Genomic DNA, 223795 nt, shown 5'->3' with positions numbered 1-223795 from the left:
CACCGGTCGTCAGCGGGCTACTCGGCGACCGAGATCGACGTGTCGAACGACACGGTCTTGGCGAATCGCTACGCGGTCGACCACAGCGTTCGGCCCGCGAGCTTTGCGTACCGGCACGTGCGCGAGGAGTACCGCGCGCCGAATCGGACGCGCGAAGCGCTCGAAACCGCGATAGCCGACGGCACCGCGCCCGTCGAATCGGACGCGGTCGCCGCCGACCTCCGGCGGATCGAACGGAACTACGCGTTTGTGACGGCAGAGTCCGACACCTACTACGCCTTCGACGTCGCCGACGGGGAGCTCACGGCGACTGCCGCGAACGACTCCGAGATCGCCGCGGTCGTCCGCGAGCAGTCGATCGCGGACTACAGTTCGCTCCCGCCCGCCGAGCGGCGCACCTTCCGGAAGATCCGCAACGCGACCGTCTCCGAGGAGGCGTACGACTACCGACCGTGGAGCGACGAGCCGGTCCCCGAGCGGCCGATCGTCGAGCGCGACGGGACCTACTACGCCGTCGAGGTGACCTCCCACACCGACGACTTCGACTTCCCCGACGGGCTGCTGCTCGGGCTGGTCGGCTCCGCTGTCGGCGTCGTCGCGGCGCTGGTCGGGGTGGGGACGCTCGCGTTCAACCGCTGGCGAGCGTAGCGCGCGGACGGCCGATCGTTGCGGGCGGCGGTACCGTGGTCAGCCGTGTCGCTCGATCACGCGCTTTGCGGCCTGCGCCTTCTCCTTCCAGCCGTACCCGGCCTCGTACACGTGACGCTTGCTGTCGACGAGCTGCTCGGGACTCGACTCCTCGAACCCGCCCCGGTCCCAGGTCCCCGAGCGATCGAGCCACTCGAGCACGTTCTGTCTGGTCTCCGCCCACGACAGCCCGACCATCTCGTACCAGGCCACGAGCGCGAAAATGGAATTATCGTGACACCCGGGGTAGCTTCCCTCCCGATAGATGGTCGCCATGGGCTCGCGGGTGGGCTCGGACACCTCCTCGCGGTACCGCTCGGCGGTAAGCAGCCCGAGCGTGTCGCCGTCCGCCTCGACGCGGCCCTCGCGCTGGAGCAGGTCCAGCGCGGCGCGGTGAAGCCCGGACCACTCGTCGTGGACGGCGTGCTGGAGCGCGGACTCGGTGACGGCCCCGTCGACGAGGACGGCGAGCACGTCGGTGTACGCCTGTTCGATGTGGTGCCACTCGGTCCCCTCGAAGTCGCAGCCGGCGTCGTGCAGGCTGTTCGTGGTGCGACAGCCGGGGCAGGGGTACGCGAACCGGGGCACGAGTATCGTGTGTTGTGTGGGTCGACGGCTTAGGTGTCGTGGTTCGGCGGCCAGGGCGAGACCGGAGTCGCGTTCGACCGGACGACGCTCACTACTCGTCGGCAGCCGTCACGCCCGTCACCTCGAACCGGGCACCGCCGTCGCGTCCGTCGCACGCGCGGATCTCCCACCCGTGGGCGGTGACCACCTGTTTGACGATGCGGAGTCCGAAGCCCGTCCCCTCCTCGCTCGTCGAGTAGCCCGCCTCGAACACCGATTCGCGCCGGTCGGCCGGGATCCCGACGCCGTCGTCCTCGAGGAAGAAGCCGTCGTCCAGTCCGCCGACGGTCACGGTGACGCCGTCGCCGCCGTGTTCGACCGCGTTGCGAACGAGGTTCTCGAACAGCTGTCTGATGCGCCGCTCGTCGGCCAGGATCGCTCGGTCGGCGTCGACGACGAGCGACGCGTCGCCCGTCTCGACGTTCGTCCAGCACTCCCGGACCGTCGACGTGAGGTCGACGGGCGTCAGGTCGGTCGCTGCCTCGCCCTCGCGAGCCAGCGCGAGGAGGTCTTCGATCAGCGCCTCCATCCGGCTGTGCGCGCGCTCGACGGCGTCGAAGTGCTCGCTCTCGCAGTCGTCGCGGGCGAGGTCCATCCGGCCCGTGGCGACGTTCAGCGGGTTTCGGAGGTCGTGACTGACGACCGAGACGAACTCCTCCAGCCGCTCGTTTTGCCGCCGCAGTTCGTCGCGGTTCTCGCGGAGCGTCCGTTCGTGCCCGTGCTCGTCGAGCGCCGTCTCTGCGGCCGTCGCCAGGATCCGCGCGAGAAATTCGTCGGTCGAGTCGAACGCGTCGGGGGTGGTCTCGCCGACCGAGACGGTCCCGTGTTCGCCCAGGGGAAGCACCATGAGGCTCCGGAGCCCGGTCCCGTCGTCGACCGCTCCGGTGTCGTCTTCGATGTCGTCGTACACCCGGACCTCCGCTGTCTCGAAACTGGCCCAGTTGAGGCTGCCCGAGTCGGCGGTGAACGGCTCGCGCTCCGGGAGGATGTCCGCGACCTGATCGGACTCGGCGACCGGAACCAACTCCGCCGTGTCCGAGTCGAAAAACCGAACGACTACGACGCTGAAGCCGAGGATCTCCTCGGCCGCTTCGACGATCCGGTCGGCGATCGCCCGCTCGGAGTCCGCCCGGATGAGCTCCTGCGTCGCGTCGTGCAGCAGTTCGAGGCGGTGTTGTCGTTCTCTGAGCGTCCCCTCGCGGGCCACGCGATCGAGGGCGGCCTCGAGGTAGTTCGCGAGGATCTCGACGAGGAGGACATCGGTCTCGGTGAACGCGTCGGTGTTCGTCGAGGACATGATGAACAGGCCGTGCCCGTTGATCGGGTGGAAGAGGACGCTCTCCGCCGGGGTTTCCTCTGCGATCCTGTCCGCCTTGGATACCGACCGGACGTGGGTGGGCTCGTCTGCCCCGAACGCCTCCCATGCGAAGTGTGCCCGGGTTCCCGACGGCGCCGATCGATCGTACGTCGGGAGCTCGTCGAACACCCTCGTGACGGAGTCGGCGACAGACACCGGCTCCAACCGGTCGCCGGCGTCGTTCACGAGGTGGACGGAACTCAACTCGGCACCGATGATATCGGCGGCCGCGTCCGTCGCCAACTGCGCCGTTTCGTCGACGGTTCGGGTGTAGTTGAGCGCGCGCGAGCGCTCCCGGAGCCGTTCGAGCTTCCGGTCCCGTCGCTGACGCTCGGAGACGTTGCGACTGCTGACGAGAAATCGGTCGGCATCGGCGAGGCCGAGGCGTCTGATATGGATGGTAACGGGGAACGTCGACCCGTCGCTGCGGGTGTACGCTCCCTCTAGCTCCCGTCGGTCGCCGACCTCCATCTCCTCCCAGATCTCGTATCCACTGGTCGGATCGAGCGTCCGATCGATCTCCCACACCTTCATCGACGTGACCTCGGCTTCCGTGTATCCGATCTCCGCGCAGAACTGCGGGTTCGCATCGAGGATATTCCCCTCTGCGTCGTGGACGTTGATCATGTCCGGCGACTCTTCGAAGAGCGCCTCGAGCCGGGCGCTTGTCTGCGCCAGGCGGTCCTCGCGCTCCTTACGGTCGGTGATATCAGTGATGAACCCCTCAAGCGCCGCGATACTTCCGTCGTCGCCGTACACGCCGTGACCACGCTCCCACATCCACTTCTGTTCGCCGTCGCGCGTTCGGATTCGATACGTGACCTCGAAGGAGCCGTCCGCGTCGAGCCCCTCCTGCACGGCGTCCCACATGGCTTCGCGGTCGTCGGGATGGATGACTTCAGTCCCCCATTCGACCCGACCGGATTCCAGTTCTCTCGCGGTGTAGCCCGTCAGCGGCTCCACTTCCCCGTCGACGGTCTCCATGGGCCAACTCGGATCGTTGCGACAGCGGTAGACGACCCCCGGGAGATTGCCGATGAGGGTCTCCAGACGGCGCGTCCGCTCGGTCAGCATCCGGCGCGACTGGGACGCCTCGACGGCGTTCACGATCCGGTTGGCCAGCAGCGCGTACTGGTCGGTTCCCCCTCCCTTCTGAAGGTAGTCGGTCACGCCGGCGGAGATCGCGTCGCTCGCAATCTCCTCGCTCCCCTTGCCGGTGAACAGCAGGAACGGGAGGTTCGGGTGCTCTTCGCGGACCGCACGGAGGAACTCGATTCCGTCCCTGCCGGGCATGTCGTGATCGGACACGATGCAGTCTACGTCTTCCCCAGCCAGCACATCCAGTCCCGCTTCGGCGTCGGTCGCGCCACGGACGTCGATCCGGTCGTGTTCGCGCTCGAGGAACGTCGCGACCAACTCGGAAAATTCCGGCTCGTCGTCGACGTGGAGTACCCGTATCGCGTCGTGCGTGTCGGCCATGGGAATCTACTTCTGTCCGCAGAGACACTGGGGGGACTTAAACGGTGGCCGTCAGCCAGCCGGAACGGTGATCGACGGCTGCTTCCGGCCGTGGTCGCCGATGGATCCGTGCGGGGAACCGAGCCCGCGTCGAGGGAGCGCCGAGTTTTAAGCACGCGCCCGGAGAACGCCGGGGTAATGCCCGAGATCGACACCATCGTCGTCGCCACCGACGGCTCCGACAGCGTCTCGCGCGCCGTCGAGGTCGCGCTCGACCTGGCCGAGCGGTTCGACGCCGCGGTGCACGTCTTGTACGTCGTCGACAGCGGCGAGGTCGACTCATCCCCGGAGGCGGTGCGCGAGCAGATGCGCAACGCCCTCCAGGAGCGCGGCGGCGAGGCGATCGTCGCCGTCCAGAAGCGCGCCGACCGAGACGTGACCGCAGTCGTCCGCGAGGGCCGCCCCGCCAACGAGATCGCCGACTACGCCCGAGAGATCGACGCCGATCTGGTCGCCACCGGCACCCGCGGACGCCACGGCGAGAACCGCTTCCTCATCGGCTCGGTCGCCGAGCGCGTCGTCCGGACCTGTCCCGTTCCGGTGCTCACGGTCCGGCAGCTGGCCGGCGAGAACGGCGACGACGGCTACGGCGGCGCGCCGGTCTGACGCGCGGCGGCCTACGCCGTCCCCTCCCTCACCCGCGACGTTTCGAACACGAGGTACACGAACACGACCGGGGCGACGGCGAACGCGGCGACGATCAGGACCGCCGTCCCGTTGCCGTCGTAGCTGGCCGCCGCCGCCTCGGCGGCGACGGTCACGATGATGGCCGCGACGAGGAGGTATTTGCAGTCCACGAGGTGGGCCGCGAGGTCGGGGTCCGACATCGCGTCCGACCGACGCCGCCGTTCCGCAAAACGGTACCGGCCCGTGCGCCGACTACGGACGGACGCAGTCGGTTCGCTCCGGTTGTCTCCGGTCCGGGCCACGTCCCACACCACCGCTGTTTTGCCCCCGCGTCGCGACCCCCGGATATGGACGACGAACTCATCGAGAGCGACACCCTCCCGCTGGACCGCAAGTCGCGACTCCCCGGGACGGGCTTCTTCTACCCGGATTCGCTGGACGAGGACCGCTCGGAGGAGCGCGCGAAGGAGGCCGTCGAGGGCGCCGAGGCGGTCGTGATCACCGACTCCGACGCCGACGGCCTCGGCTGCATCGCGCTCGTCCGCGAGGCGTACGACGCCGCGCTCGACCCGACGCCGTTCGAGGAGCGACGGCAGGCGAAGCTCGACGGCACCTACGAAGCGCAGTACGGGGAGGACGCCGACAGCGACGACGAGGACCCCGCCGACCGCGCCGAGTCGTCGGTCGCGCTGCTCCCCTCCGGTCCCCACTCGTTCGAGGAGGACCTCGGCTACGTCGCCGAGTTCCTCGAGGAGGGAACCGACGTGTTCGTCTGCGACATCTGTCCCGACGCCTTCGAGTACATCGCCGAGGACCTCCGCGCGGTCGTCCGCCGCGCCGAGGCGGTCCGCTGGTTCGACCACCACCAGTGGGACGAGGAACTGGCGGCGTCGGTGCGAGAACTCGGGATCGACCTGGTCGTCGGCGAGAGCGACGAGGAGTGTTCGACGGACGTGACGCTGCGCTCGCTGTCGTACGACTTCGACGAGCGCTTTCGCGAGCTGGCGGTCGTCACCCGCGACCACGACCTCTGGCTCAAGGAGGACGAGCGATCGCAGGACCTGGCCGACTTCGCCTACTGGACCGGCGGCGAGGAGTACGCCGCGATCGTCGGCGCCTACGGCGTCGACCTGCCGGCGGTCGCGATGGAGTACGTCGAACAGCGCCGCGTCGAGAAGGGGCTGCTCATCGAGAAGGCGGTCGACCGCGCCGTCGAACACGAACTCGGCGAGTGGTCGGTCGGCGTCACCTACGGTCGGTGCTCGCAGAACGAGGTCGCCGACACGCTACGCGAGCAGGGGATGGACGCCGCGGTGATCGTCAAGCCCTCCGGCTCGGCGTCGATCCGCGGGTCCGACGACTTCGAGCGCTGTCACGAGGTGGCTGGACAGGTGAACGGCGGCGGCCACCCGAAGGCCGCCGGCTGTAAGCCCGACATCTACGACGATATGCTCGATTACGGCCACCACTGGACGACAGAGGGTGCGACGGCAAAGCGCGTCATCCTCCGGGCGTTCGAGTCGCTCGTCGAGGACCCCGCGGCGGAGAACGCGACCGACGCGGCGGAGTAGGTCGGCGTCCCCTTCGGACGAGGCTGACGCTCGGGGCGACCCCGATCGGATCGATGCTCTCCGACTGGCGGCGGCGAACGACACCAATACGTCTGGCGGTTCCAGTGGTTCTCCGATCGGCCCGCAGGGGTTTCCGTCCGGCGGCCGTCGGACCGTCCACACATGAACCGAACAGCGTGCGGTGGGTCACGATGAGAGCGGCACGGGTTCCCGAAGCGGGCGCGGACTTCGAGGTCGTCGACGTCGAAACGCCGGAGCCGAATCCCGGCGAGGTACGGATCGCCGTGGACGCCTGCGGGATCTGTCACAGCGACGCGTTCGTGAAGGAGGGCGCGTATCCGATCGACTACCCCCGCGTCCCGGGCCACGAGGTCGCGGGCCGCGTCGACGCCGTCGGCGACGACGTGACCGCCTGGAGCGAGGGGGACCGCGTCGGCGTCGGCTGGCACGGCGGCCACTGCTTCGAGTGCGAGGCGTGCCGACGCGGCGACTTCCAGCAGTGTGCGAACGCGCAGATAACCGGGATCGCGTACGACGGCGGCTACGCCGAGTACATGACTGCGCCGGCGGAGGCGCTGGCGGCGGTCCCGGACGACTTGGACGCCGTCGACGCCGCGCCGCTGCTTTGCGCCGGCGTGACGACGTTCAACGCGCTGCGAAACACCGACGCGCAGCCGGGCGATCTGGTCGCCGTGCAGGGCGTCGGCGGCCTCGGTCATCTCGGGGTCCAGTACGCTCACGCGGCGGGCTTCGAGACGGTCGCGCTCTCGCGCTCTCCCGACAAGGAGGAGTTGGCCGCAGACCTCGGCGCGGACCACTTCGTGAACACGGACGAGGAGGACGCCGCAGCCGCGCTGGAGGAACTCGGCGGCGCCGACGTGGTGCTCGCGACCGCACCGTCGGCGCCCGCGATCGAGTCGGTGATCGACGGACTCGGGACGGACGGCCGCGTGGTCGTCGTCGGCGTCCCCGGGCAGGAGGTGTCGGTCGACGCGCAGTCGCTCGTCGGCGTCCGCGGCGGCGTCGACGCCTGGGCCTCCGGCAACGCCCGGGACTCACAGGACACGCTGGAGTTCAGCGACCTCCGCGAGATCACCCCGGAGATCGAGACGTACGACCTCGAGGACGTGGACGAGGCGTACGACCGGATGATCGACAACGAGGCGCGCTTCCGCGTCGTTCTCGAACCGTAGCCGACGGCTCGACCGGAGCCCCTTTGTATGCGCGGCCGCTCCGGTAGGAAGACGGCACGGTCAGGCGGCACCTTTCACCCAGGTGGGTCACCCCGCCGCGGGTACCGTCGACTGGCCTACCCCGTCGCTCTACACTCGTGAGCGACGGCCGTCCGCAACACGATGCAGGCGTCCTCGACGCCGGTTCTCTCGGCGACCCGATTTCACTCCCCGGCTGCCGGATCCTCGCTGTACTCGCCCATGAGCCACTTGTGCGAGTAGTCGGTCCCACAACTGCAGTGGGCGTACGCGTGCATCACGTCGCCCTCGGCGTACAGACCGCCGACGCCCTCGTTTTGCTCCTCGGCGAACGCGAAGACGAACTCCGCGCGGTGGTCCGCCTCGGGATTCTCGGCGGCATCGGGACACTCGCCCCCGCCCAGATCGGGGTAGATCACGCCGTCGCGCGCCATCGCGTTCTTCGAGAACTCCATCGGGTCCATGCCGGTACCGGCGGCGAACGCCTGCCGCCCGTCGTCGCCGGGCACGACGAGGACGACGCCCTCGTCGACGGCCTCGCCCATGTTGGCGATCTTCCCCTGCTCGTCGAGGTGGTCGTGCGTGAGGTAGATCGCCACGTTGTCGAGGTGCTCGCCCGCGAGGAACTCCGCGAGTTTCCCGTCGTCGGCGTCGATACCCGTCTCGGCGTCGCTGTCGGCGTCGTCGGTCATACTCGGGATCGGCGCGCGAGTCGGATAAGGGCGTCCGTCGCGGGCCGCGGGCTGTACCGTCCGCCAGTCGACGGTACCGGTCTGCACCGACCCTCCACCCGGTGACGCCGATCGCCGTCACCAGTTCTGATAGCCGAACCCCGACTGCTAAATAGACCTGCCCGATACTTCGAACAAATGCATTCGGATGCTGACCGGATCGTCGTCCTCTACGTCAACGACGAGCCGGAGCTCCTCGATCTCTTTCAAAGGGGGCTGGAGCGGCAGTCTGATCGGCTAGTCGTCGACACGGCGGGATCGGCGGCGGCGGCGCTGGAGCGGTTCCGCGACGGCGGCGTGCACTGCGTCGTGAGCGACTACTCGATGCCCGGTGGGAGCGGGGTCGACCTGCTCCGGTCGGTCCGCGAGACCGAACCGGAGATCCCGTTCGTCATCTTCGCCGAGACGGGGAGCGAGCAGGTCGCCAGCGAGGCCATCTCGGCGGGCGTCACCGACTACATCATCGAGAAAGCCGTCGGGACGCAGCACGAACTCCTGGCGCGGAAGATCGCCACCTACGTCGACCGACGCCGCGCGGAGCGTCGTGCCGAGCGGGTCAACGACCGGCTCCACGAGCTCGCGGGCGTTGCCAACGACGTGCTGTGGGTCTTTTCGGGCGACTGGGAGGAGCTGTTGTTCATCAACGAGGCCCACGAGCGGTTGTTCGGCCAGTCGACGGAGGCGCTGTACGCGGAGCCACGTGCCTTCATCGACAAGGTCCACCCGGACGACGTCGACCGCCTCACGGTCGCGATGGAGCGGGCCGCGGCGGGGCACTCTCAGAGCGTCGAGTACCGAATTCAGCCGTCGGAGTCGGTCGAGCTGTGGGTGGAGTCCCACTGTGAACCCATCACCGACGACGCGGGCGCGGTCGAGCGCATGACGGGGTTCACCCGCGATATCACGAACCGGAAAACGCGCGAGCGCGAACTTGCGACCACGAACGAGCAGTTGGATCAGTTCACCTCCACGGTCGCCCACGACCTCCGCAACCCCGTCAACATCGCCGACGGGCACCTCGGGTTGGCCCGCGAGGAGTTCGACAGTCCGCACCTGGAGGCCAGTGCCCGGGCGGTCGAGCGGATGGACGAACTCCTGTCGGACCTCCTGTCGCTCGCGCGCACGGGCAACGCGGTCAGCGACCCCGAGCCCGCCGAGCTCGGCGAGGTGGTCGAGTCCGCCGAGCACAACGTCGCCATGGCGGACGCGCGGCTCACGGTCGAGTCGACCGCACCGATCGAGTGCGATCCCGTCCGGCTCAAGGAGGCGGTCGAGAACCTCCTCCGCAACGCCATCGAGCACAACGAGGCGATGGTACGGGTGACTGCGGGCATGCTCCCCGACGGCGACGGGTTCTACGTCGAAGACGACGGGCGGGGGATACCAGAGGACCAGCGCGGAAACGTGTTCGACGACGGCTACACCACGATAGAGAAGGGGACGGGATTCGGGCTCTCGATCGTCACGCGGATCGCCGACGCGCACGGCTGGGAGATCGAGTCAACTGAGAGCGCCGACGGCGGCGCGCGGTTCGAGGTCACCGGGGTCGACTGCGGCGGCGCGGTCGGACCCGCGGAGCCCGCCGACTGATCACGCGCGGGCCGCCGACCGCCGCGCGATCAGCGATCGTACAGCGAGTCGGCGATGTCTTGCAGCCCCTCGTCCGGCCGCTTCGTCACGGTGTACACGGCGCGTTCGCCGGGGACGCGCACCCCGTAGAGGTAGCCCGGGTCGACCTCGTCCAGGTCCACGGCGTCGCCGGGCTCGCGGCCGTGCTCGCGCGCCCACTCGACGAGCCGGTTCTCGGCGTCGCTGCTCGTTCCTTCGGTCGCCTCGCGCATGCGCTTGCGATCGTCGTAGGCGCCGCGCACGAGCGCCCCCCGCGAGTCGCTCGCCACCGTCGCGTGGCGCTGGTCGCCGTCGAGGACGAGCCGGATCTCGTCGCCGGCCGAGAGATCGGCCTCGTCCGGTATCCGGAGGCAGGGGAGTCTGGTGCCGCCCGAGCGCGCGAGACGCGCCCGCAGGCTGGTCACGTCGTCTGCGTCGCTGGCGAGTCTGTCGCTCATGGGGATGAAAACGGGGGGCCGCGTTACTCCTCGTCGGCTTCGTCGTCCGCGTCGGCCGCAGCGTCGTCTTCCTCCTCCTCGGTCTCCTCGCCGAGCGCCGCTGCGATCGAGCCCTCGATGTGGGCGTTGATCTGGACGGTCTCTTCTGACACCTGGCGACCGCGGACGGTGACGCGCTTGCGCTCGCCGTCGCGCGAGGGCTTGTAGCCGACGCCGCCCTCGAGCAGGAGCTCCTTCAGCTCGCCGCCGGGGACGTCCTCGCGCATCGGGCGACCGGCCTTGTCGGAGCCGCCGGTCAGGGTCAGGTCGACGCCGTCGGCGCCGACGGCCGCGCCGTCGACCTCGTCGCCGATCTCTCGGCTGAGGAATCGGTTGGCGTCCTGTCCGTCCACGTCGAACTGCCGCGTGTCGCCGGCGTCGTCGCCCACGACGATCTTGAATTCGGCCATTACGGGGTCATGCTCGGCGGTGAGAGAAAAGACCGTCGAAAGCGTGGTCCGAGGCCGTGAGGCCGAGGACCACGGAGCACGGCGCCGCGCTCGCGGGCGCGCCGCCCACGAAAACGCGTGGCCGAGAACCGCGGGCCCGAGGCCACGACTCTCTGCGGCGAGGTGTCCGTTGCCGAACGGAGCGAGGCCGCGTGATCCGAACCGCACAGAAGGAAAGCGCGGTCGGAAGGAGCGTACCGACCGAGGACGAGCGAACGGTGAACCGTGTGAGCCGTGAGTACTGTGGCATCCGGCCCTGCGGCTTACGTCGGTCGAACCGTCGCGGCGGCCCCACTGACCGCCACCGCCGGCGCACCGCGATAGGTGCCCTCGCCGACGGCTTCGGTGGCTCGGACCGCCACCCAGCCGGGGCCGTCACCGGTCACGACCGTCCGGGTCGACTGCCGGTAGCTGTTGCCCGTCCAGCCGCCGGCGAACCACTCGTTGCGCGCCTCGTAGCTGACGGTGACCTCGACGGTCGCGTCCGCGGGCGCATCGTACGAGAGGAACATGCGGGTGCCGAACTCTCGACAGACGGTCGACTCGGGCGCCGGGAACGGACACTCCGTCTCCGTGGCATCGAACCGCGGCCGCAACACCGGCTCTGAACCGACCGGCGAGCGCGTGTCGATCGGCTCGTCGAACGCCATCTCGACGCGCACGCGGTAGTCGTCGAGCGTCCGGATCGGCGTGGACTGCGGATCCGGCGTCGCCGTCGCCGCGCCCGGCGTCGCGGTCTCCGCGTCCGGGTCGATCGGGCGCGGCGGCGGGCGCTCCCGGTACGCCGGCTCCAACGTCGGCAGCGACACCGCGAGCATCGGGCCGGACTCGGTCTGTGCGACCTCGACTGACCAGTCCGGCGGCGCGTCGACGACGTTCGGCGAGTCGTCGGCGAGCGCGTCGCCGACGGGGCTGCTCCCGGCCTCGACCGGCAGCGGGAGATACAGCGTGACGTTCGTCAGCGTCGCGTTCGGCTGAACGGACGCGCGGTACTCCGCGGTGTGGCTGTACGACTCCGGGACCGGACGGGTGAACTGCCAGAACCCGAACGCGAGGACGGCCGCCGCGACGAGGAGGACGACCAGCCCCGCGACGACGGCGATCCGGAGGCGTCGGTTCATCGGAACGACCAGTCGCATCGTGTCATTAAAACATCACCGGTGCGGACGGGGGCCGTCCTCATCGGCGCGATTCTCCGTCGGCGCGGTGGTCGACACGACTGGAGGGAGCCCGCCGCGACGTTTTTGTCGGCTCTCGATCAGCGTACCCACATGGTCTCGCCGGACGAGACAGTCGCGGTTGCCCTCCTCGCGCTCACCGGCGGGGCGCTCGTCGCGTTCGCGCTCGCGAGCCGCAAATCCGACAGCGGCCTCCGGCGGGCCTACCGGATCGATCCCGCTGACGACGCCGCGGCGCGCTCGAACGCGGCCGTCGTGACCGCCGTCGGCGTCGGGACCCTCCTGCTCGCGGGCGCGGTCGCCGCGGACCTCCCGGAGCGGCTCGTCGGACTCGCCGCGCTGCTTGCGGCCGCCGGCTGCTGTTTCGTCCTCGGCTGGCTCGTCCGCTATCGCGGTCGCTCCGAACTCCTCACGGTGCCGAACGCGTCGCCGGAGACCGCCCGGCGGCTCGGCGGGGCGGTGCTGATCTGTGGCGCCCTGTTGCTCCCGTTGGCGCCGGCGCTGTGGTTCGGCGCGAGCGACGCGGTCGTCGTCCTTCTTGCGCTCGGCGGGTCGTTCCTCGGCCTCGTCGCCGTCGCGGTCGCCGCGCGGTGAGCGCTCGCTCGCGCGGTGACACGGCCGCCGCCCCCGCCCGCGACCGCACCGGCGACTCAGCCGAGTCGAATCGGGTCGTCGTCGGGGACGATCTCGACGCGGACCTCGTCGCCGACGGCGAACTGCGGGTCGCCCGCCTCGGGTCGGGTCACGAGCTTCGCGCCGCCGGCGTCCGGGGCACGCGAGGCGAACAGCGACAGCCCGGTGACCCGGTCGCCGTTCGCGAGCACGGCCACGTCGGCCCAGTCGACGTGGCGGCCGGCGCGGGTTCCGACTCTGGCCCCGAGCAGCGAGACCGGGCCGGTCTCGCCGCCGTCGGAGCCGGCGCCGGGAACGCCGCCCCCGGTGTAGTGCGCGAGGCCGCCGTCGAGCGGGCGACCGTCGTCGTCGGCGACCGCGGCGAACTCGCGGGCACCGAGGTCGCCGGGGCGGGTCGGCGCGTCCAACACCGCGTGGCTCGGCCCCGTCTCGACGACCGTCCCGGTGCCGTCCCACGAGAGCGCCGCCACGTCTGCGTCGGCGACGAGCGGGAGCGATCCCGATGCCCGGTACGGATTCCGATCGCGCTCGCGGAACTCCAGGTGGACGTGGTTGTCGACCCAGCGCCCGAAGAAGCCCGAGCGCACCAGCTCGCCGAGCGCGTCGCCGACGGCCACTTCGTCGCCCGGTTCGACGGCCGGCTCGACGTGGAGCACGCGGGCGAGGTCGTCCCCCGTGTCGATCACGATCAGGTGGTCGCGGTTGACGGCGTACTCCCGGTCCGGGCAGCCAACGGTCCGGGTGTCGAGCACTTCCCCGGCGACGGGCAAGACGCCGGCGTTCGAGGCGGGGTAGAGATCGACGGCGCACGCGCGGTCGTGGGCCGGATACGGCGAGTTGTACAGCGAGAATTTCCGATAGCGCGCGAGCACCGATTCGGGTACGGCGACCGGCTCAGCCGACTCCGTCGACTCTCCCGACTCCTCCATACCCGCCGCAGGCGACGCAAGCGCTTAGGCGACCCGACTCCCAGCGACGGGCGTGAGGAACCGCGACGAGACGGGGCGCGTTCGCGTGTACACCGGTCGCCGATCCGAGCGCGGGGTCGAGGCCAGCGAGGCCGCGGACGGCGAGCGGGGAGAAAGGACCCGCGAGTCCCGGGAGGCCGACCGCGCCGCCACCGCCGCGATGCTCGCCGAGGCCGGTGACTCGGGGGTCCCCGCCCTCCGTGTGTGGGCGCCGGGGCGATCGCTCGCGTTCGGTCGGCGCGACGCCCGCGCGGACGGCTACCCGCGGGCGACGGCGGCCGCCCGCGAGCACGGCTTCCCGCCGGTCGAGCGCTCGGTCGGCGGCCGCGCGGTCGCGTACGCCGAGTCGACGCTGGCGTTCGCGCACGCCGTCCCCCTCGAGGACGCCCGATCCGGGTTGAACGACCGCTACGAGACAGCCGTCTCGACGCTCGTGACCGCCCTCCGCGACGCTGGCGCCGACGTGGACAGAGGGGAGCCGCCCGCCTCGTACTGCCCGGGCGAGTACTCGGTCCGCGTCGCCGACGGCGGCAAGGTGGCGGGAATCGCCCAGCGCGTCCGGCAGGACGCCGCGCTCGTCTCCGGGTGCGTCACGGTCGCCGAGCGCGGCCCCATTCGGGCGGTCCTCTCGCCCGTGTACGACGCGCTCGGCGTGCCGTTCGACCCCGACTCGGTCGGCTCCGTGGCGCAGGCCGGCGGCCCGGGCGACGCTGGAGCGGTTCGAGAGGCACTCGAAGCCGCGTTCGTCGACGACCGGGACGTCGCCGTCCACGACGCGGCCGACCTCTCCGTCGGCGGCGACACCTGACGGAGTCACACTGTTCGCGCCAGATCCGAACCGTTCGCGCCGGATCCACCGCACTTACGCCCGCGCCCCGCCCACCGTCGCGTCATGAGCACGCTGTTCACGAACGCCACGCTCGCCGACGACCGCGTCTGCGACGTGCTGGTCGCGGGCGAGACGATCGCCGAAGTCGCGGCCGCCGGCACCCTCGCTCCCGCCGACGCCGACGAGGTCGTCGACTGCGACGGGAAGCACCTCCTCCCGGGCGCCGTCGACGCGCACGTCCACTTCCGTGAGCCCGGCTTCGCCCACAAGGAAGACTGGCACACCGGGTCGCGATCGGCGGCCGCGGGCGGGGTCACGACCGTCGTCGATCAGCCCAACACCGAGCCGCCGACGGTCACGGGCGCGGCCGTGGACGAGAAAGCCGAACTCGCCGCGAAGTCCTCGGTCGACTTCGGGATCAACGGCGGCGTGACGGAGGACTGGGACCCCGACTCGCTGTTCGACCGCCCGATATTCGCGCTCGGCGAGGTGTTCCTCGCCGACTCCACCGGCGACATGGGTATCGAGGCGGACCTCTTCGCCGACGCCGTCGCTCGCGCCGCCCGCGAGGACACCGTCGTCACCGTCCACGCCGAGGACGCCGCCCTGTTCGATCCGGCGGCCCTGGAGCGCGCCGGCGACGGGACCGGCCGCGACGGCGATGCCGACGCCTGGAGCGCCTTCCGTACGGCCGAGGCCGAGGCCGCGGCCGTCGACCGCGCGCTGGAGGTCGGCGCCGACTCCGAGGCCGCCATCCACATCGCACACACGTCCACGCCCGAGGGGATCGACGCCGCCAGCGACGCGGGCGCGACCTGCGAGGTGACGCCGCACCACTTGTTCCTCTCGCGCGAGGACCTCGACGAACTGGGCACCTTCGGTCGGATGAACCCGCCGCTCCGAAGCGAGGCGCGCAGGGAGGCCGTCTTCGAGCGCGTCGCCGACGGGACCGTCGACATCGTCGCCACCGACCACGCCCCGCACACCCGCGCGGAGAAGGACGCGAGCGTTCGGGACGCCCCGTCGGGGGTGCCGGGCGTCGAGACGATGCTCCCGCTGCTCCTGCAGGAGGTGCGCGAGGGGACGCTGGACCTGGAGCGCGTCCGCGACCTCGTCGCCGCGAACCCGGCGACGGTCTTCGACATCGAGGGGAAGGGTCGGATCGTCGAGGGCACCGACGCGGACCTCGTGCTCGTCGACCTCGAAGCGAGCCGCGAGATCCGCGGCGACGACCTCCACTCGAAGTGCGAGTGGACGCCGTTCGAGGGCCGCGAGGCCGTTTTCCCCGAGGTGACGCTCGTGCGCGGCCACGTCGCCTACGACGCTCGCGGGGGCGACGAGACGTTCGGTGAGGCGGTCGGCGAGAACGTCCGGGTGTAAGCGGCGATCGACCGCCCGCTCGCCGAGCTCGCCGGCGGCGGGGAGTTATCCGTCCCACTCGCCTCGCGACTCCACACGGCAACCGTTTTCCCCTCGCGCCGCCGCCGGTGGTGTATGGCCGGCAGCCACCCGCTCGCTGGATACACCGAGTTCTGGGACGATGTGATGGCCGACATGGAGGCCACCGCCGAGGAGTATCGCGAGGCGGGCTGGGACGTGCTCGAACTCCACCCGGGCGACGTGACCCCGCTCCCGAACGTCTCCACCGACGGCACCGGGATCGACGTCGATCGCACCGGGTTCGACGTGCTCCTTCCGGGCGACGAATTCGCCGCCGCACGGGAACTCGTCGAGGAGACCGAGGAGCCGTTCGACGAGTACGAGGCGTATCGGGCCCAGCAGTCCGAGGTCGTGTTCCTCGTCGTCGTGATGAAAGCCGAGGCTGCGGGACAGGCGGTCGCGTTCCCGCTGTACTACGCCGAACGGCAGGCGGCGCCGATGCTGGAGCGCGCCGACGCCGCGGGCGAACTCCGCGCGTATCTCCGACCGCTCGACGACTCCGACCGGGTCGTGTTCTCGCTCGCCGAGCCGGAGACGCTGTACCCCGACGATTGGGGCGAGTCGACGCCCGAGGAGTAGACCGCACCGTCCAACGGACTGAGTTCGCGGATCTCCGACCAATCGACGGCTACGTGAACGATACGTCCGTCAGCGACGCGGTCTCGCCGAACAGCCAGTCGGCGTGATCGACCGCGTACTCGCGGTGCTCCTCGGCGATGTACCCCAGCGCGTCCTCGATGACGACCGGTCGGTAGTCGCGCAGGCCCGCTGAGCCGGCGGTGTGGAGGACGCAGACGTTCGCGAGCGTCCCGCAGATCAACAGATCGTCGATCCCGCGGGCGTCGAGCCACCCCTCCAGCTCGGTGTCGTGGAACGCGTCGTAGGTGTGCTTCTCGACGACGTGGGCGGCGTCCTCAGTCGGGAGGTCGGCGACCAACTCGGCGTCCCAGCTCCCCTCCGCGACGTGCTCGCCCCAGCGGTCGAACTCGTCGTAGTAGTGGGCGTCCTCGAACTGCTCGGGCGGATGGACGTCTCGGGTGTAAACCACGCGCGCGCCGACGTCGGCGGCGCGCTCGACGAGCGTCCGGACGGGGTCGATCGCCGCCGCGCTGGGCTCGGCGTAGAGGCTCCCGTCGGGGTGACAGAAGCCGTTCTGCATGTCCACGACGACGACGGCGGTGCGGTCGGGGTCGAAGGCGTCCTGCTCCGGGGGCATGACCGGCCGTTTGGACCGCGACCACAAAATCGATCGGCGGGTGCCGTCTCGGGGACGGACCGGTGGGTGTCGCCACCGGGATCGACCGGCGGATTCTCCGCGAATGTTCCGCGGATTAGACGCCCCAACACGCGGACAAGGTACTTCTACCCCCAGGCCAATGCGGAGGTATGCGACGATCGGCCCCGCACCCGCTCTCGCGACTCGGCGCCCTCGTGCTCGTGTTCGCGCTCGTGTGTACCGCCGCGGCGCCGCCGCTCGCGGCGGCGGCACCCCCCGCAACGGACGCGGGGACCGACCGACTCGCGAACGCGAGTGGACTCACGGCCCAACAGGAGGCCCCGCAGGATCCAGAGTCCGACGTGATCGGGTGGGAAGACGGCTACTGGCACAACGAGAGCATCGACGTCGACCAGTCCGACGGCCTGAGCGACGAGGAACTCGACGCGTACGTGGCTCGGGCGATGGCCCGCGTCGAGTACCTCCGCGACGCGGAGTTCGACTCCCGGGTCCCCGTCTCGGTGATCTCCCGTGAGCAGTATCGCAACCGGAGCGCCGGTGGTCCCAGCGCGAACCGGACCGAGTACAACCGCTGGAACGATCAAGTGTGGGAGGGGCTGTTCATCGTCGGCGAGTCGACCGGCTCCGGCGAGGAGATCGGCGAGACGACCGGCTCCTCGGTGCTGGGCTTCTACTCGCCGACGCGCGACGAGATCACGATCGTCACCGGCTCCCCGGACTCGCCGACGATCAACAACGCGACGCTGGTCCACGAGTTGGTCCACGCGCTGCAGGACCAGCGCTACGACCTGACGAACGAGACCTATCGCGCCCCCACCCAGGACGGTGACCTCGCGGTCGACGGCGTCGTCGAGGGGGAGGCGAACTACATCGAGACGAACTACGCCCAGCGCTGCGGCGCCGAGTGGGAGTGCGTCGACACGCCGCAGGCGAGCGGGGGCGGCGGCGGTGGCGGCGGCGGACCGAACCTCGGCATCCTGCTCACCCTGCTCAACCCCTACTCTGACGGCCCGGTGTACGTGAACGAGATCGTCGAGGAGGGCGGTTGGGACGCCTTCGACGAGCGCTTCCGGAACCCACCGGTCTCCTCCGAGCAGGTGATCCACCGGACCGACGAGACGCCACGCTCCATCGAGTTCACAGGCGAGGGGACGAACGGCTGGAGCACCTTCCCGCGCGACAACCCGCAGCTCGGCCAGAACGGCTCCGACACCGTGGGCGAGGCGTCGATCTACGCGATGTTCTGGTACCAGGCGCGCGAGTACCAGGCGAACACGATCAACCCGAACGGCCTGTTCCAGACCGACAGCCCGTACGACACGTACAACTACGACGCCGAGCCGTCGAACGGCTGGGCGAACGACCGGCTGTTCCCGTACCGCAACGGCGAGGGTGACGACGCCGAGTACGGCTACGTGTGGATCACCGAGTGGGACACCGAGACCGACGCGCAGGAGTTCCACGACACCTACCTCCGAATGCTCGATGCCCACGACGTCCGAGAGACCGACGAGGGCTACTACGTCGTTCCCGACGGTCCCTTCGCCGACGCGTTCCTCGTTCGCCTCGATGGCGAGCGAGTCACGATCGTGAACGGTCCCACTGTCGACGACGTTCGGGACATCCGCCCGTCGCTCGAACCCGCCGAGACGGCCACTGCGGGGAACGGCGAGGACGCCGACGCGACGCCCACGGCGACCCCGGGCGACGCCGGTGACGGCGGCGACGACACCGGCGCTGACGCCGACGCCGGCGATGACACGGCGGAGACGACCGAGACGAGCGGCGCCGGCTTCGGCTTCGGCGTCGCGGCCGCTGCGGTGGCGATAGCCGGCTTGCTGGCTCGCCGGCGCCGCTGACCGACCACTCCGCGCGGATGGCGTGACTTTTTGCGTCGTCCCGGCGAATCCGGGGACATGACCGCTTCGACCCCCGAATTTGACATCGTCGGGGCTGACGCCGTCCGCGACGGATCGGCGACGGACGCGTACTTCGATCGAACCGTCGAGACGCTGCGCCACGCCGACCGGAATCCGACCGTCGTCGCCGAGGTGACCGCCGATCAGTTCCCCGACGGCGACTTCGAACTGCTCGCGGGGGTGAAAGACGCCGCAGCGCTGTTGGCCGGCCACGGCGTTGACGCGGACGCGATCCCGGAGGGAACCCTGTTCGACGGCGGCCCGGTGCTGCGGGTCGAGGGCACCTATCTGGAGTTCGCGGCGCTGGAAACGTCGCTGCTGGGCTTTCTCTCGCACGCCTCCGGCGTCGCCACGGCGGCGCTTTCGTGCCGACGCGCGGCACCCGACTCGGACCTGCTGTCGTTCGGCGCGCGCCACGTCCACCCGTCGATCGCCGCGATGGTCGAGCGCAGCGCGCTCGTCGGCGGCCTGGACGGCTTCTCGCACGTCGCCGCCGGCGAGATGCTCGGGCGCGAGCCGTCGGGGACGATGCCCCACGCGCTGCTCATCTGCTTCGGCCGCGGCAACCAGGAGGACGCCTGGCGGGCCTTCGACGAAGCGGTCCCCGACTCCGTCCCCCGGATCGCGCTGTGTGACACCTACGGCGACGAGAAAGACGAGGTCATTCGCGCCGTGGAGACGCTCGGCGAGCGCCTCGACGGCGTCCGCCTCGACACCACCGGATCCCGCCGCGGCGACTTCCGGCACATCGTCCGCGAGGTGCAGTGGGAACTCGACGCCCGCGGCCACGACGACGTGGACGTGTTCCTCTCGGGGGGGCTCGGCCCCGCGGAGCTTCGTCGCCTCCGGGACGTCGCCGACGGCTTCGGCGTCGGCGGCTCCGTCTCCAACGCCGACCCCGTCGACTTCGCGCTCGACATCGTCGAAGTCGACGGGGAACCGGCCGCCAAGCGCGGGAAGCTCTCAGGGACGAAGGAGGTGTACCGGACGCCCGACGGGGGCCACCACGTGGGTCTCCGCGGTCGCGACGGCCCCGAGGGCGGGGAGTCGCTCATGGAACCGCTGATCCGCGACGGCGAGGTCGTCCGGACGTTCGACATCGACGACGCCGCCGGGCGGGCGCTGGCGGACGCGACTCGAGTCGGGTTCGGCGGCGAATAACGAGACACCGAACTCGTCGGAGGTATCGGACGGCTCACCGGGACAGTTCGGTTCAGCCGATCGTCGTCGTCGATCGCCGCTACAACTGTTCGACGCTACCGCCGTCGGCGCGCTCGCGGAACACCTGGCCGTCGATGAGCGTCACCATGGTGTCGTCGTCTTGCCAGGCCATCGGCGAGAGACCGGCCTTCCGGCAGACGCGCGAGAGGAACCGCTCCTTGCTCCAGTCGTTCTCCACGGGGATCGTCGGGTAGAGCCAGCCGTGGTGACCGTTGTGGTCGATTGCGACGCCGTGGAGGCCGAGTTCGAGGTCGGAGACCGGATCGTTGGTGAGCGTGACCCCCGAGACGACGTACGTCGAGACGAGAACGGAGTCGAGTTCCTTCGGTTCGAGTTCGGAGCCGCCGGTGTCGTCGGAGGCCGCCTTGATCGCCGCCTCGACGATGGCGTGGCCGAGCTGGTCTTTCCCCCGATACGACCCTGCACACCCTCGCATCCGCCCGCGGCCGCGGGTGGATTGAAGTCGGACGAACGCGCCCGTCCGGGCGTAGAAGGCGTCGCGCATACTCCCTGGCTGCTCTCGCTGGCCTTGGAGTACGAACGCCTCGACCGACTCCCGAGCGAGTTCGACCGCACGTGCACCGTCCTCGTAGGTGAGCCGCACGGCCTTCGCTTCGGACATACACCTGCTGGGGGCTGTGCTAACTTGAAGCCTTCCCTCTTCGTGCGGGTTATTCGCACGCTATCTTCGCAGGAGCGACGAGCCGGCCGATCCCGGTGCTTTCACGCACGCGCCGGCGCGCCCCCGAACGCTTTATCCGACCCACCGGCGTACTTCGGGTCGGCAGAGGGAGCCCGACCCCCGTGCGCTCGACCCTCGCGGCGACGGCGCATGAGGAAAGTCCCCCCACCCCTGGACGAGCGACCGGGCGCAAGCCCGGAGTCGGAGACGGCTGGCGCTGGAACAGCAACGAGACCCCCCGCCCCGACCGATGAGGTGCGGTGGCGACCGACCGGTCGCCGCCGGCGCTCGCGGCCACGCCGCGGGCGCGCGAACCGACCCGAGAGGGAAGGGAGCGAACCCACCGAGGGTCGACGGGCGGGAACGGATGGAACGGCGAATCCTCGCCGGTGCAAGCCCGCGTCGACGGGCGGTCGCCGCGCGGCGGCCGCCCCGATGGTAGTCCGGGTGCTCGCGCGGCTCGCGCGAGCGACCGGGGCTCACGCCCTGGGACTGACGCGGACGCTTAGCCGAATGTCGGGCCGAACAGAAGGGGGCTTACTCCCCTCAGCCGATCTCGCGCTCGCCAGCGACGGCACCGGCGTCTCCCCGAACTCGGCGGTAGGCGGGTGACTACCGTCCGACGACGGTCGTGCGAGTGGCTGACACGCCTCCGACTAACTAAAACCGATGGAATCCCAACCGACAGTGTGGACAGCAGAGAACTCACGGCGGCCCTCGAGCGAGAGTTCGAGGGAACCGAGGCGGCCCGCCGGACCGTCGCTCGCCAGGCGCGGGACCTGGCAGACGCCGGCGTGATCGAGACGGATCGCGGCCACGAGCTCACCGTGGAGGACGTCATCGGGAACATGGCGGACGCTCCCGACGACCACGACCTGGTCGAACGGTGGAACTGGTGGCTCGGCTCGCTGGAGACCGCCTACGGGGGCTACGAGCGGTTCACCGTCCGATTCGTCGACGACGGCCCGGACGTGAACGCCTGAGCATCGCCGGATCCGCTCGCCGCGTTCCGGGTCCGCTCGCGCGTGGCGCCTCCGTCGCTCGTCGTACGCGACCCCGCACGACCCTGACTGCCCTCCGTCCCGCCCTCCGCGTGGCACGGTCTGTGAGCCCCGGGCTCGCGACGTGAGCGGGCCCTCGTCGACGCTGAGCGGACGCGTGACGACCGTGGGGTGGCTCGATGAGGACGGCTACCGAATCCTTTTGGTACCGACTGACGCGGGTTCGAGTATGGCCACGGATATCGAGCCCGGGGATTACGCCCCGGTGCCCGGCTGTGCGGACCTGTACTACCTCGACACCGGAATGTACGGGACCGTCAACTACGGATCGGTGTACCTCCTCGACGCCGAGCGTCCCGCGGTGATCGACACGGGGATCGGCAACAACCGCGAGTACCTCTTCGACGCGCTCGACGACCTCGGGATCACCCCCGAGTACATCCTTCCCACGCACGTCCACCTCGACCACGCGGGCGGCGCGGGCTTTCTCGCAGAGCGCTACCCGGACGCGACGGTGATGATCCACGAGACCGGCGTGGAGCACCTCGTCGACCCCGCGCGCCTCGTCGAGGGCACGAAGTCAGCCGTCGGCGACCAGTGGCAGTTCTACGTCGAGCCGGAGCCGATCCCCGAAGACCGGATCGAACCGCTCTCGGGCGGCGAGACCCTCGATCTGGGCGATCGGGACCTCGACGCCCACTACGCGCCGGGCCACGCGCCCCACCAGGTCGTCTTCCACGACCGCGGCGACGACGTGGTGTTCACCGCCGACGCCGCCGGCATTTACATCCCGCAACTGGACACCGTCGAACAGACCACGCCTCCCTCCCAGTTCGATCTCCACGGGTGCCAGGACGACGCCGACATGATCCGGGACCTCGAGCCGCGGTACCTCTGCTTCGGGCACTTCGGTCCCCGCGAGTTCGACGACGAATTGCTCGCCGGATATAAGCGGACGCTCGCCGAGTGGGTGGAGGCGGTCCGCCAGAAGCGCGAGGAGTTGGGCGACGACGAGGCCGTTATCGAGCACTTCGCCGCGCACGCGCCCCAAGAGCACCTCGACGTGTGGAACGAACGGAAGGCGCGCGAGGAGGAGCGCATGAACACCCGCGGCGTGCTCAGGTACCTCGACTACATGGAGAAGCAGGGGAAGACAATCTGAGGGGCTGAGGGGTCGACGCTTCGCACTCGCCGGCGGCGCGGACGAACGAGCGCCGCGATGCCACGTCGAACGAACGTCGCGACAGCGCGATGAAAACAACGCGGAACAACGGGCGTCGCGAGGGGACCGACTTATTACGGGCGGCGCGGCAGGGAGTGGCATGGATTGGCGCCAGGCGGAACGCGAGTACGACCCGGGGGTCACCCGGGACTCGCTGGCGGCGACGTTCGACGCGAGCGCCCGCGAGCACGCCGACCGGGTGGCACAGCGGTACAAGGGCGGGGTGTACGACCGGACGCTCGTCGGCTCGGGCGTCGTCGACGCCGCCCCCGACGGCGACTACGCGGACCTCACGTACGCCGAGATGCGCGATCTGGTCCGACGGCTCTCGGCCGGCTTCCGCGAACTCGGGGTCGCCGCCGGCGACCGCGTCGGCATCTTCTCGAACACGCGTATGGAGTGGGCCCACAGCGACTTCGCGCTGCTCGGCGCCGGAGCGGTCGTCACGACGGTGTACAAGTCGTCGTCACCGGGACAGGTGCGCCACCTCCTCGACGACCCCGGCGCCTCCGGCGTCGTCGTCGAGAACCGCGACCTGCTCGACCGCGTGCTCGCCGTCGAGGACGACCTCGATCTGGAGTTCGTCGTCCTCGTCGACGGCACGGAACACGAGCGCGACGACGTGTACACGCTCGGAGAGATCCACGAGCTCGGTGCGGCGGTCGACCCCGGCGACGGCTGGGTGATCGACCGCGACATCGACGACCTCGCGAGCCTCATCTACACCTCCGGCACCACCGGCCAGCCCAAGGGCGTCGAACTCACGCACCGCAACTTCCTCGCGAACGTCGACCAGTGCATGCGCCGGTTCGGTCCCCGACCGGACAAGCCCGCGGACGCTTCGGTCGTCGACGAGGAGAGCGTCACGCTGTCGTTTCTCCCGCTCGCGCACGTGTTCGAGCGCCTCGCGGGCCACTTCATGATGTACGCCACGGGCGCCACCGTCGCGTACGCCGAGTCGTCTGACACGCTCCGGGAGGACTTCGGGCTCGTTCGCCCGTCGACGGCGACGAGCGTCCCCCGCGTCTACGAGAAACTGTACGCCGCCATCCGCGAGCAGGCGTCCGAATCGAGCGTGAAAGAGCGCATCTTCAACTGGGCGACCGGCGTCGGTCGAGCGTACCACCGCGCCGACGACCCCGGCCTCGGACTGCGGACGCGCTACGGGCTGGCCGACCGGCTCGTCTTCTCGACGGTGAAGGAGGCGCTCGGGGGAAACATCGAGTTCTTCATCTCGGGCGGAGGGTCGCTGTCGGCGGACCTGTGCGAGCTGTACCACGGGATGGGCGTCCCCATCCTGGAGGGGTACGGCCTGACCGAGACGGCGCCGGTCGTCGCGGTGAACCCGCCCGAGGAGCCGAAAGTCGGTACTATCGGGCCGCCCGTCTACGACGTGGACGTCCGCGTCGACGAGGGGGTGGGCGCCGTCGACGCCGACGGCGGCGACGTCGGCGAGTTGCTCGTTCGCGGGCCGAACGTCTTCCGCGGCTACCGGAACCTCCCCGAGCAGACCGAGGAGGCGTTCACGGAGATCGACGGCGAACGGTGGTTCCGAACCGGCGACGTGGTGGAGATCCGCGAGGACGACTACATCGCGTTCCGCGAGCGCGCCAAGCAGCTCATGAAGCTCTCGACGGGCAAGTACGTCCCGCCGGGCGCCATCGAGGACTCGTTTGCGGCCTCCGAGTACGTCGAACAGGCGATGGTGATCGGCGACTCGAAGAAGTTCGTCTCCGCGCTCATCGTGTTGAACCTCGCAGGCGTCCGCGAGTGGGGCGACGCACAGGGGTACGACCTCCCCGCGGACGACGACGCGCTGTGTCGCGACGACCGCGTCCGCGACCTGATCCAGACGGAGGTCGACCGCGTCAACGGGGAGTTCGAGGCCCACGAGACGATCAAGCAGTTCCGGATCGTCGCCGAGGAGTTCACCGAGGAGAACGATCTCCTCACGCCCACGATGAAGAAGAAGCGGCGCAACATCCTCGAGCGGTACGCCGACGACATCGGCAGTATGTACGCGGAGTCGTGACACGCCGGGTCTCGGTCGCGTCTTAACCGGGTGCGGTCGAGGGCGGCGGGGCCGGCCGCCGTCGCCGCAGTAGTCGTCTTTTTCCCGCGCGCAGCCAAGCACACGGTATGGAGGTGAGGAGATGTCGGCGGGAGCCGGGCAACTGATCGCGATCGTCGCCGTCATCATCGCCACCGGCGTCGCCGCACAGATCCTCTCTGACAGATTTCAGCTCCCGAGCATCATCTTCCTCATCGCTGCGGGAGTCGCGCTCGGCCCCGAGGGACTCGGAATCGTCACCCAGGAGACGTTCGGGCTGACGGGGCTGTCGACGATCGTCGGGCTCTCGGTCGCGATCATCGTGTTCGAGGGCGCGTTCCACCTCAAGATCGACGAGCTTCGGCAGGCACCAGCGGCGTCGCTGCGCCTCGTCACGATCGGCGCCGCGATCGCGTTCGTCGCGACGACCGTGGTCGTCCGAGTCGCACTCGGGACCGAGTGGCTCGTCGCCGCACTCATCGGCGCGTTGCTCGTGGCGACAGGACCGACGGTGATCGCGCCGATATTGGAGGTGGTGCCGGTGCGCGACAAGGTCGCGACTGCGCTCGACACCGAGGGGATCGTCAACGACGTGACGGCGGCGATCCTCGCGGTCGTCATCTTCGAGGCCATCGTCTCCGACACGACCGACCCCGCCGAACTGATCGCGCTGTTCGCCGAACGGCTCGGCGTCGGCGTCGTCGTCGGCGTCGTCGTCGCGGGGGCCGTCTACTACGCCCTCCGGTACATCGACCTCTCGCCGGGCAACGCCCCGCAGAACGCGCGCCTGCTCGTATTGGCCGGCGCGCTCGTCGCCTACGGCGAGGCGAACCTCGTCCGCACGGAGGCGGGAATCGCGGCGGTCGCGGTCGCCGGGATCCTGCTCGGCAACGCTGACATCCCATACGAGGAACAGATCACGGATTTCAAAGGCGACATCACGCTGCTCGTCCTCTCGTTCGTGTTCATCTCGCTGGCGGCGCTGCTGGAGTTCGACACCCTGATCCAACTCGGTGTCGGTGGAATCATCGTCGTCGCCGCGGTGATGTTCGTCATCCGGCCGGTGCTGGTCATGCTGTCGACGGTTGGCGGGAGTTTTCAACGAAACGAGCGCGTGTTCATGTCGTTCGTCGGCCCGCGCGGGATCATCCCGGCGTCGGTCGCCACCCTGTTCGCCGTCGAACTGGCGAACAACGGCATGACGACGGCGGCGAACACGCTCGTCGGCACCGTCTTCCTCGTCATCATGGCGACGGTGGCGTTGGAGGGCGGGTTCGCCAGGCAAATCGCGGAGAAGCTCGACGTAATCCCAATGCGCGTACTCATCATCGGAGGCGGAAAGGTGGGCCGGACGCTCGCCGAACGCCTCGAGGACCGCGGCGAGAACGTGGTCATCATCGAAACCGACGAGGAGGTCGTACAGATCGCCAGAAACGAAGGATACGCGGTCCACATCGGCGACGGAACCGACACCGAGGTGCTTCGCTCGGCCGGCGCCGAGAACGCCCGGACGGTCGTCGCCGCCACCGGCGACGACGACGTGAACCTGCTGGTGGCACAGCTGTCCGACTCGAAGTTCGACGGCGTCGAGACGGTACTCGCGCGGGTGAACAACCCGGACAACGTCGACGCCTTCGAGGAGCTGGGCGTCCGCACCGTCTCTTCGGTGCTGGCGACCGCCCAGGCCATCGACAACTACATCGAGCGGCCGGCGATGGCCAACTGGATGGGCGAGATCGGCCGCTCGGGCGACGTGATCGAAGTCGAGATCACCAGCGAGGAACTGGCCGGTATCACCGTCAGCGAAATCGGCACCGAGCTTCCCGACGGGAGCATGATCGCGCTCGTGTGTCGCGACGACGTGACCCAGGTTCCCGACGACGATTACACCCTCCAACTGGGCGATCGAGTCACCCTCATCGGCGGTCGCGAGGAGGTGCAGGAGGCTCGGCGGCAGTTACATCCCGAGTGAGGACGGTCGCCCCGGTTCCGGGGCGTACAGCGCGTCGGGCGGGCGACCGGCGGCGGGTCAGCCGCCCCGGCCGTTACCGCCGCCCTGTCCGTTCCCGCCGTTGTCGCCGCCGCCGCGGCCGCCCGGACCGTTACGGAGGTACGGCTCGTACGCCACCCGGCCGACCACGTCCGCGCGGTCGTCGTCGTCGGCGGCCTGGTTGAAGTCTGCCTCCTCGGGGCCCTCGCGGCTCCCCCAGTAGTTGTTGCGCGCGTCGACCGTCGGGTCGCCGCTCGGGTCGCGGCTCCCGTCGTCGTCGCCGTTGCGGTTGTTGACGCCGATGGCGACGGCGAAGACGTTCGCGTGGAAGCGGACGCCGCCGCCGTCGCCGTCGATCTTCACGGCCTCCGGGAGGATCGTCTCGGCGCTCGTGATGTCCTCGAAGGTATTGCGCGCGACGACGGTATCCGCCGTCGAGGGGGACGCGACGTTCAGGCCCTGCGCGAAGGTGAATCCGAAGTCGACCGAGTCGGACTGGTCGGAGTCGGTGTCGTCGGCCGCGACGAGGTCGCGGACCTCGTTGTTCACGATGGAGAGCCCCGCAGTCGCGTGCTGGACCACGATCCCCAGCGGGGCGACGTCGCTCTCGATCCCCTCGATGGTGTTGTTCACGACCGAACAGTCCGAGATCGTCCCCGGCTTGCTGTTGTCCGCATCGAACAGGATCCCGTTGGCCGTCGGGAACCCGGAGTCGTCGGTCGTCTCCTGGTCCAGGTCGCGGATCTCGTTGTTCGCGATCTCGATCCCGTCGTGGTCGCCCTGTCCCACGACGATCCCGGTGACGCCGAGGCGACCCGTCGGCCCGACGTCCTCGATGACGTTGTTCACGATCGCGGCGTCGTCGAACCCGGCCTCCACTTTGATCCCGAGCAGGCCGCCCGGATTCGTGACGGTGATCCCCGAGAGCGTGACCCCGTCGGCCTCGACGGTGACGGCCGCGCCGGTTCCGCCCGCGCCCTCCACCGTCGGATCGCCGTCGGCCTCGACGGCGAGGTCGGCCACGTCGATCGTGACCGGGTCGTACGTCGCGTCGTCGGCGACGACGACCGTGTCGCCCTCGTCCGCGGCATCGATGGCCTCCTGAAGCGCGTCGCCCCCGCCGGTGACGGTCGTCTGCGCGGCCGCGCGCCCCGCGCCGAGGCGGGCGAGCGCGATCCCGCCGGCCGCGAGGGTGCTCGCGCGAAGCGCCCCCCGGCGCGACAGTCGCCGCGGGCGGTCGCGTCCCGATACCGATCGCCGTTCCCGTGGCTCGCGTGTCATCGTCCGTGGCGGTGGGTCCGACCGGCTAAATAGCCGGGTCACCGCTCCAGCCGGGTTGAAAGCCCGCTCGCGGGTCGCGCCGTCCGCAATTCCTGCCAGTTTATCATCCCGGATCCGGAATACCTCGCGTAATGGTCGTCGGAGACATCTCGACCGGAACGGACGTCGCCGTCATCGGGGCCGGTCCCGGGGGCTACGTCGCCGCCATCCGCGCGGCACAGCTGGGGCTCGACACCACGCTCATCGAGCGTGACGCCTACGGGGGCGTCTGCCTCAACCACGGCTGCATCCCGTCGAAGGCGTTCATCCACGGCGCCGGCGTCGCCCACGAGGCCGCCAACGCCGAGGAGCTGGGCGTCTACGCCGACCCCGCCGTCGACGTGGAGCGCATGCAGCGCTGGAAGCAGGGGGTCGTCGACCGCCTCACCGGCGGCGTCGAGAAGCTGTGCAAGGCCAACGGCGTCAACCTCGTCGAGGGGACCGCGACGTTCGCCGACGAGCACAAGCTCCGCGTCGCCCACGACGGCGCCGGCCAGGGCAGCGAGTCCATCGAGTTCGAGCACGCCATCGTCGCCACGGGGTCGCGGCCGATCCAGGTCCCGGGCTTCGAGTTCGACGGCGAGCACGTGCTCTCCTCGCGCGACCTGCTCGGGATGGAGACGCTCCCCGACAGCCTCGTGGTCGTCGGCGCGGGCTACATCGGGATGGAGCTGTCGACGATGCTCGCGAAGCTCGGCACCGACGTGACCGTGATCGAGATGCTCGACGACGTGCTCCCCGGCTACGAGGAGGACGTCCAGCGGATCGTCCGGACCCGCGCCGAGGAACTGGGCGTCGAGTTCCGCTTCGGCGAGGGCGCCGCCGGCTGGGAGGAGACCGCCGAGGGCGTTGCTGTCGCCGCCGAGACGGAGGCCGGCGAGGAGTCCGAGTACCTCGCAGATCAGGTGCTCGTCGCCGTCGGACGCTCGCCCGTCACGGACACTCTCCAACTGGAGAACGCCGGACTGGAGCCGAACGACGCCGGCTTCATCGAGACGGATCATCAGGCCCGCACCGACGTGGACTCGATCTTCGCCGTCGGCGACGTCGCCGGCGAGCCGATGCTCGCGCACAAGGCCAGCGCGGAGGGCATCGTCGCCGCCGAGGTCGCCGCCGGCGAGCCCGCGGCGCTCGACCACCAGGCCGTCCCCGCCGCCGTCTTCACCGAGCCCGAGATCGCCACCGTCGGGCTCACCGAGGCGGAGGCGGAGGAAGAAGGGTTCACGCCCGCCGTCGGCCAGATGCCGTTCAACGCCTCCGGCCGGGCGCTGACGACGACCCACACCGAGGGGTTCGTCCGCATCGTCGCCGACGAGGAGACCGGCTTCGTGCTCGGCGGCCAGATCGTCGGCCCCGAGGCTTCCGAGCTGATCGCCGAACTCGCGCTCGCCGTCGAGATGGGCGCGACGCTGGAGGACGTGGCCGCGACGATCCACACCCACCCGACGCTCGCGGAGGCGACGATGGAGGCCGCCGAGAACGCGATGGGCCAGGCGATCCACACGCTGAACCGGTAGCCGGGCGGGACGCCGTCGAGCCGAACCGCCCGCGCGACCCGCGGCGTTCGCGTCACGTTTTTCACACGACCGCGAGTCCTCGTCTGTATGGGTCTGTTCGATCGCGACACCGACATGAGCGACGACGATGTCGACGCCGATGCGGACGCCGAGGGACCGTCGTTCGAGCCGATCGCCGGCACCGCCGACTCCGACGCCGGGCGTGATGGCGGCGAAGCCGACGGGAACGAAGACGTCCTCTCGAAGCTCGTCGGCGCCCAGTTCCGCGACGACGACTTCAACGGGACGCTCAAACGCGCCGTCGACGTGGAGGCCGGCGTCGTGCTGTACGCCTACTCCAACAACGGCACCAACGCGGGCGGGCTCGCGGCGATCCCGATCGATCAGACGCGGCTGTTAGACGAGTAGCGCCCCCCGGACGCGACGTGCCGGGTCCCGTGGCCCTTTGTGTCGCCGGCGTGTTTCGAATCGTAATGAGCGACGACGACGACCACGGCGACTTCTCGTCGATCCGCGAGTCCGTGGACGGCAACCCGATGTCCGGACTGCTCCGGTACTGCGTGCCGTACTGGCCGCGGCTGTCGATCGGACTGGTGGCGGCGATAGTCACGCGGCTCGCCCGCCTGCTCCCCTCGCTGCTGGTGGCGGCGGCCATCGACCGCGTCATCCTCGGGAGCGGCGAACCCGGCCTCCTCGCGCAGGCGGGACTGCTCCCGACGAACACGATCACGGGCGAGGCGGCTCGGATAGCGTTTCTCCAACGGCTCGTCGTCATCGCGGCGCTGGCGTATCTGATCCGGTCGGTGACGCGCTTCGCCTCGCGGTACCTGTTCCAGTCGACCGCCCAGAAGGTCCAGCGCGACCTCCGAAACGACACCTACGACCACATGCAGCACCTCTCGCTCGGCTTCTTCGCGGACCACCAGACGGGCGCGATGATGTCCGTGCTGAATCAGGACGTGAACCGCCTGGAGCAGTTCCTCAACACCGAGATCCGGCAGGGGATCCGCGTCGTCGCGACCGTCGGCGGCATCGCGGCGATCATGTACACCTACTCGCCGAAACTCGCGCTGGTCGCGCTGGCGCCGGTGCCGATCATCGGGCTGGCCTCGGGCCGGTTTCTCACGTGGATCGAGCCGAAATACCGCGGCATCCGCGAGACGGTCTCCCGGCTCAACTCCCGGCTGGAGAACAACATCGGCGGCGCCCGCGTGATCAAGGCGTTCAACCGCCACGAGTTCGAGCTGGACCGCGTCGCCGCCCAAAGCGAGCGGTACCACGACGAGAAGGTCGAGGCGATCAAGGCGCGGCGGGCGTTCTTCTCCGGACTGCGCCTGCTCACGGGCGTCGTCTTCGTCGCCATCCTCTGGATCGCCGGCAGCGACATCATCCGCTACGGCCTCGGCAACACCGACCCGGCGACGCTTACCGCCGGCTCGGTCGCGCTGTTTTTCCTCCTCTTGCGCCGGCTCTACTCGCCGATGCGCCGCGTGGGCAAGACGGCGAACAAGTACCAGCTCGCCAAGTCCAGCGCCGAGCGCGTATTCGGCCTGCTCGGGCACGACCCCGACGTGACCTCCCCGGAGAACGCGCACGTCCCCGAGTCGGTCGAGGGCCGCGTCGCCTTCGACGACGTGCGCTTCGGCTACACCGACGACGAGGAGGTCATCTCCGGGATCGATCTGGACGTGGAGCCGGGCGAGACGATCGGTCTCGCGGGGACGACGGGCGCCGGGAAGTCGACGCTGTTGAAGCTCATCTCCCGGCTGTACGACGTGGATTCCGGAGCCGTCCGGATCGACGGCGTCGACGTGCGCGAGTACGACCTCACCGCCCTTCGCGAACACGTCGGCATCGTCGAGCAGAACCCCTACATGTTCTCGGGTACCGCCGCCGAGAACATCGGCTACGGCGACCTCTCGGCGCTCGACGGCGACGCGGGCGATGGCGCCGTCGCCAGCGACGGCGACGCGGGCGCGGTCGACGAGGCTCCGAGCGAGCGCATCGTCGAGGCCGCGAAGGCCGCCGAGGCCCACGAGTTCATCACGGACCTCCCGGACGGCTACGACACTCAGATCGGCGAGCGCGGAGTCAAGCTCTCGGGCGGCCAGCGCCAGCGCATCGCCATCGCGCGCGCCCTCCTGAACGACCCGGAGATCATCGTCCTCGACGAGGCGACCTCCGACGTCGACACCGAGACGGAGGAACTGATCCAGCGCAGCCTCCGCCGTCTCATCGCCGACCGGACGGCGTTCGTCATCGCCCACCGGCTGTCGACCATCCGCGACGCCGACCGCGTCGTCGTCATGGAGGACGGCCGCGTCATCGAGCAGGGCTCACACGACGAGTTGGTCGACGCGGACGGCGACTACGCGGCCCTGTGGGCCCGGCAGGCGGGCGAAGACGAGGAGACGGAGGCGCTGGCGGCGGCCGACGACTGAGCGGGGCGGCAGGTTCGTCCGAAGCGGGGCGGCAGGTGCACTCGGCTTCTCGTCGCGCGCTCGCGCGCGCCCGAGAGTATTTCCGGCTCGCTCCCCTGTCTCTGTGCATGAGTACACGACCGCCGGGCCCCCGCGGCGAGCCCCTGCTCGGCAACGGCCGGCGCTACTCCCGCGACCCCTTCGCGTTCATGACCGCTGTCGCGGACGCCTACGGCGACGTGATCCGCCTGGATTTGGGCCCGCGAGAGACGTACATGCTCACGAACCCCCGCGACGTCGAGCGCGTGCTCGTGTCCGACTGGGCGGCGTTCGGAAAGCCGAATCTCGACGACGCCGTCGACGACCTGCTCGGCGACGGCCTGCTCATGAGCGAGGGCGACCGCTGGCGACAGCAGCGAGACCTCGCGAACCCCGCCTTTCACGCCCGCCGCATCGCCGGGCTCGACGACGCCGTCGTCGGCCACACTGAGGATGCCCTCTCGGGATGGGAAGCCGGCGACCGGATCGACGTGCAACTCGAACTCGCGCGCCTCACCGTCCGCATCATCGTCACCGCGATGTTCGGGACCGACATCGGCGAAGAGACGGTGAAGACCGTCCAAGAGAATCTCGAACCGCTCGGGCAGCGCTTCGAGCCGAACCCGATGCGTGCGGTGATCCCGAACTGGGCCCCGACCCGGGAGAACCGCCAGTTCGACGACGCCGTCGCGACGCTGGAGGGCGTCATCGACGACCTCGTCGCGCGCCGACGCGGCACCGAGGAGACCGCGTCCGATCCCGCGGGCGACGCCGTCGACTCCCCGATGCCGATGGACCTCCTCTCGATCCTCCTGCGGGCGCAGAACCGGGGCGAACAGACCGAGGGAGACCTGCGCGACGAACTGATGACGATGCTGTTAGCGGGCCACGACACGACCGCGCTCGCGCTCACCTACACGTTCTACCTGCTCTCGCAACATCCCGACGCGAAGGCGCGGTTCCAGGCGGAGGTCGACGCCCTAGACGGCGCCCCGACCGCGGACGACCTCCGCGACCTGCCGTTCACCGACCGCGTGCTCTCGGAGGCGATGCGGCTGTACCCGCCCGTCTACACCCTGTTCCGCGAGTCGAAGGTCGACACGCGGATCGCCGGCTACCGGATCCCGGAGGGCTCGTTGCTCATGCTTCCCCAGTGGGTGATCCACCGCTCGGAGCGCTGGTACGACGACCCGCTGGCGTTCGATCCGGACCGATGGGCCCCGGACCGGGCGAGCGAGCGGGAACGGTTCGCGTACTTCCCGTTCGGTGCCGGACCGCGCCACTGCATCGGCAAGCAGTTCTCGCTGTTGGAGGCGAAGCTGATTCTCGCGACCGTGGGCCGCGCGTTCGACTTCGATTACGAGGGGTCGGAGCTGGACCTGCGCGGGTCGCTGACGATGCACCCCGGCCACCCGATGCCGCTCCGACTGTCCGAGCGCTGAGGCGGGCCACCGAGGCGAGGCAGCCCTCAGCTCACCCCCGAAGCGGCACCCGCGCGGCGATCTCCTTGTACTCGCGCGTCCAGACGCCCAGTTCGTCGACCGTCCAGCGCACCGCCTCGAGGTCGCGCTCGCGCAAGCGCGAGACGGCATCGGCTGGGTCGCCCGCTCCCTCCCATCCCCGTGCGAGCGTGACGTGCGGGACGTAGTCCGCCTCCTCCAGCCCCGAAACCGCGCCGAACTCCCGGACGAGTCGGTCGTGTATCGCTCGCAGCGGGGCCGGATCGGCGTCGCCGCCGTCGTCGCCGCTGTCGCCGGCGCCTTGGGGCACCGCCTCGACCGCGAGATAGACGACCGGCGCGTCCCCCAAAGGCGGAGCCTCGAACGCGTCGACGCCGGTGACGCGCACCTCGAACGGAGCGACGCCTCGCAGCGCGGGCCGCAGTCGCTCGCGGATCCGGTGGAGATCGTTCAGGTCGCGGCCGTCGAGGCGCTTCACCACGAGCGTGTGTCTGTCGCGGATCGACGCGAAGCCGGTGAGTGCGGGCTCGAGCGACGCCGCGAGGCGCTGCACCGACCACGGAACGGGGACGTTGACGCTGTACACCGGCTCAGAGGTTGTCGGTCAGCCACAGCACGATGAGCACGACGATGACGAGTCCGATGACGCCCTTCAGGGGGCCGGCGATCAGCCCGAGTGCGAACCCGAGCACCCCGGTGACGATCTCGACGATCAGCCAGACTATCACGAGCAGCAACACGATCTTCAGCAGATCCTCCACGTCCAGAGCCATATCACGGAGTGACTCGCCGCCGACGAAAACCGTTTTGGGCGCCCCTGCGGTGAGGACGGGTATGCGACGCCCCGCCGCGGCCATCGCGCTCGCCATCGTTCTCGCGCTCGCCGGCGTCGCTCCGGCGGTCGCGGCCGCGACGGGGCCCGGCGCTGCCGATCTCTCTGGGTTCGTCAGTTCCGCCGACTCCGCCACGCCGGCCCCAACCGATGGCGACCCCGCTCGGCTCAGGCCGCCGGGATCGTCTCCGCGCGACCTCGGCGCCGGCTTCGCACAGACCGGCGACATCGCTGCCGACACCGTCGTCCTCCGGGCGGAGATCCAACCCGACGGCGACGCACAGTGGCGGATCGCCTACCGGATCGAGTTGAGCGACGAGAACACGACCGCGGCGTTCGAGAGCCTCCAGTCGGACATCCGCGAGAACACGTCCGCGTACGTCGCCCGCTTCGAGGGTCGGATGGCCACGACCGTCGCGGCCGCCGAGAACGCCACCGGCCGGGAGATGGCCGCTTCGAACTTCTCGGTGACCGCCCAGCGCAACCCGTTCCCGACCAGCACCGACTACGGCGTCGTCGCCTACACGTTCGCCTGGGAGGGCTTCGCCGGGACCCAGGGCCAGCGCGTCGTCGCCGGCGACTCGTTAGCCGGTCTGTACCTCGACTCGGGGACCGTCCTCACGATCGCGTGGCCCGAGGCGTACGACGCGCGGACGGTGTCGCCGGCGGCCGACGAGCGCTCGGAGACGGCCGCGACGTGGCGCGGCGAGCGAAACTTCGGTCCGGATCAGCCGCAAGTGGTGCTCGCTCCGGCGTCAGCGCTGCCGATTCGCCCCGTCTACCTCGCGGCCGCGGCGGTCGTGCTGCTGGGCATCGTCGGCGCCGTCCTCCTCCGCCGCCGCGGCGATCTCCCGATCGGCACCGGCGACGACCGCGGTCCGCTCGCGGGCGACGAGGGTGCCGGCACCGCGGCGGGCGAGGGCGGCTCGGCCGGCCCCGGACAGACCGCCGGAGAGACGACGGACGGCGCTGTCGCCGACGCCGGCGGCCCCGGTGGAGACGGCCCGGACTCCGGCGGTTCGGCCGCGGCCGGCACCGATTCGGACTCCGAACACGGTGACGGCGATGGAGACGCCACGACTCCGCCGGAGGAACTTCTCAGCCCGCACGAGCGGGTGACGCGCCTCGTGACGGACAACGGCGGGCGGATGAAACAGGCGGACGTGACCGAGGAACTCGGGTGGAGCGCCGCCCGGACCAGCCAGGTCGTCGGCGACCTGCGTGACGACGGTGACATCGAGAGCTTCCGACTCGGTCGGGAGAACGTCCTCCGCATCCCGGAGGCTGACGACGATCCCCACCCGGGCGACCCGACCCACGGCGACGACGGGTCGGACGCCTGACGGCTCGCCTCGCTCTTCGAGAAACCGGACGACGACGCGGACTTAACGTCGCTTAAGCGCGGTAAATCCGACGTGAGTGAGTGGACGGTATTAGTAGGTGGGTGTCCATGTCGGAGGTATGAGTCGGACGACTGTGCTCCTGGCGGTCGCGATGCTCGTCGTGGCGGGAATTCCCGCGACGGCCGCGTTCGCCCAGGAATCGTCTGGGGAGCAGCCGGGGGCGACGTTCGCCGGCGTCGTCGGGGTGCAGGGAGCGGAAGTCGAGGGCGAAGTCGCCCAGCGATCGCTCGACCGGCGCCTGGCCGGTGCGGAGTCGAACGCCTCGAAGGCGGCGGTCGTCGCCGGAGAGACCGAGAACGCCCGTCAACAGCTCTCGACGCTTCGCGAGCGCCGCGAGACGCTGGAGCAGCGGTACCAATCGGGCGAGATCACCCGTGGCGAGTACCGATCCAGGCTCGCGCGCATCGGCGCGCAGATCCGCACGCTCGAACACCGCCTGAACGCCACCGCCGCGGCAGCGGAGGGAATCCCCGAGGAGAGCCTGCGTGAGCGCGGCGTGAACGCCTCCGCGATCGACGAACTTCGTCGGAACGCTTCGGAGATGGGCGGCGGGGAGGTCGCTGAGGCGGCACGCGGGATCGGCGGCGCCGACACCGGCAACGGACTCGCCGGCGACCCGGGGCCGCCCGAGGACGCGGGTCCGCCTGCGGACGCGGGGCCGCCCGGCGACAACGAGTCAGGTCCGCCCGAGGACGCGGGTCCGCCTGCGGACGCGGGGCCGCCCGGCGACAACGAGTCAGGTCCGCCCGAGGACGCGGGTCCGCCCGGCGACAACGAGTCAGGTCCGCCCGAGGACGCCGGACCGGTCGACGATGACGGCGACGCCGACGACCGCGGCGAGGGTGCCGCCGGTCCCCCCGACGACGATCGCGGGAACGCGAACCGGAGCGAGTCAGGGGGCGAGAACGGCGAGGCCGACGACGACGGGGCCGGCGACCGCGGCAACGGGAACCGAACGACGGACGCCGGCGAGGCCGACGAGAACGGGACCGACGACGCGGGCCAATCGGGCACTCCGGGTGAGACGAGTGACGCCGCGGACGATCGCGGGAACGCGAACGACGGCGACGCCGCCGCGGACGGATCGAGCGGGACAGACGCCGGTGACAGCAGCGACAGGGATGGTGCCGACGGCGACGGCCGCGAGAACGGCAACGGCCCGCCCGACGACGGCACCGCGACCCCGACTCCGTCTCCCGAGGACGACGGCGACGACCCCCGCGTCGACGACGGGCGGTACCTCGCACCCCGCTGAAGTCGCGTGTCTCCCGCGTCGAATCCTTCTCCGATCGCCGGTTTCGATCGCTTCTCCGATCGCCGGTTTCGATCGCTTCTCCGATCGCCGGTTTCGATCGCTTCTCCGATCGCCGGCGTCGACCCGAAACCGTTCGGTCCCGCGAAACCTGTAAATAGCCTGTCGTCCAAATCGGGGCATGAACGACGCCGGCGGTCGGTTCTTTCGAACGCTGGGTCGCATGAGCGCCGGCGAGGTCGGCCTCCCGGACCTGCTCCCCGACGACGGTCGATTCCAGATCGGCCTCGGCGTCGCGCTCGCCCTCCTCGCGTGGGCTCTCCTCCCGACGATGTACGCGGTCGGGGGGACGGCGCTCGTCCTGGCGCTGGTCACGCTGCTCTCGACTGTCGAGATCGTGCAGGCCTACGAGCAGCGCGCGCTCACGGTGCTCGGCTCCTACCGCGGGCTCCTCGACCCTGGGATCCACCTGATCCCCCCGTTCGTCTCCAGGACCTACCGGTTCGACAAGCGCGTCCAGACGATCGACGTGCCGACCCAGGAGGCGATCACCCGCGACAACTCGCCGGTGACCGCCGACGCGGTCGTCTACGTGCGCGTCGTCGACGCCAAGCGGTCGTTCCTCAACGTCGAAAACTACCGCCGTGCGACCGCGCTGCTGGCACAGACGTCTCTCCGGGCGGTCATCGGCGACATGGAACTCGACGAGACGCTCTCGCGGCGCGACGAGATCAACCGGCGCATCCGAAAGAGCCTCCAGGGGCCGACCGACGACTGGGGCGTCGACGTCGAGATGGTCGAGGTGAAGGAAGTGCTCCCGACCCGGGGCGTCGTCGACGCCATGGAGGAGCAGACCTCCGCCGAGCGCCGCCGCCGCGCCATGATCCTGGAGGCGCAGGGCGAGCGCCGCGCGGCCGTCGAGGCCGCCGAGGGCGAGCGGACGGCGAACGTCCTCTCCGCGCAAGGCGAGAAAGTCGCATCGGTGCTGGAGGCGCAGGGCGACGCCATCTCGACCGTGCTGCGCGCTCGGTCGGCCGAGTCGATGGGCGAGCGCGCCATCGTCGACAAGGGTATGGAGACCCTGGCGTCGATCGGCCAGGGCGAGTCCACCACCTTCGTGATCCCGCAGGAGCTGACGAGCCTGCTCGGTCGCTACGGTCAACAGCTCTCGGGGTCTGATGTGCAGGACTCCGCGGCGCTGGACTCGCTGGAGTTCGACGACGACGAGCGGGAGTTGCTCGGGCTCGACTCCGTCGCCGAGATGCTTGAACCGGAGGCGGAGACCGGTTCGGAGGCGGCCCCGGAGTGGGAGTCGACCTACGAGTCGGAGTGACGGCGTCCGAGGATCCGGTTTCACGGACGAGTCGCGTCCACACGCAGGCGGTCAGTCGCGCCGCTTAACCGGCTCTGCCGAGTACGAGGGACAATGAGCGAGACACGCGACACGCGGGACTTCTGCCCGCGCTGCGGCGACCCGGTGCCCGAGCGCGCGGAACCGCTCCCGGGCGAGCCGCGCGAGCGAGACCGCGTGCTCTGTGACGCCTGCTACTTCGAGGACTTCGAACTGGTCGACGCGCCCGACCGCGTCGAGGTGACCGTCTGCTCGCACTGCGGGGCGGTCCACCGCGGCAACCGCTGGGTCGACGTCGGCGCCCGCGACTACACCGACGTGGCCGTCGACGAGGTGTCGGAGGCGCTGGCGGTCCACCTGAAGGCCGAGCAGATCCAGTGGGGCGTCGACCCCGAGCAGGTCGACCAGAACACGATCCGGATGCACTGCACGTTCGCGGGGGTCGTCCGCGGGACCCACGTCGAAGCGGAGGTCGTCGTCCCGGTGAAGATCAGCCGCGGGACCTGCGACCGCTGCGGGCGCATCTCGGGCGGGAGCTACGCCGCGGAGGTGCAGATCCGCGGGCGCGACCGCGTCCCCGACTCGGCCGAGCAGTCGAAGGCCGTCGAGATCGCCGAGTCGCTCGTCGCCGAGCGCGAGGAGGACGGCGACCGGGAGTCGTTCGTCACCGAGGTGATCGACCAGCCGGAGGGGAAGGACGTGAAGCTCTCCACCAACAAGCTCGGGAAGGCCGTCGCGACCCAGATCACCGAGGAGTTGGGGGGAAGCTACTCGGAGGCACCGACGCTGGTCACCGAGGACGGCGACGGCAACGAGGTGTACCGCGTCACCTTCGCGGTCCGCCTGCCGAAGTTCCGCCCCGGCGACGTGATCGACCCCGACGACGGCGACGGGCCTGTGCTCGTGCGGTCGGTTCAGGGGAACCTCAAGGGGATCCGCATCGCCACCGGCGAGCCGTACGAGGCCCGCTTCGAGGAGGGCGAGACGCCAGACGCCGAGAAGGTTGGCGAGGCGGACGACGCCGTCGAGACGACCGTCGTCGCCGTCGAGGACGACAACGCGGTGCAGGTGCTCGACCCCGAGACGTACGAGGCGGTGACAGTCGCGCGTCCGCCGAGCATCGACGAGGACGACGAGACCGTCGAGGCGGTGAAGACCGACGCGGGACTGTACGTGGTGCCGTCGGGTGGCGACGCCGCGGACGCCGCGGAAACCGGGAGCGACCCCGCCGATCCGGCCGAGTAAGCGCCGCTCACCCGTCCGTTCTGAACCGCGCTATCGCGTCGAGCACCTGCTTCGTCCCGGACGCCCGCAGCAACGGCGGCGACTCCTCGATCTCGGTGCGCGTCCAGAATCGTGCGTCTGCGGCGTCGTCGGCTGCCGCGACCGTTCCCGTCGCGTCGGCGGTCGCAGCAGCGTAGTTGAACGACACCATCGGCGCGCCATCGGGAAACGAGAGGTGACCGTCGCCGATGAGCGTGAGGTCCGACGGGTCGACCGCCAGCCCCGTCTCCTCGGCCAGTTCCCGCGCGGCCGTCGCCCGCGGCGGTTCGTCGTGGAGGCAGTGTCCGCCCGGGAGCGCCCACGCCCCTTCGTCTCTCCCTTCGCCCATCTCGATCAGCAGCGCCGCGTCGCGGTCGACGACCGTCGCGCGGGCCATCGGGACCGGGTTCCGGTACAGCGTCAGATCGCAGTCGGGGCAGTACGGACGCTCGCCCTCGTGTGTCTTGCGTGCGTTGAGCGACGCGCCGCAGGAGGGGCAGTACGAGACCGTCGCCGTCTCGACGGTGTAGCTCACGGGCCGTGACGCGCGCGGCTGGCGCTTGAGTGTTCTGCTGGGGGGAGCGACCGGGAACGAGGAAACGGGGACTCCGTCGCTCAGTCGGCGTTGATCCCGGAGAGGCCGCTCGGACCGGCGACCGAGCTGCCAGTCGGGATGCCGCGTTTCGCACACAGCTCGTCGAAGCGATTGAGGTCGACGCCCGCCTTACGGGCGGCCTGCGTTCGCGTGAGCGTTCCGGCCTTGAACAGCGTCAGGGCGGTGTCGACACCGTGGATCGTCATGGCTCCCGATACTACAAAGGAATACATAATCCTTCGTGAGATAATATGTCATGATATCCTCGACGGCGTGCGGCTTTCCGACTACGTAGTATAAGGACGTACTCACAGTCCGCCGGCTCTCGAAGGGGGGACTACTCTCCCCACACGTCCGACAGCGGGTGGTCCGCCATCGGATCGTCCTCGTCGCCGTCGCGGTCCCCGGACCCATCCTCGTTGCCGGCGCTGCTCCCGTCGCGCCCGCTGCTGCGTCCGCCGCCGCCCGAACCACCGGTCGATCGGCGCGAGCCGCCGGACCCCCGCTGAAGCCCTTGGTGGACCGACTCTTCCCGGTCCCACCCGCGCTCGACCGCCCGCGGCCGACGCCGTGGCCCGCGCCGGAACTCGGCCCGGGGTCGGCGTCCATCCCCGCCATCGCCGCCTCCGGGTCGAACTCGGGGAGATCCGGCGTCGACATCCGATCGATCTGGTCGCGGAACCAGGGCGGGGTGTCGGCCTCGGCCCGTTCAAAGAGGTCCAGCAGGCTGGAGTCGGCGAGATACGTCGCGCCGTGGTCGTCGGGCGCGCGGACGACCCGGCCGCACGCCTGGATCACCGTCCTGAGGGCGGCGCGGTGGTACCACGCCCACTGGCCGTCCTCCAGGCGCGCGGCGACGCGCGAGTCGCCGGTGTTGAGGTACGGCGCCTTGCACAGCACCTGCCAGCGGCACAGGTCCCCTCTCAAGTCGAGCGCCTCCTCCATCTTCACCGAGACGAACACCTCCGGGTCCCCGCTGGCCTTCCACGCCTCCAGTTGGGCGTCGCGGTCGTCGCTGTCGTGACGGCGGACGCGGGCGCTGACGCCGAACTGGTCGAACCGCTCGGCCAGTTGTCGCGCGATGGCGTAGCTGTGGGCGTGGATCAGCCCCTTCTCGTCGGGGTGGCGCGCCATCAGCCGCAGGCACAGCCGCGCGACCTTCGGGAGCGTCTCCTCGCGGTGCTCGTATGTCATCTTCCCCTGCGTGGTGTCGAACAGCGGCCGGTTCTCGACGGGGAAGGTGTGTTCCACGTCAACGAGGGCGACCTCCTCGGGATCGAGGCCGACGCCGCGGCAGAACGACTCCTTGCTGAGGATGGTCGCCGACAGCAGCGCGAAGCGGTTCCCGCGGTCCCAGACGGTGTGTTTCAGGTACTTCTCGGGATCGAGCGGTTTGATGGTCAGCGCGCCGCCCTCGCCGTCGGGCTGGTCGACGACCCAGGTCGTCGCCGACTGGCTGTCCCGGTAGTCCTCCAGGAACCACTTCAGATCGGAGATCAGCTCCTGAAGGCGGTCGCGCCGCGCGGCCTCTTCTGGGCTCAGGTCGCCCTGCCGGAGCAGTTCGTCCTTCTCGTCCGAACAGACGCCCAGCAGCGCCTTCGCGAACCGGGCGGTGCGTTCGAGGGGGCCGACCTCGTCGTTGTGCACGTCGGGGACGCCCACGTCGTCCCACACGGGGACCGTCTGTGGCGACAGCTCGATCGTCGCGTACATTTCCGCCCACTCCGCGAGGCCGTGAGCCTCGTCGACAACGACCACGTCGCGCTTCCGGAACACGTCCGACCCGGCCGTCTGCATGAAGTACGCCAGCGTCATCGCGGCGATCGGCCGGTTGGAGGCGATCGCGCGGTCAGAGTAGTACGGACAGCGGTGTTGCACCGAGCAGTCGTACCCCCGCTGGCGGGCACACGGCGCGCGGTTCACCGGGGTGTCCTCCTCGCCGGGGAGGATGCAGGTGTAGTTGGACTTCCCGCGGATCACGTTCAGGTCGTCGAGCAGGTCGTCCTCTGACACGTCGTCCAGTTGGGACACCTGCGGCGTCGTGTAGTACGCGCCGGTCGCCTCCGAGGGGCTCGCCTCCTCGACGGTGCGGGCCGACCCCGCGATCGCCCGCGCAAGCAGCGACTTCCCGCTGCCGGTCGGCGCGCGCACGAGGACGACGCGGTTGCCGTCGGCGAACGAGTCGGCGATGTCCTCCAGCGCCTGTTTCTGAGCGCCGCGAAAGGAGGGCGCGGGAAACTCCGATCGAATTCGGGAGGGGTCCACGTTCGGTCGAAGAGACCGTGGCGGCGGGCCTAAGGGTGTCGGATGGCGGAACCCCGGCGACCGGGCGGAACCCGGCGGGTGCTCGGCTGTCCGCGCCGTCCCGTCAGTCGTCGTCGCTCGCGTCCGGAAGCGCTTCGACGTGCGCGCGGGTGACCTCCTCGTCGTCGGGAAGCGCGTCGATGCAGTCGTAACACAGGAAGTACTCGGAGCCGTCTGCCAACTCCAGCGTCAGGCCGTCGGTGCTGCCCGTCTCGAACGACCAGAAGTCGCCGATCCCCCCGCCGAGACGGACGCGCCGATCGCAGCCGTCGCAGCGCTGTGTGCTCATGTCCCCGTTCGGGGGGCCGCGGCGATAAGCCCGCGGCTCCGGCGCCGGCGCGGCCCTCCGGCGTTCTCGGTCGTGGCCGCGTCGCCGCCGTGTCCGACCGGGGACAGCTTCTTGCCCGGAGCCGCTGTCGACTAGGGCTGGCATGGACGTGAACTGCGAGGGCTGCGCCGGGTGCTGTCTCGACTGGCGGCCGCTGGGCGCGCCCGACGACCGCGAGCGCGAGGGGCGCTACCGCGCGCTCGACGACGCGTACCACCTCGTCGCGCTCTCGCGAGACGAGATCCGCGGGTTCGTCGAGGCGGGACTCGGGGACGCGCTCGTCCCGCGGCTGTTCGCCGCCGACGGCGACCGAACGGCGGTCGTCGACGGCCACGAGGTCGCCGGGGTCGGCGGGCGACCGGCGTTCCTCGTCGGAATCCGAAAACTCCCGAAGCCGGTGGCGCCGTTCGACGGCGATCGCGTCTGGCTCGAGGCGTGCGCCTTCCTCGACCCGTCCACGCTGAAGTGCCGGATCCACGACAGCGACCGGTACCCGGACCGGTGTCGGACCTACCCCGGACATAACCTCGAACTCGACGCCGAGACCGAGTGTGAGCGCGTCGAGCGCGTTCACGGCGAGCCCGGCGAGCGCCTCGTCGACGACGCGGTCCCCGCGGACCTCCCGGCGCCGCCGCTGAGCCGCGGCGCGCTCGGCTCGACGGTGTTCCTCCACCACGACCCGGACGCGCTCGACGGCGCCGTCGGACGACTCGTCGCGGGCGAGGGCGTCGCCGCCGACCGGGCGGAGTTCGTCGCCTGCGCGGCCGCGTCGGCGCCGGGGACGGCCGCGGTGAACGACGAGCACTACGAGCGCGTCCGCGACCGGGTGCTCGCGGCCGACTCGTGGATCGGTGCCGCCGCCGAGGAGTGGCGCGCCGCCGCGGAGGACCCCGGCGACCGCGTCGCCGACGCGCCGGCCCCCGACAGCGTGGAGGTCGACCGCGGGGCGCCCGCGACGACCGACTGGGACGGGTGATCGCGCGGAGACCAACCGTTATCGGGATCCGCCGACAGGGGGACTGTATGCGCGTACTCGTGACCGGAGCGACCGGGTTCGTCGGAAGTCGTCTCGTCCCCGCGCTGCGAGCGGCCGGCCACGAGGTGGTCGTCCTCGTTCGCGACGCGGAACGGTACGAGACGGCCGCCGGTAGCGTGGGCGACGGCGACGAGTCGGGGGCGGCGACGCCGACCGACCGACCGCCGGCGGTCCCGCGACGGGCGTTCGAGTCCTCGAGGGAGACCTCCTCGCCTCGGGCGACGTCCGCCTGGCCACCGGCCCCGGGGAGACGACCGCCCAGCCGCTGGGGCAGTGGCTCGCCGCGCTCGACTGCGAGGCGGCGTACTACCTCGTCCACTCGATGGGCGAGAGCGACGACTTCATCGAGACCGACCGCCGAGCGGCCGAGGCGTTCCGCGCCGCCGCCGACGAGGGCGGCCTCGACCGGGTGGTGTACCTCGGCGGGCTCGGCGACGAGGGGGAGGAGGAGCTTTCGGAGCACCTCCGATCGCGCCGCGAGGTCGGACGGATCCTCGCGAGCGGCGAGTACGATCTCACGACGCTTCGGGCGGCGGTGATCATCGGAGACGGCTCCGCAAGCTTCGAGATCATCCGCCAGCTCGCCGCTCGACTCCCCGTGATGATCACCCCCCGATGGGTCCGAACTGAGTGCCAGCCCATCTTCGTCGACGACGTGATCGAGTATCTGGTCGGCGTGCTCGACACCCCGGCGACCGCCGGCGGGACCTACGACATCGGCGGGCCGGACGTGCTCACCTACGGGGAGCTGCTCAGCCGGACCCGGAGGGCACTGGGCGGACGGTTGTTCGTGATCCCGGCTCCGGTGCTCACGCCACGCCTCTCCTCGCGGTGGGTCACCCTCGTCACCGACGTACCCAAGGGGATGGTCGATCCGCTCGTCGACGGCCTGCGCACGCCGGTCGTCGTCGAGGACGAGTCGATCCGCGAGCTGGTTCCGGTCGACCTCACGCCGTTCGACGAGGCCCTCCGCGCCGCGCTCGACCGGCGAGACGACCGGACCGACCCCCCGACTGATCCGGTTCATCGACGGCCGGCGGACTCCGATCGCGAGACGGACGCCGACGGCCACGAGATCGCCGACAGGAGCGAAACGGCAGCCGTCCGGTCGGCCGGTCCCGGGGTGCCCACGTGAGCGAGCCGACCGGGGAAGACGAAGCGTTCGCCGACGGAACACCGGAGGATGCCCCGCCGGCGCGCGCCGACTTCGGCGACGCGTGGGTGTACGAGAGCATCGTCGGCGCGGTGCCGGGAGCGGCCCTCTCTGCTCCCGTCGCCATCGCCCTCCAGGTCGTCGTCTTCGAAGCGGGTATCCTCGCGCTCGCTGCGGTGTACGGCCTGTGGGACGCCGTCCCGGCGGGCACTGCCGCGGTCGGCGTCGCCGCCGTCGGGAGCCTCCTCATGCTCACGCTCGGCGACGAGAACCGGACCCTGGCCGTGTCGCCGACGTACTACCGGCTGCTGTTCGGATCGAGTATCGAGGTGGTGCTCGCGGTGCTGGCGTTCGCGGGAGTGATCACGCACCTGTTCGTCGTCGACCCGGCCACCGGCGGCGTAGCGGCGGTCGTCGCCCGCCTGCTCCCGGGTTCGGTGGCGCCGGCGGGAGAGTCGATCGTCACGGAACTGTTCGGCGACCAACCGCCGGTGCCGGCCGTCTACCTCGCGCTGGTGGTGGTGTGGGACCTGTGTTACCGGATCGGCACCTCCTGGTGGACGGCGGTCGTCTCGCTGTACCGCGAGCTTCGCCTGGAGTGTGGTCCCGGGACCAGGCTCCGATTTCGTCGCCTGGACGCGCTCAACGTCGGGTTCGCGTTCGTCCAACTCGCGCTGGTCCCGTTCGTCGCGGACCGGCCGATACTGCTGTTCGCGGTACTCGGTCACGTCGTCGCCGTCACCGTCGTGTCGGGGGCGGCGATCGCGCTGTCGCTAACGAAGGAATAGGACGGAGCGGGCCACGACGCCGTACAGCGGACGGGCCGGAATCAGTCTCCTTTGATCGACTTGAATTGGTCGAGCAGGTCCTCGGTGGAGTCGCCGGTGTCGTAGGTGACTCTCCCGCGGTACTCGCTTCGCTCCTCGGCGAAGTCACCGTCGACCTGGGTCTTCTGCTCGCGACGCTCGTGCTCTGCTTCGTCGTAGTTTCCCATGCCCATATGTCCATCCTATGAGTACACCACCATAAATCGTGGGGCAAGTTCACACGGACCGTGGGTAAGTTTGGCCACGCGACGCCACAGCGGGGTCACGATACCGGTACCCTACTGTAACCTGACGCCATCTGATACGCGCCCGGCGGCGACACCGAGCGGTGGGTTCAAATTGACCGCCCGACCAGATCCGGTGTGGCACGTCCCCTACGGTTCAGATACGCACCCGGTTCGTGGTCGGCGCCCCGGGTCCGCGACGACCTCTACCGACCGCTCGACGCCAATCTCGGGGCGACCGAACGCGACCCGTGGTTCGCACCGCCGGCGGGGTACGAGGCACGCCGCTTCGACATGGACGACGGGAGCCTCGCACTGTTCTGTTGGACGGACGACGGCGAGGGACCGGCGGGCGTCGGCGGCGGCGCCGGCGCCTACTGGCTGGGGAACACGGAGACGCCGTCCTCGTTGTGGCGAACGGAGAAGTACGCGCTCGCGGATGTGCCGTTTCCGGTGACCCAGTGGGCCGAACGCGAACTGACGGCCGTGCTGTACGAGGAGGACCCCTGGCTCGAGGACTTCCCGCACCTCGCGTGGTACTTTCTCCCGGTGTTGTGCTCGAAGGACGGGGCGGAGACGACCCGCGAGTTCTTCCGTGAGCACGCGGCCGGCTTCCCGGACGCAGACCGGTTCGACGCGCTGGGGTTTTACGAGCAGTTCCTCGCGACGGGCGTGCTCGACGACGAGCGCGAGGAGATGGCGAGCAAGCTCGGTACCAGCGAGTACCTCGACCTCACCCGCATGACGGCGACGATGGGCGAGTTCGACGTGGCGCGCCTGCTGGTACACGCCGGCTACGACATCGAGCCGGAGATCGAGGTGTCGACCGACCACGTGATCGACTTCCGCGCGACCCGGGACGACGGCACCTCGACGCTGGTGGAAGTGACCCGTCCGGTCGCGCCAAACAAGCGCTCGGCGGGGACACCCTCGGCGGCCGTGCGCGACACCGTCCAGACGAAGACGAGCGGGCAACTGGAGGCCCACGGCGGCGGGATCACGCTGTTCGTCGACTGCTCGTCGTTCCCGGACGACGACTGGTTCGCCGTCCGCGGCGAACGCCCCGACGTGGGGCACCGACCGGCCGTCGTGTTCCGCTCTCGGCCAGACGGGCGGACGGAGGCGTACAGCAAGGGAAGCGTGCCGTTGGAGCTCGACGCGGCGCTGGAATGGGTCTGAGCTCGCGTTCTCAATAGGCGGTGCGGCCCCGGAGCGCGGGTGACTGAGCCGGACCGGGGCCGCGGCATGGCAGTGTCAACGGGTGCGCGGCGGCGGCGAGCAGCCGCGCGAAGCCGATCAGAACGAGACGGGGTCCGGCCCGTCCTCGCCGACCGTCGGCGCGTCGCGGTCGCTGTAGAAGCGCCGGCCGACGGCCTCGTGGCCGACGCCACCGCGGAGGGTCATCCACACGTCGTCAGCGGAGTGGAACGTCTCGGAACCCAGACGACCGAGTACCGCGCCAATCGTCTCGCTCCCGTCCTGCAGTTCGATATGAGTGTCGCCGTACGCGTCGATGAGTTCACCGCTCGTCGCGGGGTACTCGTGGGCGGATAGGTCGTCTTCCGTGCCGTTCAGGCGCATCAACTACTCGGATGGGGCCCGAGTATGTAACGATTGTCCATGTACGACCTTCGTGGCAACGGTAGTGTATAACGTATTATAATGTCCTTTCATGGCGCGGCGTCGCGCCGGTGGCGACGCGACCGGTGGAGCCGCGATGCGCGGTTGACGGGACGTACGGCCGACCGGAACGCCCTTCCCGTCTGCGAACCCGCAAGACGGTAATGATCGTCGCGGACCTCCACGCGCATACGACTGTCTCCGACGGGACGTTCACGCTCGACTCGCTGGTCGCGACGGCGCGCGAGGCGGGCCTCGACGCGGTCGCCGTCACCGACCACGACCGGATCCACCCCGACCTCGACGCCCCCGTCGTCGAGCGTGGCGGGGTGACCGTCGTCCGCGGCATCGAGCTGCGCGTCGACACCGGGCCCGACGGCGAGCGCGTCGACCTCCTCGGGTACGGCGTCGGCGACGACCCGGACCTGCGCGCCGAGTGCGACCGATTACAGGCGGACCGTCGCGAGCGCGGTCGGCGGATCATCGAACGCGTCGAGGAGCGTCTCGGCGTCGACCTGGGCGTCGAGCCGCGGGCCGGGCTGGGCCGGCCGCACATCGCCCGCGCCATCGACGAGAGCGACGCGGACTACGACTACGAGGGGGCCTTCGGGGACCTGATCGGCAACGACGGTCCGTGCTATGTCCCTCGCGCCGTCACCCCCGTCGAGCGCGGCGTCGACCTCCTCCAGGGGGCCTGCGCCGTCGTCGGGCTGGCGCACCCGTTCCGGTACGACGATCCGGCGACCGCGCTCGACCTCTGCGTCGAGTACGACCTCGGCGCGGTCGAGCGCTTCTACCCGTACGGCGACGGCGTCGACGACGATTCGGTCGCGGTGGAGTCGCTGGCGAGCGAGCACGATCTACTGTTGACGGGGGGAACGGACGCTCACGGTGAGGAACTCGCGGTCGCCGGTCTCGACGCACAGCGGTGGGCCGCGGTCAGGGAGTGTCTGCCGGACGCGTGACCACGAGCCGAGTCGAACGCCGGCTGCCTGTCGACGGAACGAACGCCCCCCGGAGGCGCGGGGTTAAATACGAGCGAGCCGCTCGATCGGGTATGCAGTGTCACTACTGCGATCGGGATGCGGCGTACGGCGTCGAGCGCGACGGCGTCACGGTCGGGCTCTGTGAGTCGCACTTCCGCGACCGTGTCGAGGAGCTCGCCGAGAGCGAGGGGCTCGAGGCGCTCCGAGAGCAGGTCGACGTGACACAGACCGACCGCGAGTCGTAACCGGGCCCCGTCCGCCCGCTGGTCGGCTCCGCTGTGTGCCCGTTCACTCGCCCTCGCCGTGCCATTCGCGCGCCAGTAGCCCGTAGCGGAGCGCGTCGCGTCGCTCGCCGCCGCGGACGGCGTCCTCCCGGAGCCGTCCCTCCTTGACGAAGCCGAGGCGGTCGAGTACCGCGCTCGACGCCTCGTTCCCCTCGTACACCCGCGCGGTGAGTCGGTGGAGTCCCCGCTCGTCGAAGGCGTGGTCGCACAGGAGGCCGCCCGCTTCCGTCGCGTAACCGTTCCCCTCGGCGTCGGGGACGAGCCAGTAGCCGATCTCAGCGACGCCGCGACGGGCGTCTTCGCGGAACAGGAAGCACAGCCCGACCGGGTCGCCGTCGACACAGACGATGAGCGTGACGCCGTCGTCTCCCCGGACGACCTCCTCGCGGTATTCCGCCACGTCCTCGGCGGTCAGCGGTTCGAACTCGCCGAGCGGGTCGCGGAAAGACGCGCGATTGCGGTGCTCGTGGAGGAACAGCTCGTCCTCGGCCTCGACGGTCCTGAGCGCGACGCGCTCGCCGGCGAGAAAGACGGGACCGGGCATACCCGGACGTCTCGGGCTCGTTTCAAAAATCCCGCGTCGGCGTGGGGACGCGCCGCACGGAAACGGGTCGACGCGGAAGTCACCACAGCAGATCGACGCCGAACACGTACAGCCCCGCCAGCGCCGACTCGAAGATCAGGGTTCCCAGCGCAGACAGCACGAGGAACCGCCGACGGTCCATCTCGGCCAGCCCGGCGGGAACGGTGAGCATTCCGCGGGTGAACAACAGCGCGTTCGAGACGGGCACGACGATCGGTCCCCAGCGATCGAACCAGCCGTCGAAGCGGTCGAGGCTGTCCTCGCTCACGCGGAACCACCGCTTTCGAAGGAGCCACTCGCGGCCGCCGCGCTGGGCGAGCGTGAACAGCGCGACTTGGCCGACAGTGGCGCCCAGCACCGCGATTCCGAGCACGAGCAAGACGGTGTCGGGCGAGTGGCCGAACAGGATGAGCGATCCGGGGACGATCAGTTCGCTCGGCATGAAGTACATCAGCATCGCGCCCTCCAACACGAAGACGGCGAACAGCGCGAGGTAAGCGTACTCCGAGGTCAGCATCGACTCCAGCCAGGGGGGCATCGCGCCGATCTGGAGGGGCGAGAGCGTCACGGAGGCGAGTTGCCCGGCTCCGGATATATGGCTTGTGTCATTCCTCACGCGGCCGAAGGGGCCGTCGGACCCTCGGGAAGATCTCCGGCTGACCGCGCCGCGAGCGTCGGCTTTACCTCCGATGCGGGTCGACGCTCACGCATGTTCCCGACCCACCGGCCGCGCCGCCTGCGAACGGACGGCGTCCGGCCGCTCGTCTCCGAGACTGACCTCTCGGCGTCGGACCTGATCGCGCCGGTGTTCGTCGACGCGACGACCGACGAACGCGTCGCCATCGAGTCGATGCCCGGCCACGAGCGCGTCCCCGTCGCCGAGGCGGTCGACCGCGTTGAGGAGGCGCTGGCGACAGGCGTCGAGGCGGTGATGGTGTTCGGGATCCCTGAGTCGAAAGACGACGCGGGTTCGCGGGCGTACGCCGACGACGGCGTCGTCCAGCGCGCCGTCCGAGACATCTCCGCCGAGACGGACGCGTACGTGATCACCGACGTGTGCCTCTGTGAGTACACCGACCACGGCCACTGCGGCGTCTTGGAGGAGCACGCTGCCGAGGATCCGACCCTCACCGTCCGTAACGACGAGACCCTCGATCTCCTCCGGAACACGGCGACCTCTCACGCCGAGGCCGGCGCGGACATGGTCGCGCCCTCCTCGATGACCGACGGCATGGTCGGCGCAATCCGCCAGGGCCTGGACGACGCGGGGTTCGCCGAGGTGCCGATCATGAGCTACGCAGTGAAGTACGAATCTGCCTTCTACGGGCCGTTCCGCGACGCCGCCGACGGCGCGCCCGCGTTCGGCGACCGCCGGCACTATCAGATGGACCCCGCCAACCGACGCGAGGCGATCCGGGAGGCCCACCTCGACGTCGAGGAGGGCGCCGACGTGCTCATGGTGAAACCCGGCCTCCCGTACCTCGACATCGTCCGCGACGTGCGCGAGGAGTTCGACCTCCCGGTCGCGGCGTACAACGTCTCCGGCGAGTACGCGATGCTTCACGCCGCTGCCGATCGCGGCTGGCTGGACCTGGAGGAAACGGCCCGCGAGTCCCTCCTCTCGATGAAACGCGCGGGTGCCGACCTGATCCTCACGTACTTCGCCGAGGAGATCGCCGAGTCGCTGTCGTCTGACCGCGCCGATCGCGAGAACACGAACCCTTAACCCGGAAACCGACACACTCACGCAACATGCACCGCCCGGCGGTTCCCGACGCCTACATCGAGGAGGTCGCCGAGCGCACCGACTTCGCCGTCGACGACGTGCGGATCGGCCTGCGAGTCCTCCACGACGCCGTCCAAGACCGGATCGTCGAGCAGTACCGCCGCGCCCGCGACGACTCGACCCCGAACCACCTGTTGGCCGACGACGCCGCCTCGGCGTGGTTCGCGTTCGCCTTCGCGGACCTACGCGGCGAACTCGAAGCCGCCGGCTACGAGATGGACCCGGACCTGCTCGCGGCCGTCGCCGCCGTGAATATGACTGTCTTCCAAGAGGTCCACGACCGCACCGTCTCGTTCCCCCGCGATCTGGCCGACGCCAGCGACACGCCGTTCTTCTACCCCGTCTACGTCGCCAAGCCTGACTGGTGGCGCGAGGCCGAGACGCGCGCGCTCCGGGCGCTCGTCGGCCTGCTGGAGTCCGGATCGTCGCCGGCGGCCGCGCTCGACGCGTGGGCCGTCGACGCCGCGGGCGCCGACCCCGACGAGTGGGCCGCCGTCCGCGGCGTCGACGCCGAGCGCGTCCGCGCGAACGCCGAGAAGGCGCCGGATCCGGCACCGGAGGCGGCCGACGGCTTGCGCGCCGAAGCGCGCGCGGGCGTCCCCGACGGCCCCTACGACCCCGAGACCGACCGGCTGTTCGTCCCGACGACCGATCAACTGGCGGCCGCGCGGGAAGGGAACGAGGAAGCGGCCAACGACGTCGAGGGATCGGACAGCGATCGCGAACGCGACGCTTCCAGCGGCAACGACGCGTCGACCCGTGAGCCCGAGACGGCCGCCGCCGCGGACGCGCCCCCGGAGCAGGAACAGCACACGGATCCGGAGCAGGAACAGCACGCGGACCCGGACCGTCTCGCAGCGCTCGACCCCGCCGACCTGCGCTCGGGCGACGTCGAACCCGCGGACCTCCCGGCGTACGCGGTTCAGGGCGGCGACGGCGACGACGCGGCCCCCGACGCAGACGCCGGAGGCCGGTTCGTCGACGGTGCGGCCGCGTTCGACCGCGACGCCGCCGCCGACGGCGATGACGACCCCGGCGGCGACCCCGACGACAGGTAGATACCGCCCTCGCGCCTATGTCGAGGTATGACCAACTGGCGTGCGGTTGCGTGGGGCGCGGTCGTGTTCCTCGTACTCGCGGCGTTCGGCACCGCTATTCCGGTCGTCGGCCAATTCGGCGCCGGGCTCATCGGGGGCGGCGTCGCGGGCTACATCGCCGGCGGCGGCCTCGGCAACGGCGCGTGGCACGGCCTGCTCGCGGGGTCGGCGACGGGCGTCGCCTACACCCTCCTGTTCGCGCTGCTCGGGGGCGTGCTCGGACTCGCAGGGGGCGGTCCGCTCGGCGGCCTTGTCGGTGGCGCGGGGATCCTGCTGCTCGGGGTCGTGATCACGCTCGCGTTCGCAATCGACTCGGCTATCGCCGGCGCCATCGGCGCTGCGCTTGCCGAGTAACGCCTCCGTGCGGTCGAAGCGGCTCCCGGCGTTCAGCGGTCGAGGTACTCCTGCTGGATCGCGACGACGTCCGACGAGTCGTCGCACTCGCCGTAGCGCCGCAACGGCTCCTCGTTGAGTTCGAGGAACGTCTCCCCCCAGGTGAACTTCGCGAGGACCTCCGTCGCCTGCGCCGGTTCGCCGAGGATCCACAGCGCCGCGGCGAACGCTTCCACCGTCGTCAACTGCATCGGGCGGCCGAAGTTCACCGGGTTGGCGGCGACGAGGTACGGGAGCGCGCGGTGCTCGCCCGGCAGCGAGAACATCGCTTCCCCCGCCGACTCCCACGAGCAGTCGAGCGCGACGAGCGTCTCGCCGTCGCCCGACTCGCGGTCGGCCGGCGAGAGCGCCCGCTCGGCGTGGGGATTGAGCACGACTCCGTACGGCGTCGCCCGGTCCGAGCGATGGAGCTCCGCGAGATCGAAGCGCGCGAGCTTTCGGGCCGTGCACTTGTCGGGGTCGTCGTCGCCCTCGTACCGGACGTGCAGGTCCACACCGAGGGGAGAGTCCGCGCGGGCGAATAAGCGCCCCGGAGTGGACGAGCCGACACGCACCTCAGAACGGACGGCCGACCGCGTCGTCCCCGACCGATTCAAGCCACGCGGGCCCGGGATCCGATCCGTGACAGCCGACGCGACCGTGCGGTCGTACTACGACGCCGTCGACGCCGGCGAGTACGACGCGCTCGCCGACCTGCTCGCGCCCGAATTCGTCCACGAGCGCCCCGACCGGACCCTCTCGGGCCGCGAGTCGTTCGTCCGATTCATGCGCGAGGACCGCCCCCGGACGGACACGGCACACCGCCTCGACGCGGTGTACGTCCGAACCGACGACGATGATGACGCTTCCGGCGGCCCGGACAGCGGCGGAGAGACTGACACACCCGCCGAGGTCGTGGTTCGAGGACGTCTACTCGACGGCGACGGCGCCGACATGTTCGGCTTCGTCGACGTGTTCCGCCTCGCGAGCGGCGACGCCGTCGAGCGGCTGACGACGTACACCAACTAGGGATCGACGGGGACGCCTGCGACGGCCGCCGGATTCCGGCGCCTACTCCTTCTCGCCGGCGCCGACGGCGCTCTCGCCGACCTTCTCGCTACCCTCGATGACCTCGCGGCCGCCCATGTAGGGCCGGAGGGGTTCGGGCACGTCGACGGTACCGTCGTCGTTCTGGTAGTACTCCAAGATCGCCACGACGACGCGCGGGACAGCCACGCCCGAGCCGTTGAGCGTGTGGAGGTACTCGGCGCTCTCGTGGCGCTCGGGACGGAACCGCAGGCCGGCGCGGCGCGCCTGGAAGTCGCGGAAGTTCGACACCGACGAGACCTCCAGCCAGCGACCGCCCTGCTCGGGGCCGTCGGCCATGTCGTCGCCGGGTGCCCACACCTCGATGTCGTACTTCTTCGCCTGCGTGAAGCCCAGGTCGCCGGTGCACATCTCCAGAACGCGGTACGGGAGGTCGAGGCGTTGCAGCACCTCCTCGGCCTCCTCGACGAGGCGCTCGAAGCGCTCCTCGCTGCGCTCGGGGCGCACGAAGTTCACCATCTCCACCTTGTTGAACTGGTGGACGCGGACGATCCCGCGCGTCTCGGTGCCGTGCTCGCCGGCCTCGCGGCGGAAGTTCGGCGAGTACGCCTGGTGTTTGATCGGGAGGTCGTCGTCCAGCAGGATCTCGTCGCGGTACATGTTCGTCACCGGAACCTCCGCCGTCGGCAAGAGCCAGAGGTCGTCGTCGTCGATCTCGTCGGCGTTCTCGTCGCCGACGCGGTAGGCGTCCTCGACGAATTTCGGGAACTGGCCGGTCCCCTCCATCGATTTCGAGTTCACCGGGATCGGCGGGAACACGTCGGTGTACCCCTGCTCGCGGTGGACCTCGAGGAAGAACTGGATCAGCGCGTGCTCCAGCATCGCGCCCTCGCCCTTCGCGAAGTAGAACCCGCCGCCCGACACCTTCGCCCCGCGGTCGAAATCGAGGATGTCCAGGTCCTCGCCCAGGTCGTAGTGCGGGGTCACCTCCTCGGGGAGGGGTCGGAGGTCGTCGAACCCCTCGCGTCGGCGCTCGACGTTCTCGGACTCGTCCTCGCCCACGGGCACGTCGTCGTCGGGGATCTGCGGCAGGTGGAGCATCGCCTCGTGCAGTTCCGCTTCCAGTTCGTCGGCGCGGTCTTCGATCTCGCTGAGTTCCGATTTGAGGTCCTGGCTCCTGTCGATCGCGTCCTGGGCCTCCTCCTCTTTCCCCTCCTGTTTCAACCGGCCGATCTCCGACGAGACCTCGTTGCGCTCGTGGCGCAGCGTGTCGCCGCGGCCCTTCAGGTCGCGCCACTCCTCGTCGAGTTCGAGAATCCGGTCGAGATCGACGTCGACCCCCTTGTTCTCGATCCCCTCGCGAACCTCCTCGGGGTGCTCGCGGAGGTACTGCCTCGAAATCATTATCTGTCGCTTCCGGTGGTTACGCCTAAACCGTGTCGGGTCCGTGTGACTGCGTCACCGGGCGTCACCCGGACGAGGCGGACGGCACCGCGACCTCGTCCCAAAGGGAATGTCGTGGACGGTCTCGATCAGACTGACCCCTGAGAAAGCGCGGCCCGAACCGCCGATCGCGACGATCTACCGACTGAACTCGATCGCCGCGCCCTGCCCGAAGCCGACGCACAGCGACGCCAGCCCGCGGTCCACGTCGCGCTTGATCATCTCGTGGATAAGCGTCACGGGAAGGCGCGCGCCCGACGCTCCCAGCGGGTGCCCGAGCGCGATGGCGCCGCCGTTGACGTTGTAGCTGTCCTCGTCGATACCCAACTCCCGGCGAGTGTACTCACACTGGGAGGCGAACGCCTCGTTCACCTCGACGAGCCCGTAGTCGTCGATGTCGCTGCCGGCGCGCTCGAGGAGACCGCGGGTCGCCGGCACCGGGCCGATGCCCATGACCGTCGGGTCGACGCCAGCGACGTGGTTCGTGCCGACCTCCGCGAGCACCTCCAGCCCGTGCTCGTCGGCGAACTCCTTCGAACAGACGAGCGTCGCCGCCGCGCCGTCGGTGATCTGCGAGGAGTTCCCCGCCGTCACGCTCCCGTCTCCGGTGAACGCCGGCGACAGTCCGCCGAGCGTCTCCATGTCGGTGTTCGGGCGGATCCCCTCGTCCTCCGCCACGACACCGTCCTCCGTTTCCACGGGAACGATCTCGTCGTCGAAGCGTCCGGTCTCGGTCGCCTCGGCGGCTCGGTGGTGTGACCGCACGGCGAACTCGTCTTGCGCCTCGCGGGACACCTCGTACTCCTCGGCGACCTTCTCGGCGGTCATCCCCATCTGGAGTTGGAAGACGTTGTACTGCTCCGACAGCTCCGGATGGAGGTGCTGGTAGGAGTCGCCGTCCATCGGCACTCGGCTCATGCTCTCGACGCCGCCGGCGATGATGCACTCGCGGTTGCCCGCGGCGACCGCGTCGCTGGCGGAGATGATCGACTGCATCGAGGAGGCGCACCAGCGGTTGATGCTCGTCGCGGGCGTCCCCTCGCCCAACTCCGAGAGGAGCGCGATGACGCGCGCGACGTTGTTGTCCTGCTCCCCGCGCTGCTGGGCGACTCCCCACATCAGGTCGTCCACGTCGTCGGCGTCGAGGTCGTGCTCCTCGAGGATGTGGTCGATGAGCGTGACCGAGAGGTCCTCGCTCCGGACGTCCTCGAAGACGCCTCCCTGCCTGCCGAACGGGGTACGATACGCGGCCGCGATGACGGGCGTTGTCATGCCACGCTCTCGGCGGTCCTGCCTGATAAATCCGGGAGAACCGATCGGACGTGGCCGCGGGTTTATCCTGTCGCATGCGTCGGATTCCCACGGTGGTTTCGGTCGCTTCGACGCGCTTAACAGCTTCCGCCGGCAATCCCTGGGGGATGAGTGACCCGGCAGAGGACGTGGTCGAGCTTCTCGTAACCGTCCACCGCTACAACGAGGACCGCGACCTCGACGCCGACGACCTACCGCCACGGTACCGCAAGGTCTTCTGGAGCGAGTCCCCGGAAGACGAGGACGGACCCGGCGGCGTGGAGCGGCCGCTCCACGTGACTGAATCGACCGCAAAGACCGCAACCGGCGTCGAGCGCCCGTGGGAGGCGATCTCGGATCTCCTGTTCACCCAGCGAAAGGACTTCTCTGGCGAGGTGTCGCTGTCTCAGCCGGAGATGGCCGTCGAGTGGCTCCTCGACCGCGTCGACGACGACGACCTCCTGAGCAACCCAGTGATCGCGGCGCTCGCCGAGGACCCGGACGTCGAGCACGACCGCGACTTCTCGGTCACCCACACCGAGGCCCGCGAGGAGAACCGCCCGGTCCGCGCCGACCGCGTGTGGATCGACGCCCTCCTCGGCGAGTACTTCGACGAGGAGGAAGACGCCGAGATGCTCGATCTCGTCACCGTGAAGGCGCCCGAGGAGATCGAGATGACTCTCCGGGATCTCGTGCTCACGGCCGATCAAGAGGGTGAGATCCGCAAGCTGATGAAAGCGATCGAACACCGCGAATACCTCGCCAACATCGGTCTGCGCGAGATCGGCAAGCTCCTGTTCGTCGGTCCGCCGGGCACCGGGAAGACGACGGCCGCCCGCGCGTTGGCGCACGAACTCGGCCTCCCGTTCGTCGAGGTGAAGCTCTCGATGGTGACGAGCCAGTACCTCGGCGAGACCGCGAAGAACGTCGAGAAGACGTTCGAGGTCGCCAAGCGCCTGGCGCCGTGTATCCTCTTCATCGACGAGTTCGACTCCGTCGCGAAGACGCGCAAGTCCGACGAGCACGCCGCGCTCAAGCGCGCGGTCAACACGCTGCTCAAGAGCATCGACGAGGTCTCGCTCGTCCGCGACGAGGTGCTCCTGATCTCGGCGACGAACCACCCCGACCAGCTCGACGCCGCCGCGTGGCGCCGCTTCGACGAGATCGTCAACTTCCCCAAGCCCGACCGGCAGATGCGCTCGGACATCCTCCGCGTCATCACCCGCCAGATGGAGATCGCGAGCTTCGACCCCGACGAGGTCGCCGATCGCACGGAGGGGCTCACGGGCTCGGACCTCCGACTCGTGCTCCGAGAGGCCGTGCTCGAGGCGCTCACCGACGACCGGATGGAGATCACACAGGAAGACATCATGGACGCCGTTCAGGATTTCGAGGAGCGCGACAACCTCAAGAACATGGACATGATCGACGGCGAGGGCGCCGAGGTCGTCGGCGACGGCGGCGGCGGCCACGATCACGACCACGATCACTGACGACGATCTGTCACACTGCTGTTCGCGGGTTGCTGCTCCCCGCTCGCTGTCGCGGTCTCGCCACTGATTGACCGCGCTCATGCGCACGGGTCACTCCGCTCGCCGTACGCGATCCGTCCGCTGTTCGCAACGTGATCGCCGTTCAGTCGGCCGCGCTCCCGACACCGCTTTGTCTCCCCTCTCCCCACCCTCGATAGATGCGCGTCACGCTCCTCGGCACGGGCGACACCACCGGCACGCCCACCGTCGGCTGCGACTGCGACACGTGCGAGGCGGCCCGCGAGCGGGGGATCGAGCGCTCGCGCTTCTCGGTCCACGTCGAGAACGAGCGCACCGGCGAGTCGCTTTTGATCGACCTGTCGCCGGATTTTCGCCACCAGTTTCTCACTCACGACGTGCCCCTCCCCGACGCCGCGATCGTCTCGCACATCCACTTCGACCACCTCGACGGCCTCGGCAACGCCTACCGCCTGTTCGACGACCTCCCGGTGTACGCCGCCGACGAGGTCGACCCCGTCACCGGCGAGTCGGTCGCCGACACGATCCGCTCGAAGTACGACTACCTCGACCGCGTCACCGTCGAGGACGTCTCGCCGTTCGAGTCGGCCCGGGTCTGCGGGCTCGACGTGACGCTCGTGCCTGTCGACCACCCGCCGTTGGTCTGCTACGGGCTGTGCGTCGAGGACCCCGAGACGGGCGCGAAGCTGTCGCTGTCGGGGGACACGAGCTACGACGTACCAGACGACTCGCGGGCGGCGCTGGCCGACCCGGACCTCCTGCTGGCCGACGGCATCGTCCCCGCGCGCTTCTGCGAGTACCACCCGCTGGGCGGGAACGACGAGGGCCCCGACGGTACCCCCTACACCTTCGGCACGAAGCACATGACCCGCGAGGGCGCGCTGGCGCTGGCCGACGACCTCGGCGCAGCCGAGACCCGGCTCGTCCACCTCGCGCACTACTACCCGCCCGAGGAGGCGTTCGCGGAGCCGCTTGCGGTCGACGGGGAGACGTACGAGCTGTGACCCGCGGCGCGACGCGCCGCCGTCGGTAGCGGTAGCCGTCGACTCCGGGTGGGCCCGCCGCGTTCGGCCGACCCGGTTCGCCGGTCGGCGCTCAGCGCGCCGCCGGCTGTGATCCGCCGGAGAAGGTATTTGCGGCTCCGTCCCCTATTCGTGCTATCTTGAACGATCGTTCGACTGGAGCACTCGCGCTCGCCGCAGCCCTCCTCCTCGCCACCTCGGTGCTCGTCCCGTTCGTCGGCGTCGCCGACGCGGTTCCCGACGCCCGCGTCTCGGTGACCGACGCGACAGTCACGCCGGCGACGCCGACCGCGGGGGCGCCGGTCACCGTCGAGGCGACCGTCCGCCTCTCGGGCGGGAGTGACTCAGCCGCCGACCTCGACCGGGTCGCCGTCCGCGACGCCAACGGTACCGTCTTGGGCGCGGCGACCGGGCTCGGCACGCTTTCGCCTGGTGAGACGCTCACGGTCCCTGTGACACTCACCGTCGACGAGCCCGGCGCGACCGAGCTCACGGTCGTCGCCACCGTCTCCGACTCCGACGACGAGTCCGCGACCGCCAGTCGCCCGCTCTCGTTGGTCGTCGAACAGGGCGCGCCGCTGGTCGAGGCGACCGCCGTCGACGCCGTCGTTGACGCCGACTCGACGGTCGACGTGACCGTCTCGAACCCCACGACCGCCGCCCTGCGCGACCTCACGGTCACGGTCGTCGACCCGAGCGACGGCGAGCGAGTCCGCCGCACCGTCGCGACGCTCGCGGCGGGCGCGAGCCAACCGCTCAATTTCTCGGTTCGACCGAGCGAGGCCGGCGACCGGACGTTCCGCGTCCGCGTCGACTACACGACCGCCGCGGGCACCCGCGCGACCGTCACACACGAACGCGGCGTCGCGGTCGCGCCCTCTCCGCGGATGTGGGGGTCCGCGTCGGGCCCGCGAGCGACGCCGCGGGCGACGACGCCGCCGGCGGCGCGACCGGGCTCGCGGGGCTCATCGGCGGCGGTGGCGGCGGCGCCCTGCAGCCGTCGACCGGCGGCGGTGACGACGACGCCGGTGGCGACGACCGCGTCGACGTGACCGTGACTAACTTCGGCAACGCCGCGATCGATCGGATCGTGCTCGTTCCGCGGGGGGACAACGGCACCGTCGTCCCCGCGATCGGCCGCGTCGCCGTCGCGGACGCCCTCGCGCCCGGCGAGGAGGCGACCGTGACCGTCGACCTCTCGACCGTCGAGACCGCGGGGGACATCGACTTCGTGGCCCGGTACGATCTCGCGGGCGAGCGCCGCGAGGCCGCCGCAGGGTACGACTTCCGCCCGAACCGCGGCGCCGTCGAACTGACCGGCCTGAACGTCAGCGTCGCCGACGACGGGCGCGTCACGATCGGCGGCAACCTCGGCAACGTCGGGAACGGCGAGGTGTCCGGAGTGGTGGTCGGCGTCGCCGGCTCTGACCTCGCCGCTCCCGCGTACCCGCAGCGGAGCTACTTCGTGGGCACCGTCGGCGCCAGCGAGTTCGCCCCCTTCAGCGTGACCGGCCGCGTCGACGCCGCGAACGCGACGACGGTTCCCGTCCGGGTGGCGTACACCGCCGGCGACGAGCGCGTCACCGAGGTGATCGAGGTGCCGCTCCCGGCCGAGGAGCCGCCAGCGCGCGGGCTGTCCGGCGTCTTCGGCACCCTCGACCTCGCCGGGGGCTTCCTCCTGGCGCTCGGGTTCGCGATTCCCCTGGCGATCGGACTGCTCGTCCGCCGATACGTATGAGCGGCGACGCGAACGCGGGGGCGGGCGACAGCGCGACCGCCGACGCGTCCCGGGCAGACGGGTCCCGATCGCCGCCCGCCGCCGACACGGCTTCCGATACCGCCGACACAGCCGACACGGCCGCCGGCGCGACACCGGCTGGCCTGACCGCCCGCGAGGCCGCCGCCGCAGACGCGGACGACTCGACCCCGCCGTTGCGACTCGCGAACGTGACGAAGCGCTACGAGGGCGGGGCCGGCACCGTCACCGCCCTGTCGGACGTGGACTTCGCAGTCGACGCCGGCGAGGTCGTCGCCGTCGTCGGTCCCTCCGGGTCGGGGAAGTCGACGATGCTGAACCTCTTGGGCCTGCTCGACGACCCGACCGAAGGCCGCGTCGAACTCCACGGCGCGCCCGTCGCCGGCCGAACCGAGCGCGAACGCACCGACGTGCGCCGCGAGACGATCGGGTTCGTGTTTCAGGATTTCCACCTCATCCCGACGCTGTCGGCCGTCGAGAACGTGCGCCTCCCGACGGCGTTTCTCCCCGAGGACGCGACCGACCGCGCGGTCGACCTGCTCGAACGCGTCGGCCTCGGCGACCGGCTCGATCACACCCCGGACGAACTGTCCGGCGGGCAGAAGCAGCGCGTCGCCATCGCGCGCTCGCTGATCAACGAGCCCGACGTGCTGCTCGCGGACGAGCCGACCGGCAATCTCGACCGCGACACCGGCGTCTCGGTGCTCGAGGAGGTCCGCGAGATCGCCGCCGGCGGCGTCGGCGTCGTCGCCGTCACCCACGACGATCTCGTGACCGACTACGCCGACCGGACCGTCGAACTCGTCGACGGGGTGCTCCGCGATGCCTGACAGGTCCCGGCTCCGGCGAGGGGTTCGGGGAGTTCGCCGGCGTGCGGCGGGAGGTCGCCGCCGGGTCGCTCGCGCGCTCGCGACGGTCGTCGCCGCCGCGGTCTCGGCGGCGCCGGCGCCGGTCGTCGACCGGACGCGACGCGCCGTCACCGCGCTGGGCCGCCGCTTCCCGGCGGTCTCGCTCGCGCTTCGCAACCTCTCGCGCCAGCGCCTCCGGGCGGGGCTGGCCGCGCTGGGCATCGTCATCGGCGTGTTCGCGGTCGTCGCGCTTGGGATGCTCGGCACCGCCCTCCAGACGGCCGCGACCGACGAACTCGGCGGGCTCGGGAACCAGGTGATCGTCAGCCCGGCCGCCGAGTCTGGCGAGGAGGCGCTCAACAGCCGCGACCTCGCGGCCGTCGAGCGCGCCGCCGCCGGCCGCGGGACGGTGATCCCCCTGAAGTCGACCGGGGGAACCGTCAGCGGCGGCGGGGGCCAGACGGTCGCACAGGTGTACGGGACGACGAACCCGCGGCCGTTGTTCGGCGACGCGCCCGGCGTCCCCGACTACCACCGGCAGGGTGCGCTCGTCGGCGCCGACGTGGCGGGGGCGCTCGACCTCCGCGTCGGGTCGCAGGTCACAATCGAGTCGAACACCTACCGGGTCGTCGCGGTCCTCCCGCCGCAGTCGAGCATCACGCCGCTGCGGGCCGACTCGGCGGTCGTTCTCCCGCCCGGCGAGTTCGCCACCGACGGCTTCTCGCAGGTCGTCGTGCAGGCCGATTCAGGGGGTGACGCCGACGCCGTCGCCCGCGGGGTCCGCGAGCGCCTCAACGTCCGCGAACGGCGGGTCTCGGTGTTCTCGCTGACGAGCGTGCTCGATCAGATCACGGAGTTCTTCGCGCTGCTCAACGGCTTCCTCCTCGCGGTCGCTGGCGTCTCGCTCGTCGTCGCCGGCGTGTCCATCTTCAACGTGATGCTGATGACCGTCTCCGAGCGACGCGGGGAGATCGGCGTCCTGCGCGCGGTCGGGATCCACCGCGATCAGGTGTTGCGGACGCTGCTCGTGGAGGCGACGCTGCTCGGCGTCGGCGGCGGCGCGGTCGGCGTGCTGCTCGGCACGGTCGGCGTCGTCCTCGTCGCGCTCAACACGGAGCTCCCGCTGGAGGCGGTGCTCGTGCCCACGAACGCGTTCGTGGCGCTGGGAGCGTTCGCCTTCGGCGCGACGGTCGCACTCGTCGGCGGGCTGTATCCCGCCTACCGCGCGGCGTGGGAGCCCCCGGTCGAGTCGCTCCGTGGGTGAGTCGGAGCGACCCCGGGTGCCGGTCGGCCGCGTTCGCGGTCGGCTTCGGCGGCGCTACCGGGTCCGGGGGCGAGGAAATACCCGAAGACACTTGCGGCCGTGTTCGTTCCTGACATCTATGTCGAACGATTGGTCCCGCCGCCGGACGCTCGCGGTCGCCGGTGCGGCGCTGCTGGCCGGCTGTAGCGGCTCGTCACCCTCCGACGAGCCCACCGACGGCGACCCGACCGCCGGAACGACGAGCGGAACGCCGACGCCGGAGCCGACGCCCGTCCCCGAGCCCGACGCGTCGTTCACGCCCGAGGAGTGGAGTGCACCGACCGACGCGCCCGCGAGCGACCCGGAGCGAACCGTCTTGGTCGAGAACCTGGAGGTGCCGTGGGACATCTCGGTCGCCGGCAACGGCGACGTGTTCGTCACCGAGCGCGTCGGCCGCGTCAGCCGCGTCGCCGGCGGCGACCTCGACACGGTATTTTCACCCGCCGACGCGATCGACGCCGGCTCGATCGCCGCCGAGCCGCAAGAACAGCAGTGGTGGGTCGAGGGCGGCGAGGGCGGCACCCTCGGCGTCGCGGTCCATCCGGACTACCCGGACGTGGAGGTGCTCTACGTCTACTACACCGCGAGTGTCGGCGACGACGAACGGATCAACCGCGTCTCGCGGTTCGACCTCTCGGCCGACGACCCCGCGGCGACCGAGCGCGTCGTCGTCGGCGACATGGCCGCCAACAACTTCCACAACGGCGGCCGGATCGCCTTCGGCCCCCGCGGGTACCTGTGGATCACCACCGGCGACGCCGGCGAGGAGGCGCTGGCGGCCGACCCCGGGGCGCTTCCGGGGTCGGTGCTGCGCGTCACCGTCAACGGGGAGCCCGCGCCAGACAACCCCGACATCGACGGCGGCGACCCGCGGGTGTTCTCCTACGGCCACCGCAACCCGCAGGGGCTCGTCTGGCTCCCCGACGGCACGCCCGTCGCGACCGAGCACGGCCCCGCCGGTCGCGACGAGGTCAACCGGCTGGTCCCGGGCGGCTTCTACGGCTGGCCGGACGCCCGGAGGGCCGAGGAGTACCGCGGTCTGCCCGAGGACAGCGACGTGCGGCGCCCGCTCGCCAACACCGGCGGGAGCACGTGGGCGCCGACCGGCGCGCTGTTCTACACCGGCGACGCCGTCCCCTCGTGGCGCAACCGCCTGATCGTCGGCGGGCTGGGCAGCCAGCAGCTGATCGTGGTCACGCTGTCGCCGCCCGAGACGGAGCTACCGCCGCTTGGCGACCGAGGTCGCCGGTTCGACGCCGACTGGCTCGACGACGCCTACACTGCCACCGCCCACCCGATGTTGACGGACGTGCTCGGCCGGATCCGCCACGTCGAGCAGGGCACCGACGGCGAGCTGTACGCGATCACCTCGAACCGCGACGGCCGCTCCAGCGAGCAGTTCCCGAAGGAGAACCACGACGTGCTCGTGAAACTGGAGGCGAGCGAATGAGCGGACGCGATCGGGCCGCCGGCGTCCCCGATCGCTCGACCGCGCTCGCGCTCGTCGCCGTCGCGTGTCTCGTCGTCGCCGGCGTCGCTCCCGCGGTCGGGGCGGCGACGACCGGCGGCGCGCACGCGGTCGGCGGATCCGGCGCTCCGACCGCGCAATCGGACGGCCTCAACCCCTGCGTGGGCACCGTCGACGAGCAGCGGGGGCCGGAGACGACGACGCTCGTGTCGATCCAGGGCGCGCGCGCCGGCGACAAGACCGCCGCGCTCTTGGTCGGCTTCGCCCCGGACGGTTCGGTCGTCGGCGTCCACAACGACACCGCCGACGGCCGCTGGTGGTCCTACGACGTGGACCCTCTCCCGAACGGCGAGCTGCTGATGGCGACGACGCAGAACCGCCACACGGTGATCGAGCGGATCGACCCGGCGACCGGCGAGACCACCTCGACGATCGACCTTGAGAACGTCAAAGACGCCCACGACGTGGACTACCTCGGCGGCGGCGAGTTCGTCACCGTCGACAAGGGTGACGAGCGCAACCGCGTGGTGATCTTCGACGGCTCCGGCGAGATCGGCTGGCAGTGGCGCTTCGACGAGCACACCGACCAGTTCCCGCGCGAGGGCGGCGGCCCATACGGCGATGACTGGACCCACGTCAACGACGTGGACCCCATCGGCGACGACACGCTGCTCGTCTCCGTGCGCAACTTCGATCAGGTGATCGCCATCGACCGCGACACGAAGGAGGTGAAGTGGACGCTCGGGGAGGACGACAACTACGACATCCTGAACGAGCAGCACAACCCCGACTTCATCGAGGGCGAAGACGGCCGGACGACCGTCATCGTCGCCGACTCCGAGAACGACCGCGTCGTCGAGTACAGCCGGACCGAGGGCGGCGAGTGGGAGCGCACGTGGTCGCTCTCTGGCGGCGGTCTCCACGAGCCGCGCGACGCCGACCGCCTCCCCAACGGCAACACGCTCGTGAGCGACCGGCGCGGCCACCGCGTGCTGGAGGTCACCCCGCGGGGCGAGGTCGTCTGGGAGGTGTACACCCCGTGGCAGCCGTACGACGCCGAGCGCGTCGGCACCGACCGCGGCTCCGACGGGCCGACGATGCGGCAGGTCGGCGCCGAGGGCGACCGGGAACTGACCGGCGGAACGATCTTCGAGACCCCGGAGATCGAGGCGTGCTACGACTACCTCACCGGCTACGAGGGGAGTCGCCTCGTCCCCGACGACGAGCTGTGGGGGACGGGCGGCGACCTGGCCGAGACAGGCGCGACGCCCGGTGACGGCGGCGATGGTTCGGGCGCGGACAACGGCGGCGACGCGGACGAGGGGACCGACCGGGAGTGGACCACCGTTCCCGACGAGTCAGTCGTCGAGACGCCCGGGTTCGGCGTGCCCGCGGCGCTCGCGGGCCTCGTCGCGGCCGGCGCGCTCGCGACCGCGCTTGCGACGCGGCGCGACTGACTTCCCGCACGGGCGGGTCGTCATCACACCAGTATTACAACACTTCCGCGCGTCTATCGGGGCGACATGTCCCTCCACGCGGTCGTTCACAAGGACTTCCACGACTCGATCCGGTCGTTCACGCTGGCGTCGACGACCCTCCTCTTCGTCGCGTTCGCCGCGTTCCTCGCCGCGATCCAGTGGGTCCCCGATCTGTACGGTGCGAGCGCGGCGAACACGAGCACGCTGGCGCTGTTGAACAGCATGCGCCAGCCGACCGTCTTCATGGTCCCGCTTATCGGACTCCTCATCGCGTACGACACCCTCGCGGGCGAGCGCGAGGACGGCAGCCTCCGCCTCCTCATCGGCCTGCCGAACGCCAGGCGCCACGCCGTCCTCGGCAAGTTCGTCGGGCGGACCGCCGTGATCGCCGTCGCGATCCTCGTCAGTTACGCGGTCGCGGGCGCCATCGCGCTGGCGACGTACGAGTCGTTCGACGTTCGGGTGTTCGCGCTGTACACGGTCCTCACGATCGGCTACGGCGCGGTGTACGTCGCGCTCGCGACGGGATTCTCGGCGGCGATGGACTCCCGGCTCCGGGCGCTGTCGGGCGCGGGCGGGCTGTACGCCCTGTTTATTCTCGGGTGGGACGTGCTGTTGCTCGCGCTGCAGTTGGCGATCTACGGCAACGAGATCCCCGAGGCCGGACTCCCTGACTGGTTCAACTTCATCGGGCTGCTCAACCCTTCGACGGCGTTCATGCACGCCGTTCGAGCGGTCGTTCCGGAGTACGAGGCTATCACCTTCTATCCGGAGGGGAGCGCGTGGTACCTCGCCGATTGGATGGGCTTCGTCGTGCTGGCGGCGTGGGCGGTGGTCCCGCTCGCGCTCGGCCTGTGGCGGTTCGAGCGCGCGGACATTCACTAAGAGCGTCTGCGGGTGGTCCCGAGGGGGCCGAACGTCCGCGGCGGATGGCCCCTCACCCTCCCGTCAGCCGAACCGGTCTAATCCGGTCTGTCGCCGGGCCACTCCCGGCGGGTCGCGCTCCCACGGCGTCCGCTCGTCGCGCAGCGCCGCGAAGTCGTCGCCGTCGGCGGCCGCCTCGCCGGCCGTCCACCCGCGGCACGACTCCCCGCAGTCGCTCGCGGGGTCGACGACGCGGCCGAAGTGATCGCAGTGGGGCTGCCCGTCGGCGGTCGCCTCGCAGTTGCCGCAGGTCGGAAACTCGTACGTCCGCCAGCCCTTCCCGTAGGCCCGCTCGGCGATTCGCCGGCGCTTGCGGGCCTTCTCGGCGGCGCTCACGAGCGCTACGTCCGCGCGGCCGGGATGTTCGGCGAGCAACTCCACGCCCGGGCCGTCGGCGTCGAGCGGCGTTGCCTCGCGGATCACCTCGCGCTCGCCCGAACCGGGACGGAACCGCCAGACGCCGACCGCTTCGGGGATCCGGTTCAGATGCGCGCCGGTGACGTGGCTCTCGGTGGCGAGCACGACGCGGTCGAACAGCGCGAGGCTCGCGTCGACCCGAAGCTGTCGCCGGAGGTCGCCGGGCCGCCCGAGGTCGGGCTTGTTCTCGATGGCGACGAGTTCGTCCACCCAGTTGTCGGGGTAGCGCGTCGCCTTGCGGACGGAGCGCGTCCCGCCGCGGCGCTCCTCGGTGAAGAAGCCGCAGTCGACGGCGTCGTCGACGATGCCGCGCGCGCGGTCGGGATGGGCGTCGACGGCCTCCGCGACCGGCACCGCCTCGCCGACGCTCGCCGTCGATTCCACCGCTTTCGGCGGGATCGTTCGGTCGGTGATTCGGGCGCGTTCGTCGAATTCCGGGCCGGGGACGAGCCCGACCACGTCGACGACGCGGCTTCCTGGGGCGGCGACGGCGCCGCCGAGCTGGCGCGCGAGCACCCAGTCGGTCCCGCGTTCGAGGTGGGCACAAAGCGCCAGCTCGAAGCCGAACTCCATACCGGGGCGGGGGACCGGACGGACAAAAGCGCTCGCACGGGCGTGTCGCCGACCGACGCGCTCGGCTGTATTTCTGCCGACAGATCTTCGGGTATCGGGCCTGATACGCGCGACGACGGCCTTTTGTGTCGCACGGGCGCTGCGCCGATCATGGACAGACGACGATTCCTCGCCGGCGCCGTCGCCGCCGGGGTCGGCGGGCTGGCGGGCTGCGGAACCGCGTCGGGGAGCGTCCGGGCGCCGTCGCTGCCGGAGGAGCGGCTCGACGAGGGGGGATGGGAGCGAACGCGGGCCGACACCGAGGAGGTGCTCTCGCGGACGGTCGCCGGCGTCGATGTGACCGCGACGGCGGTCACCCGCGTGTACGACGACGCGGCGCTGCGCGCCGAGGTGTCGGACAAGACGATGGGCGCGCTCGACGCGCCGCTGTCGAACGTCTTCGCCAGCAGGATCGCCTTCTCGCCGAACCTTGCGGACATCCCGCTAGAGTCGGCCCAGGAGGAACTCGCCGCCCGCGCGGGCGACGTGGCACGGGGCCAGTTCGAGTCGCAACTGTCGTCGGCCGGACTCACCGACATCGCTGCCAGCGACGCGGGGACGCTCACCGTCGCGACGGGCGAGGACGCTTCGCTCACCGAGTACAGCGCCGCGTTCGCGTTCGATTCGCTCTCGTTCGACGTGCGCGGCGAGACCGTCGCCATCGAGGGCGGCAGCGTCGCCGTCGAGGGGCTGCTCGCCTCGTGGGTCCACGACGGCGGGCTGCTGATCGCCGGGGGCGCGTACCCCGCGGAGAACGTCGTCCGGACCGTCGACCAGGAGCTCTCGGAGGCGATCACCGTCACGGTCGACGTGGACCTGGGCCTCACGCCCGACGCGTACCGCGAGGAGGTCCGCGGGATCGTGACGCGCGTGGCGTAAGCGCGGTCCCAGCGACTCGACTGCGGTCTCACCTCCGTCGCGCGGACCGCCGGATGCACAAGCGGTTAGTCCCGTCGCGCCGAGGCGACCGGTGTGCGAACCACTGACGCCTTCGTCGCCCTGCGGTGTATCGACTGCGACGAGCGCCACGACCCGAGCGAGGTCACACACCGGTGCCCCGACTGCGGCGGCATCACCGACCCAGAGTACGACCTCGACCGCGTCGACCTAACGCGCGAGGACTTGGAATCGCGCCCGTTCGACTCCCTGTGGCGCTACGAGGAACTGCTCCCGTTCCCTCGCGAGACGGCCGTCTCCATGGGCGAGGGGGCGACGCCGCTGGTCGAGTGTCCGAGCCTCGCCGAGCGGATGGGCGTCGGCGCCGTCTACATCAAAGACGAGGGCCGCAACCCGACGGGGACGTTCAAGGACCGCGGCCAGACGGGGGCGGTCACCGCCGCCGTCGAACACGGCGCCGAGTCGATCGCGCTCAACAGCGCCGGCAACGCGGGACAGGCCGCCAGCGCCTACGCCGCCCGCGCGGGGCTTGATTCGCACGTGTTCCTCCCCGACCGCGCCGGCTTCACCCAGAAGGCGATGACGGAGGTCCACGGCGGCGACCTCCGCATCGCCGAGGGTGAGATCACCGACGCCGGCGCCGAGTACGCCGACGCGATGGAGCCGGGCAACGAGGGCGACGAGGCGGGCTGGTACTCCACGAAGACGTTCGTGACGCCGTACCGCCACGACGTGAAGAAGACGATGGCCTACGAGACGATCGAACAGCTCGACTGGCAGGTACCGGACGCCGTCGTCTACCCGACCGGCGGCGGCGTCGGGCTGATCGGGATGCACAAGGCGGCGCTCGAACTCCGAGAACTCGGTTTCACCGAGACCGACGACCTCCCGGGGATGTACGCTGCGCAGGCCGAGGGCTGTGCGCCGGTCGTCCGCGCCTTCGAGGACGGCGCTGAGGCGCACGAGGCGTGGACGGACATCACCACGGCCTGCAACGGCATCGCCGTCCCGGACCCGGGGGCGTCGCCGTGGATCCTCGACGCCATCGAGGAGTCCGAGGGCGGCGCCGTCGCCACGAGCGACGAGGCGATCCTCGACGCGGCGATCGAGGTCGCACAGGCCGAGGGAATCGAGGTCGGGGCGACGTGTGCCGCCGCGGTGTCGGGGGCGTTCGAACTCGCCGAGCGCGGCGACCTCGGCGCCGACGACACGGTCGTCCTGCTCAACACCGGTGCGGGCAATAAGGACGTGGACACACTGCGGAGCCACCTCGGAGCGCGCGAAAAGGCCGCCGAGAACGACTCGACCGAGTAGACCGCGGACGCGACACTCGCGGCGAACGTTCTTGTAGGATGACGGGGGCAATCACTCGCGATGTAACGCCTAACGAGCCCTCACGTGTACGCCACACAGCCGCGGCTCGGGAGTCGGTATCGGGCGGCTCGGGTAAATCCCTCGTCACACGGGGCTCGGTGGGGGTAACCCTCGTCACGGCCGCCCGCCCCGACGTATCCGGTCGGGGCGTATCACTCCTTCCCATCGTCGCCGGCGGCGGCGCGATCGTCGTCGCGGTCCCACGCCGCCAGCGCGCGGTGCTCCTCGGCCACCGCACGCACCGTCTCGGCATCGAGCGGGCCGTCCTCGGTCACGACGGTCACGCAGTCGGCCGGCGTCCGGTCGAACAGCGGCGCATACGTCGTCACGCCATCCGCTGCTTCGAACGGGGCCGCTTCCGGGTGAAACTCCGACCCGGTGGGAACCACCTTGTCGCGTGCGGTCGCCGCGTATACCGGCACGCCCTCGCGGACGGCCGCCAGTGCCAGCCCGCGGGTGCCGACCTTGTTTGCGACGCCGCCGTCCGAGAACACCGCGTCCGTGCCGACGAGCGCGGCGTCGACGCGGCCGTCGGCGAGCAGCGACGCGACCGCCGAGTCGGGGAGCAGGGTGACTGCACGATCCTCGTCGCCGTCCGCCGCCAGCGACGCGGCCACGTCCCGTCCCTCGCCGCCCGGCTCCGATTCGGCGACGAACACCGGGCCGTCGAGGGGTTCCAGCGCCGCGGCGACGGTGCCCGAGCGCGACAGCGTAAGCACCGCCGGCGACTCGCCGTCGTCCCCGCAGTCGGCCAGCAACGCGGCCGCCTCTCGCGCCGCGCGGTCGTCGGCGTCCGCGGCCGCGTCGACTGCCCGGATCGTGCGGTCCCGGACCGATGCCGGCGTCCGCGCCGCCTCGTGCAGCACGCGGTTCACTCGCGTCGCGAGCGCGGTCATCCCCGGTCGGCCGTCCCGGAGAGACCGGGCCGTGTCGGCGACGCGCTCCCAGCCGTCGCTGTCGGCGGTCCCCCGTTCGCCCGCGAGCGCCGTGTCGGCCGCCTCGTCGCGCAGCGCCTCCAGCGCGCGCAGCGACACGGACGCGGAGCCGTGTGTTCGGTCGGCCGCGACCGTCTCGGCGGTCGGGCCGACGGCACGGTAGGCGTCCCACAGCCGCGGCACCGTCTCCCGGTCAAGCATCGCGGGTGGCTGGACCCACTCCCATGCCGCAAGCTCCTCGTTCGGCTCCACCGCCCGCGTGTCGCAGTCGAACAGGAACGGGTGGACGGTGAACGGCCCCTCGGCGTCGTCGACGGCGACCGGCTCGCCGCGGCGAACGAGCGTCAGGCCGCCCTCCCGGATCCCTGTCTCCTCGCGCACCTCCCGGAGGGCGTCCTCGACGGGGTCGTCGGGGTCGCCCTCGACGTACCCCGAGACGCCACCCCAGCGCCCCGAGTAGGTGCCGACGGCGTCGCCCCGGCGCACGAGCAGCACCTCGCCGCGGTTGCGGAGGAAGGCGGTGACGACGTGTGCCATGCCGGCCGTTCGGCGGCGGGCGACTTCGGCGTACCGCCGTACCGGCGACGCCGTGGAGACCGCCCAGCCGATCCGAACACCGGACACGTGTACCACCACCGGCGCGCTTTTGCGCGCGACGACCGCAGAGCGGGTATGGAGCTATTCGCCGTCCCCGACCTCCCCGAGATACGGGAGGGGGACGACCTCGCGGCGCTCGTCCGCGACCGGGTCGACCTCCGACCCGACGACGTGGTGTGTGTCGCCTCGACGGTCGTCTCGAAGGCCGAGGGTAGAGCGTTCGATCTGGACAACTTCCCCGCCGGCCCGCGGGCCCGGGAGATCGCCGCCGACCTCGCGGAGATCTCCGGCGACGAGAAGGATCCGCGGTTCGCGCAGGCCGTGTTGGAGGAGTCGACCGAGGTGATCATGGACGCGCCGTTCCTCCTCACCGAGTCGCGGTTCGGTCACGTCGGCGTCAACGCCGGCATCGACCGCTCGAACGTCGCGGGGAGCGACCTCCTCCTCCTTCCGAAGCGCCCCTCAGAGTCCGCCGAGCGGATCCGCGAGGGACTGCCCGTCGACCGCGTGCTTGTCACCGACACCTGCGGGCGGCCGTTCCGCCACGGGCAGCGTGGCGTCGCGATCGGCTGGGCCGGGATGCCGCCCGCCCGCGACTGGCGCGGGGAATCGGACCGCGACGGTCGCGAACTCGGGGTGACCGTCGAGAACGTCGCCGACGAACTCGCCGCCGCCGCCAACCTCGTCGCCGGCGAGGGCGACGACGGTACTCCGGTGGTCGTCGTCCGCGACTTCGAGTGGGGCGACCACGCGGCGTCCGACGCCCACTTCCGGGACGTGGACGGTGACCTCGTCCGACAGGCCGTTCGGGGGTGGGAGTTCGATGGATAACTCGACCGACGCCGCCGCGCCCATGCTCGGCATCGAACTCGCGCCCGAACACCCGGTCGACCGGATGGTCGAACTGGGAACGCTCGCGGAGGACGCCGGCTTCGACTCGCTGTTCGTCTCTCACCACTACAACAACCGCGACGCGTTCTCCGTGCTCTCGCAGTTGGCGACGGCGACCGACACCGCCCGCCTCGGCCCGGGCGTCGTGAACCCGCTGGAGTTCCACCCGGCGACGCTCGCCTCGAAGGTGGCGACGCTCGACGAGGCCAGCGGCGGCCGCGCGGTCTTCGGTATTGGCCCGGGCGACCCCTCCACCCTCCGGAATCTGGGTTTCGCTGACGAGCGCGGGCTCCGTCCCGTACTGGAGGCGTTCAAGACAGCACAGAAGCTGTGGGCGGGCGAGCGCGTCGAAGGCGCCTCCACCTTCGACGCCGCCGACGCGGGCCTGAACTACGAGCCGCCGCAGGGCGCCGACATCCCGGTGTACGTCGGCGGCGAGGGGCCGCACATGTGCCGGATGGCGGGCAAGCACGCCGACGGCCTGCTGTTCAACGGCTCGCACCCCGACGACCTCGCGTGGGCGCGCGAGCAGGTCGCGCAGGGTGAGGCCGACCGGCCGGACTCGCGTGGGGAGTTCGATCTCGCGGCCTACGCCGCCGTCAGCGTCGCCGAAGACGCCGAGGCGGCACGGGACGCCGCCCGTCCGCCGGTGGCGTTCATCGCCGCCGGCGCCGCCCCGCCCGTGCTGAAGCGACACGGGATCGACGCCGGTCTCGCAGGCGACATCGGTGACCGCATCTCCGCCGGTGAGTTCTCCGAGGCGTTCGACCTCGTCACCCCCGAGATGGTCGATGCGTTCTGCATGGCGGGCGACGCCGACGCCGTCGCCGAGCGAATGACCGCGGTGCTGGACCACGCCGACTCGCTGGTCGTCGGTTCGCCGCTGGGGCCGGATCTCGACGACGCGATCGAACTGGCGGCCGAGGCCGCGGCTCGCGCGACGGAGTAGACGGCGGAGAAGTTCGGTCGGGTCGGTCGGTTCAGCGCTGGCCGCGGACGCGCTCTCGTTGGCTCTGCGCCGCGAGGTTGCCGATGCCGAACTCGTAGCCGAGCGCGCCGAGCGCGAGGTAGCCCAGCGCCAGCGACGCGCCGCCGACGAACGCGGCGCCGAACAGGAACGAGACGAACGACAGCGGGTCGCGCAGCGCGACGTCCGTCACGAAGATGACGATCAGGTCGACGACGCTCGTGAGGAGCCGCGTGAGGAAGTCGATGACGGTTACCATACCCGAGGCTCGGCCCCGCGGGGACTTGAGCGTTGATGTGTCGGCGGACGCCCCCGACGCGAACCGGAGCCCGGCGACGGCGTCGCCGTCTGCTCGCGCCGGAGTTATGGTCGCCGCGGCGGTTCAGTCGACCGTGTCCGAAGATCGAACGCTGGAGGAGTTCGCCGCTGCCGACGGCGGCGGGGGCGAGGGGGGAGACGCCCCCGACGGTACCGCCGACGGCGACGACCCCGATGTCGACGCCACCGAGGCCCCCTCCGGCGCAGTCGACGCCGACGCCGTCGATCCGGCGGAGCCGACCTACAACGTCTCGCCCGACGGCGCGCCGTGCGCGACCTGCGACGCGTCCGTGACCCGTCGCTGGCGTCAAGAGGGCGACTACGTCTGCGGCGAGTGCAAGGAGTGGTAGGCCGAGGAGGCACGAGCCGACTCCCGCCCAGAGGGTCGCCGCCGCGGAGCCACCCGCGGGCGGCCGCCAGCCTCGGCGTCACCGCGAGCCGTGGCGCTCGAACCCGGCGGCCAGCGTCTCGTCTGCGATGGACAGCACCGTCGGTCGACCGTGTGGGCAGGCGTACGGCTGTTCGCACTCGCCGAGCCGTTCGACCAGTCGCGCGGCCGTCCCCGGTCGAGCGCGTCGCCCGCCTTCAGCGACGGGTGACACGCCAGGTCCGCGAGCAGGTCCTCGCGAACGGTCGCCGCGATCGCGTCTCCGTCCCGCCCCCTGCCTCCTCCGTGTCCCCCGCGTCCGCCGGCCTCGCGGATGTCGGCGGCGACGCCACGGAGCGCGCCCGCGTCGGCGACGCGCCCGAGCGGCGCCGGGACCGCGGTCACGCGGTAGGTCGTCCCGCCGAACGGGTCGACCGAGAAGCCCAGCGCCGCCAGCGACTCGCGGTGGGCCTCGACGGCGGCGGCGGTCGGCGGGTCGAGCGTGACGGTCTCGGCGGGGTCAAGTTCGGCCGACGGCACTGCCTCCTCGGCGAGCGCACTGCGCAGGCGCTCGAAGTTCACGCGCTCGTGGGCGGCGTGCTGGTCCACGACGAGCAGGTCCTCGCCCGACTCGCAGACGACGTACAGGTCGCGGAACACGCCGAGCACCGTCGCGTCGGCGAAGTCGGAGTCGGCCCCCTCGACGGCCGACAGCGACGAGTCGAGGTCCATCGCGACCTCGCCCGACCTGCGGAGGTCGGCGGTCGTCAGCGCCTCTCTGACGCCGGCCTCGACCGCGTCGGCGACGGCGTCGCCGCCGCGGACCGCGACCCGCGCCTTCGCCGGGTGGACGTTCGCGTCGACCGCCCACGGGGGCAACTCGATCCGGACCGCGGCGACGGGCTCGCGACCGCTCGGGAGCAGGCTCCCGTACCCCCGCGCGACTGCCGCACGGAGGGGCTCGTTGTCCACGGGCCGCCCGTTCACGGCGACGTGGACGTGGTCGCGCGTCGAGCGCGTCGTCGAGGGGTAACAGAGCCGACCCTCGACCGCGAGGTCGGCCGCCCGCTCGGCGAGGTCGACGCCGACGCGGTGGGTGAACGCCGTCGACTCGCCGCCCGTCTCACGGCCGTACAGCGCGACGAGCGCGTCCCGGTCGCCGGTGCCGGGCGTCGACGCGGTCTCGCGGCCGTCGTGCGCGAGCGAGAACGCCACCTCGGGCCGGGCCAGCGCGTAGGCGGTGACCAGCTCGGAGATCCGGCCGAACTCACGCGCGGGCGAGGCGAGCGACTCGCCGCGCGCGGGTCGGTCCCCGAACAGATCGGTCACCACGACGGTGGTGCCGCGCGCTCGCCCGGCGTCCTCGACGGTCGTCTCACCGTCGGCCACCGTCACGCGCGTCCCGACGGCGGAGCCGTCGCTGGTCACGAGTTCGAGGTCGCCCGCGTCGGCGACGGCGTGGAGCGCCTCGCCGCGAAAGCCCATCGTCGTCGCCTCCCGGAGGTCGTCGGCGGCGCGGATCTTGCTGGTCGTGTGCGGCTCGACCGCGCGGACGGCGTCCGCGCGCGCCATCCCGCGCCCGTCGTCGGCGATGCGGATCCGGTCGGTGCCGTCGCCGTCGACGGCCACGTCGATCCGGTCGGCGCCGGCGTCGAGGGCATTCTCCACCAGCTCGGCGACGACGCGGGCTGGCCGGGTGATCACCTCGCCGGCGGCGATGCGCTCGACGGTCGCCTCGTCGAGCGCCCTGATCTCGCCGCCGGACGACCCGCCGCTCACGGTCGCTCACCCGCGTCGGCGGCGTCCTCCGCTCGACGCTGGAGGTCGTGGAGGTGATTCAGCGCCTCAAGCGGCGTCGTCTCCGCAAGCTGGAGGTCCCGGAGGGCCGCGAGGAGGTCGGCGACCGCGTCCCCGCGGACGCCGGGCAGTTCGGCGTCCCCCTCGCCGTCTGGATCGCGCCCGTTCGTCGCCACCTCGTCGAGCGTCCGTTGGGCGTCGTCACCGGCGGGAGTCGGCGGGGACTCACCGGCTCCGTCGCGGTCGGCGGCGACGAGACCGTGCGCCCGGGCGACGACCGACTCGGGGACGCCCGCCAGCTCCGCGACTTCGACGCCGTACGACGAGGAGGCGGCGCCCTCGCGGATCCGGTGGAGGAACGTCACCTCGCCGTCGCGCTCGGTCGCCGCGAAGTGGCGGTTCACCACGCGCTCGCACTCGCTCGCGAGATCCGTGAGTTCGTGGTAGTGGGTCGCGAACAGCGTTGTCGCGCCGGTTTCGTCGTGGAGGAACTCGACGGCCGCGCGGGCGATGGCCCGGCCGTCCGTCGTCGACGTGCCGCGCCCGACCTCATCGAGCAGGACCAGCGAGTCGCCGGTCGCGTCGTGGAGCACGTCGGTCAGCTCGCGCATCTCGCGCATGAACGTCGATTCGCCGCCGGCGATGTCGTCGCTGGCGCCCACGCGGGTGAACACCCGGTCGACGACGGGAATGCGGGCCGACTCGGCGGGCACGAACGAGCCGGCCTGCGCGAGGACGACCGCGAGCGCAACCTGGCGCATGTACGTCGACTTCCCGCTCATGTTCGGGCCGGTGATCAGCGCGACCGTCCCGCGCGGGAAGGCGGCGTCGTTCGGGACGAACTCGTTGGCGGTCTCCTCGACGACGGGGTGGCGGGAGCGCTTCAGGCCGAGGCCGACCTCGTCGCCGACGCGGTCGCCGGCACCGGCGTCACCCTCCGTAGTCTCCGCGTCGTCCACCAGCTCGGGTCGGACGTAGTCGCGATCGACGGCGACGGTCGCCAGCGCGGCGAGCGCGTCGACGCGGGCGAGCGCGTCCGCGAGCGCGCCGATCCGGTCGGACTCGTCGGCGACCCGGTCGCGGAGATCGCAGAACAGCTCGTACTCCAGGGCGTCAGCGCGCTCCTCGGCGCCGAGGATCTCATCCTCGCGACGCTTCAGCTCGGGCGTGTAGAAGCGCTCGGAGTTCTTCAGCGTCTGGCGACGGGTGTAGTCGTCTGGCACCTTCTCGAGTTGCCCGTTCGTCACCTCGATGTAGTAGCCGTGGACCTGGGTGTACCCCACCTCCAGGGTGTCGATGTCGGTGCGCTCGCGTTCGCTCGCCTGCAGATCTGCGATCCACTCGCGCCCCTCGCGGGCGGTCGTCCGGATCTCGTCGAGTTCGTCGTCGTAGCCGGCGCGGATCACGCCGCCTTCGGTGATCTCCTGGGGTGGCTCCTCGACGACCGCGTCGTCGATGAGCCCGCGGAGATCGTCGAGGGCGTCCAGCTCCCCGCGAACGCCCGCGAGGGCTCCTACGCCCGAAATCGCCTCTCGGATCTCCGGAACCGCCACGAGCGTGTCGTGGAGCGACCGGAGATCGCGCGCGTTCGCGCGCCCCCGAGCGATCCGGCCGGCGAGCCGTTCGAGGTCGTACGCCGCCGAGAGCGCCTCGCGCACGTCCTCGCGGACGAGCGTCCGCTCGGCGAACGCCGCGACCGCGTCGTGGCGGGCGCGGATCGCGTCGGCGTCGACGAGCGGTCGCCGAAGCCACGCGCGCAGCCGGCGCCGCCCGAGCGCCGAGCGCGTCTCGTCGATCGTGTCGAACAGCGTCCGGCCGGAGCCGACGTGGTTCTCGAACAGCTCCAGCCCGCGCAGCGCGGTCGCGTCGAGGCGCAGCGAGCGCCGGGGGTCGTATCGCCGGACGCGCCGGACGTACGCCAGGGGGCCGTCGTCGCCTTGCGTGTACTCGGCGTACGACAGCAGCGCGCCGGCGGCCACACGCTCGGCGGCGTCGAAGCGCTCGGAGTCGCCGTAGCGGTCGAGCACCGCGCGGGCGGCCTCGGGCGCGAACTCGTCGGCGTCGCGCTCGGTGACCATGCAGTCGGCGCCGGCGACGACGGCGCGATCGACTCCGGGGCCGCAGAGCAGTTCGGCGGGGCCGATCCGCGAGAGTTCCTCGTCGACGGCGGCGGGGTCGCCGGCCGTGACGGCGCACTCGCCGGTCGACACGTCGACGTGCGCGACGCCGTAGGTGGGGTCCGTGTCGTCCTCACGGGTCGCTCCGCTCCCCGTTCGGGTCGAGGCCTCGGTCCCCCCGGCGTCGCTCGCCACGCAGGCGACGTAGGTGTTCGACCCCGCCGCGAGCAGTTCCTCCTCGACGACGGTCCCCGGGGTGAGCACCTGGGTGACCGCGCGGTCGACCAGGCCGGACGCCGCCTCGGGGTCCTCGACCTGGTCGGCGACGGCGACGCGGTACTCGGCGTCGAGTAGGCGCTTCAGGTACTTCGGGGCGTTGTCGACGGGGATGCCGCAGGCGGTGTAGGTGCCGGTGGAGTCCTCGCGCTCGATCCGCGTGAGCTCGCAGACGCGCGCCACCTCCTCGGCGGCCTCGCAGAACGCCTTGTAGAAGTCGCCGACGCGAAAGAGCACGATCGCGTCGTCGTACTGGCGGGCCACGTCGACGTACTGCGCGAGCATCGGCGTCAGCTCCTCGCGGCGGTCGAGCATCGTCGCCGGCGCTCCCGTGACCATCTTCTTACTCCCGAGACGGGCGGGCGAGCGGCGAAAGGGTTTCGCACCGACGCGTGCGGTCCGGGCGGTCCGCCGACCGCTCAGATCCCGATACCGTCGACGTCGTCGCCGTCGTCGTCGCGAACGCGGGCGACCCGGCCGTCCAGGTCGTACGCGGCCGGGTCGCGTCCGAGCACGTCGCCGAACAGCGCCGTACACAGCGACGCGGCGACGGCTCGGCGTGCCATACGTCCGCATGCGGCAGAGTTAGGTCCGTCCGGGCCCTGACGTGGGCTGTGAACGGCACCCAGACTACCCGCTTCCGGGTGGATTCTCTCTCCGGGGTGTGCGCCGCGTGAGTGACGCCGAGGCGGAGCCCGACGTCGACGCCGACCGCGACGGATCGGCCGACGGCGACGAGTCTACTGACCGGCCGCCGCTCCCGGTGTCGGAGGCCGCCGACCTCGTCGACCGCGTCGCCGACAACGTCTCCCGGGTCATCGTGGGCAACGACGCCGCGGTGGAGCACATCCTCGTGACCGTGCTCGGCAGGGGACACCTCCTCTTGGAGGACGTTCCGGGCGTCGGAAAGACGATGCTCGCGCGCTCGCTTGCGACCTCGGTGGACTGCGAGTTCAAGCGCGTCCAGTTCACGCCCGACCTCCTCCCGTCGGACGTGACCGGCATCAACGTGTACAACCAGAAGACCGGGGAGTTCGAGTTCCGGCCCGGTCCCGTGTTCGCCAACATCGTCCTCGGCGACGAGATCAACCGCGCGCCGCCGAAGACGCAGTCGGCCCTGCTGGAGGCGATGGAAGAACAGCAGGTCACCGTCGACGGCGTCACCCGTGAACTGCCGGACCCGTTCACGGTCATCGCGACGCAAAACGACGTGGAGCCCGGCCGCACTTACGAACTCCCGCTGGCGGAGATCGACCGGTTCATGAAGAAGCTCCGGCTCGGCTATCCGAACCGGGCCGACGAGACCGAGATGCTGGACCGCACGGCCGGCGAGCACCCGATCGAGTCGCTGGAGCCGGTCGCGACAACCGAGGAGCTGCGCCGCGCCCGCGCCACCGTCGGCGAGGTCGGCGTCTCCGAGCCGGTGCGCGAGTACGTCACCGATCTGGCGGCGTACACCCGCGAACACGCCCAACTCGGCGTGAGTCCCCGCGGCAGTATCGCCCTCGTCCGGGCGGCGCAGGCCCGCGCCGTCATCGACGGCCGCGACTACGTCGTCCCGGACGACGTACAGACGGAGGCGTCCTCGGTGTTCGCCCACCGCGTCCGTCCCCGGACCGGCAGCGAGTCCGGCCTCGACGTGGTCGAGGACGCCCTCTCGTCGGTGGCCGTCGAGTAGCCGTGCGACTCACCCGACGCGGGAAGGCTGTCGTCGCGGTCACCGCCCTCGCCGTCGCCTCCGGGCTCGCGTTCGGCCCCCGATCGCTCAACGCGGTCGTCGTGCCCGCGGTCGTGGCGCTGAGCGCCGCGTACCTCCAGCTCCGGTGGGTCGAGCCGCCGGCGGTCGCGCGCGAGGTGCCGCCGGATGACCACGTGGGCCGGCAGTACCCCGTCCGGCTGTACTTCGGCGACCGCGACGGTCCCCGACCGAGCGCCGACGAGCGCATGGACCGTCCGTTCGCCGGCGTCGTCCGCGAGCGCGTCGGCGACGGGCTCGAAATCGTCCGCGGGAGCGACGACGGCGACCGCGCGCGCAACGCCGCAGCCCCCACAAGCAACGCCGCCGACCCCGCGAGCCACGACGGCACCCGCGCCGTCGTCGAGACAGTCGTCGGCGCCGTACCCGTCGAGTACGAGGTCGCCTACGAGTCACGCGGGCGCCACCGTCTCGGCCCGGCGGCCGTGACCGCCCGCGACGCGCTCGGGCTCGCGGAGACGGACCTGTCGACGACGGAGACGAGCGAGCTCCTCGTCTACCCGGCGGTCCACGCCATCGCCGGCTGGGCGCGCCGCGACCTCCGCGCGCTCCACGAGACGGGCATCCACGAGGAGCGCCGGGAGTTCGACCGGCTCCGCGAGTACGACCGCGGCGACTCGCTGCGCGACGTGCACTGGAAGTCGACCGCCAAGCGCGACGAGCTCATCGTGAAGGAGTTCTCCGCGGAGGCGGAGACGGAGGCGGTCTCGGTCGCCGCCGGCGCCGCTGCGGCCCCCGGCGCCGCCGACGGCATGGCCGAGGCGACCGCGAGCCTCGCGCTCGCACTCGTCGAGGACGGGGTTCCGGTCGACGTGCGCCTGCCCGACGGGACGCTCACCGTGACGGGCGAGCGCGGCAGCCAGGTCCGCCTGCTCGAACGGCTCGCGGTCCTCGGTCCCGGTCGCGTCGCCGACGGCGACGCCGACGTCACCGTCTACGGTGAGGCCGACGGCGTGCGCGTCTCCGTCGCCGGCGAGGACCACGAGTTCGCCGACTTCCGGTCGAGCCGGCCGGCGACGTACGGCGTCTCTCGACCGGCCCCCGCTCTGACGGCCCGGCCGACCGCGACGGCGACCGTCGCGACCGCGCTCGCGACGGGGAGGTGATCGCGTGAGCACCCCGTCGGCGACCGGTTCGGCGGGCTCGGATCGGGTCGATCAGGCGGCGACAGCGGCGGGCAGCAGGGCGACCGACGGGACGGAACCGAGCGCTTCTCGGCCGCCTCGGCAGTTCGAGCCCCCGCGGCGCTGGGCGTCGGCCTCGCCGTCGCGTCGTTCCTCGCGGTGTTCTATCACGTCGTCGACGTCGTCGGCGGCGCGACGTTCCTCCTCATGGAGGTGGCGGTCGTCGCGGCGACGGCGGCGTGGCTCGGCGGCTTCCTCCGCGAGCGGACCGCCGTCGGCCTCACGGTCGCCGGCTTCGCGCTCGCGCTGATCGGCTACTTCCTGTCGGTGCCGCCGTCCGCGCGCGCGCTATTCACCATCGGTCGCGTCGCCGGCGACGTGCTCGCGCTGGTCACGGGGCTGTCGGTGCTGCGGCTGCTCAACGCCGGCGCGTGGGCGCTATTCTTGGTCCCGGTGCCGACGTTCCTGGCGACGTATCTCCTCGTCCGCCGCCGCTACGCCGCGGCGGCGACGGTCGGCGCGGCCACGACCGGCTTCTTCGTCCTCACCAGTGACGCGGGCGTCGGCGTCGCCCTCGCCGCCGCCGTCGGACTCACGCTCGCGGTCGGCCTCTCGGAACTGTCGGCCGCCGGCCGGACGGGCGTGCTGGCGCAGTGGGACACGCTCGCGGTCGTGGTCGCGGCGATGGTCGTCGTCACCTCGCTCGTCACTGTCGTTCCCGGGAGCGCGGCGAATCCGGTCGTCCCCGGGAGCAACTCACCGACTATCGAGTCGAGCCTGGTCGCGAACACCGACTCCGTCGGCGTACTCGGGAGTATCCGTCTGTCGCCCGAGGTCAGATTCACGGTCGAGGCCGAGGAGCCCGCGTACTGGCGCGTCGGATCCTACGATCGCTACACCGGCGGAAGATGGGTCAGGACCGGCGACACGACCCCGTACGCGTCCGGATCGCTGGGCGGGCCGCCCGGCGAGAGCGATCGACTGGTCCAGCAGGTGACCGCCCGCGGGCAACTCGACGCGCTGCCGTCGGCGTGGAAGCCGGTCGAACTGCGCGGTCGCACGGCGGACACCGCACAGGTGACCGACCACGAGGGGCTCAAGCCGGGGACGACGCTGCTTGAGAATGACACGTACACGGTCGTCAGCCAGCGACCGACCGCGACGAGCGGGGAGCTTCGCCGCGCGGGGACTGACTACCCCTCGACGATCAGCTCGCGGTACACCCAGCTCCCCGAGAGCACACCCGACCGGGTGGGCGAGCGCACCGCGACAGTGCTCGAACAGGCGGACGCGTCGAACCCCTACGACGCCGCGGTCGCCGTCGAGCGCCACCTCGAACGGACGAAGGAGTACTCGCTGGACGTGCCCGCCCCGCAGGGGAACACCGCCGACAGCTTCCTGTTCGAGATGGACGCGGGCTACTGCGTCTACTACGCGACGACGATGGTCACCATGCTGCGCACCCAGGGCGTTCCCGCTCGGTTCGTCGTCGGGTACACGCCCGGGCAGCGCGTGAGCGAGGACGAGTGGGTCGTCCGCGGCCTCGACTCCCACGCGTGGGTCGAGGTGTACTTCCCCGACCGCGGCTGGGTCCAGTTCGATCCGACGCCGTCGGGGCCGCGTGAGGACACCGAACAGGCCAGCGTCGAGACCGCCCGCGAGGAAGGCGCCGACAACGTCGACGCGGCCGGGTCGGAGAACGGGAGCTACGAGACGCCGACCTCGACGCCCGACACCGGGTCGACTCCCGGCGAGTCGACGCCCGATATCGGCGCGGTCAACCCCGGCGCAGACGAGTTCGGTAACGTGACGATCGCCACCGCCGCCGGGGGACTCACCGGAGACGCGACTCCTGCCGGTGGCGGCGGATCCGGTGCGGGCGGCGACGGCGACGAGGGTGGACCCCAACCCGCGAGGACGTCGCCGTCGGCGCCGCGGCCGCGGTCGGCATCGTCGCCGGCGCGCGCCGCTTCGGGCTGACGCGGCGGATCCGGCGGGCGGTCTGGCTGCTCCACCAGTCGAGCGCCGATCCGGACACGGACGCCGAGCGGGCGTTCCGGCGACTGGAGTACCTCGCGTCGATCGTCTACCGGTCGCGCCGGCCGGGCGAGACACCGCGCCAGTACGTCGAGGCGCTCTCTCGCGATCGGTTCGGGGAGCGCGCCCACGCCGTCGCAGAGGCGCACGAGCGCGCCCGCTACGGCGGCGGCGTCGACGAGGCGGAGGCGCGGCGTGCCGTCGAGGCGGTCGACGACCTGATCCGCCAGCACGCCCCCGTCCTTCGCCGGCTTGGCGGCGCCGGCAAGCCGACCTGACTCTCCGGGGGTCGTCGATCGCGCGCGGCGTCGCGATTCGCATGCGAACACCCGACAGGATTTAATACGGCGCTCTTGTACGTTCGACCGGAAATGTCTGAGGTATGCTCGACGTGCGGACTGCCTGAGGAACTCTGCGTCTGCGAGGACGTCGCCAAAGAGTCCCAGGAGATCTCGATCCGCATCGACGAGCGCAGGTACGGGAAGGAGGTAACGGTCATCGAAGGATTCGATCCCAAAGACGTGGACATGGATTCGCTGTCCAGCGATCTGAAGTCCAAATTCGCCTGCGGGGGCACCGTCGAGGACGGCGCCATCGAACTGCAGGGGAACCACAGCGGCCGCGTCGAGGGATTCCTCCGCGACAAGGGGTTCAACGTCGCGTGACCATCGGACCGACCTGACAGCCGCACTCGAGCAGTCGCGTTTCGGTTTCTCGTTTTCTACATCGCCAGCGGCGGTGCCGCGGTCGACTTCGGTTGCGGTCCGTCGCCTGACGCGACGCCAACGCCTTTAGCCGGGGTCGGCTTATCGCCGGTCGATGCAGCAGCGAGGCCTCACCGCGCTCGTCGTCGTCTGTCTGCTCTCGGCGCTCGCCGCGCCCGCGGTCGCGGCCGCGCCGTCGTCGTCGACCGAACAGTTGCTTGACACTGGTGACGCGGTCGACGCGGACGCCACGGTTGCTAGGAACGCCACGCCCGACTTCTCGACAAGCGACGCTCCGGGGGCAGCGACCGGAGGCACCACGGCGGCAGGAGCGTCCGCCGCCTCGACGGCCGCCGCGACGACCGCCGGCGACGACATCCACCTCACGACGACGCTCGCGCTCACCCCCGACAGGCCGGGGTCAGTCGCGGTCACGCTCCGGTTCGGCCTCCCCGACCGCGTCACCGCAGTCGAGGCGACGATCGCGTCCGAGGCAGAGGCGGTGACGACCGACGGCTTCGCGGCCGCCGGCGGCGACACCTACGAGTGGGACGGCGAGACGACCGCGCCGACGATCCGCTATCGGCTCCCGGCCAACCGGACGACGACGTCTGCACGGCTCGGCCATCGTCGACTCGACGCGAACGTCGGCGGGGCGACCGCTCCCGCCGCCGCCGACCGCGGCTACCTCTTCGCCGACCCCGGCCCGTGGGCGCTCGTGGCGGTGCCCGGGACGGGCGTGTCGTGGCGCTATCGCGGCGAGACCGTGGGGCTCTCGCGTGAGGCGACCACCGGGGGACCGGGCGCCGTCGGCGAGCGCGTCGCGTTCCTCGGCGAGCACGCGGTCCGCGAGCGAACCGCCAACGGCCAGACGTTCCGGCTCGTCGTCCCCGCGGAGTCGGCCGATTCGATGGCGGCGTCGCCCGAGCGGCTGCTCGACTCACTGTCGTCGGCGTCCGACTCGCTCCGCGTCGGCGACCGCGACGAGTCGGTGTTCGTCGTCGCCGCGCCGACCGGCGTCGACTGGGCGGTCGCCGGGCTGCAGACGGGCGACGCGGACGCGTGGGTACGCGCGGACGAGCCGCTCGCAGACGCGCGAAGCGCGTGGCTCCACGAGTACGTCCACACGCGCCAGTCGTTCGAGCCGACCGCGGAGACGCGCTGGCTGATCGAGGGGTCGGCCGACTACTACGCGGCCCGGCTCGCGCTGCAGCAGGGGCTGATCGACTTCCCGGCGTTCGCCGACCACCTCGAACGCGGCGCGGCGGCGCCCTACGGCGACGACGTGCTCGCGGACCCGAACACGTGGACGACGGCCACGCCGTACCGCAAGGGGGCGCTCGTCGCAGGCGACACCGACCGCCGGATCCGGCTGGCGAGCGACGGCGCCGCGACGTTCGAGACGGTGTTCGCGCGGCTGAACGCCGAATCCGATCCCGTGTCCGGCGATCGGTTCCTCGCGATCGTCGCCGACGCCGGCGACGAGTCGGTCGCCGACGAGACCGCGCGAGTCGTCCGGACGGACGCCGCACCGGCGATGTGGTCGGCGGCGGACCACGAGGCGGCGTTCGGTACCCCGGTCGCGCGGATCCTCGTCGACGCGCCGGCGCGGCTCACGGTCGGCGGACCGTATCGAAACGGGAGCCTCGATTCGCCCGTCCGGATCGCCCTCGGCGAGACGCTGACGGTCCCCGTCTCGCTCTCGAACGACGGCGGTGCCGACGGGAGCTACCGGGTCGCGCTCGCGGCCAACGACCGCACGGTCGCCGTCGCGAACGGGACGCTCGCGGCGGGCGAGAACGCGACTGTCCCGCTGTCGTGGACGCCGAACGAATCGGGAACGTACGCGCTGACGGTCCGCGGACACACCTACGAGGCGTTCGTCGAGGAGCCGCCGACGCCGACGGTCGCGGGCGTGTCGCTGAACCGGACGACGGTCGCGGCGGGCGACGCGGTGCTGGTGACCGCTGCGGTCGTCGCTGACGGAAGGGTCCCCGCCGACGGCGACCTCGCCGTCCGCGTGGACGGCCGAACGGTCGCGACCGAACGGGCCAGGGTCGCGCCCGACGCCGCCGCGACGCTCCGGGTGCCGATCCGCATCGGCGAGCCGGGCACCTACACCGTCTCCGTCGGCGACGCGAGCGCGTCGCTGACCGTCGAGTCGGCCGCCGCCGCGACCGATCCTGACGGCGGAGCGACCGACGGTCCCGGCGACAGCGGCGTCTCCACTCCCGGGTTCGGCGTCGGCGCGGCCGCGGCGGCGCTGGCGATCGCGGGATCGCTCGCGGCCCTGGCGGGCCCGCGCTCAAAGGGTGACTGGGGGCCGTCGTCGGCCGTGGCCGCATCGCCCGAGCCGTCGGCGGCACCGGCCTCGAGTTCGCCCTCCCAGGCGGTCAGCCCATTTTTCATGCTCTCGACGACCGCGTCGGTCGTCCCCTCGAAGGAGGCGATGAGTCGCGCCGCTTGGACGCTCGATTCTCCGTGCGGGCACACGGTCACGATGCGTTCGCTCCCGGACAGCGACGCCACCCGGGTCGGGAGTTGGTTGAACGGGATGTTCTCGGAGCCGGGGATGTGGCCGCGCGCGTACGCCCCCGGCGAGCGGATGTCGACGACGCGGACGTCCGCGCCTTCGGCGAGGAGCCGCTCGACCTCTTCGGGGGTGATTTCGCCGTCCATGCTCGTGGGGTGCCGTCGCCCGGTGAAAAGCGCTCCGCCGTCGGCGACTCCCGCACGCGACCACCGATCGGGGGCGCTCCGGTTACAGCAGCCCCTCCTCGCGGGCGAGCAGGATCCCCTCCAGGGTCGCGTCGTTCGTCGGAGGAGAGCGGACCACGTCGACTACCTCCTCGACGGGGACGGTCCGCGGGACGAGGTACTCGTTGTCGTCCAACTCCTGGCCGACTGGCTCCAGTCCCTCCGCGAAGACGAACCCGCGGGTGTGGCGCAACAGCCCGGTCGTGCACTGTACCTCTCCCAGCAGCGAGAGGGAGTCGGCCGCGAAGCCGGTCTCCTCGCGTAGCTCCCGCCGGCCGGCTTCGGTGTACGACTCGCCCGCCTCGACGATTCCCGCGGGGAGTTCCAGTTGCGTGTTGCGGACGGTCGGCCGGTACTGCTCGACCACGAGGAGGTCGTCGCCGGCGCGGGCGACGACGACGACCGCCGTCGCCAACTCCGACCAGTAGTACTTCTTCGTCGAGCCGTCGGGGTGTTCCACGAGGTCGTAGCCGGCGGTCTGCCACCCCGTCTCGTACTCGACGACCGTCTCCAGCACAGGCCAGTCGGGCTCGCCCGGCCAGTCGTGGCGGCGGCCGTCGCCGAAGGCGGGTTCGTCGCTCGTCCACTCGTCGGTCGCGTCGGTCGCATCGGCCGCGTCGGCCGCGCGGTTCGCGTCGTTCTCGCCGTCGTGGGGATGGTCGCGGGTGTCGTCGCTCACGGTTGAACGACGGTTACGCGGTAACGGGTATCGTTGTACCGGACGAAGACCGCGTCACCGTCGACAGCGTCTCGGGGTGCAAACTCCCGGAACGTCGCCAGCTCGTCGAACGGCGAGTGCGCAAAGTCCTCCTTCAGCCCGAACGCCCCGCGTCGGTAGGGCTCAGAGCGACCGTCGTCCGCCTCGGTCGCGGAGAAGAAGTACTGGAACCGCTGCTCTGCGACGCCGCCGTCAGTCGCGTTCAGCTCGTAGGCGGGGCCCTCGCTCTCGGCCGTCGGGGTCGCCTCCAGGTAGTACGGGTCGCCCGACCCGAGATACGACGGGAGCGCCCCGAGCGCGAGGAGGGCGACGAGCACGACGAGAATCGCCGCGAGGAACGTCCGCGTGACCGGTCGCATGGACGCGGTAGGGGCCGACGGCGAAAACCCGTTACGGCTCCGGTTCCGCGTCGGCCTCGTCGCTCGCGTCGTCGTCGACGATCGGACGGTACGCCCGGCCGAACGCGCGCCGGCGGAGCGTCCCGAGCGCGGCCTCGCGCTCGGCCTGCCACGTCGCCGCGACGACGGGCTTGGGGCCGTCGCCGTCGGGCGCGAACTCGACGGGATGCCAGGCGACGTTGTCGACGTTGTCGCTTCCGGCCTCGTCGGGCTCGTATTCGGGGTGGCCGTCGAGCCACGCCTCGTACTCCTCGCGCGTGCCGACGTGGACGCGCAACAGCGAGGCGAACAGCGCGTCGCGGACCGTCTCGATCACCTCGCCGGTGACGCGGTCGGCGTACTCCTCGCGGTCGAATTCCATCGCCTTCGTCGCCTCGCGGACGGCGACCTTCGCGGCGGGAACGAGCGTGTCGTACTCCTCGCGCGCGTCGGCGGGCGTCGCCGGGGCGAGGGTCCCTTCGGTGTCCATACCGCCGGTTGCGGGCGTCGCATCAAAGAGTCGTTCCCTTTCGGGCTCTCGAGACGGCTACTCCCCGGCGTCGTCGTCGCCGGCGGTCTCGTCGTCCAGCCCGTACATCTCCTCGGTCAGTTCCTGTGCCTCCTCCAGGACGGACTCGACCGCGTCGTCGACGACCGCGTCCGCGGCGCCGCCCGTCGGATCGTCGGTTACCTCCGGCTGTGCGGGGTCGCCGTGTGCGTGCCCGTGGTCCCCTGCGCCGGCCGCGGTGTCCTCGAACACCTCGTCGTACTCGGTCTCGGTCGCGTGCTCGGTCACGGTCGACGCCAGGTCCGCGGGCGTGCGGTCGCCCCAGCCGTCGACGTGCGCGTCGAGCCAGTCCTCGTGCTCGTCGCCGTGGAGCATCGCGGTGAACGCGAGGTGGTTCGCGAGGTGCTCGCCGTCGCGCTGGGGCGTTTCACACACCGGACAGGCGTATCCCATACTCCACGTGGGGGCGTCGAGCGTGAAAACGGCTGCCGTCCCGGGCCGCGACGGTCGTGGTTGCCGCCTTGTCTGCCGGCGCGCCGAGGCGCCGGCGTCCGGCTACGACCCGTCGGCGTTGCGCCCGCGGACCCACTCGCCCACGTCCAACCGCATCACGAACGCCGCTTCGCCGTCGCCGTAGTAGCGCGGAATCCGCCTGGCGGGCTCGAACCCCTCGTCGGCGTACAGCGACTGGGCGCGGTGGTTGCCCTCGCGCACCTCCAGCTTCACCACGCTGGCACCCGCCGCAGCCAGCGCCGACAGCGACGCCCGAAGCAGCCGCCGGCCGAGCCCTCGCCCCTGTTCGCCGGGGTGAACGGCGAGGTCTTTGATGTGGCCGATGTCCCGCCCGTGGTTCGGGGTGAGGTCGCCGACGACGTAGCCGAGCACGTTGCCGGCGTCGATAGAGCCCTCGCTCGCGGCCGTCGGGGAACGGTCGCGGTCCGCCTCGTCCTCGGCGACGAGGAACCCGGGCGCATCGAGCAGCCCTTCGAACGCCGCATACGGCCACGGCTGGGCGAACACGGCTTTCTCGATGCGGAAGACGCCGAGGAGATCCGCCCGGTCAGCGGGTCGGAGCTGCGCCCTCCCGTCCGCGTCGTCGCCAGCGGCGGCGCCGCGCGAGGTGGTCACAGCTAGGCCCTGGGAGTTCGCGGTGATAAGTGAACTGGCGGCGCTGATCGGCGGACGAATGGATGGTCAGTCGGTGGCGGACGGATGCGCGCTCGCTCGGTGGCGAAATCGTGCTGCACCGCGTGCGAAGCCGCAGTTCTCGTGAGCGAAGCGAACGAGCGCGCGGACGTCGAACGAAGCGGGTCCTCCGAAGGCCGAGCGAGCGGGCGTGTGACACCACCGGAAGCAGGAGGGGTTCGGTTAGCGTGCAGGTCAACAGCGGCTGATGGCAGTACTGGTACCGCTTCGTGACAGCAGTACCGGAACCGCTTCGCGATGCTGGGTCCGAATCAGCAGCTCCGCGGTGTGACGAGCTGAATAAAAAGCGGGTCCGTTCGTGGGCGGCTCGGGTCACCCGGTCGCTCTCAGGTCGGCCGCGGACACCTCGCCGCTGTCCGTCCGAGACTGCGTCGCCGTCTCGCGTTAGTCGTCGGCGGGCGCCGCGCCGCTGCCGGACTGGTGCTGCTGCTTCGTCCACGAGAGCTTGCCGCCGGCCGCGAGGATCTCCCGCTCGCGCTCGGAGGCGTCGAGGTGCGCCGTGGCCTCCCAGTCGTCGTTCACGCGGATCGTGAACTCGGTGGCGCCGTTGCGGACGCCCTCGCCCACGTCGTCGACGATCTCCACGTCGTCGCCCTGGTCGATGTTCTCGTACGTCTCCTCGTCGATGGTGAGGGGCACGAGACCGAAGTTGAACAGGTTCGCCTTGTGAATGCGGGCGAAGCTCTGTGCGAGAACGCCCTCGACGCCGAGGAACATCGGACACAGGGCCGCGTGCTCACGCGAGGAACCCTGGCCGTAGTTCTCGCCGGCCACGAGGAAGCCGCCGTCGGCGTCCAGCGCGCGCTGTGCGAACGTGTCGTCGACGCGCGACAGCGTGAACTCCGAGAGCTTCTCGATGTTCGAGCGGAACTTGAGGATGTCCGCCGTCGCCGGGATGATGTGGTCGGTCGTGATGTTGTCCTCCATCTTCAGGAGCGCCTCGCCCTCGATGTCGGATGCGAGCTCGTCCTTCAGGGGGACGTCGCCGATGTTCGGACCCTTGATGAGCCCGTCGTCGACGGCCTCGTCGGGGCTGATGATGTCCGGGTCGGACTCGCCCATGCCGGGGCCGTACTTCGTCCCCATCTCGAGACCGGGCGCCTCGAGGTCGCCGAGCTCGTCGGCCAGATCGCGTGGGTCGACGATCTTGCCGGTGATGGCCGCGGCGGTCGCGACCTCGGGCGAGCAGAGGTACACCGAGTCGTCCTCGATGCCCGAGCGGCCCTCGAAGTTGCGGTTGAACGTGCGCAGCGAGACGGAGTCGGAGGCGGGCACGTGGCCGATGCCGATACAGGCACCACACGTCGCCTCGGAGAAGTTGACGCCGGCCGCCATCATCTCCGCGGTCCAGCCCTCGCGGGCGAGCATCTCGGACGCCTGCTTGGAGCCGGGCGCGACGATCATCTCGGTCTTCTTGGCGACCTCGCGGCCCTCCAGCATCTTCGCGCCGGGGAGGATGTCCTCGTAGGCGCCGTTCGTACAGGAGCCGATGATGACCTGCTCGACGTCCTCGCCCGCGACCTCGCGGACGGGAACGACGTTGTCGGGCATCGACGGCGTCGCGATGAGCGGCTCCAGCGAGGAGAGGTCGACCTCGATGGTCTCGGCGTACTCGGCGTCCTCGTCGGGCGACAGCTCGACGTGCTCCTCCTCGCGGTCCTGGCGCGCCAGCCAGTCCTTCGTCTTCTCGTCGGTGCCGAAGATCGAGGACGTGGCGCCCAGCTCGGTGCCGAGGTTCGTGATGGTCGTTCGCTCGGGGATGGTGAGCGTCTCGACGCCGGGGCCGGTGTACTCGAGCACCTTGCCGACGCCGCCCTTGACGGTCAGCTCGCCCAGCAGGTGGAGCGCGACGTCCTTCGCGGTGGCCCACTCGGGGAGCTCACCGGTCAGCTCGACGTTCACGATCTCGGGCATCTCGACGTAGTAGGCGCCGCCGCCCATCGCGACGGCGATGTCGAGGCCGCCCGCGCCGATCGCCAGCTGGCCGAGGCCGCCGGGGGTCGGCGTGTGCGAGTCCGAACCGAGCAGCGTCTTGCCGGGCGCCGCGAAGTTCTCCTTGTGGACCTGGTGGCAGATGCCGTTGCCGGGCCGGGAGAAGTACGCGCCGAAGGTGCCCGCCGCAGAGCGGAGGAAGCGGTGGTCGTCGGTGTTCTTGAAGTCGAACTGGTACGTCTGGTGGTCGCAGTACTGCGCGGCCAGTTCGGTCTGGACTTCGTCGAGGTCCAGCGCCTCGAACTGCAGCCAGACCATCGTCCCTGTCGTGTCCTGCGTGAGGACCTGATCGATATCGATCCCGATCTCCTCGCCGGGGGTCAACTCGCCCTCGACGAGGTGATCGTCGAGAATCTGCTCCGTAATCGTCTGTCCCATATCGTCCGCATATCCTCGCTCGGCGGATATAAATCCGGCGAGTTTCCACCCTGACGTTCGTGATAGACCGTCGCTCTGTCCGGTAATTTTTGCACAGTCGACGCGAGTGTTGCCTCCCAATATGCTCGAATGATCTTTCTGCGAAACCATTTGTGCACAAACGCATCCGCATCTTCGGGAGTCGGTTGCCGACCGGCGGGCTTTTCGGTCGGCCTGTCTCTCCCTCGGGTATGTTCGAATCGGGACCGACAGTCGCTGACCACGTTGACCCCGTCGACGACGACCAGATCCAACCGAATGGCGTCGATTTGACCGTCGCCGCGCTGTCCGAACAGGCCGAGCCGGGCCGGATCACTCGCGACGGGAAGCACGTCGGGGACCGGACCGAAATTGACCCCGAAAGCGGTCTCTATCGCCTCGATCCCGGCGCGTACGTTCTGCAGTACGGCGAGCGCCTGCGGGTCCCCGACGACCACGTCGGCTTCGTCTACCCGCGCTCGACGCTGCTGCGCAATTCCTGCATGCTGAACACCGCGGTGTGGGACGCCGGCTACGAGGGCCGGGGCGAGGGGTTGCTTCAGGTCGGCCACCGGATCGAGATCGAACCCGGCGCCCGCGTGGCGCAGTTCGTCCTCGCGACCGCCGACCACGAGGGCCACTACGACGGCACGTACCACGGGGAGGGGTAACGAGTCTCTCCGGATCGCTCTCGAAATTGCGACGCGACATCGAACGCCAGACTCCGCGTTCTTCGGCCGGACACGCCGCCGGAACTGGCTCCCGATCGGTCAGATCTTATCCAACAACTCTCGCTTTTTTGTCTCGAACTCCTCGTCGGAGAGTACGCCCTGGTCGTGGAGCTCCTTGATGTTCTTCAGCTGCTCCGTCGGATCCGGATCGCTCGTCGAACCGCCCCCGCCTTGGGCCAGCTCACGCTTGCGGGTCCTGATGTACTCTATCGCGTTTTTTGCCTCCTCCTTGTCCAGCACCTGCACCTTGTACGTGCCGCCACCGGTCTGAAGCGACAGAAAATTATTGATGATCCCCGTGTCGAGGTTCACCGCGTTGATCGACTCGTACGGAAGGGTTCGCATGTCATCCCCCGTTATTCGCTTTTCGACGTGGATGAACACGCGTTCGTCCGTGACGATCGTCTTGACACCGCCGCCTCCACTCAGCGACGATTTCGCCGAGTCGATATTGCCCTCGGTTTTCAACGTCGCTCCTTTCAGAATGTACTGGGGAGTCTCTTCGGGTCCGAAGTGTTCGGCGTATTGATCGAATGACTCCGTGTTCGGTGCGGTCTCGGTGTCTGCCGATCCGATCTCCGCCCCGCACTTCTCACAGAACGAGTGCGACGGTTCCACGCCGGCACCACAGCTCGGACAGGAATGCATACTATTTTATTTCAGGCTATTTGCGATATATAACTCTTGAGTACGGAGTTCAGCAGGGATCCCCGTTAGCTTATCCAATCGGCTGTGGCTTCGATGATCGGACGACGTCGACCGGAAACACTGGTGTTCACGGGAGAAGCGAACCGGAGGGATTCGAACCTCCTGCATTTCGTTCGCCTTGCTCACTCGTGCCGTCGTTCGAATCTCTCGGACGCTATTTGCGTCGCGCGGCTCCTCGCTTCGCTCGTCGCGGTGGACAGAAACGGGCTGGGAGGGATTCGAACCCCCGACCGTCCGGTTAAAAGCCGGACGCTCTCCCTAACTGAGCTACCAGCCCTCGCCCGACCTTACCGACGTGCGCGCATAAGCGTTTACGAACGACGGCGACCGACCCGACTGCGGTTCCCGCGGCGTCCACGCCGCCACCCACACGGCCTTACCCCTCCCTGCCGACGATCACCCATGACCGTCCCCGACCTACGGGACCTCACGGCCCGGCTGTGCGCGTTCGAGACGACCGACGGCGACGAGGCACCCGCCGCCGAGTGGCTCCGCGACCGCCTCGCGGACGCCGGGTTCGAGACGTACACGTGGGAGGCCGACCCCGAACGACTCGCCGCCCATCCGTCGTTCCCCGACGACCGCGCCGACATCGACGCCGCGGGGCGTCCGAGCGTCGCGGGCGTGCTGGAGTTCGGCGACCCCGACGCCGGGAGAACTATGGTCCTCAACGGCCACCTCGACGTGGTTCCCGCTGACGACGACCTCTGGACGAGCGATCCCTTCGACCCCGTTTGGAGCGAGGCAGACGACGGCGCCGAGACGCTCACCTGTCGCGGGGCCGCCGACATGAAGGCCGCCGTCGGCGCCTGCGTTCACGCGGCCCTCGACCTCAGGGAGTCAGTCGAAGCCGGCGAACGCGACCTCGACGGCCGGATCGTCGTCGAGGCGGTCGCCGGCGAGGAGGAGGGCGGGATCGGCGCGGCCGCGGCGGCGCTCGACTCGCCGTACCCGTTCGACCGCGACGCCGCCCTCGTCGCCGAGCCGACGGAGCTTCGCCCCGTCACCGCGACGGAGGGGACCGTGATGAAGCGACTCCGGATCGCGGGCCGGAGCGCCCACGCGGCGACGCGGTGGCACGGCGTCGACACGCTCCCGCTGTTCGAAGCGATCAGGGGGGCGTTCACCGAGGTGGAGGCCGAGCGATGCGAGCGCGTCACGCATCCGCTGTACGAGGCGTTCGACGTGCCGTGGCCCGTCGTCTGCGGTCGCGTCGAGGCCGGATCGTGGGCCTCGACGGTGCCGGGGACGCTGACCGCGGAATGGCGGATCGGGGTCGCACCCGGGGAGACGGTCGACGAGGTGGAGGCGGAATTCGACGACCGACTCGCCGAGGTCGTCGCGGACGACGACTGGCTGCGCGAGCACCCACCCGAATTCGACCGCTTCTCGATCATGTTCGAGCCCGCCGAGATCGCTCCGGACGAACCCGTCGTTCGGGCGTTGCAGGGGGCGATGATCGACGCGGGGCTGTCCGATACCGAGCCAACGGGCGCGACGTACGGGGCCGACAACCGCCACTACGTCGCGGCCGGTATCCCGACGGTCGTGTTCGGCCCCGGAAGCATCGAACAGGCGCACTTCCCCGACGAGACGATCCGGTGGGCGGAGGTAGCGACTGCACGCGACGTGATACGGGATGCCGCCGTGCGATTCCTCGGCGGCGACGAGGGGGACGGGAGCGAGAGCGACGCGACCGCGACGTGACTCGCTCCCCTCAGTATTCTTCGAGCGCGTCCGCGATCACGTCGCCCGGGTCGCGGTTCTCCAGCGACGCGCGGTCGCGCAGCCGCCGGTAGACGCCGAGGGGAAGCTCGACGCCGAGTCGCCCCGGGGAGACGCCCTCGGCCCGGAGCGCCGCCTCGGGCGAGGCGCCGTCGTTGATCGCGCTCGCGGCACGGCGCACCTCGCGGACGGTGAGGTCCGCGTCGAGCACCGCCCACGCCAGATCGAAGCGCGCGTCGCCGGCGACGCGGGCGATGTGCTTCGCCGCCGTCGGCGCGATGTGGCCGCGGGCGACGTGGCGACGGATCGACTCGGGGAGGTCGTGGACGCGCGCCCACTTGCGGATGAACGACACCTGGACGCCGTCGCCGGCGGTCTCGGCGGCGGCCTTGTACGACCCGTGCCCGCGTACGAGCGCGGCGCAGGCGGCCGCCCCGCGCAGCATCACCACGTTGTCGTCGCCGGCGACGGCCTCGCTGGCGAATCGGTGGACGGTGTCGGCTGCGGATTCGAGACTGTCGGGGTCGTCGGGGTCGAACCGCGCGGCTCGCTCGGCGCGCTCGCCGGTGACCGCCGGGTCGCCGCGAACGACGGGTTCGCCGACCTCCGCCTCGCGGTCGGCGCGCCCGGCGCCGAGTCGCCGATCGCGGTCCCGGGCGCGATCCTCGTCGTCGCGGCCGTCGCCGGGCCGCTCGTGGCTCATCGTCCACCGTTCGGCCCCGCCGCGTCAAAAGGGTCTCGGGGGTGGCTGTCCCTGCCGTCATCTGTGACGCCGCACGACCCTGGCGCGTCGACGCACGGGACCGCCCCGCGACATCGACGCGGCTTTGCCGCGGCCGACCCGAGCGCGGGTATGCTCCGCTACGTCACGACGAACCCCGGGAAGGTCCGCGAGGCCCGCGAGTACCTCGGCGACGCCGTCTCCCAGCTCGACTTCGACTACACCGAGATCCAGGCGGCCGACCTCGCCCCCATCGCCGCCCGAGGCGCCCGCGAAGCGTACCGCCACGCCGAGGAACCCGTGCTCGTCGACGACGCCGGCCTGTTCGTCCGCGGGTTCGACGGCTTCCCCGGCCCGTACTCCGCGTACGCCGAGGACACCCTCGGCGTCGAGGCTGTCCGCCGACTCGTCGACGCCGAACTCGACGACCGCCGCGCCGAATTCCGGTGCGTGCTCGCGTACTGCGACGGAGAACCGTTTGCGGCCACTCCCGATCCCGTCGACCGCGACGACCGCGTGACCGCGGCCGCCACCGGCGCCGAGCGCGACGACCAGGAGACAGAACCGCTCCCCGTGAAGCTGTTCGAGGGAGTCGTCCGCGGCGAGATCGTCGAGGCACGCGGCGACGGCGGCTTCGGATACGACCCGATCTTCGAGTACGACGGCGCGACGCTCGCCGAGATGGACGCCGCCGAGAAGAACGCGATCTCCCACCGTGGGCGGGCGCTGGAGAAGTTCGGGGAGTGGTTCGTCGAACGGCAGTGAGACGAACTACGGAAGACAAACGAGCGCAGCGAGTGCAGTCTTCAGGTGGTCTCAGGAACGATCGTCCCCGAACGTAGACAAGACCCGAGCAACGCGAGGATCTCGGCGTGGTTTGCCGAGCGATAGCGGGGCAGACCACCGAACGAAACCGAGCGAGGCGAACCGCCGCCGACGCTCGTCGCGGTCGCCGACGCTAAGCCGTCGCCGGCGCAACGCGATCGCATGCCCCGCGCGGTCGCCATCAACGTCGCCGCCAACACGAACCTCCCGGGTCGCCGCGGGCCGGTGTTCCCCGACGGGTCGTTCGTCTACGTCCCGATCCCCGAACGCGAGTCGGCCGCCGAGGGAGTCCCGACGTACGCCGATCTGGATCTGACGACGTTCGTTCCGGACGCCGCCGCAGGTCTGCCGGTTCACCTCGACCCGGAGTTCGCGGGCGTTTACGGGAGCGAGTCGTACACCTACGGCGACCCGCACGGCGTGAAGGCCCGCCCGCTCTCAGCGCTCGACCCCGGGGACTCGCTACTGTTCTACGCGACACTGACGGTCGCCGACGATGGCGATCGCGCTGCGTCGGGTCCCGCGGGCGACCGCGTCGAGTGGCTCCCCCCTGAGTGGGGCTGTTTCCTCGTCGGCGAGTTCCGCGTGGGCGAGGTGCTCACCGGCGACGAGTTCCGGGAGGCCGACCCGACGACCCGCGAGCGGTTCGCCTCGAACGCGCACGTCCGCCGCGAATCGTTCGACGCCGCCGTGCTCGTCCGCGGCGACTCCGACGGCTCGCGGCTGTTCGACCGCGCGGTCCCGCTGTCGACGCCCGCGGGCGGAACCGACGCGAACCACCTCGTGACGGACCTCTCGGCGGACTCCGGCAAGGGGCCGTGGTGGCGGCGCGTCCTTCGGTACGACGCCGACGCGACCGCGACGCTGCGCGAGCGGATCGACGCCGACCCGGCCGACTGGCTGGTGTGATCAGCCGATGACGCTGTGGTGGTACGCCCAGCCCCACACGAACGTGAGGAAGACGAGGAGCACCGCGGCGGCCCCGCCGGCCACCGTGTCCATCACACTCGCCGCGCCGATCCGATCGGCGAGGTGTACGCCCGCCACGTTGGCGTACGCGACGAGGTCGCGCGCGCTCACGAGGTGTTTCAGCACGTCCTTGAGATACGAGGCGGACACCATCGCCGCCAGCGCGGCGATCGCGTGGGAGGCGCCAGTCTTGTGAGGCATACGTCGCTGTCGTCCCGTCGGGATGATATATGTTCGTGCCGGTGAACGCGGGAGCGCTTACGGGCGGATGTACGCCCAGCCGTCGCCCTGCAGTCGCGTGAGTTCGCCGACGCCGGAAGACGCCGCCTCGACGCCAGCGGGCAGCTCGTCCAGCGTCGCCGTCGCTCCGCGGAGCGCGTTCGAGCAAACGCGAACTGCCGTCTGCGTCCCGGCGCCGTCGGTGTCGTCGCCACCGCCGCCGGCGGCAAGGACGGCCTCGACGCGCTCGCGACCGTCGCCCTCCGCCGCCGCGTCGATGACCGCGGGGGTGTCGACGACGACGGCGACGGCGTCGACTGGGACTGCATCGTCGCCGAAGAGATTGGTGACTTTCGCGTCGACGTACGAGAGCTGGCCGACCGTCGAGACGTGGAAGACGGTTCGCATATCGCGTGTCGCGGTCGGCGGCGCCGTGGCTGTTTCGGTTAGCGTCGCCAGACATGCGCCGTCCGGGAATTGAACCACGCCCAGACGTGCTCGCCTCGCTGCGCGCGACTCGGCTACTTCAATTCCCGTCGGCGACGCCTCTCATCGGCGTTCGAGACATGCGCCGTCCGGGAATTGAACCCGGGCTATTAGCTTGGGAAGCTAATGTCCTACCACTGGACCAACGGCGCTCACCTACTGCGTGCGTACGCCCCGAGCGGTACGTCGCTTCGCTCTGTAACGCAACGGCGCGCTTCGCTCGCTCGCGCCCCGAGGTTCGCGATTCCTTCGGAATCGCTCGCCAACGGCGCTCGTTCGCCGATCCCACCGGCGACGCGGCGCGTGCGTGTATGACTACGTTCCGAACCGCAACACTTCAACTAATCGGTCGCCGGCGTCGCTGCGGAACTGGACGCGCGTCCACGTGTCGCCGTCGCGAGGGGACCTATTAGTTCGCCGACGACGTACGGACTCACGATGAGTCAATCCGTCCTGTTGGACGAGGAATCGACGCCGCTGGACCTGCGCTTTGCCGACGCTGAGCTCGACCGAGTGCACGGTCACGTCACCGACTTCATCGCCGAGCAGGTCGACGCCGCGGGCGCCGACGGGGCGGTGATGGGGCTGTCCGGCGGGATCGACTCCACGACGGTCGCGTACCTCGCGGTCGACGCCATCGGCGCCGACAACCTCCGCGGGCTCGTGATGCCCGGGTCGGTCAACACCGAGGAGAACATGAGCGACGCCGAGCGCGTCGCCGAGGACCTCGGTATCGAGTACGACGTGATCGAGATCGAGCCCATCGCCGAGGCGTTCTATGACGCGCTCCCCGCCGCCGCCGCCGATCGGATGGCCGAGAGCAACGTTCGCGTGCGCGTCCGCGCGGTGTGCAACTACTTCGCCGCGAACGCCGATGGCCGTCTCGTCCTCGGGACGGGCAACCGCAGCGAGGCGTTGACGGGCTACTACACGAAGTACGGCGACGGCGCGGTCGACTGCAACCCGCTCGGGAGCCTCTACAAACAGCAGGTCCGCCAGCTCGCCGCCCACGCGGGCGTTCCGCACGACTTGGTCATGAAGACTCCCTCGGCGGAGATGTGGACCGGCCAGACGGACGAGGAGGAATTGGGGCTCGACTACGACACCCTCGACGCCGTGCTCGCGCTCCATATCGACGGCCCGCTGTCGACGGCTGCGACGGTCCGGGCGCTCGATGTGACTGCAGCACAGGTCAGCCGCGTCCAGGAACTGTACGAGTCGTCGACGCACAAGCGCGCGATGCCGCCCGCGCCCGACGAACTGTCGGTGTAGCCGGTCGCTCGCCTTCGGTCTCGGGCTCCTACCGAACCGAGTTCTCGGGCCCGCGACCGATGTACTCGGCGGCGAACGCCTCGACCGCGTCGGCGTCGTACTCGTCCATCCGGAGGAGGTGGCGCCACGCCGTGAGCGCGTACGGCGTCTCGGGCTCGTCGTACGGGTACGGCATCGCGAGGAAGCTCTGCCACGTGCCGGTGTGGTCGTTCGCCCACGCCTGGAGGTTCGACTGCGCCTCGTCGGTCAGCGCGTCCGGCGCGTAGTACGCGACGATCGCACCGTGTTCGAGCGTGTGGACCACGTCGCCCATCGGCTGGGGCTCCTCGTAGAATCCCGCCCCGACGACGCCGCTGTAGTGGGGACCGGACGTCGGGGGACGGGTGTTGTAGTCGACCTCGGTGCCGCGCTCGACGTGCTGGTTCCCCTGGTTCGGGAACGTCTCCACGTCCGCGAGCAGCTCGTCGTTCCCCCGCTCGGGGAGCGAGGTGTTGCCGCCACCGCCGCCGAGGCAGCCGCCGAGCGCGGCGACCGCGCCGGCGCCGACGACGCCGAGCGCCCGTCGCCTGGAGAGCGAGGAGTGATCCGAGAGGCCGTGTCCATCGGTCATACCCGAGATACACGGCCGGGCGGATTCAACTGTTGCGGTCGCCACACGGGCTTTCCGCCGCGTCGTCCCTCAAACCGCACATCGCGGGTCTCCGGTCGGCTCTTCTCGCGCGTCACTCTCCGAAGCGCTCCCGGTGGAGCCGTGCGAACGCCTCGCGTTCGTCGGTCGCCGTCTCGGCGCCGCGGGCGCCGGCGCGAACGAGCCGCTTCACGGCCGCGAGCGCCTCGGGGTCATTTGCGGCGACCTCCCGGGCGACGGTCACCGGATCTGAGACGACGCGGGAGACGAGGCCGACCCGCTGTGCCTCCTCGGCGTCGACGACCCGCGCCGAGCAGGCGATGTCGAGCGCGACGCCCTCGCCGACCACCCGCGGGAGCCGGGCGGTCCCGCCCCACGCGCCGAACAGCCCGAAGGAGGCGCCGGTCTCGGCGAACGTCGCCTCGGCCGTCGCCACCCGGAGGTCGCACGCGAGCGCCAGCTCCACGCCGCCGCCGCGGGCCGCCCCGTCGACCCCGGCGATCACGACCGAGTCTGCCGACTCGATCGCGTCGGCGACGCGCTGGCCGTGGCCCGCGAACGCGGCGGGGTCGTCCAGCGACTCGACCACCTCGAGGTCGGCGCCGGCACAGAAAGCCGAGCCGGCGCCCCGCAGCAGCACCACCGGCTCGTCGGCGTCGACGACGGCCCGTTCCAGCGCGTCGAGCGCGTCCGGGGTGAGGGCGTTTCGGGCCTCGGGGCGGTCGATCGTCACGGTCCGGTACTCCCCGTCGGCGGCCCGTTCGCTGCGAATCACGGGACGGGATAGCCCCCGTTTCCAAAGGTCTTTGCGTGTGCCCGGTCTACTAATGAGCGATGGACGACGCCGCGCGGACCCGGGCCGCGGCGGAGCGGTCGGTCGGCGACGTCGAGCCGGCGGCGCTCCGGAACGCGCTGACCGACCGCTTCGACGACGCCGAGATGACGCCCGGAGCGCTCACGCTGTTGTCGGCTCGTGCACTCGACCCCGACGTGGACCTGACGGACATCGAGGACCACGCCGCCGGCGTCCAACTCATTTACGAGGGGCTGCGGCTCACGAGATCGCTCTCCCAGTCTGAGCCGTGGGCGGCCGCCGATCTCGACGCAGTCGGCGACATCGACGCCGATCTCGACGTGCTGGCGGCAGACGTGTCCGTCTCGCGCGGCTTCTATCTCCTCGCTCGTACGGCCGCCGCGGGGAAGGCGGTCGAGACGGTCCGAGCGTTCGGCCGCGACCAGACGCGGCGCCGCGGCGTCGACGCCGAGGAGGCGGCGGCGCTGGACCGCAACCTGGAGGCCGACGTGTTCGAACTCGCGGTCGTCGCCGGTACCGCCGCTGTCGGCGCATCCGCCCCGGACGACCTGCTGTCGTACGCCGCCGAACTCGCCGCCGGCGACGACGACCGCATGCCGGCCATCGGATCGCTTCCGGAGTCCACCGGCGACCGCATCGCCGCGCTCGCCGACGAGGATCGCGTCGCGTCGTCGGTCGACACCTGATCGAGGAGCCGCGACGCTACGACGCTCCGGGTGCCGTCCTGTGATACTGCGTGTCTCTGACGCCGCCCAATCGTAACGCCTAAAGACGACTCCCGGCTATCCCTACTCGCGCCTGGGTAGCTTAGCGGTAAAGCGCGTCCTTGGTAAGGACGAGAGCGCGGGTTCAAATCCCGCCCTAGGCTTCTCCCGTTCTCACGTCGCAAGCGGTCGCTTCCTCACAGCGACCCGGCCGCGATCCGCGGAACGCGCACCGTTACCACGGTGCCGCCGCCGTCGCGGTCGTCGATCGTCAGGTCGCCGTCGGCAAGCTCGGTTCCCCACGCGATGAGCCACAGCCCGAGCCCGCTGCCGTGATCCAGCGGCGTCTCGTTCCCGCGGTCGAGGGCGGTCCGTTCGTGGTCGCTGATCCCGGGGCCGTTGTCGGCGACGCGGATCTCGACTACCCCCTCGGTACAGGTCGCCCGCACGCGCACCCACGGGTCTGCGGCAGTGTTGTGCTCGGCGGCGTTCTCGACGACGTTCTTCAGCACGGACGTGACCACCGGAGAGACCGCCGCGTCGTCGGGGTCATCTGTGGACGCGCCGTCGGCGGTGTCCGCGGCGTCGACAGCGTCCGGACCGTCCGCGAAGTCGCCGCCGGACCCGAATTCGAGGTCGACCGTGACCGTCGGGTACTCGTCGCTGATCTCCTCGATGCACTCCTCGACCACCGTCGTCAGCATCAGTGACTGGCCGGGTTGGCGGCCTCGTTCGAAGATGTCGATGACGTCGCGCGCCTTGTCGCTGATCGCCTCGATCCGCATCGCGCCCTCCTTGACCGCGTCCACGTGAGCGCCCTCGGCGTCCATGAGGTCCGCGTTGCCGTAGATGAGGTTCGTCTCCGTGCGGATGTTGTGACGGAGCACGCGGTTGAGCACCTCGAGGCGTTGCTGTCGCCGGAGGTGATCGCTCACGTCGTGAAAGGAGACGACTCCGCCCAGCGAGCGGTCGTGGAAGTCGGCGACGGCGGTCACCGTCGCGTCGTACTGGCGGCTCTGGAGCCCTTCGCCGAGCGTGAGATGCCGGGAGGCGCGCCCTTCCTCGGGTAACTGTTCGTAGCGCGGGATCACTTCGGCGGCCGGGCTCCCCAGCACCTCGCGGGGATCGACGTCGAGGATCTCCGCCGCCTGCTCGTTCAGATCGACGACGTAGTCGTGCCGGTCGACGACGACGGCGCCCTCGCGCATGCGTTCGAACACCAACCGTCGCGCGCGGTGGTTCGCCGACGGGCTCGTCCCGAGCAGTCGAAAGCGGGTGATGGCGCCGAGGTACGCGACGCCCGATACCGCGAAGAACACCGGCGTCGGGTCGAGGCTCGGAACCGGGACCGCGCCGGCCAGGAACAACACGTTGCTCGCCCACGGCGCGAGCGTTCCGACGAGCAGCCCGAGGCTCTGGCCGCGAAACGGGAGCGCGTCGCTGCGGACCAGTCCCAACAGCGGAATCGACCCGAGCAGTCCGAGCAGGTAGGTGTAGCCCGTGATCACCCAGTACCAGGGGCCGCCGGTCCGGTCGAGCACCTGCCGTCCGGCCTCGGTGACGAGCTCCGTGTCCAGGTACAGCAGGTCGTGAGACGCGTTCGTCGCCGCGAGCACGACCGTGACGACCGGAACGACCGACAGAAGCGCGACGTACCGCGGCCGAACGTAGTGGTCGCGCCCCGTGTACTCCAACGCGAACAGGAGCCACGCGACCGGGATCACAACGACGCCGAGCCACTGAATGTCGGAGTAGAACACCTTCCCCGCGAAGGTCCCGGCCCGGAATTCGAAGACGAAGAACACCGACCACCACACCTGGCCGGCCAGCATGGCCGTCAACGGAACCGCGCCGGGTTCCTGTCGCTCGCGCCACGCAAGGAGTGCGGCCGTCGTCCCCACGACGACGGTGACCAGCATCACCGCCGTCAGCGTTCCGGACGGGAGCACGTATCCTCCTGCTGTGAGGAGCACCGTAATAAATTCCGCCGTCGCGCGCCGCGCGATGATATGGCAGATCGGTCGACGGCTCGCTCACACGAGCAGGATCGGACCGATCAGCGCCGTCGCGACGACGAGATAGCCAAACTCCGCCGCCAGCGCGAGCGTGTCGTTGTCGGCCCGGCCGAGCAGCGCCGTGACGACCAGCGAGTACGCCAACCCGACGCCGAGCGCGAGCACGAATCCCGATCCGATGACGCCCGCCAGCGCCGCCGCGGCGACGATGCCGGCCGTGAGGAGATCGACGCCGTAGAGGATTCGACGCGTCGTCGCCACGCCGAACACGACCGGAAGCGTCGACACGTCGATCGCGCGGTCGGCCTCGACGTCGCCGACGTTCGGGATCTCGGTGTCGACGAACGACCGGAGCAGGAAGTACGCGAACACGACCGCCGTCGCCGGGGTGACCGCCGCGTCGGTGAACGCCACGGGCAGCGCGGTCAGCGTCGTCGCCCACGCGAGCGCGACGACGAGCGAGTTGACGACGAGCACCTCCTTCAGCCGGCGGAGCTTCGGGGCGACGCCCGGAACCCAGTCGGCGGCGTACGCCACCCAGAACACGCCGGGGATCAGCGTCACGGCGAGCGCGACCGGGCCGCCGAGCACGGAGATCGCCACCGCGAGCCCGTACGAGGCAGACGCCAACAGGTACAGCGTGTTGCGGTGGCGCCGGACGAACGCCGCGCGATCGGGGTCGGAGACGGCGTCCGTATCCACGTCGGCCACCCGGTCGTTCGTGTACACCGCGAACGTCACCAGCCCGACCACCACCGGCGCCGGGTTCGGCGGCAGCGACAGCAACACCATCGCGATCGCCACCTCGGCCATCGCGATCACCGCGAGATACGCGGAACTGTACACGAGCGCGTTCCCGGTGCGCTCGCCGTACCTGGTCAACAACTCGACGATCCGACCCGCCCGCCCGGTCGCCTCGCGCCCGTCCGACGTGTAGTTAGATTCGTGCGACATGTGTCTTCGGTGGACCGGCCGACGGCGCTCCGCCGGCGCACCCTGCCGGTACCACCCCACCGATAACATAAATATTCTGTCTAATGTGACACTGAATTGAGTCGAGATACTCGCGTATAGAATCGCCCCCGATAACCACAGTATATAAAAACCGAACGACGGCGCCCGGCCGGGGCCGTCTGAGGTCGCTACTCCTGGAATCCGGTACCTGTCGCGGCGTCGGGGACCTCGTTTTTCACCACGTCGATGCCCAGTTCGTCGACGGCGGCTTCCATGTGCTCGTCGTCGACGTAGTCGTCGCCGGCGGCGACGCGCTTCGACTGCGCGAGCGCCATCACCTCGCCGCGGCGGTCGTCGGGCAGTTCGTACTTGTCGACGACGAGTTCGATGGTGAGCCCGTTGTGGTCGCGGGTGTACAGCGAGTGGAACGCGCCGCGGTCGAACTCGCTGAATCGATGGCCGTGTTCCGAGAGCGCCTCCTTGATCTCGGGCAGCTCCTCGGCCTCGATCGAAAAGGCGAGATGGTGGACGGCGCCGACGCCGGGGCGCTGGCCGGGGGCGTTCTCGCGGTCCTCCTCGACGAAGAACGTGATGATGCGACCGTCGCCGCTGTCGAAGAACAGGTGCGTCACCTGCGGCGCGTCGAGGTTCGGCTGGCGCATCACCAGCGGCATCCCGAGCACGTCGCGGTAGAACCGCACCGTCTCCTCCTCGTTGCTCCCGATGAGGGTGATGTGGTCGGTTCCCGTCACCGAGATCGCGCTGTCGGGCTTCTCGGCAGTCACGGGGATGTCTGAACGGTCCGCCGGCGGCACGTCGGAGTCGTCTGTCTCCATACCCGAGGTACGGCACCCGGCCACTTAGCCGCTCGCGGACATCGATGTCACCGGCTACGGCCGATGTCCCCGGTGTCCACGCGCTCCCCGTCGGCTTCTGCCCCCTCAACGTCGCCCGAGCCGCCGCCGACGCGGCCGCGGGTCACGCCGGTCGCCAGTTCGGTCACGGCGTTGGTTCGCCCGTCGCCGGTGTCGCCCGCATCGCCGGTGTTCTCGGTGCCCGACGGCTCGACGAGCGCGACCTTCGCCGCCGCGCGTGCCACGGGTCGGTGCTCGACACCAGCGGGAACGACGAGCAGTTCCCCCGGCTCCAGCGTCGCCGTCGGCTCGTCGCGGAACTCGATGTCCAGCGGGCCGCCCTCGATCACCCAGAACAGTTCGTCGGCGTCGGGGTGGCTGTGCCAGACGAACTCACCGTCGAGGCGGGCGAGCTTCAGGGCCTGGCCGTTCAACTCGGCGGCGAGTCGCGGCGACCACGGCTCCTCGAAGGAGTCGAACCCGTCGGCGAGGGACACTTTCTCCATGTCGGCCCCTCGGCGGCGCGCGGACAAAAGCCGTCGGCCTACCGCAGGTCCTCGATCAGCGTCTCGGGAACGGCCGCGAGCACGGACTCGGGCGTCACCGCGACGACGCGCTCGCCGGCATCGACCAACGTCCGACGGCCGAGCGCGTACAGCGCGGAAACGACGACGAGGGCGACGATCGCCGCCCGAGCCGGCCCATCGAGCGCCGCCAGCGCGGGGAGCGCGAGCGCACTCCCCAGCAGGAAGTCCTCGGGGGACCCGTCGTACCGTACCCATCGGCGCGGCCGGTGCCACCGGCCGCGGAGGTGTTCGTACACGGCTCGGTCGCCGGTGGCTTCCCATGGACGGAGGGTGAGGTCGCCGCCGAAGACGTCGGAGACGGCGTGCAGCGCCGCCGCAACGAGGAAGACGGCCAGCGACAGCGTCGCCGGCGACGGGGCGACCGCGGCCGCCGCGACCGCGACCGCGGCCGCGACGCTCCCGTAGGCGGGGAAGTGGAGGTCCTTCCGGTGGGCACCGAGCAGGTCGAGATCGGGCGCTAGCCCGCCAAGCGCCCCCGCCAGAACGACCGGACCGGCCTCCGGGACGAGCGCGAGCGTCCCGAGCCCGACGGCCACGCCCGCGAGAACGTGGGTCGTCGCCATCATACCCGTTCGGAGGCGACGAGGCCAGAAAAGCCGGTCGTGGGTCGTGCTAGCACTCACTTCTCACGACGGAATCGCTCGACCGGGGGCGGAACTCAGTCGGCGCCAGCACTCGGGGGCGACCAGAACTCGCCGTGGGGCAGACCTCCGTCGGGGGACACGTTGGAACGCGGGTCGGCGACAGCGCTTTGTGGTATGACGTAGCATACCACTGCATGAACATCGTCATCGTGGGGTACGGTCGGGTCGGCGCTCGAACCGCCCGGGTGCTAGACGAGGAGGGTCACGACGTGACCGTCGTCGACAACGACCACACGAAAGTCGAACGCGCCCGCGACCGGGGTCTCCGGGTCGTCGAGGGTGACGGCTCGAACCCGACGGTGCTGACCGAGGCGGGCGTCGCCGACGCGGACGCCGTGGGCGCGATCACGGGGGACCCGAAGCTGAACTTCGAGATCTGTATGGAGGCGACGGAGCTGGGCGACTGCCGGACCGTCATGCGCGTCTCCGAGGACTTCCACGAGGAGATCTACGACGAGTTCGAACGGACCGTCGACGAGATCATCTACCCGGAACGCCTCGGGGCCGCGGGCGCGAAAACCGCCATGCTCGGCGGCAACTTCAACGCCATCAGCGACCTCACCGAGCAGCTCCAACTCGTGACGATCGCGGTCGACGACGACTCGCCCGTGATCGGTGGACGCGTCAACGACCTCGCCGTGGACGGCGGCCGCGTGTACGCCCACGGCCGCGCCAAAGAATCGCTGACGATCCCCCTGCCCGGCACTATCGTCGAGGCCGGCGATCGGCTCGCCGTGATCGCGGAGGTCGATCGCGTCGCGGACGTTCGGACGGCGCTGCTCGGTAACTGAGCGGTGGGGAAAGAGGCAGGGCGAAGCCCTGACAGGCTTCGTCGGGGGTCCGCGCGCCTGCGACGCGGATCGTGCGTGTGAGGCGCTCGAACCGGTCTCGCCGCCGCGAACTCCCCGCGGGCGGCGGCCGACGTTCGGTCTCTCTTCGTGCGCCCGTCCGGCGGATCTGGCTCCCCCGAAATAAAGCCACGTCAGACAGCGTCCGTCCGTCAGACGCCCGTACGACCCGGTTTCTCCCACTCGGTACGTCCACTACATCGGTCGACGGGAACGCTCTTTGGTCGGCCGCTCGACGCGTCCGCCATGCACGGAACCGGACCGCCGCTCGTCACGCCGTTCGACGCCGACGGAGCCCTCGACGTGGACGCACTTCGCGACCTCGTCGACTGGGTCGAAGCCCGCGGGATCGACTTCCTCGTCCCCTGTGGCTCGAACAGCGAGGCCGAACTCATGGCCGCCGAGGAACGCGCCCGCGTGATCGAGGTCGTCGCCGACGCCGCCTCGGTGCCGGTGCTCGCAGGCACGGGCAGCCCCGGAAAACGGGAGACGCTGGAGGCGACCGCGGCCGCCGCCGACGCGGGAGCCGACGCGGCGCTGGTGGTCACGCCGTTCTACTACGACCACGATCAGGCCACCCTGGAGACGTACTACCGGGAGGTCGCCGACGAGTCGCCGGTCCCGGTGTACCTCTACTCGGTGCCCGTGTTCACCGACGCGAGCCTCGACCCGGAGACGGTCGGTCGGCTCGCCGCTCATCCGAACGTCGCGGGCATGAAAGACTCCTCGGGCGACATCGCGGCGTTCCAGCGGATCCGCGAGCGCACGGCCACCGCCGACTTCGACCTCATGGTGGGCTCGGGCGGCGTGCTCGGGCAGGCGCTCGCGGCCGGCGGGACGGGCGGGGTGCTCGCCCTCGCGAACATCGCGCCGGAGGCGACCGCGGCCATCTACGAGGCCAGCGAGGCCGGCGACCGCGAGCGCGCCCGCGAACTCACCGCCGCCTGCGTCGACCTCAACCACGCGATCACCGCCGAGTACGGCATCCCCGGCCTGAAGTACGCGATGCGCCAGCGCGGCGCGCCCGCCGGACACGCCCGCTCACCCCACCGCGCTCCGGAAGCGGACGCCCGAGCCGCGCTCGACGAACTGCTCGGCGACCTGGACGACCTACTCGCCGGGGTCTGAGAGGCGCTCGGCCGTGCCTTCGGCCGAGTCGCCCGGTTCCGCCGATTCCCCCGATTCCGCCGAGTCGGTCGCCCTCGCCGCGGTCGCGCGCGTCGCCGTCGCCTTGAACGACGCGACGACGTCGCTCCCCTGGCGGAGCCCGAGCCGATCCGCGCTGTCGACCGTCACAAGCGCCGCGAGCGGGCCGTCGGCCCCCACATCAACCTGCACGTCCACGACCGCGTCGCCGCGACGGACCGCGCTCGCGACGCCGGCGAACCGGTTTCGCGCGCTCGTCGCGTCCGGCGACGGCGTTTCGCCGGGGTCGTGCAGCGTCACGGCGTCGGCGCGGACGCTCACCTGCACGGCGTCGTCGGGCGTCGGGTCCGGGTCGCCGACGGCGAGCGCCCGGAGGGTCCCGGCGTCGGTCTCGACGACCGCGAGCTCGCCGTCTCTGTCCGCGACGGCGCCCTCGAACACCGACTCGGCCGCGCCGGCGGTCCCCGCCAGCGCGGCCGTCAGCCGCTCGAACCGCGCCAACAGCGACGTGGCGTTCTCGGTCAACCGACTCCCGCCGCCGTCGGCGCCGCCTCGCCTCCGGGCGACGAGGTCGCCGAAGACCGCTTCTAATGTCTCTAAGCGCGAGAGCGCCCGCGCCCGCGACCGTCCGAGGTCGCTGGCGGCGCCGCTGACTGACCCCGCGGCCGCGATGGCGCGCAACAGCGCGGCGTCGCGACCGTCGAACGTCACCTCGCCGGCGGTGAGACTCGCCTCGAACCCCGCGGTCCCCTCGCCGCCGCCGGGCGCTGGCGCCTCGTTCGATCCCATCGCCGTCCGTTTCGGTGACCGGCCGGAAAACCGTTGCGCGCGCCGACGCCATGGCGGATACCGTCCCGGACCTCGAAACCGCGATCGGTTCCGATGTGGCGGGATTCACGGGCTGGCGTAACTGGTTCCCACAGCTATATGTGTCCGTGCCGGATCGTTGTTTCTATGCCGGAACAACGGAACGGCGGACGGGACGGAACCGCGAGCAGACGAGGGTTCCTGGCGGCGGCCGCAACGGGCGTCACGGGCGCGCTCGCTGGCTGTGCGGGTATCAGCGGTGGACAAGAACAGGGGAATCAAGCGGGCGTCTCCGGGGAGACGCTGACGCTCACGACGACGACGAGCACGTACGACACGGGCCTGCTCGACGAGATCCACCCGGACTTCGAGGACATGTACGGCGTGACCGTCGACGCGGTGGCCCAGGGGACGGGCGCGGCCCTCGAATCGGCGCGCAACGGGGACTCGGACGTGGTGATGGTCCACGCCCGCGGGCTCGAGGACGAGTTCATGCGCAACGGGTACGGGGTCAATCGCCGCGATCTCATGTTCAACGACTTCGTGATCGTCGGGCCGGAGAGCGACCCGGCCGGGATCCAGGGCATGGACTCCGCGACGGAGGCGCTGACCGCCATCGCCGAGGCGGAGGCGACGTTCGTCTCCCGCGGCGACAACTCCGGAACGCACACGAAGGAACTCAACCTCTGGGAGGCCGCCGGGACCGAGCCGGGCGGCGACTGGTACCAGGAGACCGGCACCGGAATGGGCGAGGCGCTGAACGTCGCCAACCAGCAGGACGCGTACACGCTCTCGGACCGCGGGACGTTCATCTCCCAGCGGTCGGAGATCGACCTCGTCATCCTGGTGCAGGGGCCCATCGGGGACGGGCCGGAGATCCTCGCGAACCCGTACGGGATCATGGCGGTCAACCCCGGGGTGCACGACAACGCCAACTACGATCTTTCGATGGCGTACATCGGCTGGATAACCAGCCCCGGGACGCAGGACGCCATCTCGAACTATCAGGTCAACGGGGAGCAGCTGTTCTTCCCCGAGGCGGTCTCCGAGGATCCCAACTTCCAGCAGTACGTTCCGGAAGGCTGGAGTAGCAACTCGACCGACGGGTGAGCATGCCCCTCGACGCGGTCGCACAGCTCGCTCCGGCGGTCGCCGGGCTCCCGTTCGAGCAGGGATACGTTTCGAGCGTCATCTACGTCTCGCTGTACGTGAGTCTCATCGCGGTGACGCTGAGCACGCTGTTCAGCATCCCCGTCGCGCTCGTGATGGGGTTCACCGACTTCCCGGGCAAACAGTTCGTGAAGTCGGTCATCAACACGGGGATGGGCTTCCCCAGCGTGGTTGTCGGGCTCCTCGTGTTGTTCGCTGTCTCCAACCAGGGGCCGCTCGGGGCGCTCGATCTCATCTTCACCAAGGAGGCGATGATCATGTCGCAGTTCGTCTTGGCGACACCACCCATCACGGCGATCAGTCTCGCGGCGCTCACGGGCGTGAGTGGGAACGTCCGCGACGCCGCGCACGTTCTCGGAGGCACCCGGATCGACGTGGCGCTTGTTGTGATCAAGGAGGCGCGATACGGGATCGCGACGGCGATACTCGCCGGCTTCGGCCGCGCAATCAGCGAGGTCGGCTCAGTCCTCATCGTTGGCGGGAATATCACGAGCGCCGACGGGGTCTCGAAGACTCGGACGCTGACCACCGCAATCCAACTCGAGGCTCGGCAAGGACGGTACGAGACCGCGATGGTGCTGGGGGCGGTGCTGGTGGCGCTCGTGTTGCTGATCAACGCGATCGTCGTCCGCCTCGGTTCCGACGAGGTGGGCGGACGGTGATCCGGCTCTCGAACGTCTCGAAGGCGTACGGCGACGAGGCCGTCGTCGACGACGCCTCGCTGTCGGTCGATCCCGGGGAGGTTGTCGCGATCATCGGGCCGTCGGGCGTCGGGAAGACGACGCTGCTGCGGATGCTCGCGCTGTCCCTCGAACCGGACGCCGGGACCGTCGAACTCGACGGCGACGCGGTGTGGGATGCCGACGAGGAACGGCGACTGGCGCTGCGCCGGCGCGTCGGGATGGTGTTTCAGGAGGCGAGCCTGTTCGACGCCTCGGTCGCCCGAAACGTCGAGTACGGGCTGCGGGTCCGCCGGGGCTGGGACGACCGACTCCGCGACGGGCTCCGGGCGGTCCTCGGATCGAACGGCACGCCCGCGGCTGTCGAGGAGGCGCTCGACGTGGTCGGACTCGACGACAAACTCGGTCAGGAGGCGGAGTCCCTGTCCGGCGGCGAGGCCCAGCGGGTGTCGTTCGCGCGAGCGCTCGCGTACGACCCGACGTACCTGCTGCTCGACGAACCCACCTCCGACCTCGACCCGCGCAACACCGGCCTGATCGAGGAGGCGATCGCCGAGGCCCGCGACCGCGGCATCGGCGTCGTCGTCGCGACCCACGACATGCACCAAGCCGAACGGGTCGCCGACCGCGTCGGAGTCCTGCTCGGGGACGGATTCTCCGAGATCGGACCGACCGAGACGATCTTCGAGGACCCGACCGACGAGCGCACCCGGAAGTTCATCTCCGGGGAACTGGTGTACTGACACCGACCGTCGTAACGATATCCGATTATCGAACACGTTCGGCGTTGGTCGATCCGGTTTCCGGACAGCCTCAAGTACGCCGCCAGCAACACTCGAACGTGGCGATCTCGGAGCGATTAGCGGCCGATTACGGGATCCGGTTCGACGCCGGCGAGTGGACCGGCGCGTTGGGGGATTCGGTTACGGTCCTTCCGATCGTCGTCGGCCTCGCAGCGCTCACGCCGGTGTCGTTAGCGCACGCGCTGCTGTTCTTCGGCGCCTTTCAGATCGTGTGGGGGCTCGTGTACGGCCTCCCCCTCTCGGTAGAGCCCATGAAGGCGCTGGCGGGACTGGCGCTGGCGGGCACGGTCACCGCCGGCGAGTACGTCGCCGCGGGCCTGCTGGCGGGGGGCGTCCTCCTCCTCGCGGCGGCGACGGGGGCCATCGGGCGGCTCCGCCGGCACGTGAGCGAGCCGGTGATCCGCGGCATCCAACTGGCGGTCGCGCTGGTGCTCGTCCGCTCGGGGGTCGATCTGGGACTGGCGAACCCGACGCTCGCGCTCGCGGCCGCCGGCGTCGCCGTCGCGGTCGCGATGGCGGGGTACCGCCGGGGCGCCGCCCTCGCGGTGCTCGGCGTCGGCCTCGTCTTCGCCGTCGCCGACGCCGGGGTTCCCGCCGCCGAGTTCCCCGCGCTCGCGCTCTTTCCGGCCGGCGCGCCCGCGGTCACGACGAACGCGCTGTCGGCGACGACGGGCCAGCTCGCGATGACCGTCGGCAACGCCGCCGTCGCGACGAGCCTCCTCCTGTCGGACCTCTTCGACGCGGACGTGTCGGCCGACAGGCTCTCGGCGAGTATGGGCGCGATGTGCCTGTCTGCGGTCCCGCTAGGGGGGGTCCCGATGTGTCACGGGTCGGGCGGCCTCGCCGGCAAGCACGCCTTCGGCGCCCGCACCGGCGGTGCGAACCTCGTGCTCGGGGGACTGTACCTCGCGGCCGTCCCGTTCGCGGGCGTCGTCGCCGCGTTCCCGATGGCCGTCCTCGGCGCGCTCCTCCTCGTCGTCGCCGTCCACCTCGGCCGGCGCGCGGTCGACGCGGACGGCCGGCGAGCGCTCGCGCTGGTCGCGCTCGTCGGGTGCGTCGGCCTTCTGTGGAACGTCGGCGCGGCGTTCCTCGTCGGCCTCGTCGCCGACGCGGCGCGGCGGCGGATATCGACGACCTGAGGGAAACGCCTCGGCTTTTTGTCCCGCGGCGCGCCGGATCCGGTATGGAGACGTGGGCCGCGCTGTTCGAGCGGGCGGAGGCGTTCGGCGTCGACGAGGCGGCGATCCGGTCGGCGCTCGCGGAGCGGCGTGATCGCGAGACCGCCGGCGACGAGTGTGCCGGCGACCGTGTTGCCGACGATCGCTCGCTCGACCCGCCGAGCGACGATCCCTCGCCGACGCGCGTCGTCGCCGACGCGGACGCGTTGGCGGCGGATCTGCTGGTCGGCGGCGACGCCCGCGAGGCGCTCGACGGCCTCCGGCGCCACTCGTGGACGACGCTCGTCGCCAGCGACGCGCTTCTCGACGATGCGGAGGCGGTGATCGCCGATCTCGCTGCCCCGAGATCGCGACAGACTGGCGCGAGCGGGTCGACGAGTGGCGCGAACCGATCGTCCAGCCACCCGGCGATCACCCGGCGCTGGCGTCGGCGTTCCGCGGCGGCGCGATGCACGTGCTGTCGTTCGACGAGCGGCTCACCGCACCCGGCGCGGGCGCGGGGCTCAACGACCGCTTCCCGGTGAGCGTTCGCGAGCCGCGGGCGTTCGCGACGCTGTTCGACGCCGAGAAGCTGTATCCGGAGGTCGGCGATGGGAACTACCCCGGTCCGGACCGGGACCCTCGGGCGTGATCGTCGCCCCGAACTGGAGAGGGCTGTACGGGGTGGAGGAGAATGCGTGAGACCGAAGCGAGCGCCGGCTACGCCGGATCGGGCGCATCCACGTCGTCCGGCGGCGTGAGGTCGCGCTGGAACTCGTCGAAATCGTCGAGGCCCTCGGGGAGGTCGTACTCGACCCGGCGCTCGTCGGCCCGGTTCGTCAGCTTCTCTTCGACGGGGTCGGCGACGGACTCCCAGCCGGGCTTCACGCGGATGCTTCGGGCGGGCGAGCCGACCGCGATGTGGTGGTCGGGCACGTCGCCCTGGACGGTGGCTTTCGCCCCGACGACGGCGTTCTTGCCGACGCGGCAGCCCGCGGAAACCATCGAGTCGTAGGTGACGCGCGCGTCGTCGTCGACGATGGTGTGGAAGTTGTCGACGTGCGTCTGGTCGACGACGTCGTGATCGTGGCTGTAGAGGTGCGCCGAGTCCGAGACGGAGACGCGGTCGCCGATCGTGAGCCTCCCGCGGTCGTCGAGGTGCACGTCGTCGTGGACGACGGTGTTGTCGCCGATCTCGATATTGTGGCCGTAGGTGAAGGTGATCCCCTTGAACAGCCGGAGGTTCTCCCCGGCGTCGTCGAACAGGTGGTTCGCGAGCATCTGTCGGAAGCGCAGCGCGAACGCGATGTTGTCGGCCATCGGCGTCGCGTCGAACTGCCGCCACAGCCACTGGAGGTGTTTCGATCGGGTGTAGCGCTCCTCGTCTTTCTCGGCGTAGTACTCCGACTCCAGCGTCGCGTTGCACGGGTCGTACCCCTGGAGCCGGACGCGCTCGGCGGGCGTCACGTCGCCGCCGTCCCGCCACCGCTCGTAGGCGTCGCGGTCGCCGAACAGGTCCACGAGCGTGTCGCGGACCACCTCGCAGGTGTCCTCCGCCGACGAGAGTCGGTCGTCCACCCGCTCGATGAAGGCCGTGACCCCCTCGTCCGCCTCCTTCGGGAGGGACACGTGGCGCTTGGTCATACCACCTCGATTCGCCGCCACGAGTCAAATGGGTTCGGATATGCGAAGTCGCCGCCAACCCGTTTCACACGCGGAAGCGACAGCGGTTAGGCCCCGCCTTCCCTGCGACCGATAATGACCGATATCGACGGCACGGCGAACGGCGGAGGAGAGACCGACGCGGAGTCGATTCGGTCGCGGACGCCGGCGTGGACCCGAGCGCAGGCGGGCGATCTCGCCCGCGACGCCGACGCGGTGAAGCCGGTGGTCTACCCGCCCGCAGAGCCCGTCAGCGACGAGGTGTACCTGTGGGACACCTGGCTGTTGCGCGAGCGCGACGGCTCCGTCGCCGAGGTCGGCGGCTACCGCGTCGTCTTCGCGCTCACTGCGCCACGGGACCTCCTGCCCGGCAAGCGCCACGACGTGGCGACGGTCTGCTGTTTCTACTCTGCCGACGGCAACTCATGGGAATCAACCGGCCCGGTCTTCGAAGGGAGCGAGCCGCTCGGCTCGCGTCAGTGGGCCGGCTGTGCGCTGTGGGACCCCGACGGCGAGGGCCCGTCCGACCTGTACTGCTACTACACCGCCGCCGGCGAGGCCGGCGAGGAGGACCTGAGCTACACCCAGCACCTCGCGCTCGCGACCGGCGGCACGCTCGCCGTCGAGGACGCTGCCGGCGACGGCGAGGTGCAACGCGGCTCCGACGGCGGCGGCCTCCGCGTCGAGGGTACGTTCACGCACGAGTCGCTGCTCCGCCCCGACGGGGTCCGCTACGAGACCGAAGGACAGTCCCGCGGGATGATCTACACCTTCCGGGACCCGTGGTTCTTCGAGGACCCCGCGACCGGCGAGACCCACCTGCTGTTCGAGGCGAACGTCCCCGTCCCCGAGGGGAGCGACGCCTGCGACGGCGACCCGGCACAGCAGGAGTTCAACGGCGCCGTCGGGGTCGCCGACTCCCCCACGGGCGACCCGACCGAGTGGGAACTCCGTGACCCGCTGCTCCACTCGACGTGCGTGAATCAGGAACTTGAGCGCCCGCACGTCGTCGTCCGCGACGGCCGCTACTACCTGTTCGTCTCCAGCCACGAGCACACGTTCGCGCCCGGTATCGAGGGGTTCGACGCGCTGTACGGCTTCGTCGCCGACTCGCTGCACGGCGAGTACCGCCCGCTCAACGACACCGGGCTCGTGCTCACGAACCCCGGGAACGCGCCCTTCCAGACGTACTCGTGGCTCGCGTTCCCGCACGACGAGGAGCTCCTCGTCACCTCCTTCTTCAACTACTACGACTTGGAGGGCCGCACGCTGGACCAGGTCGCGGAACTCCCGCCCGAAGATCAGTTCCGTCGCTTCGGCGGCACGCTCTCCCCGACGGTCCGGATCGATCTCGACGGCGACCGAACCCGCGTGCTCGGGACGCTCGCACACGGGCACATCCCGATTCGCGGGGAAGCGCTCCCCGACCTGCCCGCGCCCGTCGAAGACGCCGGTGGCGGCGGCTACGGCGCCTCGCGCTGATCACGGGTCGGTGGGGACGGCCCCTCGCTCGTCTACCGCCCGGTCGACGTGGGCCACGTGCCTGCCATCGTCCACGCGTCGACCGCGATCTCCGCGTCGCCGCCGACCGCGAACGCCGACACGCGGTCGGCGTCCGCACGGGTCGGGTACACCCGGGTCGTGAGGCAGCGGCGCTCGTTCGCGAACAGTTCCAGCGTCGAGCCGTCGACGAACGCCCGCAGCGACACGGCGTCGCCCGCGCCGCCACCGCCGCCGCCCGCTCCCGCCGGCCCCACGTCGCCGACGGGCATTCCGCGCGGCGCGCGGTTCACGCGCTCGCCGCCGCCGGCGTCGCCGCGGTCGACGGTCACCGTCTCGCCGTCGTAGCGGATCACGGTCCGCTCGGTCGCCGCGGGCGACTCCAGCACCGAGAGACCGACCGCGTCGGCGTCGCCGAGGCGGAGCGTGCAGTCGAGTTCGAGGGCGCCGCCGCGGGCGTCGAACAGCCGCTCCTCCGAGTCGAGCGCGACCGTCTCGGACAGCACGTGATCCGCGCGGAGAGCGGTCAGCTCCGACGCGGGTCGTTGGCGCAGGCGACCCCTCTCGTCGGTGTCGATCACCCGCGGGAGCGACATCGTGCCGGACCAGCCGGCGTCCCACTGGGCGCTCGCGTCGCGCGTCTCGGGGAGCCACCCCCAGGTGAGATAGCGGTCGTGTTCCTCGTCCCACAGCGACTGCGGCGCGTAGAAGTCGCCGTGGTCGAGCAGCCCGGCCTCGCGCACGTCGAAGTCGGGCGCGGCGGCGTCGCTCCCGGCGGGCGCCGCGGGGTCGCCGAGGTCGGTTTCGCCGAGGTAGTACGCCACGCGGTCGTCGTCCGAGACGTGCAGCAGGCGGGCGTCCTCGAACGTCAGCACCTCGGGACACTCCCAGACTGGCGCACCGCGGGGGCCCTCGCCCGCGTGGAACACGCCGACGTACTCCCACTCGTCGAGGCTCTCGCCGCGGTACAGCAGCGCCGCGCCGTCTCCCTCGCGGGGGTCGTCGTCTCCGCCGAGCGCGTCTGCGTTGTCGAGCGCGTCGTCGCCGTCGTCGCCGACCACGCCGGACCCGATCAGGTGGTACCAGACGCCGTTCTCGCGCCAGACGCAGTGGTCGCGGAACTCGGCGGCCCAGTCGGCCGTCTCGTACACGTCCAAACCCGCGGGCGCCGACTCGATCACGGGGTTGCCGGCGTGTTTCTCCCACGACCGGAGGCCGTGGTCGTCGGTCGTCGCCAGGCAGGGGAGCTGGTCGCGGCCGCGGCCGCCCGTGTACAGCAGCGTCGGCGTGCCGTCGGTGTCGACGACGGTGCAGCCGGACCAGCAGCCGTCGCGGTCGGGGCCGTCAGGGTCGGGCGCGAGCGCGACGGACTCGTCCTCCCAGCGGAGGAGGTCGTCGCTGACGGCGTGTCCCCAGTGGATCGCGTCGTGGAATGGCCCGCCCGGGTTGTACTGGTAGAAGACGTGGTAGCGGCCGCCGTGTTTGATCAGCCCGTTCGGGTCGTTGAGCCAGTTCGCCGGCGGCGAGAGGTGGTACGCCGGCCGGTGGTGATCGTCGGCGAGGCGCTCGCGGAGGGCGGCGAACCCCTCTGGCGTCGACGGGCGACCGGTGAACGCCGGGAGGGTCTCGCGCCCAAGCGTCGCGAACGCGTTCCGAAGCAGGCGCTCGCGCTCGTGGCCGCGGCCGTCGTCGGGGCCGTCGAACCGGAGGGTCCCGCCGAGGCCGAGGACGGCGCCGTCGCCGACGCGCCACTCGATCACGGACTTCTCGTGGTAGATGTCATGGCCACCGTGGGTCGCGCACGCGAGCACGTCGCCGGTCGCGGGCAGCAGGTCGTCGTAGCGGGCGTACGCCGCCTCCCCGCCCGGTCCGACCAGCGGGATCCGCGGCGGCCCGGCGGCCTCCGGACCGTCGAACCCTTCGAACAACGGGTGGTCGCGGTGGGTCGCGCGGACCCGGTAACCCGCGACGTCGTCCGAGTGGGTCGCGCCGGTCGCGTCCGGCGCGATCCGGTCGATACCGAGCGCCGCCACCGCGGGGAGCGCCCGCGCGCTGAGGACGAGCCCGCCCCCGACTCGAGGTACGCGCGGACCGCGGGACCCGCGTCGGCGACGGGGGCGTCGCAGTCGTCGAACGGGGCGTCGCGGTGCCACCACAGCGCGTCGAACGCGTCGAGGTCGACCTCGCCGGCGGCGACCGCGGACAGCGAGACCGACTCGACCGCCGCGGCGACCCGCCCGGCGACCGAGTGCGCCGTCCGTCGCTCCGCGCTCCGCTCGTCGGCCGCGAGTACCCCCACGTGAACCGGGGCCGTGTGCATGGCTCGGTAGATTCACTCGGCGGCGAAAAAGCGTTCGCGTCGCGGGCGACACCGACAGCTGACACGACAACCGGGCCGGATAAGTGCCGGCGGTGCCAAGCGCGGGACATGCAGTACCGAGAACTCGGCAACTCGGGCGTCGAAGTGAGCGAGGTGGCCTTCGGTGCGTGGGTCGTCGGCACCGACTGGTGGGGCGACCGCTCCGACGAGGACGCCGTCGACATGGTCCAGCACGCGCTTGACGAGGGCGTCACGTTCTTCGACACCGGCGACGTGTACGGCCACGGGCGCTCCGAGGAACTAATCGGGGAGGCGCTCGGCGAGTACCGCGACGAGGTGACCGTCGGCACGAAGGTCGGCTACGACTTCTACAACAACGCACAGGCCGGCCACGGTGAGATCCCGAAGGACCTCTCGCCGGAGTACCTCCGGAACGCGGTCGAGCAGAGCCTCGACCGCCTCGATATGGAGTACCTCGACGTGCTGTTCTTGCACAACGCGAACGTCGACGAGGTGACCGACGAGGTGCTGGAGGAGCTGTACGCCATGCGCGAGGAGGGACTGTACGACGCGCTCGGCTGGGCGCTCGGCCCCTCGATCGGCTGGCTCGCCGAGGGCGACCGCGCGGTCGAACTCGACTTCGACGCGGTCCAGACCGTCTACAACCTGTTCGAGCAGACGCCCGGGCGCCACTTCCTCGACACGATCCGCGAGGAGGGCGCAGACACGAGCCTCATCGCCCGCGTCCCGCACTCCTCGGGCCTGCTCAACAAGCAGGTGAGGCCCGACACCGAGCTCGGCAAGGGCGACCACCGCGCGCACCGCCCGGACGCGTGGTTCGAGACGGGCTGGGAGAAGGTCGAGGCCATCGAATTCCTCGAACGTGACGGCGAGCGGACGATGGGGCAGGCATCGATCCAGTACCTCCTCGACGACGAGGAGGTCGCGAGCGTCATCCCCACGTTCCGCTCGATCGACGACATCGACGAGTGGGCCGCCGCGCCCGACACGCCCCGCCTCAGCGACGAGGAGCGCGAGCGCGTCGACGCGCTGTACGCCGAGAACTTCGGGATCGGCCGCGACGACGGCATGAACCCCGAGGACTTCCGCACGTCCGTCGGCGGCGACGACCTCCGCGGCGCCGGCGTGCTGCCGCCGGAGCCCGCCGACTGAGGGCCGCAGCGTGACCGACGACAGAACCCGGCAGTACGCGCGCCGCCTCGCCCGGCTCGCCGGCGGCACCGCCGTCGTCCACGTCGCGCTCGCGTGGCTCGTCTACCGCGACGCCGTCGACCGAGACGTGTCGGGCCCCCGCTGGGCCGCGTTCACGCTGATCGGCGGCCTGTTCGGCCTCGCGGGCTACCTCCGGCGACGCTGACGCGCCGTTCGACCCCTTCACTTCGCCTCGAAACCCACGTACTGCGGCGCTGTCCTGTCGGTATCGTTCACTTTCACTCCGCATCACTCCTCGACGACGACCTCGAACCGAGCGCCGCCGTCGGCGGCTTCTGTCACCCGGACGGACCAGCCGTGGGCGCCCGCGATCTCCGCGACGATGGCGAGACCGAAGCCGGTGCCGTCGTCGGCCGTCGTGTGGCCGCGATCGAACACCGCGTCGCGGCGCTCCGGGGGGATCCCCGGGCCGTCGTCGGCGACGTAGAACCCGCTTCCCTCTCCGTCGGGGCCAGTGCCGCGCCCACCGGAGCCGCGACCGTTGGAGCCGCGATCGGCGGTTTCGCGACCGCCGCTGTCGCGCTGATCCACGTCGCGGCCGCCGCCGAGGCTTCCGACGGTCACGACGACGTCGCCGCCGGCGTGTTCGACGGCGTTGCGGACGAGATTCTCCAACAGCTCCCGTAGCCGGGACGCGTCGGCATCGACGTAGCCGACGCGGTCGCCGACCGACAACGACCCGCCGCCGTCGACCGTGTGCCACACGTCGGTGACTGCCCGCTCCAGCGACACCGGCTCGGTGTCGCCCACCGACCGCCCGGTGCGCGCGAGCGCCAGCAGGTCCTCGATGAGGTCCTCCATCCGTTCGTGTGCGGTCTCGATCCGGCCGATGTGCGGGCTGTCGCACTCGTCGTCGAGCAGTTCGAGGCGGCCCTGGGCGACGTTGAGCGGGTTGCGGAGATCGTGTGAGACGACGCTCGCGAACTCGTCGAGGCGCTCGTTCTGTCTGGTGAGGTCGCCCTCGCGCCGGCGGACGAGCACCTCTCGCTCGGCGCGGTCGAGCGCGGCCTCGACGGTGTCGGCGAACAGTCGCGCCAGCGCGACGTCGCGCTCGTCGAACCGACCGGGGCGCGTGCTCCCGGCGAGAAAGACGCCGTGACCGCCCAGCGGCATCACCAGCGCGCTTCGGATCGCCGGCTCGGGTGTCGTGCCGCCGAGCGACACCCGTCCGTCGTTCCGGTGGGCGGGTTCGCCCGACTCGAACACCTGCCACGCGAGCGAGTCCGCTGACAGCTCCGGCACCTCTCCGAACAGCGCTTGCGCCTCGCTGGTCACGCTCACCGGGACGAGTCGGCGGCCGTCACTCGATTCGAGATACACCGCATTCAACCGCAGGTCGAGCACCTCGTGGGCGGTGTTCGTCGCCGACGCGGCGACGGCGGCGCTATCGCGAGCCTCCATCAGCTCCCCGGCCGTCTCGTGGAGGCCGTTCAGCCGCGCCTCGCGCTCGATGGCGTCGAGCGCAACCGCGGCGTGCTCGCCGAGCAACTCGACCAGTTCGAGACACACGTCGCGGGCGTCGGTCGGCCGCTCGTGTCCGGCGATCAACACGCCGTGATCGGGTATCGGAACGACGATCCCGCGACGCGGCGCTGCCGGGCGGTCCGCCTCGACACCGAGGCGGAGGGGATCGTCCCGCTCGTACACTCCGTACACCTCGTCGCCGGGGACGTACGTCGGCGGGTCGTTCTCGAAGCGCTCGCGGACGGCGTCGGGGTACGCCATGGGAACCAGCCCCGGGCCGTCGTCGCCACGGAGGTGAACGCCGGTCAGCGTGTAGCCCAGGACGCGCTCGCTCACGTCAACTACGGCCTGACACAGCGCCGGCCGGCTCTTCGCGCGCATGAGATCTCGCGTCGCCGCGTACAGCGACCGAAGTCGATCGTCGTCGCCCGCGGCCTCGTCGGCCGTCATTACCGATCCGTCTCGCCAGGGTCGATATAAACCCCGGTCCGCAGGCATCAGCTCGGATATTTTGAGGTGCCGTCCGATGCTACGTCGTCTGGTGGTTCTCCGGGAGGGCCGCCCCCGGTATCACGCCAGGAATACGTGGCGCGGGCGATCCGCGAGCACGTCCCGGCCCCACGAGACCGTGTCGCGGAAGTCGTCCGAGCGGAAGAAGCCCATCGCGTCCTCCTTGGAGGCCCACTGGCTGGCGATGAACATGTCGTTCTCGTCCTCGCGGTTCACCATCAGGTCCGTCTCGTGGTGGCCGTCCATGTCGTCGAGCACGCCGCCGACGACGTCGAACTTCTCGACGAAGTCCTCGCGGTAGTCGGGCTTGACGGTGTAGAACATCCCCATCGTCCCGAAGCCGGACTCCTCGCCCGCACGCTCGACGATCCCCGGGAGCTCCGAGAGGAAGCCCGCGGCCGTCTCGGCGGCGCTTGCGGTCTCCCAGATGCTCACGACCGCCGCGCGGTCGGCCTCGTTCCCCTCGTAGACGGCCGTCTTCACGTGCGTGCCGTAGTGGTCGAAGTTCTTCCGTAGACCGTCGACTTCTCCGAAGAGCTCGTCCGCGTCGGCCTCCGAGTACAGCACCGTGGCGAACACGTCTTCGCCGTGGGGCTTGCCCGCGTAGATGTCCAGGTCCTGCAACTCGGACCGGATGGTCTCCTCCTCGTCGTTCCCGTCGTCGCCGTGATCACCGTCGCCACCGCTGTGGTGGCTGTCGCCGCCGGACTCGCCGTGACCGCCGTGGTGACCGCCGGCGTCGTCGCCGTGATCGTGGCCGTGCTCGCCGTGGGCGTCCGACTCGCCGTGCGGGCCGCCGTGAGCGGACTCACCGTCGCGTTCGCCCGCGGGAACCTGCTCGCCGTCGAGATACGCACCCAGGTCCGTCGGCGGGAAGCGCCGCCCCACGTAGAACGGCCCGAACTCGCCGTACTTCGCCGACGCCTCGTCGAAGCGCATCTCGTAGACGATGTCTTTGATGTCGGCGGGGTCGCCGCCGAACAGCGTGACGCCCCACTCGTAGTCGTCGAACCCGACCGACGAGGCGATCACCTGCTTGATCTTCCCGGCGTACTCGCGACCGATCTCGCCGTGGGCCGACAGGAGGTCGGCGCGTTCGTCGTACCCGAGCGTGTACCAGTTCTGCTCCGCCTCGCGCTTTCGGCTCATCGGGTAGAAGGAGACGTACTCGTCGTCGGGGAACTCGGGCTTCAGTTTCCCCTCGATGTACCGGCGGATGCCCTCGTCGGTCTCCTCCTCGCCGTCGTCGAAGTAGCTGTCCGAGACGTAGTCTGAGACCTCCGTCACCGACACGTACGAGGTCGACTGCTCGGTGAACTCCGCGAGCGCCGTCGACTCGAAGCGACGCTCGGCCGCCGATAGCGCGTCCAGCGTCGGCCGGAAGTGGACGATCATGAGGTCGGCCTTGTGCCCGAGCACGGAGAACACGGCCGAGGCGCCCTCCTCGGCGTCGACGACGCGCTCGTGCTCCTCGAGGTACGAGACGCCTTCCTCGACGGCGGCCTCGCGCTCGCGCTCGGGCGCCGAGCGCCACGCGTCCCAGTCGACGGTCCGGAAGTCGTGCAGCGCGTACCAACCCTCTTCGGTGCGTGGGGGCTTCGCCATGCGCGCAGTTCGAGTGGAAGGGGCTTGTGGCTTGCGTCACCGCGGCGGCGACGCGGTGTTCGCTCGTCGCCGCGACCGAACGCTGTCTCGACCGACCGGCGCCGACCGCCGCGACCGATCCTCTCTTAGTCGACTCCGTGGGATCGGCACACGTGACCGACTACGTGATCCGGTCGGCATCGGCCGTGTCGGCGTCGCCCCCGGAGCTGGCCGCGCTCTACCGCGCCGCCTACGGCCCCCTCGCCGAGATAGGATTCCCGTCGAGCGCCGCCGAGACGGACGCTACCGACGTCCGCTCGTGGCTCGCCGACCGGGAGTGCTGGGTTGTGGTCGACGCGGCCGACGCTCCCGCCGCCGATGCTCGTTCCGCGGCCCCCGCGGGCGTCCCGGTCGGTGCGGTCCAACTCCGCGAGCGACCCGGGTGGCCCTGTCCGGAGGTGTGCCGCCTCGCGGTCCGTCCGGCCCACCAGCGCGAAGGGCTGGGCGCACGCCTTCTGGATCACGCGGAGGGCGTCGTCGCCGATCGCGGGCACGACCGCGTCCGGCTCCGCTCGTTCACCGATCACCCGTTCCTTCTCGAGTGGTACGCCGACCGCGGGTACGAGCGGGTCGGTCTGCAGGAACTTGACTCGCGACCGTTCGACGCCCCCGTGCTCGAGCGGCGGTTGTGAGCGCCCGCGGGGCCCGCCCCACGCCCGACGGATACGCCGCCGGGGCCGCGGTGAGACCCGAACCCCTTTGGCCGCCGGAGACTTGTCCCCGGTAATGAACACGCTCCTGTGGGTCCTCGTGGGAGCCCTCGCGTACTCAGTCGTCCTCATGGCGCTGTACACGCGCGGGTACCTCCCGGACGCCGTGCGCGTCCAGGGGCCGCTGACGACGATCCACACCCAGCGCGGTCGCGCGTTCCTCAACTGGCTCTCGGGGCCCAGGCGCTTCTGGCGCGCCTGGAGCAACCTCGGCGTCGGCATCGCGGTCGTCGTCATGGTCGCGATGTTCGCGTTCCTCGTGTGGTCGGCGCTCGCGACCCTCCAGAACCCCGTCCAGACGCAGGCGAACGAGCCCTCGAACTTCCTCATCATCCCCGGCCTCAACGACTTTCTCCCCCCGGCGGTCGCCCCCGAGATCGTCCTCGGGCTCCTGATCGCGCTGGTCGTCCACGAGGGCGGTCACGGCCTGCTGTGTCGCGTTGAGGACATCGACATCGAGTCGCTCGGGCTCGTCCTCCTCACGGTCATCCCCATCGGCGCGTTCGTCGAACCCGACGAGGAGAGCCAGGCGAACGCCGACCGCGGCGCCCGCAGCCGGATGTTCGCCGCGGGCGTCACGAATAACTTCGCCGTCACCGCCGTCGCGTTCGCGCTGTTGTTCGGCCCGGTGATCGCCTCGATCACTCCCGCGGCGGGGCTCGCCGTCGGCGGCGCCTACGCGGGCGCCCCGGCCTCCGACGCCGGCATCGAGGGCGGCGATCGGATCACCGCCGTCGGCGGTACCGAGGTCGCGGACTCCGCGGCGTTCGAGTCGGCGCTCGCGGCGACCGAGGACCCGTCCGTCGAGATGACGGTCAACGGCGAGGAGACGGTCACCGTCGACAGGCGCGTCACCGTCGTCGGCGCCGTCGAGGGGAATCCGCTCGGACTGTCGGTCGACCCCGACGGTGACGCCGCGCAGATCACCGCCGTCAACGGCACCGAGGTCCACACCGTCGCCGCGTTCCGCGAGGTCGCCCGCGAGCACGAGGTCGCCCGCGTCTCCACCACGGAGGGCGAGGTCACCGCGCCGCTGGGCGCGTACGTCACGAACGTCTCCGCGGAGGGCCCGCTCGGCTCCCAGACCGACCTCTCGGGCACGCTCACCGTCACTCGGATCGACGGCCAGCGGATCCTCGACTACGACGACCTCGACCGCACGCTCTCGGGCGACGCGTACGACGCCGGCGACACGGTGGCGCTGCGGGTGTACGCCGACGGCCAGTTCCGCGAGGTCGACGTCGAACTCGGCGGGACCGACGAGGACCCGCGCGTGGGGGTCGTCGTGACCCGCGGCGTCTCCGGCGTCGTCGTCGACGACCTCGGTGTCCAGCGCTACCCGGCGGAGGCGTACCTCGCGCTGCTGGGCGGCGACGCCGACGGCCTTCCGCCCGGACTCGGTGGCATCGCGGGGACGCCACTCGGGCTGGTGTACGCCGCGCTGTTGCTCCCGCTGGCAAGCGCTGTCTCCGCGGCGCTGCCGTACAACTTCGCGGGGTTCTACGGCGACTTCGCGGGCTTTTACACCGTGACTGGTCCGCTCGCGCCGCTGGGCGAGACACCCGTGTTCCTCCTCGCGAACGTGCTGTTCTGGACCGGCTGGATCAACATCCAACTGGGTATCTTCAACTGCATCCCCGGCTACCCGCTCGACGGCGGCCGGCTCCTCCGAATGGGCGCCGAGGGGCTGGTCTCCCGGCTCCCGGTGTCGAATCGGAACCGGTTGGTCACGACGCTCACCACCTCTGTCGGGCTCACGATGCTGGCGGCGCTGCTGGTCGTCGTGTTTGCGCCCCAGTTCCTCTGAACTCGGCCGAAGCGGGCGTTCGACCTCTCAGGCGTTCGTCCCGCCGTCGGTGGCTGCTTTGTCGGGCTGGTCGTCGTCGGCCGCCTCGTCCTCGTCGGTGTCCGGCGCAGTGGCCTCGCCGTGCCGGGCGTGGAACTCCTCGGGCGTGTCGGGGATGCGCTCGAACTCGCCGAAGTCGCGCTCGTGGTGCCGGATGACCTGCTCGGCGATCCAGCCCGAGTACTCGTCGTCGAAGTGCCAGTCGTCGTCCGACGGGTCGACGTGGAAGCGCTCGTCGGTCGAGAACGCGACGTACATGTGGTAAAAACCCAAGATCACGTCCGCGAAGTCGCGGGCTTTCCCGCCGACCTCGCGCCGCTTTTCAGTCAGGTGTTCGCGGCCCTCGTCAGTCAGTGCGAAGTACTTCCGGTCCGGTTCGTCCTCGCGTTCGATCCGCTCGGCGTAGCCCTCGTCCTCGAACTTGTAGAGGATGGGATAGACGGAGCCGTACGACGGCTCCCAGTGGCCTCCGCTGATGTCGGTGATCTCCTTGAGGATCTCGTAGCCGTAGCGCGGCTTCTCCTCTAAGAGCTCCAGCACGATGTACGAGATGAGGCCACGCGGGGGGCCGCTCTTCCGCATTACCCGACAGTTTCGCCGTCACTCACTAAGGGTTTCGGTCCCCGAAACCTCCGCTGACTCACCGGTCAGTTCGTCTCGCGGGCGATCTGTGTTTTCCCAGCTTCGAACGCGCGTGAACGTCGGCCCGAGGCGTTCGCCTCGGGCGGCCTCGCTACTCACGCCTCCCGGCGGAGCCGCGCGACGACGAAGTCGCGCTCCAACTCCCCGAGGAACTCGCCCAGCCGCGGCCCCTGCGTCTCGTCGAAGAAGAGCCGGTAGCCCGCCGAGAAGAAGTCGCCCACGTCTACGTCGTGGCGCCGGGCGGTCTCGTAGATCTCACCCTGTATCTCCTCGCCGTCGTGTCCCTCTGCGACGAAGTCGGCCAGGTCGTCGAGGGCGGTCCCGACGGCGTCGCCGAACTCGTGGTCGGGGAGCGCCGACTGGAGCCGGTAGTTGTACTCGTTGTCGCAGCGCTCAGCCCACCTACGGGCGCGCTCGACGCGGTCGAGGGCGTCCTCGATGGCCCACTCCGGCGTCTCGTCGGTGAAGTGCCCCTCGTCTTTTGCCAACTGGATACGGAACTCGCGGTCGTCGACCATACCCAGCACCGCCGCGAAGGTGTATGGCAGACGGACGCGGCCCGCTCGCACTTCGTCGACGACGAAGGGGTACGCCCGCTCGGCGAACGCCGTGAACCGCTCGTCGGGGTCGGAATCACCGAAGTACGCGCGCTCGAAGCGGTCGAACTCGTTGACTAACTGGTCCAGGCGCTCGATGTCGAAGTCCTTCGCTTTCTTCGGGGTGCGCGCGAAGAAGTAGCGCAACACCTCAGGTTCGATGAGGTCGAGCACCTCCTGAACGGTGACGACGTGGCCCTCCGAAGACGAGAGCGACTCGCCGTTGAGCGTGAACCACTCGTACACCATCGGCACGGGCGGCTCGTTCCCGAGCACCTCGCGGGCGATGTCGACGCCGCTGGGCCACGAGCCCTCCGCGTGGTCCTTCCCGAACGGCTCGAAGTCGACGCCGAGCACCTCCCACTGGGCGGGCCACTCGAAGCGCCACGGGAGCTTCCCTTCGCGGAAGGTTGCGACGCCCTCGCAGCCACAGCCCTCCATGAACCGATCGCCGGCCTCGATGCCCGAGCAGCGGTAGTGGACCTCGCGGGCGTCCACGTCGACCTCGGTCACGTCCTGCGTGAGCATGCCGCACTCGGCACACTGCGGCATGAACGGGACGTAGTCCTCGTCGACCTTGTCCTGGTAGCTTCCGAGCGTCTCGCGAGCGGCGTCGGCGTTGCGGAGGACGCGCTCGACCACGTCGTCGAAGGCCCCCTCGGCGTACAGCTCCGTGTTCGACACCATCTCGACGGGGATGTCGAGCGCCTCGGCGTCCGCCTCCAGCAGCGCCGCGAAGTGCGCCGCGTAGGAGTCGTGGCCGTCCTCGAACGGGTCGGGGATGTCCGTGTACGGCTTCCCGAGGTTCTGACCGAGCGCGCCGGCGTTCACGTCGCCCAACTCGACGATGTTGCCGTCGATGTCGGCGAGCTTGCGCGGGAGCTTCCGGAGGGCGTCCTTGTCGTCGCTGGTGAACACCTGTCGGACCTCGTGACCGCGCTCGCGAAGCACCGCCGCGACGAAGTACCCCCGGATGATCTCGTTGAAGTTGCCGATGTGGGCGATGCCTGAAGGCGAGACGCCGCCCTTGATCACGATCGGCTCGTCGGGCTCGCGCGCCTCGATCTCGTCGGCGACCTCGTCGGCCCAGAAGGCGCGGTGTTCGCTCGCCCCCTCGTCGCTGCCGCGTCCGCCGACCGCGTGGGGGTCGATGGCGGCGGAGTCGTCGTCGGTCCCGGGTTCGGTGGGTTCGCTGCTCATCGTTGCGCCCAGTACGACGGCTCCTTCCCGCCGGCGGGGATCACGTCGGTCCCGGTGTGCTCGCCGCGCAGGACCGCGTTCTCGACCGCCTCGGGGTCGTGGCCGTCGAGCACGACCGTCCGCATCCCGGCGCGCTGGATCAGCTTCGCCGCGAGCAGGTCGACCGGCGCGGAGGCGCCGGCGTCCCGGCTCATCGGGACGATGACCTCGACCAGTTCCTCGGGGGTCATCTCGGCGAACTGCGTGGCCGACTCGTCGACGTTTGGGTCCGCGTCGTAGATCCCGTCCGCGCCCGTCGCGTACACCAGGAGGTCGGCGTCGACGTACTCCCCGAGCGCCGCCGCGACGGCGTCCGTCGTCTGTCCGGGCGTGACGCCGCCCATCACCGACACGTCGCCGCGGCGGATGGCGTCTGCGGCCTCGTCGTAGTCGTGGGCCGGCGACGGGTCGACGGACGAGCCCAGCGCCGTGATGAGCAGTCGGGCGTTCACCCGCGTCACGTCGATGCCGAGTTGGTCCAGTTGGACCTCGTTGGCGTCCAGATCCCGGGCCGCGCCGATGTACTCGCGCGCGACGCCGCCGCCGCCGACGACGACCCCCAGCTCACACCCCTCGTCGACCAACCGCTCGATGGCGTTCGCGTACGCCGCCACGCGTCCGGCGTCGAGCTCCGGCGCGAGGACGCTCCCGCCGAGCGACAGGACTACTCTCATTGATCTCGCGTACCGCCGTTTCGCTCTTAAGGCTCCCGAACCGGCCCCGTTTCGGGTCCTCTCAGGCGATACGGGTGAGCGCGCCGCGGTCGGCCACGTCTCGACCGCCCACTAACCGCGACGAGGCGAAGGTCTAAGCCGCTTGCTCGCTGTCCTTCCGATATGCACGCGCTCTCGCTTGTCGGTCCTGACGTGGCCGATCTTTTGGCCCCGCTGTCCGCGCGACTCGACGGTCGTGTGGCGACGATCAGGCGCGACGACGACGAGACGACCGCCCGAACGACCGCGCGAGCCGTCGATGTGGACGGTGAGAGCGACGAGTCCGGCGATCTGGGAACCGGTCCCGGCGCGGCGTACCGACTCAACAACGACGGCGCGTGGACCGGTGCTGGCGCCGGTGAGACGTTCCCCGAACTTCTCGACCGTCTCGCCCCCGACTTCGACTACGCGCTCGTCGCCGGCTTCTCGAAGCTCCGACTCCCGACGGTCGTCGTCGGCGACGACCGGGTTCCGGGCGACGTGGTCGCGCGCGTCGACGATGCGGACGATCTCGCGGTCGGCGACCTCGTCGACCACCTCGAGAACGCGGAGCCCCACGTCACGCTTAAAGCGCTCGTCGACGAGGCGAAAGCGAGCGCGGAGGCTGACCGGGCGGGGGCGATCGCGACGTTCACCGGCCGCGTCCGTGCGAAAGATTCCTCCGACGACGACCGCACCGAGGCCCTGGAATTCGAGAAGTACGAGGGCGTCGCGGCCGACCGAATGGCACGCATCGAGCGCGAACTGACGGAGCGCGACGGGGTGTTCGACGTACGGATGCACCACCGCGTTGGCGTCGTCGCCGACGGCGAGGACATCGTGTTCGTCGTGGTGCTGGCGGGCCACCGAACGGAGGCGTTCCGAACCGTTTCGGACGGGATCAACCGCCTCAAGGACGAGGTCCCCATCTTCAAAAAGGAGACGACCGAGTCCGACGAGTTCTGGGTCCACGAACGCTCGTCCTAACGAGGGCCCTCTCGATCTGCGGTCCGACCCCGGCCGATCCCGGTCCGTCGTCGCCGCGCGCGGCCTTGTCCGAAATTAATACAGGCTGTTAGATGTGAATATAGTGGAGTCACCTCCGGGTTGACCGACAACTCCTATGGACCTTCTGAGTTCTTTAGAACCGTTTATGAATAATATAGGACTCGCTAAAAGAGTCGTGAAACGTTTTACCGCCGTCCGTTCACGGCAGAAATCTCCTGAACGGGGGCGAATCGCACTCAACGAACTCGACTTTATATACCCTCAGGTGTCCGTAGGAGGAATCGAGGTGACACAATGAGCGCAACCGTGCAACCCTCCGACACCGACCGCGCCTCGACCGACACCGTCTCCAAGGAGGAGCGTCTCGCGACGTTCCTGCGCGAGAAGGCCGAGGACGGCGAGCTCTACTTCAAGAGCAAGTTCATCGCCGACGAGGTCGGCCTCTCGGCGAAAGAGATCGGCGCCCTGATGGTGAAGCTCAAGGACTCCGCCTGCGGGCTCTCCATCGAGAAGTGGTCGTACACGTCGGCGACCACCTGGCGCATCGAGCCGGCGAACTGACGAGCGCGACCAGACGCCCCCGAATCGGTCCCCGACGCACGGGTGGTCCCCGCTCCCGCGCACCGACCGTTTCCTGCGGCCGATCCATCCCGTTTCGCCATGGATCCGTTCTCGACGCCGTCCCACATTCGTCGTGATCCCGCTGCCGCCATCAGCGCCGGCGCCGAGGACTTATCAGCGTTCGCAGCGAACGTCCGACGATGAGTGAGGCGGCCGCAACCGACCACCCTCGCCCCCCCGAACTCGACGCAGTCTTCCACTGTTCGGAGGTCCGGCGCGACGACGACCGGATCCTCTATTACGGCATCAGCGACGTGGGTGAGCGCGAACTCGTCCGTCGCGTCTGGCCGGCGTTCCGCGAGGCCGGCTACGAAGTACAGGCCGTCACTACCGACTCCGGACTCGACGTGCTCGTCGCCCGTCCGTACTCCGACGGGCTCGAGGCTATCCCTTGGTTGAACGTCGCGCTGTTGGCCGCGACGGTCCTGTCGACGCTGCTCGTCGGCGCGACGGCGTGGTACTACGTCCCCCTGTCGACGATCCAGGAAACCCCGCTCGCCGTGCTCCAGGCATGGCCGTTCACGGCGGCCGTGCTCGGGGTGTTGCTGACGCACGAACTCGGCCACTACGCACTCGGACGCTACCACGGAGTCGACGTGTCGCTCCCCTATGTCATCCCGTTCATCCTGCCGTTCGGAACGATGGGCGCGATCATCCGCATGCGCGGACAGATGCCCGACCGCGAAGCGCTGTTCGATATCGGCGTTGCGGGTCCGCTCGCCGGACTCGCCGCGACCGTCGTCGTCACCGTCATCGGGCTCTCGTTGGGGCCGTTCGCGGTCCCGCCGTCGGTGCTCGGCGGCGGCGGGCAGGTCATCGTCTTCAACAACCCGCCGCTGCTCGACCTGATCGCCGCGGTATTGAACCAGCCGACCGGCTACTCCGACCCCACACAGACGGCGCACCCGGTGATCATGGGCGCGTGGGTCGGGATGTTCTTCACCGTCCTCAACCTCCTTCCGGTCGGCCAACTCGACGGCGGTCACATCGTCCGCGCGATGGTCGGACAGCGCCAGGAGACGGTCGCGGCGGCCGTCCCCGCCGCGCTGTTCGGCATCGCCGCGTACCTCTACTTCGTCCGCGATCTCGGGCTCAACGAGTCTGTCGGCCTGTGGGCCTTCTGGGGACTGTTTTCGGCGTTCATCGCCTACCGCGGCCCCGCGAACCCCATCGACGACTCCGCGCTCGGCCCGAAGCGGATCGCCGTCGGCGTGCTCACCTTCGCCTTGGGGCTCTTGTGCTTCATGCTCGTCCCGATCCAAGTGACGACGATCTGAGGATGGGTCTTCGACGGCCGACCGCGGCCACCCAGGCAGGCTGTTCCCACGTCGCCGCGCTCGCGACGTCGCCAGCGATCACTCCCCCGCGTGCCCGTATCCGCGGTTCGGAAGAGGTTCGCCGCCCATCCTGACGCCGTCCCAGGTCACGTTTCCGATCACGGTGATCGGCGTCGGCGAAGCCGCGCGAGCGTCGTCGACGGCGTCGCCCGGGAGCGTGAACACCAACTCGAAATCCTCGCCGAAGAACAGTGCGGCCTCCTGACGCTCCTCGGAGTCGTCGAATGCGTCCGCGACCGCGTCGTCGACAGGGACGTACGACTCGGTGATATCCATCCCCAGATCGCTCACGCCGCTCGCCTCGACGAGTTGGTGCAGCGAGCGCGCGAGTCCGTCACTGGAGTCCATCATCGCCGTCGCGTACGGGCGCAGCGCGGCGCCGGCGGCGACCCGGGGGGTGAAGCGGAACAGCTCGTTCCCGCGGTCGGCGTCGCCGGTCTCAAACGCTCTGATCGCGGCCGCGCTGCGGCCGAGCGCGCCGGTGACGCACACCGCGTCCCCGCGCGTTGCGCCGCCACGCCGAACCGGGTCGTCGGTCTGCCCGAGCGCGGTCGTCGCGACGGTGAACTCGCCGTGGTGGTCGAGGTCGCCACCGACGTACTCGGCGTCGACCGCGTCACACACCTCGCGAGCGCCGCGCACGAAGTCGTCGACCTCGTCGGGATCGAACCGCGGCGCCCCGTAGGCCGCGACGGCCGCCTCCGCGTCGGCCCCCATCGCGGCCACGTCCGACAGCGAGGCACCGACCGACCGCCAGCCGGCCGTGTAGCGATCGACGCCGGCGGGGAAATCGGTCGTCTCGTGGAGCATGTCGGTCGTGAGCACCCGGTCGCCGACGACCGCGCAGTCGTCGCCCGCGCCAGGGAGTGTGTCAGCCAGCCGGGCGAGCGCCTCGCGTTCGTCCATCGACGCCCCGTTTCCGCGCCGACACCTACGGTGTTTCCCTTCGCGGCGACGCAGCCGGCCTCGATCTGGTCCGGTCCAGTCCGATCCGATCTGACCCGGTCCGATCCGACACGATCCGGCCTGTCTGGACCGAGGATTCGGCGACGGGTCCACTCGCCTGTCTCCGCTGTTTTCGGAGGCTTGAAGCGGACGCCGGGCGACCGTCCGGGCATGGATTCGGACCAGCTACGCGCCACCGTCGTCGGGTTTCTCGGCGCGTTCGCGGTCCTCGGCGCGCTCTTGTATCTCGTCGGCGTCGGCGACCTCCTCGACGTGCTCCGGGGCGCCTCGCTGGACACGGTCGCGCTCGTGATCGTCGTCACGCTCGGGTGGCTCGTCGCGTGGTCCGTCGCGCTCAGGACCGTGCTCGGCGTGCTCGGCATCCAGCTGTCCGTCGTGCGATCGTTCCTCGTGTTCAGCGGCGCGATGTTCTCCAACAACGTCACCCCGTTCGGGCAGGCCGGCGGCGAACCGGTCACCGCGCTGCTCATCGCCAAGGTGGCAGACACGGAGTACGAGCGCGGACTGGCCGCCATCGCCAGCGTGGACACGCTCAACTTCGTCCCCTCGATCACGCTCGCGCTCGTCGGCGCGGCGTACTTCGCGACCGAGACGACGTTCGGCACCCGCCTCCAGTTGGCGACCGGCGTTGTCGTCGCGCTCGCGCTCCTCGTCCCGGGGCTCGTCTACCTCGGTTGGCGCAACCGCTACGCGCTGGAGCGTCGTATCGTCGCCGCGTTCGTCCCGCTCATCCGCCGGATCGCTCGCGTGGTTCCGGTGTTCGCTGCGCCGACCGAGGAGTCGGTCGAGTCGCGGATCGGCCACTTCTTCGGCGCCATCGAGCGGGTCGCCACCGACCGAACGGGGATCGCCGTCTCGCTGGCGGCCTCGACACTCGGCTGGATCTTCCAGATGATCGCGCTGTATCTCGCGTTCCTGGCGATCGACCAGCCCGTCCCGTTCTCGGCGATGCTGTTCGTCGTCCCGATGGGTGCCATCGCCGGCGTCACGCCGCTGCCGGGCGGCGCCGGCGGCATCGAGGCCGTGCTCGTCGCCGTCCTCGCCGCGCTTCCCTCGGTGCCCGTATCGGCGACGGCGGCCCTGGGCGCCGTGGTCATCTATCGCGGCGCAGTCTACTGGGTGCCGGTGATAATCGGCGGGACCGTCGTGAGCGTGATCGGCGCCGACAGTGTCGGCTGACTCCGGGCGCGGCGAGGCGAACGGCCGATCGCACCGATCCCGTGGACGCCTCACACGCGAGGGGTGATACGACGGCTTTAAACGGAACGACGGTGAAATCGCCCGTATGGTTACCCTCTACGACGTCCCGGCGGCGGACCTCATCGACGAGGTCGCCGCTCGACTGGAGGATCGCATCGAACAGCCGGAGTGGGTGCAGTTCACCAAGTCCGGGCAGGACCGCGAGCTCCCGCCCCAGCAGGAGGACTTCTGGTTCCGCCGCGCCGCCTCGCTGCTGCGCAAGGTCGCCGACCGCGGGCCCGTCGGCGTCGAGCGCCTCGCCACCGAGTACGGCGGCGCCAAGCACGGCTCGAACCGCTACGTCGTGAGCCCCCCCGAGCACGAGGGCGGCTCGCGCAAGATCATCCGCGTCGCGCTCCAGCAGCTCGAAGAGGAGGGCTTCGTCGAGACCGCCCAGGGCGAAGGTCGACGCATCACCGACGAGGGCCGCTCGTTCCTCGACGAGGTCGCCGGCGAGGTGCTCGAAGAGCTCGACCGTCCCGAGCTCGAGCGCTACGCCTAAGTCGGGTCGACGAACCGTAGTCCGCGTTTTTCGACGACCGACCCCTCGGCGGTGCAGCCGCGCCCTCACCCAACCCGTGAAGCACCGCGGTCGGGGCGGGTTCGGCTGCCCGGCCCGGTCGCGGTCGCGCGCGCCGGTGACCACCCACAATCGTTTTGACCGCTCGCCGGCAACTTTCATCCGACATGAGCGAGACTCCGGACGACGAGCGGCTGGAGGAACTGCGCGAGCAGAAGCTGCAGGAGCTGCAAGACCAAGCACAGGGCCAGGGGCAGGGCGACGCGGAGGCCCAGCAGGCGGCCCAAGAGCAGGCCGAGCGCCAGCAGGAGGCGCTGCTGAAGCAGTATCTTACCGACGGCGCGCGCCAGCGGCTCAACGCCGTCGAGATGAGCAAACCCGACTTCGCCGCGCAGGTGAAACAGCAGGTCACCTCGCTGGCGCGCAGCGGCCGGGTGAACGGCCGCATCGACGAGGACCAGATGAAGGAGCTGCTGCGCGAACTGCAGCCCGACCAGAAGAGCTTCGACATCCGTCGTCGCTGACGCACGCGTGGACCTCGCGCTCTGCTACAGCGGCGGGAAAGACTCCTCGCTCGCCGCGCTCGTCCTCGATCGCTTCTACGAGGTGACGCTCGTCACCGCTCACTTCGGGGTGACCGAAGACCACGAGCACGCCCGACGTGCGGCCGAGGCGTTGGGCTTCCCGTTCGAGACCCACGACCTCGACCCCGAGGTCGCCCACGAGGCGGTCGAGCGGATGCGCGCGGACGGCTTCCCCCGCAACGGGATCCAGCGCGTCCACGAGCACGCCTTGGAGTCGGTCGCCGGTCGCGACGTGGACGCCGTCGCCGACGGCACCCGCCGCGACGATCGCGTACCCTCCATCTCACGGGCGTTCGCCCAGTCGCTGGAGGACCGCCACGGCGTCGACTACATCTCACCGCTCTCGGGATTCGGTCGCGGCGCCGTCGACCGGCTCGTCGACGAGACGCTGGAGGTGGAGTCCGGTCCCTCCGAGGAGGTGCCGAAGGCCGACTACGAGGGCGAACTCCGCGCTCTGCTCCGCGAGGTGGGCGGCGACGACGCGGTCGCCGAGGTGTTCCCAGCGCACGAACAGACGTACGTGCGCGGGACGCGCTGACCAGTCACGGTCACCCCGCAACCGGTCGCGATCCCCCGCCCTGTCGGCCGCTATCCTCGCCGTCATCCGCGCCGTTTTTACCCCCGACCGTCGACCCCGAGTGTGTCCCCGATCGCCGCGCCGCTCCAACTCGTCGCTCCCGGAATCGGCGTCGCCGTCGCGGCCGCGGTGCTGTGGGGCGTCTACCTGTTCGCACTGAAGCGCTACGTCGCCGGCGTCCCCGCGACGGTGCTGACGGTGCTCGTGAACGCCTGCGCGCTGGCGTGGTACGCGCCGGTCGTCGCGACCCGCCTGTCGCCGTCGTCGCTGCCCGACCCCGCGATGCTGGGCGCGCCCGCGGTGCTCGCGCTGGCGGGGGCGGTGCTGGGCGTCGGCGTCGGCTTCGTCCTGTTCGTGAACGCGCTCGCGCTCGGAGAGGTGTCGTACGTCACGCCGATCAACAAGGTCGTCCCCGTGTTCGTGCTCCCGCTGGAGCTGCTCTTGCTGGGCGCCGACCTCCCGGCGCTCGCGTTCGTCGGCATCGCCGTCGTCACCGCCGCGGTGTACGTCGCCAACTACCGCGGCGGCGACCCAGTCGAGCCGCTCCGGCGCGCGGTGACGGCTCGCCCCGCGCAGCTCGCGTTGCTGTCGGCGGTTGCCTACGCCGTCGGCGACGTGGCCAAGCGCGCGGTCCTCGACCGGGTCGGCCTCCCGCCGGAGGCGCTCGTCGTCGTCGTGCTCGGCGGGGTCCTCCTCGTGTTGCTCCCGCTGGCCGTCCGCGACTGGCGCGGCCAGCGCTCGTGGGAGACGCCGGCGCCGACGTTCCTCGCGCTCGGACTCCTCGTCGCCGTCGCCGAACACCTCACGAGCGTCGCGTTCGCCGCGTTACCCGCCAGCATCGCCTCGCCCGTGATCAACACGCAGGCCGTCGTCGCGGTCGTGCTCGGCGGGGTGATCCTCGGCGAGCGGCGGCTGGGGGCGCGGCTCGTCGCCGCCGCGCTCGCGGTGTGTGGCGTCGGTCTGCTCGCGGTGTGACCGGCGGAGGCGGGCGGCCGGATGCGACCGGGTTGTCGGCCCGCGAGCCCGCCCGAACTGAGGCGACGGGGGGACCGACGGCGCGGTCGGCGAGCCGACCGCGAACCACGGGGGTTAACGTCCCGGACCCGCGACGTACCCGCTAATGCCCACCTACGAGCGCCTGAAGGGGTTCCGCGACTTCTACCCCCCCGAGATGGCCGTCCGTCGGGAGGTGACCGACACGCTGGAGTCGGTCGCGCGCGGGTACGGCTTCCGCGAGATCGACACCCCCCGGCTGGAGCCGGCGGAGATGTGGACCGACAAGTCCGGCGACGACATCGTCGACGAGCTGTACGCCTTCGAGGACCACGGCGGCCGCCACGTCACGCTCTCGCCGGAGCTGACGCCGACGGTCGCGCGGATGTACGCCGCGAAGGCCCAGGAGCTGTCCAAGCCCGTCAAGTGGGTCTCGACGCGGCCGTTCTGGCGCTACGAGGCCGTCCAGCAGGGTCGCTTTCGGGAATTCTATCAGACGAACATCGACATCTTCGGCTCCGCCGAGCCCGTCGCCGACGCCGAGGTGCTCGCGACCGCCGCGGACGCGCTCACCGAATTGGGGCTCTCGACCGACGACTTCGAGTTCCGCGTCAGTCACCGCGACATCCTCGGATCGCTGCTGCGCTCGTTCGGCGACGACGTGGACGTGCGCGCGGCGATCCGCGCGGTCGACAAGTCCGAGAAGGTCGACGAGACCGAGTACCTCGACCTGCTCAACGACGCCGGCCTCGGCTTCGACGAAGCGCGCGAGTTCGACGATCTGCTTGGCGTCGACGACCCCGCGGACCTTGCCGAGCTGACCGACTTCGCTCCCGACAACGAGGAGCTCGCGGCCGCCGTCGACAACCTCCGGGCGGTCCTCGCGGCCGCCGACGACTTCGGCGTCGGTGAGCACTGCGATCTCTCCCTTCGTACCGCCCGCGGGCTCGATTACTACACCGGCGCCGTCTTCGAGTGCTTCGACGCGACCGGCGAGATCGGTCGCTCCGTCTTCGGCGGCGGCCGCTACGACGACCTCATCGAGGACTTCGGCGGCCAGCCCACGCCCGCGGTCGGCGTCGCCCCCGGGCACGCCCCGCTGGGGCTCCTCCTCGAACGGGCGGGCGTGGCCCCCGACGCGGCGATCGAGACCGACTACTACGTGCTGCAGGTCGGCGACACGCGGCCGACGGCCGCCCGGATCGCCCGCGACCTCCGTGGCCGCGGCCACGTTGTCGAGTCGGACGTCTCCGACCGGAGCTTCGGGGCGCAGCTGAACTACGCCGACTCGATCAACGCCGAGACGGTCGTCATCGTCGGCGAGCAGGACCTCGCGAACGAGGAGGTGACGCTGAAGGACATGGCCTCCGGCGACCAGACGACCGCGTCCGTCGACGAGTTCCCGGGCGGGTTCGACCGGCCGACGTTCGACGACTTCGCGTAGGCCGGATGGCTGCCCGCCGCGCCTACCGCGTCGCCTACGACGGCCGCCCCTTCTTCGGCTTCCAGCGCCAGCCCGACGTGCCGACCGTCGAGGGGACGCTGCTCGACGCGCTCCGGGCGCTTGACGTGCTCGCGCGCGACGCGGACGTCCCGGCCGGCTACGCCGCCGCCGGGCGTACCGATCGCGGCGTCTCGGCGGTCCGCCAGACCGTCGCCCTCGACGCGCCCGACTGGCTCACGCCGCGGGCGTTCTCCAGCGAACTCCCCGCGGGCGTCCGCGTGTGGGCCAGCGCCGACGTGGGCGACGACTTCCACGCGACCCACGACGCCGCCCGGCGCACGTACCGCTACCACCTGCACGCGCCCGGCGCCGACCGCGACCGCGCCCGCGACGCCGCCGCGGCGCTGTCGGGCGAGCACGACGTCCACAACCTCACGAGCGACCCGCGCGGCCCGATCACCCGCCGCGATCTGTCGGTGTCGGTCGACGCCCCTGCCGTCGACGACTTCCTCGTCCTCACGGTCGCCGCCGGCGGGTTCCCCCGCGAGTTCGTCCGTCGGCTGACGACGCTGGTCCGCGGCGTCGCCGTCGGCGACACCGATCTCGACCGGATCGACGAGGTGCTCGACGACGAGCCGATCTCCGGCGCCAGAGGAGTCGCCCCCGCGGCGCCCGAACCCCTCGTGCTCGCGGACGTGTCCTATCCGGACGTCGCGTTCGAGCCCGACCCGGTGGCGGTCGCGACGCTCCGGACGGTGTTCTCCGATCGACGTGTCGACGCGCTCGCCCGGGGCCGAGTGTTCGGCGACGTGCTCGACTCGATACCGGAGTGACCCCCTGAACCGAGCTATTCCCACTCCGCCGGCCACAGCCCGGCGGCCTTCATCCCCGGCTCGAAGTCGGCCTCGCGGAACGCCGCCTCCAACTCGTAGGGGTCGAGCACCGGGACCTCGGTCCCCTCGTCCGCCAGCGTCCGGACCATGAGCGCCGCGAGGACGCCGTGTTCGCGGATACACCGATCGTCGACCTTGTCGCGCGTGTCGGCGTGGGTGTGCCCCCAGCCGCGCCCGCGCTCGCCGCTGGCGGAGTGGAACTGCAATCCCGCCGTCCCTCGGCGGACGAACGGCCACTGGTCGGAGAACGGGTGCGGCTCCTCGCGCACCTCGACCGGCTGGCGCGCCCGGTCGCCCACGCGGCGTGCGACCCGCGCGGTCGCCTCGGAGGTGTGCGTCATCGCGACGAGATCACGGAATCGCCCTGCTCCGTCGAGGTTCACGACCGCTTTCACGGTATCCAAGTCCGTCGTCGCCGCGAGGTGTTCGGAGCCGAGCAGTCCGGTCTCCTCGCAGCCGACGGCGCCGAAGCGGACGCCGATGTCGAGGTCGGCGGCCGCGAGCACTCGCGCGGCGACCAGTAGGGTCGCGATGCCGCAGCCGTTGTCGAGTGCGCCCTCGGCGATGTCGTGGCCGTCGTAGTGCGCGAGCACCAGCACGTCCTCGTCGGTCCGTGGCCCCGTACGCGCGAGAACGTTCTGTGATTCCCCGGACGTGGTCTCCGCTTCGACCGTCAGCTCCGCGGTTCCGCCCCGGTCCGCATACTCCGTGAGCCACGCGCCCGTCTCCTTGCTCACGCCGACCGCGGGGATCGCGGCCTCCTCGCCGAACGTGAGCGATCCCGTCGGCGGCAGCTGGCCCGGGACGTGGTTGACGAAGACGAACGCCTCCGCGCCCGCCTCCGCCGCGGTGCCGAACTTCTCCATCCGGTGGACGAACCGCGAGTTGCCCGGCGTCGTCGTCGACGCGACGGCGATCGCCCCCTCGACGTCGACCTCGGAGATCTCCTCGGGGGTTCCGTATCCCACGTCGACGAGTTCTCCCGACGCCTCGCCCGCGGGGCTGTACGGCAGCGCGATGGCGTCGAACGCGCGGTCGGTCGGCGCAGTGAGCCGAAGCGTCGTCTCCCCGCGGTGCCACTCCGAGGCGTCGAACGGCTGTCTCCGAACGCGCTCGAGCCCGATCTCCTCGAACGCACCAGCGACGAGGTCCGCCGCGCGCGCCTCCCCCTCGCTCGCACCCATTCGACCGCCCAGCGCCGTCAGCTCCGTGATAAACTCCCACGGCGCGGTGTCGGTCCAGGCGCGCCCGACCGCCGCGGCGAGGTCGTCGTCGAGATCCATGCCGCCACGGTCGCCCACCGACGCCAAAAACTCGCGGGTGCGTGTCGCGGGTTGTCGCCCGGTCAATCGGCTTTCATATCGCGCTATTTGATTTACAAACCGACGGCGCGGTTATGCTCATGCGCCCCGATTCCCGAGTATGCGACCGCTCCCACCGGTGAGCGACTGATGCCGATCGTTCCCGGACTCATCGAGCGGCTCGCCTTCCGCGCGAACCTCGTACCGGCGGCCATCCTCGACGTCCACGGCGGGGCCTCGCTGCACGCCGTCGCGCTGGCGGACGAACTCGGCGTACTCGCCGCCCTCGATGGTGTGCGGACGCTGTCTGCCCTCGCGAGCGAGTTGGCGTGCGACGAGGACGCCCTGCGCCGCCTGCTCGACGCGCTCGTCGCGGTCGGGTACGTCGGGCGATCCGGCGACGAGTACTGGCGGACGCGGACGACCGAACGGTGGCTCACCGACGCCGGCGACGCGAACCTCGCGCCGTTCGCGCGGTTCTGGGTCGAGGTGGTTCTTCCGTACTGGCGTGAGCACGCCGCGCGCGCCGTCCGCGAGGGAACCCCGGGCGAGTCGCTGTACGACTGGCTCGGCGACGACGAGGACGCGTGGGCGACGACGCAGGCCGGCTTCCGGTCGGCGGCGTCACTGCTGGTCGACCCGGTCGCTGACGCCCTCGGCGACGTGTCCGGCGCTCGCGTCCTCGACCTCGGCGGCGGTCACGGCGCCTACGCGGTCGAACTCGCGTGCCGCGGGGCGTCGGTGACGCTGGCCGACCGCCCGCCGGCGCTGGAGCCGGCGCGCGAGGCGGCCGCCGACGCGGGCGTCGACGTGACGCTCGTCGGCGGCGACTACCTCGCGGACGATCTGTGGCGTCAACTCGCCGGCGGCGACGCGGACGCAAACGCGGGCTACGATCTCGTCCTCTTGTTCAACGTCCTCCACGGACACGCTGGGAGGGAGGCGGCGACGCTGCTCGACCGCGCATCGGCCGCACTCGCACCGGGCGGTCGGCTCGCGCTCCTCGACCAGTTCGGCCGAGGCGGGAGCTCGTCGGTCGCCGACGTCGGCATCGCGCTGATCGACCTCACGTACCTGATCACCCTCGGTGGCGGCACGCTCGACCCCGACACGGTGAACCGCTGGCTCGGGGACGCGGGGGCGTCCGTCATCCACACGAAGACGTTCCGACGGGCTCCGGGAGTCAAGCTCCAACTCGTCGACGCGCCCTCTCCCGATCGGCACTGAGCGCTCCAGGCGGCGTCGACCGGCGGGGAGCGGTCGATCGATTTCTCGGCTGCTCCCCGTCACGAACGGTGCCGACCTCCCGGTCGGTACCGTCGGCGGGGTCGCTTCCGGGCGATGCTGCCGGGACTGCTTGGCAAGACTTACCACCGCGTACGGCCGAATTTCCGGGCATGAGTTCGGTTCCCGAGCGCGCGGAGATCGACGAGGAGTACAAGTGGAGCATCGACTCCATCTACGCGGACGACGAGGCGTGGGAGGCCGCCTACGAGGACGTCGAGGAGCGCCTCGACGACCTCCGGGCGTACGAGGGTCGCGCGACCGAGAGTGCGGCGACGCTTCGTGAACTGCTCGACACCTACGAGTCCGTGTTCCGCGAGGTGTCGACGGTCACGTCCTACGCCCGACTCCGCTCGAACGAGGACACCCGCGATCAGGAGTACCAGGCGATGTCCTCGAAGGCGCAGGCGCTGTCGGCGGAGGCGTCAAGCGCGTCCAGCTACCTCGAACCGGAGCTTCAGGAACTGGACTGGGACGACGTGGAAGCGATGATGGACGCGGAGCCCGCACTCGCCGAGCACGAGCACTTCTTCGACGACGTGCTGCGGATGAAGCCGCACACGCGTTCGGCGGAGGTGGAGGAGCTGCTCGCGGACCTGAGCGAGGTCACCGGCGCCGCCGGCGAGGCGTACTCGATGCTGTCGAACGCGGACATGACGTTCCCGACCGTCGAGGACCCCGAGGGCGACGAGGTCGAGATCTCCCAGGGCAACTTCACCACGCTCCTCCAGAAGCCCGACCGCGAGTTCCGACAGCGCGTCCACGAGGAGTTCTACTCCGAGTGGGAGACCGTCCGCAACACGGTCGGCACGACGCTCGCCAAGAGCGTCAAGAAGGACGTGAAGATGGCGGAGGCCCGCAACTACGACTCCGCTCGCGAGGCGGCGCTCGACGGCCCGAACGTCCCGGTCGAGGTGTACGACACGCTCGTCGACACCGTCCGCGACAACCTCGACTCGCTGGGTCGCCACGCCGACCTGAAGCGTCGCGCGCTCGGTGTCGACACGCTGGAGATGTGGGACCTTTACATGTCGCTCACAGGCGACGAGGGCCCCGAGATCAGCTACGAGGAGGCGAAAGAACACGTCGTCGAGGCCGTCGCGCCGCTGGGCGAGGAGTACCAGCAGCGCATGGCCGAGGGACTGGAGTCGCGCTGGGTCGACGTGTACGAGAACCGCGGGAAGCGCTCGGGCGCGTACTCGGCGGGCACGTACGACACCCAGCCGTTCATCATGATGAACTACCAGGACGACGTCTCCTCGATGTACACGCTGGCCCACGAGCTGGGCCACTCCATGCACTCGGAGCTGGCGAAGGAGGCCCAGCCGTGGCAGTACGCCGACTACGAGATCTTCGTCGCCGAGGTCGCGTCGACGGTCAACGAGACGCTGCTGACGAAGCACCTGTTGGAGAACGCCGAGTCCGACGAACTGCGGGTTCACGCGCTCGACCAGTACCTCGAACGCTTCCGGTCCACGCTGTTCCGCCAGACGATGTTCGCGGCGTTCGAGCAGGCGATTCACGAGCACGACGAGGCCGGCAAGCCGCTCACGCCCGACGCCTTCGACGAGATCTACGGCGACCTGAAGGCGGAGTTCTACGGCCACGTCGACGCCAACGTCGACGACCACATCCGCCGCGAGTGGATGCGCATCCCGCACTTCTACTACAACTTCTACGTCTACCAGTACTCGACGGGCATCTCGGCGGCCGCGGCCATCGTCGACCGCATCGAAGCGGAGGGCGAGGTCGCCGCCGAGGAGTACCGCACGGCCCTGCGCGCCGGCGGCGCCGAGTACCCGATCGACGTGCTCGACATCGCCGGGATCGACATGACGACCGCCGACCCAATCGAATCGGCCATCTCGGTGTACGACGACTACCTCGACGAGGCCGAAACGCTGCTCGGCCTGTAAGTCGGCAACCCACCCGACCCGCCAGCGACACCTGATCTATCTCCCCGCGGCCGGATCGGTCGACTGGCCGTCTCCTCCGGCGGCGACGCCGTTTTCCGGCTCGACGATGCCGAGGCGAACGCTCCCGCCACCCAAAGCCCCATAAACGGCGCTACCTAAGCAGAGCCAAGAAATGTCTCGGAGTCCGTCCCTCCCCGACCGGCCTCGCCTCGATCTGGATCCCGACATGAGCGAGGCCGAACGGCTGGAGGCGCTTCGCAAACACTTCGAGCGGATCGTCCAAGTCAACGCGGAGCTGGACGACCGCCTCGACGAGGCTCAGGGTCGCCGCGCAGACCTCCGCGGGGAGGTCGACGAGCTCAAGCGCCGAAACGAGGCGCTGAAGACCGCGTCGCTGTACATCGCGACGGTCGAGGAGCTCACCGACGACGGCGCGGTGATCAAGCAACACGGCAACAACCAGGAGGTGCTCACCGACCTCTCGCCGACCCTCGAGGACGACTTGGAAGCCGGCGACCGCGTCGCCATCAACGACTCCTTCAGCGTGCAGACGGTGCTCGACGACGAGACCGACGCCCGCGCGCAGGCGATGGAGGTCGACGCCGACCCCGAGGTCACCTACGACGACATCGGCGGTATCGACGACCAGGTGCGCGAGGTTCGCGAGGCCGTCGAGGACCCCCTCGTCAACGCCGACGCGTTCCGCAAAGTCGGGATCACGCCGCCCAGCGGGGTGTTGCTCCACGGTCCGCCCGGCACCGGGAAGACGATGCTCGCGAAGGCCGTCGCCAACGAGACGGACGCGACGTTCATCAAGATGGCCGGCTCGGAACTGGTCCGGAAGTTCATCGGGGAAGGCGCGCGCCTCGTTCGCGACCTGTTCGACCTCGCGGGCGAGCGCGAACCCGCGGTCATCTTCATCGACGAGATCGACGCCGTCGCCGCCAAGCGCACGGACTCGAAGACCTCCGGCGACGCCGAGGTCCAGCGCACGATGATGCAGCTACTCAGCGAGATGGACGGCTTCGACGACCGCGGGGAAGTGCGGATCATCGCGGCGACGAACCGCTTCGACATGCTCGACGAGGCCATCCTCCGACCCGGCCGCTTCGACCGCCTCATCGAGGTGCCAAAGCCCGGCCCCGAGGGCCGCGAGCGCATCCTCGAGATCCACACGGCCGACATGAGCGTCGCCGACGACGTCGACTTCGCCGACCTCGCGGCCGAGCTCGACGACTACTCCGGCGCCGACATCGCGGCGCTCACGACCGAGGCGGGGATGTTCGCCATCCGCGACGAGCGGACGGCCGTCCGCCGCGAGGACTTCGAGCAGGCCCGCGAGAAGGTCGAGACGAGCAACGAGGGCCCGGTGTTCAACGACGGCGAGTTCGGTCGCTACCAGTACTGAATCGGGCTCCGATCGGGGTCGAGTCCGGCGATTTTCCGCCTCTGTTTCGACGCCCGATACCGTCGCAACCGGCGACCGGAGGCGGTCGGTCCGTTCGATGCTCGACCGCTGGCCGCGGCGCTCGCGTTCTCGCGCCTCGCTATCGACACCCACTTTCCTCCCGGCACACCACCCCCGATATGGACATCCACGTCGCCGACGGCGTCGGCAGCGGCCCGACAGCGTTGGCCGCGTACGACGCCGCGCTCACCGACGCGGGCGTCGGCGACTTCAACCTCGTCACGGTCTCGTCGGTCGTCCCCGCGGACGCCGAGGTCCGCGCCGTCGACACCGCCCCGGAACTCGGGCCCGCGGGCGACCGCCTCACGGTCGTCCAAGCGCGCGCCGCCGCCTCCCCGAGGACGCCCACGAGACCGACAGCGTCACCGCCTGCCTCGGGTGGGCCACCGGTCCCGGTCCGGGGCTGTTCTACGAAGCCGACGGCGGCGACGCCGACGCGGTCCGCGAGACGGTGCAGACCGGCCTCGACGCCGGCCGCGAGCTCCGCGACTGGACATTCGAGCACGAGGAGACCCGATGCGCGACCGTCGAGACCGACGACTCCGCGTACGTCGCGGCCGTCGTCGTCGCCGCCTACGGCGAGAGCGAGCCGATCGCCTGAGCGACCGGTCCGGCCGCGCGGCGCCCGCTCGGTCGTGTCTCCGGCTGACAGGTCGCCGACGCCTTTATACACGGACCACCCATACCACCGTCGTATCTGATGAACGGTAACAACCCCTATGCGGGGGCGCCTGGCGTCGTCGAGGCGGGCCGTCCCGAGGAGGTCGACCTCACGACCGATCAGAAGGACGCGCTCCGGCAGGCGGTCGCCACCATCGTCACGCGAACCGAATCGTATCTCCCCGACGGCTACGCCGTCGGCTCCGAACTCTCTTACGGCACGAACGGGCCGCAGGCTACCGTCGCGGTCCAGCCACCCATCGGCCACGCCGTCAGCGCGGGGTTCTCGCCGGACCTGGAGGACATCGAGGCCGGCCTCGACGACGAGGACCGCGAGGAGGTCGCCCGCGGACTCGCCGCCAGCGCGGCCGCACAGGTCATGTCCGCCGTCGGCGACGACCTCGAACCGACCGCCCGGTAACCGCGACCGCATCCGTTCCCGTTCTACAACCGCTCCTCAAACTGCGTGCGTATCGCGCGCACAGTTCGAGATACCATCCTCCGATTCGCACCGCTGTCTTGTGGTTTTTGACGTGCGTAGGGTACTTCCAAAAATCGGCAGCGGTGACGACAGATCGGAGACTCCACGGCCGACAGCGGGACCGGACCCTCACTCGTCGCGATCGCGGACCGGCGGTTCGACGAACAGGCCGTAGGCGACGAGCAGCGCCGCGAACAGCGATCCGAGTCCCGTCCCGAGCGACACAGGCAGCGCCAACCGCACGGCCGCGAGCGTACCGCCCAGGAGTAGAGCCGGAACGGCCGCGAGGAGCAGGTCGTACTTGGTGAGCGACCCGAGGCCGGTGCGGCCGGACGGAGAGACGAAATCGTCACTGGGTGGGTCTCGCACACTCATCAGCTTTCACCGTCTTAGCGATACTCTATCGCCCGTAAAATCTGTTACGGCTGAACTAATCCAAGCAGTATTTACTCGGCTTTCGCATACGGTTGCTCGGGGTGTCCAGTCACCAGGAAGTCACGTCCTTCGAGTGAATCAGCGGTGTCGCGGACGACGAGCGGAGTCCTTACTTCCCCCAGAACGGGTCCGCCTTCCGGCGCTTCTCCAGGTACGCCTTCAGCGCCTCGATCTCGTCGGCGCGGATCTCCGAGGCGAGCTCCTGTTCGAGGATCTTCGCGTGCTTCTCGGGGAGTTCGACCCACAGCTCGTCGCCCTCCTCGATCTGGCGGCCCACGGTCGGTCCGTCGATCGCGACGGAGACGCGCTCGCCGGCCTGCGCGGAGTCCACGTCGTCGCCTTGGTGCTGGATCCCCGAGAGCGTGCCGACGCGGTTCGGCTCGCTGCCCTCGAACTTCGCGATCGGGCGGTTGTTCTGGACGGTCCCCGAGAGGATCTCCACGCCGACGACCGCGGGGTCGTTCTGCCGGAACGTGTGGTCCTGCAAAATGCGGAAGCGCGCCGGCTTGGTGATCTTGTCGAGCACCGTCTCCTGCTGGGCGCGTTCGAGTTCCTCGACGTACTCGTCGTACTCCTCGACGAGCTGGTAGATAACGTCGTCCTCGAACAGGCGCACGTCGCTGTGTTCGAGCGCCTCCTCGGCGTCGGGCAGGACGTCGACGTTGAACCCGAGAATCACCTTGTGCGTGTCCTCTTTGGCGGTCTGGGCGACAGTCACGTCCCGCGGGGCGATATCTCCCACTTCCGCGCGGAGGATGGGCACCTCGGCCTCCTCCAGCGCGTTCGCCATCGCTTCGAGGCTCCCGAGCGTGTCGGCCTTGACGACGACGCCATCCTCGGCGGTGTCGACTTCGATCTTAGCAAGCTCCTCGCGCACCTCCCGCTTGACCGCCTCCAGCGCCGCCTCGTCGCCGCCGCGGACGACGCGGACGGGGGCGCCCGACATCGCCTCGTCGAGATCGGGCGCGGCGATCTTGACACCCGCGGCCGCGCGGACCTCTTCGACGCGCTCGAACTGCTTTTCGGCGCGGATCTCGGCGTTGGGCCGGGGCTGCAACAGCGCGCGCACCTCGGTGACGATCGGCTCGTCGCGGCCGCCGACGACGACCGTGTCGCCCTCGCGGACGACGCCGTCGTACAGCACCACGTCAAGCGTCGCGCCGAAGCCGCGCTCGTCTTGCACCTCGAGCACCGTCCCGACGCCCGGCCCGCCCGCGTCGACGGACATCTCCTCTTTCATGTAGCGCTGAGAGAGTCCCATGAGGACCGTGAGCAGGTCCGGGATCCCCTCGCCGGTCATCGCCGACAGCGGAACGACGCCGATGTTGGACTGGAAGTCCTGCACGCGCCAGTAGAAGTCCGCCGAGAACCCCTCACCCGAGAGGTCGCCGATGAGTTCGTAGAGGTTCTCGTTGAGCCGCGAGGTCGCGCGCTCGGACTGCTTCTCTAGGGACTGCTGGATCGGCTCTCCCTGCTGTGGGTTCCACCCCGGCGTCGTGTCGACCTTGTTGGCGGCGACGACGAACGGCGTGCCGGTGCGCTTGAGGATGTTGATCGCCTCCTCGGTCTGCGGCTGGAAGCCGTCGTTCACGTCGACGACGAGCACTGCGATGTCGGCGAGCGCGCCGCCGCGCGAGCGCAGCGTCGAGAACGAGTGGTGCCCCGGGGTGTCGATGAACAGCAGGCCGGGCAGGTCGAAGTCGGTCGGGTCGACGAGCGCGCCGGCCATCTCGGAGATGGTCGACAGCGGCACCGCGGTGGCGCCGATGTGCTGGGTTATCGCGCCGGCCTCGCCCTCTTGGACGGCCGAGCCGCGGATGCGGTCGAGCAGCGTCGTCTTCCCGTGGTCGACGTGGCCAAGCACCGCAACGATGGGCGTGCGGAGCGAGCCGGCGTCGAGCGTCGCGTCGGTGTCGGCGTCGGAATTTGTGTCTGACATCGGTGAGAGCCTCTCTGCGGCGAAGAACGGGTCTTGTCAGTACTGGACGGTCGCGCGAAGTAAGCGCTTCGACTCCGTCGACGCGCCGCGATCTGTCCCGGCGAGCGACGCGCTCCGTTCGCCGAACGCGCGGCGTCCGCCCCGCGTCCGACGCCAGCGTGGCGTTTATGCCCGTCGCGTCAGTGAGCGCAGGTATGGCAGACATCCTCGCCGAGAACCTCTCGGGCAAGGCCGTCATGGGCTCGGACGGCACCGAGCTCGGCATGCTGTACAACATCACGATGGACCTGAAGACGGGAGCGCTGTCGGACCTCCTCGTCACGCCGAACGAGGAACTCTCGCCAGCGCAGGTGCCGTTCGACCGCGACGAGTCCGGGCGCTTCCACGTCCCGGTCGCGGACGTGCAGGCAGTGAAGGACTACATCGTCGTTCGCACGTAATGGAAGTTCTCGATTCGTCCGCGTTCATCCACGGCTACGACAGCGACGACCAAACGGCCTCGATCCCCGCCGTTCAGGCGGAACTCACCGGCGAGACCGCCCTCCGCTTCGACGCCGAGGAGGGCGCCGGGATGCACATCCATGTCCCCGGCGAGGGCGCCACCGGCCGCGTCCGCAGCGCCGCCGAGGAGCTCGGCGACCTCGCCGAGCTATCCGAGACGGACCTCCGGCTGCTCGCGGCGGCGTTCGAACTCGACGCGACGCTCGTCACCGACGACTACGCCATGCAGAACGTCGCAGAGCGCATGGACGTTCGCGTCCGCGTCATCGCCCGCGAGGGCATCTCCGAGGAGCGCGAGTGGCAGTTCCAGTGTGCCGGCTGCGGCCGCACGTTCGACGAGAACCGAGACCGCTGTCCGATCTGCGGGAGCGATCTCACCCGCAAGAACCCGACCTGATCGACGGCGACGGCGGTGCGGCTCCGCGTCCCGTCGCAGTCCGGCAGTCGCCTCCACGTGCGACAGCGAGCGCACCGCCCGCGTGCGACAGCCGGTGTTCGCTACAGTCCCGTCGCCTCTACGTATTGGACCCCGAACTGGACGGCGTTGTACGCGCCGTGGACGACGATCGGGACGGCGATGCTGTCGGTGTACTCGTACAGCGCGCCCAGACCGAGCCCGAGCGTCGCCGCGACGGCGACGTAGACGAGTTTCTCGGCCGGCGTCCCCGTCCCGGCGACGTAGTGGAGCAGCCCGAACAAAAGGGACGCGCCCGCGACGGCGCCCGCCGGCCCGAGTGCCCGCCCCAACTCGCCTTGGACGACGCCACGGAACAGCAGTTCTTCGCCGACGGCGACCGTCAGGAACGACAGCGGGATCATCGCCAGGAAGTACAGTGGCGGATTGGTGAGCGCCTCGTTCGTGCTCGGCGATAGCCCGGCGGCGGCGAACGCCAGGAGGATCCCGTAGCCGGCGACGACGAGGCCGACCGCGCCGGCGACGGCGACCCCGGCGTCGCGGACCGTCGGCCGCCGGACGCGCAGCACGTCGAGGTCGCCGGCGTACAGCAGGAACAGCAGCGCCGCCGCGGCGAAGCCGGCTGCGTTGCCGACGGTGATGAACACCGCCGTCGCCGCGGAGTCGGCGCCGAACCCGAGCGTCAGCGCCAGCCACTCGAACGCCGGGACGACGGCGCCGGCGGCGACCACGCCCGCGAACACGGCGATCAGCGCCTGTGCGGTTCGGATCGCGACCGCACGGGCCTCGATCGTTCCCCCGGGCGGGCCGAGTTCGACGTTCATGTCACTCGACCTCCAGCCGCCGCTTCCCGGTGACGGCGTCGGCCTCGCTGAACTCGCCGCCGCCGAGCAGCCCGCGAGCCGCCTTCTTCCCCCACTCGACGGCGGGCTGGGTGAACGTCGACACCTCGGCGAGCTCGCCGTACAGCACGCAGGCGGCCTCCATCCCGTACAGCAGTTCGCCGAGGCCGCGCTCGTCGACGCGGTCGATCTCGATCCGGACGTTCTCGCGGCCGGCGGCCGCGAGGCTCGCTTCGGTCGCGCGGAACTCCGCGTCCAGCAGCGATCCCAGCGACGAGCCGCCCAGGTACGACAGCCCCTCCAGATCGGTCTCGGGAATGTCCACGTCGGTCGCCTCGCGGGGCCGCACGAGCGTGACCAGCTTGTCAGCGGGGCCCGCGCGGTACAACTGAAGCTGACTGTGCTGGTCGGTTGCACCCAGCGCCCGGGCCGGCGTCTGTCCCCGGGCGTCCTTCCCGAGCGACTCGGCCCACAGCTGGGCGAACCACTCGGCGAACCGCTCCAGCGACTCGGCGTACGGCATCACGGCGTTCGTCGCGGCGCCGCGCTCGGCCAGCGCGTACGTCGTCGCGCCGTAGGCGTACGCGGGCGACTCGAACAACGATCCCGCCAGGCGGTCGGCCTCGGCGGCCGCGCCCGCGAGCAGGGCGTCCAGATCGACGCCGGCCACCTCGGCGGCGAACAGCCCCACCGTCGACAGCGCCGAGAACCGGCCTGGGACGCCGTGGGGAACGTCGAGCGCCGGGAGGTCGTGTCGGTCGGCCATCGACCGGAGGTTGCCCGACTCGCCGGTCGTGACGACGGTGCGCTCGGTCCAGTCGACGCCCGCCGCCGCCATCGCCTCGCGGACGACGAGGAAATTCGAGAGCGTCTCCGCGGTCGTGCCCGAGCGAGAGACGACGTTGACGACGGTCGAGGAGAGGTCTACGTCGTCGAGGATCGCGCGGACCCACGCGGGATCGACGTTGTCGAGGTAGCGACAGTCGACGCCCTCACCGAGCGCGTCGGTGAGGGTCGCCGCCCCCAGCGCGCTCCCGCCGATGCCGACCGTGAGGAGGTGATCCGGATCGAAGCCGCCGGCCGCTCGCCGGATGGGCTCGGGGTCGCACGTCTCGGGGAGGTTCAACGCGGCGTACCCGTGTTCGGCCTCGGCGCGCCCGCGCTCGATCCGGTCGTGGGCGTCGGCGACGCCGTCGTCGAGCGCGTCGAGATCCGTCCGTTTCAGCCCGAGATCGCCGTCGAGGGCGTTGCCGATGTCGACGTTCATGCGGGAACCGCCGTTCGCCGCCGGCAAAACCCTGCCGTCCTCCCCACCGCCGCCGTCGACCCCACAGCGGCTGTCTCGCGACGACCGCGGTGAGACGGCGGTGTCGCGTCGGCGGAATCGCGGGCTGTTGCGTGCGCCGGCCGGACGACGGGGCGCGGCGGGAACCGCGGACGGGGCGCTTAACACCGCCGCGACCCAACCACGGGCGATGACAGACGCCGAGGCGACGTCCGAGGCCGAGCACGCGGCCGCCTCCGGCGGGAGCGACGAGGGGTATCGCGGCGTGTTCGGCGCCTTCCCGTACGCCGCACGAGCCAGCGAGTCGCTGGTGTTCAAATCGTACGTCCTCGTGGGCGGCCTCGCGGCGGCGCTGTTGACACTGCTGTTCACGCTCGCGCTGATCACGCTGTTCGGCGCGACCGCGCAGGCGCGCTTCTCGATCGTTCGGGCGTTCTACGTCGTCGTCGCGCTCGGCGCCGTCGCGCCCACGATCTCTCCCGTGCTGCTCGTCGCGCGCGCACGCCGCCGCGGACGCCCCGGGCGCGCCGGCTACGAACTCGGGCTCGCGCTGGCGGGGTATCTGTTCCTCGCGTCGCTGTACCTCGGCGCGATCGCCGCCCTCCCGGAGACGTTCGCGCTCGACGGCGAGACGGTCGCGCGGCCGCCGCCCTCCGGCGCGTTCGCGCCGCTGATCGCGGTGCTGTACGACCTCCCGCGGCTGTTCGGACTCGTGATCACCGGCGCCGCCGCGCTGCTCGTCCCGCTGGTTCACTACTTCCGTCGGTAGGACACGCCCGATCTGCCGGGATCGGGGCGTTCGAGCGGTTCGAGGCGGCTTCGCCGGCTCCGCCGCCTCGTCAGGTTCAATTCTTTCCGTTCACCGTTCGGTCTCGGGCCACTTCGTTCGGTCTCGCCGGTCACGAAACCGGGAAAAGCCTTCCCCGCCTACGCCATCGTATGACTGACCGCGACCCCGACGAATCCGAACTAGACGCCGTCCGCGACGCCCTCGCCGAGGCCGCCGACACCGCCGGCGACGCCGGCCCCGCCGACACCGCCGACGGCGGACGGGACGGCGTCTTCCTCGTCACCCACGCGGACGACGCCTCGGCCGTGCTTCGCGATGTCGGCTCCGGGCAGGTGCACACGCTCTCGTCGAACCCGGGCGTCGCCGAGGGCGAGGCCATCGAGGGCGTCGTCGCTCCCGACCCACCGATGAACGTCTCCTGGCAGCTCGTCGAGGTCGAGGAACGCCGCGAGATCGCCGTCGAGGAGAGCGAGGAGCCGCCGACCCAACACTCGATCGACCTCGCGGCAGACCAGCCCGTCGGTGAGCTCACCCGAACCGAGCGCGCCGGGACCGGCGAGATCCACGTCATCTCTGTCCCCGAGAACGACACCGAGCGGGCCGTCGCCGACGTGCTCGACGACGCCGACACCAGCCGCACCCGCGCGGCTCGCCTCGGCGTGAACCGCGTGGAGATCCGATCGGCCCCCGGCGTCGTCGTCGTTCGGTACATGCCCTGAGTCGACAACTGACGCGACAATTCGGTGTGTCTCGATCCGCCTCCGGTCCCGTTCCGGAACTTAGAGATAAACGATATCGCGCGATATTGATTTTCGACGAGGCGCGTGGCCGAGCAACTATCCGGCGATCGACTGGCCGCCCGGCGGTCGGGTCGTCAGACGACGGCCACGGACGCGTGGTCGAGGCACTCGTCGCCGGTGGTCGGACCGAGAGCCGGCGCCTGTGGCCGGCTATCCGAGCACTGTGCCCCTACTCCGTCGGCCCCGCCGCCGACTGCACGCGCCACCCGCCGTCCACGTCGCCGGCGCGTTCGACCAACTCGATCGTCGTCGATTCGCCCGCGCGCGAACCGCCCTCGACGGCCTCCACGCGAAAGGTGAGATCGAGGGAGTCGCCGCAACAGCCGATGTCGACGAACTCCTCGCGCTCGTCGCCCACGCGCGGCTCGTCGATCATCCGCCGGAGGTAGTTGCGGTAGCGGTCCGTGTCGATCTGGTCGCGGCCCCACTCGCTCAGTCCGTCGGGGAACGAGAGCACCACGCGCGTCGCGTCGCCGCTCATACCGCCGGCTACGGGTCCTCGCCGCATCGGTCTGTCGCTCGTGTGTCCCCGCGGCGCCACACCGATCGATCACCTCGACGACGTCTCTCGGTTGCGTGCGGCGATTCAGGGGTAACACGCAAGCAGGGGCGCACACGCACGGGAGATGACGAACGGCACGAGCGACCGACAGCGACGACTGCGGTCCGCCCGGCGGCAGCGAAGCGGGTCGGCCGAGCGACGCGATCACCGATCGGCTCGCAGCGGCGTCGCGGGCGACGAATACGGCTGAAACGGCGATAGCCGCGAAGAAGAAGGCTTATTCGGGGCGCGGGGGGACCGGAACCCATGGCTCGATTCGAGGTACCGGAAGTCGATTACACCCGGTACACAAACCGGCAACTCGCCGCGATCCCGCTCGCGGTGTTGATCGTCGCGCTCGCCGTCATCGGCGGGGCGTACGCGACGACGGGGACGCCGGTCGATCCGGGGCTCGATTTCACCGGCGGCACGGAACTCCGTGTCGCCGTCGACGCCCCGAGCGACGAACAGGCACGTGAAGACATCCGGTCGGCGTTCACCGCGAGGCCGGACAGCATCCAGCGGGTCGGAAGCAGCGACGTGTACATCATCACCTTCCAGACGGAGGGCTCCGACACCGCCCAAAACGAGTTCACCCAACAACTCGAGGCGGAGGCCGGCGACGCCGGGTTCGGCGTTCGCTCGATCGAGGGCGTGGGTGCGGCCTTCGGGTCTGAGACCCAGAACCGCGCGCTGATCGGCGTCGTCGCTGCCTTCGCGGGGATGGCCGCGCTCGTGTTCGCGCTGTTCCGGACGTTCGTCCCGAGCATCGCGGTCGTGGTCTCGGCGTTCTCGGACATCGTCATCCCGGTCGCGCTGATGAACCTCCTGGGCATCGAACTCACGCTCGGGACGGTCGCGGCGCTGTTGATGCTCATCGGCTACTCCGTCGACTCCGACATCCTCCTGAACAACAGCGTGCTCCGGCGGTCGGGCGACTTCTACGAGTCGACCTACCGGGCGATGCGCACCGGCGTCACGATGACGCTCACCTCGATCGCGGCGATGGCCGTGATGGCGGTTGTCGCGTCGTTCTTCGGCATCGGACTGCTCGCGAGCATCGGCACCATCCTCGTGTTCGGGCTCGCGGCCGATCTGATGAACACGTACCTGCTGAACGTGTCGCTGCTTCGCTGGTACAAGTTCGAGGGGGTGGCACGATGAGCGCCTGGGACACGGCCAAGGACAACTGGCGGGTCGTCCTGCTGGTGTTCATGCTCGTGCTGTCGTCGCTGTTCTTGTTCGCGCCGGCATTCGAGCCGTCCGGGGAGCAGGGCCCGGCCGCCCAGGAGACCGCGACGAACCTCCAGTACGGACTGGAACTGTCGGGCGGGTCGCGGATCCGCGCGCCCCTCGTCGGCGTCACCGCCGAGGAGGTGCAGTTCGAGGGCCGTGACACCGCCGAGGTCGAACGCGAGGTCGCCGCCGAGCTCGAAACCGGCGACAGCTCCGACGTGATCGCGCGGTTCTCGACGAACACCAGCGGCACGGTCGAACTCGTCGCCGAGAACGCGACGCAGTCAGACCTCCGGAACGCGCTCGATGCGGCCGGATACGAGTACGAGACCGTCCGCGACGGCGTCACAGACGAGACCCGCGAGCAGACGATCGAGGTGCTTGAGTCGAAGATCAACGCCGCGGGCCTCTCCGGGGGGTCAGTCCGGACGATCGGCAACGGCGACTTCGTGCTCATCGAAGTTCCCAACGACGACCTGAGCGAAGTGCGTGACTTGGTGAACTCGCGCGGGACCGTGCAGATCGCGGCGTACCACCAGGTCGAGCGGAACAACACGACCGAGTACGTGAACACGACCGTCATCCGCCAGGAGGACTTCCAGACGGTCGGAACCGCTCAGCAGGGCGAACAGGGGACCGGCCCGCACGTCCCCGTGTCGATACAGCAGAGCGAGGCCGAGCGTGTCCAAGATCAGTTCGTCGAGACGGGCGTCGCCGGACAGGGCGGCACCGAGTGTACCTACAGCACCGAGAACGGGCCGAGCACGACCGACCCCTGCATCCTGATCATCCGCGACGGGAGCGTCGTCTCCTCGTTCGGGATGAACCCCTCGCTCGCGCAGTCGATGCGCGACGGCGAGTGGGCCCAGGACCCGCAGTTCATCCTCGTCACCGGTTCCTTCGAGCGGGCACAGGCCGTCTCGGTCGACCTCCGCGCCGGCGCGCTCCCGGCCGGACTCGCGCTCGACGAGGGGACCGCGACCGCCATCAGCGCCGCACAGGGTGACGACTTCAAGCGCGACTCGCTGATCATCGGGCTGCTCGCGGTGCTCACGGTCGCTGGCGTGGTGTTCTTCCGCTACGGCGATCCGAAGGTGGCCGCGCCGATGGTGCTCACCGCGTTCTCCGAGGTGGTCGTCCTCCTCGGATTCGCGGCGTTCATCCAGTACCCGCTTGATCTGTCGGTCATCGCCGGATTCATCGCCGTCATCGGGACCGGCGTGGACGACCTCGTGATCATCGCCGACGAGGTGATGGCCGAGGGCGACGTGAACTCCCGGCGCGTGTTCCAGTCGCGCTTCCGGAAGGCGTTCTGGGTGGTCGGCGCCGCCGCGGCGACGACGATCGTCGCGATGGCGCCGCTGGCCTCGCCGTGGCTCTCGCTGGGCGACCTCCAGGGCTTCGCCATCTTCACGATCCTCGGCGTGCTCGTCGGCGTGCTCGTCACCCGACCGGCGTACGGTGACATCCTCCGTGCGCTGTTGACCGACAAGTAGGTCGAACGGTCCGCCCCGGCGCAGCGAACGGTTTTTCTTCTGATCGTGTGACTCGGCGGATGTGCCCTCCGAGTCCGCCGACCCCGCAGACTCCGCCGATCGCTCCGACGACGAACCGCCCACCGAGGCCGACGTTGAGCGCATCGTTCGCCGCGTCGTCCGCGAGGAGCTCGACGCCCGGGACGACCGCTCCGGGTCCGTGTTGACGGTCCTCGCGGGCGCCGCCGTCGGCCTCCTCGTGCTCCTCCCGCTGTCGGGGGTCGTCATCTCGACGTTGGCCGACGCCGGCGTTCCGATCCCGGTGCTCGCCGTCGCGGCGCTCCTCTCCACCGGCGCGCTCGTCGCCTACGGCTGGCGCCTGCCGCCGTTTCGGTAGAACCGCTCCCGGCCGGCCCGCGCTCCGACGGGTGTTCGATACCGGGTCGCCGGCGAGTGCTCCCCGCGGCGACCGCCCGATCAAAACTCCCCGAGCGCCGACTGCTCGTTCGCCGCCAACACGTCGTCGCAGGTGCTCCAGGACGTGCGGGCGCACTCGGGCAGGTCGCCCTCGTGAGCGACGAACTCCCGAAGGAACTCGCGGGTGTTCGGATCGGAGGGGTACCCGCTGCCGATCCCCTCGTAGCCGCGCGCGCGGTACTCCGCGTCCAACTCGGCGACGACGCGGTCGCGCTCCACCTTCGCGACGACGCTCGCGGCGGCGACGACGGGGTACGACTCGTCGGCCCCGTGTTCGGCGGTCACCTCGACGGCGACGCCCGTCGCCCCGCCGTCGGGTGCGTCCGTGCTGCCTCCGCCACTCGCGACCGCGTCGGCGACCCGACTGGCGAACCGCGACTCGCTCACGTCGCCGGCGTCGACGACCGCGCGGTCGCCGTCGCGGGCGACCGCGGCGAGCGCCTCGGCCTGCCCCGCGACGGTGAGGGTGTTCATGTCGGTCCCGGGGTCGTCGATGCGGTCGACGCCGACGAGACTCACGGCGACGGCGACGCGGTCGTCCTCGCGAAGGACGGCGTCCAACGCCTTGCGTCGCGCCGGCGAGAGGCGCTTGGAGTCGTCCACGTCCTCGGGGATCGCCGCGGGGTCGGCCCGAACCGCCGCGGCGACCATCGGACCCAGGACGGGTCCCTTTCCGGCCTCGTCTGCGCCGAGCATGGCTCACGGTCCGCGAGCGACGCCAAAAGCGTGCGGTTCGCGATGACGCTGGTCGACCGGCTACTCCTCGTCGTCTTCCCCGTCGGCGCCGTCGCGACCGTCCGCCAAGAAGAACTCCTCGCGCTCGAACGGCTCCTCGCCCCCCTCGACGGCGAGCACGTCCAGCGCCGTCACCGTGGCTTCGACGCCGAGCAGGCCCGCGAGACTGGGCTCCGTCCGGCCCTCGTCGCCGGAGATCAGCTCCTTGATGTAGAGGCCGCCGGCGCCGTGGACCTCGACGGTCGCGTGGCGGGCGTCCTCCAGTTCGCTCGTGACCTCGTGGGCGACGCGCGTTCGCGTCTTCGAGGCGCGTCGATGGTCGACGCGGTTCGGGGTGTACTGCTCGATGGTCGCGCCGTCGAGGTCCGCGACCGCGTCCGCGAGGTCGTCAGCGGTCACGTCGCCGCCGAACTCGACGCTCGCGCGGTAGCGCTTGGTGGCGTTCAGTTCCTTCACGCGCTCGACCATCGTGTGCTCACACAGGCGCAGGCCCTCGACCTCGACGTTGCCCTCGGCGAAGGCGTTGATGTCCGCCTCCAGTCGCTCGGCGTCGACGGCGCGACGCCGCGGCTCGTCCACCTCGATCACGAACGGGCGGCCGGTGCCGAGCATCAGCGCGTCCACGTCCTCGCGGCCGGCGCCGTGGAACGTCGAGTCGACGCCCTCCATCACGTCCTCGACGACGGGCGCAGTGAGCTGTTCGACGCTCTCGGGGTACAGGTAGCCCGAGCCGTCGCAGGTGTCGCACGGCTCGCTCCCCTGTCGGCCGGAGCCGCGGCAGTCCGAGCAGGGCCACTCGGTCTGCGGGATGTCGCGCTCCAGCTTCCGGTAGCGGCCGTACACGTGCGCGGAGTTGACCGTCGCCTCGACGCTGTCGGCGTCCACGTCGAGGAGGAACTGGACGTGGGGGCGTTCGAAGTCCACGTCGGTGCCGGTCACCCGCCCGACGCGCTTGCCGACCTCGCGATTGAGCTCCTTGCGGAGCGGCTCGCCGACGTCGGTGGCCAACTCGGCGTCCTCGCGCAGCAGACGGTCGTTCTCCTCGGACAGCGGCGGGACGCGCGTGCCGACCTGATAGGTGGAGAACTCGTAGTCTTCGACGACGTCGGCGGCGCGCTCGGCGAACTCGTCGAGGCGCTCGAACACGCCCTCACACACCCAGCAGTCGCCGCCGGCGCCCTGCTGGAAATCGTCGTCGTCCGCGAGCGCGACGGCCACGCGGAGGCCGTGGCCGCGCTCGTCGTTGCCGAGGCCGAACGAGCGCTCCGCGAACGGTCGGCCGAGGCAGTGGTCACACAGCGGTCCGGTCGCGAGGAGGGCCCGTGCGGCGTCGAGCACGTCGCGGTCGACGGCCGCGTCCCCCCTTCGCGTCGTCGCCGGCGGCGTCGGCGCCCGCGTCGGCGGGAGCGTCGGAGTCGGTCATACCCGGTCTCGTCGCGGCGGGCGGTAGGCCCTTTCGGTCGCGAGCGGCCCCCGGCCGCGCGTCCGTCGCCGGTGGCGTTCGCGGAGCGCTCGGGGGCAGCGGGCCGCGAGAGCGGTCGGCTGTCGGGCGCCGTTACTCGCCGGCGACGGCGGCGCCGTCGGCGCTGTCGGGCGGGACCGAGCGGACGGCCGACACCGCGACGTCGCTCACGCCGAACGTCTCGGCGAGCGCGTCGGCGACGACCTCGCGATCGGCGCCCGCATCGGCGGCGAGCGCGACGGTCGCCTCGGCCTCGACCGTGAGGTCGTTGAGCCCGGGCTGGAGGCCGCGGATGTCGAGCGACTCGACCGCGCCGACGGCGTCGGCGCGGCGGAGCTTCGTCTCTGCGCCCTCGGCGAGGTCGCCGGGCGCGGATCTGGACACTGCGATGGTCATGCTGGCGTCGGCCAGTCGATGTCGGTGAACCGACATAGACTCCCTGCGCGACTCGAACGCGCTGCGGATGCGGGCCTTCCCGGGGAGCGGGTCGGCCGCGCGACTCGGCTGACGGGTTCGAGGTGACCTGAACGGTGGGGGAAAACGGCGTCCGCCTCCGTTCGGGTCGGCCCCGAGATCCGTCGCCGCGTTCACGCGGCGATGGAGGCGGACGGTCCGTACGCGGAGGCGGTATTCCCCGCGGCCACGCCCGCCGCCGTCCCGATCGCGTTCGCCTTCGGAGCGGCGAGCGCGGCCCGGACGGCGGCGAGGGCGCCGGCGACCGACCACCACGCATACCCAGCGCTGCCGAGCGGCAGGCGGAACGCGGGAGCGGTGTGGTCGGTCATTCGGGGTCCTCCGACTTTCGTCGTACTTCCGCCGTGGGAGGCGCAAATCTTAATACTTTCTCACCAGTGACAGGTGTTGGCACATCATCCGACGGTTGGCCACCCTCCGGCGTGATCCGGATCCGCAAAACCGGGTGTGGCGTCTCGAGATACCGGAACGCACCCGTTGTGTCCCATCGCCCGCGCGTTGAGGTCGAATTCGGGTCGATGGCTCGAACGACACGCGGACCCAGTCGGAGGTCGCCGCCACGATGGCAGTGACCGTCGTCACGGTCAGGAACCGGCCCACAGAGCAGAGAGACCGTCGTCCCCGGTGCGATGTCGCTCGCGTTCTCGACGCTGATTCCGCCGGACCCACTCTTATATATCGCGTCGGAGTCGGCAGGTGACGATGCGGCTGGATGCACGGTTTGAACAACTCGCCGCCGGCGGCGTCACCAACAAGCGGCTCGCGGTGATACGTCGCGACGGCAGCACGCCCCTCGATTCCATGCTCCGTCGGCTGTTCGCCGACCAGTCGGTCGCGGTCACCGTCGACTCACCGGAGCTCGACGGGGTCGACGACGACGTCGCGGTCCTCGTCGAGGACGAGGAAATCGTCGCGACCTCGCCCCTGTCGTCGCTCGAACGTGCGATCCTCATGGTCAACTCGGATCTCTACACGACCGGAGCGCTCGATCTCGACGACGCGGCGTTGCCCACTGTCCTCACCGGGCTCGCGGACGTGCCGTTCCGCCTTCGGGGGTACCCGCTCGCGCACAAGGAGAAGCTCCTGCCCATCGCGATGAGCAGGCAGATCGAGCTCCGGGCCCACCGCGCCGGCGCCGGTGAACTCCACGCCTCCTTCCAGCGGCTCTCACGGATCGACGACGAGACCGGGACCCGACGGGCGTACGAGCGCCTCGGCGACGACGACGTGGACGTACACGTGTACGGCGAACCGGACTGGAACCCCGAGGCGCATTTGGAGCTGACGGCTCACACCGGCTACGGCCACGGCTACAGCGACTCCTGGTTCGTGGTGTTCGACCCGCCGGCCGACGCGGTCGGCCCACACACTACGCCCGTGGGGCTCCTCGCGCTGGAGGAGGAGCCGAACGTGTGGCGCGGCGTCTGGACGTTCCGACCCGGAGCGGTCGCGGACCTCGCTGAGACCGTGCGACGACAGCTGTAGCCCGCCTCGGTCTGTCGGCGCGGACGGCTCCCGCTCGGGGCTCCGACCCGCTCGGCGTTCTCCGCGCTCGCGTTTCGAACCGAAACACTTTGTGAGCGGTTCGCCAACCGCCAGCTAATGAGCGACGCAGACGCGGACGCGCTGGTCGTCCGAGGCGGGACGGTACACACGCAAACCGAACAGGGGACGATCGAGGGCGACGTGCTCGTCGTCGACGGCGAGATCGCCGCCGTCGGCGAGGTCGATCCCCCCGCCGACGCGACCGAGATCGACGCGACGGGATTGGAGGTCACTCCCGGTCTGATCGACGCCCACAGCCACGCGGGGATGGCCGAGTGGGGCGAACCCGAGGACGCCGATATCAACGAGGGGACGAGCGCGACGACGCCGCACGTCAACGCGCTCGACGGGTTCCACCCGCGCGACGAGGAGCTGAAGGGGGCGTTCCAGAACGGCGTCACCACCGTCTCCGCGCGGATGGGATCGGGCAACGTCATCGGCGGGATCATCTGCTCGATGAAGACGTACGGCACGGTCGCCGACCGAATGTTCATCAGGGAAGACGGGATGAAGGCCGCGATGGGCGAGAACCCCAAGCGCTTCCACGGCGAGCGCGAGGGTCGCCAGCCGTCGACGCGACCCGGCGTCGCCGCCACGCTTCGCGAGGAACTCATGGCGACGGAAGACTACATCGAGGCGCGCGAGCACGCCCGCGAGAACGGTGAGCCGTTCGAACGCGACCTGGGGCGGGAGAACCTCGCACGCGTCATCGAGGGAGATCTCCCGCTGCGCGTCCACGCGCACCGCTCGGACGACATCATGACCGTGTTCCGGATCGCCGAGGAGTTCGACGTCGACGCGCTCTCGATCGAACACGCGACGGAGGGCCACGTCGTCGCCGACGAGTTCGCCGCACGCGACGTGCCCGCGATCGTCGGCCCGTCGCTGTACTCGGGCGCGAAGTACGAACTGCGCAACATCACCTTCGAGACGCCCGGCATCCTCCACGAGGCGGGCGTCACCGTCGCCATCCAGACGGACGCGCCGGTGCTCCCCCAGAAGCACCTCGACGTGTGCGTCGGCCTCGCGGTCCGCGAGGGGTTCCCCGAGGAGGCGGCGCTCGACGCAGTGACGACGAACCCGGCGGAGATCCTCGGGATCCGCGACCGCGTCGGCGACCTCGCGGCGGGGACCGACGCCGACCTGGTCGCGTGGGACGGTCCGTTCCACGAGATGGACACCCGCAGCCAGTTCGTCGTCGCCGACGGCGAGGTCGTGTTCGACCGCGAGCGCGACGACGTGGACCCACGGGAGGAGTACGCGTGGTGAGCGCGGCCGAGCGGAGCGAGGCAAGGGATCGACGAACGGCGACCGGAAGAAGCCGTGAGCTAAGCGAGGCCGACCGACGGGATGCCTCAGGGGTCTTCGGGGAGCGAACGGGGAACGACGTGACCCGCGAGCGAACCGCCGTCGCTGGACCGCGGTAGCGACGAGCGACACGGCCGACTACGGCCGCGACCGCGGTCTCTCGCCCCGCTGGTTCACGATACCGATCACGTACCGATCGTCGACTGCCACGTTCGCCCCCGGATTCGACTGGAACCCGCCAGACGTGACCGACACACAAGACGCGACCGACAGCCCGGACGACACGCTCGACAGCCCGGACGACACGCTCGACAGCCCGGACGACGGGCCCGCCTACTCCGAGCAGCAGGTGCGGACGGTCGTGCTCAGCCTCGTCGCCGGCGTGTTCTTCGGCGGGATGGGCGGCGGCGTCGCGTTCCCGACCATTCCGGCGCTGGGCTCGGTGCTCGGCATCGCGCCGGTTCTCGTTGGGCTGATCCTCTCGATCAACCGCTTCACGCGGCTGGTGATGTCCACGCCCGCGGGGAGCATCCTCGACCGGATAGGGACGCGCCGGCCGATGATCGCGGGGTTCGTCGTGCAGGGGCTCGTCCCGTTTGGCTACCTCGTCGGGCTGAATCCGCCGTTCGGGATCCCGTCGTCGGCCGTCTTCCTCGCGTCGCGGGCGGCGTGGGGGATCGGCTCGGCGTTCGTGTTCGTTGGCGCCTTCTCCACGGTGACGCACGTGACAACGTCGGCGAACCGCGGGCGCTGGGTCGGGTACATGCGCGGCGGGCAGAGCCTCGGCTTCCCGACGGGGCTGATCCTCGGCGGCGTCGTCACGGAGCTGTACGGCTACGGCGAGGCGTTCGCCGTCGCGGGCGCTGCGGGGCTGTTCGCGGCTGCCGTCGCCTACCGCGTGCTTCCGGATATCTCCCCCGAGGTCGGGGAGAAGAGCCGCCTGCGCGACGTGCCGGCGCTCGTGCGGGCGGACCCCAGGATCGGCGCCGTCGGCGCGGTCAACTTCACGATCCGGTTCCTCTATGCGGGCGTCCTGCTGTCGACGGTCGTGCTGTACACCGAGGCCAACGACATCTCGCTGGGCGGGTTCGCCGGCGCCGGCACCAGCGGCCTGGTGATGGCAGTGTCGGTCGTCGCGCTGGCGGCGTCGAACCTCGCGGTCGGTCGCTTCTCCGACAGCATGGGCCGGCTCACGACGGTGGTCCCGGGACTCGCCGTGTTCGGGTCGGGCTTCGCGCTCACGGCGCTGGTGCCGACCGCGCCGGGCGTGCTGGCGGGCGTCGGCTTCGTCGGCGCGGGCGCCGGGCTGACAGGGCCGCCGCTGCTCGCGTACTTGGGCGACATCGCCCCCGGCGGCGACGTGGGCAAGCTCGGCGGCGTCTACAACGTGTTCGGGGACCTGGGATCGACGCTCGGCCCGCTGGTGGCACTACCGCTGGCCGCGGAGATCGGCCTCGCTGCGGAGTACCTCGCGTGTGCCGGGCTCGTCGTCGTCGCCGGCGTGATCGCCGCCACGACGCTGCGGGACGACTCGGCGGCGGACACGACGGCGGTCTCGGGAGACGACTGACAGAGCCAGCCGCCCACGCGAGGGACGCGAACGCTTAGGGGCCGGTGGCCGCGAGAACGGGTATGACCCTACTCTGTACCGGCTACGAGCCGTTCGACGACCACGAGGTGAACCCCTCCGGCGAGCTCGCCGAGGCGCTCGACGGCCGGACCGTCGCGGGCCACGAGGTCGTCGGCCGGGTGCTCCCGGTCGCGTTCGACGCCGCCGAGGCGCGGATGGCCGACCTCCTCGACGAACACGACCCGGCCGTCGTCGTCGCCACCGGCCTCGCCGCGGGGCGGACGGCCGTCTGCGTCGAGCGCGTCGCGATCAACGTGGCCGACACCGTCGGTGTCCCCGACAACGCGGGCAACGACCCGGTCGACGAACGGCTCGACCCGACCGGCCCGGACGCCCGGCGCTCGACGATCCCCGTCCGCGAGACGGTTCAGGCGTGTCTCGACGCGGGGGTTCCGGCTCGCGCGTCGAACACCGCGGGGACCCACCTCTGCAACGGGATTCTCTACGAGACGCTCTCGCTGCTGGAGGGGACGGACACGTCGGCGGGCTTTCTCCACCTTCCGGCGACGCCCGAGCAGGCCGCGACGACCGCGAGCGAAGGGGAGGCGGCTCGCGGCGGGAGCGTCCGGCCGAGTCTCCCTCGGGCGCTCGACGAGCGCGCGGTCGAACAGGCGTTCGCCACGGCGCTCGAGGCGAAGGACTGCCGTCGACGGGACGCGCTGCGGGCGGTCGCGCCGCCGGACGCCGCGTCGCAACCGCTCGGGGCCGGCCGGAACGAGCCGCTACTCGGAGTCGATCGGAGAACCGCCGTCGGGGACGGTTCCCTTGGCGGTCCGCCCGTCGGCTGCAGTGACGTCTCCCGCGACCGCGCCTGCCCCGTCTGTTTCGCCCGATTTACCCGGCTCACCAGCCAGCGCCCGGCGGCCGCGCTCGGTGATCCGGAAGATCTGCTCGTCGGTTACCGCCTCCACGAACCCACGCTCTGCAAGCGTCGCCATCCGACGCTCCACCAGCGGGATGTGGAGCCCGGTGTTGGCGGCGACGAGCGCCGGGTAGTCCGCGCTCGACCCGCTCAGGTGGCGCAAGACTCGCTCGTCGGCGTCGGAGAGGTCGGTGGGCTCGGACATCTTTTCGCGGTATATGTTACCGTGACACATGAAGTTGTCGCCGACTCCCGGCCCCGCAGGAACGGTCCCCGAACGCCCGCCGAGATCCGGGAACTCAAGGCCGTCGCGTCGAACGCGGGGCTATGCGACTGCCGAACGCGGCCGTGGGCGACGCACAGACGAGCGGCTTCGGATGGGACGTGCTGACCGACCTGGTCGACGTGGGGAGCCGGATGGCCGGCCAGGCGGGTGAGCGCGAGGGCGCCGAGGTGGTACGCGACGCCTTCGAACGCGCCGGCGCACGGAGCGCTCGGATCGAGGAGTTCGAGATCCCCGGCTGGTGGCGCGGCGAGTCCTCGCTGTCGATCCACGAGCCCCACGAGCGCGTCCACGACGGGCAACAGGACGTGCTCGCGCTCCCCGGCTGCCCCGCGGGGGAGGCGACCGGCCGCGTCGTCGACGTGGGCGACGGCACCTACGAGGAGTTCGAGGCGAAGGCGGAGGAACTGGACGGCGCCATCGCGATGGCGTCGTCGGCGACGCCGGAGTCGGTCGACCGCTGGATCCACCGGATGGAGAAGTACGTCAACGCCGCCGACCACGGCGCCGTCGCGTTCGTGTTCCGCAACCACCTCGACGGGTCGCTGCCCCCGACCGGCGAGGTCGGCTACCACGAGCGACCCGGGCCGATCCCCGCCATCGGCGTCTCCTGTGAGGTCGGGAAGCGACTCGCGCGCTACGCCGAGGAGGGCTGTGAGGCGACCGTGTCCGTCGAGTGCCGCAACGAGGCGGCGACCTCCGTGAACGTCGAAAGCGAGGTCGGCCCCGACACCGACGAGCACGTGCTCGTCACCGCCCACGTCGACGCCCACGACATCGCCGACGGCGCCAACGACAACGGCGCCGGCTCGGCGCTCGTCGCCGAGGTCGCCCGGCTCCTCGCCCGCGACGACGTGGATCTGGATACCCGAGTTCGGCTCGTCACCTTCGGATCCGAGGAGATCGGCCTGTGGGGCGCGTACCGCTGCGCGGAGACGACGGCGCTTGACGACACGAAATGCGTCGTCAACCTCGACGGCGCCTGTAGCTCGCGGAATCTCCGCGTGGGGACAAACGGCTTCGAGGAGATGGGTGCGGTGTTCGAGGCGGTGACCGACGACCTCGACGCGAGCCTCTCGACGGACGACACCATCTCGCCGCACGGCGACCAGTGGGCGTTCGTCCAGGAGGGCGTCCCGGCGGTGATGACGTCGACCACCTCCGAGCAGTCCGGGCGCGGCTGGGGGCACACCCACGCCGACACGCTGGACAAACTCGACTCCCGGGACCTGCGCGACGTGGCCGTCCAGGTCGCCGAGGCGGTCGCGCGCTTCGCCTCGGCGGACGTGGAGACGCCCGGACGGACCCGCACGGAGATGCGCGACGCTATCGACGAGGGGTACGAACAGGAACTGCGGATGGGCGGGCGATGGCCGTACGCGGACCTGGAATAGGACCGGGACGGGACCGACACCGGCGTCTCCCCGCGAGGCCGATCAGGCGTCCCAGTCGTCGCGGCCGAGGAACTCGCCGAGGTCGTCCATCACTTTCCCCTCGGCGCGCGCGAGGTGCTCCCACGCCGTCGTCGTGCTGACGCCCAGCTTCGTCGCGATTTCCTCGACGCCCGCGTCCTTCTCGTGCCCGTAGTACCCGGCGCGGATCGCCGTCGCCAGCGCCTCGCGCTGGCGCGGCGTCAGATCGTGGAGGACCCCGGCCGTCTCGAACCGGGGCGAGGAGTCGACCTCGTGCATCTCCAACTGTCGGACCAGTTCGACCTCGTTGCCGCGGGCCTCCACCGCGTCGATGACCGCCGAGAGGTCGTCGTCCTCGTCGAGATACAGCACCCACCGCTCGTACCCGCCGGTGATCTCGGTTCCCGTCCGATAGTGGAGTCCCAACTCCGCGAACAGTTCGGTGATGCTGTCCCACCGCGGGACCTCGATGGTGACCGCGACGAAGACGGTTGACTGGCCGAGCGGCGTGATCGGCTCGGCGGCGAGCACCGGCTCGCCCGCCGCGTACACGTCGATGAACCCGGCGATGTCGTCCGGTTCGCCGGTCAGCTCGACGATCCGCTTGCGCTCCCGCTCTCGACCCGTCATCGACGATACCGACCGCATCGTCACCCCGGGGTAGCGCTCGGACGCCGTCGTCTCGGGCTGCCCGACGTGTTTGATCTTCAAAGTCACCTCACGCATCGACCGGGTCCTGTCGCCATCGCCCATGGTGTGCCTAATATATTTGGGTCCATATTGAACTTTCGCACGACCATTTCACGTTGTATGCCAACGGATAGCAATCCGGAATTCACGGAAGAAGCGCTCAGCGGTCCAGTCATCGACCGGCGCACGACGACGGCGCTGCTGGGGGCGGCTGGCCTCTCAGGGTTGGCCGGCTGCCTCGGCGGCGGCTCCGGGAACGCGACCGAAACCGACGGTTCGGATGGATCGGACGGCGACAGCGGCGGTAGCGGCGGTAGCGGCGACAGCGAGACCGACACGCCGGCGGAGAGCTCAATGGGCGGAACGCTCGAGGCCGGCTGGTTCACCGGCAGCATCGACACGCTCGACCCGCCGTACATCAGCGTCGGGCAGTTCTTCCAAGTCGCGGCCAACATCTTCAACGGGCTCGTCACGCTGAATCAAGATCTCACGGTCCGTGGGGACCTTGCGCGCGACTGGGAAGTGACCAACGAAGGCGCGACGATCACCTTCCAACTCCGCGAGGGAGTCACCTTCCACAACGGCGACGACTTCACCGCTGACGACGTCCTGTACACGATCCGCCGGACGATCGAAAACGAGACGCCGGCGGCGCCGAAGCTCTCGACGCTCAAGCCGGTCGACGAGGACGGCGTCGTCGTCGAGGACGACTACACGGTCACGCTGAACTTCGAGCAGCCGATGGCGCCGGCGCTCATCTACCTCACGCGCGGCCCGGGCCGCGCCGCGACGATCGTGAGCCAGGGCGCAATCGAGGAGATGGGTCGCGAGCAGTACGCGGTCGAACCGGTCGGGACGGGGCCCTTCGAGGTTGCGAGCCACGACGTCGGCAGCGAACTCGTCCTCGAGCGCAACGAGGAGTACTTCGGAACCGACGAGGACGGCAACCAGCTTCCGTACCTCGACGGCGTCACCATCCGGCCGATCCCGGAGCCGTCGTCAATCGTGAACGCGCTGCAGTCTGGCGACATCCACTTCGCGAACCTGATCCCGTTGCAGAACGCCTCACAGGTCCAAAGCGCCGACGAGGTCGACATGCTGCAGGCGCCCGGCGTGAACTGGTACGGGCTGGCGATGAACCAGGACCGCGAGCCGTTCGGGGACAAGCAGGTGCGCATGGGGATCGCCAAGTGCATCGACAACGAGGCGTTCATCGAGACGGCGTACTTCGGAAACGCCATCTCCGCACAGGGGCCGATCAACAAGGCGACGAACTGGGTGTGGCGCGACGACAAGCCGGACGATCAGTCGTTCGACCGCGAGGAGGGAATGCAGATGCTCGAGGACGCGGGCGCCGACGGCGCGAGCTTCTCGATCCTCACCACCCAGAGCAGCCTCCGGCAGGCGCAGGCGATGCGCCAGCAGCTCAATAGCTCGGGGCTGAGCGTCGAGGTCGAACAGGTGACCTCCTCGACGTACTGGACCCGGTACGAGGAGGGGAACTACGACACCACCATCAGCGGCTCCGTCGGCGACCCCGACCCCGACCAGTCGCTGTGGAACTTCTACCGGAAGGACGGACCGTGGAACTGGGTCAACTTCCAGAACGACGAGGCCCACGAGCTGCTGGCCGAACAGCGCAGGCAACTCGACCGCGACGAGCGGATGGCGACCCTGCAGGAGCTCGAGGACCTCCTCATCTCGGAGGTCCCCCACGCGTACCTCTCCCACCAGGACGACATCGGCGCCGCCCGGACGGAGGTCAACGGGTTCACGCACATTCCGTTCATGCGGCCCCTCGAAACCGTCTCACTGTCCGAGTGATGTGGCGGTACATCGTGAAGCGCGTCGGGCACGCTCTGTTCGTGATGTGGCTCGTCGCCACCACGGTGTTCTTCGGGCTACGGGCGATCCCCGGCGGTCCGGTCAGGACGATGCTCGGGCAGGAGGCGACGCCGGAGGCGGTCGCGTCGCTGCGCGCCGAGCTGGGGCTCGACCGTCCGCTGTCGGTACAGTACGTCGATTTCATGACGGACCTGTTCTCCCTGGAGTTCGGCCGGAGCATCACCTCCAGCGAGCAGGTCGCCGCGATCGTCGCTGAAGCGGCGCCGAAGACGTTCGCCATCGCTGCGGTCGGCGTCGCGCTCGGGCTCGCGGTCGCCATCCCTGCGGGTGTCATCGGCGCGACGCGCCGCAACGAGCCGGCGGACTACGCCGCGACGATCGGGGCGTTCCTCGGGATCTCGATGCCGGCGTTCTTCGTCGGGATCCTCTTGGCGATCGTATTCGGCGTCTACCTCGATTGGCTCCCGATCGTCGGGTACACGTCGCTCTCGGAGGGCGTCGGCCCGTGGTTCAAGAGTGTGCTCCTCCCGGCGATAGCCGTCGGGCTCCCGTACGCCGCCGGCGTCACCCGGATGATGCGCTCGTCGCTCATCGAGACGCTCAACGAGGGGTACATGCGCACCGCCCTCGCGAAGGGCGTCGGCTCCCGTGCACGCCTGTACAAACACGCCATGCAGAACGCGCTCATCCCCGTCGTGACCGTCGCCGGTATCCAGCTCGCGCTGGTGCTTGGCGGCTCGGTCACGGTGGAGCTCGTCTTCTCCATCCAGGGACTCGGGCGCGTGCTCGTCAACTCCATCCTGGAGCGCAACTATCCCGTGACTCAGATAACCATCCTCCTCATCTCGGGCGTCTTCGTGTTCATGAACCTACTCGTCGACATCGCCTACACCGCGATCGACCCGCGTATCCGCGTCGGGGGTGAGAGCGCGTGACCGACCCGTCGGACGCGTTCGACCGCTCGGCAGACGCCCCGAATTCGACGACCGATTCCGAGAGCCGATCCGACACCGACCTCCGGTCCGACGGCGGCACCGACTCGACGCCGAAGGCGTCCTTCGGGCTGTACGAGGGCGAATTCGGCCCCGGAGAGGTACCGCCGGAGTACGAGGTCGACGAACGGGTCGAGGAGCACCGAACGACCGCACAGCGGATCGCGGCGACGCTGCGTCGCGACCGGCTGGCGCTCGCGGGCGCGGTCGTCGTGATCGCGTTCCTGTTTCTCGCCCTGTTCGCGCCGTACGTCGCGCCGCACGGGCCCGAGGAGACGTTCGGGTTCATGCAGGCGCCGCTGTCGGAGTCGACCGGTGACTTCGACGGCGACGGGACGATGGAGACGACTACACACTACCTCGGCACCGACTCCTTCGGCCATGACATCCTCACCCGCATCATCTACGGGGCCCGCATATCGATGCTCGTCGCGCTGGCCACGGTCGCGGTCGCGTTCGGCGTCGGCACGACCCTCGGGATCGTCGCCGGGTTCTACGGCGGCTGGGTCGACTCGGTGATCATGCGGTACGTCGACTTCCAGTGGGCGTTCCCGGAGATCATCCTCGGCGTGGCGATCATCGCGATGATGGGCGGACTCGGCGTCATCAACGTCGTCCTCGCCATCGGGATCGCGTTCATCGACGACTTCGCGCGGATCATCCGCGGGGAAGTGCTGTCGATACGCGAGGAAGAGTACGTCACGGCCGCCCGCGCGACCGGGATGGGCGACATTCGGATCATGTTCAAGGAGATGCTTCCCAACGCGGTCGCACCGCTGATCGTGCAGGCGACGCTGATGCTCCCGCTCGCGATCCTCGCGGAGGCGAGCCTCTCGTTCCTCGGGCTCGGCGTGAAGCCGACGACCCCGACGTGGGGGCTGCTCATCGCCGACGGGCGACAGTTCATCTCGCAGGCGCCGTGGATCAGTGTGATGCCCGGCCTCGCGATCATGCTCGTCGTGCTCGCGTTCAACACCCTCGGCGACGGGCTGCGCGACGCCTTCGACATCAGCCAGACGGAGGTGGAGTGAATGCGCGCTGACGCCTCCGCCGAGCCGCGGCACACCGGCGCTGGCGACGAGCCGTTGCTCGAAGTGACCGGATTGCAGACGCAGTTCCCAACCGAACGCGGCACCGTCGAGGCGGTCGCCCGGGCGGACCTGTCGATCGAACCCGGCGAGATCGTCGGGCTGGTCGGCGAGTCCGGATCGGGCAAGTCCGTCCTGGCGCAGAGTCTCATGGGGATGGTCGAAGCCCCGGGCGAGGTCGTCGCCGGCGCGGTCTGTCTCCGGGACATCGACGTCGTCCGCGACCTCGCCGACACGTTTCCCGACGCCGTCGTCGACGCCAGCGACGACGACGTCGCCGTCGCTCGCGAGACAGCCGACGGCGCGGTCTCTGAAACCGCGGCGGCCGCGAGCCTCGCCGGCCCCGGCGAGTTTGTGGTCGTCCGCGAGCGCGACCGCGACGGGGTCCCGGTCTCGGGGTTCGTCGACATCCGGCGCGCGTCCGAACCGGCGCTCCAGCGCCTGCGGGGTGGCCGGATCTCGATGGTGTTCCAGGACCCGATGAACTCCCTGAACCCGACGCTGTCGGTCGGCGAACAGATTGCCGAGACCGTCCGGCTCCATCAGGATGTAGGCGAATCGATCTCGCTGCCGGCGGAGCTGAAGCGGAAGATCGTCGGCGCCGCCAAGAACGGGGAGGCGTGGCGCCGGGCCATCGAGATGCTCGAAGCCGTCGAGATCCCCGAGGCCGAAGCCCGCGCGACGGACTTCCCACACGAGTTCTCGGGCGGGATGCGCCAGCGCGCGATGATCGCGATGGCGTTGTCCTGCGAGCCAGACCTGCTGATCGCCGACGAGCCGACGACCGCGCTCGACGTGACGATCCAAGCGCAGATCCTCGACGAGTTGGTCTCGCTCAAGGAGGCGTTCGACACGTCGATCCTGTTGATAACGCACGACCTCGCGGTGGTCGCCGAGACGTGCGACCGCGTGAACGTGATGTACGCCGGCGAGATCGTCGAGAAGGCTCCCGCGGACACGCTGTTCGCGGACCCGCAACACCCCTACACGCGTGGGCTGCTGGCGTCGACACCGCGGCTCTCCGACCCGGATCAGGAGGTCGAGCCGATCCACGGGAACGTCCCCGATCTCATCGACATCCCGTACGCGTGCCACTTTGCGCCGCGGTGTCCGGAGTCCATGCGGGAGTGCTTCGAGCGCGAACCGGCGTTTCGTCAGGTGGGAGAGCGACACGAAGCGGCGTGCCTCCGTCGCGGCCCGGAGCGTGATCGCCTATGAGCGCCGACTCCGACCCCGTGCTGGAGGCGGACGGCCTCCAGAAGTACTTCTCGCAGTCCGACGGTATCGTCGACCGGATCCTCGGCGGCGGGGGCAAAGTCAAGGCGGTCGACGGCGTCGATCTTGAGCTTCGCGCCGGGGAAACGCTCGCCGTCGTCGGCGAGTCCGGCTGCGGCAAGTCGACGCTCGGGCAGACGCTGTTGAATCTCCATGCACCGACCGGCGGAACGATCCGCTACCGCGGCGAAGATATCACCGGGCTCACTGGCGGCTCGATGCGCCCCTACCGCGCCGAGCTCCAGATGATCTTTCAGGACCCCCTCGCGTCGCTCAATCCCCGACAGACCGTCGGCGACATCCTCGCGGCCCCGATGGAAGTCCACGGGATCGGCGACTCGTCCGAGGACCGCCGCGACAGGGTCCGCGAGCTCCTCGAACGCGTCGGCCTCGAGGCCCGGCACATCGACCGGTACCCGGCACAGTTCTCGGGCGGCCAACAGCAGCGCGTCGGGATCGCCCGCGCGCTCGCCGTCGAGCCGGACGTCATCGTCGCCGACGAGCCGGTGTCGGCACTCGACGTGAGCGTCCAGGCGCAGATCTTGAACCTCTTGGAGGGGCTCCAAGACGAGTTCGGCGTCTCCCTGCTGTTCATTACGCACGACCTCTCGGTCGTCAGGCAGGTGGCCGACCGAGTCGCGGTGATGTACCTCGGCGAGATCGTCGAGACGGCGCCCGTGGACGAGCTCTTCGAGACGCAGCACCACCCCTACTCGGAGGCGCTGCTGTCGGCGGTCCCTCGGATCGATCCCGACGCGCGCGGCGGCCGGATCGTGTTGGAGGGCAACGTCCCCTCGCCGCTGGATCCACCAACCGGCTGCCGGTTTCACACGCGGTGTCACCGGGTGATTCCGCCCGCCGACTGGCCGGCCGACCAGCCGACCTTCCGCCGGGCGTTCACGCTCCGGAACCGCGTCGAGAACGGGGAGATCGACCCCAAGGCGGCGCGGCGGCGGCTCGAAGCCGAAGGGGAGCCGGCGGGCGACGAAGCGGTGGCCGACCACATCGTCGACACGTCGCTCCCCGGCAGCGTCGACGACCTCCCGCCCGAGGCGCGCGAGGCCGTCGAGACGGCGATCGGTCTCCTCGTGGCCGGCGAGGACGGCGAGGCGGCCGATCGGCTCGCGGCTGCGCTGCCGTCGCCGTGTACCGACGAGGTCCCCCGACTCGTCGAACCGAGCCGCGGCCGGACGGCGGCGTGTCACCGAATCGACCCGGACGCGCCCGGCGCCCCGATGGCCGACGACTGACGTGGGTGCCGGCGTCCCTGCCCTCGCCGGCAGCGACCGCCACTGGCGTCGCTGTCGGAGTACAACACTCGTGAGTGTTCGGTTCTTCGCGGCTGACAGACGGCGCTCGGTCCCAGCCACGCGACGGTGCGCCGTACACCCGCTGCCCGCCGCGCGTCGACGTTCACGTCACGGGGCAACTGGCCGCGGTATCCGTAATGGTACTCAGCGACGAGGCGGCTCGGTCAGTCGAAGATCCGTTCTTTCTTCTCCTCGGTGAAGTCGCCGCTCGCCGCCTCCGCGGCCTCGTACACCCGGCGGAGCTCTGTGATCGGATCCTCGTGTTCGTCGACGCGGAGGTCGTGGTACGCGGTCGTCTTGGGCGCCTTCACGAGCACGGCGGCCGAGGAGTGCCCGCGTTTGTCGCCGCCGGCGTCGCGGCCCGCATCGAGCGCGTCGAGCAGCCGCGGGACGAGGTCGGCGTCCGGGACGGGGTCGTTCGAGGCCTCGTCGTCGCCGGCGAGGAACGCCCCGACTGCCGCGTCGAGCGTGTCGCCGTTCGCGAGCATGTTCCCGGCGGCGGTGACGCCGTCGTCGGCGCGAACGAGGTCGCCGCTCCACGGGTCGCAGTCGTCGCCGGTGAACGCAAACGCGCCGCCGTCGCCGTCGACGCCGTGGAGTTGCCGGAGTTCGGCGTCGTCGTCTCGGTCTAAGAGTCCCGGAAGCGCCGACTCGACGCCGACATCGTCGAGCAGCGCGATCCCGCGGCGACCCAGGCGGACGTTGACGAAGCTCTGGGTGCTCACGGCGCCCCGGTGGCTCACGTACGGCGCGAGCGCACCGACCGCCGGCGCGTCGGTGGCGACGCCGACGCCGAAGGCCGGTCCCTCGGGGGTCGCTGCGCGAACGCAAAGTGAGAACGTCATGACCATTCGTACCGTGGACGAATAAAAAACCCATCCGCCGAAAGTATTCGGTACCACGTTTTCACCGTCCCGGTGATTCCCTGCGGTATGGACAATCCGGACATCGATCGGTTCGCGTCCCGCCGATCGACGGTGTACGGTCAACGCGGCGTCGTGGCTACCAGTCAGCCGCTCGCGTCGCAGGCGGGGGTCTCCGTGCTCGAGGACGGAGGAAACGCCTTCGACGCAGCGGTCGCGACCGCTGCCGCGTTGAACGTGGTCGAGCCGACCTCGACGGGACTCGGCGGCGACGTGTTCGCGCTGTATCGCACCGCAGACGGCGAGGTGGGCGCGATGCGCTCGTGTGGTCCGGCGCCCGCCGACGCGACTATCGACCGGGTTCGGGAGGCCGTCGCCGACGAGGAAGACGTCGACCCCGCCGACGCCGAGATGCCCGACACCGGCGCGCACGCGGTGACGGTTCCGGGGACCGCCCGCGGCTGGGAGGTCACCGCCGATCGGTTCGGCGAGAAATCCCTCTCGGAGCTGCTCCAGCCGGCGATCCGCTACGCGATCGACGGCTACCCGGTCTCGGAGGTCGTCTCCGCGCAGTGGCAGCACGGCGAGGACCTGTTCGAGACCGACAACGCCCGCGAGGCGTTCCTCTTCGAGGGCGAGGCACCGGACGTGGGCCAGCGCGTCACGCTCCCGAAGCTGGGCGAGTCGATGCGGCGGATCGCCGAGGAGGGCGCCGACGTGGTGTACGAGGGGGAGATCGCAGAGCAGATCGCCGCAGAGGTCCAATCGCAGGGCGGCTTCCTCAGCGTCGAGGACCTCGCCGACTTCGAGCCGGAGTTCCCCGACCCCGTCTCGACCACCTACAACGGGACCGAGGTGTACGAGCTTCCGCCGAACAACCAGGGGCTCATCGCCTTAGAGGCGCTCAACATCGCCGAGGAACTCGGCGCCGGCGAGTACGCCTACGACTCGCCCGAGCGCGTCCACTACTTCTCGGAGGCGCTGAAGCTCGCGTTCCACGACGGCCACCGCTACATCACCGACCCCGCGTTCGAGGAGCACCCGCCGCTGGCGAGCAAGGAGTGGGCCGCGACGCGCGCACAGGAGGTCGGCGAGGAGTGCAACGACGACGTGACCTTCGGCGTCCCCGACGCCAACGCCGAGGACGCCGACACCGTCTTGCTGTGCGTCGCCGACGACGAGGGCAACGTCGTCTCCTTCATCAACTCCCGGTTCGCCGGCTTCGGTTCCGGGCTCGTCGCGGGCGACACCGGCATCGCGCTGCAGAACCGCGGCTCCTCGTTCTCGCTGGACCCCGACCATCCCAATTCGCTAGCGCCCGGGAAACGCCCGTTCCACACGCTGATCCCAGCGTTGGCGGACTTCGCGCCCGACGACGAGGAGACGGACGATTGGGCGGCGTTCGGCGTGATGGGGGGATACATGCAGCCGCAGGGTCACGTCCAGCTGATCTCGAACATCGTCGATTACGACCAGCCGCTCCAGACGGCGCTCGACAGCGCCCGATGGCGCTACCGAGAGGAGGGCAGCCTGGCGCTCGAGCCCCACTTCGACGGCGACACGGCCGCGAAGCTGGTCCGGAAGGGGCACGACGTGAAGACGCTCCTCCCGGCGCTGTTCGGCGGCGCACAGATCGTCCGCAACGCAGACGGTGTCCTGTCGGGGGCGACCGAACCCCGAAAGGACGGCAACGCGCAGGGGTACTGACGGCCCCGAGCTGTCGCGTTCGGCGAACGAGGGGGCGGCGGCTGCCCGTTAAACCGACACCCTCATTCGCCTCTCGGTCCTTCTGGCGCCCGTGCCACAGTCCCCGCGCAGCCGCGAGGAGCGGGACCGCCTCGGCTTCGACGAGACGCGCGATTACCTCGGCGCGGCCGTCGCCGCCCTCCTCCCGGCGCCGCTGATCGCTCGGGGGCTCTCGATCGCCGTCGACACCGACCGCGAGGTGTACGCCCCGGACGACGCCGTGTCGGTGCGCGTCGTCATTCGCAATCGCCTCCCCGTGCCGGTCGCGGTGACGACTTCGTCGCGCCGGCTGTGGGGGTGGGAAGTCGACGGCGCGCTGGAGGCCAGCGAGGAGCCGCGGCGCGACCCCGGCGGCTCGGGGGTGCTCTCGTTTCGCGCCCGCGAGCGCAAGACCCGCGAGTGGACGTGGGACGGCCGGGTGACCCGTCGCGACGGCCGCGGCGTTCGCTCGTCGCCGCTCGACCGCGGGGATCACGAGATCCGCGCGTTCGTCGCGACCGAGCGCGAGCGACCCGAGGCCCGGACGACGTTCCGTATCGAGTGACGGCGCCGTCGCTGGTGACCCGACTGATCCTTCGAGAAATGGACCGCTCCCGCCGATCGGTCGTTCGACGACGGTCGCCTCAGTCGTCGGCGGGTGCGGGCGCCTCCACGTCCTCGCGGTGGAGGTGGCAGGCGGCGAAGTGCTGACCGTCGCCGACCGTCGGCTCGACGGCGTACGACGGCTCTTCGGTCGCACAGATGCTCGCGTCGGCGAACGTGGACACGAGCTGATCGGCCGCGTCTTCCCACTCCTCGTCGGCGACCCGATCGAGGGCCTCGTCGACGACGTCCCCCGCGCGTCCCGAGGGCGGTCCGTCGGGGAAGAACTCCGCACGGACGGCGCCGCGGTCCTCGGCCTCGAATGTGCGCCGGTCCACCGCACGAGTGAACTCCCGGACGGCCGCCCACGTGTCGGCGTCCATCGTGAACTCGTCCGGCTGGATGAGCTTCGGACACCGGGTCCGGAACCGACAGCCAGACGGGGGCTCGATCGGCGAGGGAACGTCGCCTTCCAGCACGCTCCGGGCACCCGTCGCGCGCGGGTCCGGGACCGGGATGGAATCGAGCAGCGCCTCCGTGTACGGGTGTTTCGGGTGATCGAACAGTTCCTCGGTCTCGGCGAGTTCGACCAGCTGGCCGAGGTACATCACGGCGACGCGGTCGGAGATGTGGCGGATGACGCTGAGGTCGTGTGCGATGAACAGGTAGGTGAGACCGAACTCGTCTTGCAGCTCCTGCATCGTGTTGAGCACCTGCGCCTGGATCGAGACGTCGAGCGCCGACACCGGCTCGTCGCAGACGATGAAGTCGGGGTTGACCGACAGCGCTCGCGCCAGGTTGATCCGCTGGCGTTGACCCCCGGAGAACTGGTGGGGGTAGCGGTTGTAGTGGTGCGGGTCGAGCCCGACCTTCTCCAGCAACTCGCGGGCGCGTTCCTCGCGTTCGCCCGTGTAGAGCCCGTGCGCTTTCATCGGCTCCTCAACGATGGGGCCGACCTTCATCCGCGGGTCCAGGCTCGACTGGGGATCTTGGAAGATCATCTGCAGGTCGCGGCGGCGCTCGCGGAGGTCCGATCCCGACAGCTCTGCGAGGTTGTCGCCCTCGAAGTAAACGGCACCGTCCGTGGGATCGATGAGTCGGAGGATGGTGCGCGCGAGCGTCGACTTCCCGCACCCGGACTCGCCGACGAGCCCGAGCGTCTCGCCGCGCTTCACGTCGAAGCTCACGTCCTCGACCGCGCGAACGGGGGGCTCGTCGAACAGCGCCGACAGCATCCCGTCGGACTGACTGAAGTGCTTCGTCAGCCCCTGAACGCTCAGGATCGTGTCGTCGTCGGCCTCGCCGTCGCCGGCGCCGAGCGGACCCGTCCCGGTGGCTTCACTCATCGGCCCCACCTCCGGAAACGCCGGTTGCGCCCCCGCCCTCGTCGCCCCGCATCTCGGCAAGTCCGCCCGCGAAGGCGCCCGTCGCCTCCGTCTCCAGCGGGTCGCTGTCCTCGTAGCCGACGGCCTCGTACTTGATACACGACACCGAGTGCGGAGCCTCGCTGGCGTCGCTCACGTCGTGGTACTCCGGGTGGAACTCCTTGCAGGCCTCCCGCGCTTCCGGACAGCGCGTGTGGAACCGGCAGCCGGATGGCGGGTTGATCGCCTCCGGCATCACCCCCTTGATCGGATCGAGCGACTCGACGGCCTGATCGGGGCGAGGCATCGACCGCAGCAGCGCCTCGGTGTAGGGGTGTTTCGTGTCGTGGAACAGATCGTCCACCTTGGCCTCCTCGACAACCTCCCCGAGGTACATGACGTTCACGCGGTCGCAGATCTCCGCGACGACGCCCATGTCGTGGGTGACCCACAGGAACGCGGTGTCGTACCGCTCCTGGAGGTCGCTGACCAGATCGAGGATCTGCCCCTCGACGGTCACGTCGAGCGCGGTCGTCGGCTCGTCGGCGATGATGAGCCGCGGCTCACACGCCAGCGCCATCGCGATCAGCACGCGCTGACGCATGCCGCCCGAGAACTCGTGGGGGTAGTCGTCGTACCGGGCCTCGGGCTCTGGAATGCCGACCTCTCGGAGCATGTCGACGGCGATCCGCTTCGCCTCCGACTCGCCCACCTCTCGGTTCAGCTCGATGAACTCCCGGAGCTGGGCGCCCACCTTGAACACGGGGTTGAGCGACTCCATGGGATCCTGGAAGACGATCGCGATCTCGCGGCCGCGGATCTGCTCGCGCATCTCCCGGTTCGAGAGCATTTCGTCGGACTCTTCCATCCGACCGTCGGGGGTCTCGGTGATGTCGACCAGCTTCTTCCCGTCGAACGTGACGGTGCCGTCGACGATCCGGCCCGGCTCCTCGACGAGCCGCATGATCGACTGGGCGGCGACCGACTTGCCGGCCCCGGACTCGCCGACGAGGCCGACGAGTTCGCCCTCGTTGACCTCGAAGTTCACGCCGTCGACCGCGCGGACGGTGCCTTCCTCGGTGAAGAACTGGGTCTTCAGGTTCTCGACTGTGAGTAGTGGTTCGGACATCAGTTGTTGATACGGGGATCGAGGGCGTCGCGGAGCCCGTCGCCGAGCAGGTTGAAGCCGACAACGGTGATGAGAATCGCCATCCCGGGCCAGATACTGAACCACGGGTCGGGGAGCATGTAGTCGCGCGACTGCGAGAGCATCTGTCCCCACGACGGCGTGGGCGGCTGTGCGCCGAAGCCGAGGAACGACAGCCCGGCGACGATGAGGATCGCCACGCCGATCTGCAGGGTCGCCTGTACCAGGACGGGCGCGAAGCTGTTCGGAATGACGTGTCTGAAGATAATGTTGCGGTCGCGAACGCCGGCCGCACGTGCCGCCTCGATGTAGTCCTCCTCGCGCACCGACAGCACCCGCGAGCGGATGAGCCGGGCGAACGTCGGGATGTTGGCGATCCCGACGCCGATCATCGCGAACGTGAGGTTGCGACCGAACGCGACCATGAACACGATGACGAGCACGAGAAACGGGATGGCGTACAGGGTCTCGACGGCACGCATCAGCACGTCGTCGATGCGACCGCCGTAGTAGCCGGCGACCGACCCGACGACCGTCCCGGCAACCAGCGCGATGGTCGTCGCGATGACGCCGACGGAGATGGCGATTCGCGTGCCGTAGAACACCCGCGAGAGGATGTCGCGCCCGCGGTCGTCGGTGCCCAGCGGGTGGGCCCACGTGCCCTCGCCGAAGACGTTGGTCGTCCACGCCGGCGGCAGCAGCTGCGGGGCGACCTCGGCGTTGGGACTCATCCACACCGCCTGCGCGATGGCGTACTGTTCGATCCCGAGCAGCGGAAGGACGGACTGATCGAGGAACGCGATGACCGCAACGAGCGTCGCGATCCCGATTATTCCCAGCCCCGCAAGCGCCGTCGGGTCGCGGCGGACCTGCGAGACGGTGTAGCGCCACCCGACGTTCGCGGCGGGCTGTTCCGGGTCGGACTCGACGGACTGTGATTCGCTCTCGGTTCGCGAGTCGGTGTCGGATCCGGTTGTCGTCGCCATCAGTCTGCGTCCTCGAAGGTGACTCGCGGGTCGATGTACGCGTACGAGAGGTCGGTGAGGATGACCCCGACGACGAACACCAAGCCGAGCACGAGCGTCGTGCCGACGACCAGCGCGAAGTCTTGGTTGTTGATCGCGGTGATGATGAGCGTCCCCATTCCGTTGATGGAGAAGACGGTCTCGGTCAACACCGCCCCGCCGATGGCGCTGGTGAGCTGAAGCCCCAACAGCGTGATCAGCGGGAGCTGTGCGTTACGGAAGGCGTGCTTGCGGAGGATCGTCGTCTCCTTGACGCCGTAGGCGCGAGCGAGCTTGACGTACTCCTCGCCGAGCACCTCCAGCATCGACGACCGCTCGATCCGGGTGAGCGCCGCCATCTGGAGCGTGCCGAGCGATATCGTCGGCAACACGAGGTGGTGCAGCGACGTGACGAGCACGTCGAACTGGCTGTCGACGCCCACCTCCGCGGGCGACGCCCACGGAAGCACGAGGTTCGTCGCGGGGAACCAGCTGACCTGGTAGGCAAACAGGATAATCAGCACCAGCCCGATCCAGAACGAGGGCGTCGAGACGCCCAGCAGCGCCACGACACGGGCGACGTGGTCCGTGGGCTTGTTGCGCCGCTGAGCCGAGATGATCCCGAGCGGGATCGACGTGACGATCGCGAACGTGAAGCTCGACGCGAGCAACAGTATCGTCACCGGCATCCGTTCGAGGATCTTCTGGGTGACCGGAACTTCGTAGTACAGACTCGTTCCCAGATCGAGCTGTACCACGTCCCAGAGGTAGTTCAGGTAGCGGAGCCACAGCGGCTGGTCGAGTCCGTACTTCGCCCGGATGGCGGCGGCCTGTTGGGCGCTGGGCGACGGCCCGAGCATGATACTCACCGGGTCGCCCGGCATCGCCTCCATCAGGAAGTACGTGATCGTGACGACTCCGAGCAGAACCGGAATCGCCTGCAGGACCCGTCGGATCGTGTACTGTGCGCGTCCCATATCTCTCTAGTGTCGTGTGCGTTCGTTTCGCATGAGGGTATATAACTTCGCGGAAGCGGTTTTCGGGACCGCTCCTGTCAGTTACCGCCCGATTCGCGGTTGGAACTACTTGTCGACCGAGACGTTGTTGTTGTCGGTCACCAGGTGGAACGAGTCCACCGGGTGCGACGTGAAGTCGTTGACGTACTCTTTCACGCCGAAGCTGTTTTTGAGGTTGTACGCGGGCAGGTGTGCGCGGTCCTCGAGGATCGTGGTGATCGCCTCGGTGTACAGCTGTTTGCGCTCCTCGCGGTCGGCCGACTGGCGGGCGTCGACGATCTTCTGGGCGGCGTCTTTGCCCCGCTGGCTGTTGGCGCCGTAGTACGTCCCGTTCGTGACGCCGAGCGTGTCGTCGGTGCGGCCGAACATGTAGTAGGTGAACGCGTCGGGGTCGGGGGTGCCGGACCAGCCGAGCGTGTACATGTTGTAGTCGTCCGCGTCGCCCGAGACGTAGGCGTCGAGGAACGCGCCCCAGTCCAGTCGCTGGACCGAGACGTTGTTGAATCCGGCCTCTTTGAGGCCGTTCGACACCGAGATGCCGATCTGTTCGCGCTTGTCGTCCGGCGGGACGATGATCTTCCAGTTGTAGTCCATCGAGACGCCGGCGTCCTCGAACAGCGCGACGGCCTCGTCGATGTTCTTGTCGTGGGGGATCTGCTCCCACTCATCGATCGGGAAGCCCCAGTCCTCGGTGATCGATGCCGGCGTCGGGCAGTACTGGCGGACGCCGGTCGGCTCCACGTACTGCTCGACGGCCGTGTCCATCGAGAAGCAGTAGTCGATCGCCTCACGCACCTTGGGGTCGGCGGTCGGCCCCTCGTTGCAGTTGAACGCGAGGTAAAAGTAGCCGATGCCGGGGACCTCGTCGATGCTCGCGTCCTCAATCTCGCGGACCGTGGAGTAGAGCTTCGGCGGGATTTCCTCGACCACGTCGTTCTCGCCGTTCCGGAGCGTGGTGACGCGGGTCGTCGCCTCCGTGATCGGCGTGAAGTGGACCTTCTCGAGGTTCGCCATCGGCTCGCCCCAGTAGTCCTCGTTGCGGACGAGATCGACGTAGTCGCCCTCCTGCCAGCCGTCGAAGACGAACGGTCCCGAGCCGACGGGCATCTCCGTGTTGAACGCGTCCTTGTCGTCCTCGCGGACGGACATCGGGACGATACGGCCGGCGGCGAGCGTGTTCATGAACGGCCCGTAGGGGTACTTCAGGTTGAACACGATCGTGTCGTCGCCCTCCGTCTCGACCGAGTCGATCATGTTGAACTCCGAGGCGTTCTCGGTCTCCTCGGCGACCGGGGCCTCGAAGCTGTACTTCACGTCCTCGGGGGTGACGGGATCGCCGTTCGAGAACGTCGCCTCCGTCGTCATCGTCACCGTGTACACGGTTCCGTCGTCGTTGACCTCGGGCTCGCCCGTCGCCAGTTCGGGGACGACGCCGGTTCCCTCGTCGTACGTATACAGCCCCTCGAAGATCTGGCTGGCCACTTGGTCGGACGGAACGTCGTTGAGCACGATCGGGTCGAACTCGAGCGGGCTCTTGACGAGCGCGAGGTTGAGCGTGCCGCCGCTCATGCTGCCCGAATCGCCGCCCGAGCCGCTGTCGGAATCGGTGTCCGAACCGCTGTCGGAGCCCGATTCGGTGGTTTCGCCGTCACTTTGGCCGCTGTCTCCGCCGAGACAGCCGGAGACGGCCGCGACGCCCGCTGCGCCGGTTCCCGTCAGGAACGTGCGCCGGTTCATCCGGTCGAATACGCGAGTGATGTCGTCTTCTGTCATGGTTGTGCTACCCAAAGTGGGATATGGAACCTTGGTTTGCTCATCTATTTATATTTATTGCTGTTGGTGGCGGTAATGTCTGTCGGGTGTATCGTTCGAGGTGCGATCGGAACGCCGATTGGCCCTGCGGACCGATGCCGTTCATGCGCCAGTTCGTCGTCTGCGGCCACGAAGCTCCGACAACGCCCGAGTTCAACCTTGACGATCTCGCGGGCGGGGCGGGGCGCCTCGACCTGCTGTGTCGCTGCGTCAACGCCGGCCTGTTTCTCTCGCACGGCATCCGCGAGGACAGCCGCGTCCACCTCGTGCTCGGCGACGAGTACACCGTCCGGTTCTCGGGCGCCACCGCCCGTGGGCTCCACCCCGACGAGCGCACGACCGCCGCCCGCGTCCGGGACGCGCTCGACTCACGCCAGGATGCCATCGGCCACATGCCCGCCGAGGTGTCGCCCGGGGTCGAACTGTACCGGATGGGACTGGCAGAGACGCTCGACGCGCTCGACGGGACCGTCGTACAACTCCACGAGAACGGTACCCCGGTCGCGGAGGCGTCGCCGCCGGCGGATCCGGTGTTCGTGCTCTCGGACCACTCGGATTTCACCGGCCGAGAGGCCGAGCTCCTCGCCGAGCGCGCCGACCGACGGGTCAGGCTCGGTCCCGAGGCGATCCACGCGGACCACGCGATTGCGGTGGCGAACAACTACCTCGACACCGACGGCTACACGCGATACTGAGCCGGCGGCGACCGACCGCTGTCGCCCTGTGGGTCGCCGACTGCTCGGGGTTCGGAAGCCTTAACAGAGCGGCTCGCATCCGTTCGTGTGCGGGCCGGTGGGGTAGCTTGGTATCCTTCGGCCTTCGGGTGGCCGTAACCGCGATTCAAATTCGCGCCGGCCCACTTCTCCCGCATTTCAGTTCACCACTGACTGGTGAGGCTCGGCTGTGGGATGATTCGGATCGAACGCACGGTCTGCACAGACGGTCGCCACTCGCTGGGCGGCTCGCGGGCCCTTCGCGAGCATCCGACAGGCACCGAAACGCTCGCGCGTACTCGACTGCGGAGAGACGCTGACTCATCCCGCACCGACAACTCACTGTTGAGATTCAGTCGCCGTCTGCTTCCTCGCATTCGTCGTCACTGTCGTCTTCGGACGCTCCGTCCTCGCTACCGCTTCCGCCAGAGACATCGCGGTCGCAGACGCGTTGCCCGGTTCCACTTCGACGGAGCCGCTCCCTCTCCCTGCCAGTGCGACTCGTCTACTTCACGCTCTACCGCCGCCTTCGGGGTCATCCTCTCACAGGCGGTCGTGAAGCCCGATGAGACACGACGACCTGCTCGCTGATCTCTTTGTCACTACCTGAGGAAGCGAACCGAGAGAAAGGGGAGAAACGGCTTACAGCTCGACGGCTTCCTTGTTCCCGAGCGACTCGGGCACGCTGAAACGGATCTCGGTGGTCGCACCGGCCATCGTGTTGATCTTAATCGTCGCCTCGTCGCCCTCGTTGAGATCATTGCCAGCTCCGGCGAAGTCCGACACCTCGAACACGAGTGCGAGCCGGTCGTCGGCGTCGTTCAGCACGCTCCCACTACCGTCGGAATTCTTGACAGTTGTATACGAGAAGTGGTCTCCGGTCGTGTCTCCGGGATCGGAGAAGTTCTCGTGTGCAGTAAGCTGGTAAGTACCCGTCGGACCGATCCATGTAACCGTCACATTCTGCAGATCAATCTCGCCGGCGCCAGGCCCCTGCGTCACCGTCACGTTCACCATATCAACGACATTAGTACTCCCACTGGAGTCAACGTTGCCCACCGTGGCGACCTCCTGCACGCGGTCGCTGACCTGTTTACTCGACTGCTGTCCGGTCTCCTGTGATTTGCTCTGGAGGAAGCCTGCGGTGTTGATGAGGACGCCGGCGGCGATCGCTGCCACCAGCACCATCGCGATGAACACGATGAGCGTCCCGATACCAACCTGCCCGCGCTCTTCCTCGTCCGTGATAAATTCGAACATTGTGTGGTTGTCCACTCCCAGTCTTGGAGTATTCCATCGTTCCGAGATCTCACTATACTGTCTATCGGACCAGGTATCAGAATTGATTTCTATCGAGAGCGAACCGACGGATACTCGGTCCCGAGCGGCGACCCGACACACGAACTCGATGTCGGACACCACGCACCTCGTCGTTGTCTGCGGACTCCCGGGGGCCGGGAAGTCGACGGTCGCGGAGGCGGTCGCCGACCGCCTCGACGCCGCGCTCGTTCGCACTGACGTGGTCCGGAAGGAGTTGTTCCCCGATCCGTCGTACACGGACGAAGAGTCGCGGCGGACGTACCGGGCCGTGTTCGACCGCGCGGAGGACCGTCTGGCAGCCGGTGAGCCGGTCGTCCTCGACGGGACGTTCCGTCGGGCGTCCCGCCGGCGGGAGGCGCGCGACCTCGCCGACCGCCGCGGCGCCGAAGTCGAGGTCGTTCGCGTCCGCTGCGACGAGGAGACGGCGAAGGCCCGGATTCGATCGCGTGAGAACGACCCGTCTGACGCGGACACCGACGTGTACGAACTGCTCCGTGAGGAGTTCGAACCGGTCGAGGACCCGGTCGTCGTCGACAACTCCGGCGACCTCGACGCGACCCTGGCGCGAGTGCGGACCCTGTTCTGAACTCGGTTATGAAGCCTGTGCTCTGCGGTCGCAGACTCCGCAACTCGGCGTCGCCGGACGACACCGCGAGACCGAAGGCTTTTGCTCGGCGCATGGCTCGCGTTCATCGATGGGAACACGCGCGATCGAGTTGGTCCTCGCGGGCGTCCTCCTGTTCGGACTGACCGTCGCCGGGAGTGCGCTGGTCGCGCCGGACCGCTCGACGGTCGCCATCGACGACGGGTCCGAGCGCGCGACGCTCGTGGGGTCGCAGGGCGGCGGTCCCGGGTGGCACGAACACGGCAGCGCCTACCTGCTCAACGGCACCGACGTCGAGTGGCGCGAGGACTCCGCGGACAGCTACTTCGACGTGCAGCGGCTCTCGGATGGCCGCGTGCTCGCGGGGTTCATGGACAGCGGCTACGAGGAGTGCGGTCCCTACGAGTCGCCGTGCGCGCACACTGGGATCCGACTAATCGACCCCGACGCCGACGGCGGCGCGGAAGTCGTCGAGGAGTACAGCTTCCCAGTGCGCTCGCAGTCGAACAGCGAGATCCACGACGCGGAGCCGCTCCCGGATGGCGGGTTCGCCATGACCGATATGGATCACGAGCGGATCATGATCGTGGAGGACGGCGAGGTGACGTGGACGTGGAACGCCTCACAGCTGTACGACGAGCCCGAGGACCCGACCCGTACCGACTGGCTTCACATCAACGACATCGACCGCATCGGCGAGGACCGGTTCCTGGTCTCCGTCCGCAACGCGAACCAGCTGGTGATCGTCGAGCGGACCGATGACGGGGGGAGCGAGATCGTCGAGATCATCAACGGGGACGAGTCGAACTCCTCGGACGACTCCTGCACCGGCAACGGCCAACTGCGCGACACCGACGGCGACGGCGACGTTCGCTGCGGCGATCCCTCGGTCCTGGACCACCAGCACAACCCGCAGTGGCTCGGCGACGGCGCGGTCCTCGTCGCCGACTCCGACAACGACCGCGTCGTCGAACTCCACCGGACCGACGACGGGGACTGGGAGATCGCGTGGGTCGTCAGGAGCGTCGACGGCCAGTCGCTCCACTGGCCCCGCGACGCCGACCGCCTGGAGAGCGGCCACACGCTGATCACGGACACGCTGAACAAGCGGGTCGTCGAGATCAACGAGAACGGAACCGCCGTCTGGACGTACCCGACCGACCGCATCCCGTACGAGGCCGATCGCGTCCCCCGAGAGTTCCAGGGGTCCGAACGCGACCTCCCGCTGGCGACGAGCGACGGCGTGAACCTCGACGACGGGACCGGCGACACCGGGGTCCCCGTGCTCTCGACGCTCGTCGTGGGCGTCCGCGCGGCCGCGCCGTGGGCGCCGGTGTGGTTCGGCGAGACGCAGGTCGGGCTGACGCTCGTGTCGCTGGCGCTCGCGCTCGCAGGCGGCGCCACCGCGGTTCGCGCGCGACTCGGACGCTGAGTCCCCGGTTCCGACCCACGATATCCTTTCGACGACTCCGGCACGGCTTCTGCCACCCTTTTTACCGGCGCGTTCGAACCCGGACGTAATGAGCAGCAACGGCGACCGCGACGGCGACGACGGCCGCGACCGCGACCGCGACGATCTCGCGTGGGAGACGCTCGGCAGCGATACCGATTACTCGTGTCCCGGCTTCGACGTTCGCCGCGACGACGTGCGCCTGCCCGACGGCACCGAGACGGACTTCCACTACGTCGACGAGCCGCAGACGGTCGTGATCCTCCCGTTCACCCCCGACGGCGACGTGGTGCTCGTCGAGGAGTGGCGCCAGGCTGTCGGACGGGTGAACCGCGGCCTCCCCGCCGGGGGCGTCGAGGACGACGACGCGGACCTCGTCGCGGCCGCGCGACGGGAACTCCGCGAGGAGACGGGATTCGAGGCCGAGTCGTTCGAACAGTTCCACACGGTCGAGCCCGCGAACGGCTTCGCCAACTCCGTCCACCACTACGTTCTCGCGCGCAACTGCACTCGGTCGACGAACACCGACTTAGACTTCAACGAGAGCATCCGCCCGGTGACTGCGGACTACGACCGCTTCCGCGACGCCGTGTTCGCGGGGAGCGTCCGTGACGGCCGTGCAGTCATCGGCGTGTCGATGTACGAACACGCCGACCGCGAACACACGAGGCGTGACTGACGCCTCACGATCGTTTCCCCCGGGCGATACGCTGTGACCGATCCGGATCCCCCCCGGCGGTCCGCCGTCGTTGGGTCAGGTCTTTCACCGTGGCACCCGGGTATCGGGTATGGTCTCGCTTGGCCCGCTTCAACCGCTTTCTGCGCGGTTCAGGGCACTGGATCCGCGGATACAAGCCCTCGTCGTCGCCCCCGCGATCGGCTTCTCCGGCATCGTGGCGGCGGGGATCATCGTCCTCGTCGTGTTCGTCGCGCTGGGCATCGTCGGCTACCAGCCGTCGCCGCTGGTGCTCATCGGCCTGTCACTCGTACTCGTGCAAGGGATATCCTTCGGCGGTGTCGCCTCGATCTACTTGATCCGGACAGATCGGTCGCCGCTGTCGCTGTTTCGGTTCCCCTCGCTCCGCGACGTCGTCGTCGCCGTCGTCGGCTTCTTCGGGTCGCTGGGAATCCTGCTCGCGGCGAGCACGCTCGTCCAGCAGGCGGGCGCGCCGACCGCGGATAACGAGATCGCGCAGTTCGGGGCCGAGAACCCCGAGGTGCTCCTCTTGCTCATCCCCGCGGCGTTCATCTTCATCGGTCCCGGCGAGGAGATCCTGTTCCGCGGTGTCGTACAGAATCGACTCCGCGAGGCGTTCTCGCCGTGGGTCGCGATTCCCCTCGCGAGCGTCATCTTCGGCGTGGTCCACTACGTCGCGCTCACCGGCGCGGCCCCCGGGCGGATCGTCACGATCGGCATCCTCTCGACGCTGACGCTCGTGTTCGGCGCGACATACGAGTACACGGACAACCTCATCGTCCCGTCGTTCATCCACGGCGCCTACGACGCCGTGTTGTTCGCGGGGCTGTACGTCGTCGTCGTGTACGGTCCCGAGAGCCAGTCGCCCGGCGAGACGGCATCACTCATCATCGCTGACGCGTTGGCGCTGCTTCCGGCGATCTAACTACCCGCTGCCAGGTCATTCGCCGCCGCTGACACGCACCCGACCTCGTCTCGGTCCCGTCAGCATCGGGCGAACGTTCGTCTGCGATACCGGACCCACTCCCGGCCATCGTCGACTCCCCCGCCACGGGGCGTGCCGCGACGCGACGACACGCCCGCCCCGTGGTCGCCGGTTGCCTCGCAATTGTCGGTTCCACCGCTCCCGCCGGCCGCGCCCGCCCGGCTCTGTTCGGCGTGTCGTTCGTTCGCCCCTCTCGCGAGAGCGCCGGCTGTGGCGGCTGTGGCGGTCGCCGAGCGGAACCCTTACTCGCGCGCCGCGGAAAGCCCGGCCATGCGCGACCACTTCGAGATTCGGGACCACGACGCGGCCGGGCGCATCGGGGAGTTGACCGTCCCCCGCGCCGGTGTCACCGTCGAGACGCCCGCGCTCCTCCCGGTTATCAACCCGAACATCGAGACGATCGACCCGGGCCGCCTCCGCTCGGAGTTCGGCGCGGACATGCTGATCACCAACTCTTACATCATCCGCACGACCGACGACGTGCGCGAACGGGCCTTGGAGGAGGGCCTCCACGACATGCTCGGTTTCGACGGCGCGATCATGACCGACTCGGGGAGCTTCCAGCTCGCCGAGTACGGTGAGATCGACACGACGACCACCGAGATCTTGGAGTTCCAACGCGACATCGGCAGCGACATCGGGACCCCGGTCGACATCCCAACCCCGCCGGACGCGAGCCGCGATCGGGCTGAGTCCGATCTAGACGTGACGCGCCAGGCGCTCGCGGACGCCGAGGCGGTCGACGTGGGCGACATGCTCGTCAACGCGCCCGTCCAGGGGAGTACCTACCCGGACCTTCGCGAACAGGCCGGCAGCGAAGCCGCCGCGACGGATCTGGACGTATTCCCGGTTGGCGCGGTCGTGCCGATGATGAACGGCTACCGCTACGACGACATGGTCGACGCGGTCGCCGCCGCCAAGCGCGGGCTGAGCGAGGACTGCCCGGTCCACCTGTTCGGGGCGGGCCATCCGATGATGTTCGCGCTGGCTGTCGCGCTCGGCTGCGACCTGTTCGACTCGGCAGCCTACGCGCTGATGGCGCGCGACGGCCGCTACCTCACCGTCTCGGGTACGGAGCAACTGGACGACCTCGACTACCTCCCGTGCTCGTGTCCGATCTGCCACGAGCACACGCCCGACGAGCTTCGGGCCGCGAACGACGACGAGAGCGAGGCCCAAAGCGCCTCGGATAGTCGAGCGGTGGAACCGCAAGACCAGGAGTCACTCCTGGCGGAGCACAACCTCCACGTCACCTTCGAGGAACTGCGCCGCGTGAAGCAGGCGATCCGCGACGGCGACCTGCTCGAACTCGTCGAGAAGCGCGCGCGCGGCCACCCCGCGATGCTCGACGGCTACCGCGCCCTCCTCGATCACGCCGACCAGCTGGAGCGCATCGACAGCGCCTCCAAGGGCACGTTCTTCGGGCTCTCTCACGAGTCGGCCGACCGGCCCGAAGTCCGGCGCCACCACGACCGAATCGCGCGGCTGTCGGTGCCCGAGTCCCTGCTGTGCTCGGAGTACGGCACCCCCTCCGACCACGACTACGACGAGGTGTGGCGGGTCGTGCCGCCGTTCGGTCCGTTCCCCCGCGCGCTCTCGGAGTCGTATCCGCTGACCGCGGAGGTGCCCGACCGCACCGACGCGGCCGCCGAGCGCGCCGCCGGCGAGGGGATACGAGCGCTCGTCGAGGCGAACCCGGACGCCGACGTGACGCTCGCACACGACGGCTGGGGCGACGAGGCGCTTGCCGCGGTTCCGGCGTCGGTGACGCTGGAAGACCTCGCTGCGGACGGTCACCGCGACCGCGACGGCGACCGCGTCGCCGACGCCCCGGCCACCGGCGGGGCCGGACCCGCCGAATCCCGAAGCGAAAGCGAATAACGCCCTGCCCGCACAGTTCGGCCCATGACCGACTACTTCGAGGTCCACGAGCGGGACGGGGCCGCCCGCCTCGGGGAGCTCCGCCTCGATTCGCCGCTCACGACGCCGGCGCTGGCGGACGACGTGGTCCGCGACGCCGGATCGCTGTGGAACGCCGAGCGCGACGCGCCCGAGGGCGACGACTCGACGCTCACGATCCTGCCGCACCGCGCGTACCCCGCGGGCACCCGAGAGGAGGTGGTCGACGCGTTCGCGCCCGACTACGCCGAATCGGCCGCCGCCGTCGACGGCCCGACAGCCGCCGTGATCACGAGCGACGCTCCCAGCGCGGGCGGCGCCGCCGAGGCGTTGGTCGACGCCTACGTCCTCTCGAACGCGCAGGGCGTCGTCGGCCACGCGGCCGCCTTCGCCGAGGCGGCGATGGACGTTCGCGAGGCGGTCCCCGCCGACACCGCGCTCTATCTCTCGGGGGTCGCCACCCCCCTGAACGTCGCGACGCTCGTGTACGCCGGCGTCGACCTCGTCGACGCGAAGCGCGCGCGGGTGAAGGGAAGCCAAGGGAAGTACCTCACCGACGAGGGCGAGCGCTTCTTGGAGGACCTAGACGAACTGCCGTGCTCGTGTCCGGCGTGTCAGGTGCCCCGCGAGGCGTTCGATCGCGCCGCCTGCGAGGAACACAACGTGAACGCGCTGGAAGCCGAGTTGCGGCGCGTCCGGCGACGGGTCCGCGAGGGTCGCCTCCGCGATTACGTCGAAGGGCAGGCCCGCCACGAGCAGTGGCTCACGGCTGCGTTCCGCGAGTTGGACCAGCAGTACGGCTACGTCGAGGAGCGCGCCCCCGTCGCCCGAAACAACGAACTCGCGGCGGCGACGAGCGACACGATCCGCCGTCCCGAGATCCAGCGATTCGCCCAACGCGTGAGCGAGCGCTACGTCAATCGCTTCCGCAACCCCCTCGTCCTAGTTCCGTGCTCGGCGCGCAAGCCGTACTCCGAGAGCCAGAGCCACGGCCAGTTCCACGACGCGATCCAGTTCCGAGCGCACCTCGCGTCGATGACCTCGCCAATCGGCGTCGTGCCGCAGGAACTGGAACTCACCTACCCGGCCCAGCACTACGACACCGTGGTGACTGGGCGGTGGAGCGAGGACGAGAAGCAGTTCGTCGCCGAGGTGCTCCGGCGCTACCTCCAGCGCAACGACTACCCCCGCGTGATCGCGCACGTCCCCGCGGACGGCTACCGCGAGATCTGCGAGCGCGTCGAGGAACAGGTCGACGTGCCGTTCGAGTACACCGTCGAGGACCACCCGACGACGACCGAATCCATCGGGAACCTCATGTCCGCGCTCGACGGGGAACTGAAGTACACGAAACGCGAGCGCCAGCACAACACCGTCCGCGCCATCGCCGACTACATGCTCGGCGACGGCGCCGGCGACGACCTGTTCGACGAGCTGAACACGCGCTCGCGGTACCCCAAGCTCCAGGTGCGCGACGACGACGAGGAGTTGCTGGCGACGATGGTGCCCACCTACGGCGCGCTGGCGTTCACCCTCGCGGGCGCCCGTCGGTGGGTGGAAAGCGACGCCCCGACCAAGACGGTCGAAATCGACGCGTTCGTCCCGCAGGGGAGCGTCCTCGCGCCGGGCGTCGTCGACGCGGACGACGACATCCGCGTCGGCGACGAGGTCGTCGTCGAGGGACCGTCGGCGTTCGCCGTCGGCCGCGCGGAGATGCACGGCGCGGAGATGCGCTCGTCGACGCGGGGAATCGCGGTCGACGTGCGGCACAGCGAGGAGTTGTAGGGCGAAGGGTCCCGAGAGAGCAGGTCGCCGGTCCCCGCCGGCTCCTCAGATCTCCTCCCAGTCGACGCGGTCGCGGTACTCCTCGCGCAACAGGTGACACTTGATCCCGTGGCCGTCGCTCGGCTCGTGAACGGCCGGCTCTTCTCGTTCGCAGACGTCGCCGATCTTGTGCGGACACCGCGGGTGGAACCGACAGCCCGACGGGACGTTCGACGGGTCGGGCACGTCGCCCTCGAGGACGATCCGGTCGTCGGCGTCGGCCCGCCCCGGGATCGCGGACAGGAGCGCCTCCGTGTACGGATTGTACGGCGGCGCGAACACCTCTCCGGTTGTCCCCGTCTCGACCAGCTCACCGAGATACATCACCGCGACGCGGTCGCAGACGTGCTCGATCACCGAGAGGTTGTGACTGATGAACAGGTACGACAGTCCCAGGTCCTCCTGCAGGTCAGACAGGAGGTTGAGGATCTGCGCTTGGATCGAGACGTCGAGCCCCGACACCGGCTCGTCGAGGACGATCAGCTCGGGGTTGACCGCCAGCGCCCGCGCGATGGCGACGCGCTGCTGTTGCCCGCCCGAGAGGTCGCCCGGCTTTCGCTCCAGGTGGCGCTCGTCCAGCCCGACCTCGGTGACCAACTCTCTCGCGCGCTCGCGCCGTTCGCCGCCGTCTGCGATGCCGTGGAGCTTCATCGGGCGGCGGAGGATCTGCCCGACCGTCCGTCGGGGGTTGAGGCTCGACTGCGGGTTCTGGAACACCACCTGCAGGTCGCGGCGAACCTCACGGAGCTCGGCCTTCGAGGCGGCCGTGATGTCGCGGCCTTGGTAGACGACGGTCCCCTCGGTCGGCTCGTGAAGCCGGAGGATGGCCCGCGCTGCCGTGGACTTGCCGCAGCCGGACTCGCCGACGAGGCCGAGCGTCTCACCGGCGCCGATCTCGAGGTCGATCCCGTCGACGGCCCGCACGGTCTCGCCGCGCCCGAGGAGGTCGTCGAGGATGTTCCCGGTCTCGAAGTGCTTCTTCAGCCCGGTCGCCGAGAGGACGGCCCCGTCACGGTCGTCCCCGACGCCGTCCGCGTCCGGGACGCCCGGGGTCGCACTGTCGGTCGCGGTCGCGCGCCAGGAGAGCGTCCGCGGTTCGTGGTCGTAGGTGTACTCGATGTCGTCGATCTCCTCGTGGCGGTAGCAGGCGACCTCGCGGTCGTCGCCGTCGACGGCGACGGACTCGAGGTCCGGGTGGGCAGTCCGGCAGTCTTCTGTCGCCCCGGGGCACCGGTCGGCGTACTTGCAGCCGCGGAACTCGCCGGTGAGATCCGGCATCGTTCCCTCGATAACCCGCAGGCGGCCCGGGGCGGCCGATCGCTCCCCCACCACGTCGGCGTCGAGGCCGGGGTTGCTCGCCAGGAGCCCCTTCGTGTACGGGTGGTGCGGTTCGGCGAACATCGATTCGACCCGCCCCGACTCGACGACGCTCCCGCCGTACATCACGAGCACGCGGTCGCACACCTCGCGGACGACGCCGAGGTCGTGGGTGATGAACAGGACGCTCATCCCGAACTCGTCGCGGAGTTCGACCAGGAGGTCCAGGATCTGCGCCTGGATCGTCACGTCGAGGGCGGTCGTCGGTTCGTCTGCGACGAGCAGGTCGGGTTCGCTCGCGATCGCGATCCCGAAGACGATCCGCTGTTTCTGCCCGCCGGAGAATTGGTGTGGGTACTCGTCGTACCGGGCAGGCGCGTTCGGGATCCCGACGCGCTCCATGATCTCGATCGTGCGCTCCTTCACGGCTGTCCCGGACAGCGAGGGGTCGTTGCTTCGGACGGCCTCGGCGACCTGTTTCCCGACAGTCATCGTGGGGTTGAGCGTGCCGGTCGGGTCCTGAAACACCATGCTCGCGTCCGTCGCGCGGAACTCGCGGAGTTCCGCCTCGTTCATCGAGCGCACGTCCCGTCCGTCGAAGTCGACGGTGCCGCCGACGATCTCCCCCGGGGAGTCGATGAGCCGAAGGATCGACTCGGCGGTCGCGCTCTTTCCCGCCCCGGACTCGCCGACGATCCCGACGATCTCGCCTTGGTCCAGGTGGAGGTCGACCCCGTCGACGGCTCGGACGGTCCCCTCCTCCGTCCGGAACTCCGTCTCCAGTCCCCGGACGGTGAGCAGGCGGTCGTCGGCGGTCGCCGCGGTCGTGTTCGGTGCTGCGTCTGTCGACGGTGTGGATTGACTACTCATCGGTGACTCCGAATTCGGTGCTTGCGTCCGGGTCCAGAACGTCGCGGATGCCGTCCCCGAAGAGGTTGAAGCCGAGGACCGTCACGGCGATGCCGATCCCCGGGAAGATCGCCATCCACGGCGCCTGCGTGAGGTACTGCTTCGCCTGCTGGAGCATCAGGCCCCACGACGGCGTCGGCGGCTGGGCGCCGAGCCCGAGGAACGACAGCCCCGCGGCCGCCAGGATTGCGAAGGAGATGCTGATGCTCGCCTGGACGATGATCGGTGCGGCCGCGTTGGGCAACACCTCTCTGAAGAGGACGTACGAGTCCCGCTCGCCGAGCGCGCGGGCGGCCTCGACGAACTCCTCCTGGGAGACGGAGATCGCCTCCGACCTGGTCACCCGCGCGAAGTAGGGGATGTACACCAGCCCGAGCGCGAGGATCGCGTTGTTGAGCGTCGGGCCGATCACCGCCGTGATCGTCATCGCGACCAGGATCGGCGGGAAACTCATCAACACGTCCATCGTCCGCATGACGGCGTCGTCGACCGCGCCGCCGGCGTAGCCGGCCAATCCGCCCAGCGGGACGCCGAACGCCGACGCGATCGCGACGCTCGACAGCCCCACGTAGAGGCTGATGCGCACGCCCAGCAGCGTCCGGGAGAGCATGTCGCGACCGAAGTTGTCGGTCCCGAACGGGTGCTCCGCGCTCGGGGCGGCAAAGCGGTTCTGAATGTCGACCTGATTGGCCGCCTCCTGGGATATCAGCATGGGGGAGGCGATCGCCAGGACGACAAGCGCGACGATGAGAGAGAGGCCGACGACGGCCTTCGTGTTGTGCCGGATGCTCCGAGCGAGCCTGTAGAGCCGCTCGCGCTGGTACTCGTCGACGAATCGAGCGGTACCGGTCTCGGCGGCCATCAGCTCTCACCTCCGGCGACGACGCGCGGGTCGATGACCGCGTACAGCAGGTCGACCACGAGGTTGCTGGTCATGAACACGACCGCGATGGTGAGCACAGACCCCTGGATCAGCGGCGCGTCGCGGTTGAGCAGGGCGTTGAACGCGAGTCGACCGAGCCCAGGATACGCGAACAGCTGCTCGATGATGATGATCCCGCCGAACAGGAATCCCAGTTGGAAGCCGATCACGGTCAACACCGGGAGGAACGCGTTCCGGAGCGCGTGCCGGAGGACGATCCGCCGACTCGAGAGCCCCTTCATGCGCGCGAGGTCGATGTACCCAGACCGGAGTTCCTCGATGAGCGACGACCGGGTCATCCGTGTGATGTGAGCCATCAGGCTGAATCCGAGGGCGCCCGCCGGCAGGAGGACGTGCGCGAACGCCTCCGCGAGGTCCTCCGTCGGGCTCACGTACCCGGACGGCGGCAACAGCGAGGCGTACCGGGCGATCAGGAGGATGAGCAACATCCCCCAGAAGAAGTTCGGCAGGCTGATCCCGGTGAACGCGGCGACGCTCGTCAGGAAGTCCTTCCAGGTGTTCTGCTCGACGGCGGCGACGACGCCCATCGGGATCGCGACGATGACCGCGATGGTCAACGCCGTGAACGCGAGGAACGCGCTCGCGGGGAACCGCTGAGCGATGAGCGTCGCGACCGGGTCGCCGAACCGAAGCGATCGACCCAGATCGCCTTGGAGTACTCCGGCGATCCAGTCGAGGTATCTGATGTACACGGGCTGGTTGAGACCGAGCTGTTGGCGGAGCACCTCCACCTGCTCCTGGCTGCCGCTGGTCCCCAGGATCATCACCGCCACGTCGCCCGGGAGGACGTTCACGAGCGCGAACGTGATGACCGAGGCGCCGAACAGCGTCCCGACGAGGAAGACGAGCCGCCGGGTCGCATAGCGTGTCAGGCTCATGTGGGGGGTCGGTTCACTCCTGGTCCATCCACACCCGGCCGAAGCCGAGTTCGCTGTTGTTCGGAGAGAGCACCGTATCCAGCCCGTTGACGTGATCTTTCGCGGCCAGCGTCCCGTCGCGGAACCACAGCATCACGTCCGGGACGTCCTCGTGGATGATCGACTGCGCCTCCTGGTACAGCGGGACCGCCTCCTCGCGACCCGAGGCCTGCGCGGCGTCGGCGACGGCCTGGTCGTACTCGTCGCTGGCGTAGCCGCGGAAGTTGAACGAGCCGTCGCTGGTCCACAGGGACGTGTACAGGTACGCCGGCTCCCAGAAGGTGAAGAAGTTCACCATCGAGAGGGTGAAGTCCCCGTTCGCGAACACCTGCGAGAGCCAGTCGCTCCACTGGAGCTGCTGGATCTCCACGCTCAGGCCCGCCTGCTGGAAGAACTGCTGCATGAGCGTCGCGGCGTCGACGTGCCACGGGTAGTTCGTGGTCACCTTGAACGTGAGGTCGAACTCGCCGACGTCGTACTGCGACTGCTCGAACAGCTCGGCCGCCCGGTCGAAGTCCTGCCCGCGCGGGGAGATGTCGTTGTTGCGGAAGGCGCTGTTCGGGAAGCTCGGGCTCGCGGTCGGCTGGCCGTTGCCGAACAGGGCGCCCTCGACGAGCGCCTGCTTGTCGATGCAGAAGTCGACGGCCTTCCGGAAGTCCGGGTCGTCGAACGGCGGCTCCGTGTTGTTCATGTTGAGGAACGCCCACGACAGCGGCGACCACGTCCGCGTGCTGATGTCGTCGCCGTCGTTCCCGACCACGTCGTTGATGTCGTCGAGCGGGATGTCGTTGATGAGGTCGTAGCTCCCCTCTTGAATCCCCGTGAGCCGGCTGTCGGGGTCGGTGACGGTCCGCTCTTCGACGGCGTCGAGGTACGGCCCCTCGCCCCAGTAGTCGTCGAACGCTTCCAGTTCCGCGCGGTTCCCCTGCTGGCGCATGACGAACTGGAACGGGCCCGTGCCGATCGGCTCGTCGCCGATCGTGTCGCCCGAGCCAGCCGGGACGATGGACGTCCCCGAGAATGCGAGCTGCCGCAGGAGTGGCTGGTACCGCTCGGACTGGTTGATGACGACGGTGTACTCGTCTTCGACCTCGACGGAGTCGGTCGACCCGAAGACGAACTGCATGATGGCGCCCGTCTCGGAGTCGGCGATGCGGTCGAAGCTGTACTTCACGTCCTCGGCGGTGAGCTCCGTCCCGTCGTGGAACGTCACGCCCTCCCGGAGTGAGAACGTGTACGTCATGAGGTCGTCGCTGACCTCCCAGTCCGTTGCGAGTCCGGGGCTTGCGACGTCCGGGTCGGTGGACAGCTCAAGGTCTCTCGTCAGTCCGACGAGCGCGTCGTACACGCTGTTGAGGAAGCGGCCGGTGCTGGCGGTCGCGGTCTGGTGGATGTCGAGGTTCTGCGTCACCTCGCTGTGGCCCCAGACGAGCGTGCCGCCCTCTTGGATCTCGCCGGGGTCGGCGGTGGTCATCTCGCCGCCGCCTCCGTCGCCACCGCCGCCGGAGGTGTCGGTCGGTTCCTCGGTGTCGCTGCCGCCGCCGGCGCAGCCGGCGATCGCGGTCATGCCGCCCGCCCCCGCGAGGCCGGTTGCCTTCAGGAAGCGGCGGCGGTCGACGTCTGTCGGATCGAAGTCGTTGGTGTCGGTCATGTGTTGGGTATGTTAGTACTTCAGGCCGAAGTCGAGTATCTCGTCGGGGTACTCCCCGAGCATTTCATCGGTGGACGCGGGCAGGTCCGCCTCCGTCTGCTTGCCCAGTTCGAACGCCTCGCGGAGGTCGTCGACCGGGTCCTCGGAGTTGTCGATGCGGAGGTTGTGGTACAGTTTCGGGTCGGGCGAGTGGACGAGCAGCGCCGCGCTGATCTTCCCGCGCTTGTCGCCGCCGGCGCCCTGTCCGGCTTCGAGGGCGGTCATGAGCCGCTCGGCGAGCTCCCCCTCGGCCTCCTGGAACGTTTCGCTGATGTCCTCGATCACGTCTCCGTTCGCGAGCATGTTGCCCGCGACCGTGTGGTCGTCGCGCTCGAGGTGTCCGAACCAGTCCACGCAGTCGTCGCCGCTGAAGGCGAACGTGCGGCCGTCGCCGTCGATGCCGTGGAGCTGTCGGTAGCTCGCGTGTTCGTCGTCCCCCAGCAACGCGTCACACGCCGTCGGCACGCTCACGCCGCGGTCGGCGAGGTCGACGGCGTTGGCGCCGTGAGACACCTTGACGAACGACTGGGTCGCCACGGCGGCGTTCTCGCTCACGAACGGACACAGCGCCCCGACGCCGACCAGCGCGGTGCTGACGGCGACGCCGAACTCGTCCGCGTCGGGATCGTGTGCCGCGATCGAGAACGTCCCCGGGACGAACCCTCCGGGTTCGCCCGTCTCCCTGTTACTATTTTCCATGAGTCGTCACGCCATGTCAACAATACCCAAGCTAAATAAGCGATGGGGTCCGGAACCATATTTCCGGATCTATCCGTGATTATTGAATTCGCCTGCGAATACCTCTTTGATCGTACGGTTATTCTCGAAAGTGTACCAAATATATTTGGGTTGATACGTAAATAGTTGTCTCGTCTCTGGGTGGCCCACTCCGCCGCTATTCGATAGCGGAACCGAGGCGCGCGAGCGTCGGCTCCCCGAACCACTCGGCGACGAGCTGTACGCCGATCGGTCGATCATCAACGGTCCCCGCCGGGACCGACAGCGCGGGGTTGCCCGTGAGGTTGAACGGACTCGTGTTCGTGATCGTCCCGATCACGTCCTCGGTCGTTGTCACCTCGCCGAAGTCCGGGGCGGTCGTCGGGGTGGTCGGGAGCGCCAGCGCGTCCACGTCGTCGAAGCGCCGGTCGACCGCCGCGGTGAACCGCTCGCGGACGTTCTGTGCCCCGACGTACGCGCGCCCCTCGGTCGCCTCGTACAGCGCCTCGAAAGTGACCGCGCTGTCGACGACACCGTCGCCCAGCGCCTCCCAATCGAAGTCGGCGGCGGCCGCCCGCCACGGATCGGCGTAGCCGGTGCCGCTCGCGCGGACGAGCCCTCGATTCGCGAGCAGCGAGGCGAACTCGGTGTTCGCGATCACGACGACGGCGGAGGCCATCTCGTCGAACCGCGGGAGCGATACCTCGACCGCCTCGACGCCCGCGGCTTCCAGATCCGCGAGGGCCGCGTTCACCGCGTCGCGGACCTCCGGGTCGGCCCCCTCCATCGCCTCCCGAACGACGCCGACAGTCTCCCCATCGGCGGGCTCGCCGACCGCCGCGTGCGTGTTCGCGGTCGGACGGGCGGTGCGAGACGAGAGGTCGCGACGGTCCGGCCCCGCGATGGCGTCGTACACGCGAAATGCCGCCGACACCGACGACGCCAGCGGACCGACGTGGTCCAGCGAGGGCGCGAGGTCGCCGAACCCGAACCGAGGGACGCTCCGGTGCGTCGGCTTGAGCCCGACGACGCCGCAGTAGGACGCGGGGATCCGGACGCTCCCGCCGGTGTCGCTCCCCAGGGCCGCGTCGACGAGGTCGGCGGCGACGGCCGCCCCGCTCCCGCTCGAGGAGCCGCCGGGGACCCCCTCGTCGGTCGCCGGGTTCCGGGTCGGACCGTGCGCGCAGGTCTCCCCGGTCGTCGTCAGCGCGAACTCGTCCATGTTGGTGGTGCCGAGGAGCCGCGCGCCCGCCGCCTCCAGCCGTTCGACGACGCTCGCGTCGTACTGCGGGACGAAGTCGACGCCGGCGGACCCGCACGTCATCGGCACCCCGGCCACGGCCATGTTGTCCTTCACGGCCACCCGAAGCCCCGCCAGCGGTCCGCCCTCGCCGTGCTCCTCCTCGTCGTGTCTCTCCACTCGGTAGCGGAAGGCGTTGTACTCGTCGTCGCCCGGTGCGTACTCGCGGGGGTCGCGCTCGTCCGTCGACGGCTCGAACGCGGCCGCCATCGTGGCGGCGTCGGTCGCGTCGGCGGCGTACCGCTCGACATCGCTCGGATCGAGTGCGACGCCGAGGCTGTCGGACGCCGCTTCGACGTGGTGTTCGCTGACCATGTGGTGTGTGGGCGATTGACGCTCCCTCTCTCATAGTTCCCTCGGCGGAGAGCGACCGTCCGCGAGGCGAACGCATACAACCGTCCCCCCGAACCCATGGGTATGACCGACGATCACGCGCCGGCGAGCACGCGCGTCGGCGTCGACGTGGGCGGCACGTTCACCGACCTCGTGACGGTCCGCGGGGGCCGCATCCGCGTCGACAAGACGCCGTCGACCCCTGCTGCGCCCGACGAGGGCGTCGTGACCGGTCTCCAGGGGGTCGACGCGCCACTCGACGAGGTCGACTTCCTCGGCCACGGGACGACCGTCGCGACCAACGCGGTGCTGGAGGGCGAGTGGGCCGACACCGCCCTCGTGACGACCGAGGGCTTCCGCGACGCCGTCGAGATCGGTCGCCAGACCAGACCCGACATCTACGACTTCGACGCGACCAAACCGGAGCCGATCGTGGCGCGCGACCGCCGGTTCGAGGTGCCCGAGCGCGTCGACGAGCGCGGCGCCGTCCTCCGGGAACTCGACGAGGCAGCCGTCCGCGACCGCGCGGCCGACCTCCGCGAGTCGGGAGTCGACAGCGTCGCCGTCTCGCTGCTCTTCTCGTTCGAGCACCCCGCCCACGAGCGCCGCGTCCGCGAGATTCTCCGTGAGGAGGGACTCGACGCGAGCGTCTCGCTGTCGTCTGACGTGCTCCCGGAGATCCGGGAGTACGAGCGCACGCTGACGACCGCGATGAACGCCGCGCTCAAGCCGGTGATGGACGCGTACCTCGGATCACTCGCGGGCAGTGTCGGCGACCTCGGCGTCGACGCGCCGCTCCGTGTGATGGGCTCGAACGGCGGACTGATGGCGAGCGATGCCGCCCGCGAGCGTCCGGTGAACACGCTCCTCTCCGGCCCAGCCGCGGGCGTCCGCGGCGCCACCCACGTCGCCGGCCGTCGGGGCGTCGACGACCTGATCACGATGGACATGGGCGGCACTTCCTGTGACGTGAGTCTCGTCCGCGATGGCGACCCCATCGTGACGACCGACACCGAGGTCGGCGACTACCCCGTCTCGGTGCCGACCGTCGACATCCACACCGTCGGCGCCGGCGGCGGCTCCGTCGGCTACGTCGACACGGGCGGCGCCCTGCGGGTCGGCCCGCGCTCGGCGGGCGCCCAGCCCGGTCCGGTCTGCTACAACCGCGGCGGGACCGAGCCGACCGTCACCGACGCCCACCTCGTGCTCGGCCGTATCGACCCCTCGTCGTTCCTCCCGGACGCGCTCGCCCGCGACGACGACCGCGTCCGCGACGCCTTCGCCCCGCTGGCGGAGGCCGTCGCCGGTGACCCCGAGGCGACCGAGACCGCCGCCCGCGGACTGCTCGACGTGGCGAACGCGAACATGCGACGCGCGCTCCGGGTCGTCAGCGTCGAGCGCGGCTACGACCCCCGCGAGTTTGCCCTCGTCGCCTTCGGCGGCGCCGGCCCCCTGCACGCGACGGCGCTTGCGGACGCCCTCGACATTCCCGAAGTGATCGTGCCGCGTGCCGCGGGCGTCCTCTCGGCGCTGGGGCTGCTCATCAGCGACGTGGTGTACGACTACTCCACCTCGATGGTCCGCCGGTTCGAGGACGTGGACCCGGAGGCCCTCCGCGACGCGTTCGCGGCGTTCGAGAGCGAGGGCCGTGCGGAACTGCGCGACGCCGGCCGCGCGGACGACGAACTGGCGTTCGAGCGGACGCTCGACCTCCGGTACGCCGGCCAGTCGTTCGACCTGTCGGTGCCGGTCGAAGGAGACCTCGACGCCGAGGAACTCGCCCGCGTCGAAGCGCGGTTTCACGGGGCCCACGAGCGCCGGTACGGTCACGCGTCGCCCGAGGAGCCGGTGGAGTTGGTGACCGTCCGACTGCGCGCACGCGGACTCGTCGAGCCGCCCGAACTCGCGGTCGAGGTGCGCGCCGGCGACCCCGACGACGCGATCGCGGAGACGCGCCGGGTCGGCTTCGGCGACGGCGACCGCGACACCCCGGTGTACGACCGGAGCCGCCTGCCGACGGACGCGACCGTCGACGGCCCCGCCGTCGTCGAGGGGAGCGAGAGCACCGTCGTCGTCCACCCCGGCCAGCGCGCGCGGGTCGACGGCGACGCCAACCTGGTCGTCGAGACCGGGGGTGACGGGGAGTGAGCGATCGACACGGGAGCGCCGCCGGCGACGACGGTGAGTCCCGCGGCGTCGACTCGGTCACCCTCGAGGTGATCCGCAACGGCTGTGAGGCGGTCGCCGAGGAGATGAACGCGACGCTCGTTCGGACCGGCTACTCGCCGAACATCAAGGAGCGCCGAGACTGCTCGACGGCGCTGTTCGACGCCGACGGCGAGATGATCGCCCAGGCGGAGACGATGCCGGTCCACCTCGGGGCGATGCCGTACTCCGTCGCCGCGGCGGTCGAGGCGTTCCCACCGGAGACGCTCTCGCCCGGCGACTCGATCCTCCTGAACGACCCGTTCCGCGGCGGCGCGCACCTCCCGGACCTGACGCTCGTGACGCCGATATTCGGTGACGAGGCGCGGGGCGACGGCGGCGAGGTGATCGCGTTCGCCGCGAACCGCGCGCACCACGCCGACATCGGGGGATCAACTGCGGGCTCGGTCGCGGCCGACTCCACCGAAATCTACCAGGAGGGGCTGCGCATCCCGCCGGTGAAGTTCGAGGCCGGTACCGGGGAGGTCGCGGACGACGGCACGCCCGTCGGCGAGGTGCGCGAGGACGTGCTGTCGATGATCCTCGCGAACGTCAGAACGCCGGAGGAGCGCCGCGGCGACCTCCGCGCGCAGGTGGCCGCGAACGCGACGGGGCGCCGGCGCTTCCGCGACCTCGCGGCCGAGCACGGCGGGGACCTGGCGCCGGCGCTTGAGGCGATCAAGGACTACTCCGAGCGGCGGATGCGCGCCGAGTTGGCCGATCTGCCGGACGGCACCTACGCGTTCGCAGACGCGCTCGACGACGACGGCCGCGGCAACGAGGACCTCGCGATCGAGGTGACACTCACGATCGACGGCGACGGGGTCACCGTCGACTTCACCGGCACCGCCGCACAGACCGACGGGCCGATCAACGCCGTCCTCGCGGTGACCGCGTCGGCGACGTACTACGCCGTCCGCTGTGTGACCGACCCGGACATCCCGCCGAACCACGGCTGTTACCGCCCGATCGAGATCGTCGCGCCGGAGGGGACGATCGTGAACCCCAAGCCGCCGGCCGCGGTCGTCGGCGGCAACCTGGAGACGAGCCAGCGCGTCACAGACGCGGTGCTCGGCGCGCTCGCGGAGGCGGCCCCGGGGCGCGTCGCCGCCGCGGGCCAGGGGACGATGAACAACGTCACGCTCGGCGGGACGGACCCGCGGGGCGACGGGCCGAACCCGTACGCCTTCTACGAGACGCAGGGCGGCGGCTTCGGCGGGCGCGCGAGCGGCGACGGGATGGACGGCGTCCACGTCCACATGAGCAACACGCTGAACACGCCCGCGGAGGTGCTGGAGACGGCGTACCCGCTCCGGATCGAGCGCTACGAACTCCGGCCGGACTCCGGCGGCGCGGGCGAACACCGCGGGGGTTGGGCCTCCGGCGCGACATCCGGGTGCGCGGGCACACCGCCCGCTTCAGCCTGCTCGCCGAGCGCCACGACTCGCACCCGTACGGTCTGGCGGGCGGCGGCGAGGGCGCCAACGGCGCGGCCTACTTGGTCGACGACGACGGCGACGAGACCGAGAAACTGCCAGCGAAACACACCCGCGACCTCCCCGCGGGCGCCGTCGTCAGCGTCCGCACGCCCGGCGGCGGGGGTACGGCGACCCCGCCGACCGCTCGGTGGACGCTATCGAGCGCGATCTGCGGCTCGGCAAGCTCACGGCCGAGGCGGCGCGCGAGGAGTACGGATACGGCGCCGACGAGGGCGAGAACGCCGACGGCGACGACTGACCCGCCGGTGCCGCCGCGGGAGGCTCCGCGGTCGCCTCCGACACACCGTCACCAGAAACGACGCCTCGGACCAACCGGGCTACCGCGGTACGAAGGGTTTAGCCGCCGGCGACGCAGTGAGCGACCATGCTCGACGACGGCGACGAGGCACCCGAAGTAACCGCACCGATGGCGACCCCCGAGGCCGCCGCAAGCACCGAGCGCGGCAGTTACACGGGCGGCGACGTGAGCGAGTTCTCGCTGAGCGACGCGCTCGACGACGGCCCGGTCGTCCTCGCGTTTTATCCGGGCGTCTACTCGCGCACCTGCACGCAGGAACTGTGCGAGCTCCGCGACTGGAAGGCTGACCTCGCGGACCTCGACGCCCCGCTGTACGGCGTCAGCGTCGACTCGCCGTGGTCGCTGCTGGCGTTCATGGACGAGTACGACCTCCAGTACCCGCTCGTCTCGGGGTTCAACAACTCGATCATCGCGGACTTCGGCGTCCGGCGCGAGGAGTCGATCATGCGTGGGATCGCGAACCGCGCGGTGTTCGTCGTCGCGCCGGACGGGGTCGTTTCCTACACGTGGAAGGCGACGGAGCCGCTGACGTTCCCCGACACCGACGAGGTGGAGGCGGCGGTCGCGGCGGCCGCCGAGGTCGAGTAACCGCGCCGGCGTCGCCGCCGGATGTCGTCGGCTGCGCGACAGGGAAGTTTTGTAGTCCGCGGCCGAGAACGCCGGACGATGCCCTCCACAACGAATGATGCCGGGAGCCTTGGCCGACAGATCGCGTTCGCGCTCGCGGCCGCCGCCGTCGCGGCCGTCGTCGGCACCGGCCAGGCGTTCGTCCCGAGACTGATCGACCTTTCGAGCGACACCGTCTGGCTGCTCACCGCTGCGAGCGCCCTCGCGGCGGTCGTGAGCACCGTCGCGGCCGGGGTGGCGGGATACGCCGCCGGGATGCGCGAGCCGACCGCCGCCGCCGTCGTTCGCACGGCGACCGTGTTCGCTGTCGCCGCGATCGTCGGGTTCGCCGCGGGGCTGCTCGTGTCCCGGTTCATCGTGGACGACTGGAGCGGAGGGCTGCTCGTCGCGGTCGCGGCGCTCCTCGCGCGCAGCGTCCCGTTCGTCGCCGGCGGCGTCGCCGGGGCGGCGCTCTCGGTCGCCCGCGACGCAAGCTACTCGGCGACGCGCGCGAACGGCGAGGTATGACCATCGCTCCCGAGGAGGCCCTCCCGACCGAGGGCCTCGTCTGCGTCGTCGGCGCCGGCGGGAAGAAGACGACCCTCTACACGCTCGCGAACCGCCTCGACCGCGCGGTCGTCACCGCGACGGTCCGCATTCCGATCTTCGACGAGCACGTCGCGCGCGTCGTCGTCGACCCCGACGCGGTCGCCGCGCTGACGCGCCACGCCGCGGACGCCGACATCGCCGTCGACTGGCCGCTCGGGATCGTTCCCGAACGCGAGCGCGACGACCGGTACCTCGGCTACGACACCGACGCCGTCGACGACCTTGCGGCCGCTCACGACGGCCCCGTGCTCGTGAAGGCCGACGGCGCGCGGATGCGTGAGTTCAAGGCGCCCGACGACCGCGAGCCGCAGATCCCGGCGAGCGCCGACGCCGTCGTCCCGATCGCCTCCGCGCACGTCGTCGGCGAACCGCTCACCGACGAGCGCGTTCACCGACCCGAGCGGGTCGCCGCCGTCGCGGGGATCGACGTGGGAGAACGGGTGACCGCCGAAGCCGTCGGCCGAGTGCTCGCCTCGACCGAGGGCGGCCTGAAGGAAGCGCCCGCCGACGCCGAGGCGGTCGCGCTCGTGAACAAGGTGGACGACGCCGACGACGAGGCCGCGGCGCGCGAGGTCGCCGCCGCGGCGTTCGAGGCCGACGAGTCCGGTCGGCTCGACCGGGTGGTGCTCGCGGCGCTCGGCGAGGACCGGATCGTCGACGTGATCGAGGGGTAGCGGGGCTACCGCGCCGCGAACGCCGCTCCCGCCGCCTCGAACTCCTCGCGGGTGTTGAGGTTCTCGAAGCTCCGGCCGTCGACGCCGAGGTCGGCGAGTTCGTCGTCGTCGATCACCGCGTAGTCGAGATCGAACAGCGGCGCGATGATCTTGCGGTCGCCGCGCGCGAGGGCGGCGTCGCAGGCGTCGGCCATCGGGCCGGCGCGGTAGGCGGCGTGGGTCGTCTGGAACCACTCGTCGTCGACCCGGGGAACGACGGCGTCCAGAGTCGCGTCGTCGTCGCCGTCACGTCCGTCGATCCGATCGAACAGCACGCCGACGAGCGCGGGGTCGACGAACGGCATGTCGCAGGCGACGACGAACGCGGGGGCGTCGGGGCCACCCCACCGCTCGACGCCGCGGAGAACGGTCCGGATACCCGCCATCGGCCCCTCGTCGGGATCGGGGTCCTCGGCGTAGCGAACGGGGTTCGGATACCCGGCCATCGCGTCCTCGATGGCGGCCCGTTGGTCGGTGCGGCAGTTGACGACCAGCCGGTCGGTCGCGCCCGCTAGCCGGTCGGCGACGCGACGGATCATCGGCGTGCCGGCCAGATCGGCGACGGCCTTGTCGCGGTCGCCGAAGCGGGTCGAGCGTCCGCCGGCGACGACGGCGGCGTACCGGGGCATGTGCGGAGGTGCGTCGGGAGGGGTGAAAACGCCTGTGGGAACACCGGTCGAGCCAGCGCGACTCGCCCCCTGGCAAACGCTTATCGGCGTCGGCCGTTTCCACGGTGACGATGACACGGACCCGGGTGCTCCGCGTCGACCTCTCGGCGGGGACCGCCGCGTTCGAACCGGTCCCCGAGCAGTGGCGTCGCCGCTACCTCGGGGGCAAGGGGCTCGGGGCCCGGTACCTGTACGACGAACTCTCGCCCGGGGCCGACCCGCGGGGCCCCGAGAACCTCCTCGGATTCATGCTCGGCCCGCTGTCGGGCGCGCTCCCGGGCGAGTCGCGCTACGCCGCCGTGACGAAGTCGCCGCTGACGGGCGCGTTCCTCGACTCCTACTCCGGCGGGACGTTTCCGGATCGGCTCGCGGGGTCGCTGCCGGAGTGTCTCGGCGTGCTCGTGACGGGCGCGGCCGACGAGCCGACGGCGTTGGTCGTCGGCGACGGCGAGCCCCGACTGGAGTCCGCCGGCGACCTCGCGGGTGCGGACACCGTCGAGACCAGCGAGGCGTACCCCGACGCGGCGGTCGCGTGCGTCGGCCCGGCCGGCGAGCGGGAGGTCGCGTACGCGACCGTCGCCTCCGACGCCGGCGACCACCACGCCGGCCGCGGCGGCGCGGGCGCAGTGATGGGCGCGAAGCACCTGAAGGCGGTCGTCGCCCGCGGCGACCCGCCGGACGTGCCCGCGGAACTCGCCGACCTCCACGCGGAGTACGAGGCGGCGTTCGCCGCCGACGACGCCGGCAAGTGGCAGACCGCCGGCGAGACTCTGGAGTCGATCGACTTCGCCGCCGAGGTGGGCGTGTTGCCCGCGAACGGCTGGCGCGACACCGCGAACGAGGTCGACGGCATCGGGATCGAGGCGGCCGCGGCGGCCGCACACGAGCGCGAACACCCCGACGAGGACGTGCCAGGCGGCTTCCGCGTCGAGACTGACGACGGCGAGACGGTCCCCCGCGGCGCCGCGCCGATGACGCTCGGCGCCGGGCTCGGGATGGACGACTTCGACGCGGTCGCGGCGCTGGGTGAGGCGTGCGACCGCCTCGGCGTCGACGTGATCACCGCGGGCAACGCCGTCGCGTGGGCCGTCCGCGCGAACGAGGTCGACTTCGAGTTCGGCGACGAGGACGGCGCCCGCGAGCTGATCGAGCGCATCGCTCGTCGGGAGGCGGACGACGACCTCGCGGACGCGCTGGCGGAGGGCGTCGACGAAGCGGCCGAGCGCCGCGGCGGCGACGACTACGTGCCGACGGTGAAGTCGATGGAGCTCCCGGCCTACGACCCCCGGGGCGCACTCGGGATGGCGCTGGCGTACGCGACAGCCGATCGCGGCGGCTGCCACCGCCGCGCTCGCCCGATCGAAGAAGAAGTGTTCCGCGAGGACTGGGACACCGCCCGCCGGGTCGAGGCCGTCGTCGGCGCACAGAACGCCCGCGCGGTGCTGTGGAGCCTCGTCGTCGACGACTTCGCCGGGGAGACGCTGTGGGACGACCTGGGCGCGGAGTGGCTCGATGCGCTCGGCGTCCCGCACGACGACCTCCGACGCGTCGGCGACCGCGTGTGGACGCTCGTTCGGCTGTTCAACGCCCGCGAGGGGTTCGACCGCGAGGCCGACGCGCTCCCGGCGCAGTTCGCCGAGCCGCTCCCGACCGGGGAGGCGCCCGCGGCCGGCCGCGCCGTCGACCGCGAGGGGTTCGACCGGCTGCTCGACGCGTACTACGCCGCCCGCGGGTGGGACGACCGCGGACTCCCGACGCCCGAGCGCTGTGGTGCGCTCGGGCTCCCGACCGACGCGCTCGACCCAACGGACACGTCCGGACTGACCGGCACGCCCGACGGGCCCGCCGACCGACCGCAATCCCACGACTGACACGACACAGCGATGCCAGACAAGATCGACCTCGACGACCTCGACGTACAGCCCGACGACGACGACGAGCGGCCCAACCGCGGCGATTGGTTCTGGGGCGACGACAGCGGGGGCGACGCCGACGAATCGATCGACGCAGATGACGTGGCCGACGACGACGCGCCCTCGTCGCCGCCGGCCGGCCCAGAAGCGGGTGGCGCGGACGGCGACGACGGTTGGCGCTCTGGCGGCGCCCGCGCGGAGGAGTTGGGCGCCGACGAGCCCGCGCCGGCCGAGTACGACGACGACCTCGACGCGGACCTGTCCTCGTCGACGCCGCGCGTGCCGTACGCGGACGACGACAAGCCGGTCGGCATCCCCCGCGATGGCGGGGGCGGGGGCGGCGTCTCCGCCGACGCGCGCGAGGAGGAGACGCAAGCGCAGCCCGAGGCGACCGGCCCACACGGCGAGGCGAAAAGCGAGATGACGATGGCGCTGTCGTACCGGGCGGTGCGCTCGCTGTCGAACCTCCACGCCGCGCTCGCGGACGCCGAGACGTGGACCGACTACGTCGGGATCGTCGGCGACGTCGACGCACACGTGATCAACAAGTACCAGCGCGACAACCGCCTGGACCTCGACTTCTTCAACGGCACTGGGACCGGCCCGGGCGAGCGACTGGAGGAAGTCGGCCCGAACTCGATGTTTTACGCCGAGCGGATGGTACTCGTCGGCGTCGAGTCGGCCGGCGAGCGCGCGTGGGCCGAGCGCGCCGGCTGGGAGTTCGTCCCGCTGGCGGAGGCCGCCGAGGCGTCCGAGTGGGCCCTCGACGAGCCGGGGGGCGCTCCCGACGGGGACGCAAACTGAGCGCGGTTCGGGATCTCCGCACGGCCCGTCGACGCAACGCCGGATGTCCCGTCCGAACGGAGGTACACTTTTTGCGATCCCCGTGTCAATAGCTCGCTATGGGACTTCGAAACGCGGTATCGCAAAGCTGGGTGCTGACCGCGATGGTGACCGGGATCGGCCTGTGGTGCGCGTACATCGCCGTGCAGACGTTCGCCGCGAGTGAGGGTATCTGGGCGTTCTCCGGGTCGTACGTCGGGCAGAACGCCGTCGGTGGCCTCGCCGGCGTCGCGGTGCTCGCGGGGATCGTCGCCCTCCTGTTCGTCTACCTGGGCGAACTCGGCGAGTCCGACCCCGCGCCCAAGGCGTGGCCGCCCGAGGAGTAACGACCGGTCTGCGGTCCGGCTTCGAGCCGAACCGAAACCGGCCAACGGTGTGACCGAGGGACAAGGCTAACACGCCGGCTCCCGTGCCACCCTCCATGCAGTACGAGTGCGTCGACTGCGGCACGATGACGCGCGTCGGCTCTCCCGAGGGGGAGGTTCGCCGGGAGTGTCCGGTGTGCGAGACAGTAACGACCTGGGACCCGGCGTTCGAGGGCCAGGGGGTGTCGTTCTGATGGCCATCACCTTCGAGCCGAGCGACCGCCTCGTCGCCGCCGCCGAGGAGTGGGGCGACCAGCGCATGATGGAGGACGAGCGCGCGCTGGAGGTGAAACTCGAACAGGCGCTGCTGGAGATCGAACACCTCGTCTCCGGCGGCACGGAGGTCACCTTCGAAGTCGAGGACGGCGGCGAGCGGGTCCGGTTCTCCCCGAGCGACGACCTGGCGACGTTCCTCGACCGGCAGGCCGAGGAGTCCGGGCTGTCGGCCGAGCGCCTGCTGCGACTGCACGTCGACCTGTTCGCGAACGTGTTTCTCGACGGGGACGCCGAACGACCGCCGAACGCACCGCCGACGGAGTAGCCCGCCGACGGCCACACCGTCCGACTGCGTTAAGCCCCGCTTTCGCCGGTTCCCGACCGTCGGGAACCACCCCGCCTCGGTTTTTCACGTCCACCAGTAGCCAAAAGTGGGTGAAGACAGATGCCGGCCACCACGACTGCGACCGGAACGGTCGCTCGACGAGATCGGATCGGAATCGGAACCGAGGCGCTCGTGGCCGCGCTCCTCGCGGCCGGATTCGCGGGACACGTCGCGCTCGGGGTCGCGGCGCTCACGTTCCTCGCGGGCGTGCTCCCTGCGCTGGTGTGACCCCGATCGGCTCGTGACCGATCGACGCCTTCGCGTGTCGACACGCCGGCACGGCTCGACGCCGGATCGGGACAACAGCTAAGTTCTCGGATCCTGATCACAGGTGCATGGCGACCGAGGACACCGGCTGGCGACCGAAGGGCGCACTGGAACAGTACAAGGGGTACGAGGTCTGGGAGTACGAGAGCGGTCCCCACGAGGAGAACCGCCGGGAGAGCGAGGGCGAGGTCGAGATCGACGGCGCGGCCGCGAGCGACGACGAGTAACTGACGCCGTCGGACGTCGTCACGCCGGTCGGTCGGTTCTTACGTTTCGATCGCGAACCTCGCAGATCAAGTGATCGTCAGCGGGAACGCCCGCTTCTCCCGCGGCGGGACGACGAAGTTCGCCCGCGAGCGAGTGGTGATGAAGTTGAGGATGCCGTTGTTCTCGCGGTCGGTGATGTCGGGGTGGTCGTCGCGCAGGTACCAGCCGTTCATCGACTTGCGCGTCCGTCGGAAGTGCGCGAGCTTGCGCTGATAGCTGAGGAAGTGAACGCCCGTCCGGCCGTGGTCGACGGTGTTGAAGTCCCGGCGGAGCAGCAGCGGCTCGCCGTCCCGACGGACGCGCGCGACCTTCTCGTGGTGGCCGACGCTGCCGTGATCGCGAGCGTGCTCGCGTACCGCGTCCGCGAACGGCACGTCCGTCCCGAGATCAGCGACGTCGTCGGCGGTGAACTCGGGCGTGAACATCTTCTCGATCCGGCTCGCCTCGTCGCCGGAGAACCACTTCGGGAGATCGAAGGCGATGTGCGAGAGGTGGGCGGTGGTGCCGCCGGCCAGCGGGCCGTCGTCGATGGCGACGCGGTCCTCGCTGGCCTGAGACCCCTCGCGCCCCGAGAAGAACCCGGAGAACATCGGGGCGTCCGCCTCCAGTCCCTCCACGTCGACGTGTTCGGCGGGGAGCCCCTCGCCGAGGAAGCCCGTCCGGCGGTCGCGTCGACGGAACACGCTCTCCAGCGTGTGGTCCACCGGCTCGCCGTTCAGTTCCTCGCGCGAGCCGAACAACGCGCTCTCTACGGTCGGGAGGTGCGATTCCACGTCCGACTCCAGCACGAGCATCGCGTCGAAGTGCTGGAGGTCCTCGTCGTCGGTGCGCGTGAGCACCTCCGGGTGCTCGATCGGGACGCGCCCGAGCGCGTCGTTGTCGTCGAAGTACGTCGACCCCCAGGCGAGGGCGTGAAACAGCCCGTCGGGCGCCCAGTCGTACGCCGCCTCCACGGTCCGGAGCGCGCGTTCGACGGTTTCTGCGGCATCTTCTGAGGGCTCGCGCTTCAGGTCCAACAGGAGGATGCGCCGGTGGCGCGCCTGGAGCTCGTTGCCGTCGGCGTCGCGCTGGAGTACGTCACGCTGCGCGAACTGTCTGCTCGGAACCGAGTGGGGGTTGGCGTCGAGCGGGAGCCCGGGCGGGGCGCCGGTGGTGCAGCCGGCGACGCCGATCCCGGCAGCGACCGCGAGCTTCCCCAGCATGTTCCGTCGGGACGGCATTCTAACACGTGTCACGTCGTACGCGGGCAAAAACGTTCGGTCGTCACGAGCGCCGCGAGCGACGGCGCTCGGCTCCCCGACACAAACGCTATGAGTCCACAGACCGAGCGATCCCGTATCATGGGCGGAACACACGCGAACCTCCCGCTCGCGCTCGGCCCCGCGTTCGTGGTGCTCGGCGTCGGCGTGGTCGTCCTCGCGCTGGCGACGTACGACGCGTACCGATCGTACGACGCGGCGGACGCCGACGGGGCGTCCGGAGGGGCCGTCGCCACGACGAGGGGCATCGACGACGCGTCGGGGGGTGGAGCCGATGAGTAGCCCGACAACGCCCGCTGACGGCGGGGGACGGGCGGGGGAAGTGACTGACGCGTCCGGCGGCGAACGCGGTCGGCTCGCCGGCGCGCTGTACTGGGTGCGCGTTGGCGCGTACACGCTCGCGTCGCTGCTCGGGCTCTCACTGCTCACAGTGGGGACGGTGGCCGTCATCGCGGAGATCAAGGGCACCTGGCACTGGGCGATCCACCTGGAGTCGACGATCAGCTACATGGGAATCTTGATGGGCGGACTGCTCGCGCTGTTGGTCCCCTTGCTCCTCGTCTCGCTGACAGCGCGGGTAGTGTACGATGTCTGAGCGACTTTCGGCTCCGTGGCTCGCGCGGGCGTTCGCGGCGGCTTCGGTGCTGGGGCTGCTCGTGACGGTCGCCGGCGTCGCCGCGATGGCGATCGCTGCCGAGTCGATCGGTCGCAAGACCTGGGGTGCGTACTTCGCGATGGAGCAGGCGATGGCGATCGGCACCCCGGTCGCCGTCGCGTTCGCTGGGCTGTCGGTCCTCGGCGGCTTCGCGGTCGTGTACACCACGAACGGGCCAGATACGGCCGTCCAGCGTCAGCCGTCGGACGACTGAAGCGGACGTGGAGCGGACGGGGGCTGAAACCGCGGGAGGTGTGGATCCGAACCGCGTGCGGCGTGACTGTGACTAGCGTGACTGTGACTACTGTGTCGTGTTGACTAGCGTGACTGTGACTACTGTGTCGTGTACGCGACCGCCACCAGCTTTCGCGATCAGATGGCTGCGTTCTGCGACACCGAACTTCGCGACAAACCGTCGCCTTACACCATCTGCGCGACGATCTCGTCCTCGAACTCGACGAGCCCGGCGAGGATCTCTCCGGCCGCAAGGAACAGCGGTTCGTCCGTCTCCGCGCGGATGTCCTCGGCGGCGTCGTCGGCCCACGTCATGAGGTGGTTGTCGAGGAACACGCGCTCGTAGCCGAACGTCTCGTCTCGACCTTCGCGCTGCTTGGTGACGAGCCACCGGAGGAACGCGAGTTCGACGGCGACGAAGTCGCTCTCTTCGGGGTACTCCTCGGGCGGCGTCCAGCCGGCGGCGCCGTAGCTCGCCTCCACCTCCGCGAGCCCTTCGCCGATGAACTCGGTGTCGTCGCGGTAGTGCGTCTCGTGGAGCAGGACCGGCGGCCGCGGGCCGACGAACACCTCCGTGTACTTCTGCCGCAAGTCGCTGCGCAGCTCGGACACGTCGTCGTCCTCGTGGGCGTCGACGAACGCCCGGACGTGCTCGAAGCCGGCGTCGAGGTGGTCGTTCACGCTGTCCTCCGGGGTGCGCATGTCGCCCGAGAGGAGGTGCGAGAGGAACTCCTCGGTCGGGGCGTCGTGGAACACCTCGATGCAGAAGTCGATCAGTTCGATCCGGGCGTCGTAGACGGCGAGTTCGTCTGAGCTCATGGTGTGTGTCGGGACGCGGAGGGCGTCATCTGTTGTCGAACAGCAGCTGCGCGCGGCAGCTGCCGCAGTACTCGAAGACGCTGTGCTCGGAGTTCGGGGCGATCCCCTCGACGAGGTTGCCGACCTCGGACTGGATGTGTTCGGCGGAGGCCGCGGAGGTGAAGGGGTCGCCACAGCGGACGCACTCCAGCATCTCGCCGTCGTGGACCGTCTCCCACCGCGGGTCGTCGGCGGCGACGGCGCCCTCCCCGGCGGTCCGGTTCTCGGGCAGCCGCGAGAGGTCGAGGCCCCGCTCCATCGTGATCGCCGTCTCCGGACAGCCCTCCTCACAGAGTTCGCAGTTGACGCAGTCCTCGTGGTTGAACTGGAGGTTCCCGTCGTCCGTCCGGCGGATCGCGTCAGTCGGGCACAGCGTCGAACACGTCGGCGTGAGGTTGCAGGCGTCCGAGACGGACATCACGCCGAAGTCCTTCAGCCCGCGGATCACCTCCCGCTCGGGCTCGGCGAACTCGAGGAGTCGCCGGACCGACTCGAGCGTCCAGTCGTGGCTGTTGAACGCGGGGTTGGGTTTGTCCTCGCGGACGACGCCCGTCGAGCGGTGCTCGCCCTCCGGAACGGGCGTCGGATCGAGCGTTAGCTCCGTGAAGCGGCTCAACTCCTCGGCGAATGCTGCGGGTTCGCGCGGGTCCGGCGCGAAGAACGCGACGCGCTCGCCCAGCCCCAGGTCGGTCGTCGCGCGGTTGAGTCGGTCGACCAGCTCGGCCTTCGGGTCCGGGCCGGAGTGGAGACACGACCCGCCGCAACCGACGATGGCGACGCCGGCCGCGCCCGCGGCGAGCGCGTGCATGACGTGTCCCTCGCCGACGGTGTCGGTACAGTTCACCTCCACCGGGAGCACCGGCGGGTAGGTGATGTCCTCCCCGGCGGCCGCCCGGCGGCCGTACTCGTCGAGCGCCGCGGCCGCGCGCTCGTCGCAGGTGAACGCGACCACCGGCGTCTCGATGCCGCCGTCGCTCCCGGTGAACGGCCAGATGCCGCCCTCGTCGGTCTCGCGGCTGAGCAGCGCCTCGACCTCGCGGGCGATCCGCTCGTTCGACGGCTCCCGGAGCGACGTCGCGCCCGTCGGACACGACGAGGTGCACGCGCCGCAGTTCTCGCAGGCCGTCAGGTCGAACTCGACCTCGTCGACCGCGGGTCGATCGACGGCGTCGTGCGGACACGCGTCGACGCAGGCGGTACAGCCCTGCTGGCCGGAGTCGCCCGCGGCGCACACGTCCATCTCCAGATCGAGGTACTTCGGCTTCTCGACCCCGCCTAACAGCGACTCGACGGAGGCGATCGTGCCGGCGTCGACCGGGCCCGTGTAGTAGCCGATCCGGCCGCCGCGTGCGGTCGACGTGCCCGCGGGGTCGACGACCTGGTCGGCCTCGACGGTGCGGGTGACGCCCGACAGGTCGATCGCGTCGGTCGGGCAGCACTCGGTCCACTCGCCCTCGGGGGCGTCCGGGTGGATGTCGACGGGGCGGCGCGTCACCATCCCGTCGGGGCCCTCCTTCACGCACTTCATGCAGGAGATACAGTCGTCGGTGACGCGCGCTTCGACCTGTACCTCGAACTCGCCGAACCGCCCCTCGACGGCGACGAGGCGCCCCCGCGCGATGTCGACGTCCGAGAGATCGGCGTCTGCGTCCGCGTACTCCGCGCCGTTCGCGAGCAGCGTCACGTCGGCGGAGTCGGCGAGCGCCGCCGCGGTCTCGGCGTCGCCGACGACGAGGACGCCGTCGCCCGCCTCCCGAGAGACGGTTCGCGTGGCGGCCTCGTACTCCAGCCCCGTTCGTCGGGCGTTGATCAGCCGCGCGGTCTTGTCGGTGGCGTCGTCGCGCTCGTGGACCCAACCGGCTCGCTCGCGGTGGTCGACGTAGGCGGCCGCGTCCGGGTGCAGCCCCTTGCGCTCGACGAGGTCGTCGAACGTCGCCTTGCAGCCGTCGTCGCAGGCACCGACGATCAGCTGATCGAGGTCGTACTCGTCGATCAGTCCGTCGACGGCGGGGAGCGCGTCCCGGCACAGCTGCTCGGACGACGCGACGACGTCGACATCGCGGACTCCGTCGCGGACCGACTCCAGGTCCACGTCGCAGGTCCCCCCGCACGAACAGACGAATGCCCCGACGTTCATCGTCGGAGTCAACGGAGTCGAGCCTATATACCTTGCGCCAGGAAACCGCCCGACTGCATTATCCCGGGTGATCTTTCCGGTTGTTTTTGGCCGGCCAAAATAATTCAGTCACGATCGTGGCGAAGATTAAAGGAGTACGGTTGCGTGCCATGTCACGATAGGCTATCAACCAGTGGTGAATGTCAACATGAAACAATGAGCACGGAACCGGTCTCACTGGACCTAGACAGACGGTCGTTCATGAAGGCGAGCGCGTTGGCCGGCGCGGTCGCCCTCGGTGGCGGCGGCGCGGGACAAGCGCTGGCGCAGAGCGACGAGGGAGAAGAGGACGGAACAGACACAGATCACAACGAGCTGACGAAGACGATCTGCAACTACTGCTCGGTCGGGTGCGGATTCCACGGCGAAAAGAAGGGTAACTCCTTCGTCGGGATGGAGCCCTGGGAAGATCACCCGGTCAACAACGGGTCGCTCTGCTCGAAGGGCGCGGGCATTTACGAGACGGAGCACTCCGAGAAGCGACTGAAGTCGCCGATGCGGAAGGTCGACGGCGGCTGGGAGAAGCTCTCGTGGGACGAGGCGTACTCCACGGTCTCCGACGAGCTGACCCGGATCAAAGACGAGTACGGGGCCGACAGCACGATGTGGCTCGGGAGCGCGCACCACTCCAACGAGGAGTCGTACGCGTTCCGGAAGCTCGCGTCGCTGTTCGGCACGAACAACGTCGACCACCAGGCGCGCATCTGCCACTCGACGACGGTCGCCGGCCTCGCGAACACGTGGGGCTACGGGGCGATGACCAACACGATCAACGATTATCGGAACTTCGATATGAATCTGATAATCGGGCAGAACCCCGCGGAGGCCCACCCGATCGCGATGCAGCACATCCTGGAGGGCCAGAAGCGCGGCGGGAAGATCGTCGTCGTCGAGCCGCGGTTCACCAAGACCGCGGCCCACGCCGATTACTTCTACCGCCTGCGCCCCGGCACGGACGTGGCCCTGATGATGGGGGTCATCAAGCAGCTCCGCGACCGCGGCGAGCTGGACGACGAGATGTTGGAAGGACGCGTGCAGGCGTGGCCCGACGTCGAGGACGACCTCGACACCTACGACATCGAGACGGTGTCGGACATCACGTGGCTCTCGACCGACGAGATCGAGGAACTGACCGATCTGGTCGCCGAGCACAGCCCCAAGATGCAGATCGAGTGGGCGATGGGCGGGACCCAGCACAACAACGGGACCCAGAACATCCGCTCGTACGCGCTGACCTCGCTGGCGTCTGGGTCGTCCGCCCAATCGGGCGGCGGCCTGCAGGTCATGCGCGGTCACGCGAACGTGCAGGGGGCGACCGACCTCGCGGTCGCGAGCCACATCCTGCCGGGGTACTACTCGGTCGGCTCGCCCGGGTCGTGGCAGTGGTGGTGCGACGTCTGGTCGCGCACGCCCCAGACCTCGGGGACCATCGAGTTCGACGAACTGTACGAAGAGTACGGGACGATGCCGCCGGAGAAGTACGTCCGGCAGTCGACCAACACCGAGAACGCCGACGACATCGACGAGTCGTTCCCGGCCGAGAACTCGATGATGTTCCAGAAGGGCCTGACGGTGGCCCGCTGGTTCGACGCCGCGCTCCCGCAGGAGGACCGGCTCAACGAGACGCCGATCTACCAGCCGAACGAACTGAAGGCGGCGATCGTGTGGGGCCACTCGCTGAACTCCATCTCGGAGATGGAAAAACAGCGCAAGGCCATCGAGAACCTCGACCTGCTGGTCGTCGTGGACGTGTTCCCGTCGGTGGCGTCGGTGCTGGCCGACGTAGACCAATCCGACACGGAAGTCGTCCTGCTGGCGGCGTCCAGCCAGTACGAGCACTACCGTTCGCTGACAAACTCCCACCGCGCGACCCAGTGGTCCGAGCCGGTTCGCTCGCCGGGACACAACTCCCGCCCCGACCTGCAGATCATGCAGGAACTCGCGGGTCACCTCGGCATGGGCGAGCACTTCGACTGGGGCTCCGGTCCGGCGCTGTACAACGGGAAGTCGACGTACGAGTCCGTCATCCGAGAGTTCAACCTCGGCATGCGGACCATCGGCTACTGCCAGGACCCGGCGCGCCTCCAGCAACACCTGGAGTACGACTACGCCTTCTCCACCGAGGACACGAAGGCGGACGCGCCCGGCACGCCGGTCGACGGCGAGTACTGGATGCTCCCGTGGCCGTGCTGGGGCGAGGGCCATCCGGGCACGCCGATCCTCTGGAACGACGACATGGACCCCCGCGACGGGGGGCAGGACTTCCGCACCCGGTGGGGCGTGCAGGCGCCCACGCCCGAGGAGTGGGAGGAGATGGCGACCGACGAACCGTACCCGATGCAGACGACGTACGACGAGCAGGGCGAGGAGGGCCTCAGCCTGCTTCGCGACTCGTACGAGCCAGAGTGGTGGGACGGCACGATCGAAGGCGTCCCGCAGTACCCCGGCTTCGCGACGACGATGCCGGACGACCCGAGCAACGCGGACGCGCTGACGGTCCCGTACGAGTACGCGCTCCGCGAGGACACGTCGGTCGCTGACGCCGCCGAGGCGATGAACCAGAAGTACGACTGGGCCAACTACGACATGGACTTCTACGGCCAGTTCGACAACCCGCAGCCGGACGCGCCGACGGGGCGCGGCCGTGCCCGCGGCGTCGTCTGGAGCTTCCTCGACACGACGCCGGTCCACCGCGAGCCGATCGAGAGCCCGCGACCCGACCTCGTCGAGCAGTGGCCCGCGAACGGCCAGCAGCGGAACTTCTACCGCCTCGACCAGAATAACAGCGTCACCCAAGAGGAGTCCATGCAGCGGCTCACTGACGCCGGCGCGTTCGAGGAGCAGTCCGGCGACGGCGAGTGGACGATCCTCACGAGCGGCCGCCAGGTCGAGCACCAGGGCGGCGGCTCCGAGACGCGTTCGAACGAGCACACCGCCGACCTCCAGCCGCACATGTACGTGGAGATCAACCCGGACATGGCCGATCGGCTGGGCGTCGACGGCGGCGACCTCGTGGTCGCGTCGACGACCGACCGCGGGTCGATCCTCGTGAAGGCGCGCGTCACCCACCGCCCGAACGACAGCGAGACCTTCTTCCCGTTCCACTGGGGCGGGATGTTCAAGGGCGAATCGCTGGAGGAGCGCTACCCCGAGGGGACGGTGCCGTACGCCATCGGGGAACCGGTGAACGCGATCACCTCCCGTGGCTACGACGTGGAGACCCAGATGCAGGAGACGAAGGCGTCCATGGTCCGACTCCAGCCGGCGACGCCCTCGGTCGTCGAGGAGCTGTCGATGCGGCCCGTCGAGGAGGACGGCCTCTCGGAGAACGTCGTCGACATCGAGTCGTACGAGTTCCCGCAGGACCGCGACGGCTTCGGCCGGCAGAAGGACTTCGACGTCCGCGACAACAGCACGGTTCAGTGATTCCCAATGGCAACTAACGAAACCAGCAAGCAGGTGATGAGTCAGGGGGTGATGAGCACCGGCGACGATGCTCGCATCTTCCCGGACGTCGAAGCCTGCATCGACTGCGGTGGGTGCGTCGTCGCGTGCAAGCGGACGTGGGACGTGCCCAGGGACGAACAGCGAATCAGCATCTCGACGATGCTGGAGGGACAGCCGGCGGAGCCGATGGAGCGGTACAACACCAACAGCGGCGGCGCGCTCGGCCAGGCGGACTCCTCGCCCGGCGAGACCGCCATCCCGATGCAGTGTTACCACTGCGAGGAGGCGCCGTGCGTGTCGGTGTGCCCGACGGATTCGCTGATCAAGAAGGACAACGGGTTCGTCGACGTTCGCGACAACCTCTGTGTCGGCTGTCAGTACTGCCTGTCCGCGTGTCCGTTCGGCGCGCCGCAGTTCCCCGGCTCCGACGAGGGCTCCGCGCGGCTGTTCGGCAGCGGCGGCACGATGGACAAGTGTACCATGTGCGAGGAGCGACAGGACATCGGCAAGGGGCCCGCCTGCGCCGAGGAGTGCGCGACCGACGCGCTGCTCGTCGGCGACGCCGAGGAGATCTCGGACGAGCTCGACCGGCGAGGCTCCGATTCGTTCTTCAATACCGTCGCCATGGAGATCATCTTCGGCGAGGACGCCGACGAGTTCGAGGGGAGCAACGCATGAGCTACAGAGAGCACCTCCCGGAGACCAAGGGCTACCCGCGGGCGGCGATCGCGATCAACGCGGTCGTCGCGCTCGCGGTGACAGCGCTGATCCTGTGGTGGGCCGCGGACTTCGCGGTGTTCTACGAGGAGCTGTTCCGCATCCAGCCGGTCGCAGAGGGCGCCAACGCCGGCGTCGGATCCGACTGGACCTCGGGCAACCAGGTCGCCTGGCTCGATTTCCTGATCGCGATCACCCACGCCGCTGACGTCATCATGGGCGTGTTCATCCTGTTCATGGTGTTCCTCCACTGGGGCGCGTTCCGCCGGCTCGCCGGTCGGATGCGCCAGTCCGGTGAGGGGACTGAGTCGAGCGCGGTCGCCGCCGACGGCGGCCGGGTCGAGGAAGCAGCCGGCGGTGAAGACACCGCTGGGAGCGGCGACGCCGCAGACGACTCCGCCGCGACCGACGGAGGTGAGACCCGATGACGCAACTCGACCACGGGAAGTTCAGCAAGATGACGACCACGTTCCACACGCTGCTGGCGCTGGACGTGTTCGTGCTGTTCTTCTCGGGCTACAGCCTGATGTTCAACGACGAGCTGTGGTGGATGGTCGGTCTCATGGGCGGCGCTCAGGGCGTCTCCGCGGTCCACCGCATCGCGGGCGGCGGGCTGCTCGCGCTCATCGTCTTCTGGATGCTGATGATGGTGACGACCGACACCGGCCGGGGCAACTTCAGGGAGATCCTGCCGTCGAAGGGCGACTTCGACGCGTTCATCCAGGACGTGCAGTTCCTGCTCGGCAACGCCGACGAGCGCCACGCGAACGCCCGCCAGTTCGCGGGCGGCACGGCCGACGAGATCCCGCTGCTCACGTACATCGGCAAGGGCGTCGTGTTCATCTTCGCGATCGAGCTGACGCTGTTGACGATCTCGGGGATCCTCATCTGGTCGAAGACGGGCGTGATGGACCTGTTCGCGACAAAGACCGCCGCCGCGGCGTTCGTCACGTTCCACGGCCTGCTGGGCGTCATCATGCTGATGGGGGTCATGTTCCACATCTTCGAGCACGGCTTCCACCCCGCGCTGTACCCGGTCGAGGTGAAGGCGTTCATCCCGAAGTCGATGATCCCCGAGGATCACGACGACGACACCGAGGGCACCGGTATCGAGCGGCTCGAGCTGTCGCCGTCGTGGAACATGGCGTCGACGGTCGTCGGCGCGATGACCGTCATCGGAATCGTCTCAGTGTTGCTTGGGAGCCTGTTCGACGAAGGCTATCCCGTGCCGCGTGAGATCGCCATCGGTGGAGGACCGACGGACATCCTGCTGACCGTCGGCATCAACATGGGCGTGTTCGTGCTTCTGCTCGGGCTCGTCCTGCAGATGTACGGCAACCTCCTGCGGGTCCGCTGGCAGAAGCGGCTCGAACAGGAGGCGTCGGAGCCGACGGCCGCCGCCGACGGCGGGCACGTCGAGTCCGACGACTGAGGCGAGTCGACG

At 70.1% G+C, this 223795-nt stretch carries 208 protein-coding genes, 4 tRNA genes, 1 other RNA gene and 9 pseudogenes (1 of these 222 cut by a window edge); 134 read left to right on the top strand and 88 right to left on the bottom strand.

The genetic code is table 11. The annotated features are described in order from the left end of the window. Window positions 1-648, top strand: the 3' portion of a protein-coding gene (locus tag P0Y41_RS08140; RefSeq protein WP_284060875.1) for a DUF7979 domain-containing protein. 105 nt of this gene lie to the left of the window's left edge; only the last 648 of its 753 coding nucleotides appear in the window; its start codon lies beyond the left edge, outside the window; the stop codon is at window positions 646-648. Between the two features lie 39 nt (window positions 649-687). Here the strand turns inward: P0Y41_RS08140 and P0Y41_RS08135 are convergent, their stop codons facing one another. Beyond that, a complete protein-coding gene (locus P0Y41_RS08135) occupies window positions 688-1275 on the bottom strand; it encodes a DUF7474 family protein (RefSeq protein WP_284060874.1) in 588 nt (195 codons plus the stop codon). Window positions 1276-1366: 91 nt separating this feature from the next. Further along, entirely contained in the window at window positions 1367-4150 is a 2784-nt protein-coding gene (locus P0Y41_RS08130) for a PAS domain S-box protein (RefSeq protein ID WP_284060873.1), read from the bottom strand. Between the two features lie 177 nt (window positions 4151-4327). On the opposite strand from P0Y41_RS08130, the gene P0Y41_RS08125 reads away from it, so the two are divergent. Beyond that, window positions 4328-4795: a universal stress protein gene (locus P0Y41_RS08125; protein WP_284060872.1), complete on the top strand. Its 468-nt coding sequence runs from the start codon at window positions 4328-4330 to the stop codon at window positions 4793-4795. A gap of 11 nt (window positions 4796-4806) precedes the next feature. On the opposite strand, the gene P0Y41_RS08120 is transcribed toward P0Y41_RS08125, so the two are convergent. Then, window positions 4807-5016: a hypothetical protein gene (locus P0Y41_RS08120; RefSeq protein WP_284060871.1), complete on the bottom strand. Its 210-nt coding sequence runs from the start codon at window positions 5014-5016 to the stop codon at window positions 4807-4809. A 147-nt stretch (window positions 5017-5163) separates the two neighbouring features. On the opposite strand from P0Y41_RS08120, the gene P0Y41_RS08115 reads away from it, so the two are divergent. Together P0Y41_RS08115 and P0Y41_RS08110 are read left to right on the top strand one after the other, a co-directional pair. Further along, window positions 5164-6387 (top strand): DHH family phosphoesterase, encoded by a 1224-nt coding sequence (locus P0Y41_RS08115; RefSeq protein ID WP_284060870.1) that lies wholly within the window; start codon window positions 5164-5166, stop codon window positions 6385-6387. A gap of 191 nt (window positions 6388-6578) precedes the next feature. Continuing rightward, complete coding sequence (locus P0Y41_RS08110) at window positions 6579-7580, top strand: alcohol dehydrogenase catalytic domain-containing protein (protein WP_284060869.1); 1002 nt, start codon at window positions 6579-6581, stop codon at window positions 7578-7580. Between the two features lie 203 nt (window positions 7581-7783). Here P0Y41_RS08110 and P0Y41_RS08105 read toward each other — a convergent pair whose 3' ends face one another. Beyond that, on the bottom strand, window positions 7784-8290 hold the full coding sequence (locus P0Y41_RS08105; protein ID WP_284060868.1) for a DUF5807 family protein: 507 nt from the start codon (window positions 8288-8290) through the stop codon (window positions 7784-7786). Window positions 8291-8467: 177 nt separating this feature from the next. On the opposite strand from P0Y41_RS08105, the gene P0Y41_RS08100 reads away from it, so the two are divergent. Next, window positions 8468-9919: a sensor histidine kinase gene (locus P0Y41_RS08100; protein WP_284060867.1), complete on the top strand. Its 1452-nt coding sequence runs from the start codon at window positions 8468-8470 to the stop codon at window positions 9917-9919. Window positions 9920-9948: 29 nt separating this feature from the next. Here P0Y41_RS08100 and P0Y41_RS08095 read toward each other — a convergent pair whose 3' ends face one another. The 3 genes from P0Y41_RS08095 to P0Y41_RS08085 all read right to left on the bottom strand — a co-directional run bounded on the left by P0Y41_RS08095 (window position 9949) and on the right by P0Y41_RS08085 (window position 12004). Then, window positions 9949-10395, bottom strand: a complete 447-nt coding sequence (locus P0Y41_RS08095; protein WP_284060866.1) for a DUF7112 family protein — start codon at window positions 10393-10395, stop codon at window positions 9949-9951. A 23-nt stretch (window positions 10396-10418) separates the two neighbouring features. Then, the gene (locus P0Y41_RS08090; RefSeq protein ID WP_284060865.1) at window positions 10419-10844 is read right to left on the bottom strand and encodes a 30S ribosomal protein S6e; all 426 of its coding nucleotides are present in this window, start codon (window positions 10842-10844) and stop codon (window positions 10419-10421) included. Window positions 10845-11146: 302 nt separating this feature from the next. Then, window positions 11147-12004, bottom strand: a complete 858-nt coding sequence (locus P0Y41_RS08085) for a hypothetical protein (RefSeq protein ID WP_284060864.1) — start codon at window positions 12002-12004, stop codon at window positions 11147-11149. Window positions 12005-12154: 150 nt separating this feature from the next. Here P0Y41_RS08085 and P0Y41_RS08080 point away from each other — a divergent pair, with 150 nt between their 5' ends. Continuing rightward, window positions 12155-12655, top strand: a complete 501-nt coding sequence (locus tag P0Y41_RS08080; RefSeq protein WP_284060863.1) for a hypothetical protein — start codon at window positions 12155-12157, stop codon at window positions 12653-12655. Between the two features lie 56 nt (window positions 12656-12711). On the opposite strand, the gene P0Y41_RS08075 is transcribed toward P0Y41_RS08080, so the two are convergent. After that, window positions 12712-13623, bottom strand: a complete 912-nt coding sequence (locus tag P0Y41_RS08075) for a DUF8155 domain-containing protein (RefSeq protein ID WP_284060862.1) — start codon at window positions 13621-13623, stop codon at window positions 12712-12714. A 199-nt stretch (window positions 13624-13822) separates the two neighbouring features. Between P0Y41_RS08075 and P0Y41_RS08070 the strand changes: the two genes are divergently transcribed. The 3 genes from P0Y41_RS08070 to P0Y41_RS08060 all read left to right on the top strand — a co-directional run bounded on the left by P0Y41_RS08070 (window position 13823) and on the right by P0Y41_RS08060 (window position 16510). Next, a complete protein-coding gene (locus P0Y41_RS08070) occupies window positions 13823-14470 on the top strand; it encodes a lipoate--protein ligase family protein (protein ID WP_284063379.1) in 648 nt (215 codons plus the stop codon). An 84-nt stretch (window positions 14471-14554) separates the two neighbouring features. Further along, window positions 14555-15871, top strand: a complete 1317-nt coding sequence (locus P0Y41_RS08065; RefSeq protein WP_284060861.1) for a dihydroorotase — start codon at window positions 14555-14557, stop codon at window positions 15869-15871. Window positions 15872-15985: 114 nt separating this feature from the next. Further along, window positions 15986-16510 (top strand): DUF7529 family protein, encoded by a 525-nt coding sequence (locus tag P0Y41_RS08060; protein WP_284060860.1) that lies wholly within the window; start codon window positions 15986-15988, stop codon window positions 16508-16510. A 49-nt stretch (window positions 16511-16559) separates the two neighbouring features. Here P0Y41_RS08060 and P0Y41_RS08055 read toward each other — a convergent pair whose 3' ends face one another. Further along, the gene (locus tag P0Y41_RS08055; protein ID WP_284060859.1) at window positions 16560-17147 is read right to left on the bottom strand and encodes a cysteine hydrolase family protein; all 588 of its coding nucleotides are present in this window, start codon (window positions 17145-17147) and stop codon (window positions 16560-16562) included. Window positions 17148-17317: 170 nt separating this feature from the next. Between P0Y41_RS08055 and P0Y41_RS08050 the strand changes: the two genes are divergently transcribed. Further along, the gene (locus tag P0Y41_RS08050) at window positions 17318-19027 is read left to right on the top strand and encodes an Hvo_1808 family surface protein (RefSeq protein ID WP_284060858.1); all 1710 of its coding nucleotides are present in this window, start codon (window positions 17318-17320) and stop codon (window positions 19025-19027) included. A gap of 57 nt (window positions 19028-19084) precedes the next feature. Continuing rightward, the gene (locus P0Y41_RS08045; protein ID WP_284060857.1) at window positions 19085-20248 is read left to right on the top strand and encodes a nicotinate phosphoribosyltransferase; all 1164 of its coding nucleotides are present in this window, start codon (window positions 19085-19087) and stop codon (window positions 20246-20248) included. A 79-nt stretch (window positions 20249-20327) separates the two neighbouring features. On the opposite strand, the gene P0Y41_RS08040 is transcribed toward P0Y41_RS08045, so the two are convergent. After that, window positions 20328-20930, bottom strand: a complete 603-nt coding sequence (locus tag P0Y41_RS08040) for a TIGR00296 family protein (RefSeq protein ID WP_284060856.1) — start codon at window positions 20928-20930, stop codon at window positions 20328-20330. A gap of 161 nt (window positions 20931-21091) precedes the next feature. Between P0Y41_RS08040 and rnpB the strand changes: the two genes are divergently transcribed. The 5 genes from rnpB to P0Y41_RS08015 all read left to right on the top strand — a co-directional run bounded on the left by rnpB (window position 21092) and on the right by P0Y41_RS08015 (window position 27235). Further along, window positions 21092-21542: RNase P RNA component (gene rnpB, locus P0Y41_RS08035), an RNA gene on the top strand. Between the two features lie 137 nt (window positions 21543-21679). Beyond that, window positions 21680-21973, top strand: a complete 294-nt coding sequence (locus tag P0Y41_RS08030; protein ID WP_284060855.1) for a WNWW family protein — start codon at window positions 21680-21682, stop codon at window positions 21971-21973. 259 nt (window positions 21974-22232) lie between these two features. After that, complete coding sequence (locus tag P0Y41_RS08025; RefSeq protein ID WP_284063378.1) at window positions 22233-23153, top strand: MBL fold metallo-hydrolase; 921 nt, start codon at window positions 22233-22235, stop codon at window positions 23151-23153. Window positions 23154-23313: 160 nt separating this feature from the next. Continuing rightward, window positions 23314-25245, top strand: a complete 1932-nt coding sequence (locus tag P0Y41_RS08020) for an AMP-dependent synthetase/ligase (protein WP_284060854.1) — start codon at window positions 23314-23316, stop codon at window positions 25243-25245. Window positions 25246-25366: 121 nt separating this feature from the next. Then, the gene (locus P0Y41_RS08015; RefSeq protein WP_284060853.1) at window positions 25367-27235 is read left to right on the top strand and encodes a cation:proton antiporter domain-containing protein; all 1869 of its coding nucleotides are present in this window, start codon (window positions 25367-25369) and stop codon (window positions 27233-27235) included. Between the two features lie 57 nt (window positions 27236-27292). Here the strand turns inward: P0Y41_RS08015 and P0Y41_RS08010 are convergent, their stop codons facing one another. Then, complete coding sequence (locus P0Y41_RS08010; protein WP_284060852.1) at window positions 27293-28534, bottom strand: right-handed parallel beta-helix repeat-containing protein; 1242 nt, start codon at window positions 28532-28534, stop codon at window positions 27293-27295. Between the two features lie 131 nt (window positions 28535-28665). Here P0Y41_RS08010 and lpdA point away from each other — a divergent pair, with 131 nt between their 5' ends. The 4 genes from lpdA (at window position 28666) to P0Y41_RS07990 (ending at window position 33991) form a co-directional block, all read left to right on the top strand. Beyond that, entirely contained in the window at window positions 28666-30090 is a 1425-nt protein-coding gene (gene lpdA, locus P0Y41_RS08005) for a dihydrolipoyl dehydrogenase (RefSeq protein ID WP_284060851.1), read from the top strand. An 87-nt stretch (window positions 30091-30177) separates the two neighbouring features. Further along, window positions 30178-30498 (top strand): hypothetical protein, encoded by a 321-nt coding sequence (locus tag P0Y41_RS08000; RefSeq protein ID WP_284060850.1) that lies wholly within the window; start codon window positions 30178-30180, stop codon window positions 30496-30498. Window positions 30499-30563: 65 nt separating this feature from the next. Then, window positions 30564-32531, top strand: coding sequence for an ABC transporter ATP-binding protein (locus P0Y41_RS07995; protein WP_284060849.1), 1968 nt, complete (start codon window positions 30564-30566; stop codon window positions 32529-32531). Window positions 32532-32638: 107 nt separating this feature from the next. Then, complete coding sequence (locus P0Y41_RS07990; RefSeq protein WP_284060848.1) at window positions 32639-33991, top strand: cytochrome P450; 1353 nt, start codon at window positions 32639-32641, stop codon at window positions 33989-33991. A 31-nt stretch (window positions 33992-34022) separates the two neighbouring features. Here the strand turns inward: P0Y41_RS07990 and P0Y41_RS07985 are convergent, their stop codons facing one another. Continuing rightward, window positions 34023-34595: a 2'-5' RNA ligase family protein gene (locus tag P0Y41_RS07985; protein WP_284060847.1), complete on the bottom strand. Its 573-nt coding sequence runs from the start codon at window positions 34593-34595 to the stop codon at window positions 34023-34025. A gap of 4 nt (window positions 34596-34599) precedes the next feature. Next, window positions 34600-34782, bottom strand: a complete 183-nt coding sequence (locus P0Y41_RS07980; RefSeq protein WP_284060846.1) for a DUF7554 family protein — start codon at window positions 34780-34782, stop codon at window positions 34600-34602. Window positions 34783-34843: 61 nt separating this feature from the next. On the opposite strand from P0Y41_RS07980, the gene P0Y41_RS07975 reads away from it, so the two are divergent. The 4 genes from P0Y41_RS07975 to P0Y41_RS07960 all read left to right on the top strand — a co-directional run bounded on the left by P0Y41_RS07975 (window position 34844) and on the right by P0Y41_RS07960 (window position 40092). Further along, complete coding sequence (locus P0Y41_RS07975) at window positions 34844-36184, top strand: helix-turn-helix transcriptional regulator (protein ID WP_284060845.1); 1341 nt, start codon at window positions 34844-34846, stop codon at window positions 36182-36184. A gap of 118 nt (window positions 36185-36302) precedes the next feature. Continuing rightward, a complete protein-coding gene (locus P0Y41_RS07970; protein ID WP_284060844.1) occupies window positions 36303-37499 on the top strand; it encodes a DUF7096 domain-containing protein in 1197 nt (398 codons plus the stop codon). A gap of 328 nt (window positions 37500-37827) precedes the next feature. Continuing rightward, window positions 37828-38829, top strand: coding sequence for an SPFH domain-containing protein (locus P0Y41_RS07965; protein WP_284063377.1), 1002 nt, complete (start codon window positions 37828-37830; stop codon window positions 38827-38829). A 93-nt stretch (window positions 38830-38922) separates the two neighbouring features. Next, window positions 38923-40092: a 60S ribosomal export protein NMD3 gene (locus P0Y41_RS07960; protein ID WP_284060843.1), complete on the top strand. Its 1170-nt coding sequence runs from the start codon at window positions 38923-38925 to the stop codon at window positions 40090-40092. Between the two features lie 7 nt (window positions 40093-40099). Here P0Y41_RS07960 and P0Y41_RS07955 read toward each other — a convergent pair whose 3' ends face one another. From P0Y41_RS07955 to P0Y41_RS07940, 4 genes and pseudogenes are all read right to left on the bottom strand, one after another. Continuing rightward, a complete protein-coding gene (locus P0Y41_RS07955) occupies window positions 40100-40645 on the bottom strand; it encodes an NUDIX domain-containing protein (RefSeq protein ID WP_284060842.1) in 546 nt (181 codons plus the stop codon). 80 nt (window positions 40646-40725) lie between these two features. Further along, window positions 40726-40911 (bottom strand): DUF7317 family protein, encoded by a 186-nt coding sequence (locus tag P0Y41_RS07950; RefSeq protein WP_284060841.1) that lies wholly within the window; start codon window positions 40909-40911, stop codon window positions 40726-40728. A gap of 131 nt (window positions 40912-41042) precedes the next feature. Beyond that, window positions 41043-42970: pseudogene (locus tag P0Y41_RS07945) on the bottom strand (helicase C-terminal domain-containing protein). A gap of 103 nt (window positions 42971-43073) precedes the next feature. Next, a complete protein-coding gene (locus P0Y41_RS07940; protein WP_284060839.1) occupies window positions 43074-43298 on the bottom strand; it encodes a DUF7561 family protein in 225 nt (74 codons plus the stop codon). 142 nt (window positions 43299-43440) lie between these two features. Between P0Y41_RS07940 and P0Y41_RS07935 the strand changes: the two genes are divergently transcribed. From P0Y41_RS07935 to P0Y41_RS07925, 3 genes and pseudogenes are all read left to right on the top strand, one after another. Then, window positions 43441-44313, top strand: coding sequence for a YkgJ family cysteine cluster protein (locus P0Y41_RS07935; protein ID WP_284060838.1), 873 nt, complete (start codon window positions 43441-43443; stop codon window positions 44311-44313). 47 nt (window positions 44314-44360) lie between these two features. Beyond that, window positions 44361-45508: pseudogene (locus tag P0Y41_RS07930) on the top strand (NAD-dependent epimerase/dehydratase family protein). After that, on the top strand, window positions 45505-46314 hold the full coding sequence (locus P0Y41_RS07925; RefSeq protein WP_390215084.1) for a DUF7530 family protein: 810 nt from the start codon (window positions 45505-45507) through the stop codon (window positions 46312-46314). Before P0Y41_RS07930 ends, P0Y41_RS07925 begins: the two are co-directional and overlap by 4 nt. Before the next feature lie 41 nt (window positions 46315-46355). Here P0Y41_RS07925 and P0Y41_RS07920 read toward each other — a convergent pair whose 3' ends face one another. Then, a complete protein-coding gene (locus P0Y41_RS07920) occupies window positions 46356-46520 on the bottom strand; it encodes a DUF5786 family protein (RefSeq protein ID WP_284063375.1) in 165 nt (54 codons plus the stop codon). Window positions 46521-46715: 195 nt separating this feature from the next. On the opposite strand from P0Y41_RS07920, the gene P0Y41_RS07915 reads away from it, so the two are divergent. Then, on the top strand, window positions 46716-47756 hold the full coding sequence (locus P0Y41_RS07915; RefSeq protein ID WP_284060837.1) for a DUF5784 family protein: 1041 nt from the start codon (window positions 46716-46718) through the stop codon (window positions 47754-47756). Window positions 47757-47873: 117 nt separating this feature from the next. On the opposite strand, the gene P0Y41_RS07910 is transcribed toward P0Y41_RS07915, so the two are convergent. Next, window positions 47874-48158 (bottom strand): DUF5789 family protein, encoded by a 285-nt coding sequence (locus tag P0Y41_RS07910; protein WP_284060836.1) that lies wholly within the window; start codon window positions 48156-48158, stop codon window positions 47874-47876. Between the two features lie 203 nt (window positions 48159-48361). Between P0Y41_RS07910 and P0Y41_RS07905 the strand changes: the two genes are divergently transcribed. Further along, the gene (locus P0Y41_RS07905) at window positions 48362-49162 is read left to right on the top strand and encodes a PHP domain-containing protein (protein WP_284060835.1); all 801 of its coding nucleotides are present in this window, start codon (window positions 48362-48364) and stop codon (window positions 49160-49162) included. A gap of 92 nt (window positions 49163-49254) precedes the next feature. Beyond that, the gene (locus P0Y41_RS07900) at window positions 49255-49428 is read left to right on the top strand and encodes a DUF6757 family protein (RefSeq protein ID WP_284060834.1); all 174 of its coding nucleotides are present in this window, start codon (window positions 49255-49257) and stop codon (window positions 49426-49428) included. A gap of 43 nt (window positions 49429-49471) precedes the next feature. Here P0Y41_RS07900 and P0Y41_RS07895 read toward each other — a convergent pair whose 3' ends face one another. Both P0Y41_RS07895 and P0Y41_RS07890 read right to left on the bottom strand, forming a co-directional pair. After that, the gene (locus P0Y41_RS07895) at window positions 49472-50011 is read right to left on the bottom strand and encodes a GNAT family N-acetyltransferase (protein WP_284060833.1); all 540 of its coding nucleotides are present in this window, start codon (window positions 50009-50011) and stop codon (window positions 49472-49474) included. Between the two features lie 79 nt (window positions 50012-50090). After that, on the bottom strand, window positions 50091-50588 hold the full coding sequence (locus P0Y41_RS07890; RefSeq protein ID WP_284063374.1) for a DedA family protein: 498 nt from the start codon (window positions 50586-50588) through the stop codon (window positions 50091-50093). Window positions 50589-50759: 171 nt separating this feature from the next. Here P0Y41_RS07890 and hemB point away from each other — a divergent pair, with 171 nt between their 5' ends. Genes hemB through P0Y41_RS07875 form a run of 3 tightly spaced genes read left to right on the top strand, consistent with a single transcriptional unit; the run spans window position 50760 to window position 53287 of the window. Further along, the gene (gene hemB, locus P0Y41_RS07885) at window positions 50760-51776 is read left to right on the top strand and encodes a porphobilinogen synthase (protein WP_284060832.1); all 1017 of its coding nucleotides are present in this window, start codon (window positions 50760-50762) and stop codon (window positions 51774-51776) included. Between the two features lie 26 nt (window positions 51777-51802). Further along, the gene (locus tag P0Y41_RS07880) at window positions 51803-52894 is read left to right on the top strand and encodes a hypothetical protein (RefSeq protein ID WP_284060831.1); all 1092 of its coding nucleotides are present in this window, start codon (window positions 51803-51805) and stop codon (window positions 52892-52894) included. Window positions 52895-52921: 27 nt separating this feature from the next. Next, window positions 52922-53287 (top strand): DUF5518 domain-containing protein, encoded by a 366-nt coding sequence (locus P0Y41_RS07875; protein ID WP_284060830.1) that lies wholly within the window; start codon window positions 52922-52924, stop codon window positions 53285-53287. A 32-nt stretch (window positions 53288-53319) separates the two neighbouring features. Here the strand turns inward: P0Y41_RS07875 and P0Y41_RS07870 are convergent, their stop codons facing one another. After that, window positions 53320-53820 (bottom strand): DUF367 family protein, encoded by a 501-nt coding sequence (locus P0Y41_RS07870; RefSeq protein WP_284060829.1) that lies wholly within the window; start codon window positions 53818-53820, stop codon window positions 53320-53322. A gap of 127 nt (window positions 53821-53947) precedes the next feature. Between P0Y41_RS07870 and P0Y41_RS07865 the strand changes: the two genes are divergently transcribed. Then, the gene (locus P0Y41_RS07865; RefSeq protein WP_284060828.1) at window positions 53948-54334 is read left to right on the top strand and encodes a nuclear transport factor 2 family protein; all 387 of its coding nucleotides are present in this window, start codon (window positions 53948-53950) and stop codon (window positions 54332-54334) included. Window positions 54335-54376: 42 nt separating this feature from the next. Here P0Y41_RS07865 and serS read toward each other — a convergent pair whose 3' ends face one another. Together serS and P0Y41_RS07855 are read right to left on the bottom strand one after the other, a co-directional pair. Beyond that, a complete protein-coding gene (gene serS / locus P0Y41_RS07860) occupies window positions 54377-55756 on the bottom strand; it encodes a serine--tRNA ligase (protein WP_284060827.1) in 1380 nt (459 codons plus the stop codon). A 177-nt stretch (window positions 55757-55933) separates the two neighbouring features. Next, window positions 55934-57067 (bottom strand): thiolase family protein, encoded by a 1134-nt coding sequence (locus P0Y41_RS07855; RefSeq protein ID WP_284060826.1) that lies wholly within the window; start codon window positions 57065-57067, stop codon window positions 55934-55936. Between the two features lie 146 nt (window positions 57068-57213). Between P0Y41_RS07855 and P0Y41_RS07850 the strand changes: the two genes are divergently transcribed. The 9 genes from P0Y41_RS07850 (at window position 57214) to P0Y41_RS07810 (ending at window position 67356) form a co-directional block, all read left to right on the top strand. After that, on the top strand, window positions 57214-58578 hold the full coding sequence (locus tag P0Y41_RS07850) for an ATP-binding protein (RefSeq protein ID WP_284060825.1): 1365 nt from the start codon (window positions 57214-57216) through the stop codon (window positions 58576-58578). Between the two features lie 197 nt (window positions 58579-58775). Further along, the gene (locus tag P0Y41_RS07845) at window positions 58776-59600 is read left to right on the top strand and encodes an MBL fold metallo-hydrolase (RefSeq protein WP_284060824.1); all 825 of its coding nucleotides are present in this window, start codon (window positions 58776-58778) and stop codon (window positions 59598-59600) included. 158 nt (window positions 59601-59758) lie between these two features. Beyond that, window positions 59759-60670, top strand: a complete 912-nt coding sequence (locus P0Y41_RS07840) for a CARDB domain-containing protein (RefSeq protein WP_284060823.1) — start codon at window positions 59759-59761, stop codon at window positions 60668-60670. Then, on the top strand, window positions 60667-61356 hold the full coding sequence (locus P0Y41_RS07835; protein WP_284060822.1) for a hypothetical protein: 690 nt from the start codon (window positions 60667-60669) through the stop codon (window positions 61354-61356). The genes P0Y41_RS07840 and P0Y41_RS07835 overlap by 4 nt, the downstream gene beginning before the upstream one ends. Before the next feature lie 194 nt (window positions 61357-61550). Beyond that, entirely contained in the window at window positions 61551-62204 is a 654-nt protein-coding gene (locus P0Y41_RS07830) for an ABC transporter ATP-binding protein (protein ID WP_284063373.1), read from the top strand. Continuing rightward, window positions 62197-63486: an ABC transporter permease gene (locus P0Y41_RS07825; protein WP_284060821.1), complete on the top strand. Its 1290-nt coding sequence runs from the start codon at window positions 62197-62199 to the stop codon at window positions 63484-63486. Before P0Y41_RS07830 ends, P0Y41_RS07825 begins: the two co-directional genes overlap by 8 nt. 118 nt (window positions 63487-63604) lie before the next feature. Further along, window positions 63605-64975 carry a PQQ-dependent sugar dehydrogenase gene (locus P0Y41_RS07820; RefSeq protein ID WP_284060820.1) on the top strand — a complete coding sequence of 457 codons (1371 nt, stop codon included), beginning with the start codon at window positions 63605-63607 and terminating at the stop codon, window positions 64973-64975. Next, a complete protein-coding gene (locus P0Y41_RS07815) occupies window positions 64972-66450 on the top strand; it encodes an aryl-sulfate sulfotransferase (protein WP_284060819.1) in 1479 nt (492 codons plus the stop codon). The genes P0Y41_RS07820 and P0Y41_RS07815 overlap by 4 nt, the downstream gene beginning before the upstream one ends. A 66-nt stretch (window positions 66451-66516) precedes the next feature. After that, window positions 66517-67356 (top strand): ABC transporter permease subunit, encoded by an 840-nt coding sequence (locus tag P0Y41_RS07810; protein ID WP_284060818.1) that lies wholly within the window; start codon window positions 66517-66519, stop codon window positions 67354-67356. A 63-nt stretch (window positions 67357-67419) separates the two neighbouring features. Here the strand turns inward: P0Y41_RS07810 and P0Y41_RS07805 are convergent, their stop codons facing one another. After that, on the bottom strand, window positions 67420-68385 hold the full coding sequence (locus P0Y41_RS07805) for a DUF5787 family protein (protein ID WP_284060817.1): 966 nt from the start codon (window positions 68383-68385) through the stop codon (window positions 67420-67422). 150 nt (window positions 68386-68535) lie between these two features. Between P0Y41_RS07805 and P0Y41_RS07800 the strand changes: the two genes are divergently transcribed. Together P0Y41_RS07800 and P0Y41_RS07795 are read left to right on the top strand one after the other, a co-directional pair. Next, window positions 68536-69303, top strand: a complete 768-nt coding sequence (locus tag P0Y41_RS07800; protein ID WP_284060816.1) for a DUF6517 family protein — start codon at window positions 68536-68538, stop codon at window positions 69301-69303. A gap of 93 nt (window positions 69304-69396) precedes the next feature. After that, window positions 69397-70635, top strand: coding sequence for a threonine synthase (locus tag P0Y41_RS07795; protein ID WP_284060815.1), 1239 nt, complete (start codon window positions 69397-69399; stop codon window positions 70633-70635). Window positions 70636-70847: 212 nt separating this feature from the next. Here the strand turns inward: P0Y41_RS07795 and P0Y41_RS07790 are convergent, their stop codons facing one another. Continuing rightward, on the bottom strand, window positions 70848-72167 hold the full coding sequence (locus P0Y41_RS07790; RefSeq protein WP_284060814.1) for an eIF2B alpha/beta/delta subunit family protein: 1320 nt from the start codon (window positions 72165-72167) through the stop codon (window positions 70848-70850). A gap of 135 nt (window positions 72168-72302) precedes the next feature. On the opposite strand from P0Y41_RS07790, the gene P0Y41_RS07785 reads away from it, so the two are divergent. Beyond that, window positions 72303-73058 carry a coenzyme F420-0:L-glutamate ligase gene (locus tag P0Y41_RS07785; protein ID WP_284060813.1) on the top strand — a complete coding sequence of 252 codons (756 nt, stop codon included), beginning with the start codon at window positions 72303-72305 and terminating at the stop codon, window positions 73056-73058. Window positions 73059-73080: 22 nt separating this feature from the next. After that, window positions 73081-74067 carry a 5,10-methylenetetrahydromethanopterin reductase gene (locus P0Y41_RS07780; protein ID WP_284063372.1) on the top strand — a complete coding sequence of 329 codons (987 nt, stop codon included), beginning with the start codon at window positions 73081-73083 and terminating at the stop codon, window positions 74065-74067. 31 nt (window positions 74068-74098) lie between these two features. Here the strand turns inward: P0Y41_RS07780 and P0Y41_RS07775 are convergent, their stop codons facing one another. After that, window positions 74099-74344, bottom strand: a complete 246-nt coding sequence (locus P0Y41_RS07775) for a DUF8024 family protein (RefSeq protein WP_284060812.1) — start codon at window positions 74342-74344, stop codon at window positions 74099-74101. A 133-nt stretch (window positions 74345-74477) separates the two neighbouring features. On the opposite strand from P0Y41_RS07775, the gene P0Y41_RS07770 reads away from it, so the two are divergent. After that, complete coding sequence (locus P0Y41_RS07770) at window positions 74478-74753, top strand: DUF7573 domain-containing protein (RefSeq protein WP_284060811.1); 276 nt, start codon at window positions 74478-74480, stop codon at window positions 74751-74753. A gap of 78 nt (window positions 74754-74831) precedes the next feature. Here the strand turns inward: P0Y41_RS07770 and mutL are convergent. From mutL to P0Y41_RS07755, 3 genes and pseudogenes are all read right to left on the bottom strand, one after another. Next, window positions 74832-76549 (bottom strand): annotated as a pseudogene (gene mutL / locus P0Y41_RS07765) (DNA mismatch repair endonuclease MutL). Then, the gene (gene mutS / locus P0Y41_RS07760) at window positions 76546-79299 is read right to left on the bottom strand and encodes a DNA mismatch repair protein MutS (protein WP_284060810.1); all 2754 of its coding nucleotides are present in this window, start codon (window positions 79297-79299) and stop codon (window positions 76546-76548) included. Before mutS ends, mutL begins: the two are co-directional and overlap by 4 nt. Before the next feature lie 80 nt (window positions 79300-79379). After that, on the bottom strand, window positions 79380-79526 hold the full coding sequence (locus P0Y41_RS07755; protein ID WP_284060809.1) for a hypothetical protein: 147 nt from the start codon (window positions 79524-79526) through the stop codon (window positions 79380-79382). 107 nt (window positions 79527-79633) lie between these two features. On the opposite strand from P0Y41_RS07755, the gene P0Y41_RS07750 reads away from it, so the two are divergent. Next, window positions 79634-80638, top strand: a complete 1005-nt coding sequence (locus P0Y41_RS07750) for an AAA family ATPase (protein WP_390215073.1) — start codon at window positions 79634-79636, stop codon at window positions 80636-80638. Between the two features lie 2 nt (window positions 80639-80640). Next, the gene (locus tag P0Y41_RS07745; protein ID WP_284060808.1) at window positions 80641-81822 is read left to right on the top strand and encodes a DUF58 domain-containing protein; all 1182 of its coding nucleotides are present in this window, start codon (window positions 80641-80643) and stop codon (window positions 81820-81822) included. A gap of 51 nt (window positions 81823-81873) precedes the next feature. On the opposite strand, the gene P0Y41_RS07740 is transcribed toward P0Y41_RS07745, so the two are convergent. Then, window positions 81874-82011: a hypothetical protein gene (locus P0Y41_RS07740; protein ID WP_284060807.1), complete on the bottom strand. Its 138-nt coding sequence runs from the start codon at window positions 82009-82011 to the stop codon at window positions 81874-81876. Between P0Y41_RS07740 and P0Y41_RS07735 the strand changes: the two genes are divergently transcribed. The 4 genes and pseudogenes from P0Y41_RS07735 to P0Y41_RS17910 form a co-directional block, all read left to right on the top strand. Continuing rightward, complete coding sequence (locus P0Y41_RS07735) at window positions 82000-83820, top strand: transglutaminase TgpA family protein (RefSeq protein ID WP_284060806.1); 1821 nt, start codon at window positions 82000-82002, stop codon at window positions 83818-83820. The genes P0Y41_RS07740 and P0Y41_RS07735 overlap by 12 nt on opposite strands. Further along, on the top strand, window positions 83709-84155 hold the full coding sequence (locus tag P0Y41_RS17820; RefSeq protein ID WP_321170862.1) for a DUF4129 domain-containing protein: 447 nt from the start codon (window positions 83709-83711) through the stop codon (window positions 84153-84155). The genes P0Y41_RS07735 and P0Y41_RS17820 overlap by 112 nt, the downstream gene beginning before the upstream one ends. 93 nt (window positions 84156-84248) lie before the next feature. Next, on the top strand, window positions 84249-84542 hold the full coding sequence (gene yciH, locus P0Y41_RS07725; protein WP_073307091.1) for a stress response translation initiation inhibitor YciH: 294 nt from the start codon (window positions 84249-84251) through the stop codon (window positions 84540-84542). A gap of 154 nt (window positions 84543-84696) precedes the next feature. Then, window positions 84697-86382, top strand: a pseudogene (locus P0Y41_RS17910) (hypothetical protein); the annotation flags it as partial. A 506-nt stretch (window positions 86383-86888) separates the two neighbouring features. Here the strand turns inward: P0Y41_RS17910 and P0Y41_RS17905 are convergent. The 7 genes and pseudogenes from P0Y41_RS17905 to P0Y41_RS07690 form a co-directional block, all read right to left on the bottom strand. Next, window positions 86889-87260, bottom strand: a pseudogene (locus P0Y41_RS17905) (rhodanese-like domain-containing protein); the annotation flags it as partial. Between the two features lie 82 nt (window positions 87261-87342). After that, the gene (locus tag P0Y41_RS07715) at window positions 87343-88017 is read right to left on the bottom strand and encodes an NUDIX hydrolase (RefSeq protein WP_284060805.1); all 675 of its coding nucleotides are present in this window, start codon (window positions 88015-88017) and stop codon (window positions 87343-87345) included. Further along, on the bottom strand, window positions 88014-88415 hold the full coding sequence (locus P0Y41_RS07710; RefSeq protein WP_284060804.1) for a hypothetical protein: 402 nt from the start codon (window positions 88413-88415) through the stop codon (window positions 88014-88016). Before P0Y41_RS07710 ends, P0Y41_RS07715 begins: the two co-directional genes overlap by 4 nt. Window positions 88416-88446: 31 nt before the next feature. Next, window positions 88447-88923 carry a DUF5809 family protein gene (locus P0Y41_RS07705; RefSeq protein WP_284060803.1) on the bottom strand — a complete coding sequence of 159 codons (477 nt, stop codon included), beginning with the start codon at window positions 88921-88923 and terminating at the stop codon, window positions 88447-88449. Between the two features lie 57 nt (window positions 88924-88980). Then, the gene (locus P0Y41_RS07700; protein ID WP_284060802.1) at window positions 88981-89394 is read right to left on the bottom strand and encodes a DUF5810 domain-containing protein; all 414 of its coding nucleotides are present in this window, start codon (window positions 89392-89394) and stop codon (window positions 88981-88983) included. Between the two features lie 102 nt (window positions 89395-89496). Further along, a complete protein-coding gene (locus tag P0Y41_RS07695) occupies window positions 89497-90069 on the bottom strand; it encodes a GNAT family N-acetyltransferase (protein WP_284060801.1) in 573 nt (190 codons plus the stop codon). A gap of 462 nt (window positions 90070-90531) precedes the next feature. Continuing rightward, the gene (locus P0Y41_RS07690) at window positions 90532-92517 is read right to left on the bottom strand and encodes an aconitate hydratase (protein WP_284060800.1); all 1986 of its coding nucleotides are present in this window, start codon (window positions 92515-92517) and stop codon (window positions 90532-90534) included. Between the two features lie 230 nt (window positions 92518-92747). Here P0Y41_RS07690 and P0Y41_RS07685 point away from each other — a divergent pair, with 230 nt between their 5' ends. After that, a complete protein-coding gene (locus P0Y41_RS07685; RefSeq protein WP_284060799.1) occupies window positions 92748-93206 on the top strand; it encodes a deoxyuridine 5'-triphosphate nucleotidohydrolase in 459 nt (152 codons plus the stop codon). 99 nt (window positions 93207-93305) lie between these two features. On the opposite strand, the gene P0Y41_RS07680 is transcribed toward P0Y41_RS07685, so the two are convergent. Further along, entirely contained in the window at window positions 93306-93914 is a 609-nt protein-coding gene (locus P0Y41_RS07680) for a PH domain-containing protein (RefSeq protein WP_284060798.1), read from the bottom strand. 263 nt (window positions 93915-94177) lie between these two features. Next, window positions 94178-94251, bottom strand: a tRNA-Lys gene (locus P0Y41_RS07675). A 125-nt stretch (window positions 94252-94376) separates the two neighbouring features. On the opposite strand from P0Y41_RS07675, the gene P0Y41_RS07670 reads away from it, so the two are divergent. Further along, window positions 94377-95681: a M20/M25/M40 family metallo-hydrolase gene (locus P0Y41_RS07670; RefSeq protein WP_284060797.1), complete on the top strand. Its 1305-nt coding sequence runs from the start codon at window positions 94377-94379 to the stop codon at window positions 95679-95681. 10 nt (window positions 95682-95691) lie between these two features. Here the strand turns inward: P0Y41_RS07670 and P0Y41_RS07665 are convergent, their stop codons facing one another. Then, entirely contained in the window at window positions 95692-96402 is a 711-nt protein-coding gene (locus P0Y41_RS07665) for a DUF7119 family protein (protein ID WP_284060796.1), read from the bottom strand. Between the two features lie 150 nt (window positions 96403-96552). Here P0Y41_RS07665 and P0Y41_RS07660 point away from each other — a divergent pair, with 150 nt between their 5' ends. Further along, entirely contained in the window at window positions 96553-97185 is a 633-nt protein-coding gene (locus tag P0Y41_RS07660) for a non-canonical purine NTP pyrophosphatase (protein ID WP_284060795.1), read from the top strand. A gap of 222 nt (window positions 97186-97407) precedes the next feature. Next, window positions 97408-98154, top strand: coding sequence for an Nmad3 family putative nucleotide modification protein (locus P0Y41_RS07655; RefSeq protein WP_284060794.1), 747 nt, complete (start codon window positions 97408-97410; stop codon window positions 98152-98154). On the opposite strand, the gene P0Y41_RS07650 is transcribed toward P0Y41_RS07655, so the two are convergent. The 3 genes from P0Y41_RS07650 to P0Y41_RS07640 all read right to left on the bottom strand — a co-directional run bounded on the left by P0Y41_RS07650 (window position 98155) and on the right by P0Y41_RS07640 (window position 99071). Continuing rightward, entirely contained in the window at window positions 98155-98415 is a 261-nt protein-coding gene (locus P0Y41_RS07650) for a hypothetical protein (RefSeq protein ID WP_284060793.1), read from the bottom strand. Between the two features lie 57 nt (window positions 98416-98472). Continuing rightward, on the bottom strand, window positions 98473-98841 hold the full coding sequence (locus P0Y41_RS07645; protein ID WP_284060792.1) for a DsrE family protein: 369 nt from the start codon (window positions 98839-98841) through the stop codon (window positions 98473-98475). A gap of 159 nt (window positions 98842-99000) precedes the next feature. Further along, window positions 99001-99071: transfer RNA gene (locus P0Y41_RS07640), tRNA-Gly, on the bottom strand. Between the two features lie 286 nt (window positions 99072-99357). Between P0Y41_RS07640 and P0Y41_RS07635 the strand changes: the two genes are divergently transcribed. Continuing rightward, window positions 99358-100191: an NAD+ synthase gene (locus tag P0Y41_RS07635; RefSeq protein WP_284060791.1), complete on the top strand. Its 834-nt coding sequence runs from the start codon at window positions 99358-99360 to the stop codon at window positions 100189-100191. Between the two features lie 28 nt (window positions 100192-100219). On the opposite strand, the gene P0Y41_RS07630 is transcribed toward P0Y41_RS07635, so the two are convergent. Both P0Y41_RS07630 and P0Y41_RS07625 read right to left on the bottom strand, forming a co-directional pair. Continuing rightward, window positions 100220-100801 carry a thioredoxin-like domain-containing protein gene (locus P0Y41_RS07630; protein ID WP_284060790.1) on the bottom strand — a complete coding sequence of 194 codons (582 nt, stop codon included), beginning with the start codon at window positions 100799-100801 and terminating at the stop codon, window positions 100220-100222. 112 nt (window positions 100802-100913) lie between these two features. Next, window positions 100914-101594, bottom strand: a complete 681-nt coding sequence (locus P0Y41_RS07625; RefSeq protein ID WP_284060789.1) for an enoyl-CoA hydratase/isomerase family protein — start codon at window positions 101592-101594, stop codon at window positions 100914-100916. Between the two features lie 59 nt (window positions 101595-101653). Here P0Y41_RS07625 and P0Y41_RS07620 point away from each other — a divergent pair, with 59 nt between their 5' ends. Further along, the gene (locus P0Y41_RS07620; RefSeq protein ID WP_284060788.1) at window positions 101654-102319 is read left to right on the top strand and encodes a DUF7114 family protein; all 666 of its coding nucleotides are present in this window, start codon (window positions 101654-101656) and stop codon (window positions 102317-102319) included. 110 nt (window positions 102320-102429) lie between these two features. Then, window positions 102430-102501, top strand: a tRNA-Thr gene (locus P0Y41_RS07615). A 33-nt stretch (window positions 102502-102534) separates the two neighbouring features. Here the strand turns inward: P0Y41_RS07615 and P0Y41_RS07610 are convergent. The 5 genes and pseudogenes from P0Y41_RS07610 to P0Y41_RS07590 all read right to left on the bottom strand — a co-directional run bounded on the left by P0Y41_RS07610 (window position 102535) and on the right by P0Y41_RS07590 (window position 107313). Next, window positions 102535-104310, bottom strand: a complete 1776-nt coding sequence (locus P0Y41_RS07610; RefSeq protein WP_284060787.1) for a histidine kinase N-terminal 7TM domain-containing protein — start codon at window positions 104308-104310, stop codon at window positions 102535-102537. 60 nt (window positions 104311-104370) lie between these two features. Continuing rightward, the gene (locus P0Y41_RS07605) at window positions 104371-105306 is read right to left on the bottom strand and encodes a UbiA family prenyltransferase (protein WP_284060786.1); all 936 of its coding nucleotides are present in this window, start codon (window positions 105304-105306) and stop codon (window positions 104371-104373) included. A gap of 188 nt (window positions 105307-105494) precedes the next feature. Next, a complete protein-coding gene (locus P0Y41_RS07600; protein ID WP_284060785.1) occupies window positions 105495-106142 on the bottom strand; it encodes a VOC family protein in 648 nt (215 codons plus the stop codon). A gap of 200 nt (window positions 106143-106342) precedes the next feature. Continuing rightward, window positions 106343-106666: pseudogene (locus P0Y41_RS07595) on the bottom strand (cupin domain-containing protein); the annotation flags it as partial. A 38-nt stretch (window positions 106667-106704) separates the two neighbouring features. Next, window positions 106705-107313 (bottom strand): metal-dependent hydrolase, encoded by a 609-nt coding sequence (locus P0Y41_RS07590; RefSeq protein ID WP_321170842.1) that lies wholly within the window; start codon window positions 107311-107313, stop codon window positions 106705-106707. Between the two features lie 212 nt (window positions 107314-107525). Here P0Y41_RS07590 and P0Y41_RS07585 point away from each other — a divergent pair, with 212 nt between their 5' ends. Both P0Y41_RS07585 and P0Y41_RS07580 read left to right on the top strand, forming a co-directional pair. Continuing rightward, entirely contained in the window at window positions 107526-108182 is a 657-nt protein-coding gene (locus P0Y41_RS07585; RefSeq protein ID WP_284060784.1) for a potassium channel family protein, read from the top strand. A gap of 303 nt (window positions 108183-108485) precedes the next feature. Next, on the top strand, window positions 108486-109367 hold the full coding sequence (locus tag P0Y41_RS07580; protein WP_284060783.1) for a dihydrodipicolinate synthase family protein: 882 nt from the start codon (window positions 108486-108488) through the stop codon (window positions 109365-109367). Here the strand turns inward: P0Y41_RS07580 and P0Y41_RS07575 are convergent. Continuing rightward, complete coding sequence (locus P0Y41_RS07575) at window positions 109350-110174, bottom strand: TOBE domain-containing protein (RefSeq protein ID WP_284060782.1); 825 nt, start codon at window positions 110172-110174, stop codon at window positions 109350-109352. The genes P0Y41_RS07580 and P0Y41_RS07575 overlap by 18 nt on opposite strands. A gap of 165 nt (window positions 110175-110339) precedes the next feature. On the opposite strand from P0Y41_RS07575, the gene P0Y41_RS07570 reads away from it, so the two are divergent. The 5 genes and pseudogenes from P0Y41_RS07570 (at window position 110340) to P0Y41_RS07550 (ending at window position 114654) form a co-directional block, all read left to right on the top strand. Next, window positions 110340-111302, top strand: coding sequence for an ABC transporter substrate-binding protein (locus P0Y41_RS07570; RefSeq protein WP_284060781.1), 963 nt, complete (start codon window positions 110340-110342; stop codon window positions 111300-111302). Between the two features lie 2 nt (window positions 111303-111304). Continuing rightward, window positions 111305-112024, top strand: a complete 720-nt coding sequence (locus P0Y41_RS07565) for an ABC transporter permease (protein WP_284060780.1) — start codon at window positions 111305-111307, stop codon at window positions 112022-112024. Further along, window positions 112021-112785, top strand: coding sequence for an amino acid ABC transporter ATP-binding protein (locus P0Y41_RS07560; RefSeq protein WP_284060779.1), 765 nt, complete (start codon window positions 112021-112023; stop codon window positions 112783-112785). Before P0Y41_RS07565 ends, P0Y41_RS07560 begins: the two co-directional genes overlap by 4 nt. Window positions 112786-112883: 98 nt before the next feature. Beyond that, window positions 112884-113984 (top strand): putative sulfate/molybdate transporter, encoded by a 1101-nt coding sequence (locus P0Y41_RS07555; RefSeq protein WP_284060778.1) that lies wholly within the window; start codon window positions 112884-112886, stop codon window positions 113982-113984. A gap of 44 nt (window positions 113985-114028) precedes the next feature. Next, window positions 114029-114654: pseudogene (locus P0Y41_RS07550) on the top strand (DUF7384 family protein). A 68-nt stretch (window positions 114655-114722) separates the two neighbouring features. On the opposite strand, the gene P0Y41_RS07545 reads toward P0Y41_RS07550, so the two are convergent. Further along, a complete protein-coding gene (locus P0Y41_RS07545; protein WP_284060777.1) occupies window positions 114723-115646 on the bottom strand; it encodes an acyltransferase in 924 nt (307 codons plus the stop codon). A gap of 114 nt (window positions 115647-115760) precedes the next feature. Here P0Y41_RS07545 and P0Y41_RS07540 point away from each other — a divergent pair, with 114 nt between their 5' ends. Beyond that, window positions 115761-117146, top strand: coding sequence for a glycoside hydrolase family 68 protein (locus P0Y41_RS07540; protein WP_284060776.1), 1386 nt, complete (start codon window positions 115761-115763; stop codon window positions 117144-117146). 32 nt (window positions 117147-117178) lie between these two features. On the opposite strand, the gene P0Y41_RS07535 is transcribed toward P0Y41_RS07540, so the two are convergent. After that, window positions 117179-119197: a glycoside hydrolase family 32 protein gene (locus tag P0Y41_RS07535; RefSeq protein ID WP_284060775.1), complete on the bottom strand. Its 2019-nt coding sequence runs from the start codon at window positions 119195-119197 to the stop codon at window positions 117179-117181. Window positions 119198-119592: 395 nt separating this feature from the next. Here P0Y41_RS07535 and P0Y41_RS07530 point away from each other — a divergent pair, with 395 nt between their 5' ends. Next, window positions 119593-120657 (top strand): aldo/keto reductase, encoded by a 1065-nt coding sequence (locus P0Y41_RS07530; protein ID WP_284060774.1) that lies wholly within the window; start codon window positions 119593-119595, stop codon window positions 120655-120657. A 10-nt stretch (window positions 120658-120667) separates the two neighbouring features. Continuing rightward, on the top strand, window positions 120668-120862 hold the full coding sequence (locus P0Y41_RS07525; protein ID WP_284060773.1) for a hypothetical protein: 195 nt from the start codon (window positions 120668-120670) through the stop codon (window positions 120860-120862). A gap of 83 nt (window positions 120863-120945) precedes the next feature. Here P0Y41_RS07525 and P0Y41_RS07520 read toward each other — a convergent pair whose 3' ends face one another. Then, window positions 120946-122631: a GAF domain-containing protein gene (locus P0Y41_RS07520; protein ID WP_284060772.1), complete on the bottom strand. Its 1686-nt coding sequence runs from the start codon at window positions 122629-122631 to the stop codon at window positions 120946-120948. A gap of 120 nt (window positions 122632-122751) precedes the next feature. Further along, on the bottom strand, window positions 122752-124296 hold the full coding sequence (locus P0Y41_RS07515; RefSeq protein ID WP_284060771.1) for a heme-binding protein: 1545 nt from the start codon (window positions 124294-124296) through the stop codon (window positions 122752-122754). A gap of 152 nt (window positions 124297-124448) precedes the next feature. Here P0Y41_RS07515 and P0Y41_RS07510 point away from each other — a divergent pair, with 152 nt between their 5' ends. Further along, a complete protein-coding gene (locus P0Y41_RS07510; RefSeq protein WP_284060770.1) occupies window positions 124449-124967 on the top strand; it encodes a GNAT family N-acetyltransferase in 519 nt (172 codons plus the stop codon). A gap of 94 nt (window positions 124968-125061) precedes the next feature. Then, complete coding sequence (locus P0Y41_RS07505) at window positions 125062-126852, top strand: site-2 protease family protein (protein WP_284060769.1); 1791 nt, start codon at window positions 125062-125064, stop codon at window positions 126850-126852. Window positions 126853-126879: 27 nt separating this feature from the next. On the opposite strand, the gene P0Y41_RS07500 is transcribed toward P0Y41_RS07505, so the two are convergent. From P0Y41_RS07500 to pyrH, 3 genes are all read right to left on the bottom strand, one after another. Then, window positions 126880-127473, bottom strand: coding sequence for a PadR family transcriptional regulator (locus P0Y41_RS07500; protein WP_284060768.1), 594 nt, complete (start codon window positions 127471-127473; stop codon window positions 126880-126882). A 155-nt stretch (window positions 127474-127628) separates the two neighbouring features. Continuing rightward, on the bottom strand, window positions 127629-129329 hold the full coding sequence (gene lysS / locus P0Y41_RS07495) for a lysine--tRNA ligase (protein ID WP_284060767.1): 1701 nt from the start codon (window positions 129327-129329) through the stop codon (window positions 127629-127631). Beyond that, complete coding sequence (gene pyrH / locus P0Y41_RS07490; protein WP_284060766.1) at window positions 129326-130042, bottom strand: UMP kinase; 717 nt, start codon at window positions 130040-130042, stop codon at window positions 129326-129328. The genes lysS and pyrH overlap by 4 nt, the downstream gene beginning before the upstream one ends. Before the next feature lie 162 nt (window positions 130043-130204). Between pyrH and P0Y41_RS07485 the strand changes: the two genes are divergently transcribed. The 3 genes from P0Y41_RS07485 to P0Y41_RS07475 all read left to right on the top strand — a co-directional run bounded on the left by P0Y41_RS07485 (window position 130205) and on the right by P0Y41_RS07475 (window position 132966). Next, entirely contained in the window at window positions 130205-131047 is an 843-nt protein-coding gene (locus tag P0Y41_RS07485; protein WP_284060765.1) for a molybdopterin synthase, read from the top strand. A gap of 315 nt (window positions 131048-131362) precedes the next feature. Continuing rightward, on the top strand, window positions 131363-131629 hold the full coding sequence (locus tag P0Y41_RS07480) for a DUF7123 family protein (protein ID WP_284060764.1): 267 nt from the start codon (window positions 131363-131365) through the stop codon (window positions 131627-131629). Between the two features lie 200 nt (window positions 131630-131829). Continuing rightward, a complete protein-coding gene (locus P0Y41_RS07475) occupies window positions 131830-132966 on the top strand; it encodes a site-2 protease family protein (protein WP_284060763.1) in 1137 nt (378 codons plus the stop codon). 78 nt (window positions 132967-133044) lie between these two features. Here the strand turns inward: P0Y41_RS07475 and thiL are convergent, their stop codons facing one another. After that, the gene (gene thiL, locus P0Y41_RS07470; RefSeq protein ID WP_284060762.1) at window positions 133045-133932 is read right to left on the bottom strand and encodes a thiamine-phosphate kinase; all 888 of its coding nucleotides are present in this window, start codon (window positions 133930-133932) and stop codon (window positions 133045-133047) included. Window positions 133933-134142: 210 nt separating this feature from the next. On the opposite strand from thiL, the gene P0Y41_RS07465 reads away from it, so the two are divergent. From P0Y41_RS07465 to truA, 7 genes are all read left to right on the top strand, one after another. Further along, window positions 134143-135171, top strand: a complete 1029-nt coding sequence (locus P0Y41_RS07465; protein WP_284060761.1) for a lysylphosphatidylglycerol synthase transmembrane domain-containing protein — start codon at window positions 134143-134145, stop codon at window positions 135169-135171. 106 nt (window positions 135172-135277) lie between these two features. Continuing rightward, complete coding sequence (locus tag P0Y41_RS07460; protein WP_284060760.1) at window positions 135278-135733, top strand: 30S ribosomal protein S19e; 456 nt, start codon at window positions 135278-135280, stop codon at window positions 135731-135733. 185 nt (window positions 135734-135918) lie between these two features. After that, entirely contained in the window at window positions 135919-136275 is a 357-nt protein-coding gene (locus P0Y41_RS07455; RefSeq protein WP_284060759.1) for a DNA-binding protein, read from the top strand. Window positions 136276-136282: 7 nt separating this feature from the next. Then, window positions 136283-136873, top strand: a complete 591-nt coding sequence (locus P0Y41_RS07450) for a DUF7411 family protein (RefSeq protein ID WP_284060758.1) — start codon at window positions 136283-136285, stop codon at window positions 136871-136873. A gap of 102 nt (window positions 136874-136975) precedes the next feature. Beyond that, window positions 136976-137887, top strand: a complete 912-nt coding sequence (locus P0Y41_RS07445) for an EamA family transporter (RefSeq protein WP_284063318.1) — start codon at window positions 136976-136978, stop codon at window positions 137885-137887. A gap of 145 nt (window positions 137888-138032) precedes the next feature. After that, the gene (gene hisS / locus P0Y41_RS07440; RefSeq protein ID WP_284063317.1) at window positions 138033-139349 is read left to right on the top strand and encodes a histidine--tRNA ligase; all 1317 of its coding nucleotides are present in this window, start codon (window positions 138033-138035) and stop codon (window positions 139347-139349) included. Between the two features lie 5 nt (window positions 139350-139354). Continuing rightward, on the top strand, window positions 139355-140182 hold the full coding sequence (gene truA / locus P0Y41_RS07435; RefSeq protein WP_284063316.1) for a tRNA pseudouridine(38-40) synthase TruA: 828 nt from the start codon (window positions 139355-139357) through the stop codon (window positions 140180-140182). A 14-nt stretch (window positions 140183-140196) separates the two neighbouring features. Here truA and P0Y41_RS07430 read toward each other — a convergent pair whose 3' ends face one another. Next, window positions 140197-141525 (bottom strand): M28 family peptidase, encoded by a 1329-nt coding sequence (locus P0Y41_RS07430; RefSeq protein ID WP_284063315.1) that lies wholly within the window; start codon window positions 141523-141525, stop codon window positions 140197-140199. Between the two features lie 168 nt (window positions 141526-141693). Between P0Y41_RS07430 and P0Y41_RS07425 the strand changes: the two genes are divergently transcribed. From P0Y41_RS07425 to P0Y41_RS07405, 5 genes and pseudogenes are all read left to right on the top strand, one after another. After that, window positions 141694-142770, top strand: a complete 1077-nt coding sequence (locus tag P0Y41_RS07425; protein WP_284063314.1) for a class I SAM-dependent methyltransferase — start codon at window positions 141694-141696, stop codon at window positions 142768-142770. 170 nt (window positions 142771-142940) lie between these two features. Next, window positions 142941-144743, top strand: coding sequence for an oligoendopeptidase F (gene pepF, locus P0Y41_RS07420; protein WP_284063313.1), 1803 nt, complete (start codon window positions 142941-142943; stop codon window positions 144741-144743). 172 nt (window positions 144744-144915) lie between these two features. Beyond that, window positions 144916-146151 (top strand): proteasome-activating nucleotidase Pan2, encoded by a 1236-nt coding sequence (gene pan2, locus P0Y41_RS07415; RefSeq protein WP_284063312.1) that lies wholly within the window; start codon window positions 144916-144918, stop codon window positions 146149-146151. Between the two features lie 179 nt (window positions 146152-146330). Then, window positions 146331-146812, top strand: a pseudogene (locus P0Y41_RS07410) (pyruvoyl-dependent arginine decarboxylase). A 99-nt stretch (window positions 146813-146911) separates the two neighbouring features. Then, on the top strand, window positions 146912-147292 hold the full coding sequence (locus P0Y41_RS07405; RefSeq protein ID WP_284063311.1) for a DUF5811 family protein: 381 nt from the start codon (window positions 146912-146914) through the stop codon (window positions 147290-147292). A 189-nt stretch (window positions 147293-147481) separates the two neighbouring features. Here the strand turns inward: P0Y41_RS07405 and P0Y41_RS07400 are convergent, their stop codons facing one another. Both P0Y41_RS07400 and infB read right to left on the bottom strand, forming a co-directional pair. Further along, window positions 147482-147727 (bottom strand): DUF8015 family protein, encoded by a 246-nt coding sequence (locus P0Y41_RS07400; RefSeq protein WP_284063310.1) that lies wholly within the window; start codon window positions 147725-147727, stop codon window positions 147482-147484. Window positions 147728-147896: 169 nt separating this feature from the next. After that, entirely contained in the window at window positions 147897-149726 is a 1830-nt protein-coding gene (gene infB, locus P0Y41_RS07395; protein WP_284063309.1) for a translation initiation factor IF-2, read from the bottom strand. Window positions 149727-149920: 194 nt separating this feature from the next. Here infB and P0Y41_RS07390 point away from each other — a divergent pair, with 194 nt between their 5' ends. Together P0Y41_RS07390 and P0Y41_RS07385 are read left to right on the top strand one after the other, a co-directional pair. Next, window positions 149921-150166 carry a PRC-barrel domain-containing protein gene (locus tag P0Y41_RS07390; RefSeq protein ID WP_284063308.1) on the top strand — a complete coding sequence of 82 codons (246 nt, stop codon included), beginning with the start codon at window positions 149921-149923 and terminating at the stop codon, window positions 150164-150166. Next, a complete protein-coding gene (locus P0Y41_RS07385) occupies window positions 150166-150624 on the top strand; it encodes an NOB1 family endonuclease (RefSeq protein WP_284063307.1) in 459 nt (152 codons plus the stop codon). The genes P0Y41_RS07390 and P0Y41_RS07385 overlap by 1 nt, the downstream gene beginning before the upstream one ends. 101 nt (window positions 150625-150725) lie before the next feature. On the opposite strand, the gene P0Y41_RS07380 is transcribed toward P0Y41_RS07385, so the two are convergent. Then, complete coding sequence (locus P0Y41_RS07380; RefSeq protein WP_284063306.1) at window positions 150726-151466, bottom strand: CPBP family intramembrane glutamic endopeptidase; 741 nt, start codon at window positions 151464-151466, stop codon at window positions 150726-150728. 1 nt (window position 151467) lies between these two features. After that, window positions 151468-152751 (bottom strand): phosphoglucose isomerase-related protein, encoded by a 1284-nt coding sequence (locus P0Y41_RS07375; protein WP_284063305.1) that lies wholly within the window; start codon window positions 152749-152751, stop codon window positions 151468-151470. Between the two features lie 208 nt (window positions 152752-152959). On the opposite strand from P0Y41_RS07375, the gene P0Y41_RS07370 reads away from it, so the two are divergent. Then, complete coding sequence (locus tag P0Y41_RS07370) at window positions 152960-153538, top strand: DUF8056 family protein (protein WP_284063304.1); 579 nt, start codon at window positions 152960-152962, stop codon at window positions 153536-153538. A gap of 170 nt (window positions 153539-153708) precedes the next feature. Next, a complete protein-coding gene (locus P0Y41_RS07365; RefSeq protein ID WP_284063303.1) occupies window positions 153709-154278 on the top strand; it encodes a DUF5812 family protein in 570 nt (189 codons plus the stop codon). Window positions 154279-154528: 250 nt separating this feature from the next. Here P0Y41_RS07365 and P0Y41_RS07360 read toward each other — a convergent pair whose 3' ends face one another. Beyond that, a complete protein-coding gene (locus tag P0Y41_RS07360; protein ID WP_284063302.1) occupies window positions 154529-154840 on the bottom strand; it encodes a DUF7968 family protein in 312 nt (103 codons plus the stop codon). Window positions 154841-155167: 327 nt separating this feature from the next. On the opposite strand from P0Y41_RS07360, the gene secF reads away from it, so the two are divergent. The 3 genes from secF to P0Y41_RS07345 all read left to right on the top strand — a co-directional run bounded on the left by secF (window position 155168) and on the right by P0Y41_RS07345 (window position 158008). Further along, window positions 155168-156064 (top strand): protein translocase subunit SecF, encoded by an 897-nt coding sequence (gene secF / locus P0Y41_RS07355; RefSeq protein WP_284063301.1) that lies wholly within the window; start codon window positions 155168-155170, stop codon window positions 156062-156064. Then, complete coding sequence (locus P0Y41_RS07350; protein ID WP_284063300.1) at window positions 156061-157632, top strand: preprotein translocase subunit SecD; 1572 nt, start codon at window positions 156061-156063, stop codon at window positions 157630-157632. Before secF ends, P0Y41_RS07350 begins: the two co-directional genes overlap by 4 nt. Before the next feature lie 61 nt (window positions 157633-157693). Then, the gene (locus P0Y41_RS07345) at window positions 157694-158008 is read left to right on the top strand and encodes a hypothetical protein (protein ID WP_284063299.1); all 315 of its coding nucleotides are present in this window, start codon (window positions 157694-157696) and stop codon (window positions 158006-158008) included. An 80-nt stretch (window positions 158009-158088) separates the two neighbouring features. On the opposite strand, the gene rnhB is transcribed toward P0Y41_RS07345, so the two are convergent. The 4 genes from rnhB to P0Y41_RS07325 all read right to left on the bottom strand — a co-directional run bounded on the left by rnhB (window position 158089) and on the right by P0Y41_RS07325 (window position 161070). Then, on the bottom strand, window positions 158089-158784 hold the full coding sequence (gene rnhB, locus P0Y41_RS07340) for a ribonuclease HII (protein ID WP_284063298.1): 696 nt from the start codon (window positions 158782-158784) through the stop codon (window positions 158089-158091). A gap of 60 nt (window positions 158785-158844) precedes the next feature. Beyond that, on the bottom strand, window positions 158845-160161 hold the full coding sequence (locus tag P0Y41_RS07335; RefSeq protein WP_284063297.1) for a tRNA pseudouridine(54/55) synthase Pus10: 1317 nt from the start codon (window positions 160159-160161) through the stop codon (window positions 158845-158847). Window positions 160162-160378: 217 nt separating this feature from the next. Beyond that, window positions 160379-160681, bottom strand: coding sequence for a hypothetical protein (locus tag P0Y41_RS07330; protein WP_284063296.1), 303 nt, complete (start codon window positions 160679-160681; stop codon window positions 160379-160381). Between the two features lie 191 nt (window positions 160682-160872). Beyond that, on the bottom strand, window positions 160873-161070 hold the full coding sequence (locus tag P0Y41_RS07325; protein ID WP_284063295.1) for a hypothetical protein: 198 nt from the start codon (window positions 161068-161070) through the stop codon (window positions 160873-160875). A 391-nt stretch (window positions 161071-161461) separates the two neighbouring features. Here P0Y41_RS07325 and P0Y41_RS07320 point away from each other — a divergent pair, with 391 nt between their 5' ends. The 5 genes from P0Y41_RS07320 to P0Y41_RS07300 all read left to right on the top strand — a co-directional run bounded on the left by P0Y41_RS07320 (window position 161462) and on the right by P0Y41_RS07300 (window position 167781). Further along, window positions 161462-162244 carry a histidine kinase gene (locus tag P0Y41_RS07320; protein WP_284063294.1) on the top strand — a complete coding sequence of 261 codons (783 nt, stop codon included), beginning with the start codon at window positions 161462-161464 and terminating at the stop codon, window positions 162242-162244. A 117-nt stretch (window positions 162245-162361) separates the two neighbouring features. After that, window positions 162362-163573 carry an amidohydrolase family protein gene (locus tag P0Y41_RS07315; RefSeq protein WP_284063293.1) on the top strand — a complete coding sequence of 404 codons (1212 nt, stop codon included), beginning with the start codon at window positions 162362-162364 and terminating at the stop codon, window positions 163571-163573. 388 nt (window positions 163574-163961) lie between these two features. Continuing rightward, window positions 163962-165182 (top strand): MFS transporter, encoded by a 1221-nt coding sequence (locus P0Y41_RS07310; protein ID WP_345783204.1) that lies wholly within the window; start codon window positions 163962-163964, stop codon window positions 165180-165182. A 62-nt stretch (window positions 165183-165244) separates the two neighbouring features. Then, window positions 165245-166495, top strand: a complete 1251-nt coding sequence (locus P0Y41_RS07305) for a pyroglutamyl-peptidase I (protein WP_284063291.1) — start codon at window positions 165245-165247, stop codon at window positions 166493-166495. Continuing rightward, window positions 166432-167781: a M28 family peptidase gene (locus P0Y41_RS07300; protein ID WP_284063290.1), complete on the top strand. Its 1350-nt coding sequence runs from the start codon at window positions 166432-166434 to the stop codon at window positions 167779-167781. Before P0Y41_RS07305 ends, P0Y41_RS07300 begins: the two co-directional genes overlap by 64 nt. A gap of 42 nt (window positions 167782-167823) precedes the next feature. On the opposite strand, the gene P0Y41_RS07295 is transcribed toward P0Y41_RS07300, so the two are convergent. Next, window positions 167824-168552 carry a helix-turn-helix domain-containing protein gene (locus P0Y41_RS07295; protein WP_284063289.1) on the bottom strand — a complete coding sequence of 243 codons (729 nt, stop codon included), beginning with the start codon at window positions 168550-168552 and terminating at the stop codon, window positions 167824-167826. 57 nt (window positions 168553-168609) lie between these two features. Between P0Y41_RS07295 and P0Y41_RS07290 the strand changes: the two genes are divergently transcribed. The 5 genes from P0Y41_RS07290 to P0Y41_RS07270 are packed head-to-tail and all read left to right on the top strand — an operon-like array spanning window position 168610 to window position 174939. Further along, a complete protein-coding gene (locus P0Y41_RS07290; protein ID WP_284063288.1) occupies window positions 168610-170313 on the top strand; it encodes an ABC transporter substrate-binding protein in 1704 nt (567 codons plus the stop codon). Further along, complete coding sequence (locus P0Y41_RS07285; RefSeq protein WP_284063287.1) at window positions 170313-171269, top strand: ABC transporter permease; 957 nt, start codon at window positions 170313-170315, stop codon at window positions 171267-171269. Before P0Y41_RS07290 ends, P0Y41_RS07285 begins: the two co-directional genes overlap by 1 nt. Continuing rightward, window positions 171266-172357: an ABC transporter permease gene (locus tag P0Y41_RS07280; RefSeq protein WP_284063286.1), complete on the top strand. Its 1092-nt coding sequence runs from the start codon at window positions 171266-171268 to the stop codon at window positions 172355-172357. The genes P0Y41_RS07285 and P0Y41_RS07280 overlap by 4 nt, the downstream gene beginning before the upstream one ends. Next, window positions 172358-173632: an ABC transporter ATP-binding protein gene (locus tag P0Y41_RS07275; RefSeq protein ID WP_284063285.1), complete on the top strand. Its 1275-nt coding sequence runs from the start codon at window positions 172358-172360 to the stop codon at window positions 173630-173632. After that, complete coding sequence (locus tag P0Y41_RS07270) at window positions 173629-174939, top strand: ABC transporter ATP-binding protein (protein WP_284063284.1); 1311 nt, start codon at window positions 173629-173631, stop codon at window positions 174937-174939. The genes P0Y41_RS07275 and P0Y41_RS07270 overlap by 4 nt, the downstream gene beginning before the upstream one ends. A gap of 224 nt (window positions 174940-175163) precedes the next feature. Here the strand turns inward: P0Y41_RS07270 and P0Y41_RS07265 are convergent, their stop codons facing one another. Then, window positions 175164-175844, bottom strand: coding sequence for a DUF1028 domain-containing protein (locus P0Y41_RS07265; protein ID WP_284063283.1), 681 nt, complete (start codon window positions 175842-175844; stop codon window positions 175164-175166). 87 nt (window positions 175845-175931) lie between these two features. Here P0Y41_RS07265 and P0Y41_RS07260 point away from each other — a divergent pair, with 87 nt between their 5' ends. Both P0Y41_RS07260 and P0Y41_RS07255 read left to right on the top strand, forming a co-directional pair. Next, window positions 175932-177569, top strand: coding sequence for a gamma-glutamyltransferase family protein (locus P0Y41_RS07260; RefSeq protein WP_284063282.1), 1638 nt, complete (start codon window positions 175932-175934; stop codon window positions 177567-177569). Window positions 177570-177660: 91 nt separating this feature from the next. Next, window positions 177661-178152 (top strand): DUF7974 family protein, encoded by a 492-nt coding sequence (locus P0Y41_RS07255; RefSeq protein ID WP_284063281.1) that lies wholly within the window; start codon window positions 177661-177663, stop codon window positions 178150-178152. Window positions 178153-178231: 79 nt separating this feature from the next. Here the strand turns inward: P0Y41_RS07255 and P0Y41_RS07250 are convergent, their stop codons facing one another. From P0Y41_RS07250 to P0Y41_RS07230, 5 genes are all read right to left on the bottom strand, one after another. Further along, window positions 178232-179536, bottom strand: a complete 1305-nt coding sequence (locus P0Y41_RS07250) for an ABC transporter ATP-binding protein (RefSeq protein WP_284063280.1) — start codon at window positions 179534-179536, stop codon at window positions 178232-178234. After that, on the bottom strand, window positions 179529-180683 hold the full coding sequence (locus P0Y41_RS07245) for an ABC transporter ATP-binding protein (RefSeq protein ID WP_284063279.1): 1155 nt from the start codon (window positions 180681-180683) through the stop codon (window positions 179529-179531). The genes P0Y41_RS07250 and P0Y41_RS07245 overlap by 8 nt, the downstream gene beginning before the upstream one ends. Beyond that, window positions 180683-181687, bottom strand: coding sequence for an ABC transporter permease (locus P0Y41_RS07240; RefSeq protein ID WP_284063278.1), 1005 nt, complete (start codon window positions 181685-181687; stop codon window positions 180683-180685). The genes P0Y41_RS07245 and P0Y41_RS07240 overlap by 1 nt, the downstream gene beginning before the upstream one ends. Next, on the bottom strand, window positions 181687-182682 hold the full coding sequence (locus tag P0Y41_RS07235) for an ABC transporter permease (RefSeq protein WP_284063277.1): 996 nt from the start codon (window positions 182680-182682) through the stop codon (window positions 181687-181689). Before P0Y41_RS07235 ends, P0Y41_RS07240 begins: the two co-directional genes overlap by 1 nt. Window positions 182683-182787: 105 nt before the next feature. Further along, entirely contained in the window at window positions 182788-184494 is a 1707-nt protein-coding gene (locus tag P0Y41_RS07230) for an ABC transporter substrate-binding protein (protein WP_284063276.1), read from the bottom strand. Window positions 184495-184637: 143 nt separating this feature from the next. Here P0Y41_RS07230 and trmY point away from each other — a divergent pair, with 143 nt between their 5' ends. Both trmY and P0Y41_RS07220 read left to right on the top strand, forming a co-directional pair. Then, window positions 184638-185228 (top strand): tRNA (pseudouridine(54)-N(1))-methyltransferase TrmY, encoded by a 591-nt coding sequence (gene trmY, locus P0Y41_RS07225; protein WP_284063275.1) that lies wholly within the window; start codon window positions 184638-184640, stop codon window positions 185226-185228. A gap of 91 nt (window positions 185229-185319) precedes the next feature. Continuing rightward, window positions 185320-185392: transfer RNA gene (locus P0Y41_RS07220), tRNA-Pro, on the top strand. 496 nt (window positions 185393-185888) lie between these two features. Here P0Y41_RS07220 and P0Y41_RS07215 read toward each other — a convergent pair. Further along, entirely contained in the window at window positions 185889-186506 is a 618-nt protein-coding gene (locus P0Y41_RS07215; RefSeq protein ID WP_390215430.1) for a flagellin, read from the bottom strand. Window positions 186507-186654: 148 nt separating this feature from the next. Between P0Y41_RS07215 and P0Y41_RS07210 the strand changes: the two genes are divergently transcribed. The 6 genes from P0Y41_RS07210 (at window position 186655) to arcS (ending at window position 193986) form a co-directional block, all read left to right on the top strand. Beyond that, window positions 186655-187152, top strand: a complete 498-nt coding sequence (locus tag P0Y41_RS07210; protein ID WP_284063273.1) for a P-loop nucleotide/nucleoside kinase family protein — start codon at window positions 186655-186657, stop codon at window positions 187150-187152. A gap of 109 nt (window positions 187153-187261) precedes the next feature. Continuing rightward, window positions 187262-188602, top strand: coding sequence for a hypothetical protein (locus P0Y41_RS07205; protein ID WP_284063272.1), 1341 nt, complete (start codon window positions 187262-187264; stop codon window positions 188600-188602). A gap of 88 nt (window positions 188603-188690) precedes the next feature. Continuing rightward, window positions 188691-189299 carry an NUDIX hydrolase gene (locus P0Y41_RS07200; protein WP_284063271.1) on the top strand — a complete coding sequence of 203 codons (609 nt, stop codon included), beginning with the start codon at window positions 188691-188693 and terminating at the stop codon, window positions 189297-189299. 109 nt (window positions 189300-189408) lie between these two features. After that, complete coding sequence (locus P0Y41_RS07195) at window positions 189409-190242, top strand: CPBP family intramembrane glutamic endopeptidase (protein ID WP_284063270.1); 834 nt, start codon at window positions 189409-189411, stop codon at window positions 190240-190242. 330 nt (window positions 190243-190572) lie between these two features. Beyond that, window positions 190573-192183: a tRNA guanosine(15) transglycosylase TgtA gene (gene tgtA, locus P0Y41_RS07190; protein ID WP_284063269.1), complete on the top strand. Its 1611-nt coding sequence runs from the start codon at window positions 190573-190575 to the stop codon at window positions 192181-192183. 24 nt (window positions 192184-192207) lie between these two features. Beyond that, on the top strand, window positions 192208-193986 hold the full coding sequence (gene arcS, locus P0Y41_RS07185) for an archaeosine synthase subunit alpha (protein ID WP_284063268.1): 1779 nt from the start codon (window positions 192208-192210) through the stop codon (window positions 193984-193986). A gap of 45 nt (window positions 193987-194031) precedes the next feature. Here arcS and P0Y41_RS07180 read toward each other — a convergent pair whose 3' ends face one another. The 6 genes from P0Y41_RS07180 to P0Y41_RS07155 all read right to left on the bottom strand — a co-directional run bounded on the left by P0Y41_RS07180 (window position 194032) and on the right by P0Y41_RS07155 (window position 202133). Further along, complete coding sequence (locus P0Y41_RS07180) at window positions 194032-196212, bottom strand: dipeptide ABC transporter ATP-binding protein (protein ID WP_284063267.1); 2181 nt, start codon at window positions 196210-196212, stop codon at window positions 194032-194034. Beyond that, window positions 196205-197113, bottom strand: coding sequence for an ABC transporter permease (locus tag P0Y41_RS07175; protein WP_284063266.1), 909 nt, complete (start codon window positions 197111-197113; stop codon window positions 196205-196207). Before P0Y41_RS07175 ends, P0Y41_RS07180 begins: the two co-directional genes overlap by 8 nt. Then, window positions 197113-198072: an ABC transporter permease gene (locus tag P0Y41_RS07170; RefSeq protein ID WP_284063265.1), complete on the bottom strand. Its 960-nt coding sequence runs from the start codon at window positions 198070-198072 to the stop codon at window positions 197113-197115. The genes P0Y41_RS07175 and P0Y41_RS07170 overlap by 1 nt, the downstream gene beginning before the upstream one ends. Before the next feature lie 13 nt (window positions 198073-198085). After that, window positions 198086-199762, bottom strand: a complete 1677-nt coding sequence (locus P0Y41_RS07165) for an ABC transporter substrate-binding protein (RefSeq protein WP_284063264.1) — start codon at window positions 199760-199762, stop codon at window positions 198086-198088. A gap of 12 nt (window positions 199763-199774) precedes the next feature. After that, on the bottom strand, window positions 199775-200500 hold the full coding sequence (locus P0Y41_RS07160) for a DUF1028 domain-containing protein (protein ID WP_284063263.1): 726 nt from the start codon (window positions 200498-200500) through the stop codon (window positions 199775-199777). A gap of 196 nt (window positions 200501-200696) precedes the next feature. Beyond that, window positions 200697-202133 (bottom strand): amidase, encoded by a 1437-nt coding sequence (locus P0Y41_RS07155; RefSeq protein ID WP_284063262.1) that lies wholly within the window; start codon window positions 202131-202133, stop codon window positions 200697-200699. A 102-nt stretch (window positions 202134-202235) separates the two neighbouring features. Here P0Y41_RS07155 and P0Y41_RS07150 point away from each other — a divergent pair, with 102 nt between their 5' ends. The 5 genes and pseudogenes from P0Y41_RS07150 to yqeC all read left to right on the top strand — a co-directional run bounded on the left by P0Y41_RS07150 (window position 202236) and on the right by yqeC (window position 208042). After that, complete coding sequence (locus P0Y41_RS07150; RefSeq protein ID WP_284063261.1) at window positions 202236-204299, top strand: hydantoinase/oxoprolinase family protein; 2064 nt, start codon at window positions 202236-202238, stop codon at window positions 204297-204299. A gap of 104 nt (window positions 204300-204403) precedes the next feature. Beyond that, window positions 204404-206093, top strand: a pseudogene (locus tag P0Y41_RS07145) (hydantoinase B/oxoprolinase family protein). A gap of 126 nt (window positions 206094-206219) precedes the next feature. Further along, the gene (locus P0Y41_RS07140; RefSeq protein ID WP_321170859.1) at window positions 206220-206741 is read left to right on the top strand and encodes a redoxin domain-containing protein; all 522 of its coding nucleotides are present in this window, start codon (window positions 206220-206222) and stop codon (window positions 206739-206741) included. A gap of 78 nt (window positions 206742-206819) precedes the next feature. Next, window positions 206820-207287: a hypothetical protein gene (locus P0Y41_RS07135; protein WP_284063260.1), complete on the top strand. Its 468-nt coding sequence runs from the start codon at window positions 206820-206822 to the stop codon at window positions 207285-207287. Continuing rightward, window positions 207284-208042: a selenium cofactor biosynthesis protein YqeC gene (yqeC, locus tag P0Y41_RS07130; protein ID WP_284063259.1), complete on the top strand. Its 759-nt coding sequence runs from the start codon at window positions 207284-207286 to the stop codon at window positions 208040-208042. Before P0Y41_RS07135 ends, yqeC begins: the two co-directional genes overlap by 4 nt. Before the next feature lie 5 nt (window positions 208043-208047). On the opposite strand, the gene mobA is transcribed toward yqeC, so the two are convergent. Then, window positions 208048-208710 (bottom strand): molybdenum cofactor guanylyltransferase, encoded by a 663-nt coding sequence (gene mobA / locus P0Y41_RS07125; RefSeq protein ID WP_284063258.1) that lies wholly within the window; start codon window positions 208708-208710, stop codon window positions 208048-208050. Window positions 208711-208820: 110 nt separating this feature from the next. On the opposite strand from mobA, the gene P0Y41_RS07120 reads away from it, so the two are divergent. From P0Y41_RS07120 to P0Y41_RS07090, 7 genes are all read left to right on the top strand, one after another. Next, window positions 208821-210620, top strand: a complete 1800-nt coding sequence (locus P0Y41_RS07120) for an aldehyde ferredoxin oxidoreductase family protein (RefSeq protein ID WP_284063257.1) — start codon at window positions 208821-208823, stop codon at window positions 210618-210620. Between the two features lie 12 nt (window positions 210621-210632). Then, window positions 210633-211466, top strand: a complete 834-nt coding sequence (locus P0Y41_RS07115; protein WP_284063256.1) for a DUF7124 domain-containing protein — start codon at window positions 210633-210635, stop codon at window positions 211464-211466. Window positions 211467-211564: 98 nt separating this feature from the next. Continuing rightward, window positions 211565-211831 carry a hypothetical protein gene (locus tag P0Y41_RS07110; RefSeq protein WP_284063255.1) on the top strand — a complete coding sequence of 89 codons (267 nt, stop codon included), beginning with the start codon at window positions 211565-211567 and terminating at the stop codon, window positions 211829-211831. Window positions 211832-211926: 95 nt separating this feature from the next. Next, window positions 211927-212064, top strand: a complete 138-nt coding sequence (locus P0Y41_RS07105; RefSeq protein WP_284063254.1) for a hypothetical protein — start codon at window positions 211927-211929, stop codon at window positions 212062-212064. Next, a complete protein-coding gene (locus P0Y41_RS07100) occupies window positions 212064-212411 on the top strand; it encodes a hypothetical protein (RefSeq protein WP_284063253.1) in 348 nt (115 codons plus the stop codon). The genes P0Y41_RS07105 and P0Y41_RS07100 overlap by 1 nt, the downstream gene beginning before the upstream one ends. A gap of 120 nt (window positions 212412-212531) precedes the next feature. Further along, complete coding sequence (locus P0Y41_RS07095; protein ID WP_284063252.1) at window positions 212532-212699, top strand: hypothetical protein; 168 nt, start codon at window positions 212532-212534, stop codon at window positions 212697-212699. A 107-nt stretch (window positions 212700-212806) separates the two neighbouring features. Beyond that, on the top strand, window positions 212807-212965 hold the full coding sequence (locus tag P0Y41_RS07090; protein WP_284063251.1) for a hypothetical protein: 159 nt from the start codon (window positions 212807-212809) through the stop codon (window positions 212963-212965). 66 nt (window positions 212966-213031) lie between these two features. Here the strand turns inward: P0Y41_RS07090 and P0Y41_RS07085 are convergent, their stop codons facing one another. Next, entirely contained in the window at window positions 213032-214225 is a 1194-nt protein-coding gene (locus P0Y41_RS07085; RefSeq protein ID WP_284063250.1) for a DUF7405 family protein, read from the bottom strand. Window positions 214226-214345: 120 nt separating this feature from the next. On the opposite strand from P0Y41_RS07085, the gene P0Y41_RS07080 reads away from it, so the two are divergent. From P0Y41_RS07080 to P0Y41_RS07070, 3 genes are read left to right on the top strand one after another with little or no spacing between them, the layout of a single operon-like run. Continuing rightward, window positions 214346-214546 carry a hypothetical protein gene (locus tag P0Y41_RS07080; protein WP_284063249.1) on the top strand — a complete coding sequence of 67 codons (201 nt, stop codon included), beginning with the start codon at window positions 214346-214348 and terminating at the stop codon, window positions 214544-214546. Then, window positions 214539-214859 carry a hypothetical protein gene (locus tag P0Y41_RS07075; protein WP_284063248.1) on the top strand — a complete coding sequence of 107 codons (321 nt, stop codon included), beginning with the start codon at window positions 214539-214541 and terminating at the stop codon, window positions 214857-214859. The genes P0Y41_RS07080 and P0Y41_RS07075 overlap by 8 nt, the downstream gene beginning before the upstream one ends. Continuing rightward, a complete protein-coding gene (locus P0Y41_RS07070) occupies window positions 214852-215133 on the top strand; it encodes a hypothetical protein (protein WP_284063247.1) in 282 nt (93 codons plus the stop codon). Before P0Y41_RS07075 ends, P0Y41_RS07070 begins: the two co-directional genes overlap by 8 nt. A gap of 206 nt (window positions 215134-215339) precedes the next feature. On the opposite strand, the gene P0Y41_RS07065 is transcribed toward P0Y41_RS07070, so the two are convergent. Continuing rightward, entirely contained in the window at window positions 215340-215972 is a 633-nt protein-coding gene (locus P0Y41_RS07065) for a TorD/DmsD family molecular chaperone (protein WP_284063246.1), read from the bottom strand. Between the two features lie 25 nt (window positions 215973-215997). Then, complete coding sequence (locus P0Y41_RS07060) at window positions 215998-218148, bottom strand: hydrogenase iron-sulfur subunit (RefSeq protein ID WP_284063245.1); 2151 nt, start codon at window positions 218146-218148, stop codon at window positions 215998-216000. A gap of 195 nt (window positions 218149-218343) precedes the next feature. Between P0Y41_RS07060 and P0Y41_RS07055 the strand changes: the two genes are divergently transcribed. From P0Y41_RS07055 to P0Y41_RS07040, 4 genes are read left to right on the top strand one after another with little or no spacing between them, the layout of a single operon-like run. After that, entirely contained in the window at window positions 218344-221613 is a 3270-nt protein-coding gene (locus tag P0Y41_RS07055; protein ID WP_284063244.1) for a molybdopterin-dependent oxidoreductase, read from the top strand. 6 nt (window positions 221614-221619) lie between these two features. Continuing rightward, entirely contained in the window at window positions 221620-222312 is a 693-nt protein-coding gene (locus P0Y41_RS07050) for a 4Fe-4S dicluster domain-containing protein (protein WP_284063243.1), read from the top strand. Then, on the top strand, window positions 222309-222779 hold the full coding sequence (locus P0Y41_RS07045) for a hypothetical protein (RefSeq protein WP_284063242.1): 471 nt from the start codon (window positions 222309-222311) through the stop codon (window positions 222777-222779). Before P0Y41_RS07050 ends, P0Y41_RS07045 begins: the two co-directional genes overlap by 4 nt. Continuing rightward, window positions 222776-223783, top strand: coding sequence for a cytochrome b/b6 domain-containing protein (locus tag P0Y41_RS07040; RefSeq protein WP_284063241.1), 1008 nt, complete (start codon window positions 222776-222778; stop codon window positions 223781-223783). Before P0Y41_RS07045 ends, P0Y41_RS07040 begins: the two co-directional genes overlap by 4 nt. The last annotated feature ends 12 nt before the right edge of the window (window positions 223784-223795 follow it).

The organism is Halobaculum halobium, from assembly GCF_030127145.1.
Taxonomy (GTDB): Archaea; Halobacteriota; Halobacteria; order Halobacteriales; family Haloferacaceae; genus Halobaculum; species Halobaculum halobium.
The sequence above is the reverse complement of the archived record's forward strand: the minus strand, read 5'-3'. Positions and strand labels throughout refer to the sequence as shown.

What these genes read in the sequence shown, in the direction of transcription:
- P0Y41_RS08130 (WP_284060873.1), bottom strand. Translation starts at nt 4,150, where the DNA reads ATGGCCGACACGCACGACGCGATACGGGTACTCCACGTCGACGACGAG.
- P0Y41_RS08125 (WP_284060872.1), top strand. Translation starts at nt 4,328, where the DNA reads ATGCCCGAGATCGACACCATCGTCGTCGCCACCGACGGCTCCGACAGC.
- P0Y41_RS08120 (WP_284060871.1), bottom strand. Translation starts at nt 5,016, where the DNA reads ATGTCGGACCCCGACCTCGCGGCCCACCTCGTGGACTGCAAATACCTC.
- P0Y41_RS08115 (WP_284060870.1), top strand. Translation starts at nt 5,164, where the DNA reads ATGGACGACGAACTCATCGAGAGCGACACCCTCCCGCTGGACCGCAAG.
- P0Y41_RS08110 (WP_284060869.1), top strand. Translation starts at nt 6,579, where the DNA reads ATGAGAGCGGCACGGGTTCCCGAAGCGGGCGCGGACTTCGAGGTCGTC.
- P0Y41_RS08105 (WP_284060868.1), bottom strand. Translation starts at nt 8,290, where the DNA reads ATGACCGACGACGCCGACAGCGACGCCGAGACGGGTATCGACGCCGAC.
- P0Y41_RS08100 (WP_284060867.1), top strand. Translation starts at nt 8,468, where the DNA reads ATGCATTCGGATGCTGACCGGATCGTCGTCCTCTACGTCAACGACGAG.
- P0Y41_RS08095 (WP_284060866.1), bottom strand. Translation starts at nt 10,395, where the DNA reads ATGAGCGACAGACTCGCCAGCGACGCAGACGACGTGACCAGCCTGCGG.
- P0Y41_RS08090 (WP_284060865.1), bottom strand. Translation starts at nt 10,844, where the DNA reads ATGGCCGAATTCAAGATCGTCGTGGGCGACGACGCCGGCGACACGCGG.
- P0Y41_RS08085 (WP_284060864.1), bottom strand. Translation starts at nt 12,004, where the DNA reads ATGAACCGACGCCTCCGGATCGCCGTCGTCGCGGGGCTGGTCGTCCTC.
- P0Y41_RS08080 (WP_284060863.1), top strand. Translation starts at nt 12,155, where the DNA reads ATGGTCTCGCCGGACGAGACAGTCGCGGTTGCCCTCCTCGCGCTCACC.
- P0Y41_RS08075 (WP_284060862.1), bottom strand. Translation starts at nt 13,623, where the DNA reads ATGGAGGAGTCGGGAGAGTCGACGGAGTCGGCTGAGCCGGTCGCCGTA.
- P0Y41_RS08070 (WP_284063379.1), top strand. Translation starts at nt 13,823, where the DNA reads ATGCTCGCCGAGGCCGGTGACTCGGGGGTCCCCGCCCTCCGTGTGTGG.
- P0Y41_RS08065 (WP_284060861.1), top strand. Translation starts at nt 14,555, where the DNA reads ATGAGCACGCTGTTCACGAACGCCACGCTCGCCGACGACCGCGTCTGC.
- P0Y41_RS08060 (WP_284060860.1), top strand. Translation starts at nt 15,986, where the DNA reads ATGGCCGGCAGCCACCCGCTCGCTGGATACACCGAGTTCTGGGACGAT.
- P0Y41_RS08055 (WP_284060859.1), bottom strand. Translation starts at nt 17,147, where the DNA reads ATGCCCCCGGAGCAGGACGCCTTCGACCCCGACCGCACCGCCGTCGTC.
- P0Y41_RS08050 (WP_284060858.1), top strand. Translation starts at nt 17,318, where the DNA reads ATGCGACGATCGGCCCCGCACCCGCTCTCGCGACTCGGCGCCCTCGTG.
- P0Y41_RS08045 (WP_284060857.1), top strand. Translation starts at nt 19,085, where the DNA reads ATGACCGCTTCGACCCCCGAATTTGACATCGTCGGGGCTGACGCCGTC.
- P0Y41_RS08040 (WP_284060856.1), bottom strand. Translation starts at nt 20,930, where the DNA reads ATGTCCGAAGCGAAGGCCGTGCGGCTCACCTACGAGGACGGTGCACGT.
- P0Y41_RS08020 (WP_284060854.1), top strand. Translation starts at nt 23,314, where the DNA reads ATGGATTGGCGCCAGGCGGAACGCGAGTACGACCCGGGGGTCACCCGG.
- P0Y41_RS08015 (WP_284060853.1), top strand. Translation starts at nt 25,367, where the DNA reads ATGTCGGCGGGAGCCGGGCAACTGATCGCGATCGTCGCCGTCATCATC.
- P0Y41_RS08010 (WP_284060852.1), bottom strand. Translation starts at nt 28,534, where the DNA reads ATGACACGCGAGCCACGGGAACGGCGATCGGTATCGGGACGCGACCGC.
- lpdA (WP_284060851.1), top strand. Translation starts at nt 28,666, where the DNA reads ATGGTCGTCGGAGACATCTCGACCGGAACGGACGTCGCCGTCATCGGG.
- P0Y41_RS08000 (WP_284060850.1), top strand. Translation starts at nt 30,178, where the DNA reads ATGGGTCTGTTCGATCGCGACACCGACATGAGCGACGACGATGTCGAC.
- P0Y41_RS07995 (WP_284060849.1), top strand. Translation starts at nt 30,564, where the DNA reads ATGAGCGACGACGACGACCACGGCGACTTCTCGTCGATCCGCGAGTCC.
- P0Y41_RS07990 (WP_284060848.1), top strand. Translation starts at nt 32,639, where the DNA reads ATGAGTACACGACCGCCGGGCCCCCGCGGCGAGCCCCTGCTCGGCAAC.
- P0Y41_RS07980 (WP_284060846.1), bottom strand. Translation starts at nt 34,782, where the DNA reads ATGGCTCTGGACGTGGAGGATCTGCTGAAGATCGTGTTGCTGCTCGTG.
- P0Y41_RS07975 (WP_284060845.1), top strand. Translation starts at nt 34,844, where the DNA reads ATGCGACGCCCCGCCGCGGCCATCGCGCTCGCCATCGTTCTCGCGCTC.
- P0Y41_RS07970 (WP_284060844.1), top strand. Translation starts at nt 36,303, where the DNA reads ATGAGTCGGACGACTGTGCTCCTGGCGGTCGCGATGCTCGTCGTGGCG.
- P0Y41_RS07965 (WP_284063377.1), top strand. Translation starts at nt 37,828, where the DNA reads ATGTACGCGGTCGGGGGGACGGCGCTCGTCCTGGCGCTGGTCACGCTG.
- P0Y41_RS07960 (WP_284060843.1), top strand. Translation starts at nt 38,923, where the DNA reads ATGAGCGAGACACGCGACACGCGGGACTTCTGCCCGCGCTGCGGCGAC.
- P0Y41_RS07950 (WP_284060841.1), bottom strand. Translation starts at nt 40,911, where the DNA reads ATGACGATCCACGGTGTCGACACCGCCCTGACGCTGTTCAAGGCCGGA.
- P0Y41_RS07940 (WP_284060839.1), bottom strand. Translation starts at nt 43,298, where the DNA reads ATGAGCACACAGCGCTGCGACGGCTGCGATCGGCGCGTCCGTCTCGGC.
- P0Y41_RS07935 (WP_284060838.1), top strand. Translation starts at nt 43,441, where the DNA reads ATGGACGTGAACTGCGAGGGCTGCGCCGGGTGCTGTCTCGACTGGCGG.
- P0Y41_RS07920 (WP_284063375.1), bottom strand. Translation starts at nt 46,520, where the DNA reads ATGGGAAACTACGACGAAGCAGAGCACGAGCGTCGCGAGCAGAAGACC.
- P0Y41_RS07910 (WP_284060836.1), bottom strand. Translation starts at nt 48,158, where the DNA reads ATGCGCCTGAACGGCACGGAAGACGACCTATCCGCCCACGAGTACCCC.
- P0Y41_RS07905 (WP_284060835.1), top strand. Translation starts at nt 48,362, where the DNA reads ATGATCGTCGCGGACCTCCACGCGCATACGACTGTCTCCGACGGGACG.
- P0Y41_RS07900 (WP_284060834.1), top strand. Translation starts at nt 49,255, where the DNA reads ATGCAGTGTCACTACTGCGATCGGGATGCGGCGTACGGCGTCGAGCGC.
- P0Y41_RS07895 (WP_284060833.1), bottom strand. Translation starts at nt 50,011, where the DNA reads ATGCCCGGTCCCGTCTTTCTCGCCGGCGAGCGCGTCGCGCTCAGGACC.
- P0Y41_RS07890 (WP_284063374.1), bottom strand. Translation starts at nt 50,588, where the DNA reads ATGCCCCCCTGGCTGGAGTCGATGCTGACCTCGGAGTACGCTTACCTC.
- hemB (WP_284060832.1), top strand. Translation starts at nt 50,760, where the DNA reads ATGTTCCCGACCCACCGGCCGCGCCGCCTGCGAACGGACGGCGTCCGG.
- P0Y41_RS07880 (WP_284060831.1), top strand. Translation starts at nt 51,803, where the DNA reads ATGCACCGCCCGGCGGTTCCCGACGCCTACATCGAGGAGGTCGCCGAG.
- P0Y41_RS07875 (WP_284060830.1), top strand. Translation starts at nt 52,922, where the DNA reads ATGACCAACTGGCGTGCGGTTGCGTGGGGCGCGGTCGTGTTCCTCGTA.
- serS (WP_284060827.1), bottom strand. Translation starts at nt 55,756, where the DNA reads ATGATTTCGAGGCAGTACCTCCGCGAGCACCCCGAGGAGGTTCGCGAG.
- P0Y41_RS07855 (WP_284060826.1), bottom strand. Translation starts at nt 57,067, where the DNA reads ATGACAACGCCCGTCATCGCGGCCGCGTATCGTACCCCGTTCGGCAGG.
- P0Y41_RS07850 (WP_284060825.1), top strand. Translation starts at nt 57,214, where the DNA reads ATGAGTGACCCGGCAGAGGACGTGGTCGAGCTTCTCGTAACCGTCCAC.
- P0Y41_RS07845 (WP_284060824.1), top strand. Translation starts at nt 58,776, where the DNA reads ATGCGCGTCACGCTCCTCGGCACGGGCGACACCACCGGCACGCCCACC.
- P0Y41_RS07825 (WP_284060821.1), top strand. Translation starts at nt 62,197, where the DNA reads ATGCCTGACAGGTCCCGGCTCCGGCGAGGGGTTCGGGGAGTTCGCCGG.
- P0Y41_RS07820 (WP_284060820.1), top strand. Translation starts at nt 63,605, where the DNA reads ATGTCGAACGATTGGTCCCGCCGCCGGACGCTCGCGGTCGCCGGTGCG.
- P0Y41_RS07815 (WP_284060819.1), top strand. Translation starts at nt 64,972, where the DNA reads ATGAGCGGACGCGATCGGGCCGCCGGCGTCCCCGATCGCTCGACCGCG.
- P0Y41_RS07810 (WP_284060818.1), top strand. Translation starts at nt 66,517, where the DNA reads ATGTCCCTCCACGCGGTCGTTCACAAGGACTTCCACGACTCGATCCGG.
- P0Y41_RS07805 (WP_284060817.1), bottom strand. Translation starts at nt 68,385, where the DNA reads ATGGAGTTCGGCTTCGAGCTGGCGCTTTGTGCCCACCTCGAACGCGGG.
- P0Y41_RS07800 (WP_284060816.1), top strand. Translation starts at nt 68,536, where the DNA reads ATGGACAGACGACGATTCCTCGCCGGCGCCGTCGCCGCCGGGGTCGGC.
- P0Y41_RS07790 (WP_284060814.1), bottom strand. Translation starts at nt 72,167, where the DNA reads ATGGCACACGTCGTCACCGCCTTCCTCCGCAACCGCGGCGAGGTGCTG.
- P0Y41_RS07785 (WP_284060813.1), top strand. Translation starts at nt 72,303, where the DNA reads ATGGAGCTATTCGCCGTCCCCGACCTCCCCGAGATACGGGAGGGGGAC.
- P0Y41_RS07780 (WP_284063372.1), top strand. Translation starts at nt 73,081, where the DNA reads ATGCTCGGCATCGAACTCGCGCCCGAACACCCGGTCGACCGGATGGTC.
- P0Y41_RS07775 (WP_284060812.1), bottom strand. Translation starts at nt 74,344, where the DNA reads ATGGTAACCGTCATCGACTTCCTCACGCGGCTCCTCACGAGCGTCGTC.
- mutS (WP_284060810.1), bottom strand. Translation starts at nt 79,299, where the DNA reads ATGGTCACGGGAGCGCCGGCGACGATGCTCGACCGCCGCGAGGAGCTG.
- P0Y41_RS07755 (WP_284060809.1), bottom strand. Translation starts at nt 79,526, where the DNA reads ATGGCACGCCGAGCCGTCGCCGCGTCGCTGTGTACGGCGCTGTTCGGC.
- yciH (WP_073307091.1), top strand. Translation starts at nt 84,249, where the DNA reads ATGTCTGAGGTATGCTCGACGTGCGGACTGCCTGAGGAACTCTGCGTC.
- P0Y41_RS07710 (WP_284060804.1), bottom strand. Translation starts at nt 88,415, where the DNA reads ATGCGACCGGTCACGCGGACGTTCCTCGCGGCGATTCTCGTCGTGCTC.
- P0Y41_RS07705 (WP_284060803.1), bottom strand. Translation starts at nt 88,923, where the DNA reads ATGGACACCGAAGGGACCCTCGCCCCGGCGACGCCCGCCGACGCGCGC.
- P0Y41_RS07700 (WP_284060802.1), bottom strand. Translation starts at nt 89,394, where the DNA reads ATGGGATACGCCTGTCCGGTGTGTGAAACGCCCCAGCGCGACGGCGAG.
- P0Y41_RS07690 (WP_284060800.1), bottom strand. Translation starts at nt 92,517, where the DNA reads ATGGGACAGACGATTACGGAGCAGATTCTCGACGATCACCTCGTCGAG.
- P0Y41_RS07685 (WP_284060799.1), top strand. Translation starts at nt 92,748, where the DNA reads ATGTTCGAATCGGGACCGACAGTCGCTGACCACGTTGACCCCGTCGAC.
- P0Y41_RS07680 (WP_284060798.1), bottom strand. Translation starts at nt 93,914, where the DNA reads ATGCATTCCTGTCCGAGCTGTGGTGCCGGCGTGGAACCGTCGCACTCG.
- P0Y41_RS07670 (WP_284060797.1), top strand. Translation starts at nt 94,377, where the DNA reads ATGACCGTCCCCGACCTACGGGACCTCACGGCCCGGCTGTGCGCGTTC.
- P0Y41_RS07665 (WP_284060796.1), bottom strand. Translation starts at nt 96,402, where the DNA reads ATGAGCCACGAGCGGCCCGGCGACGGCCGCGACGACGAGGATCGCGCC.
- P0Y41_RS07660 (WP_284060795.1), top strand. Translation starts at nt 96,553, where the DNA reads ATGCTCCGCTACGTCACGACGAACCCCGGGAAGGTCCGCGAGGCCCGC.
- P0Y41_RS07655 (WP_284060794.1), top strand. Translation starts at nt 97,408, where the DNA reads ATGCCCCGCGCGGTCGCCATCAACGTCGCCGCCAACACGAACCTCCCG.
- P0Y41_RS07650 (WP_284060793.1), bottom strand. Translation starts at nt 98,415, where the DNA reads ATGCCTCACAAGACTGGCGCCTCCCACGCGATCGCCGCGCTGGCGGCG.
- P0Y41_RS07645 (WP_284060792.1), bottom strand. Translation starts at nt 98,841, where the DNA reads ATGCGAACCGTCTTCCACGTCTCGACGGTCGGCCAGCTCTCGTACGTC.
- P0Y41_RS07635 (WP_284060791.1), top strand. Translation starts at nt 99,358, where the DNA reads ATGAGTCAATCCGTCCTGTTGGACGAGGAATCGACGCCGCTGGACCTG.
- P0Y41_RS07630 (WP_284060790.1), bottom strand. Translation starts at nt 100,801, where the DNA reads ATGACCGATGGACACGGCCTCTCGGATCACTCCTCGCTCTCCAGGCGA.
- P0Y41_RS07620 (WP_284060788.1), top strand. Translation starts at nt 101,654, where the DNA reads ATGGACGACGCCGCGCGGACCCGGGCCGCGGCGGAGCGGTCGGTCGGC.
- P0Y41_RS07605 (WP_284060786.1), bottom strand. Translation starts at nt 105,306, where the DNA reads ATGTCGCACGAATCTAACTACACGTCGGACGGGCGCGAGGCGACCGGG.
- P0Y41_RS07600 (WP_284060785.1), bottom strand. Translation starts at nt 106,142, where the DNA reads ATGGAGACAGACGACTCCGACGTGCCGCCGGCGGACCGTTCAGACATC.
- P0Y41_RS07590 (WP_321170842.1), bottom strand. Translation starts at nt 107,313, where the DNA reads ATGATGGCGACGACCCACGTTCTCGCGGGCGTGGCCGTCGGGCTCGGG.
- P0Y41_RS07585 (WP_284060784.1), top strand. Translation starts at nt 107,526, where the DNA reads ATGAACATCGTCATCGTGGGGTACGGTCGGGTCGGCGCTCGAACCGCC.
- P0Y41_RS07580 (WP_284060783.1), top strand. Translation starts at nt 108,486, where the DNA reads ATGCACGGAACCGGACCGCCGCTCGTCACGCCGTTCGACGCCGACGGA.
- P0Y41_RS07575 (WP_284060782.1), bottom strand. Translation starts at nt 110,174, where the DNA reads ATGGGATCGAACGAGGCGCCAGCGCCCGGCGGCGGCGAGGGGACCGCG.
- P0Y41_RS07570 (WP_284060781.1), top strand. Translation starts at nt 110,340, where the DNA reads ATGCCGGAACAACGGAACGGCGGACGGGACGGAACCGCGAGCAGACGA.
- P0Y41_RS07565 (WP_284060780.1), top strand. Translation starts at nt 111,305, where the DNA reads ATGCCCCTCGACGCGGTCGCACAGCTCGCTCCGGCGGTCGCCGGGCTC.
- P0Y41_RS07545 (WP_284060777.1), bottom strand. Translation starts at nt 115,646, where the DNA reads ATGACCAAGCGCCACGTGTCCCTCCCGAAGGAGGCGGACGAGGGGGTC.
- P0Y41_RS07540 (WP_284060776.1), top strand. Translation starts at nt 115,761, where the DNA reads ATGACCGATATCGACGGCACGGCGAACGGCGGAGGAGAGACCGACGCG.
- P0Y41_RS07530 (WP_284060774.1), top strand. Translation starts at nt 119,593, where the DNA reads ATGCAGTACCGAGAACTCGGCAACTCGGGCGTCGAAGTGAGCGAGGTG.
- P0Y41_RS07520 (WP_284060772.1), bottom strand. Translation starts at nt 122,631, where the DNA reads ATGACGGCCGACGAGGCCGCGGGCGACGACGATCGACTTCGGTCGCTG.
- P0Y41_RS07515 (WP_284060771.1), bottom strand. Translation starts at nt 124,296, where the DNA reads ATGGCGAAGCCCCCACGCACCGAAGAGGGTTGGTACGCGCTGCACGAC.
- P0Y41_RS07505 (WP_284060769.1), top strand. Translation starts at nt 125,062, where the DNA reads ATGAACACGCTCCTGTGGGTCCTCGTGGGAGCCCTCGCGTACTCAGTC.
- P0Y41_RS07500 (WP_284060768.1), bottom strand. Translation starts at nt 127,473, where the DNA reads ATGCGGAAGAGCGGCCCCCCGCGTGGCCTCATCTCGTACATCGTGCTG.
- lysS (WP_284060767.1), bottom strand. Translation starts at nt 129,329, where the DNA reads ATGAGCAGCGAACCCACCGAACCCGGGACCGACGACGACTCCGCCGCC.
- pyrH (WP_284060766.1), bottom strand. Translation starts at nt 130,042, where the DNA reads ATGAGAGTAGTCCTGTCGCTCGGCGGGAGCGTCCTCGCGCCGGAGCTC.
- P0Y41_RS07485 (WP_284060765.1), top strand. Translation starts at nt 130,205, where the DNA reads ATGCACGCGCTCTCGCTTGTCGGTCCTGACGTGGCCGATCTTTTGGCC.
- P0Y41_RS07480 (WP_284060764.1), top strand. Translation starts at nt 131,363, where the DNA reads ATGAGCGCAACCGTGCAACCCTCCGACACCGACCGCGCCTCGACCGAC.
- P0Y41_RS07475 (WP_284060763.1), top strand. Translation starts at nt 131,830, where the DNA reads ATGAGTGAGGCGGCCGCAACCGACCACCCTCGCCCCCCCGAACTCGAC.
- thiL (WP_284060762.1), bottom strand. Translation starts at nt 133,932, where the DNA reads ATGGACGAACGCGAGGCGCTCGCCCGGCTGGCTGACACACTCCCTGGC.
- P0Y41_RS07465 (WP_284060761.1), top strand. Translation starts at nt 134,143, where the DNA reads ATGGATTCGGACCAGCTACGCGCCACCGTCGTCGGGTTTCTCGGCGCG.
- P0Y41_RS07460 (WP_284060760.1), top strand. Translation starts at nt 135,278, where the DNA reads ATGGTTACCCTCTACGACGTCCCGGCGGCGGACCTCATCGACGAGGTC.
- P0Y41_RS07455 (WP_284060759.1), top strand. Translation starts at nt 135,919, where the DNA reads ATGAGCGAGACTCCGGACGACGAGCGGCTGGAGGAACTGCGCGAGCAG.
- hisS (WP_284063317.1), top strand. Translation starts at nt 138,033, where the DNA reads ATGCCCACCTACGAGCGCCTGAAGGGGTTCCGCGACTTCTACCCCCCC.
- truA (WP_284063316.1), top strand. Translation starts at nt 139,355, where the DNA reads ATGGCTGCCCGCCGCGCCTACCGCGTCGCCTACGACGGCCGCCCCTTC.
- P0Y41_RS07430 (WP_284063315.1), bottom strand. Translation starts at nt 141,525, where the DNA reads ATGGATCTCGACGACGACCTCGCCGCGGCGGTCGGGCGCGCCTGGACC.
- P0Y41_RS07425 (WP_284063314.1), top strand. Translation starts at nt 141,694, where the DNA reads ATGCCGATCGTTCCCGGACTCATCGAGCGGCTCGCCTTCCGCGCGAAC.
- pepF (WP_284063313.1), top strand. Translation starts at nt 142,941, where the DNA reads ATGAGTTCGGTTCCCGAGCGCGCGGAGATCGACGAGGAGTACAAGTGG.
- pan2 (WP_284063312.1), top strand. Translation starts at nt 144,916, where the DNA reads ATGTCTCGGAGTCCGTCCCTCCCCGACCGGCCTCGCCTCGATCTGGAT.
- P0Y41_RS07405 (WP_284063311.1), top strand. Translation starts at nt 146,912, where the DNA reads ATGAACGGTAACAACCCCTATGCGGGGGCGCCTGGCGTCGTCGAGGCG.
- P0Y41_RS07400 (WP_284063310.1), bottom strand. Translation starts at nt 147,727, where the DNA reads ATGAGTGTGCGAGACCCACCCAGTGACGATTTCGTCTCTCCGTCCGGC.
- infB (WP_284063309.1), bottom strand. Translation starts at nt 149,726, where the DNA reads ATGTCAGACACAAATTCCGACGCCGACACCGACGCGACGCTCGACGCC.
- P0Y41_RS07390 (WP_284063308.1), top strand. Translation starts at nt 149,921, where the DNA reads ATGGCAGACATCCTCGCCGAGAACCTCTCGGGCAAGGCCGTCATGGGC.
- P0Y41_RS07385 (WP_284063307.1), top strand. Translation starts at nt 150,166, where the DNA reads ATGGAAGTTCTCGATTCGTCCGCGTTCATCCACGGCTACGACAGCGAC.
- P0Y41_RS07380 (WP_284063306.1), bottom strand. Translation starts at nt 151,466, where the DNA reads ATGAACGTCGAACTCGGCCCGCCCGGGGGAACGATCGAGGCCCGTGCG.
- P0Y41_RS07375 (WP_284063305.1), bottom strand. Translation starts at nt 152,751, where the DNA reads ATGAACGTCGACATCGGCAACGCCCTCGACGGCGATCTCGGGCTGAAA.
- P0Y41_RS07370 (WP_284063304.1), top strand. Translation starts at nt 152,960, where the DNA reads ATGACAGACGCCGAGGCGACGTCCGAGGCCGAGCACGCGGCCGCCTCC.
- P0Y41_RS07365 (WP_284063303.1), top strand. Translation starts at nt 153,709, where the DNA reads ATGACTGACCGCGACCCCGACGAATCCGAACTAGACGCCGTCCGCGAC.
- P0Y41_RS07360 (WP_284063302.1), bottom strand. Translation starts at nt 154,840, where the DNA reads ATGAGCGGCGACGCGACGCGCGTGGTGCTCTCGTTCCCCGACGGACTG.
- secF (WP_284063301.1), top strand. Translation starts at nt 155,168, where the DNA reads ATGGCTCGATTCGAGGTACCGGAAGTCGATTACACCCGGTACACAAAC.
- P0Y41_RS07350 (WP_284063300.1), top strand. Translation starts at nt 156,061, where the DNA reads ATGAGCGCCTGGGACACGGCCAAGGACAACTGGCGGGTCGTCCTGCTG.
- rnhB (WP_284063298.1), bottom strand. Translation starts at nt 158,784, where the DNA reads ATGCTCGGCGCAGACGAGGCCGGAAAGGGACCCGTCCTGGGTCCGATG.
- P0Y41_RS07330 (WP_284063296.1), bottom strand. Translation starts at nt 160,681, where the DNA reads ATGACCATCGCAGTGTCCAGATCCGCGCCCGGCGACCTCGCCGAGGGC.
- P0Y41_RS07325 (WP_284063295.1), bottom strand. Translation starts at nt 161,070, where the DNA reads ATGACCGACCACACCGCTCCCGCGTTCCGCCTGCCGCTCGGCAGCGCT.
- P0Y41_RS07320 (WP_284063294.1), top strand. Translation starts at nt 161,462, where the DNA reads ATGCGGCTGGATGCACGGTTTGAACAACTCGCCGCCGGCGGCGTCACC.
- P0Y41_RS07315 (WP_284063293.1), top strand. Translation starts at nt 162,362, where the DNA reads ATGAGCGACGCAGACGCGGACGCGCTGGTCGTCCGAGGCGGGACGGTA.
- P0Y41_RS07305 (WP_284063291.1), top strand. Translation starts at nt 165,245, where the DNA reads ATGACCCTACTCTGTACCGGCTACGAGCCGTTCGACGACCACGAGGTG.
- P0Y41_RS07300 (WP_284063290.1), top strand. Translation starts at nt 166,432, where the DNA reads ATGCGACTGCCGAACGCGGCCGTGGGCGACGCACAGACGAGCGGCTTC.
- P0Y41_RS07295 (WP_284063289.1), bottom strand. Translation starts at nt 168,552, where the DNA reads ATGGGCGATGGCGACAGGACCCGGTCGATGCGTGAGGTGACTTTGAAG.
- P0Y41_RS07290 (WP_284063288.1), top strand. Translation starts at nt 168,610, where the DNA reads ATGCCAACGGATAGCAATCCGGAATTCACGGAAGAAGCGCTCAGCGGT.
- P0Y41_RS07285 (WP_284063287.1), top strand. Translation starts at nt 170,313, where the DNA reads ATGTGGCGGTACATCGTGAAGCGCGTCGGGCACGCTCTGTTCGTGATG.
- P0Y41_RS07275 (WP_284063285.1), top strand. Translation starts at nt 172,358, where the DNA reads ATGCGCGCTGACGCCTCCGCCGAGCCGCGGCACACCGGCGCTGGCGAC.
- P0Y41_RS07270 (WP_284063284.1), top strand. Translation starts at nt 173,629, where the DNA reads ATGAGCGCCGACTCCGACCCCGTGCTGGAGGCGGACGGCCTCCAGAAG.
- P0Y41_RS07265 (WP_284063283.1), bottom strand. Translation starts at nt 175,844, where the DNA reads ATGACGTTCTCACTTTGCGTTCGCGCAGCGACCCCCGAGGGACCGGCC.
- P0Y41_RS07260 (WP_284063282.1), top strand. Translation starts at nt 175,932, where the DNA reads ATGGACAATCCGGACATCGATCGGTTCGCGTCCCGCCGATCGACGGTG.
- P0Y41_RS07250 (WP_284063280.1), bottom strand. Translation starts at nt 179,536, where the DNA reads ATGAGTGAAGCCACCGGGACGGGTCCGCTCGGCGCCGGCGACGGCGAG.
- P0Y41_RS07245 (WP_284063279.1), bottom strand. Translation starts at nt 180,683, where the DNA reads ATGTCCGAACCACTACTCACAGTCGAGAACCTGAAGACCCAGTTCTTC.
- P0Y41_RS07240 (WP_284063278.1), bottom strand. Translation starts at nt 181,687, where the DNA reads ATGGCGACGACAACCGGATCCGACACCGACTCGCGAACCGAGAGCGAA.
- P0Y41_RS07235 (WP_284063277.1), bottom strand. Translation starts at nt 182,682, where the DNA reads ATGGGACGCGCACAGTACACGATCCGACGGGTCCTGCAGGCGATTCCG.
- P0Y41_RS07230 (WP_284063276.1), bottom strand. Translation starts at nt 184,494, where the DNA reads ATGACAGAAGACGACATCACTCGCGTATTCGACCGGATGAACCGGCGC.
- trmY (WP_284063275.1), top strand. Translation starts at nt 184,638, where the DNA reads ATGCGCCAGTTCGTCGTCTGCGGCCACGAAGCTCCGACAACGCCCGAG.
- P0Y41_RS07215 (WP_390215430.1), bottom strand. Translation starts at nt 186,506, where the DNA reads ATGTTCGAATTTATCACGGACGAGGAAGAGCGCGGGCAGGTTGGTATC.
- P0Y41_RS07210 (WP_284063273.1), top strand. Translation starts at nt 186,655, where the DNA reads ATGTCGGACACCACGCACCTCGTCGTTGTCTGCGGACTCCCGGGGGCC.
- P0Y41_RS07205 (WP_284063272.1), top strand. Translation starts at nt 187,262, where the DNA reads ATGGGAACACGCGCGATCGAGTTGGTCCTCGCGGGCGTCCTCCTGTTC.
- P0Y41_RS07200 (WP_284063271.1), top strand. Translation starts at nt 188,691, where the DNA reads ATGAGCAGCAACGGCGACCGCGACGGCGACGACGGCCGCGACCGCGAC.
- P0Y41_RS07195 (WP_284063270.1), top strand. Translation starts at nt 189,409, where the DNA reads ATGGTCTCGCTTGGCCCGCTTCAACCGCTTTCTGCGCGGTTCAGGGCA.
- tgtA (WP_284063269.1), top strand. Translation starts at nt 190,573, where the DNA reads ATGCGCGACCACTTCGAGATTCGGGACCACGACGCGGCCGGGCGCATC.
- arcS (WP_284063268.1), top strand. Translation starts at nt 192,208, where the DNA reads ATGACCGACTACTTCGAGGTCCACGAGCGGGACGGGGCCGCCCGCCTC.
- P0Y41_RS07180 (WP_284063267.1), bottom strand. Translation starts at nt 196,212, where the DNA reads ATGAGTAGTCAATCCACACCGTCGACAGACGCAGCACCGAACACGACC.
- P0Y41_RS07175 (WP_284063266.1), bottom strand. Translation starts at nt 197,113, where the DNA reads ATGGCCGCCGAGACCGGTACCGCTCGATTCGTCGACGAGTACCAGCGC.
- P0Y41_RS07170 (WP_284063265.1), bottom strand. Translation starts at nt 198,072, where the DNA reads ATGAGCCTGACACGCTATGCGACCCGGCGGCTCGTCTTCCTCGTCGGG.
- P0Y41_RS07165 (WP_284063264.1), bottom strand. Translation starts at nt 199,762, where the DNA reads ATGACCGACACCAACGACTTCGATCCGACAGACGTCGACCGCCGCCGC.
- P0Y41_RS07160 (WP_284063263.1), bottom strand. Translation starts at nt 200,500, where the DNA reads ATGGAAAATAGTAACAGGGAGACGGGCGAACCCGGAGGGTTCGTCCCG.
- P0Y41_RS07155 (WP_284063262.1), bottom strand. Translation starts at nt 202,133, where the DNA reads ATGGTCAGCGAACACCACGTCGAAGCGGCGTCCGACAGCCTCGGCGTC.
- P0Y41_RS07150 (WP_284063261.1), top strand. Translation starts at nt 202,236, where the DNA reads ATGACCGACGATCACGCGCCGGCGAGCACGCGCGTCGGCGTCGACGTG.
- P0Y41_RS07140 (WP_321170859.1), top strand. Translation starts at nt 206,220, where the DNA reads ATGCTCGACGACGGCGACGAGGCACCCGAAGTAACCGCACCGATGGCG.
- P0Y41_RS07135 (WP_284063260.1), top strand. Translation starts at nt 206,820, where the DNA reads ATGCCCTCCACAACGAATGATGCCGGGAGCCTTGGCCGACAGATCGCG.
- yqeC (WP_284063259.1), top strand. Translation starts at nt 207,284, where the DNA reads ATGACCATCGCTCCCGAGGAGGCCCTCCCGACCGAGGGCCTCGTCTGC.
- mobA (WP_284063258.1), bottom strand. Translation starts at nt 208,710, where the DNA reads ATGCCCCGGTACGCCGCCGTCGTCGCCGGCGGACGCTCGACCCGCTTC.
- P0Y41_RS07120 (WP_284063257.1), top strand. Translation starts at nt 208,821, where the DNA reads ATGACACGGACCCGGGTGCTCCGCGTCGACCTCTCGGCGGGGACCGCC.
- P0Y41_RS07115 (WP_284063256.1), top strand. Translation starts at nt 210,633, where the DNA reads ATGCCAGACAAGATCGACCTCGACGACCTCGACGTACAGCCCGACGAC.
- P0Y41_RS07110 (WP_284063255.1), top strand. Translation starts at nt 211,565, where the DNA reads ATGGGACTTCGAAACGCGGTATCGCAAAGCTGGGTGCTGACCGCGATG.
- P0Y41_RS07105 (WP_284063254.1), top strand. Translation starts at nt 211,927, where the DNA reads ATGCAGTACGAGTGCGTCGACTGCGGCACGATGACGCGCGTCGGCTCT.
- P0Y41_RS07100 (WP_284063253.1), top strand. Translation starts at nt 212,064, where the DNA reads ATGGCCATCACCTTCGAGCCGAGCGACCGCCTCGTCGCCGCCGCCGAG.
- P0Y41_RS07095 (WP_284063252.1), top strand. Translation starts at nt 212,532, where the DNA reads ATGCCGGCCACCACGACTGCGACCGGAACGGTCGCTCGACGAGATCGG.
- P0Y41_RS07090 (WP_284063251.1), top strand. Translation starts at nt 212,807, where the DNA reads ATGGCGACCGAGGACACCGGCTGGCGACCGAAGGGCGCACTGGAACAG.
- P0Y41_RS07085 (WP_284063250.1), bottom strand. Translation starts at nt 214,225, where the DNA reads ATGCCGTCCCGACGGAACATGCTGGGGAAGCTCGCGGTCGCTGCCGGG.
- P0Y41_RS07080 (WP_284063249.1), top strand. Translation starts at nt 214,346, where the DNA reads ATGGGCGGAACACACGCGAACCTCCCGCTCGCGCTCGGCCCCGCGTTC.
- P0Y41_RS07075 (WP_284063248.1), top strand. Translation starts at nt 214,539, where the DNA reads ATGAGTAGCCCGACAACGCCCGCTGACGGCGGGGGACGGGCGGGGGAA.
- P0Y41_RS07070 (WP_284063247.1), top strand. Translation starts at nt 214,852, where the DNA reads ATGTCTGAGCGACTTTCGGCTCCGTGGCTCGCGCGGGCGTTCGCGGCG.
- P0Y41_RS07065 (WP_284063246.1), bottom strand. Translation starts at nt 215,972, where the DNA reads ATGAGCTCAGACGAACTCGCCGTCTACGACGCCCGGATCGAACTGATC.
- P0Y41_RS07060 (WP_284063245.1), bottom strand. Translation starts at nt 218,148, where the DNA reads ATGAACGTCGGGGCATTCGTCTGTTCGTGCGGGGGGACCTGCGACGTG.
- P0Y41_RS07055 (WP_284063244.1), top strand. Translation starts at nt 218,344, where the DNA reads ATGAGCACGGAACCGGTCTCACTGGACCTAGACAGACGGTCGTTCATG.
- P0Y41_RS07050 (WP_284063243.1), top strand. Translation starts at nt 221,620, where the DNA reads ATGGCAACTAACGAAACCAGCAAGCAGGTGATGAGTCAGGGGGTGATG.
- P0Y41_RS07045 (WP_284063242.1), top strand. Translation starts at nt 222,309, where the DNA reads ATGAGCTACAGAGAGCACCTCCCGGAGACCAAGGGCTACCCGCGGGCG.
- P0Y41_RS07040 (WP_284063241.1), top strand. Translation starts at nt 222,776, where the DNA reads ATGACGCAACTCGACCACGGGAAGTTCAGCAAGATGACGACCACGTTC.